Source organism: Chitinophaga oryzae (genome assembly GCF_012516375.2).
Classification (GTDB): domain Bacteria; phylum Bacteroidota; class Bacteroidia; order Chitinophagales; family Chitinophagaceae; genus Chitinophaga; species Chitinophaga oryzae.
The window spans coordinates 6,688,910-6,919,595 of record NZ_CP051204.2 but is presented as its reverse complement, the minus strand read 5'-3'; the positions used below and the strand labels follow the sequence as shown (position 1 = coordinate 6,919,595).

The 230,686-nt window shown below is 52.4% G+C and carries 190 protein-coding genes, 3 tRNA genes and 1 pseudogene (1 of these 194 only partly in view); 106 read left to right on the top strand and 88 right to left on the bottom strand.

The genetic code is table 11. From position 1 onward, the window contains the following. Nucleotides 1–183 precede the first annotated feature (183 nt). A complete protein-coding gene (locus HF324_RS33905) occupies nt 184–408 on the top strand; it encodes a helix-turn-helix domain-containing protein (RefSeq protein ID WP_168861313.1) in 225 nt (74 codons plus the stop codon). Between the two features lie 128 nt (nt 409–536). Next, entirely contained in the window at nt 537–1,268 is a 732-nt protein-coding gene (locus tag HF324_RS27160; RefSeq protein WP_168861312.1) for a hypothetical protein, read from the top strand. 25 nt (nt 1,269–1,293) lie between these two features. On the opposite strand, the gene HF324_RS27155 is transcribed toward HF324_RS27160, so the two are convergent. The 3 genes from HF324_RS27155 to HF324_RS27145 form a co-directional block, all read right to left on the bottom strand. After that, nucleotides 1,294–2,490, bottom strand: a complete 1,197-nt coding sequence (locus HF324_RS27155; RefSeq protein WP_168861311.1) for a tyrosine-type recombinase/integrase — start codon at nt 2,488–2,490, stop codon at nt 1,294–1,296. 88 nt (nt 2,491–2,578) lie between these two features. Beyond that, nucleotides 2,579–2,662 (bottom strand) — tRNA-Leu (locus HF324_RS27150). Between the two features lie 107 nt (nt 2,663–2,769). Next, nucleotides 2,770–3,912, bottom strand: coding sequence for a sensor histidine kinase (locus HF324_RS27145; protein ID WP_168806224.1), 1,143 nt, complete (start codon nt 3,910–3,912; stop codon nt 2,770–2,772). 118 nt (nt 3,913–4,030) lie between these two features. Here HF324_RS27145 and HF324_RS27140 point away from each other — a divergent pair, with 118 nt between their 5' ends. The 4 genes from HF324_RS27140 to HF324_RS27125 all read left to right on the top strand — a co-directional run bounded on the left by HF324_RS27140 (nt 4,031) and on the right by HF324_RS27125 (nt 7,289). Then, nucleotides 4,031–5,050 carry a glycosyltransferase family 2 protein gene (locus HF324_RS27140; protein WP_168806222.1) on the top strand — a complete coding sequence of 340 codons (1,020 nt, stop codon included), beginning with the start codon at nt 4,031–4,033 and terminating at the stop codon, nt 5,048–5,050. A 586-nt stretch (nt 5,051–5,636) separates the two neighbouring features. Further along, on the top strand, nt 5,637–6,863 hold the full coding sequence (locus tag HF324_RS27135; protein ID WP_258539205.1) for a PepSY-associated TM helix domain-containing protein: 1,227 nt from the start codon (nt 5,637–5,639) through the stop codon (nt 6,861–6,863). 226 nt (nt 6,864–7,089) lie between these two features. Next, a tRNA-Gly gene (locus HF324_RS27130) sits at nt 7,090–7,165 on the top strand. A gap of 51 nt (nt 7,166–7,216) precedes the next feature. Then, nucleotides 7,217–7,289: transfer RNA gene (locus tag HF324_RS27125), tRNA-Gly, on the top strand. 196 nt (nt 7,290–7,485) lie between these two features. Here HF324_RS27125 and HF324_RS27120 read toward each other — a convergent pair. Together HF324_RS27120 and HF324_RS27115 are read right to left on the bottom strand one after the other, a co-directional pair. Further along, nucleotides 7,486–8,646 (bottom strand): hypothetical protein, encoded by a 1,161-nt coding sequence (locus tag HF324_RS27120; protein WP_168861310.1) that lies wholly within the window; start codon nt 8,644–8,646, stop codon nt 7,486–7,488. Further along, complete coding sequence (locus tag HF324_RS27115; protein WP_168806218.1) at nt 8,643–9,614, bottom strand: DUF2157 domain-containing protein; 972 nt, start codon at nt 9,612–9,614, stop codon at nt 8,643–8,645. The genes HF324_RS27120 and HF324_RS27115 overlap by 4 nt, the downstream gene beginning before the upstream one ends. A gap of 132 nt (nt 9,615–9,746) precedes the next feature. On the opposite strand from HF324_RS27115, the gene HF324_RS27110 reads away from it, so the two are divergent. Together HF324_RS27110 and HF324_RS27105 are read left to right on the top strand one after the other, a co-directional pair. Continuing rightward, nucleotides 9,747–10,619 carry an SMP-30/gluconolactonase/LRE family protein gene (locus tag HF324_RS27110; RefSeq protein ID WP_168861309.1) on the top strand — a complete coding sequence of 291 codons (873 nt, stop codon included), beginning with the start codon at nt 9,747–9,749 and terminating at the stop codon, nt 10,617–10,619. 185 nt (nt 10,620–10,804) lie between these two features. Then, nucleotides 10,805–11,098 carry a GNAT family N-acetyltransferase gene (locus tag HF324_RS27105; protein ID WP_168806196.1) on the top strand — a complete coding sequence of 98 codons (294 nt, stop codon included), beginning with the start codon at nt 10,805–10,807 and terminating at the stop codon, nt 11,096–11,098. Nucleotides 11,099–11,275: 177 nt separating this feature from the next. Here the strand turns inward: HF324_RS27105 and HF324_RS27100 are convergent, their stop codons facing one another. Beyond that, nucleotides 11,276–11,773: an OmpH/Skp family outer membrane protein gene (locus HF324_RS27100; RefSeq protein ID WP_168806194.1), complete on the bottom strand. Its 498-nt coding sequence runs from the start codon at nt 11,771–11,773 to the stop codon at nt 11,276–11,278. Between the two features lie 413 nt (nt 11,774–12,186). Here HF324_RS27100 and HF324_RS27095 point away from each other — a divergent pair, with 413 nt between their 5' ends. The 4 genes from HF324_RS27095 (at nt 12,187) to HF324_RS27080 (ending at nt 16,784) form a co-directional block, all read left to right on the top strand. After that, nucleotides 12,187–12,762: an RNA polymerase sigma-70 factor gene (locus tag HF324_RS27095; protein ID WP_078667378.1), complete on the top strand. Its 576-nt coding sequence runs from the start codon at nt 12,187–12,189 to the stop codon at nt 12,760–12,762. 10 nt (nt 12,763–12,772) lie between these two features. Beyond that, nucleotides 12,773–13,753: a FecR domain-containing protein gene (locus tag HF324_RS27090; protein WP_168861308.1), complete on the top strand. Its 981-nt coding sequence runs from the start codon at nt 12,773–12,775 to the stop codon at nt 13,751–13,753. Between the two features lie 15 nt (nt 13,754–13,768). After that, nucleotides 13,769–15,574 carry an STN and carboxypeptidase regulatory-like domain-containing protein gene (locus HF324_RS27085; RefSeq protein ID WP_168806190.1) on the top strand — a complete coding sequence of 602 codons (1,806 nt, stop codon included), beginning with the start codon at nt 13,769–13,771 and terminating at the stop codon, nt 15,572–15,574. A 73-nt stretch (nt 15,575–15,647) separates the two neighbouring features. Further along, on the top strand, nt 15,648–16,784 hold the full coding sequence (locus HF324_RS27080; RefSeq protein WP_168806188.1) for a hypothetical protein: 1,137 nt from the start codon (nt 15,648–15,650) through the stop codon (nt 16,782–16,784). A gap of 120 nt (nt 16,785–16,904) precedes the next feature. On the opposite strand, the gene HF324_RS27075 is transcribed toward HF324_RS27080, so the two are convergent. Then, entirely contained in the window at nt 16,905–17,786 is an 882-nt protein-coding gene (locus HF324_RS27075) for an SMP-30/gluconolactonase/LRE family protein (RefSeq protein ID WP_168861307.1), read from the bottom strand. Nucleotides 17,787–17,847: 61 nt separating this feature from the next. After that, nucleotides 17,848–18,714 (bottom strand): helix-turn-helix transcriptional regulator, encoded by an 867-nt coding sequence (locus HF324_RS27070; protein WP_168806184.1) that lies wholly within the window; start codon nt 18,712–18,714, stop codon nt 17,848–17,850. Nucleotides 18,715–18,825: 111 nt separating this feature from the next. Here HF324_RS27070 and HF324_RS27065 point away from each other — a divergent pair, with 111 nt between their 5' ends. The 3 genes from HF324_RS27065 (at nt 18,826) to HF324_RS27055 (ending at nt 23,817) form a co-directional block, all read left to right on the top strand. Further along, nucleotides 18,826–19,236, top strand: coding sequence for a hypothetical protein (locus HF324_RS27065; protein WP_143312752.1), 411 nt, complete (start codon nt 18,826–18,828; stop codon nt 19,234–19,236). Between the two features lie 175 nt (nt 19,237–19,411). Continuing rightward, a complete protein-coding gene (locus HF324_RS27060; protein WP_168861306.1) occupies nt 19,412–21,943 on the top strand; it encodes a phosphocholine-specific phospholipase C in 2,532 nt (843 codons plus the stop codon). Nucleotides 21,944–22,245: 302 nt separating this feature from the next. Next, entirely contained in the window at nt 22,246–23,817 is a 1,572-nt protein-coding gene (locus tag HF324_RS27055; RefSeq protein ID WP_168861305.1) for a L,D-transpeptidase family protein, read from the top strand. On the opposite strand, the gene HF324_RS27050 is transcribed toward HF324_RS27055, so the two are convergent. Then, nucleotides 23,814–24,575, bottom strand: a complete 762-nt coding sequence (locus HF324_RS27050) for a murein L,D-transpeptidase catalytic domain family protein (RefSeq protein WP_246269301.1) — start codon at nt 24,573–24,575, stop codon at nt 23,814–23,816. The two genes, HF324_RS27055 and HF324_RS27050, sit on opposite strands and share 4 nt — an antisense overlap. A gap of 251 nt (nt 24,576–24,826) precedes the next feature. Here HF324_RS27050 and HF324_RS27045 point away from each other — a divergent pair, with 251 nt between their 5' ends. Further along, a complete protein-coding gene (locus HF324_RS27045; protein WP_168861304.1) occupies nt 24,827–26,542 on the top strand; it encodes a DUF885 family protein in 1,716 nt (571 codons plus the stop codon). Nucleotides 26,543–26,570: 28 nt separating this feature from the next. Continuing rightward, nucleotides 26,571–27,347 (top strand): DNA-formamidopyrimidine glycosylase family protein, encoded by a 777-nt coding sequence (locus HF324_RS27040; RefSeq protein WP_168861303.1) that lies wholly within the window; start codon nt 26,571–26,573, stop codon nt 27,345–27,347. A gap of 21 nt (nt 27,348–27,368) precedes the next feature. On the opposite strand, the gene HF324_RS27035 is transcribed toward HF324_RS27040, so the two are convergent. From HF324_RS27035 to HF324_RS26965, 15 genes are all read right to left on the bottom strand, one after another. After that, complete coding sequence (locus HF324_RS27035; protein WP_168861302.1) at nt 27,369–28,112, bottom strand: DUF72 domain-containing protein; 744 nt, start codon at nt 28,110–28,112, stop codon at nt 27,369–27,371. A 37-nt stretch (nt 28,113–28,149) separates the two neighbouring features. Continuing rightward, nucleotides 28,150–28,962: an SDR family NAD(P)-dependent oxidoreductase gene (locus tag HF324_RS27030; protein WP_168806172.1), complete on the bottom strand. Its 813-nt coding sequence runs from the start codon at nt 28,960–28,962 to the stop codon at nt 28,150–28,152. 17 nt (nt 28,963–28,979) lie between these two features. Beyond that, nucleotides 28,980–29,873 carry a phytanoyl-CoA dioxygenase family protein gene (locus HF324_RS27025; RefSeq protein WP_168806170.1) on the bottom strand — a complete coding sequence of 298 codons (894 nt, stop codon included), beginning with the start codon at nt 29,871–29,873 and terminating at the stop codon, nt 28,980–28,982. A gap of 293 nt (nt 29,874–30,166) precedes the next feature. Next, nucleotides 30,167–30,751, bottom strand: coding sequence for a nucleotidyltransferase family protein (locus tag HF324_RS27020; protein ID WP_168861301.1), 585 nt, complete (start codon nt 30,749–30,751; stop codon nt 30,167–30,169). Then, a complete protein-coding gene (locus HF324_RS27015; RefSeq protein WP_168861300.1) occupies nt 30,751–31,908 on the bottom strand; it encodes an XdhC family protein in 1,158 nt (385 codons plus the stop codon). Before HF324_RS27015 ends, HF324_RS27020 begins: the two co-directional genes overlap by 1 nt. A 4-nt stretch (nt 31,909–31,912) precedes the next feature. Next, nucleotides 31,913–34,096, bottom strand: coding sequence for a xanthine dehydrogenase family protein molybdopterin-binding subunit (locus HF324_RS27010; RefSeq protein ID WP_168806164.1), 2,184 nt, complete (start codon nt 34,094–34,096; stop codon nt 31,913–31,915). Then, entirely contained in the window at nt 34,093–35,073 is a 981-nt protein-coding gene (locus HF324_RS27005) for an FAD binding domain-containing protein (RefSeq protein WP_168861299.1), read from the bottom strand. The genes HF324_RS27010 and HF324_RS27005 overlap by 4 nt, the downstream gene beginning before the upstream one ends. Next, nucleotides 35,070–35,708 carry a (2Fe-2S)-binding protein gene (locus HF324_RS27000; protein ID WP_168806159.1) on the bottom strand — a complete coding sequence of 213 codons (639 nt, stop codon included), beginning with the start codon at nt 35,706–35,708 and terminating at the stop codon, nt 35,070–35,072. The genes HF324_RS27005 and HF324_RS27000 overlap by 4 nt, the downstream gene beginning before the upstream one ends. Nucleotides 35,709–36,024: 316 nt before the next feature. Next, nucleotides 36,025–37,608, bottom strand: a complete 1,584-nt coding sequence (locus HF324_RS26995; RefSeq protein ID WP_168861298.1) for a RagB/SusD family nutrient uptake outer membrane protein — start codon at nt 37,606–37,608, stop codon at nt 36,025–36,027. 21 nt (nt 37,609–37,629) lie between these two features. Further along, nucleotides 37,630–40,968 carry a TonB-dependent receptor gene (locus tag HF324_RS26990; RefSeq protein WP_168861297.1) on the bottom strand — a complete coding sequence of 1,113 codons (3,339 nt, stop codon included), beginning with the start codon at nt 40,966–40,968 and terminating at the stop codon, nt 37,630–37,632. 272 nt (nt 40,969–41,240) lie between these two features. Continuing rightward, nucleotides 41,241–42,398, bottom strand: coding sequence for a FecR family protein (locus HF324_RS26985; protein WP_168806154.1), 1,158 nt, complete (start codon nt 42,396–42,398; stop codon nt 41,241–41,243). Between the two features lie 122 nt (nt 42,399–42,520). Beyond that, a complete protein-coding gene (locus HF324_RS26980) occupies nt 42,521–43,120 on the bottom strand; it encodes an RNA polymerase sigma factor (protein ID WP_168861296.1) in 600 nt (199 codons plus the stop codon). 295 nt (nt 43,121–43,415) lie between these two features. Then, complete coding sequence (locus HF324_RS26975) at nt 43,416–43,976, bottom strand: hypothetical protein (RefSeq protein ID WP_168861295.1); 561 nt, start codon at nt 43,974–43,976, stop codon at nt 43,416–43,418. Then, nucleotides 43,969–45,183, bottom strand: a complete 1,215-nt coding sequence (locus HF324_RS26970; protein ID WP_168861294.1) for a tetratricopeptide repeat protein — start codon at nt 45,181–45,183, stop codon at nt 43,969–43,971. Before HF324_RS26970 ends, HF324_RS26975 begins: the two co-directional genes overlap by 8 nt. A gap of 74 nt (nt 45,184–45,257) precedes the next feature. Continuing rightward, nucleotides 45,258–46,235 carry a sugar phosphate isomerase/epimerase family protein gene (locus tag HF324_RS26965; protein WP_168806146.1) on the bottom strand — a complete coding sequence of 326 codons (978 nt, stop codon included), beginning with the start codon at nt 46,233–46,235 and terminating at the stop codon, nt 45,258–45,260. A gap of 175 nt (nt 46,236–46,410) precedes the next feature. Between HF324_RS26965 and lepB the strand changes: the two genes are divergently transcribed. Further along, on the top strand, nt 46,411–47,610 hold the full coding sequence (lepB, locus tag HF324_RS26960) for a signal peptidase I (protein ID WP_168806144.1): 1,200 nt from the start codon (nt 46,411–46,413) through the stop codon (nt 47,608–47,610). A 223-nt stretch (nt 47,611–47,833) separates the two neighbouring features. Here lepB and HF324_RS26955 read toward each other — a convergent pair whose 3' ends face one another. Together HF324_RS26955 and HF324_RS26950 are read right to left on the bottom strand one after the other, a co-directional pair. Continuing rightward, nucleotides 47,834–49,249, bottom strand: a complete 1,416-nt coding sequence (locus HF324_RS26955) for an amidohydrolase family protein (RefSeq protein WP_168861293.1) — start codon at nt 49,247–49,249, stop codon at nt 47,834–47,836. Nucleotides 49,250–49,446: 197 nt separating this feature from the next. Next, nucleotides 49,447–50,289, bottom strand: a complete 843-nt coding sequence (locus HF324_RS26950; RefSeq protein WP_168806133.1) for a helix-turn-helix domain-containing protein — start codon at nt 50,287–50,289, stop codon at nt 49,447–49,449. Between the two features lie 135 nt (nt 50,290–50,424). On the opposite strand from HF324_RS26950, the gene HF324_RS26945 reads away from it, so the two are divergent. The 4 genes from HF324_RS26945 to HF324_RS26930 all read left to right on the top strand — a co-directional run bounded on the left by HF324_RS26945 (nt 50,425) and on the right by HF324_RS26930 (nt 55,961). Further along, nucleotides 50,425–51,372 carry a YheT family hydrolase gene (locus HF324_RS26945; RefSeq protein ID WP_168806131.1) on the top strand — a complete coding sequence of 316 codons (948 nt, stop codon included), beginning with the start codon at nt 50,425–50,427 and terminating at the stop codon, nt 51,370–51,372. Nucleotides 51,373–51,428: 56 nt separating this feature from the next. Beyond that, nucleotides 51,429–52,529 (top strand): FecR domain-containing protein, encoded by a 1,101-nt coding sequence (locus tag HF324_RS26940; protein WP_168806129.1) that lies wholly within the window; start codon nt 51,429–51,431, stop codon nt 52,527–52,529. A gap of 145 nt (nt 52,530–52,674) precedes the next feature. After that, the gene (locus HF324_RS26935) at nt 52,675–55,344 is read left to right on the top strand and encodes a GH116 family glycosyl-hydrolase (protein ID WP_168861292.1); all 2,670 of its coding nucleotides are present in this window, start codon (nt 52,675–52,677) and stop codon (nt 55,342–55,344) included. Between the two features lie 41 nt (nt 55,345–55,385). Next, nucleotides 55,386–55,961 (top strand): DUF1543 domain-containing protein, encoded by a 576-nt coding sequence (locus tag HF324_RS26930; protein ID WP_168806125.1) that lies wholly within the window; start codon nt 55,386–55,388, stop codon nt 55,959–55,961. Between the two features lie 147 nt (nt 55,962–56,108). On the opposite strand, the gene HF324_RS26925 is transcribed toward HF324_RS26930, so the two are convergent. Then, a complete protein-coding gene (locus tag HF324_RS26925) occupies nt 56,109–56,294 on the bottom strand; it encodes a hypothetical protein (protein WP_168806123.1) in 186 nt (61 codons plus the stop codon). A 110-nt stretch (nt 56,295–56,404) separates the two neighbouring features. Between HF324_RS26925 and HF324_RS26920 the strand changes: the two genes are divergently transcribed. Next, nucleotides 56,405–57,559, top strand: a complete 1,155-nt coding sequence (locus tag HF324_RS26920; protein WP_168806121.1) for a TlpA disulfide reductase family protein — start codon at nt 56,405–56,407, stop codon at nt 57,557–57,559. A gap of 5 nt (nt 57,560–57,564) precedes the next feature. Here HF324_RS26920 and HF324_RS26915 read toward each other — a convergent pair whose 3' ends face one another. From HF324_RS26915 to HF324_RS26905, 3 genes are all read right to left on the bottom strand, one after another. Then, a complete protein-coding gene (locus HF324_RS26915) occupies nt 57,565–58,827 on the bottom strand; it encodes an acetyl-CoA C-acetyltransferase (RefSeq protein WP_168861291.1) in 1,263 nt (420 codons plus the stop codon). Between the two features lie 50 nt (nt 58,828–58,877). Continuing rightward, nucleotides 58,878–59,846 carry a 2-hydroxyacid dehydrogenase gene (locus tag HF324_RS26910; protein WP_246269300.1) on the bottom strand — a complete coding sequence of 323 codons (969 nt, stop codon included), beginning with the start codon at nt 59,844–59,846 and terminating at the stop codon, nt 58,878–58,880. Nucleotides 59,847–59,965: 119 nt separating this feature from the next. Further along, a complete protein-coding gene (locus tag HF324_RS26905) occupies nt 59,966–62,461 on the bottom strand; it encodes a cation-translocating P-type ATPase (protein ID WP_168861290.1) in 2,496 nt (831 codons plus the stop codon). A 242-nt stretch (nt 62,462–62,703) separates the two neighbouring features. On the opposite strand from HF324_RS26905, the gene HF324_RS26900 reads away from it, so the two are divergent. Continuing rightward, nucleotides 62,704–64,155: an ArnT family glycosyltransferase gene (locus tag HF324_RS26900; protein WP_168861289.1), complete on the top strand. Its 1,452-nt coding sequence runs from the start codon at nt 62,704–62,706 to the stop codon at nt 64,153–64,155. On the opposite strand, the gene HF324_RS26895 is transcribed toward HF324_RS26900, so the two are convergent. Further along, nucleotides 64,156–64,533, bottom strand: a complete 378-nt coding sequence (locus tag HF324_RS26895; RefSeq protein WP_168806113.1) for a hypothetical protein — start codon at nt 64,531–64,533, stop codon at nt 64,156–64,158. It lies immediately after the preceding gene. Between the two features lie 203 nt (nt 64,534–64,736). On the opposite strand from HF324_RS26895, the gene HF324_RS26890 reads away from it, so the two are divergent. After that, nucleotides 64,737–65,426 carry a hypothetical protein gene (locus HF324_RS26890; protein WP_168806111.1) on the top strand — a complete coding sequence of 230 codons (690 nt, stop codon included), beginning with the start codon at nt 64,737–64,739 and terminating at the stop codon, nt 65,424–65,426. 15 nt (nt 65,427–65,441) lie between these two features. Next, on the top strand, nt 65,442–65,828 hold the full coding sequence (locus tag HF324_RS26885) for a hypothetical protein (RefSeq protein WP_168806109.1): 387 nt from the start codon (nt 65,442–65,444) through the stop codon (nt 65,826–65,828). Nucleotides 65,829–66,106: 278 nt separating this feature from the next. On the opposite strand, the gene HF324_RS26880 is transcribed toward HF324_RS26885, so the two are convergent. The 4 genes from HF324_RS26880 to HF324_RS26865 form a co-directional block, all read right to left on the bottom strand. Continuing rightward, nucleotides 66,107–67,165, bottom strand: a complete 1,059-nt coding sequence (locus HF324_RS26880; RefSeq protein ID WP_168806107.1) for a response regulator — start codon at nt 67,163–67,165, stop codon at nt 66,107–66,109. 6 nt (nt 67,166–67,171) lie between these two features. After that, entirely contained in the window at nt 67,172–68,698 is a 1,527-nt protein-coding gene (locus HF324_RS26875) for a sensor histidine kinase (protein ID WP_193114969.1), read from the bottom strand. A 309-nt stretch (nt 68,699–69,007) separates the two neighbouring features. Then, nucleotides 69,008–69,721, bottom strand: coding sequence for a pirin family protein (locus tag HF324_RS26870; protein WP_168861287.1), 714 nt, complete (start codon nt 69,719–69,721; stop codon nt 69,008–69,010). A gap of 121 nt (nt 69,722–69,842) precedes the next feature. After that, nucleotides 69,843–70,796, bottom strand: coding sequence for a YiiG family protein (locus HF324_RS26865; RefSeq protein ID WP_168806101.1), 954 nt, complete (start codon nt 70,794–70,796; stop codon nt 69,843–69,845). A 177-nt stretch (nt 70,797–70,973) separates the two neighbouring features. Here HF324_RS26865 and HF324_RS26860 point away from each other — a divergent pair, with 177 nt between their 5' ends. Both HF324_RS26860 and HF324_RS26855 read left to right on the top strand, forming a co-directional pair. Then, nucleotides 70,974–73,091: a catalase gene (locus tag HF324_RS26860; protein WP_168861286.1), complete on the top strand. Its 2,118-nt coding sequence runs from the start codon at nt 70,974–70,976 to the stop codon at nt 73,089–73,091. Nucleotides 73,092–73,234: 143 nt separating this feature from the next. After that, a complete protein-coding gene (locus HF324_RS26855) occupies nt 73,235–74,776 on the top strand; it encodes a sulfatase (RefSeq protein ID WP_168861285.1) in 1,542 nt (513 codons plus the stop codon). A gap of 227 nt (nt 74,777–75,003) precedes the next feature. On the opposite strand, the gene HF324_RS26850 is transcribed toward HF324_RS26855, so the two are convergent. Next, nucleotides 75,004–75,423 (bottom strand): DUF4890 domain-containing protein, encoded by a 420-nt coding sequence (locus tag HF324_RS26850; RefSeq protein ID WP_168806095.1) that lies wholly within the window; start codon nt 75,421–75,423, stop codon nt 75,004–75,006. Nucleotides 75,424–75,809: 386 nt separating this feature from the next. Here HF324_RS26850 and ureA point away from each other — a divergent pair, with 386 nt between their 5' ends. The 12 genes from ureA (at nt 75,810) to HF324_RS26790 (ending at nt 84,554) form a co-directional block, all read left to right on the top strand. Then, the gene (gene ureA / locus HF324_RS26845; protein WP_168806093.1) at nt 75,810–76,112 is read left to right on the top strand and encodes an urease subunit gamma; all 303 of its coding nucleotides are present in this window, start codon (nt 75,810–75,812) and stop codon (nt 76,110–76,112) included. 19 nt (nt 76,113–76,131) lie between these two features. Further along, nucleotides 76,132–76,506, top strand: coding sequence for an urease subunit beta (gene ureB / locus HF324_RS26840; protein WP_168806091.1), 375 nt, complete (start codon nt 76,132–76,134; stop codon nt 76,504–76,506). Then, nucleotides 76,503–78,224 (top strand): urease subunit alpha, encoded by a 1,722-nt coding sequence (gene ureC, locus HF324_RS26835; RefSeq protein WP_168806089.1) that lies wholly within the window; start codon nt 76,503–76,505, stop codon nt 78,222–78,224. Before ureB ends, ureC begins: the two co-directional genes overlap by 4 nt. Nucleotides 78,225–78,235: 11 nt before the next feature. After that, nucleotides 78,236–78,748 (top strand): urease accessory protein UreE, encoded by a 513-nt coding sequence (gene ureE / locus HF324_RS26830; protein WP_168861284.1) that lies wholly within the window; start codon nt 78,236–78,238, stop codon nt 78,746–78,748. Continuing rightward, complete coding sequence (locus tag HF324_RS26825; protein ID WP_246269299.1) at nt 78,729–79,442, top strand: urease accessory protein UreF; 714 nt, start codon at nt 78,729–78,731, stop codon at nt 79,440–79,442. Before ureE ends, HF324_RS26825 begins: the two co-directional genes overlap by 20 nt. A 17-nt stretch (nt 79,443–79,459) precedes the next feature. Continuing rightward, nucleotides 79,460–80,098 carry an urease accessory protein UreG gene (gene ureG / locus HF324_RS26820; protein WP_168806085.1) on the top strand — a complete coding sequence of 213 codons (639 nt, stop codon included), beginning with the start codon at nt 79,460–79,462 and terminating at the stop codon, nt 80,096–80,098. 119 nt (nt 80,099–80,217) lie between these two features. Further along, nucleotides 80,218–81,033 carry an urease accessory protein UreD gene (locus tag HF324_RS26815; protein ID WP_168861283.1) on the top strand — a complete coding sequence of 272 codons (816 nt, stop codon included), beginning with the start codon at nt 80,218–80,220 and terminating at the stop codon, nt 81,031–81,033. Then, entirely contained in the window at nt 81,030–81,731 is a 702-nt protein-coding gene (locus HF324_RS26810) for a hypothetical protein (RefSeq protein ID WP_168806081.1), read from the top strand. Before HF324_RS26815 ends, HF324_RS26810 begins: the two co-directional genes overlap by 4 nt. Nucleotides 81,732–81,935: 204 nt before the next feature. After that, on the top strand, nt 81,936–82,625 hold the full coding sequence (locus HF324_RS26805; protein ID WP_168806079.1) for an NUDIX hydrolase: 690 nt from the start codon (nt 81,936–81,938) through the stop codon (nt 82,623–82,625). After that, nucleotides 82,622–83,257, top strand: coding sequence for a DUF4291 domain-containing protein (locus tag HF324_RS26800; RefSeq protein WP_168861282.1), 636 nt, complete (start codon nt 82,622–82,624; stop codon nt 83,255–83,257). The genes HF324_RS26805 and HF324_RS26800 overlap by 4 nt, the downstream gene beginning before the upstream one ends. Nucleotides 83,258–83,270: 13 nt before the next feature. Continuing rightward, nucleotides 83,271–83,816 carry a 2OG-Fe(II) oxygenase gene (locus HF324_RS26795; RefSeq protein WP_168806075.1) on the top strand — a complete coding sequence of 182 codons (546 nt, stop codon included), beginning with the start codon at nt 83,271–83,273 and terminating at the stop codon, nt 83,814–83,816. 9 nt (nt 83,817–83,825) lie between these two features. Further along, on the top strand, nt 83,826–84,554 hold the full coding sequence (locus tag HF324_RS26790) for a metallophosphoesterase family protein (protein WP_168861281.1): 729 nt from the start codon (nt 83,826–83,828) through the stop codon (nt 84,552–84,554). A 99-nt stretch (nt 84,555–84,653) separates the two neighbouring features. Here the strand turns inward: HF324_RS26790 and HF324_RS26785 are convergent, their stop codons facing one another. The 5 genes from HF324_RS26785 to HF324_RS26765 all read right to left on the bottom strand — a co-directional run bounded on the left by HF324_RS26785 (nt 84,654) and on the right by HF324_RS26765 (nt 91,288). After that, entirely contained in the window at nt 84,654–87,227 is a 2,574-nt protein-coding gene (locus HF324_RS26785; RefSeq protein WP_168861280.1) for a TonB-dependent receptor, read from the bottom strand. Between the two features lie 97 nt (nt 87,228–87,324). Then, on the bottom strand, nt 87,325–88,032 hold the full coding sequence (locus HF324_RS26780) for a LytR/AlgR family response regulator transcription factor (protein ID WP_168811910.1): 708 nt from the start codon (nt 88,030–88,032) through the stop codon (nt 87,325–87,327). A 22-nt stretch (nt 88,033–88,054) separates the two neighbouring features. Next, entirely contained in the window at nt 88,055–89,095 is a 1,041-nt protein-coding gene (locus tag HF324_RS26775; RefSeq protein WP_168806069.1) for a sensor histidine kinase, read from the bottom strand. A 238-nt stretch (nt 89,096–89,333) separates the two neighbouring features. Further along, nucleotides 89,334–90,656, bottom strand: a complete 1,323-nt coding sequence (locus HF324_RS26770) for an ABC1 kinase family protein (protein ID WP_168806067.1) — start codon at nt 90,654–90,656, stop codon at nt 89,334–89,336. Between the two features lie 5 nt (nt 90,657–90,661). Then, a complete protein-coding gene (locus tag HF324_RS26765) occupies nt 90,662–91,288 on the bottom strand; it encodes a TetR/AcrR family transcriptional regulator (RefSeq protein WP_168806065.1) in 627 nt (208 codons plus the stop codon). Nucleotides 91,289–91,899: 611 nt separating this feature from the next. On the opposite strand from HF324_RS26765, the gene HF324_RS26760 reads away from it, so the two are divergent. Then, on the top strand, nt 91,900–93,300 hold the full coding sequence (locus HF324_RS26760) for an RtcB family protein (RefSeq protein WP_258539204.1): 1,401 nt from the start codon (nt 91,900–91,902) through the stop codon (nt 93,298–93,300). A gap of 149 nt (nt 93,301–93,449) precedes the next feature. Further along, nucleotides 93,450–94,514 (top strand): acyltransferase family protein, encoded by a 1,065-nt coding sequence (locus tag HF324_RS26755; protein ID WP_258539203.1) that lies wholly within the window; start codon nt 93,450–93,452, stop codon nt 94,512–94,514. Between the two features lie 34 nt (nt 94,515–94,548). Here the strand turns inward: HF324_RS26755 and HF324_RS26750 are convergent, their stop codons facing one another. Both HF324_RS26750 and HF324_RS26745 read right to left on the bottom strand, forming a co-directional pair. After that, complete coding sequence (locus HF324_RS26750) at nt 94,549–95,751, bottom strand: MFS transporter (RefSeq protein ID WP_168806061.1); 1,203 nt, start codon at nt 95,749–95,751, stop codon at nt 94,549–94,551. Nucleotides 95,752–95,867: 116 nt separating this feature from the next. Then, entirely contained in the window at nt 95,868–96,776 is a 909-nt protein-coding gene (locus HF324_RS26745) for a cyclase family protein (RefSeq protein WP_168806059.1), read from the bottom strand. A gap of 51 nt (nt 96,777–96,827) precedes the next feature. Here HF324_RS26745 and HF324_RS26740 point away from each other — a divergent pair, with 51 nt between their 5' ends. Further along, a complete protein-coding gene (locus tag HF324_RS26740; protein WP_168861278.1) occupies nt 96,828–98,141 on the top strand; it encodes a polymer-forming cytoskeletal protein in 1,314 nt (437 codons plus the stop codon). On the opposite strand, the gene HF324_RS26735 is transcribed toward HF324_RS26740, so the two are convergent. Next, entirely contained in the window at nt 98,125–99,126 is a 1,002-nt protein-coding gene (locus HF324_RS26735; RefSeq protein WP_168861277.1) for a quinone oxidoreductase family protein, read from the bottom strand. The genes HF324_RS26740 and HF324_RS26735 overlap by 17 nt on opposite strands. 90 nt (nt 99,127–99,216) lie before the next feature. Here HF324_RS26735 and HF324_RS26730 point away from each other — a divergent pair, with 90 nt between their 5' ends. Beyond that, nucleotides 99,217–99,555: a winged helix-turn-helix transcriptional regulator gene (locus tag HF324_RS26730; protein WP_168806052.1), complete on the top strand. Its 339-nt coding sequence runs from the start codon at nt 99,217–99,219 to the stop codon at nt 99,553–99,555. Nucleotides 99,556–99,560: 5 nt separating this feature from the next. Here HF324_RS26730 and HF324_RS26725 read toward each other — a convergent pair whose 3' ends face one another. Next, entirely contained in the window at nt 99,561–100,238 is a 678-nt protein-coding gene (locus HF324_RS26725; protein ID WP_168861276.1) for a Crp/Fnr family transcriptional regulator, read from the bottom strand. Nucleotides 100,239–100,349: 111 nt separating this feature from the next. Between HF324_RS26725 and HF324_RS26720 the strand changes: the two genes are divergently transcribed. Beyond that, the gene (locus HF324_RS26720; RefSeq protein WP_220100629.1) at nt 100,350–102,146 is read left to right on the top strand and encodes a chloride channel protein; all 1,797 of its coding nucleotides are present in this window, start codon (nt 100,350–100,352) and stop codon (nt 102,144–102,146) included. A gap of 278 nt (nt 102,147–102,424) precedes the next feature. Here the strand turns inward: HF324_RS26720 and HF324_RS26715 are convergent, their stop codons facing one another. After that, a complete protein-coding gene (locus tag HF324_RS26715; protein WP_168861275.1) occupies nt 102,425–103,258 on the bottom strand; it encodes a class I SAM-dependent methyltransferase in 834 nt (277 codons plus the stop codon). 171 nt (nt 103,259–103,429) lie between these two features. Here HF324_RS26715 and acnA point away from each other — a divergent pair, with 171 nt between their 5' ends. Next, nucleotides 103,430–106,165 (top strand): aconitate hydratase AcnA, encoded by a 2,736-nt coding sequence (gene acnA, locus HF324_RS26710; RefSeq protein WP_168806046.1) that lies wholly within the window; start codon nt 103,430–103,432, stop codon nt 106,163–106,165. A 139-nt stretch (nt 106,166–106,304) separates the two neighbouring features. Here the strand turns inward: acnA and HF324_RS26705 are convergent, their stop codons facing one another. The 3 genes from HF324_RS26705 to HF324_RS26695 form a co-directional block, all read right to left on the bottom strand. After that, entirely contained in the window at nt 106,305–108,539 is a 2,235-nt protein-coding gene (locus HF324_RS26705; protein WP_168806044.1) for a cation:proton antiporter, read from the bottom strand. Nucleotides 108,540–108,689: 150 nt separating this feature from the next. Beyond that, nucleotides 108,690–109,463 (bottom strand): response regulator transcription factor, encoded by a 774-nt coding sequence (locus HF324_RS26700; RefSeq protein ID WP_168806042.1) that lies wholly within the window; start codon nt 109,461–109,463, stop codon nt 108,690–108,692. After that, nucleotides 109,445–112,609 carry a ligand-binding sensor domain-containing protein gene (locus HF324_RS26695; protein ID WP_168861274.1) on the bottom strand — a complete coding sequence of 1,055 codons (3,165 nt, stop codon included), beginning with the start codon at nt 112,607–112,609 and terminating at the stop codon, nt 109,445–109,447. The genes HF324_RS26700 and HF324_RS26695 overlap by 19 nt, the downstream gene beginning before the upstream one ends. 264 nt (nt 112,610–112,873) lie before the next feature. Between HF324_RS26695 and HF324_RS26690 the strand changes: the two genes are divergently transcribed. The 11 genes from HF324_RS26690 (at nt 112,874) to HF324_RS26640 (ending at nt 127,641) form a co-directional block, all read left to right on the top strand. Continuing rightward, the gene (locus HF324_RS26690) at nt 112,874–113,899 is read left to right on the top strand and encodes a glycoside hydrolase family 43 protein (protein WP_168861273.1); all 1,026 of its coding nucleotides are present in this window, start codon (nt 112,874–112,876) and stop codon (nt 113,897–113,899) included. A 108-nt stretch (nt 113,900–114,007) separates the two neighbouring features. After that, nucleotides 114,008–115,855, top strand: a complete 1,848-nt coding sequence (locus tag HF324_RS26685) for a glycoside hydrolase family 2 protein (protein WP_168806036.1) — start codon at nt 114,008–114,010, stop codon at nt 115,853–115,855. Between the two features lie 3 nt (nt 115,856–115,858). Then, nucleotides 115,859–117,892, top strand: a complete 2,034-nt coding sequence (locus tag HF324_RS26680) for a beta-L-arabinofuranosidase domain-containing protein (protein WP_168806034.1) — start codon at nt 115,859–115,861, stop codon at nt 117,890–117,892. 113 nt (nt 117,893–118,005) lie between these two features. Continuing rightward, a complete protein-coding gene (locus HF324_RS26675; protein ID WP_168806032.1) occupies nt 118,006–121,146 on the top strand; it encodes a SusC/RagA family TonB-linked outer membrane protein in 3,141 nt (1,046 codons plus the stop codon). Nucleotides 121,147–121,156: 10 nt separating this feature from the next. Continuing rightward, the gene (locus HF324_RS26670; RefSeq protein ID WP_168806030.1) at nt 121,157–123,028 is read left to right on the top strand and encodes a RagB/SusD family nutrient uptake outer membrane protein; all 1,872 of its coding nucleotides are present in this window, start codon (nt 121,157–121,159) and stop codon (nt 123,026–123,028) included. 11 nt (nt 123,029–123,039) lie between these two features. After that, nucleotides 123,040–123,732, top strand: a complete 693-nt coding sequence (locus HF324_RS26665) for a DUF3823 domain-containing protein (RefSeq protein ID WP_168861272.1) — start codon at nt 123,040–123,042, stop codon at nt 123,730–123,732. Nucleotides 123,733–124,021: 289 nt separating this feature from the next. Then, nucleotides 124,022–124,843 carry an alpha/beta fold hydrolase gene (locus tag HF324_RS26660; protein ID WP_168806026.1) on the top strand — a complete coding sequence of 274 codons (822 nt, stop codon included), beginning with the start codon at nt 124,022–124,024 and terminating at the stop codon, nt 124,841–124,843. Nucleotides 124,844–125,009: 166 nt separating this feature from the next. Continuing rightward, nucleotides 125,010–125,732: a pirin family protein gene (locus HF324_RS26655; RefSeq protein ID WP_168806025.1), complete on the top strand. Its 723-nt coding sequence runs from the start codon at nt 125,010–125,012 to the stop codon at nt 125,730–125,732. 11 nt (nt 125,733–125,743) lie between these two features. After that, nucleotides 125,744–126,058, top strand: a complete 315-nt coding sequence (locus HF324_RS26650; RefSeq protein WP_168806023.1) for a response regulator — start codon at nt 125,744–125,746, stop codon at nt 126,056–126,058. A 12-nt stretch (nt 126,059–126,070) separates the two neighbouring features. Next, on the top strand, nt 126,071–127,006 hold the full coding sequence (locus tag HF324_RS26645) for a ring-cleaving dioxygenase (protein WP_168861271.1): 936 nt from the start codon (nt 126,071–126,073) through the stop codon (nt 127,004–127,006). Between the two features lie 17 nt (nt 127,007–127,023). Beyond that, the gene (locus HF324_RS26640) at nt 127,024–127,641 is read left to right on the top strand and encodes an alpha/beta hydrolase (RefSeq protein WP_168861270.1); all 618 of its coding nucleotides are present in this window, start codon (nt 127,024–127,026) and stop codon (nt 127,639–127,641) included. 3 nt (nt 127,642–127,644) lie between these two features. Here the strand turns inward: HF324_RS26640 and HF324_RS26635 are convergent, their stop codons facing one another. Next, the gene (locus tag HF324_RS26635) at nt 127,645–128,226 is read right to left on the bottom strand and encodes a Crp/Fnr family transcriptional regulator (RefSeq protein ID WP_168806017.1); all 582 of its coding nucleotides are present in this window, start codon (nt 128,224–128,226) and stop codon (nt 127,645–127,647) included. A gap of 184 nt (nt 128,227–128,410) precedes the next feature. On the opposite strand from HF324_RS26635, the gene HF324_RS33810 reads away from it, so the two are divergent. Next, nucleotides 128,411–130,024, top strand: coding sequence for a sigma-54-dependent Fis family transcriptional regulator (locus tag HF324_RS33810; RefSeq protein WP_281354952.1), 1,614 nt, complete (start codon nt 128,411–128,413; stop codon nt 130,022–130,024). On the opposite strand, the gene HF324_RS26625 is transcribed toward HF324_RS33810, so the two are convergent. The 10 genes from HF324_RS26625 to HF324_RS26580 all read right to left on the bottom strand — a co-directional run bounded on the left by HF324_RS26625 (nt 130,021) and on the right by HF324_RS26580 (nt 140,651). After that, nucleotides 130,021–130,653 carry a TMEM175 family protein gene (locus HF324_RS26625; RefSeq protein ID WP_168806015.1) on the bottom strand — a complete coding sequence of 211 codons (633 nt, stop codon included), beginning with the start codon at nt 130,651–130,653 and terminating at the stop codon, nt 130,021–130,023. The two genes, HF324_RS33810 and HF324_RS26625, sit on opposite strands and share 4 nt — an antisense overlap. An 8-nt stretch (nt 130,654–130,661) precedes the next feature. Beyond that, nucleotides 130,662–132,029, bottom strand: a complete 1,368-nt coding sequence (locus HF324_RS26620; protein ID WP_168861269.1) for a sigma-54-dependent transcriptional regulator — start codon at nt 132,027–132,029, stop codon at nt 130,662–130,664. Between the two features lie 10 nt (nt 132,030–132,039). Beyond that, nucleotides 132,040–134,286, bottom strand: coding sequence for a tetratricopeptide repeat-containing sensor histidine kinase (locus HF324_RS26615; RefSeq protein WP_168861268.1), 2,247 nt, complete (start codon nt 134,284–134,286; stop codon nt 132,040–132,042). Between the two features lie 15 nt (nt 134,287–134,301). Beyond that, a complete protein-coding gene (locus HF324_RS26610; protein ID WP_168861267.1) occupies nt 134,302–134,994 on the bottom strand; it encodes a YoaK family protein in 693 nt (230 codons plus the stop codon). A 26-nt stretch (nt 134,995–135,020) separates the two neighbouring features. Then, complete coding sequence (locus HF324_RS26605) at nt 135,021–135,494, bottom strand: Dps family protein (protein WP_168861266.1); 474 nt, start codon at nt 135,492–135,494, stop codon at nt 135,021–135,023. An 11-nt stretch (nt 135,495–135,505) separates the two neighbouring features. Beyond that, nucleotides 135,506–135,937, bottom strand: coding sequence for a DoxX family protein (locus HF324_RS26600; protein WP_168861265.1), 432 nt, complete (start codon nt 135,935–135,937; stop codon nt 135,506–135,508). Nucleotides 135,938–135,947: 10 nt separating this feature from the next. Further along, complete coding sequence (locus HF324_RS26595; RefSeq protein WP_168861264.1) at nt 135,948–137,828, bottom strand: amidohydrolase; 1,881 nt, start codon at nt 137,826–137,828, stop codon at nt 135,948–135,950. Between the two features lie 8 nt (nt 137,829–137,836). Then, nucleotides 137,837–138,586 (bottom strand): M17 family peptidase N-terminal domain-containing protein, encoded by a 750-nt coding sequence (locus HF324_RS26590; RefSeq protein ID WP_258539202.1) that lies wholly within the window; start codon nt 138,584–138,586, stop codon nt 137,837–137,839. A 16-nt stretch (nt 138,587–138,602) separates the two neighbouring features. Next, nucleotides 138,603–139,895 carry an alginate export family protein gene (locus HF324_RS26585; RefSeq protein ID WP_168861263.1) on the bottom strand — a complete coding sequence of 431 codons (1,293 nt, stop codon included), beginning with the start codon at nt 139,893–139,895 and terminating at the stop codon, nt 138,603–138,605. A 123-nt stretch (nt 139,896–140,018) separates the two neighbouring features. Next, a complete protein-coding gene (locus HF324_RS26580; protein ID WP_168806001.1) occupies nt 140,019–140,651 on the bottom strand; it encodes a hydrolase in 633 nt (210 codons plus the stop codon). A gap of 225 nt (nt 140,652–140,876) precedes the next feature. Here HF324_RS26580 and HF324_RS26575 point away from each other — a divergent pair, with 225 nt between their 5' ends. Continuing rightward, nucleotides 140,877–142,085 carry a hypothetical protein gene (locus HF324_RS26575; protein WP_168861262.1) on the top strand — a complete coding sequence of 403 codons (1,209 nt, stop codon included), beginning with the start codon at nt 140,877–140,879 and terminating at the stop codon, nt 142,083–142,085. 28 nt (nt 142,086–142,113) lie between these two features. On the opposite strand, the gene HF324_RS26570 is transcribed toward HF324_RS26575, so the two are convergent. Further along, complete coding sequence (locus HF324_RS26570) at nt 142,114–143,160, bottom strand: SGNH/GDSL hydrolase family protein (RefSeq protein ID WP_220100628.1); 1,047 nt, start codon at nt 143,158–143,160, stop codon at nt 142,114–142,116. 80 nt (nt 143,161–143,240) lie between these two features. Here HF324_RS26570 and HF324_RS26565 point away from each other — a divergent pair, with 80 nt between their 5' ends. The 3 genes from HF324_RS26565 (at nt 143,241) to HF324_RS26555 (ending at nt 146,838) form a co-directional block, all read left to right on the top strand. After that, a complete protein-coding gene (locus tag HF324_RS26565; protein ID WP_168805995.1) occupies nt 143,241–144,200 on the top strand; it encodes a YihY/virulence factor BrkB family protein in 960 nt (319 codons plus the stop codon). Nucleotides 144,201–144,280: 80 nt separating this feature from the next. Next, the gene (locus tag HF324_RS26560) at nt 144,281–145,660 is read left to right on the top strand and encodes an MFS transporter (protein ID WP_168805993.1); all 1,380 of its coding nucleotides are present in this window, start codon (nt 144,281–144,283) and stop codon (nt 145,658–145,660) included. Continuing rightward, the gene (locus tag HF324_RS26555) at nt 145,660–146,838 is read left to right on the top strand and encodes an AGE family epimerase/isomerase (RefSeq protein ID WP_246269294.1); all 1,179 of its coding nucleotides are present in this window, start codon (nt 145,660–145,662) and stop codon (nt 146,836–146,838) included. The genes HF324_RS26560 and HF324_RS26555 overlap by 1 nt, the downstream gene beginning before the upstream one ends. A 176-nt stretch (nt 146,839–147,014) precedes the next feature. Here the strand turns inward: HF324_RS26555 and HF324_RS26550 are convergent, their stop codons facing one another. Continuing rightward, complete coding sequence (locus tag HF324_RS26550) at nt 147,015–149,114, bottom strand: chondroitinase-B domain-containing protein (protein ID WP_168805991.1); 2,100 nt, start codon at nt 149,112–149,114, stop codon at nt 147,015–147,017. A 198-nt stretch (nt 149,115–149,312) separates the two neighbouring features. Here HF324_RS26550 and rpiA point away from each other — a divergent pair, with 198 nt between their 5' ends. Then, nucleotides 149,313–150,008, top strand: a complete 696-nt coding sequence (gene rpiA / locus HF324_RS26545) for a ribose 5-phosphate isomerase A (protein WP_168805989.1) — start codon at nt 149,313–149,315, stop codon at nt 150,006–150,008. Nucleotides 150,009–150,032: 24 nt separating this feature from the next. Next, a complete protein-coding gene (locus tag HF324_RS26540) occupies nt 150,033–150,575 on the top strand; it encodes a TetR/AcrR family transcriptional regulator (protein ID WP_168805987.1) in 543 nt (180 codons plus the stop codon). Here the strand turns inward: HF324_RS26540 and HF324_RS26535 are convergent. Next, a complete protein-coding gene (locus tag HF324_RS26535; RefSeq protein WP_168861261.1) occupies nt 150,572–151,456 on the bottom strand; it encodes a DUF6999 family protein in 885 nt (294 codons plus the stop codon). The two genes, HF324_RS26540 and HF324_RS26535, sit on opposite strands and share 4 nt — an antisense overlap. A 17-nt stretch (nt 151,457–151,473) precedes the next feature. Further along, the gene (locus HF324_RS26530) at nt 151,474–153,360 is read right to left on the bottom strand and encodes a beta-ketoacyl-ACP synthase III (RefSeq protein WP_168861260.1); all 1,887 of its coding nucleotides are present in this window, start codon (nt 153,358–153,360) and stop codon (nt 151,474–151,476) included. Between the two features lie 206 nt (nt 153,361–153,566). Between HF324_RS26530 and HF324_RS26525 the strand changes: the two genes are divergently transcribed. From HF324_RS26525 to HF324_RS26500, 6 genes are all read left to right on the top strand, one after another. After that, nucleotides 153,567–154,010 carry a nuclear transport factor 2 family protein gene (locus HF324_RS26525; protein ID WP_168805981.1) on the top strand — a complete coding sequence of 148 codons (444 nt, stop codon included), beginning with the start codon at nt 153,567–153,569 and terminating at the stop codon, nt 154,008–154,010. Nucleotides 154,011–154,077: 67 nt separating this feature from the next. Beyond that, a complete protein-coding gene (locus tag HF324_RS26520; protein WP_168805979.1) occupies nt 154,078–155,025 on the top strand; it encodes an MBL fold metallo-hydrolase in 948 nt (315 codons plus the stop codon). A 12-nt stretch (nt 155,026–155,037) separates the two neighbouring features. Next, nucleotides 155,038–157,071, top strand: coding sequence for a DNA ligase D (gene ligD, locus HF324_RS26515; RefSeq protein WP_258539201.1), 2,034 nt, complete (start codon nt 155,038–155,040; stop codon nt 157,069–157,071). A gap of 46 nt (nt 157,072–157,117) precedes the next feature. Further along, a complete protein-coding gene (locus HF324_RS26510; protein ID WP_168861259.1) occupies nt 157,118–157,993 on the top strand; it encodes a carbohydrate kinase family protein in 876 nt (291 codons plus the stop codon). An 18-nt stretch (nt 157,994–158,011) separates the two neighbouring features. Beyond that, nucleotides 158,012–158,914: a helix-turn-helix domain-containing protein gene (locus HF324_RS26505; protein ID WP_168861258.1), complete on the top strand. Its 903-nt coding sequence runs from the start codon at nt 158,012–158,014 to the stop codon at nt 158,912–158,914. Between the two features lie 82 nt (nt 158,915–158,996). Then, nucleotides 158,997–159,830, top strand: a complete 834-nt coding sequence (locus tag HF324_RS26500; protein ID WP_168805973.1) for an oxidoreductase — start codon at nt 158,997–158,999, stop codon at nt 159,828–159,830. A gap of 33 nt (nt 159,831–159,863) precedes the next feature. On the opposite strand, the gene HF324_RS26495 is transcribed toward HF324_RS26500, so the two are convergent. Continuing rightward, a complete protein-coding gene (locus HF324_RS26495) occupies nt 159,864–161,939 on the bottom strand; it encodes a type IA DNA topoisomerase (protein WP_168861257.1) in 2,076 nt (691 codons plus the stop codon). Between the two features lie 201 nt (nt 161,940–162,140). Between HF324_RS26495 and HF324_RS26490 the strand changes: the two genes are divergently transcribed. Together HF324_RS26490 and HF324_RS26485 are read left to right on the top strand one after the other, a co-directional pair. Further along, nucleotides 162,141–162,728 (top strand): DUF2064 domain-containing protein, encoded by a 588-nt coding sequence (locus HF324_RS26490; protein ID WP_168861256.1) that lies wholly within the window; start codon nt 162,141–162,143, stop codon nt 162,726–162,728. Between the two features lie 84 nt (nt 162,729–162,812). Next, entirely contained in the window at nt 162,813–162,956 is a 144-nt protein-coding gene (locus tag HF324_RS26485; protein ID WP_168861255.1) for a hypothetical protein, read from the top strand. A 12-nt stretch (nt 162,957–162,968) separates the two neighbouring features. On the opposite strand, the gene HF324_RS26480 is transcribed toward HF324_RS26485, so the two are convergent. The 5 genes from HF324_RS26480 to HF324_RS26460 all read right to left on the bottom strand — a co-directional run bounded on the left by HF324_RS26480 (nt 162,969) and on the right by HF324_RS26460 (nt 169,225). Continuing rightward, the gene (locus HF324_RS26480) at nt 162,969–164,231 is read right to left on the bottom strand and encodes a GNAT family N-acetyltransferase (protein WP_168805964.1); all 1,263 of its coding nucleotides are present in this window, start codon (nt 164,229–164,231) and stop codon (nt 162,969–162,971) included. A gap of 154 nt (nt 164,232–164,385) precedes the next feature. Continuing rightward, complete coding sequence (locus HF324_RS26475; protein ID WP_168805962.1) at nt 164,386–164,775, bottom strand: hypothetical protein; 390 nt, start codon at nt 164,773–164,775, stop codon at nt 164,386–164,388. Next, entirely contained in the window at nt 164,756–167,395 is a 2,640-nt protein-coding gene (locus HF324_RS26470; RefSeq protein WP_168861254.1) for a glycoside hydrolase family 2 protein, read from the bottom strand. Before HF324_RS26470 ends, HF324_RS26475 begins: the two co-directional genes overlap by 20 nt. Before the next feature lie 123 nt (nt 167,396–167,518). After that, on the bottom strand, nt 167,519–168,634 hold the full coding sequence (locus tag HF324_RS26465; RefSeq protein WP_168805958.1) for a FecR family protein: 1,116 nt from the start codon (nt 168,632–168,634) through the stop codon (nt 167,519–167,521). 45 nt (nt 168,635–168,679) lie between these two features. Beyond that, a complete protein-coding gene (locus HF324_RS26460; protein ID WP_168861253.1) occupies nt 168,680–169,225 on the bottom strand; it encodes an RNA polymerase sigma-70 factor in 546 nt (181 codons plus the stop codon). A 410-nt stretch (nt 169,226–169,635) separates the two neighbouring features. On the opposite strand from HF324_RS26460, the gene HF324_RS26455 reads away from it, so the two are divergent. The 10 genes and pseudogenes from HF324_RS26455 to HF324_RS26415 all read left to right on the top strand — a co-directional run bounded on the left by HF324_RS26455 (nt 169,636) and on the right by HF324_RS26415 (nt 176,334). Continuing rightward, on the top strand, nt 169,636–170,001 hold the full coding sequence (locus HF324_RS26455; RefSeq protein ID WP_168861252.1) for an STN domain-containing protein: 366 nt from the start codon (nt 169,636–169,638) through the stop codon (nt 169,999–170,001). A 64-nt stretch (nt 170,002–170,065) separates the two neighbouring features. Continuing rightward, entirely contained in the window at nt 170,066–170,494 is a 429-nt protein-coding gene (locus HF324_RS33450; protein WP_220101243.1) for an NAD(P)/FAD-dependent oxidoreductase, read from the top strand. Nucleotides 170,495–170,505: 11 nt separating this feature from the next. After that, nucleotides 170,506–171,198, top strand: a complete 693-nt coding sequence (locus HF324_RS33445) for an NAD(P)/FAD-dependent oxidoreductase (protein ID WP_220101242.1) — start codon at nt 170,506–170,508, stop codon at nt 171,196–171,198. 90 nt (nt 171,199–171,288) lie between these two features. Then, nucleotides 171,289–171,720: pseudogene (locus HF324_RS33900) on the top strand (methyltransferase domain-containing protein); the annotation flags it as partial. Between the two features lie 275 nt (nt 171,721–171,995). Continuing rightward, a complete protein-coding gene (locus tag HF324_RS26440; RefSeq protein WP_168861250.1) occupies nt 171,996–173,048 on the top strand; it encodes a type III polyketide synthase in 1,053 nt (350 codons plus the stop codon). Further along, a complete protein-coding gene (locus HF324_RS26435) occupies nt 173,042–173,833 on the top strand; it encodes an SDR family oxidoreductase (protein WP_168861249.1) in 792 nt (263 codons plus the stop codon). Before HF324_RS26440 ends, HF324_RS26435 begins: the two co-directional genes overlap by 7 nt. A gap of 8 nt (nt 173,834–173,841) precedes the next feature. Then, nucleotides 173,842–174,285 (top strand): 3-hydroxyacyl-ACP dehydratase FabZ family protein, encoded by a 444-nt coding sequence (locus HF324_RS26430; RefSeq protein WP_168861248.1) that lies wholly within the window; start codon nt 173,842–173,844, stop codon nt 174,283–174,285. 24 nt (nt 174,286–174,309) lie between these two features. After that, complete coding sequence (locus HF324_RS26425; protein WP_168861247.1) at nt 174,310–175,584, top strand: beta-ketoacyl-[acyl-carrier-protein] synthase family protein; 1,275 nt, start codon at nt 174,310–174,312, stop codon at nt 175,582–175,584. Between the two features lie 4 nt (nt 175,585–175,588). Then, a complete protein-coding gene (locus HF324_RS26420; RefSeq protein WP_168861246.1) occupies nt 175,589–175,843 on the top strand; it encodes an acyl carrier protein in 255 nt (84 codons plus the stop codon). Beyond that, nucleotides 175,840–176,334, top strand: a complete 495-nt coding sequence (locus tag HF324_RS26415; protein WP_168861245.1) for a 4'-phosphopantetheinyl transferase family protein — start codon at nt 175,840–175,842, stop codon at nt 176,332–176,334. The genes HF324_RS26420 and HF324_RS26415 overlap by 4 nt, the downstream gene beginning before the upstream one ends. 50 nt (nt 176,335–176,384) lie before the next feature. Here the strand turns inward: HF324_RS26415 and HF324_RS26410 are convergent, their stop codons facing one another. From HF324_RS26410 to HF324_RS26400, 3 genes are all read right to left on the bottom strand, one after another. After that, nucleotides 176,385–176,612, bottom strand: coding sequence for a hypothetical protein (locus HF324_RS26410; protein WP_168861244.1), 228 nt, complete (start codon nt 176,610–176,612; stop codon nt 176,385–176,387). 51 nt (nt 176,613–176,663) lie between these two features. After that, the gene (locus tag HF324_RS26405) at nt 176,664–176,975 is read right to left on the bottom strand and encodes a hypothetical protein (protein ID WP_168861243.1); all 312 of its coding nucleotides are present in this window, start codon (nt 176,973–176,975) and stop codon (nt 176,664–176,666) included. Between the two features lie 81 nt (nt 176,976–177,056). After that, a complete protein-coding gene (locus HF324_RS26400) occupies nt 177,057–177,290 on the bottom strand; it encodes a hypothetical protein (protein ID WP_168861242.1) in 234 nt (77 codons plus the stop codon). Nucleotides 177,291–177,497: 207 nt separating this feature from the next. On the opposite strand from HF324_RS26400, the gene HF324_RS26395 reads away from it, so the two are divergent. The 3 genes from HF324_RS26395 to HF324_RS26385 are packed head-to-tail and all read left to right on the top strand — an operon-like array spanning nt 177,498 to nt 180,468. After that, the gene (locus tag HF324_RS26395) at nt 177,498–178,142 is read left to right on the top strand and encodes a PIG-L deacetylase family protein (RefSeq protein WP_168861241.1); all 645 of its coding nucleotides are present in this window, start codon (nt 177,498–177,500) and stop codon (nt 178,140–178,142) included. Continuing rightward, nucleotides 178,139–179,281 carry a glycosyltransferase family 4 protein gene (locus HF324_RS26390; protein WP_168861240.1) on the top strand — a complete coding sequence of 381 codons (1,143 nt, stop codon included), beginning with the start codon at nt 178,139–178,141 and terminating at the stop codon, nt 179,279–179,281. Before HF324_RS26395 ends, HF324_RS26390 begins: the two co-directional genes overlap by 4 nt. Further along, entirely contained in the window at nt 179,278–180,468 is a 1,191-nt protein-coding gene (locus tag HF324_RS26385; RefSeq protein ID WP_168861239.1) for a glycoside hydrolase 100 family protein, read from the top strand. The genes HF324_RS26390 and HF324_RS26385 overlap by 4 nt, the downstream gene beginning before the upstream one ends. 4 nt (nt 180,469–180,472) lie before the next feature. Here HF324_RS26385 and HF324_RS26380 read toward each other — a convergent pair whose 3' ends face one another. The 4 genes from HF324_RS26380 to HF324_RS26365 all read right to left on the bottom strand — a co-directional run bounded on the left by HF324_RS26380 (nt 180,473) and on the right by HF324_RS26365 (nt 183,325). Continuing rightward, nucleotides 180,473–181,726, bottom strand: a complete 1,254-nt coding sequence (locus tag HF324_RS26380; RefSeq protein WP_168861238.1) for an alpha/beta fold hydrolase — start codon at nt 181,724–181,726, stop codon at nt 180,473–180,475. Nucleotides 181,727–181,740: 14 nt separating this feature from the next. After that, on the bottom strand, nt 181,741–182,295 hold the full coding sequence (locus tag HF324_RS26375; RefSeq protein WP_168861237.1) for a YIP1 family protein: 555 nt from the start codon (nt 182,293–182,295) through the stop codon (nt 181,741–181,743). Further along, a complete protein-coding gene (locus HF324_RS26370; RefSeq protein ID WP_168861236.1) occupies nt 182,292–182,591 on the bottom strand; it encodes a DUF2089 domain-containing protein in 300 nt (99 codons plus the stop codon). The genes HF324_RS26375 and HF324_RS26370 overlap by 4 nt, the downstream gene beginning before the upstream one ends. A gap of 182 nt (nt 182,592–182,773) precedes the next feature. Continuing rightward, nucleotides 182,774–183,325 carry a DoxX family protein gene (locus HF324_RS26365; RefSeq protein WP_168805925.1) on the bottom strand — a complete coding sequence of 184 codons (552 nt, stop codon included), beginning with the start codon at nt 183,323–183,325 and terminating at the stop codon, nt 182,774–182,776. An 80-nt stretch (nt 183,326–183,405) separates the two neighbouring features. On the opposite strand from HF324_RS26365, the gene HF324_RS26360 reads away from it, so the two are divergent. From HF324_RS26360 to HF324_RS26350, 3 genes are all read left to right on the top strand, one after another. After that, nucleotides 183,406–186,633 (top strand): S41 family peptidase, encoded by a 3,228-nt coding sequence (locus HF324_RS26360; RefSeq protein ID WP_168861235.1) that lies wholly within the window; start codon nt 183,406–183,408, stop codon nt 186,631–186,633. Nucleotides 186,634–186,831: 198 nt separating this feature from the next. Further along, complete coding sequence (gene tkt / locus HF324_RS26355) at nt 186,832–188,862, top strand: transketolase (RefSeq protein ID WP_168861234.1); 2,031 nt, start codon at nt 186,832–186,834, stop codon at nt 188,860–188,862. A gap of 401 nt (nt 188,863–189,263) precedes the next feature. Continuing rightward, nucleotides 189,264–190,040 carry a porin family protein gene (locus tag HF324_RS26350; RefSeq protein ID WP_168805920.1) on the top strand — a complete coding sequence of 259 codons (777 nt, stop codon included), beginning with the start codon at nt 189,264–189,266 and terminating at the stop codon, nt 190,038–190,040. 8 nt (nt 190,041–190,048) lie between these two features. Here the strand turns inward: HF324_RS26350 and HF324_RS26345 are convergent, their stop codons facing one another. Then, nucleotides 190,049–190,354 (bottom strand): hypothetical protein, encoded by a 306-nt coding sequence (locus HF324_RS26345; RefSeq protein WP_168805919.1) that lies wholly within the window; start codon nt 190,352–190,354, stop codon nt 190,049–190,051. A gap of 170 nt (nt 190,355–190,524) precedes the next feature. Here HF324_RS26345 and HF324_RS26340 point away from each other — a divergent pair, with 170 nt between their 5' ends. Further along, complete coding sequence (locus HF324_RS26340; protein WP_168861233.1) at nt 190,525–192,909, top strand: glycoside hydrolase family 95 protein; 2,385 nt, start codon at nt 190,525–190,527, stop codon at nt 192,907–192,909. 68 nt (nt 192,910–192,977) lie between these two features. Here HF324_RS26340 and HF324_RS26335 read toward each other — a convergent pair whose 3' ends face one another. The 3 genes from HF324_RS26335 to HF324_RS26325 all read right to left on the bottom strand — a co-directional run bounded on the left by HF324_RS26335 (nt 192,978) and on the right by HF324_RS26325 (nt 199,074). Further along, nucleotides 192,978–194,126: an efflux RND transporter periplasmic adaptor subunit gene (locus HF324_RS26335; RefSeq protein ID WP_168805915.1), complete on the bottom strand. Its 1,149-nt coding sequence runs from the start codon at nt 194,124–194,126 to the stop codon at nt 192,978–192,980. 1 nt (nt 194,127) lies between these two features. Beyond that, nucleotides 194,128–198,492: a CusA/CzcA family heavy metal efflux RND transporter gene (locus tag HF324_RS26330; protein WP_168805913.1), complete on the bottom strand. Its 4,365-nt coding sequence runs from the start codon at nt 198,490–198,492 to the stop codon at nt 194,128–194,130. A 183-nt stretch (nt 198,493–198,675) separates the two neighbouring features. After that, the gene (locus HF324_RS26325; RefSeq protein WP_168805911.1) at nt 198,676–199,074 is read right to left on the bottom strand and encodes a hypothetical protein; all 399 of its coding nucleotides are present in this window, start codon (nt 199,072–199,074) and stop codon (nt 198,676–198,678) included. A 315-nt stretch (nt 199,075–199,389) separates the two neighbouring features. Between HF324_RS26325 and HF324_RS26320 the strand changes: the two genes are divergently transcribed. Continuing rightward, a complete protein-coding gene (locus tag HF324_RS26320) occupies nt 199,390–200,079 on the top strand; it encodes a VIT1/CCC1 transporter family protein (RefSeq protein WP_168805909.1) in 690 nt (229 codons plus the stop codon). Nucleotides 200,080–200,081: 2 nt separating this feature from the next. On the opposite strand, the gene HF324_RS26315 is transcribed toward HF324_RS26320, so the two are convergent. After that, nucleotides 200,082–201,587, bottom strand: a complete 1,506-nt coding sequence (locus HF324_RS26315; protein WP_168805907.1) for an ADP-ribosylglycohydrolase family protein — start codon at nt 201,585–201,587, stop codon at nt 200,082–200,084. Between the two features lie 157 nt (nt 201,588–201,744). Between HF324_RS26315 and zwf the strand changes: the two genes are divergently transcribed. Further along, entirely contained in the window at nt 201,745–203,265 is a 1,521-nt protein-coding gene (zwf, locus tag HF324_RS26310) for a glucose-6-phosphate dehydrogenase (RefSeq protein ID WP_168861232.1), read from the top strand. 2 nt (nt 203,266–203,267) lie between these two features. On the opposite strand, the gene HF324_RS26305 is transcribed toward zwf, so the two are convergent. Further along, complete coding sequence (locus tag HF324_RS26305; RefSeq protein WP_168861231.1) at nt 203,268–204,317, bottom strand: serine hydrolase domain-containing protein; 1,050 nt, start codon at nt 204,315–204,317, stop codon at nt 203,268–203,270. Between the two features lie 292 nt (nt 204,318–204,609). Here HF324_RS26305 and HF324_RS26300 point away from each other — a divergent pair, with 292 nt between their 5' ends. The 3 genes from HF324_RS26300 to HF324_RS26290 all read left to right on the top strand — a co-directional run bounded on the left by HF324_RS26300 (nt 204,610) and on the right by HF324_RS26290 (nt 210,816). Beyond that, nucleotides 204,610–206,757 (top strand): Ig-like domain-containing protein, encoded by a 2,148-nt coding sequence (locus HF324_RS26300; RefSeq protein ID WP_168861230.1) that lies wholly within the window; start codon nt 204,610–204,612, stop codon nt 206,755–206,757. Between the two features lie 205 nt (nt 206,758–206,962). Further along, nucleotides 206,963–209,443: an excinuclease ABC subunit UvrA gene (gene uvrA, locus HF324_RS26295; protein ID WP_258539200.1), complete on the top strand. Its 2,481-nt coding sequence runs from the start codon at nt 206,963–206,965 to the stop codon at nt 209,441–209,443. A gap of 59 nt (nt 209,444–209,502) precedes the next feature. Further along, a complete protein-coding gene (locus HF324_RS26290) occupies nt 209,503–210,816 on the top strand; it encodes a sulfatase-like hydrolase/transferase (protein ID WP_168805897.1) in 1,314 nt (437 codons plus the stop codon). Between the two features lie 51 nt (nt 210,817–210,867). Here HF324_RS26290 and HF324_RS26285 read toward each other — a convergent pair whose 3' ends face one another. Next, nucleotides 210,868–211,515, bottom strand: coding sequence for a Crp/Fnr family transcriptional regulator (locus HF324_RS26285; protein ID WP_168805895.1), 648 nt, complete (start codon nt 211,513–211,515; stop codon nt 210,868–210,870). Between the two features lie 69 nt (nt 211,516–211,584). Here HF324_RS26285 and HF324_RS26280 point away from each other — a divergent pair, with 69 nt between their 5' ends. Then, nucleotides 211,585–212,277, top strand: coding sequence for an HAD family hydrolase (locus tag HF324_RS26280; RefSeq protein WP_168861228.1), 693 nt, complete (start codon nt 211,585–211,587; stop codon nt 212,275–212,277). Continuing rightward, the gene (locus HF324_RS26275) at nt 212,274–212,897 is read left to right on the top strand and encodes a chloramphenicol acetyltransferase (protein ID WP_168805891.1); all 624 of its coding nucleotides are present in this window, start codon (nt 212,274–212,276) and stop codon (nt 212,895–212,897) included. Before HF324_RS26280 ends, HF324_RS26275 begins: the two co-directional genes overlap by 4 nt. 31 nt (nt 212,898–212,928) lie before the next feature. Here HF324_RS26275 and HF324_RS26270 read toward each other — a convergent pair whose 3' ends face one another. Beyond that, nucleotides 212,929–213,309 (bottom strand): VOC family protein, encoded by a 381-nt coding sequence (locus HF324_RS26270; RefSeq protein ID WP_168805889.1) that lies wholly within the window; start codon nt 213,307–213,309, stop codon nt 212,929–212,931. A 164-nt stretch (nt 213,310–213,473) separates the two neighbouring features. Between HF324_RS26270 and HF324_RS26265 the strand changes: the two genes are divergently transcribed. Continuing rightward, nucleotides 213,474–216,404: an endopygalactorunase gene (locus HF324_RS26265; RefSeq protein WP_168861227.1), complete on the top strand. Its 2,931-nt coding sequence runs from the start codon at nt 213,474–213,476 to the stop codon at nt 216,402–216,404. A gap of 5 nt (nt 216,405–216,409) precedes the next feature. Here the strand turns inward: HF324_RS26265 and HF324_RS26260 are convergent, their stop codons facing one another. Next, entirely contained in the window at nt 216,410–216,793 is a 384-nt protein-coding gene (locus HF324_RS26260) for a hypothetical protein (RefSeq protein WP_168805885.1), read from the bottom strand. A gap of 104 nt (nt 216,794–216,897) precedes the next feature. On the opposite strand from HF324_RS26260, the gene HF324_RS26255 reads away from it, so the two are divergent. Further along, the gene (locus tag HF324_RS26255) at nt 216,898–218,697 is read left to right on the top strand and encodes an ATP-binding response regulator (RefSeq protein ID WP_168861226.1); all 1,800 of its coding nucleotides are present in this window, start codon (nt 216,898–216,900) and stop codon (nt 218,695–218,697) included. Here HF324_RS26255 and HF324_RS26250 read toward each other — a convergent pair. Continuing rightward, the gene (locus tag HF324_RS26250) at nt 218,672–219,667 is read right to left on the bottom strand and encodes a terpene synthase family protein (RefSeq protein ID WP_168861225.1); all 996 of its coding nucleotides are present in this window, start codon (nt 219,665–219,667) and stop codon (nt 218,672–218,674) included. The two genes, HF324_RS26255 and HF324_RS26250, sit on opposite strands and share 26 nt — an antisense overlap. A gap of 407 nt (nt 219,668–220,074) precedes the next feature. Here HF324_RS26250 and HF324_RS26245 point away from each other — a divergent pair, with 407 nt between their 5' ends. Next, nucleotides 220,075–220,875 (top strand): CRISPR-associated endoribonuclease Cas6, encoded by an 801-nt coding sequence (locus HF324_RS26245; protein WP_168805879.1) that lies wholly within the window; start codon nt 220,075–220,077, stop codon nt 220,873–220,875. A gap of 151 nt (nt 220,876–221,026) precedes the next feature. Here HF324_RS26245 and HF324_RS26240 read toward each other — a convergent pair whose 3' ends face one another. Then, complete coding sequence (locus HF324_RS26240; RefSeq protein WP_168805877.1) at nt 221,027–223,843, bottom strand: FAD-binding and (Fe-S)-binding domain-containing protein; 2,817 nt, start codon at nt 223,841–223,843, stop codon at nt 221,027–221,029. Between the two features lie 119 nt (nt 223,844–223,962). Between HF324_RS26240 and HF324_RS26235 the strand changes: the two genes are divergently transcribed. The 7 genes from HF324_RS26235 to HF324_RS26205 all read left to right on the top strand — a co-directional run. Beyond that, complete coding sequence (locus tag HF324_RS26235) at nt 223,963–224,724, top strand: TonB-dependent receptor (RefSeq protein ID WP_168861224.1); 762 nt, start codon at nt 223,963–223,965, stop codon at nt 224,722–224,724. Continuing rightward, nucleotides 224,700–226,184 (top strand): outer membrane beta-barrel family protein, encoded by a 1,485-nt coding sequence (locus HF324_RS26230; RefSeq protein WP_168861223.1) that lies wholly within the window; start codon nt 224,700–224,702, stop codon nt 226,182–226,184. The genes HF324_RS26235 and HF324_RS26230 overlap by 25 nt, the downstream gene beginning before the upstream one ends. A gap of 451 nt (nt 226,185–226,635) precedes the next feature. After that, nucleotides 226,636–227,247: a TetR/AcrR family transcriptional regulator gene (locus tag HF324_RS26225; protein ID WP_168805873.1), complete on the top strand. Its 612-nt coding sequence runs from the start codon at nt 226,636–226,638 to the stop codon at nt 227,245–227,247. 69 nt (nt 227,248–227,316) lie between these two features. Then, the gene (locus tag HF324_RS26220) at nt 227,317–228,588 is read left to right on the top strand and encodes a TolC family protein (protein ID WP_258539199.1); all 1,272 of its coding nucleotides are present in this window, start codon (nt 227,317–227,319) and stop codon (nt 228,586–228,588) included. 15 nt (nt 228,589–228,603) lie between these two features. Then, nucleotides 228,604–229,548: an HlyD family secretion protein gene (locus HF324_RS26215; RefSeq protein ID WP_168861222.1), complete on the top strand. Its 945-nt coding sequence runs from the start codon at nt 228,604–228,606 to the stop codon at nt 229,546–229,548. A gap of 4 nt (nt 229,549–229,552) precedes the next feature. Next, nucleotides 229,553–230,488: an ABC transporter ATP-binding protein gene (locus tag HF324_RS26210; protein WP_168861221.1), complete on the top strand. Its 936-nt coding sequence runs from the start codon at nt 229,553–229,555 to the stop codon at nt 230,486–230,488. Continuing rightward, nucleotides 230,485–230,686, top strand: partial view of an ABC transporter ATP-binding protein gene (locus HF324_RS26205; protein WP_168861220.1) — the 5' end (the start) only. Its footprint extends 542 nt past the window's final position; the window shows 202 of its 744 coding nt (coding positions 1–202); the start codon lies at nt 230,485–230,487; its stop codon lies beyond the right edge, outside the window. Before HF324_RS26210 ends, HF324_RS26205 begins: the two co-directional genes overlap by 4 nt.

Sequence of the window (230,686 nt, the reverse complement as noted above, 5' to 3'; positions counted from 1 at the left end):
CGCACGAAGGTGGCGGGCCTCACTCTTTATCCTATTTCCATCAATTTGCCGGGTCTGGATAGGTAAAAAGCGATGCCTCTGAAATTTCTTTGGGGAGGCAAAGATAGCCGAATATACGAAATTTTATGAAAACAATGCATATATGCATTATTTTGTCGTGCCTTTCTGCCGCACCTTGCCAGCGTGAATATCCGTAACCCAGAATATATAAAGCAGTTTGGTTTAAATCTCCGCAGAATAAGGAAGGAGCAAGGTCGCACGCGACTTGATGTCGCAGTTGCAGCAGGAATAGACGAAACCGCCCTCGGAAAAATCGAGAGAGGTGAGGTGAACACGACTATCTCCACTGTTGAGGTGTTGGCTCGTGCCCTAAATAAACACCCTGGCGAATTATTTTATTTTAAGTAGAAAATACTAATTTTTTTAGTATTTTTGAACTGACATATTCTAATAGTTGTGCCTCAGGAAACCGTCTATTTATAGCAGTTTTCTGAGGCCTTTTTTGTTATTTGTATTGCTAAAAATATTAGTTTTTTATGCCAGTGGAGCTAGAGCAGATAAAAGAGGGATCGTATTTTAAATATAGTGGGGCTGTTATTCGTATTCAGGAGATACACATCCCATTCCTACATGTTATGAGGCATGACCTAGTTCCGATTCTATTAGAAAATAACGAGCTTTATATGCTGGGGTTTAGTTCGGTGAGAGATTCGAAGTTTGGAGAGTTTGAAAAATACACGGCAAACGGGCAAAGGCGTCTCTGGCTAAAGAAAAACCCCACTGACAGGGGCTGGAATATAGTTATCGGTGAGGCAGATACGAAGGTAGCCATACAGTATGTACATGAATTACAGGAAATTTGGCTGGTGCTATTCAGGGAGCCGTTGCGTCGCGCGGGAGACGAGCCGTTGCCACCTCTTAAACTAACATACCGACTGATGCCAGATATGGAAGTTTCAGTTGTAACAGAGGAAGAAACCAGAAAGGGTCGGAGTTATGGAAAGATGCAGCGGTATAATGAGCGTCTACCGTATCCTGAGCAACTCTATTACTTGGTTTGGGATTGCTGCTATCTCTTTCGTAATATTCGGTATGCGATATGGAAAGTCACTCATCCGAAAGATCCAAAAGACGTCCTGTTCGCCTATGCTGGTATCAACTGGGGGTTGTTTTTGGTTGCGGGAAAAGATACCACAGAGTCAGACACCCGAGCTGCCGGCCGGTGGCTGCAGGAGCACCTCCGTCAAAACGATTTGAAAAATGGATAAGCCCCGCTTTGGACGGGGCTTTGATTTAAAATGAGGCTGTCTCAAATGCTGGGTTGTCTGGCCTCTTAAGACTTCGGAGATACGCTTGAAAACTTTTGAGTGATTTGTGCCCTGTCTGTTTCATCGTGGAAGTGATGCTTAAGCCGGAGTCAAGAGCAGAGTCAACACCGGTGTGCTTAAAGACATACGGGGTGAGTTCTTTGGGCAGGCGGAGCGGCTTCCGGACCTTCTCTCTGAACATTGTGGTAAGGCTATCGCGCCGCTTATAAGGCCTTGGGCTCGGCTGTGGCCCGAAGCCCCGTTTATATATTCCAAATATGTAATAATCTTCAAGTCTTGTATTCGGATATTCCCTGTTATATCTGGCATATATCTTCGGCAAATTCTTTCGCAGTTCACGAGCATGTTTTCGGAGAGCCGGTGGCATTATGATAACTCTGCTTCGATCATTTTTAGAAATTTCTGGGGGAAGCTTTATTCGATATCTATCAAAATCAAAGTGCTTTATCTGAAGTTGTGTTAACTCCAAAGGCCTCATAAAGGTATAGTAGATATAATCACAAAATACGGCTAGCGTGTCCGGGTATTTACGAGATAGGTAATTACGGACCAATCTTACCTGAGCCTGAGTAAAAGTTACTGAGCTTCCCTCAGCCTTTTTCTTCCCTTTAGTTTTACTAAAGGGATTGGTCTTAATATGTTCTCGCTCCGTGAGCATATTCATTAAGGAGTAAGCCATTTCCCGGTAGGAATTGAAATATGCGCCGTCATATCCGCATTTCGTGCAATGATCTAGGTATTCAAACGCATGCTTGACCCCGAATTCGGTTGGCGAAAAATTCTCATAACCAGTTTTCTCTAACCAGGAGGTCCAGTGTCGATATTTATACAGATAGGTTCGCTTACTCTCTTCTTCGAGGCCAGATTTTTTCAGCTTCCACATTTCCTCACAGAGCTGCAGTAGCGTTTTTTGGGGATGTTCCACTTCGTTTTTCCACGGGTTCCAGCCGCCTTTTAGCAACTCGTACAGTTCTTTGGCCAGTGCGCCGGCTTCTCGGCGCCGTTCCTCCCGTGTAAAGAAATAGTTGATACCCTTTTTGTAACGGAATTGTTTCCGGACACCTGTTTCGGGGTTGGTATGCCGGAAATAAACAAACCACGACAGTGACATGTCACCGTCGTGGTCGAAAATTTTTGGTTTAGTGAAGTTCTGTTTCGACATTGTCAATCGTTTTTGGTTACCTTTTTTGTTACCTTTTTCGATTGACGCTCCGCAAAGTCGCGACAGTCTTAACTTTCCCAATGGGTTGTGCGAAGGAGGAGATTCGAACTCCCAAGCCCTTTCAGGCACTACCACCTCAAAGTAGCGCGTCTACCAATTTCGCCACCTTCGCATCTTTTCTGGTAGAATGGGCTGCAAAAATAATGGCTTTTTAGAAATAAGCAAATTTATTTATGCTTTTTCTCAAAAATGTGTCTTCCCCGGTGGTGGTGGAACCGGCTACTTTCTAAGCAGGATGCGGAAAGTGGTGCCTTTGTTTATTTCAGAAGATTTTACAAAAAGCCTGCCTTTATGATACTCTTCGATGATTCTTTTGGCGAGGGAGAGCCCTAGTCCCCATCCTCTTTTTTTGGTACTGAAGCCGGGTTTGAAGACTTTTTCGAAGTGCATTTTGGGAATGCCTTTGCCGCTGTCGGAGATATCGATGGTCACGAAAGTGGGGTGGTTGTCGATGTTGATATCGATACGGCCGCTGCCTTCCATGGCGTCGAGTGCATTTTTCAGCAGGTTCTCCACCACCCAGTCAAACAGAGGGGGCGAGATCATGACGGGCAGTTCTTTCTCGTCGGAGTGTACGGAGAAGCGTACTTTCTGCGGGGCTCTTTTCCGGATATAGGCCGTCATGTTTTCTATTTGTTCGAGCACATCCCGTTCTTCCAGTTTGGGTACGCTGCCTATTTTGGAGAAGCGGTCGGTGATGAGTTTGAGGCGGTCCACGTCTTTGGCCAGTTCTGTCACCATCATGGTGTTGGCTTCATTTTCCCGTAGGATTTCCAGCCACGCCTCCATGGATGACAGCGGCGTGCCCAGCTGGTGGGCAGTTTCTTTGGCAAGGCCTACCCATACCTGGTTTTGCGTGGCGCGGTTGGTGCTGGAGAGGGCGAAGAGCACCAGGGCGATGAAGAGGGTGACCACGCCCAGCTGTATGTAGGGGTAATACCGGATTTGCCGCAGGATAAGGGAGTCGCCGTAATAAACATAGTTGTATTGCTGATGGCCTGCCTCTACGGCAAAGGGCGGGTGTTGTTTTTTGAAGGCCTGCAGCTGTTCCTGCAGGTAGCCGGGGTTTTGCGCAATACGCACGGAATCGAGGTTGCGGCTGTCAAGGATACGTCCCTGTTTATCGGTCAGGATAAGCGGGATGGTGGTATTAGTGGTCACTATTTCCACCGCAAGGTTAAGGTTGGCGTCGGGACCGGACTTGAGCAGTTCCCGGTTGGCTTCTACCCAGGTGGCTACTTTTTTGCGTTCTTCATCCTGTATTTTTCTTGTCAGGTTGCTGACGAACCATATCGTGGTCACGATAATGAGCACTGCTATGGAGGCCAGCACGAACTTCCACCCGATGTATTGTCTAAACATATAACTAATTTAAGCCTTATTCCGCTTTGATGATTCGGGATGATTAGCAAATATTAGAATCCTTTGTTGCATATTTGCATCTCTTAATTTTATTATTCACGCATAAACGTAATATCATTTGCACATATTGCCATCAGTTGCTGTCGTTATATTAAATTGGAACGGGAAGGCTTTCCTGGAGAAGTTTCTGCCGTCTGTGTGCCGCTCTACTTATGGTAATCTGCAGCTGGTACTGGCTGATAACGCTTCTACTGACGACAGTGTGGCGTTTGTGACTGCCAACTACCCGTCGGTGCGTATTGTCCGCAATCCATCCAACGATGGTTTTGCCGGTGGTTATAACGAAGCGCTGGCGCATGTGGAGGCCGATATTTACGTGTTGCTGAACCAGGACGTGGAGGTGGAACCGGGATGGATAGAGCCGGTGGTGGCGCTGATGGAATCAGACCCGCGCATCGCCGCCTGCCAGCCAAAGATGCGGGCTTACCATCAGCCGGACGAGTTTGAATATGCCGGCGCTGCCGGTGGGTGGATGGATGTGCTGGGCTATACTTTCTGCCGGGGCCGTATTCTTTATACCACGGAAAAAGACGAAGGGCAGTACGACGACGTGCAGGATGTGTTCTGGGCAACGGGCGCCGCGCTCTTTATCCGGTCGGCCTGTTTCCGGCAGGTCGGTGGTTTTGACCGTGACTTTTTCGCCCATATGGAAGAAGTGGACCTGTGCTGGCGCCTGCAAAGGGCTGGCTACCGGGTATGCTACTGCCCCGATTCCAAAGTGTTCCACGTAGGTGGCGGCAGCCTGCCACAGGGCAACCCCCGTAAGCTTTATCTGAATTTCCGCAACAACCTCATGATGCTGTGGAAAAACCTGCATAGCGAAGACCGATGGATCGTATTGTTCCAACGTTTTTTCCTCGATATCCTGGCGGCGGTTAAAAGCCTGGTATCGGGCAAGCCCAAAGATATGGCCGCTATCTGGCGCGCCTACCGCGATTACTACCGCTGGCGGAAGACGTATGTCAATAAACACGAGCTACCGGAAGTGAAACTGATGAAAATGAAAGGCGTTTTTCACGGAATCATGATCTGGCGTTATTATTTCCTCCGCAGGAAGAAGTTTAAAGACCTGATATAAAAAATCGGGGAAACAGGGGTGCTTCTCCCTAAAATATCCCGGTAACTACATACATAAATCCAAAATATTTGTTAGGTTTGCACCGGAAATAAACTGAATATGGAACACAATACAATAGAAAATAAGAATGACATCACCCGCAACAGGGTTTCCCGCTCCCGTTTCTTTTATTATGTGGGTCTGTTTTGTTTAGTGGCGTTTTTACTCGGCGGCTGCTACAATCTGTACAAACACAAATATCCGGGTAAGCCTGATGTGACTGTTCAGGAAAGTTCCTTGTACAATCCAAAATATAAATAAGTAATATAAGCGGCGCTTATTTACTGACAAACATAATTATCCAGCCTCCCGCGGTTTCCCCCGGGAGGTTTTCTTTTTTTGACCCTCGATTCTCCTGATTTTCTCTTGTTTTTCTGATTCCTGCGTTTTTTCCGGTATTGTATCCCATATCCTGTGTTTTATGAGACCGCCTTGTGTTATAAATATCGACCTTTTCCCTATCGCGTAAATTATATTCCCGATACGAGTAGCTTGTTAACCGATAAGCCGGGAATTTTGTAACGTCGGATAATTCCGGCATGGCTTTATGAGAACAATGGTCCAACGGAAAAAGAAGGAAGCGCACAAACCCGGTAAAAAATCTTTGGCAAGAGTGGTGGTTGACAAGCTGCACCTGTGGCTGGGGCTTGCTTCCGGCATTATTGTGCTGATTATCAGCGTAACTGGTTGCCTGTTTGTTTTCCAGCGGGAAATCAGCGAAATGGTTTACCGCCAGGAAATGTTTGTAACGCCGCAGGAGCATACCCTGCCGCTGAGCGAGCTGAAAGCGGGCGCCCAGAAAGCACTGGGAGATAAGCCTGTTCTGTCCATCACCGCCTGGCGCGCTCCGGACCGTGCCTGGGAATTCCTCGCCTATAAAGCCAATGATACCGCATTGACCTACTTTGGCTGTGTGGAATATTACGAAGCGATTATGGTCAACCCCTATACCGGGGCTGTTACCGGCCGTATTGACTACAAAAACTCGTTTTTCCCGATAGTGAAGATGATACACTGGAGCCTGCTGCTGAATACCCGCTACGGTCAACCGATAGTGGGCTGGAGCACTTTTGTGTTCGTCATCCTGCTGATCACCGGCCTCATCATGTGGTGGCCCAAACGCTGGACCAAAGCGGCCCGTGACCAAAGTTTTAAAGTGAAGTGGAAGGCCAGTTTCAAAAGGGTGAATTACGACCTGCACAATGTGCTTGGGTTCTATAGCCTTATCATTGCACTGGTGCTGGCCCTCACCGGCATGGTATGGGCCTTTACCTGGTTCCAGAAAGCCGTGTATGTGGCTGCTGCCGGTACCACCGAGGCGCCGGTAGCAAAACAGGTGACCTCCGGGCCGGCTACGGCGGCGGCCACCGGTAACCCGCTGGATATTGCCTTTAATACGGTTCAGCCGCTGCTGAAAGACGCCGGCCGCGTTTTCGTATATCCGGCCGCGTACCCGGAAGGCGTGCATACCATGGGGGGCTACAGGGGAAAAGATATTTACTTTGGCAGCGACGAGTACCAGTTTGATCAATATACCGGTAAGCTGGTGGGCCATACCGAGTACAAAAAGAAGAACGGCGGTGAGAAACTGATCGCCATGAATTATGATATTCATGTGGGCGCTATCGGTGGCCTGCCGGGAAAAATAATCGCTTTTGTGATCAGTTTCATTTGTGCATCCCTGCCGGTGACCGGCTTTTATATCTGGTGGGGTAAACAGAAAAAATCAAAAAAGAAAGTGGCAAAACCTGTTGCGCGATTGAATACCATGTAAAATTGTAATAATTTTTGTTTCCCTGAAATTTGCTGTGGTGTTGGCTTTGGGGAGTTGATTTACAATTGTGTGCAATTATTTTTTTAAAAACTTTGAAAAAATATTTTGTGTTTTCAGTCCGTTTCCTATCTTTGCAATCCCAACGAAAACGCCACACGGCAAAACAAACACGCTGAAAGCGCCAACAGTTGGGAAGTTCTTAAAAGTTTTATGTTTTAAAACACCTGCGGAAGTAGCTCATTTGGTAGAGCACGACCTTGCCAAGGTCGGGGTGGCCGGTTCGAGCCCGGTCTTCCGCTCCAGGCCGGAATGCTTATCAGCATCCGTCATCAGAAAAAGTTCTTGTCAAAATTGCGGAAGTAGCTCATTTGGTAGAGCACGACCTTGCCAAGGTCGGGGTGGCCGGTTCGAGCCCGGTCTTCCGCTCTAAAGCCTGATCATATTATATGATCAGGCTTTTTTTATGTCCTGTACAGTGGGTTCTTCCCCGGGCTTTGAAGCTCCTATTTCCTGTTGTAGTATTCTTTTTTCCTGCGTGACAGAACTTCCTGCCGGGCGCTCTCACAAAAAAAAAGCGCACCGTTGCCGATGCGCCTCCTGTCGATATTTATTTTTATTCAGTTTAAAAATCGCCGCTGGCGCCGCCGCCGCCGCCGGACCCACCGCCAAAGTTGGGGTGTGTGTCTGCCGGTCTTGCTGTTGGCGGGAATGTTTGCGCTATGATCAGCGATTCCACTTTCAGCTGGTCAGCCATACCTGCCTCATCAGAAGGGGCATAGGTAAAGCCGTTTTTGGGCGTATGCAGGTACCTGATCAGCGCCCATGCGCCGCCGGTCAGTACCAGTCCGCCGATAGCCATGGCCGTTTCCAGTGGCATTACGCTGTGGTAATGGCGTATCGTGAATACGATCATCGCGACTAAAATAACGCCAGTACGCAGCAGCACGGCGTCTTTTTTTCGAACGCCCAGGTAGATATACAACGGGGGGATGATCACCGTCAGTGCCCAGAAGAGCCATCCGGCGGGAATGTCGGTCGGCGCTTCCGGCATAAGCAACATGCTGTTGGTTTCCCGTACCACGAAATAGTTGCCGGCCATATAGAGCGTTATGAGTGACAAAACGCGTAACACCGTCAGGCAGTCGCTGTAGTGCCGCAGCGCCCTGCGTTTTACAAGCCGGCTGCTGGCCAGGTAGACGGCCAGTGATATGCCCATGAGCAGAAACGGCATGACCGCCGTGCCGTAAGGGATTTTAATCACCTGCCAGAAAACAAGCAGCAGAAAGGCGAGATAGGCGACGGCGGAAGAAACCATATCGGCGTAGCGCAGCGTGCCCAGTGCCGTAAGAATGAGAACAGTCAGCGCCCATGCATTTTCCGACAGGTCGTAGTTTTCGATGAAGATACCGCAGCAGAACAACCCGACGGCGCTCCACAGCAAGGCTTCATTGATGCCGGAGCGGTAGGGTTTTTTCTGGCTGATAGCGAATTCCAGTACGCCTATACAGAGCAACGATGCCAGTATCACCGCTACCCGGAAACCGGTAGCCGTATCACTGCCGAGCGCCAGCAATAAAAAGAAGCCGCTGGTAAAGGCGATTACGATACAGGTGAGCAGAAAAAGCCCGATGCGGATCACCAGGTTGGGCGTGTAAAGGTCTACCGGATGGGCTTTGCGTATAGCTTCCTGCGTTTCGGGGCTGATGCATCCCTGCCGGTGTGCTTTGTCAGCCTCGTTTTGTATATCAAGATTGTCGAGGGTTACAGAAGACCAGGCGATCATTGTTGTTTGATTTTTTTGTTGAGGTTAATGAGGAACAGAATCACACCTACCGTGGAAAATATCATGTACAGGAACCCTGAGTAAATATCGTCTGCCAGGTGATTAAACACAGTGCGTCCCAGGAGGATGCTCACGCCGGCATAGCCGTATAGTACCGCCAGTAGCACAAAGTAGAAGGAGCGATCGCGGAATGCGCGGTGCCAGGTAAGGTAGGCGCCGGCGGCCAACAGCAGGAAAAAGAGCCCGTACCATTTTTCGAAAATACACATGCCGGCGATGGCTGCGATGAAGAAGATATGAACGCCGAAGTTGCGGTAAGTAAAGGCAAAGTGTTTTTTGAAATTGCGTTTCTCCGATAGTTCCGCCAAAGCTACAAGACCGATGCCCAGGGCAACGCCGATGTAAATCAGGTTTTCATTGCCGAAGTCATTCTGCGACAGTATCTGGAACGGCGTGATGGCAATCCCCGCCCAGGCGGCCAGATTGGTGACCGCCATGGAGAGGATGCCCAGGTGATCGAAATAGTAGGCCGTGGCAAACAGGACCACCATGGGAATAAAGGTAGCGAGGCCGTAGGCGGTGCCGAACACCGTGTACTGAAATTGCAGGTAGCCGATAAAGGTGACGAAAGTGAGGCTGCCTAACAGCAACGCATAATCGTAGAAAGCATTCGGCGATTCGGTCTTTTCCCGGGAAAAGGGCGCCCGGTGCCGGAAGCAGTAGGCATAGCTGCCAATACACAATAACGCAATGAAGAGAAGGATCACCTGGTGCCCGATGGTATCGATGTTTTTGTAAACGAGGATGCCGAGGCCGCCGCTCAGTAGTAGTACGCCAAGGTACAGGGCTGATTTGATTTCCCAGTGGAGGGAGAAAAGGCGGTTGTTTTCCGCATGGGTAACACGTTGCATTTCCTCGTCACTGATCAATCCTTCTTTTTGGAGTTTGGAGAAAGTATCAATGTTCATTCAGTGAAAGTACGAATTACGAATTACGAATTACGAATTTGCGGCTGTTTTCCGGGAAACTTACTATCTGAACGTAACAAGAGATGGCTAAAAATTCGTAATTCGTAATTCGTAATTCGTAATTTCATCCCCATGGAGATTTATCAATCAGCATTGTTTTCCACAGGACCTTTTGAACTGGGCGAAGGCGCTTTCTGGTGGCCGGAACGCTCAGCATGGTGCTGGGTGGATATTCTGGGTCATTCCCTGTATATGATGGACAGTAAAGGGCAACGGACGCAATATCATATAGGCGAGTACGTGACGATGATGGTGCCGGTGCAGGGCAGCAATGAACTGCTGCTGGGACTTCATGGCCGTGTGGCGCGTTTCTCACCGGAACATGGCCTGGGCCGCACGCTGGCGGTGCTGGACGGCAATCCGGGCCTCCGTTGTAACGACGGCAAATGTGACCCGGCCGGCAGGCTGTGGGTAGGCACCATGCACCTTACTACGCAGCGGGATAACGGGGCTTTGTATTGCATCGACCATAACCGTCCGCCGGTGATCAAGATCCCGCAGGTAAGTATCTCCAACGGGATCGTATGGTATGGCGACCGGATGTATTTTAATGATACCGTGACCAACAGGGTCCAGGAATATGCCTACGAGGTGAATTCCGGTGAAATTAAGTTCCTGCGCAACGCCGTCGTGATTCCGGCAGAACTGGGATCGCCCGACGGGATGACTATCGACAGCGAAGGGATGTTATGGGTAGCCCACTGGGGCGGTGGCGGGGTATACCGCTGGAACCCTGCCAACGGGAAGCTGCTCGGGAAATTAGAAGTGCCGGCCCTGCAAGTGTCCTGCTGTGTTTTCGGCGGCCCGGATATGCAGGAAATGCTCATTACCACAGCCCGGGAACACATGACACCCCAACAGCTGGAGGCTTATCCGATGAGTGGAAACGTGTTTCACGCAAAGCTTCCTTTTAAAGGCTTGCCTGTCAATTATTTTAAATATTAGTTTAATATACATTTGATTGTTTCACGAAGTCTCGTATTTTTTTCGTACTTTTGTAGGTATGAACGGGCATTTTTAGGGTATTTTAATACCAGAGCAGCGCTATCTTATTCAACTTCCCTTTTATAAAGAATACTTCCCTTTAGTACGCTACTGAAACATTCAAGTGTATAAACTAATGAACAGTCATGAAGGATTTTACAATTATTGACAACAAAGAGGCCAGGCAGTTTGAGGCGCATATCGCCGGACAGCTGGCAAAGGTTATTTATGAAAGAAATGGCAGCCGCATTTTCCTGACAGGCGCAGAAGTGCCGCCAACCCTGGAAAAACAAGGTGTGCTGCCGATGATGCTGGGTAAAGTGATGGAGGAAATTTCTGCACAGAATATCCGGATGGTCCCTTCCAGCAAAAAAGTAGCGGAATTCGTGCGCAGCAATCCTAAATGGAAGACACTGCTGGCACATGGACTGCACATCTAATTCAGGAATTTAGATATTTTGTTGTTTAGATATTGAGTAGGACCATTTAATTGATCGGGTTGTTACAGGAAAGTTACTTTTTCCGTGAATGGCGGTAGGAGAGGAGCTTCTTCAACACTGCAGGCAACTTATCAAATTAACAGCCCCACTCAATATCTAAATAACCAAATTCGCAAATTATTTCAATCCCAGCTTCGCTTTTACCGGTATCATCAGGTCGTCGGCCTCTGAACCGATCAACACTTCTTCCTTCGAATTATCGATCACCATCGAGTAGCCTTTTTCGGAAGCTACCGCTTTCAGCGCTTTTTTCGCTTTATCCATGATCGGCACCAGCAACTGCTGGTCTTTCAGCTGTAATTTCTCTTCCATCCGCTGCCGGTAATCCTGGATACTTGTCTGTGCGTCCTGCAATTCTTTCTCCTTCATTTCTTTAATCTGCTGCGTCCATTTGGTGGCGAGGCTGTCATACTCCTGCAGTTTCCTGGTATATTCGGTAACAAGGTATTGCCCGTCTTTGGCGAGCTCCTGCTGATATTTCTGAAGCGTATCGGTCGCCTGTTTGGTTTCAGGCATGGCAGCAATCAACTGCTGAAAATTAATATAGGCGGTCTTCTGTGAAAATGCTGCAGTGCTCACCAGTAGCATCAGTGCGACAGCGTAAAAATATTTCATGATATAGTTTTCGGCAATATTATGGAATAGATATATAAGAGAATGTTAAATTGTTCACGCAAAGGCGCTAAGCAGCAAAAGCGCAAAGGACCGGTGTTTGCACGCTAAGGCGCTAAGCAGCAAAGGCGCAAAGGACCAGTGTTTGCACGCTAAGGGCGGCAGGCTTATTAAGCAATCATGATAAGTTTGGGGCCGGCTAATGTCTGCTTCATCAATCTGTTGTTACGCTTACCTTAATAATTTAATGTTTATGATAATGTATTTTCCGCACCTTTGCACCTTAGCTGCTTAGCGCCTTTGCGTGAAAAATTTTCAGCGCTCCATAGGGGTAACCTTATCTTCAGGTGTCGTCTTGGAAAGCATTTCAATTGGCAGAAGGAATTATCTTTGACTATAGTTATCAAAACCTACGCATGGAGTTGCAACATCCAGGTGATACTTCGTTACTGGAAAAAGAAGACGTATTAACTTTTGAACAGGCATTTAAAACCCATTTTAAAGGCTTGCATGCCTATGCCTGTACCATATTGAAAGATGAAGTGATGGCGGAAGAAATGGTGCAGAATGTATTCTGTAAACTGTGGGAGAAATCAGGAGATATAAAGATCAAACAAACGATCTCCGGTTACCTTTACAGGGCAGTATATCACGAAAGTATCAATTACCTGCGGCATCAGAAAGTAAAAGCCACGCATCAGGCACACACGCAATATCAAATGAGCAATAACAGGGATACCGGTAATACTTCCGGGAAAGTGACCATGCGGGAACTGGAAGAAAAGCTGCACAAAGCACTTCGTGATCTCCCGGAAAAATGCAGGACCATCTTCCAGTTGAGCCGCTTCGAAGAACTAAAATACCAGGAGATCGCCGATAAGCTTGATATATCGGTGAAAACGGTGGAGAACCAGATGGGCAAAGCGCTGAAGCTGCTGCGGCTCAACCTGGTGGACTTTCTTCCCCTGTTGTTAATATTGCTCCATCTCTAAACCTTCTACCGTGAAAAAGCAACCTGACCATATAAATGACGATCTGCTGGTAAAATTCATGTTAGGCATCACCACGCCGGCAGAACAACAATCCGTGGAGGCATGGATGGCGGCCGATAGCGCCAATGCCAAATACTATGAGCACTTCCGGCTTATCTGGGACGAAAGTAAAAAACTGGCGGCCGTTAGCACTGTTAATGAAGACGACGCCTGGAAACGCTTTCAACAACGGGTAGGCGCCAACGAAAATACCGGCGGCGCCCGCGTCATCAAAACCGATTTCTCTACCTGGCGCCGTAACCTCGCCATAGCAGCTACTTTGCTGGTACTGTTGGGCGCTGCCGGATTCTGGTTCATGAAATCATCCCGGCCGCAACATACCGTTTACGCCACCAACACTGTCAGGCTGGACACCCTGCCGGACGGCTCTTTCGTGACGCTGAACAAACAATCCTCTATCAGTTACGCGAACTCTTTCGCAAAAGAAAGACACGTGAAACTGGAAGGCGAGGCCTTCTTCAACGTAGCACAGGACCCGGGCCGCCCGTTCGTGATCAGGGTAAACGACGTAACGGTAAAAGTACTCGGCACGTCCTTCAACATCAAAAGCGTCAACGGCAAAACAGAAGTGATCGTGGAAACAGGCGCGGTAGAAGTGACCAAACAGCATCATAGCGTACAGTTGCAGCGCAACGAGAAAGCGATTGTAACAGACAAGGACGACGCACCGGTAAAACAAAGTAACACCGACGAACTGTATAACTACTACCGCACACAAACATTTGTATGCAACAACACACCGCTGTGGAAGCTGGTAGATATCCTCAATGAGGCGTACGGCGTAAACATCGTCATTGCCAATACCGCCAAACGGGACCTGCCGATCAGCGTTACCTTCAGTAACAGCTCCCTCGACAGCACACTGAAAATTATCGCGCTTACTTACGGTATCACCGTAGACCAGCAAGGAAACAATATTACCCTGAAATAACTGTAGCACCAACGTATGCCTTTTAGCCGAATACTGACAATACTCCTGCTCATCTCCACTTTCTCGTTTTCCGCGCGGGCGCAGGGCCTGCTGAACAGGACCGTCACAGTGGAAGCGAAAAAACAAAAGTTATCGGAAGTATTGAATATCATCTCCAGACAGGGCAATTTTTTCTTCTCCTATATCAGTAACATTCTTCCGCAGGACAGTCTCGTCAGTATCTCGGTAAAAAATAAAACGGTCCGGCAAACGTTGGACCAGCTATTGGAGGGCGAATATCTCTACAAAGAATCGGGTAACTATATCATCCTCTTCAAAAAGTCGCCCGGGCAGGTTTATTACCAGGTCACGGGATTCGTCACGGACAGTAAAACAGGACAACGGGTACCGAATGCGAGCGTGTACGAACGACAGCAACTCATTTCTACGCTCACCAATAACGAAGGTTATTTCAGGCTGCGGTTACGGGATAAAACCCCTACCGCAGCCATCAGCATTAGTAAGGACCTGTACACCGACACTTCTGTGCTGGTACATGCGGGACAGGACCAGGAGCTGACCGTGAACATTTCCCCGGTGAGTTATCAGCTGCGCGTAGTGGAAATTACCGGCCATAATATGAAGGTGGAAAAAACATGGTGGGGACGTACCGTACTGTCTTCCCGTCAGAAAATGCAGAGCCTCAACATTGGCGGTTTCTTCGCTGACAAGCCTTACCAGGCTTCGCTGACACCGGGCCTCGGTTCACACGGAAAAATGAGCGGGCAGGTAGTCAACAAATTTTCGATCAACTTTATCGGCGGTTATGCCGCGGGGGTAGATGGTTTTGAACTCGGGACCGTGTTCAATATCGTGAAAGGCAATATGCAGCATGTGCAGCTTGGAGGTGTGTTTAACGTGGTAGGAGGAAAAACGAAGGGCGTGCAGATCGCCGGTGTTCACAACCAGGTGCTGGATTCCGTGCGCGGCGTACAGGTGGGAGGAGTAAGCAATATTGTGCAGGGCAGTACGGATGGCGTGCAGATTTCCGGTGTTCTCAACCAGATACATGGCAATATGGAAGGCGTACAGGCGCAGGGCGTATTGGGTATCGTACACGGAAATGCAGACGGCTGGCAGGTAGCCGGCATCGGCAACTATGTGGGCGGCGAAATATCCGGCGCGCAGCTAGGCGGCGTATATAACTATGCAGGCCGTGGTGTGGGAGGCGCACAGCTGTCTACCATCGGGAATATCAGTCATGGTACGATGAGAGGATTACAGCTGGGTACTATTTTCAACTATGCCAGGCATCTCAAAGGCGTGCAGATAGGGTTGGTGAATATTGCGGACACTTCCTCCGGCTATACCATCGGTCTTGTCAATATCGTAAAACACGGTTATCACAAGCTGTCTGTATATACGAATGAAGTGGTGAACTACAACGTAGCGTGGAAGACGGGTAGCAGAAAATTATACAGCATCCTGCTCGCCGGCCTTAATGTCGGTGATAACAAAGTATATACCCTGGGATATGGTATCGGCAGGGAGTTTAATTTTAACAAGCGCCTTTTCCTCGCAGCTGAAATCACCGGACAGAGTCTGTATACCGGCAATGAAAAAGGTTCCCAGCTCTATAGGGTACAACCTTTACTGAACTTCCGGATCTCCGATAAATTTTCCATTTTTGCAGGTCCGGCTATGTCGTTTCATTTATACCAGGAATGGGACCCCAAAGCCGGTTATATGTCTGAGCTTCCGGGTTCCGGCTATCATCCTTTCAAACTCGGAGATGCGGGCCGTGGCTGGGTAGGCTGGCAGGCAGGCATCAGTATTTTCTGATTTTATTTGCAGCTGCATAGGGGTAGTTGTTCATTGACGTGTCGTTAATCAGTACGCATTAATACACACAGATATGAAAATAACTACCTTGACCAGAATGACCGTTTTATCCCTACTGACCGTTAGCAGCTTTACCATAAATGTATCGGGGCAGTCCAATGCCAGGCCGGCCCATGTGGGGATTGTTTATCCACTTAGTACCAATGGCACACAGGCCGCCAGCTATGTCAATCATTTTTCACTGCACGTTATCGCGGGCCTCTCTAAAGGGGAGACCGGCGCAGCGATCGCAGGTGTTTCCAATATCATCAAGGAAAGCAACAGCGGCGCCGCCATCGCCGGTTTCTCCAATCACATCGGCAATCTTACAAGAGGTACCAGTATTTCAGGGTTTATGAACATCGTGCGGCAAGACGCGCATGGGGCCATGGTGACGGGCTTCATGAACCATGCCGGCAAACTGCAGGGATATCAATTGGCCGGCTTTGCCAATATCGCACAGAAAAGCGACGGCAACAGCGGACAGATATCCGGTTTCATGAATCTTACCGACAGCGTGAGCGTGGCTGTTACGGGCTTTTTAAACAGCCACCGCTCCGCAAAGGTACAAATAGCCGGCTTTTTGAACCAGACCAAAGACGCACATATGCAGATCGCCGGTTTCATGAACGTGGCTAAAAAAGTGAAAGGCGTGCAGATAGCTGGTTTCCTGAACATCGCCGACAGCAGCGACTATTCCATTGCGCTGATCAACATCGTGAAGAACGGAGAAAAACAAATCAGCCTGAGCGTGGATGAAATGTCAAACACTATTCTCTCTTTCAAATCCGGTGGCCGCGTATTATACGGCATAGTGGGCATAGGCTACAATTTCAAAGGCGACAGCGCTACCCGCTATGTGTTTCACGGCGGTATAGGTGCACACCTGTTTATCAATTCCCACTTCCGGATCAATATGGAAGCTACTCATACCGCCAACACCGACTTTCACAGCGTGGTGTTCAATAAAAGCTCCTTTGGCGCTTTCCCGGCGTACCGGTTTGGCAATAACATAGAAGTGTTTGCAGGTCCTACCTTTAACTGGGTAAATACCAAAGGAGGCGTGGGTGAAGATCTGGCGCCCTATTATATCTGGTCGAAACATCGCAGGAACGATAAGTTTGACGGAGCTTACATCGGTGGCACTGTGGGTGTGCAGGTACGCTTATAGTCACGCCAAGCCGCAGAGCAGCAAAGCCGCAAAGAATAAAGTATAAGCGGACAGAGAAAGCAAAGGAGCGAAGATTGAATGATCTCCGCTCCTTTGCTTTCTTATTTAGTCTTAAAAATCTTAGCGCTCTTTGCTGCTCTGCGGCTTTGCGAGCAACAGCACATTGCCTTCCATCATGGCCGGAGTAACTACATCTCCCTGTTTGTTGAGCGTAAAATCTGCCGGGCCGGAGATAGGCTCTTTATTCACGGTAGTGGTTTTACCAGTTTTGAGATCTACTTCCAACACTACGCCTTTCTTTTCGAATGCCACCCAGTCGGATATCAGCAGCGTATTGTGTTTGGAGAGTGCGATGCCGTCGTAATAGCCGGTACGTTCCGTGAGGCGGACGAATTTCCTGTTTTTCTGCGCCAGGTCCACATATCCGATTTCACCATTGGGGGTGCCGTTGGCGCCGAAGCCGCATACGTACAGGCGTTGCCGTTTGTTGTCGTAGATCACGCCATTGGCGCCTTTTACCGGGTTGTCGAATACCAGTTCCTCGTACCGGGGCTGTGCGCCCAGGTGCACGATGTATACTTTGTTGATGTCTGTGGCGGAGACAAACACGGTGGAATCGTTCATCGGTGCGATGTCATTGAGCAGCACACTGCCGGTGGCCGCCATGTCGAGGGTAAACACCTGTTTGCCGGTAGAGAGATCGAAGCCTTTTATTTTATCCACATCCGGGGTGTACAGGATGTTATGCAACACCCAGGTGCCTTTGGGAGAATCCAGGCCGCTGGCGAATACGGTCACATCGCCGTTACTGTTCATTTTATAGAGTATGCCGTCGCCGTCTTTTTTGGTGGGATCGCCGCCGGTATCGGAGATATAATAGTCACTACCGTGAATGCATACACTTTCCGGCGCTTTCATGGCCGTGCGGTTGAGTTGTTGCATCTGGCCAAAGCCTGTACCGGCAGCGGTCAGCAGGGGAATCAGTAAATAAATCGTTTTCATGATTTTAATCGTTTAGGGCAAAGATAGTGGCGGCGGGGAGCAGTGGAATAACAGAAAGCGTTCAGAAAATAGCAATTTTAGCCCGTTGCGCATTTTTAGGCGTATCGCCGTAGCGGCTTTTATATTGTTTAATGAAGTAGGAAGTGCTTTCAAAACCGCAATCATCGGCCACTTCATTGACATTTTTGGGTGTGTTGCGCAACAGGTAATCGGCATGTTTCAGGCGTTCGTCGTTGATCCACTTTTTAGGCGGCGCGTTGTATATTTTGGCGAATTCCCTTTTGAAGGCAGAGAGGCTTAGTCCGCATAGGGCCGCATATTCCTGCAGGGACAAAGGTTTCAGCAGATGCTCCCGGATGGTAAGGGTGAGATTCTCTGTGCTGGTGTCAAACATATGATGCAGGAAAGCCAGCACCTGTGCGCGATGCGGGCCGGAGAGCAGCAGCAGGAACACTTCCTGTATTTTCAATTCCAGCAGTTTGCAGGTGTTGTCGCCGGAGCGCTGCATGTAATCGATGATGCTGTTACGGACATTGATGAGCTGTTCTGAGCAGGGCAACACCATGGGGATATTTGTACGCGCTTTTTTGATGTCCTCCATTTCTTCCAGGAAGGAGCGCAGGATATGATCATCCACGCAGAGCATCAGTCCCTGAAAGGCGCCGTCTTGCTCCGGCAGCAGCGCCGACATAAAGTAAGTGCCTCTTTTCAGCAATACGAGATCACCGGCTGCCGCCACTATTTCCTCATCAGGAAGATGGATGTATTTGCTGCCGGAAATAATGAATACAAGGGTGTTTTCAGTGAGGAATCCTTCAGCTTTCGCCTGGTGCTCCACCAGCTTAAACCATGCCAGTGCGGATTTGCCGGCGCGGTTGACATGCATGCCGGGATAACTGCCGAATTCCTGCGGTAAGCGATATAACATAACACGCAGATTAGTAAGATAAATGTTTTTACAAATATCAGGATTTCTTCATTTGTGGAATGTAATATTTATGGCATTGTATTTGGTTAATCCATACCAAACACCTTGTATATGAAAACATGGCTATACTTACCACTTCTGTTGCTGGCTGTAGTATTTTCCAGCTGTACCAAAAACTATAATGAGGTTATTCCCAACAAGACAATTTTTTATGACGTGTCTACCACGACATGGAAGTTGGACAACCAGGGCGTTTATTACGTACAATTCGATGTGCCGGAACTGGACCAGAACTCCAGCCAGCTGGATGGCGTGGTGGTTTCCGTTGCCCGTCAGCAAAACGGCGGATACAACCTCTTTGAGTTGTTGCCCGAAGTATTCAACAATGAATACTATAATGTGATACACCAGGCAGGGACGCTGCTGGTGGAACTGCGCGGGCCTAACGGTACGCAGGCACAGAAGCCGACGGTGAACATGCGTTTTAAAATTGTGATCATCCCGGCCAACAACGCTTCCTAAGCTCCTTTAAGTTTGATATAAACAGAAAAGCCTTCGCAGCAATGCGAGGGCTTTTTTGTTGTCTTTATATGACCATTCTTACCAGTTAATTGTGCCATAACATACTTTTTGTTATTTTAAGCCGCTTAAAGCATATCCTGTTGGGTGCTTACAGCTGAACAATAAAAAGTAATTCATGAACACCAGAAGAGATTTTATCAAGAAAGCAGCCCTGCTGTCTGGTGCCGCCGGCGTAGCCGGGTCCCTGCCGGGATCCATCCAGCGTGCATTGGCCATCGACCCTCGTCCCGGTACCACTTACTACGATGCAGAGCATATCGTGATCCTGATGCAGGAAAACAGGTCATTTGATCACTGCTACGGCACCCTCAGAGGTGTAAGAGGATACAACGACCCCCGCGCCATCCGTCTCCCCAATAACAACCTGGTGTGGCTGCAGACCAATGATAAGAACGAAACGTACGCCCCTTTCCGGCTGAACATCCGGGATACCAAAGCTACCTGGATGAGCAGCCTGCCTCACTCCTGGAGCAACCAGGTAGACGCCCGCAACAACGGCCGCTATGATAAATGGTTACAGGTAAAACAGTCCGGTAACAAAGACTGGGCGCCGATGCCGCTCACCCTGGGTTATTACAACCGGGTGGACATTCCTTTTTATTACGCTATGGCAGATGCCTTTACGGTATGCGACCAGAACTTCTGTTCCTCGCTGACCGGTACTACGCCCAACCGGCTGTACCTGTGGACAGGCACCCTGCGGGACGAGCAGAAAGCCAGCGCCAAAGCCAATGTATGGAATGAAGATGTGGACTACGGCGCAGAAGCCCACTGGACTTCCTTTCCGGAGAGGCTGGAAGATAACGGCATCAGCTGGAAGATATACCAGAACGAAATCAGTGCCGCCGGTCTCGAAGGAGAGAAAGACGGTATGCTGGCCAACTTCACGGACAATCCCATCGAATGGTTCGCTGCTTTCAACGTGCGGTTTGCTGCGGGGCATATCCAATACCTGCAACGCCGCATCGGGCAGCTGCCCGATGAAATAGCAAAGCTGGCTGCCGCTATCCCCGCTGCTGAGGGGGACCAAGCGAAACAGATGCAGCAACAGCTGGAAAAGAAAAAGCAGGAACTGGAAAAAGTGAAAAAAGATGCGGAGACCTTTACCGCAGCCAATTTCGCGAAACTGCCGCAGCGCGCCCAAAACCTGCATAATAAAGCCTTCACCACCAACATCGGAGATCCCGACTACCACGAGCTGGAAACATTGCGTTATAAAGACGGCGATGTGGAAAGGACAGTACAGGTGCCTAAAGGCGATATCCTGCACCAGTTCCGCACTGATGTGAATAACGGTCAGCTGCCGACCGTTTCCTGGCTGGTGGCTCCCGGCGAGTTCTCCGACCATCCCGGCTCTCCCTGGTATGGCGCCTGGTATGTGTCTGAGGTACTGGATATCCTCACGCAAAAAGAGGAGGTCTGGAAGAAAACTATTTTTATTCTCTGTTACGACGAGAACGATGGTTACTTCGACCACGTGCCTCCATTCGTAGCACCTTTCAGGCCTGGTACCGGCCTCGTCTCCAAAGGTATAGACACCGCGGTGGAATATGTTACCAAAGAACAGGAGCAAGCCAAAGGACACGTTGGTAAAGGCTCGGTACGGGAGAGCCCTATCGGCCTGGGGTACCGGGTCCCCCTGGTGATCGCTTCACCATGGAGCCGTGGCGGATATGTGAATTCACAGGTGTTTGACCATACCTCCATTCTTCAGTTTATGGAAGACTTCCTGCAACATAAGACCGGTAAAGCCATCAAGGAAACGAATATCTCGGCCTGGCGCCGTACGGTATGCGGCGACCTCACGTCGGTGTTCCGTCCTTTTAACGGTGAAAAAGTAAAAGTGCCTTTCCAGGAGAGGAATGAGTTCATCGAAAGTGTGTATAACGCCCGTTTCAAAAAGCTGCCGGATGAATTTAAAAAACTCACCGCCGCCGAGATTGAAAAGATCAATACCAATCCGGCTAACGCCGAATGGATGCCGCGGCAGGAAGCAGGCACCCGTGTGGCCTGCGCATTGCCTTACCAATTGTACGTAAACGGTAAACTGGGCGCCGATAAAAAATCATTCGAAATCAGTTTTAGCGCATCCAACGAGGTGTTTGGCAGGAAAGCTGCCGGTTCGCCGTTCAACGTATATGCTCCCGGTAAATACCTGCAGGCGGACAGCCGTGACATGGAATCGGTGCGGACATGGTCTTACGCCGTTACCGCCGGTGACCAGCTGAAAGACGCATGGCCTTTGTCTTCCTTCGGGGACGGACAATACCGGCTGCGCACCTACGGCCCTAACGGTTTTTACCGTGAATTTGCCGGCAACGCGCAAGATCCGCGGGTGGATATCACCTGCGAATACCAGCGCGCCCTGCGTAACCGCAAACAGCTGACCGGCAACACCGATCTGCATATCGCCAACCGCAGCGGCAAAGCCATCACCGTAGTAGTGACAGACAACGCCTATGGCAAAGCTGCCGTACGGAAAACCATCGCCGCCAACACACAAGCCGCCATTATTATCGATAACAGCCGAAGCCACCGCTGGTACGACCTCACTGTAAAAGTGGAAGGATACGACCAGTTTGAACAGCGTTTTGCCGGAAGAGTGGAGACGGGGGCCGAGAGCGTCAGCGATCCGGCCATGGCTTAGCTTCCCGCGGAGTTCTCGCGGAGTTCACGCAAAGCACGCAAAGGAGCAAAGAGCGCAAAGATCATATAAGCGAGCAGAGAAAGCAAAGGAGCGGAGATCAAATTTGATCTCCGCTCCTTTGCTTTCTTATTTAAACTTAAAAAAATCTTTGCGCTCTTTGCTCCTTTGCGTGCTTTGCGTGAACTCCGCGGGAACTCCGCGGGGAATTCCACGGTTTGTTTCCCTGCAGCCACAACCGCAGCCCGGTTTTCGCCGGCGGAGGCCCTTTTTCTTTCTGGTGTTTATTTTGATGAAGAAAAGGCATGAGATACCTTTTCCTGTTCACCCTGCTGGCATATCTCGTTTCAGGCTGCCATTCCCCTTCGGCGCCCGGGGATGCCGAAGTCGTGACCGCTGACGTGCTCACTCCGCGCAATACTGCGATTACCCACGAAAACGCTTACAACGACCTTTTCCTGGACACGACCGCCCTTGAAGGTTTTATTGCCAAACGGCAGTTGAATGATACCGTGGCCAACCGGTTACGCAGCTTTTACAATGCGCGCAACTATGAGTTTGCCTGGATCGACAGCCGGGGACTGACAGAAGAGGCGGCCGCTTTCCGCAGCCTGTTCAACCAAAGCCCGGACACCAGCGGCGACAAGCCGCTGAACAATAAGCTGGACCGGCTCCTGGAAGAAGATAGTCTGCAGGTGAAAGCCACCGATCGGGATATGGTGCAGACAGAGCTGATGCTCACCTGGAGGCTGGTGCGTTATTTCCGGCAGAACGGCGGCACGGTGGAGCAGATGGAGCATATGGTGCCCATGCAGAAAGAAGATATCATGGAAATGGCCGATTCCATGCTGCATACCAGTGAAAAACAATATCCGGCTATTGCCGGGCTGAAGCCCGCTCTGCGGCAATACCGCGATATCGTCAAAAAAGGAGGATGGCAGCCGGTGGATTCCCTGGCGGGGAAGTTAAAAAAAGGGCAGTCATCTCCCGTGATCACCGGTATCAAACAAAGGCTGATGACAACAGGAGAGCTGAAGGAGAAAGACAGCAGCGACGTTTTTACAGATGAGCTGGAAGCCGCCGTCAATCGTTTTCGCAACGGTCATGGGTATACGGAAAACGGCATTATCAACGATACGGTCATCAAAGCGATGAACGTACCGGCGGAGGAGCGGTTGAAGCAGCTGCTGATTAATATGCAGAGGATGAAGTGGTTGCCCGCCACGCCCAGGGGCAAGCTGATCGTGGTGAATATTCCTGCATTTATGCTGCATGTGACCAACAACGGCCAGAAAGTTTTTGACATTCCCATTGTAGTGGGGAAAGAGGGGCACAGCACCACCATGTTTTCAGGAAAACTGAACCAGGTGGTTTTCAGTCCTTACTGGAACATACCGCGCAGTATAGTGCGGAAGGAGATACTGCCTGCGATGGCGCGTAACAGTGGGTACCTGGCGCGTAAGAACATGGAAATCACCGGGCATGCCAACGGTTTGCCGGTGGTACGGCAACGGCCCGGTGTGCGTAATGCGCTGGGACGCGTGAAGTTTCTGTTTCCCAACAGCTTCAACATCTATTTTCACGATACGCCCGAAAAAGGGCTGTTTAACCGTGATAACCGTGCTTACAGCCATGGTTGTATACGGCTGAAAGACCCGGTGGCGATGGCGAAGTTTGTGCTGGAAGATGCGCCTGAATGGACCAGTGAAAAAATAGATGCCGCCATGAACGGCGGCAAACAGAAATATGTGGCCGTGAAACATCCGGTGCCGGTGATTATCACTTACTTCACCGCCTGGGCGGACGAAGACGGGACTTTACACATGGTACCGGACGTGTACGGGCATGATGCGGTGATGAAGCAAAAAATGTTTTAGCTGTTCACACTGTCTTTTACCAGCATCCTGGAATGCATGGAGTAGTATTTGTCCGGGCTGTAGAGAAACAGGCAGGTGCCGTTGGCAATGCGCTGTATGATTTTGCGGTGAACGCCTTCCGGAATAGCCGGGCAACCGAGGCTGCGGCCGATATATCCCTGGCTTTTGATCAACGCTTCGTTGACATAGGCGGCGCTGTGCATCACAATACCGCGGCTGAGCGCATTGTCGTTGATGCCCGCTTCTTCACCTTCCAGCCGGAGAGAATAACCATGCTCGCCGTTATAGGTGTCGCCGGTTACATAAAAGCCAAGACTGCTCTTATAGCTGTTCATTTTGTTGGAAAAAGTGCTGGCCAGCAGGGTGCCGGAATTCCGGCCATGGGATACCAGTGTGTTGAACAACAGCAGCTTGTTTTTGATGTCGATCACAAAAAGCCGCTTCTTGCTGGAAGGCAGCGAAAAATCGACGATCGAGAGGATGTCCGGGTTCTTAAGCCGGCCCTTGTCTTCCAGTTGATTGTATCCATGTAAAGCGCTTTCAAAGGCATCCCGGGACAAACCGGTCGTATCCAGCCGCATGCTGTCATACAAACTCTCTTCCTGCAGTGAGTCGTTCACTGCCGGTATAAGGATGCTGCGATGCGCATGGGCAGGATTTTTTTCAGCTGAGGTGAGGGTGGTAATCAGGAATACAAAAAAACCGATGGTTGCAATAAAAATTAACGGTTTAATAAACTTCTTCACTTTCAATGTCACGCCGTAAAATATTTATCAAGGTTAGAGAATGATGATTTATTCCATATCGTACGAAAATAACGATTATCGCCCGGAAATCGTATGTCAAAAAAGGCCCTTCCAGCTCGCTTACGGCTATTTTAACAATATGTTGACATACATAAAAAATGTTGATATGCACCAATTTTGGTGAAAAAGGGGACAATATCAGCATAGGATGCCATGGACGGATGATTATCTTTAATGCCTGATCTAAAACAGCCTTTTGTGTTATGATAAAAAGATACCTGGCCCTTATTCCCCTGTTGTTCTTGTTTGCCCGTACAAATGCCGGCACAGGAGAGCCCGTGAAGGAATTAATCCAACAAATGGCAGCCGATGTAGAAGACCTGCAGAGGGTCTACATTTTCCGGTACAGCCCGGAATATTTCGGGCGTATGCGTACCTGTTACCAGCAAACGCTGACGTCACTGCAATCCATTCCTTTTGCCGGCCTGCCGGTGGGCGAACAGGTAGATTACATTCTGCTGAAGCGGAAAGTGAACGAGGAACTGCATGAGATCGACGAAAATGAGGCCTTGTATAAACTGTTGACGCCTGCCGTGATTCCTTTTGCCCAATCGCTGATGACCATGCAGGTAAAGCGCCGCCGCGGCGATAACCCGGACGTGCCGAAAATAGCGGCAGACCTTGCTACGGTACAGCAACAGATCATCACTGCCCAGGCAGCCCTGAAGAAACAAAACCGCCTGACGCCCGCGCAGGCCCGTGACGCCGCCGTTATCGTGAACGACCTGCGCAACGGCCTTAAAAACGTATATACGTTCTATTATGGCTACGAACCGGCCTTCACCAGGCAGATAAAACAGCCCTACCAGCAAACAGACAGCCTGCTGGGCCTCTATGCCCGCTTCCTGGGCCAGGAGCTGGCCGACAAGAGCGATAAGTCACTCGATGCTTCCGGCATCAAAGGAACACCGATCGGCAGGGAAGCGCTCATTTCACAACTGCAGTATGAAATGATTCCTTACACCCCGGAAGAACTGGTAGAAATGGCCAATAAAGAGTTTGCCTGGTGCGATGCGGAAATGCTGAAAGCATCCGCCGCGCTCGGTTTTGGCAAAAACTGGAAGAAAGCAATGGAGAAAGTGAAGGAAAATCACGTAGCGCCTGGCCGGCAACCGGAGATGATCCACCGGCTCGCCGATGAAGCCATTAAATTCCTGGAAGACAGCAACCTGGTAACTGTACCGGCGCTGGCTAAAGAAGTTTGGCGCATGTCCATGCTATCCAAAGAGCAACAGCGTTTTGCTCCTTTTTTTCTGGGAGGAGAATCCATCCTGGTAGCTTATCCCACCGAAGATATGGACGAAGCCACCAGGGAAATGAGCCTGCGAAGCAATAACTACGCTTTCTCCCATGCGACCGTTTTTCATGAACTGATCCCTGGCCACAACCTGCAGGGCTTTATGAACAAACGCAACAAACCCTACCGCCGGATGTTCAGCACGCCTTTCTCCGCGGAGGGATGGGCGTTATACTGGGAGATGCTGTTGTGGAACAAGAACTTCCACAGCACGCCTGAACAAAAGGTAGGCGCGCTGTTCTGGCGCATGCACCGCTGCGCCCGCATCATCTTCTCCCTGAATTATCATCTGGGCAAATGGACGCCACAGCAATGTATAGACTTCCTCGTTGACCGGGTGGGGCACGAGCGCTTCAGCGCCTCTTCAGAAGTACGCCGCTCTTTTGAAGGGAACTACGGCCCTCTGTACCAGATCGCTTATATGATGGGCGGCCTGCAGCTGCGTGCGCTGCATCATGAGCTGATCGACAGCGGCAAGATGAGCGAAAAACAGTTCCACGACGCCTTTCTGCAGGAGAACGCCATTCCCATCGAGATGTTCCGCGCCATCATCACCAACCAGTCACTGACGCCGGAGTTTAAAACCCAATGGCGATTTGCGGACCAATTGTTGCAACAATAGGAATCGTTATTTTTATAAAAAAAATGCCATGCCTGAATTACCTGACCTGAACGTGTTCAGCCACAACCTGGAGAAAACACTGTTGCACAAGCAGCTGGAGGCCATCGATGTGTTGGTGAAAAAGAAACTGCGTACCCCGGAAAAGGAGCTGAAAGCGGCGCTGGAAGGGCAACGCCTGGAATCCATCCACCGCGTGGGCAAGGAACTGCATTTTGAGTTTAAAAATGGCCATGTGCTGGGGATGCACCTGATGCTGCATGGCAAGCTATATTTGTTTGAAGATACCAACGAGCAGAAACATACTATCTGTACATTGTTGTTCAAAGGAGGTAAAGGCCTGGCGCTGACGGACTATCAGGGCCAGGCAAACGTCTTCCTGGACCCTGAGCCGAAAGAAGCGCCGGACGCCCTTTCCGGTGAGCTGACGCCGGCATGGCTGGAGACGGCGCTGGCCAAAAAAAGAACGGCCATCAAAAAGTACCTCACAGATCAGCACAATATTCTTGGCATCGGTAATGCCTATGCGGATGATATCCTGTGGGAAGCACGTATTTCCCCCTTTTCTGTCTGCAATAAAATTCCTTCAGCAGCCATTAAAGCGCTGCACAAAGCCATCCATAAAGTACTGACCACTGCAGAAAAAAACATCCGCAAACATCATCCTGATATTATCAACGGCGAAGTGCGCGATTATATGCTGGTGCATAGCCATAAGCTGACTGAAAGCCCCGGCGGCGCTGCTATTCAGCATGTTTCGTCCGGTGGGAAAACCTATTATACTGCGGAGCAGGTGGAGTATAAGTGATTTGGATATTTGGTTATCAGGTTATTGGTGCAGGAGGATTTTTAGCTCGTCAGCATTTTTCAGGGCGTATCCATGGCCGTCGTTGTTGAAGAACGCCCAAACGGCGTGTTTGTCTGCATGCCATTTTTTTATTTTAGCGGCATAGGCTTTCATCGTTTTGTGGTCATAGGCGGTATCATAGTGGCCATTGGGCCCGTGAAAACGGATGTAGATATGTTTCGCTGTTACCCTTTCGGCAAACGGCCATCGCCCGCCTGAATCGGCGATCACCCAGGCAATGTTGTACTGTTCCAGCAGCTGAAAGGCTTCTTCCTGCAACCAGCTGTCATGCCTGGCTTCCAGGGCAAATTCATAATCCCGGTAATTCTTTTTCAGTACCTCAAAAAATGCGTGTATCCGTTCGGGTTGGAATACCAGCGAGGGAGGCAACTGGATCAATACAGGTCCCAGGCTGGCCCTGACGGGATCGAATATACTGAAATAACGTTCCAATGGTTCTGCCGGCTCCAGTAGCCGTTTTACATGGGTGATATACCGGCTGAGTTTCGGACAGAACCAGAAACGTTTTGGTACCTTTTTTACCCAGTTTTCCACAGTGCCAGGCTTAGGCAGGTGATAGAAGCTGGTATTGATCTCCGTGGTTTTGTAGGATTGCGCATAAAACGGCAGATATTCCACTGGCTTCAGTTCCGGAGGATAAAAAATCTCTCTCCAGTGTTTATAACTCCAGCCGGAAGTACCGATGTAAATACCTTTTTTTGCCATAGGTAACCAGTTGCAAAAGCCGTTCCGCCGTCACAGATCAGCCCGGCGTGATGATCACTGCCGGTGTTTCTTCCCTTTGTTCGTAGATGTTGGCAGCTATTTTCTCGACCAATGGCTTGGGGAAGAATTTAGGCAGGAATGCATTCAGTTTATTGACAAACCCCGGCACAATTTCCGCCTTTCCTTTAAACAGGCCGTTGACGGCTATTTTAGCAACTTTTTCCGGCGTCATGTTAAACCGGTCCGCCAGTTTACGGGTACTGCCACCCATGCGGGCGCGGTTCACAAAGTCGGTGTCTGTGCTGCCGGGGCTGAGCGCGCTGACGGAGATGGGGGAGTGCCGCAGTTCGTAGCGCAGGCCCCGGGTAAACGACAATGCGAATGCTTTGGTAGCTGCATAGATATTGAGATAGGGGACAGTCTGATAGGCCGTGGTGCTGGCAAGGTTGAGCAGCCAGGATTTTGGAAACCGGCGCAGTACCGGGATATAGGCGTATGATAGTCCCACCTGTGCTTTTACATTTACATCGATGATGTTGAACTGTTCTTCGAGGGTGAGGTTTTCAAAGGCGCCATTGATGCCGTAGCCGGCGTTGTTGACTACCACGCTGAGCTGGTCGTGCCAGCGGCTGCTCCAGGCGGTTACCTTCGATAATGCGTCCGGCTGCGACAGGTCCTGATGAAGCGTGTGTACATGGACGTGATAAAGCCCCACTAATGCTGCCGCAGTTTCCTGCAGGGAAACATCATCGAGGTCTACCAGTAGCAGGTGATAGTTTCTTTGTGCCAGTTCGGCTGCGATGGCTTTGCCAATACCCTTGGCAGCGCCGGTTACCAATGCGTAAGACATACGTGTAGTATTTTATGTTAGATGGCTGTACTGTTGACTTCCGCCAGTTTGCCTTCAGCGGTTTTGGCAGCTGCCCACTGCGGTTTGCCACCGTAGAGATGCTGTTTCAGTTGTGCCAGTTTATGATAAAACGGGGTGGGGGATTGAGCGTGTTTGGGCTGATAGGCGCCGGTAACCACCGGTATATACATCACCCTGCGGCGGCTTTTTACGCCGGTAAAAGGGGACTGTTGCACCCGGTGCCACAGGCGTCCGTCATGCACGGTAAGGTCGCCGGCTTCAATGTCGAAGCCTGTTTCCTGTTTGTCCGGCGTGTGATCGATAAAGTATTTTTTGCGGAACAGCAACCGGAAGAGGCCTTGCCGGTGTGTGCCGGTGAGTACGCGCAGGCCGCCGTTTTCCAGCGGGCAATCGTCGAGGTGGATGCCCACATTAAGCATTGGCAGGATGCGCGTGCCCAGGAAGAGGTCCCGCGGACTGTCGGTATGCCATCCCAGTTGCCGGAACTGGCTGCTGTCGGTATTGACGTAATGGTTGATCACAAGGCCGTCTTTTTCATTTTCGCCGATGCGGCCGTCGTAGGGCGCCAGCAGGTTGGTCAGCGCCAGCAGGCGCTCGTCTTTCAGCAGTTCCCGCAGCGCGTTGCTGTAGTGGGAGGCAAATGCGATGCGCTGTATCAGCGGCGCACCGTCGATGTCGGTCCCGAATTTTAACGGGATACCGTTTACTTTCTGTACCTGGTTGCGCAGGAGGAAATCCTGTACCTGAGCCACTTCACTCAGAATATTTGACAGGGATTCCCTGTCGAGGAAGTTTTTGAACTGTATGATACCATGTTGCTGAAAATAGGTCAGTTGCGGCGCAGTGACAGTTTTCCCCAGATGAAATACGGGTTGGTTGTTCGTTTTCATGACGAGCAGTTTTTTTGGTAGCAGTAAAAATGATGGTTGGATATGAAGCTGTATGTGCGGAAGTTGGTGGGGAAGACCGCAGCAGGGGGGATCAGGATTAACAACAACAGGAGCAGGCCGCTGGTTGACCGGCAGATAAAAGCCTTTGCAGGCGCAGGTTTAGATGGTGATGGTAATTTTCCATAAAGGTAGATTTTATTAGTCTACTAATTCTGTAGACAAATGTAAGTAAAAAGATCTGATAAAAAATACAGGGCGGTTAAAATTTTTTTCGGTGCTGATAATGATGTGGTTTAACGAAGCAGTTCGAGATCTCCGGGTGTGTCGATATCAATGATGCCTTCGGGGAAGGGAACGGTGGCCAGGTCGTCAGGGTGTTGCTGAATGATTTTTTTGGCGCCTTCCTGTCCGTCCAGCGTGATTAAACGGGAAAAATACTTCTGATGGAAGATAACTGGCGTACCTTTTGTGCCGCCGTAGGCGCAGGCAGTGATGCCTTTGTTTTCCTGGTAATGCGTATCCATCAGTTTCCCGAGCAGGGCAGGGGTAATAAAAGGCTGATCACATAGCAGGACCATGATATCACTAACGGTGTTGTCTATACGTAATATCTCCTGTACCCCTGTTTGTACAGAACTGCCCATACCGTTTTCCCAGTTGGCATTGATCACTACGGCGGCTTCACTATCCTGCGTGTCGGGCAGGATGGTGTCGGCGAAAGCGCCCAGTACGACTACTATAGGACGTGCGGTGGTGTGTTGCGCGGTATGAAGGATACGTTGCAGCAGGCTTTGCTGCCGGAAGCGTACCTGCTGCTTGGGCATTCCCAGGCGGCGGGAGGCGCCGGCGGCGAGGATGACGATACCTGTGCGGCGCATCACAGTTGTTGTTGAGTGATTTGTTGACGGGCGCGCTGGTGGATAGCGGCGGGATTGTTACGCAGCGAATCACCCGCAGCGCCGGCCATGACGGCCTTCACCTCGCTGATGATAGACAGTGCTATTTCTTCCGGTGCATCGGCGCCGATGTCCAGCCCGACAGGACCGTATATACGTGCCCGTTGTTCCGGCGATGGCGGGGTGCCGGCATCTTCCATCTCCTGCAGCATGCGTTGCAGTTTCCTGGCAGGTCCCAGTACGCCGGTGTAACGGAGGTGATGCGGCAGCAGGGCTGTCAGCAGGGCGATATCGTAGTTGTAGTTGTGGGTCATCAGTACGGCGGCGGTATAATCGTCCGGTTGCAGGTGCTGCAATACTTCCACCGGTTTGGCGACGATCACGCGCGTAGCTTCCGGGAAACGTTGAGCCTGGGCGTATGCCGGGCGGCCATCCACAACGATGGTATGCCACCCCAGTACGGACGCTATTTTCACCAGCGGCCGCACATCGTTGCCGGCGCCGGCAATCAGCAGCTGCAAGGCCGGCGGATGCCATGCGATGAGCGCGGTGATCTTTTCCGGACCCTCGTTGTAGGTCTTCACGGCAGAGCGCCTGGAGGTAAATGCTGCGCATACATCGGCCAGTATGGCGGTGCGCAGCGGGCCATCGTCCATATGTACCTGTCTTTCTCCACCGTCGGTGATCAGTATACAGGTGCCGGGCTGCGGGGCGGAACGTTGTTCGGGGCGGAAGAGCGTCACTATTACGGTGGTATCGCGGCTACCGTCCTGTTGCTGCAGCAGTGTGAGCGGATTCAGGGCCATGTGCGGCCCCAGCGGCTCCAGCAGGATGTGTATGATGCCGTTGCATCCCAGTCCCACGCCGATGACGGCATCGTCTTCATCGGTGGTATCGTAGGTGACCAGCATGGGTTTTTGTTGCATCATGGCAAGTTGCGCTTTGCGCAGCGCGTCGCCTTCGAGGCAGCCGCCGCTGATAGCGCCTGTCAGTGCGCCGTTTTCAGTGATCAGCATCCGCGCGCCGGGTTGCCGGTAGGCGGAACCTTCCACGTGTACAACGGTCGCCAGTGCGGTTTGCAGGCCTTGCTGGCTGGCGGCAAGGTACGCCTTCACAATATCTTTCAGCTCTTTCTGCATAGTATCAAATCAGTTTGTCGGGTGTGATGGGCAGGTCGCGGACCCGTTTGCCGGTAGCATTGAATACAGCGTTGGAAACGGCGGCAGCGAAGCCAATCAGGGCTATTTCGCCCATACCTTTAGCGCCCATCGGGTTGATGACAGGATCTTTTTTATTAATAAACAGTACGTCTGTTGGCGGCGTGTCCGCATTCACAGGTACATGGTAATCTGCATAGTTGTTGTTGACGTATCGGCCGAAGCGGTGATCTATCAGGGCCTCTTCGGTGAGGGCCATGCCGATGCCGCCTACTACGCCGCCGATCATCTGGCTGCGGGCGGTTTTGGTGTTCACCACCGTACCGGAATCGGCCACGCTGACGATATGTTTGATGCGTACAACGCCGGTGGCCGGATGTACATGCACCTTGGTGAAATGAACGGAGAAAGAATACATGGCGTATTGTTTCCGTTCGTCGCCGGCCTGGGAGGTAGTGGTAACGATCAGCTCCGGCAGCTGTTGCTGCTGCAGCAATGCGGTGTAATGCAACCGGGTATTGCCGGCTACCAGCTGTCCGTCTTCATGTTGCATATTTTCCGCTTTCAGGCCTTTAAAAGCAGGAACGCTGGCTGCGGCCATTTCACTGAGTTTCTGTTGCAGGCTGCGACATACATCGTTGACGGCGCTGCCGACGGTAGACACGGTGGAAGAGCCGCCCTGGCGGGGCGCTTCGGGATAGGCCGATTCTCCCAGCAGGAATTTTATTTTTTTAACATCGATGCCGGTGGCGTCGGCGGCTATCTGCACCATGGCGGTGGCGGTGCCCGGGCCTATATCTGCCGCGGCGCTGCGGACCACGAGGGTGCCATCGGCTTTGAGAGTGGCGCTGGCAGTGGCTTTGCCGCGCCCTGCGCCGAATACGCCGCTGCTCATGCCGTAGCCGACCAGCCAGCCGTTTTCCTGCAGTTGGCCGGGTGTCTGGCTGCGTTGCTGCCAGCCTATTTTAGCGGCGCCCATTTCGTAGGCTTCTTTCAGGTATTTGCTGGAGTAGGGCAGGTGTTTCTCCGGGTCTGTGTCCGCATGGTTCAGGATACGCAGCTGCAACGGGTCCATCTTTAACCGGTGGGCCAGTTCATCGATGGCCGATTCCAGTGCAAAAGCGCCGGTTGCTTCGCCGGGGCCGCGCATCCATACCGGTGTGCTGAGATTGAGCGGCACCAGCTGGTAGTGCGTGTTTACATTGGGACAGGCATACATCATGCGGCTCATGTTCACGATTGCTTCCGTGAAATCTTCATACGGCGATGTGATGGCCACTGCTTCATGTGTGATGCCGGTCAGCTTACCGTCGGCGGTAGCGCCGATGCCTATCCGTTGCCTGGCCGCAGGGCGGTACCCCACGAGGGTGAACATGTCTTTGCGGGTGATGACCAGTTTCACCGGCTTGCGTATTTTCTTCGCTGCCAGGATGGTGGCTACTTCCATGGGCCATATGCGCAGGCCCATGCCGAAAGCGCCGCCCACAAACTGCGAATGCACCGTGATCTGGCTTTCCGGCAGCTGAAAAAGTGTTTTGATCGCTTGCTGCACGCTTTTAACGCCTTGTGTTTTGGCGTAGAGCGTCAGCTGGTCGGGTGTTTCCCAGTGAGCGATGATGCCCGCCAGTTCCATGGGGTTATGCACCTCGATCGGGATGTTGTATTCCGCTTCCAGGTTTACCGGCGCTTTTTTCCACGCATCCGCTTCTCCGCGCAGGTAGTCCTTCATGTTTTTATGCTGGAAGGCCAGGTCCATACTTGCGCTCATGTCTGTCTTATGTACTTCCTGTGCATAGGTGACTTTCACGAGAGAGGCGGCGTGTACGGCGCGCTCCAGTGTATTGGCCACCACAATGGCTACCGGCTGGCCGTTGGAATAGATACGGTCGTCATGAAATATTTTAAGTCCCTGTTTGGGATTGGGATTATCGGCTTTATAGCCCGGAACAGGCGGTGCGTTGAGATGAGACACCACATCGGCCACGCCCGGCGCCCGGAGGGCTTTGGAGGCATCGATGGCGGTAATGCGGCCGCTGCTGACAGGGCTGCATACCAGCGCAGCGTACAGCATACCTTCCGGCTGGTGATCGGCGAAGTAGCGGGCGGCGCCGGTTACTTTAAGGCGGCCGTCTACACGGTCCATGGATTGTCCTACTGCTTGCTTTTTCATACGGCAGCTGCTTTTGATAAGGCGGTGACGATACTGTTCTGCGCCATCGGCACTTTGAATGCATTGTGTTTATACGTGCGGGCCGACTGTATGGCTACGGTGGCGGCTATACGGAAACTTTCAGCCGTGGGCGCTTTCCCTGTCAGTGTTTTTTCTGCTTCGTGCAGGCGCCAGGGTTTGTGGGCCACGCCGCCCATGGCGAGGCGCGCGCTGCGGATGGTGTTGTTGCTGATATCCAGCGCCGCTGCTACGGACACGAGTGCAAAAGCATACGATGCGCGGTCCCGCACTTTCAGATAGTATATGTTTTTGGTGAAGGGGCTGGCCGGTATATCAATACCGGTGATCAGTTCGCCTTTACCGAGGTTGTTGTCTTTATCGGGTGTATCGCCGGGCAGCCGGTGAAATTCTCCGAAGGGTATGCGGCGGTTCCCTTTGGGGCCGGCTGCCAGCACGGTTGCATCAAGTGCTGCCAGTGCAACGCACATATCGCTGGGATGTACGGCGATGCATTGGTCGCTGGCGCCGAAGATAGCGTGCATACGGTTGATGCCGCCGATAGCGCTGCAACCGCTGCCGGGCGTTCTTTTATTGCAGGGCATGGTGATATCGTAGAAATAACTGCAACGGGTACGCTGCATCATGTTACCGCCGGTGGTGGCCATGTTACGCAGCTGTTGCGAAGCGCCGGCGAGCAGTGCCTGCGACAGCAGCGGATGGTGTGCTTTCACCAGCGGGTGGTCGGCTACCTCGCTGTTGAGCGTCAGGGCGCCGATATGCAGGGTATTGTTGTTCTGCGTGATATTCTTCAGTGGCAGCCGGTTGATGTCTACCAGCTTCTCCGGCGCCAGCACGCCGTTCTTCATGAGATCGAGCAGATTGGTGCCGCCGGCGATGAAGCGGGCAGATTTATCTTTCGAGAGCGCGTCAATAGCCGCCTGCTGGCTGGCGGGCCTGACATAGGAAAACTGGTTCATACGGTATGCCCTCCCTGTTTTACTGCTGTAATGGCTGCCACGATATTGTCGTATGCACCGCAGCGGCAGATGTTACCACTCATAAACTCGCGTATCTCTTCCGGAGAACCTGCATGCCCTTCGCGGATACAGGCTACGGCCGACATAATCTGGCCGGGCGTACAATAGCCGCACTGGAAGCCATCATGTTCGATAAAGGCTTCCTGTACAGGATGTAAGGTGTCTCCCTGGGCAAGCCCTTCAATGGTCGTGATTTTTTTCCCCTCCTGCATGACGGCGAGGGTAAGGCAGGAATTAATGCGCTGGCCGTTGACATGTACTGTACAGGCGCCGCACTGACCGTGATCGCAGCCTTTTTTGGTGCCTGTCAGGTTCAGCTGTTCGCGCAGCAGGTCGAGCAGCGTCACCCGGGGCTCCACGGACAGCTGGTAAGCCTTGCCGTTTACTTCCAGGCTGACCGGCATTTTCTCGAAGAGGCCGGCAATAGTTTCATCATGTTCGCCTGCTTTGACTACCAGTGGCGGTGTGAGCGCCAGCGCCATCAACGCGGAAGATTGTTTCAGGAAGTCACGTCTGGCTTCGTGTTTATCCTTCTTGCCCGGGCATGATGGGTTTCCATTTGGTGCTTGTGACATAACACAAGGGTTTTATTCAGCAAAAAGGTACAGATATTTGGGGATTTTTTGATTTACGATTTTGGGGATTTCGGGGAGTTGATAAAAAAACAGACCGAAGCGATTATTTATTTGGGGATTTTTTGATTTACGATTTTTTGATTTTGGGAGTTGATGAAAAAGGCAGACTGAAGCGATTATTTATTTGGGGATTTTTTGATTTACGATTTTGGGATTTCGGAGAGTTGATAAAAAAAACAGACCGAAGCGATTCATTATTCGCTTCGGTCTGTTTAACTAAAATCAAAAAATTCGTAAATCAAAAAATCGTAAATATCTAGTAGCCCGGATTCTGACCGAGGCCTTTATTGATATCTCTTTCTTTTTGTGGTACGGGCCAGAGGTAATCGCGCTGCGGGCTGAAAGAACGCTGGTCAGCCACCACATGATTGCCGGTCAGGGTTACTTTGCCGGTAGTGGCATCTACGGTGCCCAGGCGGGTGCCATATACGGTGCCGGTCCTGACGGCGGGACCTATCTGCCAGCGTTGGATATCGTACCAGCGAAGACCTTCGAGGGCCAGTTCCACACGGCGTTCGCGGCGCACAAGGGTACGAAGGGCGGCGATGTTGTTATATACCGTACGGTTCACCAACGGCATACCGGCACGTGCACGGATATCATCGAGCGCCTGGTATACGCTGTTGTCCATCACCCCGGACTCAATCTGTGCTTCCGCGTAGGTGAGCAGTACTTCCGCATAACGGATCACGATGATGTTCACCCCGGTGTTCCACATATCGGGAAAGTCTTTCAGGAATGGAACGAATTTCCGTACCAGGTAACCGGTGGGAGAGTTGTTGCCCTCGCTGTAGTAGTCAGCACCACCGGGAGTGATCGGGTCATAGAACTTATCGTTGTACTCCAAGCCTGGATATACTACGCTGGCAGCCAGACGCGGGTCCCTGTTTGCATAAGGGTTGTTGGCGTCATAACCGGAGGTTGGATCGTCGATGGTTTTACCGTTGGTCATTTCGTAGGCGTCTACCAGTGACTGTGTGGGACTGAGCGAAGCCCATCCGCCATAACCGGAAGAAGGCAGGATACCGAGGTCTGTATTGGCATTATCCTTTTCGTTGGCTTTGTACTGTACATCGAGGATCACCTCTTTGTTGTTTTCAAAGTCCTGGCGGAAAAGATTGGTGTAGTTTTCATAGAGGCCATAACCGAGCGCCATTACTTTTTTACAGTCTTCGATAGCGGCAGCGTAGTTTTTGTCAAACAGCTCCACGCGTGCTCTCAGCGCTAAAGCGGCGCCTTTGGTGATACGTCCTACATCGCTGCCGGTATAGCTCTGCGGCAGGATCTGGGCAATGGCAGCCAATTCATCGGTGATGAATTTGCGGACTTCTGCACGGGGTGTTCTGCTGATGGTGTTCGCTTCCTGTACGCTCAGGTTTTTCACCACCAGGGGAACATCACCATAGAGCTGTGACATCACGAAGTAGCGGTAAGCGCGGAGGAAGCGGGCTTCAGCTTTGAAGCGGCTCCGTATTTTTTCATCAATGGGTGCCTGGTCCACGTTTTCGATGAACCAGTTACATTTCTGGATAGTGACATAATCCCACTGGTTGGCTACCTGCGGATCGGTAGCGGTGGCGGTGCCGTTGCCCAGGTGCTGGTAGTTGTCCCATGCCCACTGGCTGTAGCTGTTGTCGCTGACAGCATCCATATAGATGGTGTTATAGCTGGTTTCCCATCCTTTGTAACATCCTGCGAGCGCGGCGGAGGCAGCGGCTTCAGTTGTCCACAGCGATCCGTTGCTATAGGCGTCGGTAGGTGATTTGTCCAGGAAATCTTTCTGACAGGCGGCCTGTGTCAGTGCACCTGCAAGCAGTATATAGAGAAGGTTTCTTTTCATGATCATGATTTTTCGTAACGGTTAAAAACTAACATTCACGCCAAAAGTGTGCACTTTCACCTGCGGGTAGTAATAGATACTGCTGGTGATAGAGGCTTCCGGATCTATCCATTTATAGAGATGATCAAACGTCAGGATGTTCTGGCCGCTGTAATAGAAGCGCAGTTTGGTAAGGCCAATCCTTTTGATCACTTTTTCCGGTAGGGAGTAACCTATCTGGAGATTTTTAAGGCGCAGGTAAGAACCATCTTTCACCCAGAAGGAGGAAGGCGTGCCGCTGGGATCATTTTGTTTGTAGTTATACCAGGTGCGGGGCATGGAAGCACCCGTGTTCTCTGCTGTCCAGGTATCGAGGAAGGCGGAAGTGGGCTTGTTGGCATTGCCACCAACAGCGCCGATCTTGCCTGCATCGATATAGTTTTTCACACCGGCAGCGCCCTGCAGGAAGATACCGATATCGAAATTTTTCCAGGAAGCGCTCAGGTTCAGACCGAAGGTCACTTTCGGGAAATAGCTGCCGAGATATTCTCTGTCGGCCCCGTTGATGGTGTCGTTGCCGTCTTTATCGCGGTATTTCAGATCGCCGGGTGCGGTGGTCGGTAACTGGAAAGGTGAATTTTTTATTTCATCTTTCGACTGGAAGATGCCTTCAGCTACGTAGCCATAGATGGAGTTTACCGGATAGCCCACCTGTTTAAACGTATAGCCGTCGATGATAGGTCCGGAACCACGGAGGTCCAGTACTTCGTTGTGGATAAAGGCGGTGTTGAAGCTGGCGCTGTAATTGAAGTCGCCTTTGTTGTCAGCATAGCTCAACAGGAATTCCCAACCGCGGTTCAGTACGGCGCCCGCATTCTGTACGGGGTCCTGGAAGCCATAGACGGCGCCTACCGGCACAGCCAGCAGGATGCCATTGGTTTTCTTATGGAAGTAGTCGGCGCTGAAGTTCAGTTTTCCGTTAAGGAAGCCCGCATCGATACCTACGCCTGTTTCTGTAGTGCTTTCCCATTTGATATCCGGGTTGGCGCCATTGATGGGAGCAACGCCCGGCACTACGCCGGCCGCTGTGCCGCCGAATACATAGTTCTGATCGCCGAGGGCGGTGAAGATGTACGGGTAGTACGGGAAGGTGGGATACTTGGCGTCATCCTTTCCTTTTACGTACTGGTTGCCCAGCTGGCCCCAGGAAGCTCTCAGTTTCAGGTTGGACACCGCAGGTTTAAGGGCGTCGAAGAACGCCTCACGGTCGATGTTCCAGCCGGCGGAGAAAGAGGGGAAGGTGCCCCACCTGTTGCCCGGTGCAAAGCGGGAAGATCCGTCATAACGCAGGTTAGCTTCCAGCAGATATTTCCCGTCGAAATCGTAATTCAGTCTGCCGAACCAGGAGCGCAGGCCCAGCTCATAGCTGTAATTGAGGGCGTACTGACCTTCAGTGCCGCCGAGGTTCAGATCGGTCAGTTCATTGTTGAGAAAGCCTTTACGGTATCCTTCGTCAAAGGAGTATTTGGTTTGCTCCTGGGAGAAACCGCCCAGTATTTTGAAGTTGTGTTTATTGAAGGATTTGGTGTATTCCAGCAAAGCCTGTTGGGTAACGGTGTTGCCGAAGTTGTTCTGATCGGTAACGGAGCTGGGTCCCTGGTAGAAGGTCTTATCACCGTTAGCATTGTAATACTGCTGATCGGCCCTGAACTTCTTGATGTGGTTGATCTTCATGATATAAGCCAGGGAGGGCTTGAAGTGCAGGCCTTTGAGGATTTCCCAGTCCACGCCCACATTGCCTACGAGATCGTAGTAGGAATAGGTGTTCTTGCTGTTGCCTTCCAGCCAGGCCATGGGGTTACCGTCGCCGATAGCGCCGTAGTGGCCATTAGCATATTTATAAGGCACGCGCGGGTTGATCCTGTTGATCTGTCTTACCAGCTGTTGAAAATCGCCGGTGTAGGGGTTGGATGGTTCTGCCTGGCCGGTGGAGGTAAAGCCGATATTGGCATTTACTTTCACGCGGTTGGCCACCTCGGAGGTGACGTTGAGGCGGGTAGTATATCTTTTGGCGTTGGTTTCCTTTACAATACCGTTCTCGTCAAAGAGGCCGAGGGAGAGTGCATACTGTGTTTTTTCGCTTCCGCCGGAGACACCGAGGTAATGATTTTGCTGGATGCCGCTGCCTTTGTAGAAGAGGCCGAGCCAATCCGTGTTAGGATAGTTGTAGGGATCGGAGCCGTCTTTGTATTTGGCTATTTGTTCGGCGGTGTATTTAGGAGCAGATCCTTCGTTGATGGAAGCCTGGTTCTCCAGTTCCGCTACCTGCCAGGAGGGCAGGAAGTCGGGGAGGCCGGTGGCTTTCTGTTTACCTACATAAGCGTTATAAGTCACCTGGGGAGCGCCTTTTTTACCTTGTTTGGTGGTGATGAGGATAACGCCGTTGGCCGCGCGGGAGCCGTAAATGGCGGCGGAGGCGGCGTCTTTCAGCACGGACATGCTGGCGATATCGTCCGGGTTGATGTTGTTCAGGCTGCTCACGTTGGTCACCACTCCGTCGATCACTATCACGGGGTCAGCGGTGTTGAGGGTGCCGATGCCGCGGATACGTATGCTGCCGCCGTCGGAGCCTGGCTGACCGCTTTTGGCAGCGGTGACGGTAACGCCGGGCATGGTGCCCTGTAACGCGTTGCTGACGCTGGTAACGGGCCTGTTGGCCAGTTCCTTGCTGCCGATGCTGGACACGGCGCCGGTGAGGTTGGCTTTTTTCTGGGTGCCATAGCCTACTACCACCAGCTGTTTCAGGGAGGCTACGTCGGACTGGAGAACGATATTGAGGTGTGTTTTTCCTTTCAGGCTGATTTCCTGTGCGGTGTAGCCGATACTGGTGATGGTGATCACTGCATTTTCGTCTACGCCGGCGATCTGGAATTCGCCGTTAGGGGTGGTGATAGCGCCTTTGGTGGTGCCTTTCACCATCACGGAAGCCCCGGGGATGGCTGCGCCGGTTTCGTCCACCACTTTGCCGGAGATGGTTACCGGCGGAGGTGTATTGCTCTCCGTGGATTGTATGTTTTTCGTTGTTTTTTCATTACGGGTGATGAACACCGTATTTCCCTGTACTTCGTAGCTGAGGGACTGGTGCTGGAGCACCATGTCCATAGCGGTTTGCAGGGAAGCGTTTTTCAGTTCCACGGTTACCGGGGAGGTGTTTTTCAGGTCTTCCCGGTCGTAGAAAAAAGCGTAGCCTGTTTGCTGGCGTATCACGTTCAGCACTTTCTGGAGGCTGACGGAACGGGCAGACCAGGTAACAGTTTGAGCACTGGTTTTAGCGCTTACCTGTAAGATACCCATCAGGAGCAGAAGAGAAGTTAGCTTCATAACTAACAAAAGTTTGTTGAACAGCCCGGCTTTTTTTGGACGACAACCGGGTCCGGAATTACAAATAGCCTTTACTTGCATACTTTTGCAATGTTTGGTTGAATTAATGAAGAATGTTTACCGACTTGTTTGTTGGTTTAGCTGAACTAAGGCCGGGGTTCTGACGCCAATCTTTATCCCCGGCTTATTTCATTAAAGTACATGGGAATACCTCTTTGTTAGCCTGAATTGATCATTGTTCCTGTTTTGTTTTTCATCGTTCTTTATAAAGGTTATGGCTGGATGATAATCCGGCGGCCATTTTCTATTCTGTATTTTATTCTCGTTTTGGACAGTCCTTTGAGCACCTGGGAGAGGGTAAGGCTGCGGCCTATTTCCCCGTTGAACACGCGGTCCGGTATTTTGCCTTCGTAGCTCACCTCGAGGTTGTACCAGCGTGCCAGTTCCCGCATAACGGTGGGCAGGTCGGCGTTGGTAAAGGAGAAATAGCCTTCTTTCCAGGCGGTGATAGCGGAGAGGTCTACCTGGTCGGCCACCTCTACATCGGAGTGGCTTACCCTGGCCTGCTGCCCTGGTTTCAGCACCAGTTGGCGGTTATGGGCAGACACGCGGATAGCGCCTTCGACGAGGGTGGTTTTGATGGAGGCTTCGTCTGTGTAGGCGTTGATGTTAAAGTGGGTACCCAGTACGTCGACGGTCGTGTTGTTGGCCGTTACGCGGAAGGGCATAGCTGCATTTTTCGCCACATCAAAAAAGGCTTCGCCTGTCACGCTTACCTTCCTTTCCGTGCCGGTGAAGGCCGTGGGGTAGGTAATGGAGGAGCCGGCGTTGAGCCATACCTTGGATCCGTCGGGCAGGATGAGGCTATACTGGCCGCCGAGGGGCGTGCTCATGGTGTTGTATAGTATTTTGCCATCCGTGGTGCCGGCGTCGTCGTACACCAGCTGGCCGTTGGCCATTTTGGTGATTTTACTGCCACCCTGTTGTGCCAGCAGGCCGTTACCGGCGCTGTCGAGCGTTATCTGTGAACCATCGCTGAGGGTCAGGATGGCTTTATTGCCACCGGGGGCTATGTCGGGGGCCGCCTGTGTGTATGCGCGCGCCGGTGTTTTGGCGGGGTGTGTCCACCACCAGGCGATGCCTGCCAGCAGCAGTATGCTGGCCGCTGCTGCCCATCTCCAGTGGATGGGTTGAATGCGGGCGGGCTGCCGGGGCTTGTCGGCCGCCAGGATGCCGGTGACGAGCTGCTGCCATTCGGCCGGATCGTGGCTGTCCGGAGCTGCGGGCCCGTGGAAGGCTTCAATCTGCGCATTGACAGTACCCGTTTCATCAGCCTGGATGATTTCCAGCAGTTCCGTGTACTCCTCCTGCGTAGCGAGGCCCTGACGGGCTTGTGATAATAAGTATATCAGTCTTTCAGTATCTGGCAATGACGTGGTTTTTTGTATCGCGTGAACGTTGGATTTTGGTGCGGGGCGACCCGGTTGCAGGGGTGTCCCTGCATATACGTACCGTGAACTTTGCGATAGTACCTATCGGTCTGAAAAAAAATTTAAAAAAAGAGGGAGAGGCTGTAAGAAAGTAACATTAAAGGGATACTAATACCGTGTCTGAGCAGGTATTCCCGGATGGCGCGCAGCGAGCGTACCAGTGAATTTTTGACGGTTTGGACAGAGATGTCCAGCTGGCCGGCGATATCGGCTATTTTCAAGCCGTTTTCCCGGCTCAGCAGGTATATTTTCATGGCCTGGGGCGGTAGCTGGGCGATGGCTTCCCGTATCAGCCGGGAGGTTTCAGAGAGGGACAGGTTTTCCTCTGTGATGTTGGTGTATTCCGTTTCGCTCCAGGACAGTTGGTGGCGGGCTTTTTCGCGGACGCCCTGTTTTTGCAGCCAGCTGTAGGAACGGTGGTAGGTCATTTTAAAGATCCAGTTGCGGGGGCTGCTGACAGCGGGCAGCTTATCGCGTCCCATCCACAGGCCGAGGAATATTTCCTGGATAATATCCTTTACCGGCGCTTCTTCCTGGATGATCTGGAGGATGACGGGCCTGATGCGGGGCACATAGAGATGAAACAGCGCTTCAAACGCTGCTTCGTCACCTTCCGCGATCCGGTCAAATAATATTGTCTCCTGTGCTACGTTGTTCTGCATCCTGTATCCAGATACTGATCAATCAATGGTTCGCCCCGGTGAGGTCACTGACATGAATTTTTTAATGGGCATAACAGTGTAATGAAAGAAATGGCAACCGGGGTGGTCAAAGATAACATGATAAATCGGTAAAAAGGGCAGAAGGTTTCCGCGGGGCCCTTTGGCGGTGGGGCGCTGCGGGTAAGCGACGGGGAAATGACGGGGAAGTAACGGGAGTGACAGGAGTGACGGAAGTAGCGGGGAGGTAGTGACAGGGAAGTGGTTATATAGCGGCCCCGGGGCTTCCGCCCTGGGATCACCGGTATGATTTCCCGGCGTTCCGGGTTTCGAAATCCTGTATCTCCTGCTGTAGCCGGCGCTTCTGCAGGAGATAGGTTTTCAGGTCCAGCCGGGGTTTTTCGGTTTCGAGGCGGGAAAGTGCCTGGTGGAGCCGTATCCATTCGTTGCGCAACAGATTTTTCTCTGCGTGGCGGGCGGCAATAAAAGCAGGGGCTTCCCGTAACACTTCGAGGGAGTAACCTTGTTGCGCCCATTGGAGGAAGTCGTCGCTGAGCACGTCCATGCACCCGGGGTCGAGGGCGCCGTAACCGGTAGTGTATACGGTCAGGGTGGTTTCGGTGGTATTGAGGAAGATACCGCAGCCGCCGCTGTCGTCCGCTATGCTCAGGTAGCCGGGGAGGTATTGTTGCACCTGGTAGTCGTAGTTCCTGGCTACAAGATCTTCAGTGCCATAGAGGTTTACCAGGTCGGTGACGAGGCGGCTTTCCTGCAGCTGTTCCGTTTCCAGGAAGCGGGCGTAGGCACCCGGCAGGGTGATGCCGAGTGCTGTTGCTATCTGTTGAAGGCGGTTATCCATTGCTTTTTAGTTGCGCCAGCCACTGTTGGGCGAATTCGTTGTCCGGTTCGAGCGCCAGCACCTTTTCGAATGAGGTGATGGCCAGCGGCACGTCTTCCATCTGATAGAAAAGGATGGCGCGGTTGAGGTGGATATAGCTGTTGTCCGGAGCGATGTCCAGTGCTCTGTTGTAGCAGGCCAGTGCTTCTTCGAAATTTTCGGCCAGCATATACAGGGAGCCCATATTCACGAGGAGACCGGGTTCTTCGGGGGCCAGTTCAATGCCTTTCCGGGCATATTCAAGTCCCTGCAGCAGGCGCATCTCCACACTTTTCTGCGTGTCTTCATTGAAGCCGTTGTCTTCCATGAAGGTGATGCTGTGGTGGATGCTTTCCAGCAGGCTTCTCACTTCATTGTCGTACCAGCCGGCTGTTTTTTCCACCTCCTGTGTAAAGGGCACGGCGTCGAGGTCTATGCCTTTATCCAGTTCGGCTGCTGTTTTCATTTTCCCTTTGGCGGGAGCATACCACCATTCGCAGAATTTGCCGAGTTCGCCGCCTTCCGGCAGTTCATCTACAGGCGGCAGGCCTTCTTCGTAGATGGCGTCGTTGGCCACCACGAGGTCGAGGATGGTTTTCAGGCCTTCATGGTCGATGGGTTCATTTTCCTGTTCAGCGGCCATCACCATGTAAGGCAGCAGTTGGTACCAGGTGGCGAGCAGGTCGCGGTATTGCTGTTGTGCTGCGTTTTCTGCGATGATGCGGGCCATGGTGAACACGTCGGATAATTGCGGAGGGGTAGCGTCGGCGCCCTGCAGGGTGCCGTTGGCCACAAAGGCTTCCCACAGCGTGGAACCGGCATCGCAGTAAAGGATATACTGTTGCCGCTGCTGGTCGAAGTGGGCGTAGCCCGCTACGGGGTTGGTTTCAGCATCCCACTCCTCTTCAGGTTCGGTATAGATAAAGCTGAACTTCTGCGCGGCGGCGAGGTTGTCGAGGAACGCCTGATGCTGTGCATAAGCCGGGTGCGCGGTTATCGGGAAGGTATATACGAAACGGCGCTGTATCAGGATATCCATCACCCGGAAATGGGTGAAGCCGGTATCAAAATTTGATTGCAGCTCGTACAGGCTGTAAAAGAGGCTTCTGCGGTCCAGTGAATCATCCTGGCTTTCATGCAGGCAGTAAACGGACATCTCCACCAGGGATTCTATTTCATGCATCGACATATCTTGGGTATGCTTTATTTGAAACGCGAAAATACGGAACTAGCCCGGGCTGAATCACAGCCCGGGCTAAGAAACTATTTCACTAATACGTTTTTCACGTAGTTATAACTTTTGGTAATGCTGTCGAACGGATCGATGGTGATTTTGTCCTGCTCCACAAAGATATGCTGCACGCCTGCCTGTTTGGCCTGCGCAAAGATCTGCCGGAAGTTAATGCTGCCGGTGCCCACTTCTGCGAATGATACGCCGGACAAGAGCTGCATGGAGGTTTTGTTTTCATTGCCGGCAGCAGTGAGGCTGGCGGTGTTCTTTTTGTCCATGTCTTTTACGTGCCAGGCCACAAACCGTCCGGGCGCCTGGGAGAACAGCTTCAGCGGGTCTACGCCGGATTTCACTGCCCAGAAAAGGTCCAGCTCAAACGATACCAGCGCAGGGTCCGTGTTTTTGAGCATCACCTCATAACCCGTGGTATTGCTGTCCGCCAGCTTCTTGAATTCCCAGTAGTGATTATGGTAACCGATCTGCAGGTTGGATTTTTTACACAGTTCGCCGGCTTTGTTCAGCTGTTCAGCCATGAATTTATAATCATCTGTTGTCAGCTTTTTATCCCACAGCGAGAGAGGCAACACGGGCACGATAAAATATTGCTGGCCCAGTGACGCCGCCAGGTCTATCTGTGGTTGCAGCGCAGCCGGGTCACCGTTGCCGCGGGTCAGGTAGTCGTTGAGCTGATAGTGGCCGCTGGGCGTAGCCAGCTGGTATTCCTGGAACAGCGCTTTCAGTTCCGATGGTTTGAGGCCCCAGAAAGTGCCTTTGTCCTTTTCCCCCTGGTAACCGTAATAAGTCTCCACTTCCTTGTAACCAATCTGCGCTACGCGGATGATGGTGCTTTTTACGTCTTTGTCCAGCTGATCGCGCAGCGTGTACAATTGCAGCCCGATATTGCGGGAGAGGCCTTTTTTCTCCGTCTGCGCAAAAAGGCCGCCGGGAAGCATCATACCGGCAGCTAACAAACCGGCCTGCTGAATAAATGAACGTCGTGAGTTATGCATCTGATAATGTTGTTTGTAACGTGGACAATGACCGAAATTAAGAAAAAGGGTTTTATCCCCGCGGAAAATGTTGCTGCGGCTTTACTGCAGCGGGTTTGCGGGGAAATAATTTTTATGCGGATCTGGTTTTAATTGGTTAAATTGTTAAGACACTGATTATCCTAAAGCCAACTCGATGAAGCTATTTTTCTGGAAGCGGAAAACGGCCGGGGGACCCCAAAAAAGGAAATCAAAAGCCAGGGAATGGATAGAAGCTGCTGTTTTTGCCATCGTAGTAGCCACGCTGATCCGGACCTTCCTGTTTGAGGCTTTTATGATCCCCAGCGGCTCTATGGAAAGGACCCTGTTAATCCACGACTATCTTTTTGTTAGTAAGATCAGCTATGGTCCGCGTATCCCCATGACACCACTGGCATTCCCATTTGCCAATCATACCCTGCCCTTTACCAAAACCACCAAATCTTATTCCACCGCTGTACAGTGGCCCTACAAACGATTGCCTGGTTTCAGTGAAGTAAAAAGAAACGATGTGATCGTGTTTAACTACCCCTGCGGAGATACGGCATTGTACAGCAAGTCTGGAGATGACGCAGATTATTACGTGATGAAACGGAACATGACGCCGGACACGCTGAAGCTGTTCTATATGGACCCCATCTACCGCCCTGTAGACCGGCGCGAGACATGGATCAAACGGGCAGTAGGCATCAGCGGAGATACCATCATGGTGGTAAACGGACAACTGTTCGTCAACGGTAAACCGGGCTTCGAGCCACCCGAAGCACTCACCGGCTACCAGGTAAAAACGAGATCGGGAAAGCCGTTCAATGATAAACAGGAAAAAGACCTCGGCGTGGATGGTGGCTATGGCCTGGGAGAAGACTCTACAAAATACTATATCTACGATCTTACCAAAGACAAAGCTGCACTGGTGCAACAATGGGGTGATACTATCCTGCCGGACCCGAAAATGAAAACGCGGAGAGGCATTTTTCCCGGAGATCCGGATAACTTTCCCTGGAGCGAAGATACCTACGGGCCGGTTTACGTACCGGAAAAAGGCGCCACCGTGGCACTGGATACCTGCGTGCTGCCCCTGTACCGGCGTATCATTGTCAACTACGAAAACAACCAGCTGGAGGTACAGGGTGATAAAATATTTATCAACGGTAAGGAAACAAAGTCCTACACTTTTAAAATGAATTATTACTGGATGATGGGCGATAACCGCCACCAGTCAATAGATTCCCGCTTCTGGGGCTTTGTGCCGGAAGATCACCTGATTGGTAAAGCATGGGTAATATGGTTTAGCTTCCACAAGACTTACAAGGATTTTTATATCCGCTGGGGAAGGTTTTTTACATTGATTAAATGATATTTTTGCCCAGCCCTTGTCTCAATTCCTTTTCTCATCCTTTTCCTTCATCCCTTTTCTCATCCCTTTTCTCATCCCTTCCCTCATCCCTTTCCCTTGTCCCCCGGGCTTACGCCCGGGGCAACGATGTAGTCGGTTTCTTTCTGTAATGAATGTTTTCTGCCCTGCAGAAGAGGCTTAGAGCAGAAAGTGCTTCAGCCTGCAGAAAGTGCATGAGGACGAGCTACTGTGCATTGGCTGCTTTTACTTTGTTGAGCAGCTGGTCCAGCGCAGCGCGGTCTAACAGCCGGCCTTTGGTAACAACGGCGCTTATTTTTTCGGTGTTGTGGATATCTTCCAGCGGATTGGCGCTGAGAAGAAGGATGTCTGCTTTTTTACCGGCGGCGAGTGCGCCGTAATCTTTTTTATGCAGAAACACGGGGGAGTTGATCACCGAAGCCTGCAACGCCTGCAGGGGTGTAAGTCCAAAACGCACCATGAGCGCCAGCTCCCGGTGTAGCCCGATACCCGGATAATCAAATGAATTCAGATAGCCGGCATCTGTGCCTGCCATGATCTTCACACCGGCTTTTTGCAGTAACGGCAGGATGGCAGACTCTTTTTCGTATATCTCTTTACGATAGGCAATAGCGGTACTGTCGTCTTTCATGACCCGTTTTACACGCATCTCGTAGGTTTTCTGCAACCCCTTGCCGATGTAGGCCAGGTAAGGATCGTGTGCATGATCGTCCTGATCGAAATACGCGAGTATCTGCCCCAGCGAGAGAGTAGGCGTGACCGCCGTGCCCCTGGCTGCCATGTGGCGATAGGCCTTCAGCGCGGCGGCGGTATCAAAATGGGTCAGTATATACCGGCTGATATCGCGGCCTTTGATCTCTCCGCCGGCGATGCGGCGGGAGAGGGCTGCTTCGTCTTTTACACCTGCTTTCCAAACGTAGGACAGGTGCTCTACGGAGCTGAGGCCCGCATCTGTCACCTGCTGCAACGTAAGGGCATAAGGTACATGCCCGGATATGACCATACCACGCTGCCGCGCCGCTTTTACCGCTTCGAGGTACAGGTCGGGCTTCATCGTATTGTCCGTGATTTTTACAAAATCTACGTGTATACGTTGCAGTGAGTCCAGCGCCTGATGCAGTTCTGCGGTGGTGCCAATTTCGATGTCACCCAGCCACACGGATTTATAGCCTTCCAGCTTGGGGCCGGACGTGAAAATAGTAGGTCCCTGCAAGCTCCCGTTGTTGACTGCTTCGCGCCATTTCAGCACCGCTGCGCTGATATCGGCAGAGCAATCGCGGATGGTGGTGATGCCATGAGCGAGGTAGAGTGGCAGAAAGTTCTTGTTTTCGCCGGCAAGGGTATCGCCGCCACCGAAGTGCATGTGGTTGTCCCACAGGCCGGGCATGGCATATTGGTTGCCGCCATCGAAGGTGTTTGCCACCTTGTACCGCTTTGCCTGTTGAACGCCGGTAACGGCCAGGATGGTGTCGTGGCGCACCACGATCGCCTGGTTGGGCGTGATCTTACCGGTTTTGATATCAATTACTTTTACCGGGGAGATGACCAGGTCCGCTGGCTGCTGAGCGGATACCGCGGCCGCTCCTAATAGGGAGAGGAAAATTAAAATACCTTTCTTCATGATGGTGTGTTATTCCGTTGTTGAAAATTCAGCAGCAATGCGGCCGGAACAAAGGTACCTCCGGGAAACAAATACCTGTCCGGTGCCGGTGGCTCCATACCCGCGGTCCCGCAGTGAGCCGGGTGCGCCGTCTTTGGACAAAAGTAGCCCGGAACATAGGGCAGAAATGGCACTCATTATCGAATGACCGGTACTTTTTATAGATGCTTTACCTCACGGCGAAAGTCCACCGGGGTTTGTGTGGTATACTTGCGGAAGAAGCGGGAGAAATAAGAGGTGTCGTTAAAGCCAAGAGAGAAGGCGATCTCTTTTACGTCCATATCGGTCAGTATCAGGAGGCGTTTGGCTTCCAGCAGCAGCCGGTCCCGGATATACTCCCCGGCGGTAATACCGGATTCCTTGCGGCATACCGTGTTGAGGTAACTGGGGGTTACATGCAGGCGTGCGGCGTAGTAGCTGACCTCGCTGTGCTGTGCGTATTGTTTTTCCAGCAGCTGCAGAAAGCGGTTGATCAGCCGGTTGCCTGCGGCGGCTGTTTCCGTAGGGTAGGCTACGGCATACCATCGCTGCAGCAGCAACAGGATAATCTGTAACCGGTGTTGTGTGATATTGGCTGCCGTTTCGCCGGTCATCAGCCGGAGTTCTGCGGTGAGCTGTGCATATTGTTCGCGTGTCAGCTTCAGCAACGGTACGGCGGAAGGTGTGAAAAACGACCACATGGGCCCTTTCTGTAACATAAAGCTTCCGGAAAACATCACCTGGTAGCCGGTGGTATTGGCGGCGAGCCGCCACTGGTGCGCCTGCCCGGGAGCGAGGAAAAATACGGTGTGCGGCATCACTTTATAATCCCGGAAGTCGATGGTGTGCGTGCCACTGCCTTTAGCCCCCACGATCAGCAGCATAAAAAAGTCATGTTTGTGGGCCTCGTCTATCAACGGCATATTGATCGGCTCATGTTGCATGAGCTTAAAATCCTCCTGCCGGTAGGGGAGATTGAAGATTTTTTCTATGCCTAACGTCTTTAACCCCGTGATTGCCATGATGATTGCCGATTATGTGATGAGCTAAGATCGATCCGACTTTCGTTTTTACAGCGATGAGATCAGGATTGCCATAAAATTATGATAATCACCGGCAATTTACTGTTTATCTTTGTGTCCTGATATAAAGCAACTATGGAGTACGCGGCGCCATTTCTCTTACGCAACCGGCATATGCAGACGATCTATCCTTCCCTCTTCCGGAAGATCAGACCGGCTGCCTATCAGCGGCGCCGTATCACCACGCCGGACGGCGATTTCCTCGACCTCGATTTCAGCGAACAGGGAAAAGACCGGGTAGTGGTGATCCTGCATGGCCTCGAAGGCAACGCCAGCCGTAAGTATGTGCTGGGCATGGTGCATATTTTTAATGAAGCCGGTTTTGATACCGTATCCATGAATTTCAGGGGATGCAGCGGAGAACCCAATAAGCTACTGCGATTTTACCACAGCGGGGAAACGGACGACCTGCAAACCGTGATATCTTACCTGGTATCACTGAAAAAATATACGGCGATCCACCTGGTAGGTTTCTCCCTCGGCGGTAATGTAACGCTGAAGTATATCGGTGAGCGGGGAACAGCTATTGAGCCGCTGATCAGGTCTGCAGTGGCCATCTCTGTACCCTGCGATCTGAAAGGGAGTTCCGCTGAACTGGAAAAGAAACACAACACCATTTACATGCAACGTTTCATCCGCGATCTGAAAGAGAAGCTGCGGCTGAAACAATTGCAATACCCGGACGGCATCAGCCTGGAAGGCTTTCAGCATATCCGTACCTTCCGCCAGTTCGACGACCGCTATACCGGCCCTATGCACGGTTTCCGCGATGCGATCGATTACTGGCAACAATGCAGTTCCCTGTATGTATTAGACCGGATCAGTATTCCCACGCTGCTGATCAACGCTAAAGACGACCCTTTCCTCAGCCCCGCCTGTTACCCGTACGAAATAGCGCGCCACAGCGATACTTTTTTCCTGGAAACACCGTTTAATGGTGGCCATGTAGGCTTCGTGACTTTCAACGAACCTTACTACTGGTCAGAGCAACGGGCGCTCGCCTTTTTCCGGGAACATGCATAACACCATGGACGAAGAAATGCGCCGCAGGTGTTTATTTTTTCTTATTTTGATGTTTAATGGCCACCAACAGTAGTGATCAAATACGGATGTTGTTCGAAGAGCACCGTAACGGGACCCTCTCCGATCCTGCCGCACAGCAGCTGAAACAGTTGCTGGACAATGACCCCCTTGCCCGCGATACGTGGGACGCCCTGCAGCAACAGGCTGTCCGGGAAACGGCTCCCAACAGGCCTCCGCGCCGTCTCGCCGGTCAGTGGTTCGCCTGGGCCGCTACGGCCCTGTTACTGATGGTCGCAGCCGGCAGCTATTTTATTTATCATACCCATCGGCATCACGACGGCACTTTTCCCGCCAGGACGCGCGAATTTGTACCGGTGAAAAATGCGGTGCAGCTGCTGGTGCCCGGCCGTGCTTCACTGGCGCTCACCGGCGACAGTTCTTTCCAGATATGGCAGGTGGGACAGGTGCAGCTGCGCAACGATTCCACCGGACTGCATTACGGCGGCCCTGCCAAAGGGTACGGACTTAATACCCTGCTGGTGCCTCCAGGCGCAGACTACCGCATCACCCTGTCGGACGGAACACAAATCTGGCTCAACTGCGCCTCCAAGCTGCGTTTCCCTTTCAGCTTCCCCGACAATAAACGCGAGGTGTACCTCGAAGGCGAAGCCTGGTTTATAGTGGCTGCCAATCCGGACCAACCTTTTGAAGTGCATACGCCCAATACCTCCATTACGGTACTGGGCACTGCTTTTAATGTCAACGGCTACGACGATGAACGTGTGCGGGTGTCGCTCGTGGAAGGCGCGCTGACCGTGAAAGGCGCTTCCGATGAAGTAACGCTGAAGCCAGGCATGGAATGCGTGTATGGCGATTACAACGGTATCCGCACCGCCCCCTTCGATACCGCCACCATCCGCGGATGGATGAAAGGAGAAGGGTATGCTATCAGCAACCAGAAACTACGCGACCTCAAACCTATCCTCGAACGCTGGTTTGCGGTACAGGTGATTTTTGATAAACCGGAAATCGCTCACGTGGCCGTTACCGGCCCGCTGGAGAAAAACAAGCTGCCCGCTTTCCTGCAGGCGGTGGAGGCTTCCGGCCATCTCCGTTATTATTTTATGGGGAATGAATTACATTTTACGCTGCCTTAAAAATGCCGGTGTTTATTTTTTGCGTAAAAACATCCTCTGACAAGTTTAGGCATGCGGTTATCCCACCGTCCGTCCCCTGGCCGCATATTTGGAAAATATTCCTTCCTGATTTTATTATCTTTCTGCTCTTGACCAATTGATCTCTATGGGACTTGCACGCAGAAATTTTCTGAAAAATATCGGGCTGGCGATGGCCGGAACTATGATGGTAAGGATACCGGCGCTGGGCCGGGCAGTGGCACCGGGCGGCGACCTGCTGCTGGCGGGGCAGCCGGATGCCGCATGGCTGGCGTCTTTATACGACCGCGGCCAGGCCACTACTTACCTGAAAAGCAGGAACGAACTGCAATACATCGGCATGCCCGTAGGCGGTATCCTCTGCGGTACCGTATACCTCGGTGGCGACGGCAGGTTGTGGCTGTGGGATATTTTTAACCGAAACCAGGAAGGGATAGAGCCAAAGGAGGTGGACTGGAAAGAGGCTGTACTCGGACAGGCGAAGAAAGTCCGCTCCCGCGACGGCGCCTGTTATATCCAGCCCTCCAAAGATATCCGTCCGCTGGAACAGGGCTTGGCGCTAAAGCTCACGATCGGAAAAGAAACCATTGTCCGCCCGCTGGACGAAGCTAACTGGCCGGAAATAGCCTTTGAGGCTACCTATCCCATGGCCACTATCCGTTATATAGACCCTGCGCTGCCGGTGGAACTCACGCTGGAGGCGTTTTCTCCTTTTATTCCCCTGAATGAAGACGATTCGGGGCTGCCGGTCACCCTGTTATCCTTCCATATCCATAATAAGGGCAAGGTACCTGTGGAAGCTGCTTTGCTGGGATGGCTGGAAAACAAGGCCGGTATCGATCATGCAAAGGAAGAGCTGCATGAACGGGTGAATACCCCTGCCGGCGGAAAAGGGTGGAAAGGCGTTTTGTCTGCCGTACGTGCTAAAGACGCTGCCAATGCAGCATGGCAGCAAAGTCCGGACAACGGTAGTCTCTGCCTGGCGGCATTTGACGATAAGGCGACTGTCACCACGCAGCTGGAGCTGCCGCTGACCGAAGCTTCGTTTAGCCGGTCCCGTCAGGAAACCGCTGTACATCGTGTCGGCGAAAAACTGATCGGCGGCGTTGCGGTAAAACATCGCCTGCTACCGGGTAAGGATATACGTACCGACTTTGCCATCAGCTGGTATTTCCCGAATCTCTCTTTTAAAGATATACAAGGCAAAGGGCGTTATTATGCCAATCACTTTGCCGATGCCGCCGCTGTAGCAGGTTATGTGCGGGAACATCACGCGCGGCTCACGCACGACAGCCGGTTGTGGAAAACTACCTGGTACGACGCTTCGTTGCCCTGGTGGTTGATGGAGCGCACTTTCGTGAATATTTCCACACTGGCCACCACCACCGCACACCGTTTTCAGTCGGGCCGCTTTTACGCCTGGGAGGGCGTGGGCGCCTGCGAAGGCACCTGCACCCACGTATGGCAGTATGCGCAGGCAGTAGGCAGGATATTCCCGGCGCTGGAGCGCGACACGCGGCAGCGGGTGGACCTGGGCATCGGCATGCAGCCCGATGGCGGCATCCTGTTCCGCGGCGAGGCGGAAAAACGTCCTGCTATCGACGGACAGGCGGGCACCGTGCTGCGTATCTACCGTGAACACCAGATGACCACAGATGACCGTTTCCTGCGGCACAACTGGCCGCAGATCAAAAAAGCCACGCAATTTATCATCCGGCAGGACCGCAACGGCGACGGGCTGGAAGATACGCCCATGGAGAACACGCTGGACGCCATCTGGGACGGCGAAATCGCCTGGATAGCGGGATTGTGTATCGCCGCCGTGCAGGCCGGTGCATTGATGGCCGCGGAAGCAGGGGATACCGCTTTTGCAGCTATCTGTAAGGATTATGTGGAAAAAGGCCGCCGGAATATGGAGACACAATTGTATAACGGAGAATACTTTATTCACCAGCCAGACAAAATAAAAGGCCGTTCAGTGATCGGCAGTTACAATACCTGTCACATCGACCAGGTGTACGGCCAGAGCTGGGCGTTTCAGGTAGGTATGGACAGGGTGCTGGATAAAGAAAAAACATTATCCGCGCTGCGCGCTTTGTGGAAGTATAATTTTATGGAAGACGTAGGGCCATACCTGGCCACCCATCCGGGCGGCCGCCCATACGCCCTGCCGGGCGAAGGAGGGATGATCCTGAACACCAATCCTTACAGGGAGGAATTTCCGTTTGGCGTGAAAGACGCGTGGCAGCTGGGATATTTCAACGAGTGCATGAGCGGTTTTGAGCACCAGGTGGCGTCTCATATGATGGCGGAAGGTATGACCACGGAAGCGCTTACACTAACAAAAGCGGTACATGACCGTTACCATGCCGCCAAACGCAACCCTTTCAACGAAATTGAGTGCAGCGACCACTACGCCCGCGCCATGGCCAGTTACGGTACCTTTATCACCGCCTGTGGATTCGCGTATCACGGTCCGCATCGATATATCCGCTTCGCACCGGCGATGCAAAAAGAAAACTTCAAAGCGCCTTTTGTGACGGCAGAAGGGTGGGGCACCTATACACAGCTACAACAGCATGGCCGCGGAGATTACCGGCTGGCGCTGAAGCATGGCCAACTATCCTTACTGACCTGTTGTTTTGAACAAAGCCATCCGGCTGCCGTGGTGGTGAAAGCCGGCGCACGGCAATTGCCGGCCACATTCACGCACGAAAACGGTCGGGTAACGGTTACGCTGAAACAGGCAGTCACCCTGCATGCGGGAGAGACGCTGCAGGTCACCATGACTTCATGAACAGGAATTGTGTAGTTTTGCGTTTCGTTAAACCCAGGTAAATGGAACCTTTGAAATTATATATGTTATTGCTGGGATGCACCATCCCCGGCCGTCATACTGAACAACATGATGTCTTTTTCGGCATTGCGCGTAAACTGAGCGACCTGATACCGGATATGAAAGCTTTCTGGCCTGAAGCCGGCGACAAGCTGCATGTAGACGCCTGGAGGGAGGTGAACAATGTCGGCAATTACCAGATCACCGTGGTTTCCCGTGAGGAAACAGTGGACAATGCAGAGCAGCTGTATTTCCTGAACCTTGGCGGCTATAAACCGGGAGAGATGGAAGAGTATCATTACAAAATGCTGCGCGTCAGCAAAGACATCGGCGCCGCTATCCGGGAAGCGAAAGAGACAGCTTTCTACCAGCATAATACCTTTACCTCTCCGGGATCACCCGCCGCTACTTCTCACGTGGACGATAAATACGGTGTGGATGTAGACGATATCGTTCCGGTGAAAGATATTCTGCCGGCCTCCGTGAGGACTCAATATCAACTGAAAATAACACAGATCTCAACTCCGGCGCCCGAAGACGAACTGCATCTGGGGTACTTCCAGCTTCACAAATTATAATTACGAATTACGAATTACGAATTACGAATTACGAATTACGAATTACGAATTACGAATTACGAATTACGAATTTCCTTACAGACAGGTTACTTAAGTAACCGCTTTATAAAAGGACCCTCAATTCGTAATTCGTAATTCGTAATTGTTTCAGGAGTTGTCGTCCGGATCTTCCCTGTCTTCCTGGTCTTCCTGGTCTTGCTGCCCGGGTTGGCTGGGCTGGTTAATATTGTAGTTATCGGTTGTTTCGGTCTGCTGGAATTCACCGGTTTCTTCGCGTTGGGTATGGTGCTCGTTATTATCGGGCTGACCGGCCGGTTTGTGTTCTTTTGCCATACACATATTTTTAGGGAAATGGCCACAAAGACTACGCCATTGGGATGAGCGGTAAATCGAATTCCGCTCTTTTTTTATACTTTTCCGGTCACAACCAACCATTAACACTGATGAAAAAAGTTTTTCTTGTATGCGCTGCCATGGCAGGCATGACCCACCTGTATGCACAAAAGGCCGGGGTAACTATTACTGGTAAAATACCGTCTGTTTTCAATAATGAGTACATCTATCTGCTGAAGGGCAGGGGTACTGCGCTCGATTCCGCCAAAGTGGAAAAAGGCGCTTTTACCCTGAAATATGCGTTGACAGACACTATTCAGGCTGCCTTACGGGTCACGAAAAAAGAAGACGGCAAGTCTTATTATGGCACCAGGAACGTATTCCTGAAGCCCGGCGACAAGGTATCGCTGACGGTAAAAGATACCAGCGGCGGTAACCTGCTGGCGAAAGGAGTGCTGAAAGGTGCTTCACTCTCTTTGCAACAGGAGCAACTGCAAAAAGAACTGAAGGAGGTAACCGGCGAAATGGATGCGCTGCGTTCCAGATACATGCAGCAGATGCAGGCCGTACAGAGTGGCAAGGCCCAAAGGGACACTGCTGCCGAAATGGCCATGGGCAATAAAATGAGCGAGCTGTGGAAACAACAGGAGGGCATTACCAATGCTTTCATTAACGCTCACCCGGATTATTATGTGAGCCTGGTAGAATTCAAGGAAAGCCTGGGTGGTCGTGTAAAAGACGTGCCTGCTACACAGGAGCGTTTCAATAAATTTACGCCGGCATTGCGTCAGTCTTCGCTGGGATTGTCTGTACAGGAGTTGCTGAAAGCGTCTGCCAAACTGAGCGTTAACCAGCCTGCTCCTGATTTTGCTTCCACTACGCCGGACGGCAAGACATTAAAGTTGTCTGACCTGAAAGGCAAATATGTGCTGCTTGATTTCTGGGCCAGCTGGTGCGGTCCCTGCCGTGCAGAAAATCCGAATGTGGTGAAAGCTTTCCAGCAGTATAAAGACAAAAACTTTACCGTGCTGGGCGTATCACTGGACCGCGAAGGCGCGCACGATAAGTGGACAGAAGCTATTGAGAAAGACGGCCTGGCATGGTACCATGTGAGCGACCTGAAATGGTGGAAGGCAGATGCGGCGGCGCTGTATATGATCCGTTCCATTCCGCAGAATTTCCTGATTGATCCTAACGGAAAAATCATTGCTTCCAACCTGCGTGGCGAAGCGCTGCAGGAGGAACTGGCGAGACTGCTGAAATAGTATTTTTACCGCTCCAGGATCGCGGTAACGCCCATGCCACCAGCGGTGCAGATGGATACCAAAGCCCTGCCCCCGCCGCGTTCCTGGAGTATTTTAGCCGTTTGTGCCACAATCCTGGCGCCCGTGGCGGCAAAAGGGTGACCGATGGCCACGCTGCCGCCTTTCGTGTTTAGTTTGTTACGGTCTATACTTCCCAGCGGGGCGTCCAGTCCCAGCTTTTTACAGTAAGCGGCGTCTTCCCAGGCTTTGAGGGTACAGAGTACCTGGCCGCAGAAAGCTTCATGAATTTCATATACATCGAAATCCTGCAGGCGCAGGTTGTTGCGTTGCAGCAGTCGCGCTACGGCATAGGTAGGCGCCATCAGCAGGCCTTCGCCGTGCACATAGTCCACCGCAGCGGTTTCCCCGTCTGTCAGGTAAGCTTGTACGGGCCACTGCCGGCGCTGTGCATATTCTTCGGAAGCCAGTAGCAGCGCGGCTGCGCCGTCGGTATAGATGGTGCTGTTGCCGGCGGTGAGCGAGCCTTTGCCGGTATGATCAAAAGCGGGTTTCAGTGTGGCTAATTTTTCAGGTGTGGTGTCCGGGCGGATGATGGTGTCGCGGCTCACGTTTTTAAAGGGGATGACCAGCCCTTCGAAGAAGCCGGCCATATAGGCGCGGGTAGCGTTCATATGACTGGTATACGCCAGCGCGTCCTGATCTTCCCGGCTGATGCCCCATTCCTGTACCATCTTTTCTGTGTGTTGTCCCATAGAGAGGCCGGTGCGCGGTTCTACAATGGAAGGATAGAGGGGCGACAGTTCGCGGAAACGGACGGAAGTGAGGATACGCAGCCTTTCTCCCAGTGTTTTAGCGCCTTTGAGGGCGGTGAGTTTCCAGGCTAACTGTTGTTGCAGCATCAGCGGAAGGTCGCTGTTGGTATCGCTTCCGCCGGCGATACCGGTTTCTATCTGTCCGGCAGCGATGCGCAGGCCCAGTTGTATGGCAGCATCGAGGCTGGTACCGCAGGCGCGTTGTACATTGTATGCGGAGGTATGCGGATCGAGCACGGTGCCCAGCACACATTCCCGTGCGAAGTTCCATTCAGTGGAGCGGTTCAGCAGCGCGCCCAGCGCCACATCACCGATGCGTTGTCCTTCCAGCCGGTAGGTGCTCACCAGGGCGTGCAGGCAGGCGGTGAGCATCTCCTGGTTGGAGACCCGGTTGTATTCCCGGAAAGATTTGACAAAGGGAATCCGTTTCCCGCCGATAATGGCCACTTTTCTCATAAAAGCGCATTTATTTAAAGGTACTTAAAATGAAAGAAGCGGCCATGCTGTCAGAGGCTGGTGACGGGATTGGGCAGCGGATCTCCTTTGAATGCGGCCAGTATGTTTTTGGCAGCCATGGCGGACATGGCGTTACGGGTTTCCACGGTGGCAGAGCCAATATGTGGCAATACCGCCACAGTCGGCATATTGAGCAAAGGGTTGTCGGGCTGCATCGGTTCCGGATTGGTGACATCCAGCCCGGCGCCCCAGATAACGCCCTGTTGCAGTGCCGCAATCAGGTCTGTTTCGTTGTGGATGGCTCCCCTGGCGGTATTGATGAAAATAGCCGAAGGCTTCATCTGTTCAAAAACAGCTTTGTTGAACACGCCGGTGGTTTCCGGTGTCAGCGCGGTATGTACGGTGAGCACATCGCTCTGGGCCAGCAGTTCCCCGAAAGAAACCCTGACGGCGCCCAGCTCCTGTTCAGCGGCTTCGTTGCGGCCACGGTTGTGGTAGATCACTTTCATGTTAAAAGCGCTGACGCAACGTTTGGCCATCACATGACCGATATTGCCCAGCCCCCAGATACCGAGCGTTTTTCCTTCCAGGTCAACGCCCAGATTGGCGGTAGGTTCGGAGAAATTCCATTCTCCGCGAAGGATACGCCGGTAGTGGAAAAAGGCTTTACGCGCCACAGACATCATCAGCAGGAAAGCAGTATCAGCGGTGGCGGCGCTTAATACGCCCGGCGTGTTGGTCACCGGTACCCGCAGTTCGTTGGCCGCGGCCACATCTACCTTGTCATATCCGACAGACAACAGCGCTATTACTTTCAGGTGGCGGCACTGCTCCAGGAAAGCGCGGTCTATGTGGTTGTCGCTGGCCAGCAGCAACGCATCGTATTGCTGGCACTGTGCAATCAGCTCTGCTGCAGAAAGTCCCCGTTTCTCTGTCCATTGGGTTACGCTGATGCCTGCATGTTGTAATAGTTCCAGTCCATCCGGCGGGATGACTCTTGTCGCAAAAACCCTCATCATATTTATTGATTTTCGATTTTTTGATTTCGTGATTTTTTGATTTCGTGGAAAGAAGTAATGGATTGGGTCATACTAAACTCAAATCCCCAAATCCCCAAATCCCTAAATCCCTAAATCCCTTAATCCCTTAATCGTTTGCTCCATTTCCATATCTCAAACCACCATACAGATACCGCGCCAACGCCGGCACATATGAGCAGAGAGCGTATATCCAGTGCCGTGATATGGAAGAAGCCCGACACCGCTGGAATATAAAGCATCGCTGCCAGCAGCACCAGCGTAATCAGGATAACGCCTACCATCAGCTTGTTGCGATTGCGCATGCTGGCTATAAATGAATAATAGAAAGAGCGGTTCACCTGTGTGAGGAATACATTGGCAAGTACCAGCGTCGTAAATACCATGCTGCGGACATAGGTTTCATCGTGGCCCTGTGACAGGCTGTACCGGTAAACGCCCAGTACGCCGGCGGTGATAGCGAGTCCCTGCAGCAGGCTGATGATCATTTCCCTGAAAGACAGGAACGTTTGTCCGATAGGGCGTGGCGGCAGCCGCATGGCGTTGGGTTCCATCGGTTCGTTTTCATACACGATAGAACATGTAGGGCCCATGATCAGCTCAAGGAAAATGACGTGTACCGGCGTGAAAATATTCGGGTACTTCCATCCGAGGAACAGCGGCAGTGATACGGTGAGAATAATGGGGATATGAATGGAGATAATGTACTGTACTGCTTTTTTGATGTTGGTATAGATCCTCCGGCCAACGGCCACTGCATCTACCATGCCGGAGAGGTCGTCGTTCACGAGGATCAGGGCGGCGGCCTGTTTGGCGATCTCGGTACCTTTCTGGCCCATGGCGATGCCGATGTGGGCGGCTTTCAGGGCGGGACCGTCGTTGACGCCGTCGCCGGTCATGGCCACTACCTGGCTGTCTGCCTTGAGTGCGTTGATGGCGGCCAGTTTGGCTTCGGGGAACATGCGGGTGAAGATGTTCACACGCAGCAGTGTGGCCTGCATGTCGGGAAGGGACTGTTGCATGAGGGCATCGCCGTCGATCGCTTCTCCTGCGTGCCGCAGGCCGGCCTGGGCAGCGATGGCTTTGGTGGTGGCGCTGTTATCGCCGGTGATGATTTTGATATCGATACCGGCCTCATAAAACTGTTGGAAGACCTGGCCGATATTGGCTTTTGGAGGATCATAAAAAGCCACCAGTCCCACGAAACTGAAGGGCAGGTCCTGTTGTTGCGCCGGGTAGTCTGTTCCTTTGAAGTTGGAGGTAGCTACGCCCAGCAGGCGATATCCTTTTTCCGCCAGTTGGCTGACCTGTTGCTCTACCTTGTTTTTTTCTGCCTCCGGCAGATGGCAAACGCGGAGGATTGCTTCCGGCGCTCCTTTGGCGGCGATGATCCGCTGACCGTCGTTCGTTTCAAACACGTGCGTCATCATGGGCGGTTTGCCTTCCAGCGGGTATTCATGTACCATGTGGTACTGCGGGCGTTCATCCGTTGCCGTAGTCTGCGCATACAGCTGGTGCAGCGTCTTCTCCATCGGATCAAACGGTACCGGTTCGCTGGCCCACATGGCGGCGCGGATAACGGCGGCCGGCCACTGCCCGTTTTCATACAGCGTTTGATCGGCCGCGTTATAGGCCGACTGCAGGCTCATTCTGTTTTCCGTGATGGTACCGGTTTTATCGGTGCAGATGACGGTAGCGCTGCCCAGCGCTTCCACCGTGCGTATTTTTTTGACGATGATGCCCAGCTGCATCAGCCGCCGGGAGCCAAGCGCCATAAACGTTGTGAAGGCTACAGGTATCTCTTCCGGCAGGATGGACATGGCGAGGGTGAGCCCTTTGAGCAGGCTGTCGGTCAGGCTGCGGCTCTGTATAAAATTGTACAGCCATACGGCGAGGAATACGCCGATGCCGATGATGGCCATCCCTTTTACAAACTGCTCTATCTGTTGCTGCAGCGGCGTAGGTTCCTCCCGGATGTCCAGGATAGCCTTGCCCAGCTGTCCTATTTTGGTCTGGTCGCCGATCTGTTCCACGCGGCAGATGGCCAGGCCGGATACCACGACCGTCCCGCTGTAGACGTAGGGGGCTTCGCTGCCGGCGTCCTTGAAAACGGCGAAGGCTTCGCCCGTGAGGGCTGATTCGTTGACAGAGAAATCGTTGCTGTGCACAATCACGCCGTCGGCATTGATGGTATTGCCTTCCGACACCACCAGCATGTCGCCGGTGACGATATCGGCGGTGGGGATGGATTGCAGCGTACCGTTGCGGATCACCTTACTCAGCGGCTCGTTCATTTTTTCCAGCGCTTCCAGCGCCTTACGGCTACGGCTGTCCTGGTAAAAAGAAATGCCGGATACCACGGCGATGGCGGCCAGCATAAAATAGGCTTCGCCCCATTCGCCGAGTACAAAGTAAATGGCTGTAACGGCAATCAGCAACATCAGCATTGGCTCCTGCAGTATCTCTTTCAGCAGGGCCAGCACCGGGTTAATGGAAGGTTCCGGCGGAATGTTCCGGCCGTGCTCCTCCCGGGAGGCAGCTACTGCTGCATCATCGAGGCCGGTGATATTTTCCGGTAAATTGATTTTTACTGCCATACGCCGGGTTTTTTGTTGATACTGCCGTTGAAAACCGCCACAGTTTGCATCAGGATGGGAAAATAATAACGCGTCTAATATAACAAATAATGACGGGGCACAGGCAAAAGTGTTATCTTCCCGTCGGAAACATGTCCGGAATGGTTCTTGTGGGCTTCATCAACTAACTGTCATCACAACTCATGCGGAAACCGGGTCCGAGTAATCTATTTATCAGATATATCTCTGCAAATAAGTGGTTGGTGGCTGCCATCTGTGTAGTTACCGTATTAAGACTTTCTTTTATTGGCGCGATGGGGCTGATGCCGCAGGATGCTTACTATTTCTTTTATGGTCAGCACCTGGCGTTGTCCTACTTTGATCATCCGCCCGCTATAGCCTATACGCTGCGGCTTTTCACGGATGTATTGGGCAGGCATGCCTGGGTGATCAAGCTGGCCGATACGGTGGTGACTATCGGCACATTGCTGGCTTTTTACCGGTTGTCCACTTTTTTCCTGTCGCGGCACCGTGCTTCCCGCGCCCTGCTGTTGCTGTATTCCACACTGATGATCACGTTGCTGTCGCTGGTGTCTACGCCGGACGTGCCGCTGCTGTTGTGGTGGGGCATTTCGCTCATTGCGTTGTACAAAGCGGTGTTTGAAGGCAGCCGGATGGCCTGGGTGTGGACGGGCATAGCAATGGGGCTGGCGTTTGACAGCAAGTACACCGGTATCATATTGCCGGCGGGCACTATCCTGTTTTTGTTATTGTCTGCCCCTCACCGGCGCTACCTCTGGTCGCCGTGGCTGTTGCTGGCCGTTGCGTTTTTCCTGCTGACTGTTTCTCCTGTGGTGATCTGGAATGTGGAAAACCAGTTTGCCTCTTTCCGTTTTCAGTCATCCGGAAGAGTAGGCGGTATGGAGCTGCATCCGCTGGATTTCTTTGGCGTCATCGGGCATCAGGCTGCGATACTGATACCGGTGTTGCTGGGCGCGTTGTTCTATTATCTGTACAGGGCTTTTGGCCGTTACCGGCGGAGGGCGTGGCGTGTGCCGGCGAAGCAGCTGTTCCTGCTCTGTTTTTTCCTGCCGCCGTTTTTGGGTTTTATGCTGATCTCTCCCGTTTACTGGGTGAAGCTGAACTGGATGATGCCGGCGTATATCACGGGAATTATCTGGGTGAGCGCCTGGATGGGCATGAAATATATCCGTTGGCAGTGGATCGTTTCCATGGTGGTGCATCTGGCGCTGGCGGTAGAGATTTTGTTTTATCCCGTGCCTATTCATTCAGATGATACCATGATAGGCTGGGAAGGCCTGGGGAAAGCGGCGCGGGAGATACGTGCGCAGTACCCGGATGATTTTATTTTTTCTGCCGATGATTATAAAACGAGCGCCATGCTCAATTTCTATCTTCCCGGGATGGTCTATTCCAGGAATGTTATCGGGGAGAATGCGCTTCAATTCGATTATATCGGTACAGATCTGAGCAGGCTGGAAGGCAGGAATGCCATCTTTATCAATTCCCTGACAGACGTGAAGGATGACAAGGACGAGCAGGCGTATGTAAATGAGCTGCAGCCTTATTTTGCTGAACTGGAGCCGCTGCCGCCTATTATTGTGAAACTGCATGGCAGGGTAGTCCGTAAATTCCTGGTGTACCGTTGTTTTGGCTATCGGCCGCCTCAGCCCTCCGAAGCGGGCCGGAAATAGCTACAGGCCGAGGTCTTTCCTTACCAGGGGAACATTATTTTCCGCAGTGCTGATCAGGATATTAATACTGTCATTGGTGGCGTTGTCCCATACGCCGCAGTGTTTGATCTGGTCAAAGCAGGGCTGCAGGTAATCCATGCCGAGGCTTTTAAAAGACGTCGCAACCTTATGCGTCTGGTGTTTGAGGGCTTCAAGGTCTTTATCCACTGCGAGTTGCCGGCAGTCGTTCACATAATCCAGGAGTGCGTCGAGATACATGGAGGCGATTTCCTTCAGGAATTTATAATCACCGGCGCTGACGAGCAGCAGGTACTGAAAGGAGTAGGCCGGGGTGGTCACATTGGCCAGTTGCCGGAGCTTTTCCGCAGAATTACGCATAAGAAGCTGCTTTAGGGGTTTTGTAAACAGATCTGTACCATTAAGTTACGACAATCAGCCGGATTTCGGTGACGATGGTCACCGGTCGCGTTGATGACAATCATTCCCTGTTGCCATGATTATCATTGTTCAGGGTTGGGGGTGGAGGTATCTTTGTGTTGTCGGGAATATTTAATGTTTTTCTTTTTTTAATATGAACGCATATGTTTACCGGTTTCTTTTCCTCATCCCTGCAGCGGAGATTTTGTGAAGGCTTTCTTTTTTATCCGATCAGAAGGCTGCGGCAATACGGAGGATACATCTTCAAACAGTATAAATCAAAGTCAGGCATCAAAACGCTGCTGGAAAACCAGCGACAGATATTTGACTATAATGGTTACTATGCGTCGGAACTGGCCCGGCAGCTGAAAGATACGGCGTTGCCGCAGGCAGCAAAGCTTTCCCGGAAACTGGAAGCGTTGTATGTGGCCAGCAGGCAGGAGATGCAACACAATGCGGTAGGCTTTATGGAGTTCAACGAGGTGATCATCAGCTATTACCGGGAGTTGAGCACTTACCAGGTGGTGGTGCTGGAGAGCCTGGAGAAAGAAATGAAACCGGCTATCCGTATCAAAGCAGATGATGCGGCTTTACAGTCCTTTAGGCCTGACTATCACGGCAACGTGCGGGACGTCATGAAGGCTTTTATCAAAGAGAGTAACAGGACCGCCGGATATTTACAGAAATGTATTGACGGTGACAGTAATATTTATGATATTTGTGCAGATCGAAAAATGCAGGACCTGGTCAACAGCATCAAGGAAATGACGCTGATACAGCGTGGAATGGTTACCTTGCTGCAACACTGGGAAGACCAGCAAAGGCTGAATGGTCTGCAGGTGTATTATAATTAGCAGCACTTACTTACTATGAACAACCGGGAAGAAATCAGGGGAAAGAATCTGCAGGACCAGCAGATATGCAGAGGGTGGCTAAGTATTCTGGAAGGACTAAGAAAAGAGAACACGGCACTGTTGGACAGGCTGACTGCCTCCCTGCGCCATGTTAATTCCCGGGAATTCCTGGACCAGGCGGAAGCCTTTCAGGAAAAGATGATCAGCAAAAACGAGTCTTTAAAGTTATTGCGGCATGAAGTGATGGAGCAGCTGGACTGGCTGGACATTGTGCCACAGCCCAGGGAAGAGGCCCCGCACGACTGGCCGGTGCTCACGCAGGATATGCGAAAGATGCAGGAAGAATTTGAGAAAATGAAAGCGGCGTTCAATAACCTGCTGCGCAACTGGCAATTAGAGTAGAGATACCTGAATGATTGATAAATGAGAAGGAAAATCGTGTAAAAGATGTAATGTGAATGTGCGGATGAAAGTGTAGCAAGACCGAGGGAACGACAGTGTGGATGAAAAGATTGTGTAAGTGGATGTGGGGATGGTTTGTGAATGGATGGGAATGTGAAAGTGCTATGCAGAGAGATGGTGGGTTTGAAATTGTGGGGAATGTGAAAGTGACGATGTGTGGAGATCATTTTTTGTCCCCCGGGCCGGCAGGCCCGGGGCAAAAAGTGTTTTAAGCCGGATCAGTTGCGCATCGCGGCGATTTTTTCTTTTTCTTTCAGCACGATGGTGCCATCGCGTAAAGTAATCAGTTGTTCATCCCTGAAATCCCCGAGGGTACGTATCAGCGACTCCTTGGCCACTCCGGCCACCGCAGCCAGGTTCTCCCGGCTGATATCAATTTCAAATTGCGGTTTATTGGTGGTGTTGTACTTATGGTCCAGCGTGATCAGGGCGGAAGCTACTTTTTTACGCAGGGAACTATAGGCCAGCGCAATCAGCTGCTGTTCTTTTTCCGCAATGTTTTTAGCCAGCAGCTGAACAAAGCGGCTCAGCACTTCCGGGTTGTTATTCACCAGTTCTTCGAAATCCTGGTGCGGAATAATGGCCAGCACAGTATCTTCGATGGCTTCTGCGCTTTCCTGGTAGGCGCCCGCTTCCAGTAAAGCCGTGTACCCCAGAAAATCCCCCTGGTTATACAACCCGGTGATCAGTTCCTTCCCATCATCATTGCGCTGATAGGTTTTTACCTTGCCTTCCATAATATAATAGAGGCTTTCCGGCCTGTTGCCCGCAGCGTATATCTGTTGTTTCTTTTTATAATGATTGGTATTCCGGTCTTCTTTGAGGGAGGCCAGCAGGTCTTTTCCGGAAGTATTGGACAGCAGCGTGTGCAATCCGCTGATGCCTGAAGTTTCCGGCTGCCGTATTTCTGCACATCTGCGGAGACGGCTTTCTATGGCGCTGAGCAGTTCAGCGCCTTCAAACGGTTTGGTGATGTAATCGTCGGCGCCCATTTCCATGCCTTTCCGGACGTCGGTGCGTTCTGTTTTGGCGGTGAGGAAAATAAACGGGATGGGCCGGAGGCTTTCATTCTTATGCAACATATGCAGTACGCCGTAGCCGTCGAGCACGGGCATCATGATATCGCATACGATGAGGTCGGGCTGTTGTTCGAGGGCTATCGTCACACCCTCTTTGCCGTTGGAGGCCGTCAATACATGGTAGTTGGCCAGTTCAAGAATCTCCGACAGGTTATCGCGGATATCTTTATTGTCTTCGATCAGCAGGATTTTTTCCAAGATATGTCAGGTTTTGGGGGTGGGAATATGAACGATGAATTCGGTGCCTTTGTCCGGTTCACTGTGGCAGGTGATCTGTCCTTTCATCAGTTCCGTGTACTTGGCCACAATATGCAGGCCGAGCCCGGTGCCCTGGATGTTTTCGACATTGCTGCCGCGGAAAAATCTTTCAAACAGGTGCTGTTGGTCTTCCGGTTTGATACCGATGCCGCAATCCTTTACCGACACGGTCAGCCGGTAAGGGGTAGCTAACGTGCGTACATAAACGGTACCCTCGTCAGGAGAAAATTTTAATGCGTTGGATACAAGGTTGGTCAGTATATGGCGCAGCAGGCTACCGTCGAACCAACTTTCGGCCGGGCCGTCGTGGCTGTATACCACCTGTTGCCTGGCGCGTTTCAGCCCTTCGGCTTCCGCCAGTATTTTTTCAACATGCTTGCGCGTATCGGTCAGCGCCGGCCGTACCTGTATCTTGCCTTCCTCGATTTTTCCGAGCGACAGGAAATCGTTCAGGATATCGGTAAGCAGGTGCACGGCAGAAGCGATTTTCCGGATATGCGCCAGCCGTTTGGGTTGGTCTTCCGTGGTGGTATATTTTTCCAGCAGGTAGGTAGATGACAATACGGTGCTGAGCGGTGTACGGAACTCATGAGAAGCGATAGACACGAAGCGGGATTTCAGCACGTTCAGCTCTTTTTCTTTGTCCAGCGCCTGCCGCAGCTCCGCTTCCGACTTCCGCCTGGCAGAGATGTCGAGGCCAATGGCGATGTAACCGGTGATCTGCTGACTTTCATCCCGTATAGCCGATACCGTTAATGCTACGGGAAAACGGCTACCGTCTTTGCGGATGTAGCTCCATTCGGATTCATTGGGCAGGTTGAGCCGCGCTTTGGCCGTCAGGGCGTCAAATCCGGGCTCCACCACCTGCTGCAGCTCTTCCGAAAGTTTGGCGGCGCGGTGCTCCAGTTCTTCAAAGTCGTGAAACTGTACCAGCGAGCCGGTATCCGTCACTTCGCGGGCAGGGTACCCCAGCATTTTTACCGCTGCAGGGTTAAAGAACCGGATATGCCCCATCGGTTCGGTCACAATCAGGATAGCGTCTAAGTTGGTCCAGATGCTGTTGAGGAAATTGCTGACCCGCCGGTAAGCCGATTCTTTGCCGGCCATAATGTGTGCTTCCAGCTGTTGCGCATCCTGCGCCCGCTTCAGAGCGTCGGCAGTTTGCTGTTGTGCGGAAAGATCGGTGATGAAACAGACCTGGTAGTGCTGATCGTCCTGCAGGTAAGAGGTGCAGGTCACTTTTACCGGGATGACCTGCCCGTTTTTACAACGCAACCACGACCGGATATCCCCCGCCAGCAGGCTGTCTGCCGGTTTTTCCTGCACTTCTTCCGCAGTGTGGCCACTCCATTCCAGGAAACATGGATTAGCCGCCTTTATCAGGCCGGCCCCGTCTACCAGGAGTATGCCCTGGGTAGCATGATTGAAGAGCAGCTCAAAACCTGGCATATGTGCCGTGCTTATGATGGTCATGGGTCTGAAAAGGGTCTGTTATAAAAATAAGGAATCCATGGTTATAAAAATACAGGTCGTTCGATTTCAGACTATCTCTTTGCGTAACCAGACAAAGGTACTTTAATTTTAATTAGTAAGATTTTCATTTTGATGTTGTTGTGAGATTGATCTGTGAGGCGGCTTGCTTACAGCTTCCGTTTTCCATGGTGGATATTTGCTGCCGGCGGTATAATAGCGTTGCCGGTTGCCATGGTTACGGTAAGTTTCCATGCGTGCAGGCCGCAATGACAATCCGGTAAAATGTCTGTGGGGGAATAACAGATGGGGCTATTTCTGATTGATGGGTGTTTCTATGATCAGAAACTCGGTCTCTTCGCCATGTTGCAGGCTGATTTCACTCGCTTCCCAGATACCCATGGCGTCGCGGGGATGCAGCACCTGGTTGTTCACTTTCAGGGTACCTTCTATCAGGAAGATGAACAGGCATTTATTGACCGGATGGAGGGTATAGGGTACAGAGCCGGGCAGATCGTAGTAGCCGAGGGAAAGCCGGGCGTTCTGGTTGATCCAGCAATGCTCCAGGCCTTCCTCTGCGGAAACGATGGTGGTAAGCCGGTTTTTTCTGTTATTACGGGGAAAACTTCTTTGCTGGTAGCGGGGGGTAATATTCTGTAGTTTAGGTTGTATCCATATCTGGAGGAAATTCACATCGCCTTCCCCCACATTGTATTCTTCATGTCTTAACCCCTCCCCGGCGCTCATGATCTGTACGCCGCCGGCTTCTATTTTAGTGCTGTAACCAAGGGTGTCTTTATGGTTCATCTTACCTTTCAGCAGCACAGAAATGATCTCCATGTTCACATGCGGATGGATACCGAAACCTTTTCCGGCGGTCACGAAATCATCGTTAAACGCCACCAGCGTACCAAAAGCACTGCGCATAGGGTGGTAGTAGTCGCTGAAGCTGAAGAAGAAATTGCTTTTCAGCCATCCGATATCTTTTACGCCTCTTTCTCCGGCAGGGAAGTATTGTGTTTTCATAGTCGGTCGGATTGGTTTTTTTCACGCAGAGAAAACGTAAGAAGCGCAAAGAATCCAAGGCTTTTTATAATATTTATAAGTGCTTTGTTTCTTTGCGCTTCTTTAAATGCTTTGCGAGCAATTAGCTATTGAAAGAATTGTAACTGCTGATCAGGTTGTCATAGCTGCTACCCAGTGATTCTACCTGGTATTCATCTATTTTGCCTTTTTCAGCGCTGTCACGCATTATTTTTTTGGCAGTGATCAGGAAGTCGTTCACCCGGTCATAGAAAGATTTATAGTAGCCGTCTTTACGTTCCTTTTTAGCGTTGTCCAGGTTCAGCTGGCTGTGTTCGGCCTGGGCTTTTTCCAGCGCAGCATAAGCGGCTTCTGCTTTTTGTTTGATAGCGTTGTAATCGCCTTCGCTGCTTTCTGCCAGTTCCACAAAATCGCGTACAGATTTCAGGTCCGCTTTCATGGCGAGGATGTAATCTTTCAGCGGGCTTTCTTTCAGTACAATGGCTTCGCTGGCGTCAGCGATTTCATTGACTTTCTTCATCAGCACCGCTTTGTCTGTCATCAGCTGCTGGGTGGTGGAACGGATAGAGTCCACCAGCGCAAAGCCCAGAGCGCTTTTATCGTCTTTGTAGTTTTCTGCTTTCAGGTAGTCGCTCAGTTTTTTGTACTGCTCCTGCAGTTTTTTGAAGCTGGCGGTGTAGGCAGGTACTTTTTCCTTGAAAAATTTTTTATCGTCGCTGCTCAGCTCATCTACCGGCTCTTCCGGTTTTACTTTGTTCATGGATCTTGACATGTCGAAGTAGGAAGGGGTAATGATGCCAATAAAAGCGAAACGGTCGGAGGGGTTTTTCAGCCCTTTTTCAATTCTGTCTGTGTTCTCGGCCACCCGGGTGATATAGCTGTTTTGTTTGTTGGCCATATCAATCAGCAGGTTGGTGTATTCAATAACATGACTGGCTTTTTCTACGGAGTTATTCTCGTAGGCAGCGGGGCCCTTCGCGCCTTTGCTGTTGTCACATGATACGGATACAGAGAGCATAGCCACGCTCATGGCTGCGTAAAGGAACTTTTTGTTCATAGTGAAATGGTGATTATTGGATTAAACAAATGACCGGGGTAATTTGATTGAAATAATGCCGCAAATATAATATTTAATATTCCTAATAACAATCGGCAGGGTTCAGGCTGTTATCTCCGGTATAAAATCTGTGGCGGAAGGAGGGAAGTGTTTCTCACCTTTTAAACCCGGATAACCATGGCAAAGAAAAAGAATGAACTTCCCAATAAGAAGGCAGAACAGCTGGCGCCGCACACAGAAGACGGGGCTGACCAGTTCCTGACCACCGATCAGGGCGTTCGCATTAACGATAACCAGAACACCCTGAAAGCGGGAGAAAGAGGCCCTTCCCTCCTGGAAGATTTTATCATGAGGGAAAAAATTACCCATTTTGATCATGAGCGGATACCTGAACGCATTGTACATGCCCGCGGCGCCGGCGCCCACGGCTACTTCCAGGTGTATGCCTCCATGGCGGAACACACCAGGGCCGGGTTTCTTTGCGACCCCGGCCGGCGTACCCCGGTATTTGTAAGGTTCTCCACAGTGGCCGGTTCCCGAGGGTCAACCGACCTGGCCCGGGACGTAAGAGGCTTTGCGGTCAAGTTCTACACAGAGGAGGGTAATTACGACCTTGTGGGCAATAATATGCCGGTATTCTTCATCCAGGATGCCGTGAAGTTCCCCGATTTTGTACACGCTGTGAAGCCCGAGCCACATCATGAGATGCCGCAGGCGGCCTCCGCGCACGACACTTTCTGGGATTTTATCTCCATCATGCCGGAGTCTATGCATATGATCATGTGGGTCATGAGCGACCGCGCCATCCCCCGCAGCTACCGTATGATGGAAGGTTTCGGTGTACACACCTTCCGGTGGATCAACGCGGCGGGTAAGGGCTGTTTTGTCAAATTTCACTGGAAACCGCTGCTGGGAGTGCATTCTGTAGCCTGGGAAGAGGCACAGCAGATCTCCGGTAAAGACCCCGACTTCCACCGGCGGGACCTGTGGAACGCCATCGAGAGCGGTAACTTCCCTGAATTTGAGCTTGGCGTACAACTGATACCCGAAGAAGATGAACATAAATATCCTTTCGACCTGCTGGACCCTACCAAGATCATCCCCGAAGAGGTAGTGCCGGTGCAACGTATCGGGAAGATGGTGCTGGACCGTAACCCGGACAACTTTTTTGCGGAAACGGAACAGGTGGCCTTCCATCCGGGCCACCTGGTGCCGGGCATCGACTTCACCAACGACCCGCTGCTACAGGGACGATTGTTCTCCTATCTCGATACGCAGCTGTCGCGCCTCGGCAGCCCCAATTTTCACGAGATACCGATCAACCGGCCGGTGGCACCGGTACATAACAACCAGCGCGACGGGCACATGCGGCAAACCATCAATCGCGGCGGTACTGCCTATGAGCCTAATACCATCAGCGCCGGTTGCCCGTTCCAGGCGAAGATGGCGGACGGCGGCTTCCATTCGTACACAGAACGGATCGACGGACAGAAAATACGCGGCAGGAGCAAAAGTTTCTTCGATCATTTCAGCCAGGCTACCTTGTTCTACCGCAGCCAGTCGCCGGCGGAACAACGCCACCTTGTCAACGCGCTGCGTTTCGAGTTGGGGAAAGTAACGAACACGGATATACGGATCCGTATGGTGGGACTGTTATCCCAGGTAGACAAAGGGCTGGCCGCCGCCGTGGCGGCAGGACTCGGCGTTGCGGTGCCTGCGCAGCCGGAGCAGCCCATGAACAGGAGTATACCGGCGGACGGCGATCCGGCGCAGTATCAGCCGCACGCCGTGCAGCAGCCGGTGGAAAAATCGGCTGCCCTGAGTATGGAGCATACCGTAAAAGATACCATCAAAACCCGGCAGATCGCTTTTCTCGTCGCCGATGGGGTAGACTCTGGCGCTATCACCGCAATGAAGGACGCGCTGTTGAAGGCTGGCGCACAGGTGCAGTTGGTAGCGCCGCGGCTGGGCGCCATCAGAGCGGCCAGCGGCAGCAGCTTCGAGGCGGACCAGAGCCTGCTGACCGCAGCTTCCGTACTGTTCGACGCCGTTTATGTGCCGGGCGGCGCTGAGAGCGTAGCTACGCTGCAACAACATCCGGACGCGATCCGTTTTGTCAATGAAGCTTACCGTCATTGCAAGCCGGTAGCCGTTGCCGGCGAAGGGCTGCAGCTGCTCAAAGCAACCCGTGTGCCGCCGGAAGAAGCGTCCGGCGTAGTAATCAGCGGACAGGCAAAGGCGTTTATAGCGGCGATTGCACAACACCGGTTCTGGGAACGGGAGCTCGCAAAGTAGCAAAGTGAGCAAAGAGCGCAAAGATTTTTAAGATTAAATAAGAAAGCAAAGGAGGGGAGATCAAATTTGATCTCCCCTCCTTTGCTTTCCTGGTCTGTTTATTTTGTTCTTTGCGCTCTTTGCTCACTTTTTATCTTTGCGAGATGAAAACACTCCTCCTTGCCTGCACACTGACCGCCGCCGCCAGCGTCTCCGCCCAGTTCAAAGACCCGCGGCCGGCCAAACCGAAGCCTAATATTATCGTCTTCCTGGTAGACGATATGGGCTGGGAAGATACTTCTGTGCCTTTCTGGGACCAGCTGACAGACAAGAATAAACGCTTTCGCACGCCTAATATGGAGCGGCTGGCCAAAGAAGGCGTGAAGTTTACCAACGCCTATGCCACGCCGGTATGTACGCCATCGCGGGTAAGCATGATCACCGGCATGAATGCCGCGCATCATGGAGTGACCAACTGGACATCGCCGCATAAGGACGTCAATGCAGATGCACCGGACAATACGCTGGACAGCGCTCCCTGGAACCAGAATGGTTTCAGCCCGGTAAAAGGAATACCACATACCGTATATGCCACCCCGTTGCCCGCCCTGCTGAAAAGTACCGGTTATTATACCATCCATGCCGGTAAAGCACATTGGGGCGCGATGGGTACGCCCGGCGCCAACCCTTACAATATGGGCTTCCTGGTGAATATCGCCGGTCACGCCGCAGGGCATCCGCAGAGTTATTTATCGGAAGAAAACTACGGCAATATGCCGGGTAAGGCCACGGCGCAGGCAGTGCCGGACCTGGAAGAATATTACGGCACGGGCACCTTCCTCACGGAAGCGCTTACACGGGAAGCGCTGAAAGCGCTGGATGAACCGGTCAACCGGAAACAGCCTTTCTATCTCTACCTCGCGCATTATGCGGTACATGTGCCTTTGCAGGCAGATAAGCGCTACTATCAGCATTACCTGGACATCGGGATGGATGAAGCGGAAGCAAAATACGCTTCGCTGATAGAAGGCATGGACGCCAGTCTGGGTGAAGTGATGGACTATCTCTCCAACCGGAAAATAGCAGACAATACCATCATCCTTTTTATGAGCGATAACGGAGGGTTGAGCCTGGCGCCGCCCAGAGGAGGTGCGCCGCATACCCAGAACCTGCCTTTGCGCGCAGGTAAGGGGTCAGTGTATGAAGGCGGCATCCGGGAGCCAATGCTGGTGAAATGGCCAGGGGTGACGAAAGCGGGAAGCGTGGCGCACCAATATGTGATGGTCGAAGATTTTTTTCCTTCCATACTCGAGATGGCCGGTATACAGTTATATGACGCTGTTCAGACAATAGACGGAAAAAGTTTTGTGCCGATGCTGGAAGACCCGTCTGTAGCGGATTCGCTGCGGACGTTGGTATGGCATTATCCGAACAAATGGATACCGGACGGAGGACCGGGCATTAACTACAAAAGTGCGCTACGGCAGGGACGCTGGAAAGTAGTGTATGATCAGCAGCAGGGTACTGCTGAGTTGTATGACCTGGTAGCGGATATCGGTGAAAAGCGGGATCTGTCGGCCGTTTACCCCGATAAGGCACGGTCTCTGCTGACGTTGCTGTCACAACAGCTGCAGCGGTGGAATGCTCCGATGCCGGTATTGAAGGCGAGCGGAAAACCTTTGCCGTGGCCGGAAAATAAACGCTAACCTTGAGGAAAGTAACGGTCTTTTTTAAATCCCGGTGTTGTACCTTTGTGACTTGTTACTAACAGTGTAACAGTTGTAGGTTATATGGTGACTGGAATAATCTTATCCGAGTCTCGATAGAAGAGGCTATCCACTGATAACGGATAGCCTCTTTTATTTGCGTATTTTTTTATTTTGATATTTCGCTTACCGGGGTTGTATACCTATCTCCTCTGCCTCGGGTTCTCTTACTTGTTTTCTCCTGCGTCTTTTTCCTTTTTGTCTTTGTTATGATGTTGCGCATTCATGGCCTTGAGCTTAGCCTGCTGGTCCGGTGTCAGGATGGCCTGGAACTGTTGTTTGCGGTAAGCGGAAATTTCTTTTTTACCGGGGCCGTCTTTCTGGCCGGCAGCTTTCAGCGAGTCTTTGCGGCGGATACATTCTGTATTGACTGCCAGTATTTTTTTGTACTGGTCATCTGTCAGGTCCAGTTTTGTCTTCAGCTCGTCGGTGTATTGTGCAGCGCGTTGTTCCGGAGCGGCTTTAGGTGCTTTGGCGGGTTTGGCGGGCGCCTGCTGGACCGGAGCCGGGGCGGTGGCAGGAGCGTTCTGTGCGAAGGCCGGAGATACGGCCAGCATGACAGCGATAGCAGCAATTAACTTTTTCATGTGTTTTAAAGTTTTGTAGCCGGGATAATTCAATTTCCTTGCCATGTGATCAGAACCTTACCGGCGGCGACTTAAAATTTCCTTAAAACATAAAAAAGGGGAGCTGACTTCATCGGTCCTGCTCACCGGCATGATCTGCTGCTTTCCTCTTTTCTGTTTATTGGGTTTACAAGGCACCGCTCTGCCGTAAACATGTCATTTAACAGTGCAAAAATGGCATGTGATGCAGGTTTACAATGCACCGCTCTGCCGTAAACCTACGTCCTAACGGGCTTACAGATGCTGTAAATTAATATATGAAAAAGAGTCGAAATATTATTATTTTTTCTCCCATCGATTAAAATCGCAGTGAAATACCTGGTTTTGAATATATTAAAATAAATTACATGCATTTAACACCGCGCGAAACGGAAAAGCTGTTGCTTCACCTGGCCGGAGAACTGGCTGCCAAACGCAAAGCCCGTGGACTGAAACTCAACTACCCCGAGGCGATCGCCCTGATCAGCAGCGAGCTGCTGGAAGCGGCAAGGGATGGGAGATCGGTTGCTGACCTGATGCAGTACGGCGCCACCATCCTCACCCGGGAAGACGTCATGGAAGGCATTCCTGAAATGATCCACGACATACAAATAGAAGCCACTTTCCCGGACGGCACCAAACTCGTCACCGTTCACCATCCCATCCGCTAACCCATAAAAATCACTGAACATGATACCCGGAGAGTATTTTCTCGCCAACGGCGATATCCATTGCAACGAAGGCCGTCAAACGGTCACCATTAAAGTGATCAACACCGCCGACAGGCCCGTACAGATCGGTTCGCACTTCCATTTCTTCGAAGTCAACCGCCAGATGAGCTTCGACAGGGCCAAAGCCTTCGGTAAAAGACTCAACATTCCCGCCGGCACCGCCGTGCGTTTTGAGCCCGGAGAAGAAAAAGAAGTGCAGCTGGTGGAACTGGGCGGCGCCCGCCGCGCTTTCGGCCTCAACTGCCTGGTCAACGGCGATACCACCCTTGATTCCAGCAGGCAAAAAGCCATGGCAAAACTTGCAGCCTCCAACTTCAAAAATCAGCAATCATGAGCCTGATCATCAACAGAGAACAATATGTGAATATGTACGGTCCGACCACAGGCGACAAAGTTCGTTTAGGCGATACCGATATTATCATTGAAATAGAAAAAGATTTTAACCACTACGGCGACGAAAGCAAATTCGGCGGCGGTAAAACCGTTCGTGACGGCATGGCGCAATCCAGCACCGCTACCCGCGATCAGGGCGTACTGGACATGGTGATCACCAACGTGGTGCTCATCGATCACTGGGGCATCGTAAAAGGAGACCTCGGCATCAAAGACGGCAAAATCGCAGGCTTCGGCCAGGCCGGCAACCCCGACACTATGGACGGCGTAGACCGCAACATGGTGATCGGCGCTTCCACAGAGGTGCACGGCGGCAACGGCCTCATTGCCACAGCCGGCGGTATCGATACCCATATCCACTTCATCAGCCCGCAACAGATTGAAACGGCCCTCTTCAGCGGCATCACCACCATGATCGGCGGCGGTACCGGTCCGGCAGACGGTACCAACGCCACCACCGTAACACCCGGTAAATGGTACATCGCCAAAATGCTGCAGGCAGCCGACGATTTTCCCATGAACCTCGGCTTCTTCGGCAAAGGCAACTGCTCCACCGAAGCGCCTATCGCTGAACAGGTGGAAGCCGGCGCCCTCGGCGTGAAAATCCATGAGGACTGGGGCGCCACGCCGGCGGTAATTGACGCGGCGCTCAAGGTGGCAGACAAATACGACGTACAGGTGGCCATCCATACCGACACGCTCAACGAAGCGGGTTTCCTGGAAGACACTATCAACGCCATCAATGGCCGCGTAATACACACCTTCCACACAGAAGGCGCCGGCGGCGGGCACGCACCGGATATCATCAAAGCAGCGATGTATCCCAACGTACTGCCCGCCTCCACAAACCCTACCCGGCCCTATACCGTCAACACCATCGATGAACACCTCGATATGCTGATGGTATGCCACCACCTGAGCAAAAGTATCCCGGAAGACGTAGCCTTCGCCGACTCCCGTATCCGCCCGGAAACCATCGCTGCGGAAGACATCCTGCACGATATGGGCGTGTTCAGCATCATGAGCTCCGACTCACAGGCCATGGGACGTGTAGGCGAGGTCGTTACCCGCACCTGGCAGACCGCCGACAAAATGAAAAAACAACGCGGCTTCCTCGAAGAAGATGCCGCTGCACAAAGCGATAACTTCCGCGCAAAACGTTACGTGGCCAAATACACCATCAACCCGGCCATTGCTCATGGCATCGATGAATATGTCGGCTCCGTGGAACCCGGCAAAATTGCGGACATCGTGCTGTGGAAGCCCGCCCTCTTCGGCGCCAAACCGGAGATGATCATCAAAGGCGGTATGATCATCGCCGCTAAAATGGGCGATCCCAATGCATCGATCCCCACGCCGCAGCCGGTGATCCTCCGTACCATGTTCGGCGCCCATGGCCGCGCCATGCATCAGACCTGCGCTACCTTCGTCTCCAAAGCATCCCTCGAAAAAGGGATCGTGGAAGAATACGGCCTGCAAAAAATGGTGCTGCCGGTATCCGGCTGCCGCAACATCTCCAAGCGGGACCTGATACATAACGATAAAACACCGGAGATCACCGTCAACCCCGAAAACTACGAGGTGCGGGTCGACGGTGTGCATATCACCTGCGAACCGGTAGATACCGTGCCATTGGCACAACGGTACTTTCTCTTCTAAAAAAGTACATCATGATCATCGATAAAATCATCGGTAACACCGGCACTACACCCCTGGAAGGCCGTACCACGGACCTCCTGCTGCTGGAGTGGTTCGAAACCACCAAGCGCATTCAGCGCAAACACACGCAGCAGGGCATGGAGATAGCCATCCGCTTCCTGAAAGAAGGACAGCGCCTGCGTATCGGCGACATCCTCTACATGGACGATGCCCGGGCCGTGGTGGTAGACATTATTCCCAGCGATGCGATCGTGGTCAACCCACGGTCGCTGCCGGAAATGGGCAGCGTATGTTACGAGATCGGCAACAAACACCTGCCCATGTTCATCCAGGACGACCAGGTGCTGCTGCCCTTTGAAGAGCCCATCTACCGTTGGCTGCTGGCCGCCGGGTATCAAACCGAAAAAACACATACCAAACTGACCAACCTGCTGAATGCCAATGTGCAACCACATGCGCATGGCAACAGCGGCGGCAGTTCCCTTTTCTCAAAAATCATGAGCCTTGCAGCAAAAGAACGATAACATCAGGGCCACTGCCTTCCTGGGCAGCCTGTTGCATCTCAGCGATCCTACGCTGCCCATCGGCAGTTACACCCATTCCAACGGGCTGGAGACCTATGTGCAGCTGGGACTGGTGAACAATGTGCCTTCCGCGGAAATGTTCGTGCGGCATATGCTGACCAACAACCTGCAATACAACGATGCCGCTTTTGTTTGCCTGGCTTACCATGCCGCCGCGGCCAACGATCTCGCAGCATTGCTGGCACTCGACGAAGAAGCCGCCGCGCTCAAATTGCCCAGGGAGATTCGGCAGGCCAGCCAGAAACTGGGCGTACGGCTGATGAAGATCTTCAGCCGTCAACAAAGCTACGCGCTGGCGCAGCAGTACGAAGCGGCTGCCGCCGCTAAAAGAGCGGAAGGACATTACAGCATCGCCTACGGACTTTACGCATGCCTGATGGGCGTGCCGCTGCCGGAAGCGTTGTACGCTTTTTATTACAATGCGGCCGTGGGCATGGTGACCAATGCCGTGAAACTGGTGCCACTTGGACAGCTGGACGGACAGGACGTGTTGTTTCGTATGCAACCCGTCATTCAGTCGCTGGTAGGCGCCACCATGACGCTGGACCGGGAGCTGGTAGGCGTGTGCAACATCGGTTTCGATATCCGCTGCATGCAGCATGAACAGCTGTATTCCAGGCTTTATATGTCTTAACCAACAACAAAAAAATTATGAGCGACAGAAAATATGTGAAAATAGGCGTGGCCGGTCCCGTGGGTTCCGGTAAAACCGCCCTGATAGAACGGTTGTCCCGCGCACTGATGAACACCTACGACATGGGAGTGATCACCAATGATATTTATACAAAGGAAGATGCGGAGTTTCTTACCAAAAACAGCCTGCTTCCTAAAGAACGTATCATCGGGGTGGAAACCGGCGGTTGCCCGCATACAGCCATCCGTGAAGATGCGAGCATGAACCTCGAAGCCGTGGATGAGATGGCGGCGCGCTTCCCCAACATAGAACTCATCCTGATAGAAAGCGGCGGCGATAACCTCTCTGCTACTTTCAGTCCCGATCTGGCGGACGTGACCATCTTCGTGATCGACGTGGCAGAAGGAGATAAAATTCCGCGTAAAGGCGGTCCGGGTATTACCCGTTCCGATCTGCTGGTGATCAATAAAATCGACCTTGCCCCTTATGTGCATGCAGACCTTGGCGTGATGGAAAGAGATGCCCGCAAAATGCGGCAGGGTAAACCGTTTGTGTTTACCAACCTCATGTCTTTACAGGGACTGGATACCGTGATTGGCTGGATAAAAAAATATGCGCTGCTGGAAGAAACGGAGGAACCGGCGCTGGTAAGGTAAATGGAAATTACGAATTACGAATGGAGAGCGCTCTTGTAGTTGGTAGTTCAGTATGATTGCGATACCCGCAATTCGTAATTCGTAATTCGTAATTCGTAATTCGTAATTCGTAATTGAATATGAATAGACTTAGCTTAATAAGCAGCTTTAAAAACGGGCGTTCCAGGCTGAAGGACAGCTACTGCACCCGGCCATTCAAGCTGGCCAATGTAGGCATTTACCGGCAGGACCCCGCTCTGTACCTGATGGTGATGAGCTCTTCGCCGGGTATTCTCGATGGTGATCATTACGATATCGATGTCCGTACCGAATCGCATAGCAGGCTGCAGTTACAGTCGCAGTCCTATCAGCGGTTGTTCAATATGAAAACCGGGGCGCAACAGCAACAGCGTATTCATATGGAAGCACAGAGCGTGTTCAGTTATGTGCAGCATCCGATGGTGCCGCATGAAAACGCCATGTTTAAATCGCATACCGTAGCGCACCTGGAAGATGACTGCCAGTTTACTTTTGGGGAGATTATTACGTGTGGCCGCAAGCATTCCGGTGAGGTGTTCCGTTTTTCCAAACTGCACAGCATCACCGAAATATTCCACCGTGGTAAACTCATCCTGAAAGATAACCTGCTGCTGCAACCGCAACTATTGCCCATGCAGGCTATCGGCCAGATGGAAGGATATACGCACCAGGCTACGCTGCTATTTATTCATACCGGCGCTGCCGATATGGAATCAAACATGACCGCCTTGCGGCAGTTGCTGGAAGAAGAGCAGGGGATTGTTGGCGGCATATCGGTACCGGATGCCCGTTGCCTGGTAGTGCGTATACTGGGCAATGGCGGAGAGCAGCTGTACAACTGCCTCCGAAAGATGCAGCGCTATTTGTGGCAACCCGCCGGTGTTGCCGATGAAACACTTAAAACAGCTACCACATGAATATAGGATTAACAACGCTGGTGGTGTCTGCTGTAACGATCAGCTGTTTACATACCGCCACCGGCCCGGATCATTACCTGCCGTTTATTGTACTGTCCCGCTCCAAAAAATGGACGATGGCGAAAACGATCTTCTGGACGGTACTTTGCGGCTTCGGACATATTCTCAGTTCTGTTGTCATCGGTTTGATAGGCGTGTTGCTGGGCTGGCAGCTGTCGAAGCTGACCTGGTTCCAGGATGTAAGAGGCAATATGTCCGGCTGGTGCCTGCTGGGCTTTGGTATAGCCTATTTGTTATGGGGGCTGCGGCAGGCTTATCTCAACAAGCCTCACAAACATTTTGACGTTTACGAAGGCGGCGATATCTATGTATATGAACACCGGCATGGAGACATCGTTTATCCGCAACAGCGGGTGAAGGTCACGCCCTGGATACTGTTCGCCATTTTTGTCATGGGGCCCAGTGAGCCTTTGGTGCCGTTGCTGTTCTACTCCGGTTCGCATCGTTCCGCGCTGGAAGTGGTGGTGCTGATCAGCGTATTCACGCTTACCACCGTGCTGACGATGCTGGCGATGGTGCTGATAGGCTGTTACGGCTATTCTTTTCTCAAAACCGATAAACTTGAAAGATATGTACATGCCATCGGCGGCGCTGTTGTTACCCTGTGTGGTATCGGCATGGTATTCCTTGGTTGGTAAATTCGCTGCGGGAATACTGTCTGCCCGGCAGCAGGTGTTGCGGTAAAGTTCCGGACAAATTTCACCTGGGCGTAGCACGTTTTTTCTAGCGTATCTCCGGAGGTGTACTCCGGGGATTTTGGCCCCAAAAAAAAGATAATCTCCCGTTTTTTAGGCTGTTTCGTAAAAATTCGTTTACTTCACGTTAAAATGACGCAAACTAATATGGCGAAATTATTTCACGAATATAAAAATCCATCGCTGGCGGTAGACCTTGTGATATTCGGATATCATGACAATACGCTTTCCGTGCTGTTGCTCAACAGGAAAGAGGAGCCGTTTAAAGACTGCTGGACGCTGCCCGGTGGTTTTTTGCAGATGGAGGAAACGTTCCTGGACACTTGTTCGCGCATCCTGAAAACAAAAACAGGGATGGACGACGTGTTCCTCGAGCAGTTGTATTCGTTTGACGGTCCGGGGAGAGATCCCCGTGGCCGCGTGATCGCTGTGGGATATTATGCGCTCATTAACCCGTCCCGGTTCAATATCATCGCCGGCAGTATGGCCAATGACGTGAAATGGTTTGATGTACACAAGATGCCGAAGCTGGGCTTTGACCACCAGGATATTTTCCAGCTGGCGCTGCAACGCCTGAAGTCGAAAATATTGTATGACCCTGTGGGGTTTGAGCTGCTGGATGAGCTGTTTACGATTACGGAGCTGCATGAGTTGTACGAGTGTATCCTCGGAACCACCATTGACCGCCGCAATTTCCGCCGCAAGATTTTGGATGCCGGATATGTGATCAATACCGGCACTAAAAGAGAGGGGCTGCAAAACCGTCACCCCGAATTGTACAAATTCAATAAAAAACTGAAAAAGAACAGTTTTCAGATCAATGTTAACGTCTCATGAAACTAAAGACCGTTTCCTGGAAAAAGTTGCAGGAAACCTTACCGGCCTCCGGTAAACAACTGATTGCCCAACAGACTGCCGATACCGTCGTAGTGTATCAGGCCTACAGTCCCGCCATCGCCCGTTATGCCGTTGACCATCAGGTATTTGGCGGCAATGCCTACAGTTATGACCGCATGTCGTGGATAAAACCCAATTTCCTGTGGATGATGTACCGCTGTGGCTGGGCCGCAAAAGAAGGGCAGGAAAGGGTGTTGGCGGTCCATCTCCCCAAAACATTTTTTGAAAAAATCTTATCGCAGGCGGTTCCTTCGTCTTACAAACCGTGGCTTTTCCCTGAAAAAGAAGCCTGGCAGGCAGCCCTGCAGGCAGGAGATGTGCGTCTGCAGTGGGACCCCGACCATGACCCATGGGGCAACAAACTGGAGAGAAGAGCCATCCAGCTGGGGCTGCGGGGAGATATCCTGAAAGAATTCGGACAGCGGCAGATCGTCGCTATTGAAGATATCACCGGCTTTGTGAAAGAGCAGTACGCCGTGTTGCAGCGCGATCCGGACGCACTACAGGTGCCGGAAGAAAGCGTGTACCCGCTGGAAGACCCTGTGCTGTGCACCACTATTGATTTACGTTAAAAAACAGTATGCTATGCAAAAACATACCTACGCCCCCGGCATTTTCACCCTGAAGCATTTCCTTTCTGCAGAAGAATGCAGGGAACTGATAGACCGCAGTGAAGCCATGGGCTATGAAGAAGCGATGGTGGATGTGGGAAATGGCCAGCAAAGGATGATCAAAGGCGTTCGTAATAACGAAAGAGTATTGCATAAAGATGCAGCTTATGCTACCTTTATATGGGAAAAGTTGCGTCCCTATGCACCGGAAGGCGACGACAACCGTACCGCATGCGGCCTGAATGAGCTGTTCCGTTTCTACAAATACAGCCCGGGACAGCGCTTCAAAATGCATAAGGACGGTAGTTTTGTCCGGAACCGTTTCGAAGCCAGCCAGTATACCTTTATGATTTACCTCAATGAAGGCTATAGCGGCGGCAGCACGGTTTTCAAAACAGGGGAGGAGATCCTGCCGGAAACAGGGACAGCGCTGATTTTTTATCATCCGTTGCTGCATGAAGGTACGCTGCTGACGGCAGGGACCAAGTATGTGCTACGGTCGGACATTATGTATAAATAAAAGGAAATCATGCCTGCCACATACGTTATTGGCGATATTCACGGCGCCTTGAAAGCACTGAAACAGCTGCTGGAAAGGATTGGGCCGGAAAAGGACGACCGGTTTATTTTTCTGGGAGATTATGTAGATGGCTGGTCTGAGTCTGCAGAACTGATCCGTTTCCTGATGGAGCTGTCTTCGCAGTACGCTTGTATTTTTATCAAAGGCAACCACGACGCCTGGTGCGAGATGTGGCTGGCCGGCGAACAACCGGTGACCAGCTGGCTGCAACATGGCGGCAAAGCTACGGTGGCCAGCTACAATAAACTGTCCGATAAAGACAAGCTGCATCACCTGGCATTCTTTAACCGGATGCTGAACTACTATGAAGAAACCGACCGGCTGTTTATCCATGCCGGGTATGCCTCTATGCATGGCCCTGTCCATGAGCGTTTCGAAGCCATGTGTTACTGGGACCGGACCCTTTGGGAGCTGGCGCTGGCCATGGACAAAAGGCTGAAAAAGGATTCCCGCTGCTATCCCAAGCGGTTGCTGCTTTACAATGAAATATATATCGGTCACACCCCTACGCTGAACTACGATGAAGAGCTGCCGATGAACCGTGTCAATGTGTTCAATATTGATACCGGTGCGGCCTTCACCGGCAAGCTGTCGGCTATGAACATCGATACAAAGGAAGTGTGGCAGAGCGATCCCGCCTACCTGTTATACCCCAACGAAAAAGGCCGGAATCCGTAGATCCAGGCCCTGCTTAACTCCTGCCATTGAAAATGATCAGGGGATTTACCGATGCAGCCCGTTGCATCAATAAATCCCCTGCATCCGGAAGCCAGTAAATTACTGCACTACTTCCTGCATGCCCTGCATACCGCCGGCCATGTTCTTGCGTTTGAACAGCGTCATATCCACTTTCCCGAAGCGATAAGCGAAGTTGAGGCGGATCATCTGCGGATCACGGAGCCGGTTGTAATACTGCGTGAAGTAAACGCTTTCAGAGTACTGGTCCATTTTGCGGGTCCTGAAGATATCGCTGAAGCTCAGTGTCACCGAAGCGGCATTGTTTTTCAGGAAACTCTTCTTGATAGCGGCATCCACAGCGTAGAAGGAAGCAATGTAACCTTGCGACGCGTTTTGTGACTGCTGCATGGGAGGCCCGTCCTGTCTGCCTTTGTTGTCGTTAACCGGCAGATTAGTTTTGGACTGGTACAAACCGGTGAGCTGTATCTCGAAGTTGAGCGGCAGCTTGAAGGTGTTGTTCAGTTTACCGAACCAGGCCCATAGGGCGTCCTGCGAAGGCTGACCGGTATTGTCCGTATTGATTTTCGAATTATAGATATTCACGTTGGCAGACATCGACCACCATTTGGTCAATGTATTCATCGACGTTAGTTCCGCACCCATAGAGTAGCTGGAATTGGCGTTGATGTAGGTGTTTACCAGCAGTTCGGCGCCGTTGGCCGGATCGGTTTCCTTGGTAAGGAAGCGGGTGATCAGACCGTTGGTGTGCTTGTAGTACACGGTACCCATGAAGGTGTTGTTGCCCTTGAACGTTTTGAGGTAGGACATCTCCACGGAATTGGTGAATTCAGGCACCAGGCCGGGATTACCTTTTGTGATATTCAGTTTATCGGTAGAATCGGTAAACGGAATCAGCTGGAAGAAGTTCGGCCGGTTGATCCTGCGGGTATAGCTTACCTGCAGCTCCTGGTCGTGTTTCAGCTTCTGGCTGAGGAATACGGAGGGGAACAGGCTGACAGGGTAGTTGTTTTTAAACTCCTGTTTTACGTTGATCAGTTCTCCCTTATAATCGGAGCTTTCTGCGCGCAGGCCCACTTTGTAACCAAAGTTTTTGATGGTGTGGGAGATGCTGGCATAAGCCGCGTATACGTTGTCCGTATTTTTGAAATTGTTGGACGCGCCGGGGATCAGTTTATATTCACCGGCCTGGTGGTCGAACATGTAGTTGTTAAAGTTACTTTCAGTGCGGCGGCTGGACATACGCAGACCTGTTTCCAGCTTGAGTGTTTGGGTAAAAGGTCTTACGTAGTCGGTCTGTACCGTGATGAAGGTGATTTTACCGTTGCCCAGGATCTGTTGTTTGTCGGTGCGGTTGATAGTGCCGCCTTGTCCGTTGGCGTAGAAATCGGTGATGTAGTCAGCGTTGTTTTTGCTTTTGCCGCCGAAGTAGTTAGCATCTACCGTCAGTTCTTCGCCTTCCCTGGGGAACAGGTGTTTCATGCCCAGTACCAGCCCGTTTGCGTCGAATGCCATTTTGGAATGGGAATTACGTTCGCTGTACATGTGGGTGATGTCTTTCCCTCTGATGGTATCTGTGAAGATGTTGATGTTCTCTTCCGGCTTGAATTCGCCGTGTACTTTGATACCGGAGACGGAGAAGGTGGTACGGTTGGTGGCGAACCAGTCCACGCCCACTTTTCCGAAGGCGAAGCCGCCGTTGGATTTGTTGCTGTTGGATTGGAGGATGTGCGTATTCGGGTTGTCGCCGAAGTTGAGCCGGTCGGTGGTACCGGTGGTACGGCTCTTCATCTGGTTGCCCATGGCGCTGGCGGAGAAATTGAGTTTACCCTGGCGTACGTTGAAGTCGGCGCCTGCATTGAGTGCGCCGCGTTTGTCCACGCCGGCGCGGAGGTTACCGTTGTAGCCGGTTTTGCGGTTTTTCTTCAGTACGATGTTCAGGATGCCCGCGTTGCCGCCGGAGGCGTCGTATTTGGCGGAGGGGTTGGTAATCACTTCCACGCTTTCGATTGCGTCAGCGGGGATCTGTTCGAGGGTGAGGGTGGTAGGGCGGCCATCGATGAACAGCTGCGGGGCGCTGTTACGCAGGGTCACATTCCCGTCGATGTCCACATTTACGGAGGGCACGTTTTTCATCACATCGAGGGCGGTGCCGCCGGTGCTCGTGATATTTTTCTCTACGTTAAACACCTTCTTGTCAATATCCATCTGCATGATGGGCTTGGAGCCGGTCACGGTTACGCCCTGCAGCTGTGTGGTGCTGGCGGCCAGTTTGATGTTACCGAGGTCTTTATCGATCGGAGGAAATACAACCGGCTGGGTGTAGGTTTTATAGCCGGTGCCGGAAGCCTGTAATTTGAGCGGCCCTCTGAGCGGCAGCTCGTCGAGGCTGAACTCGCCGTTGGCCTTGGTGAGCATACCTTTTACCAGCACGTCTTTCATCTTTTTGGTGGCGGAGTCCATACGGCCCTGCAGGATGATGACGGAGGCATAACCGACGGGTTTGCCATCGGCGTCAATTAATTTACCATATACATGTCCGATATTGCCTGGACCTTTACCAGCCGTACCCGGGGGCATTTTTCCGCCCGGGGCCTGGGCGTGAGCTTGTGTCAGCAGGAGCACAAACATGAAAAACAAGTAGATTTTTCGCATTGTATTAGAATTCTGAGTATACAAAAGTAGACTTGCCAAATCGATTTTTTCGGCAAATGAGATGAAAGGTGCTTTTTTTGCTACAAAAGGTGCTTTATCAGGACTGACTTTTTCCGGCGATCGCATAAAGGGCATCCCGGTAAGTATCGCCTACAGGCAGCTCGGTATCCTGCAGGAACACGCTGTTTTTCCGGATGGCGGTGATGGCGGCCACAGAGATAATGTACGATTTGTGAATACGGATAAAACGGGCCGGCGGCAGTTGTTCTTCCAGGTTTTTGATGCTCATGCGGGTGATGACCGGTTTGTTGGTGCTTTTCAGGTGGATTTTCACATAATCCTTTAATCCTTCTACCCAGATGATATCCGCGAAGACCACCTTAAACAGGCTGTAATCCACGTTGACGAAGAAGAAATCGCTCTGGTCGCGGGCGGCTTTGCCGGCGCTTCTGAGCTGATGCAGCTCGTTGGCTTTGTTGCAGGCTTTTACAAAACGTTCCAGGGATACCGGTTTAACGAGGTAGTCGGTGACGTCGAGATTGAACCCTTCGAGGGCGTATTTCTCATAAGCAGTGATCAGGATGACGAGGGGCTTGCTGGCCATGGATTGCAGGAACTGCAGGCCGGTAAGGCCCGGCATCTGGATATCGAGGAAAATAAGATCGACCTGCTGCGTCCGCAATACTTCCATTGCCTCGAAAGCATTGTTGCATTTTGCTACCAGCTGCAGATAAGGCACCATGCTGATATTGTCTTCCAGCAAGTCGAGCGCCAACGGTTCGTCATCAATGGCTATACATTTCATCAAAAAATGTTGATTTTGGCATTTAATGCAGGTCCAGCTGCAATGTTACGTAAAACCAGTCATCTTTGGTGTTGATCTGGAGTACGTAGTTATTCCCATAAAGCAGGTTGAGCCGGCGTTTTACGTTGGCCAGCCCGATACCGCTGGTTTTATCTTTTACTTCTTCGGAAGCGGTGCTGTATTTGTTCCTGACGGCAAAAAAAAGTTTATCCGCCGTGGTAAACAGGTTGATATCGATCCGGGCGTTCATAATGAAGCCTGTCCCGTGTTTGAAGGCGTTTTCCACAAATGGTATCAGCAACATCGGTTCTATCTCGTAGTGGTTGTTGGGCACGTTCATTTCCACGTTGATCTCCACATTTTTGCCAAAACGCTGCCGTTGCAGGTCGATATAACTTTGCAGGTATTCCACTTCGCGCTGGAGGGGCATTTTCTCTTCGTCTGCTTCGTAGAGCATATACCGCATCAGCGAAGACAATTTGATAAGGGAGGGCTCCAGCAGGTCCGATTTTTTCCGGGCCAGCGACACCATATTATTAAGCACATTGAACATGAAGTGGGGGCTTACCTGCGACCGCAGGAGGGACAGCTCCGTTTTCAGGTTCTCATTTTCCCGGGCGCTGACTTTCCGGTCCATCAGTATCCGTTCCCGCACCATCTGGAACGCGGTGCTGGCCGATAAGATAAACAGGAAAGCAAAAACGGTGAAGAGGATCAGCGGCTTCAGGTCTACCGCTGTTTTCCCCAGGTAAAACCGTTCAAAGGCGAACCGCATGGTGCAAAAAAACAGGAACACCAGCAGCAACACGCCGGTGTATTCCATGATCCGTTTTTGCTGTACCAGCTTGGGTATCAGGTAAAAAGCGTTGGTGTAAAAAAAGATGATCTGGGTGAGATAAAAAACCAGCAGGAAGTAAAACCAGGACGCCCGTTCCGCCATCTCGGCAGGAGATGGTTTTTCGTAGGTGGGGCGCAGCAGGAAAGGGAGCGAGTACAACAGCGTCCACACGAGTGCATGTGTCGCGACAATAGCCCATTTGCGGTTATACCATTCATTTGCCATGCCGCAATTTAGAGATAAATGATGATGAGGCAGGACAAGTTGCGACCAACGCCCCTATTCCCACGATGTAGGTTCTCGCAAAGACGCAAAGCAGCAAAGAACGCAAAGTTTTTTAAGAATAAATAAGAAAGCAAAGGAGCGGAGATCACATTTGATCTTCGCTCCTTTGCTTTCTTAGCTGGCTTATATGATTCTTCGCGTTCTTTGCTGCTTTGCGTCTTTGCGAGAACCCACTGGCTCACTTGGTTTCCTTGCGAGGCGAGAACCCACTGGCGCCGGTCACTATATTGGCTTTCAGTTCACTTAAGATAGAATACAGCCCGAAATAGGTCCGGTTGATATACAGACTGTGCCGCGACCCTCTGGCCACTTTGGACTCCCTGACTTCCTTCATGTTATAAAGTTCGTCCATGTAAGCGTAGATTTCATTGAAATAGGCTTCGTTGCCAAAGTCAAAATGGTCTACGGTGAAGGGGAGGGTGAGCAGGTCTATCATATGCTGGAAAAGCCCGGAGAAGAATTCCACTTCTTTGGGCGTATCCGTAGGATGGATCATTTCCAGGTTGGTATATATTTCATAGCGGCGTTTGTCGTCTTTCAGTACCTCCTTGTCGGTAAGCAGGAAATAATTGTAATAGAAGTCTTCCGGTATTTCCTTTACACAGCCGAAATCGAAAATGCCGACGGTACCGTCGGGCCGCATGAGGAAGTTGCCCGGATGGGGATCGGCATGTACCTGTTTCAGCTGGTGTACCTGGAACTGGTAAAAATCCCAGAGCGCCTGCCCGATATTATTGCGGGCTTCCTGGGAGGGATTGCCCTGCAGAAATTCTTTCAGGTGCTGCCCCTCGAGCCAGTCCATCGTGATGATTCTGTCGGACGACAGTTCCGGGTAATACTGGGGGAACAGCAGGTGGGGGATATGGGCGCATTCGCGGGAGAGCGCCATAGAGCGGGTCAGCTCCAGTTTATAGTCTGTTTCTTCCAGCAGTTTGCTTTCTATCTCTTCAAAATATTTGTCCATGTCCACTTCGTTCATGCCTACAATGCGGATGGCAAAGGGTTTCACAATGCGGAGGTCGGATTTTACACTGTTGGCCACGCCGGGGTACTGTATTTTGACGGCCAGCGCTTTCCCGTCTTTCCAGGCTTTGTGCACCTGGCCGATGGAGGCGGCGTTGGAGGCGCGCATTTCGAATTTATCGTACAGCTGTGCCGGTGATTTGCCCAGCGTTTTTACAAACGTGTTGACCACCAGCGGGCCGGAGAGCGGCGGTGCGCTGTATTGCGACATGGCGAACTTTTCGGTATAGGCTTTAGGCAGCATGCCTTTGTCCATACTGAGCATCTGGGCCACTTTCAGGGCGCTGCCTTTCAGGCTGCTGAGCGTTTCGTAGATATCAGCGGCGTTATCCTGGTGGAGCGTCTCTTTGGAAAGGGACGGGTCCACCAGTTTACGGGTATAATGTTTAATATAGTTGGTGCCTACTTTCAGTCCGGTGGTGACAAATTTTCCCGCCCTTTCTACTTTGGAGGTGGGAATATTGGATTGTTCTTTCATAAAGCCTATTTCCGCGTAAAGATGAATTTGCCAAAATCGAGCAGTGAATCCAGTGTATTGGACTTTATCAGCTGGAAGCTGAGGTTGACTGCTTTTTCGATGGCGGCATCTGTCATTTCAAAGTTGGCGCTGGAGTCGTTGAGCCAGTATTTCAGCACGAAAAGGGCCTGTACCCAGAAGCCATGTACATATTGATCGGAGATATATTTTCTTTCCTTGATTTCGTTGGAGACATAACCTTCTTTGATCAGTTCCCTTACGTAAGCGTAAAAGGCATGTTTGAAGGTGTCCAGCTTATTGCGGTAAAGGTCCGGCAGCCTGAATTGTTCCCTTTGTTGCAGGAAGTAGCTGCGGTCATCCTTTAGTTTCTGTACCCAGAGGAAATAAAAGGCCAGCAGTTTTTCCTGTGCGGAATATTGCTGGTACGTTTCATCGTTGCGCAGTTGGGCAAGGGTGTCTTCAAAAACAGCCAGCCAGATGTCTTTTTCGATGGCTTCCAGTGAGCTGTATTGTTCATAGAAAGTGCTTTCCGCGATGTCCAGCTGTTTGCAAAGGCTATATACAGAAACAGGGGCTTTACCATTTTCCAGCCAATAAATTTTGTAAGCGTTACGGATGAGTTGTTTGTCCATGTGCAAGGTTTTACTATTGTTGTAATACCCCGCCCGGAGCGGTCCGGAGGTTATCATCTGCGGGGAAAAACACTGTATACAAATTTACGCTTTCAGCAATTACCAACGTTAACTTTAACACCACCTTTGCATTTGGTTATTTGGTTATTGGATTTATGGATTTTTTGATTTTGGAATTTTGGGATTTCGGGGATATACGATGAAGATCAATCCAATATAGTATAACATGGTCTTTGATTTATTAAATTCCAAAATCAAAAAATTCCAACATCCGTAAATCAAATATTTAAATTGATAAAATGATAAAATGTTAAAATATCCTATCTTTGCCGCGTTATTCGTTTTTCTCACTGTTAAAAACGAACTACCCATGACAGAACATCTCCACATATCGCTTCTTGCAATGGTCGCCTAAAAAGGCGGACCCACCGGGTTATTTCCTGTATTTTATAATATTGTTGCTGAATGCCCTGGTATGCCGTTTCCGGCAGTACCGGGATGATTCCTTTGTTGCGCTGCGTGGGCATATCGCCTGCTGCAATAATAGTACAATGAGGTAGCCGGTAAAATAACCCCATAACCCAATATCCAAATATCTAAATAATTACGTTTTGTCTGGATTAAAAACAAAAGAACTGAGTAAAATCGGTTATACCGACGACCGGGCCAGGAGCCTGGTGATCAATATTATGGCGCGGCATTTCAAACATCATGATAAGGCGGCCATTATTCAGCTGCTGACGGATATCAGGGCGCGTCCGGCTGATTTTTTACACGATGAAGTGCTGGGAAAGATAGCAGCGGTTTTCGCTGACCAGCCGGAGGAGCGTCGTTTTCAGTCGTTTGACCTGCTGGAAGCCGGCGGGCAACTGAAGATATACGGCAGTAAAGAAATAGAACAGGCCGCCCGCCAGCAGATGGAGGTGGCCATGTCGCTGCCTGTCACGGTGCAGGGCGCGCTGATGCCCGACGCGCATATGGGCTACGGCCTGCCGGTAGGTGGCGTGCTGGCTACCGAACAGGCGGTGATCCCTTATGCGGTGGGCGTGGACATCGGCTGCCGGATGGCACTCACCCTTTTCGATGAAGGAGAAAGTTTTCTGAAGCGCTACCGTTACCAGTTGGAAATGGCGATAAAAGCGTACACTCACTTTGGCATGGAAGGGGGACTGGAGTTCCGCCAGGAGCATCCGGTGCTGGACAGGCCAGAGTTTCATGACACGCCGCTGTTGAAAAGCCTGCATGGCAAAGCGGTACGGCAGCTGGGATCGTCCGGCAGCGGCAACCACTTTGTAGAGTTCGGGCTGCTGACGCTGGAAGAAGACAACTCGCTGTCGTTGCCGCCGAAGCGGTACCTGGCTTTGCTGTCACATTCCGGCAGCCGCGGTTTGGGCGCCGCTATCGCGCAGCATTATACGAAAATAGCGACCGACACCTGTAAGCTTCCGCGTTCCGCGCGGCAGCTGGCCTGGCTGGACATGAACAGCGAAGCGGGGCAGGAGTACTGGCTGAGTATGAACCTGGCGGGCGATTACGCCCGTGCCTGTCACCAGCAGATCCATCGTCATCTGGCGAAAGCAGCAGGACTGAAAAGCCTGGCCACCATCGAAAACCACCACAATTTTGCGTGGGAGGAAACGCTGACGGATAAACGGAAAGTGGTCATCCACCGGAAAGGCGCCACCCCGGCGCATGCCGGCGAACTGGGCATTATTCCCGGCAGTATGACCACGCCGGCCTACCTGGTAAGAGGCAAAGGCGCGGAGGAGTCGTTGTATTCCGCCGCGCATGGAGCCGGCAGGGCGATGAGCCGCTCGAAGGCCCGGGAGAAAATGACCGTGTCGGCACTGAAAAAAATAGTGGCCGGTGCGGGCGTGACCCTGATCGGCGGCAGCGTGGAAGAAAACCCGCTGGCCTACAAGGACATCGACCGGGTGATGGACGCACAGCGGGAACTGGTGCAGGTGGAAGGCCGCTTTATGCCTGCTATCGTGCGGATGAATAACGAATAATCGCTGCGGTATACAAACCGTACACACGGGTCGGAGGCACCATGCCCCGACCCGTGCTTTTTCCCGGGGTACTGGTAAATGTGAGAAAGAATAACTATTTTAAGGAGCTCATTTTTCTACCTATGACCCAACGGCTACAATCCCTCGATATGATGAGGGGTGTTATCATGCTTCTACTGGCAGCGGAAAGCACGCATCTGTACTGGGCGCTCGACAGTCTGTCATCCAACGGTGCATGGCATACGTTTATGCAACAGTTCTTCCACCACCCGTGGAATGGCCTGCGGGCATGGGATCTGGTGCAACCAGCTTTTATGACCATAGCCGGCACAGCCATGTATTTATCGTGGAATGCCAAATCACAGAAGGGGGTCAGCTGGCAACAAAATTTTACACATATTGCGTGGCGTTGCGGGAAATTATTTATATTCGGTACCGCATTACATTGCGTATATGCGGGGCGGTTAGTCTGGGAGTTATGGAATGTGCTCACGCAGTTGTCCGTAACCACTATCGTCGCATATCTGATTATTCGCCGTTCTGTAGTATATCAGCTGGTGGTCAGCCTGTTGCTGCTCCTTGCCACTGATGTCATGTATCGTTTTATTCTTTTACCTGGGTTCGAGGATGCTTTTACGCAAGGGCACAATTTCGGTGCCTTCATGGATACGGTCCTGATGGGGAAAATCAACCCGGACGGATGGGTCGCGATCAATTGTATCCCTACGGCTGCACACACTATCTGGGGCGTGCTGGCGGGCAAACTGCTGACAGGCCCGCGGACACCGCTGCAGAAAACGCGCGTATTGGTTATAGCCGGCGTAGTTGGGTTGGTGGCTGGTTTCGGACTGGATGCCGCCGGGATAACGCCGATCATTAAACGCATCAGCACGGCTTCTTTTGTGCTGGCGTCCGGTGGCTGGGTGATGCTGATCATGGCGCTTTTTTACTGGCTGGCCGATGTGCGGGGATATGTAAGGTACGCCTGGATAGCCTCCGTAGCAGGTATGAACGCCATCTTCATCTACCTGTTTTTTGAAACGGTCGGTGTACAATGGGTGAACCCGACGACGGGTATTTTTGTGAAAGGGTTTACCGCCATGCCGGGCATACCGGAAGGAATCCGGGACGTCCTGTCAGCCCTGACGGTACTGGCGCTGGAATGGGGCCTTTGTTACTGGTTGTACAAACGAAAGATATTCTTCAAATTATAAAGAGACTACAAACGAATAGCTATCTGAGAAACCCCTATGAATCAGCCCTGGTATCCTGTACCGGGGCTTCCCTTTTTGTTTCAGGGAGACCCTTCACCATCAATACGATCAGCAGTCCACACAACGCCATGAGGCCAAAAGATACCCGCAGATGGGTGGCCTGCGCTACAAATCCTACCAGCGGGGGTACAATGAGGAAGCCCAGGTAGCCGATAGTGGAAATAGAAGCGAGCGTCTGTCCGCTGTTGGCTTCGCGGGATTTGCCGGCGAGGCTGAATACGAGCGGCACAATGCAGGATACGCCCAGGCCGGTAAAGATAAAGCCGATAGCGGTGGTGACCGGATGAGGCAGCACAATGGCAAGCAGGAGGCCGGATAAAATCAGCCATCCGCTGTAATACAGCATGTTTTTAATGCCCATCTGCGCTACGAGGCGGTCGCCGGCAAAACGGCCCAGCGTCATGGCGGCCATATAAGTCATGAAAGAAGCTGTGGCTGCGGTGGCAGTGCCGCCCGCCACTTTATGAAAGTAAATGCTGCTCCAGTCGTACATAGTGTTTTCGGTGGCCATACAGGCGAAACAGATAAAGGAAAAGCGCAGCAATGACTTGTCTGGCAGGGAAAACGCCGGCTTTTTTACCGGGTTGGGCGCCGGCTGGTCAGGGTAGTTACGTGGCCCGTAATACAGCGTAAATACCAGCAGCAGTCCGCTGATGATCAGCATATGCCAGGCAGGCGCCACCTGCATGGACACCATCAGGTAGCCGATGCCGGCTCCTGCGGAACCGGCGATGCTCCAGATACCGTGGAAGGTGGTCATAATGGACTTGTGATACATATGCTGCACCTGTACGGCCTGTGCATTCATGGAGAGATTGAGCAGGTTACGGGAAGAGCCGAAGCAGAACAGGGTCAGCGCCAGCTGCCAGAGGCTGGTAGTAAAACCCGGAAGGCTCAGTACTACGTTAAACACCATAGCGCCGATCACCATGATTTTACGGCTGCTGAAGCGGCCGAGCAGCTTTCCGGTGATGGGCATGGTCAGCATCAGCCCTATGGGCAGCGCCAGCAGCACCAGTCCCAGCTGCGCCTCGTTGAGCTGAAGCTGTTGCTGTATGGAGGGTATCCGGGACGCCCAGGTGGAATAGCCCAGGCCGGAGATAAAAAAGAAAACGGAAACGGCGGTCCGGTATTGTCGTGCGTTGGCTTCGGTCGCTTGCGGTATCTCTATGAACATCTGTGATCGTACACACCTCTTTGAAGAGCCATGAGGAATGCAAAATTAGAAAACCCAAAGCGAAAGCTTTGGGTCATAATGTCATTTTTTTGTCGATGGTTGAATGCCTGTGGTCTCTAGCTTTCCCCGGCGTCCGGCGGATTTTTCAGTTTGGCCATGGCCCGTACCGGGAAGGTCCCTACGCCTTTGAATTTCGGAGGGACGGCGCTGAAGGTAAACCCGTCTTCCGGCAGCAGTTCCAGGTGGCAGAGATGTTCCACGATGAGGATTTCCGCGCCCAGCAGCGTGGTATGCACCGGCCTGCTTTTGCCTTGCGTATTGTCGATGTTATGGGAATCGATGCCGACCAGCTTCACGTCACAGTCGCGCAGGTATCCGGCGGCGTCTGCGGTGAGGTAAGGATGGTTTTCGTAGTAGGCGGGCGTGTTCCAGTGGGCGTCCCATCCGGTATGCACCAGTACGGCGCGATTGCGTATTTCATGGTGGCGCAGCCGGTCGGCCGTCACGGCCAGGCCATCCTGGTAAGGCGCCCGGATCACAATGGCGTCCAGGTCGGCGAACCGTTCCAGCGGCATTTCCGCCAGGTCTTTCCCCTCGGCATAGCGATGGAAAGGGCAGTCGATATACGTGCCGGTATTGGTGACCATTTCTATTTTCCCGATCTGGAAAGTGGTATCGCCGTCGTAGAGGGCGGCGGAGGCTTCCCGGCTGAGGAAGTCGCAGATGACCGGCGCCGGCAGTCCTTTGTAGGTGACCAGCCCGTTTTCGATGGTGTGGCTCAGATCTATGAGATAGCTGGCGCCACTGGTGCCGACAGGTTTTCGTTTATGCGGCTCAGTAAGGATCTCCTTGTTGAGGATACGTGTTTCGCCTACCATCAGCAGGCGCATGTCTGCCACGATATAGTCAGCCAGTTCTTTGTCGGAGATATCGTCGCCGGCGATATCCAGCCGGAAATCTTCTCCTTTGATGCCGCCGCCGTTGGTGAAGCGGATGTCAAAATCAAATTTTACTCTTTTGTTCATCGTGATAATTTTCCCGTTTTGAGACGTTTATAAATGTACGATATTAGCGCCATGCTTAAAGAATTTCAGATCGTATCCGCTGAGCAGGCGATGAACCAACACCAGATACAGATAAAAGTCCTTGAAAGTGAAGAAGTTTTCATGGACATGATCGGAACAGATGGTTTTTTCTATGTGCATGATGGCGACCTGCATCTGCAGGGCGATTTAATCCTTGATTCAGACAAACTCGATAATATGCCGGATGGCCGGCCACCGCTGGGATTTGCCGTGATCGGCAACCTCACCGTGGACGGCGGCGTCCTCAATGAAGTAGGCGATTACGGCCCGGTGCTGTACGTCGCCGGCAACCTTACCTGCCGCAACCTGATGATTGGCGGCGCGCCTACCCGCGTGGAAGGCGACGTCCGCGTGGAAGAGGTGATCATGCTGCATTACAACCACGGCTGGATGCAGTGCGACGGCACCTTTACCGCTCCGGTCATGATCGTGGACGATTACCACCTGATGCCTTTCCGCAAAGAGATCAGCCGTTTTTATTATAATGACAACGACGCCGAAAGCCCTGAAGCCAACGCCTGCACCGAGTCGGAAGACGGCGATACCGTGATATCCGATAACCTGCGTGCGCTGCTCAACAACCCGCTGACGACCGACTTTGAAGAGATCCGCCGCGACCTTGCGGCAGGGGAGAGCGTGCTGCAGCCACAGGAAAGAACACTTGAATACTGGCGCTATAAAGTACGCCGCAACTACCGCGATCTGAAGCGCGTGCCGCTCGAAATGCGTACGGCCAACCTCTGCCAGGAAGCAATGGCTTACAGCATTTTCGCGCTGGAATATTTTCCGCCGGAAGTCATCACACCGGAACTGGCCATTGCGGCGGCAACGAAAGATGGTAAAGCCCTGCGTTACCTGCCGGCGGAAATGATCACCCGGGAGCTGTGCTACCTTGCGGCCAAACACGGCGCTATCCTGCGGCACGATATCCCGGAGCGGTTCTATGAGCACGCGCTGCTGTGTACCGTGATCAGGGAAAATGACTGGCAGATGGAACATGTGCCTATTGTATTTATCACGGAAGACATGCTGGTGCTGTACGTTAAAGCCGGTCGCGGCGCTTGGCTGGACAGGTACTGTCAGCAGTCCGGCGTGTCCAAGCAGAAAGTGCTGGAGCGCGTAATAGCCGAGGATATCAAATACCTGGAGAATATTTTCAACTGGCACCTCTCTGCCAGTACCTATACGTATGCGCGTCAGCGTTACGACAAACCGGAATATGCGGAACCCTGGAAGAATTTCAATGAACGTTTCGCCCGGAAGATAGGACGACTGAACATCAGTCCTTCTAATCCATTGTCATGACCAGCTTACGGCCACAGGTCCGGTTATTTTCCATCATGATATGTGCCTGCTGCACGGTATCGGCGCTGAAGCGGCCTACTACCTGCACCGCGGGCGGTGTGATCACGGCAGCATCGATCAGGGCGGCCAGCTCCCGCAGGTTTTGGCCGTACCACGACAGCCGGTTGGCCACCGCGTATGCATAATTGGAGATGTTGAGTACATGGGCGCCTTTGTCGAACAGCAGTTCCCGTGTGCGTTCCGTTCCCAGGAAAGTGATGTCTGCATAACTTTTGTTCAGCCCCAGTACCTCCGCCGCTGTTTCTGATATTTTTCCTCCCACCGTATCTATCGCCCAGTCAAAATACTGCTGCCCGGTGGCGGCCAGGAGCCTTTGTGCGAGATCAACCACGCGATAGTTGAGTATCCGGCAGGCCGGCAGTCCCAGTGCTTCCAGTACAGCATGGCTTTGTTCGTTGCCGGCAGTGGTGAACAGCTGGTGTATGCCGTGCGCTTTCAGCAGTTTGACCAGGAAACTGCCCACGGCGCCGGCGCCACCGGTGAGAAAAAGCAGGTCGTCCGGCCGGGCATTCATGCGCTGAAAAGTTTGATAGGCGGTCAGTCCGGCCGACGGGATGGCCGTAGCGACGGCAAAAGGCAATGCTGCGGGCAACAGTGTTACCATCTGGTAATTGAGCGCGATGTGTGTGGCGTAAGTACCGTTGGAGCCTTTGCTGCCGGCGGCGGCGATCACCGTATCGCCCGGTGCGAAGCCTGTTGTCTGCGCGCCTGCAGCTATCACGATGCCGGCCAGTTCCCTGCCCAGTACCGGGGAGTGCATATGTTGGCTTTCGCGGCGTCCCTGCCGCATCTGGTAGTCAATCGGGTTAAAAGCGGTGGCTTTTATTTCAATCAGGAGTTCATTTTCCCCGTAAGCCGGAACAGGTAGTTCTTTTTGCCGGAATTGATCAGGCGCCCCGAATCCGTTTAATACAATTGCCTGCATGTATGTAATTTTGGATAAAACTAACGAGCGGGGTAAGGTTGACCAACAACCGTGATAATAGGGAGTTACTCACAAAAAAATGAGTGGTATATGATCAAGGAAACATCGTCGAACGCGTATAACCGGAAATTTCTGCACAGCGTATGCCGCATCAATGGGGCGTTGGAAACGATCGCCGGCCGCTGGAAAGCGCTGATGCTGATTCATATTGCAGAGGGAAAGAACCGTTTCAGTTTATTGAAACAGGTGCTGCCAACGGTGTCCGACCAGGTGCTGGGGCGGCAGCTGCGGGAGCTGGAGGCTGACGGGTTGATTGGCAAGACCGTTATTGCGGAGGTGCCTGTGCGGGTGGATTATCATCTTACCGAAAAGGGAGAAGCTATCTTACCGATCCTGGATGCCCTGGCCCAATGGCATGACAAACGGTGATGCTGTCAGGAGGCGGCTGTGAGCAGTTGTTGTAATTTTTTCTCCTGCAGGATGGTGATGGATTTTCCTTCCGCTTCGATGAGCCGTTGCTGGACGAAGTCCTGCAGCATGCGGTAGATGGTTTCGTAGGTGGTGCCTGCGAGGGAGGCGAGGTCCTGCCGGTTGATCGTAAATTGTTTGTGCCCGTATACCCGGCTTATTTCCAGCAGGGCTTCTGCCAGCCTGCTTTTTACGTCCATGTGCACGAGGTTGCGCATTTTCTTTTCCGCTTCCTGTAATTCCGCCGCATAAAACTGCATGAGCCGGTAGGTAAGGACGGGGTTCACTTTCAGCGAGGCTTCAAAAAACGCGTTGTCCACATAACAATAAGTGCCGTCTTCCAGGGCGGTGGCTGATACCGGGTACAGGCGCTGTTCGCTTCCAAAGCCGCGGTGACCGAGGATATCGCCCTTTTTGGCCAGCCGGATGATGAGTTCTTTGTCCGGTCCCCATTGTTTATGCACTTTCACTTTCCCGTCGTATAAAAAATAGATACCGGTGGCCGGATCGCCTTCACGGAACAGTATTTCCCCCTTTTTAAACGGCTGATGCCGCCGGTGGGAAGCCACGGCAGTCAACCATTCCGGGATCGCATGCTGGCACAAAAAACATGTCTTCAGATCGCAGGCCCTGTTTTTCTTCATGGTTGCAATAGTAATACTTTTTCAATGTTTTTACAGAAAAAATGCTAATTAATATGATTTGAATCATATTTTTGAGTTGAATTTGATTTTAAAGCATCATTTTTTCATTTCATGGATCATATAAATAGGTCTGAAAAGGCCGGAAAAGTATCGAGAAGAGTATTTTACCTGAGCATGCAGGCTTTGCTGAATGCAGTGCTGGTGGGTTTTGTGGCCAAGGGGCTGGTGCTCCTTATAGACCTGATCACCAATCTGTCGTTTTACGGGGAGTTTTCTTTTGAAGAGCGGGGGCCTGCGGGGCATCACCTGGGCTGGCTGGTGATCATGGTGCCGGTGATCGGGAGTGTTATTGTGGGTATCATGGCGCGTTTTGGCAGCAAGGCGATCCGCGGGCATGGTATACCGGAAGCGATGGAGAACATTATATTGAATGAAAGCCGGATACCGCCGGTGATCACGTTACTGAAGCCTTTGTCAGCCGCTATTTCCATTGGTACGGGCGGCCCTTTCGGGGCGGAAGGTCCGATCATCGCTACCGGCGGCGCTATGGGATCGTTTACCGGACAGGTGATCCATATTTCTTCCGCAGAGCGGAAAGTTTTGCTGGCAGCGGGCGCCTGCGCAGGTATGTCGGCCATCTTCGGCAGCCCGCTGGCGGCCATTCTGCTGGCGATAGAGTTGTTGCTGTTTGAGTTTTCCCCGCGCTCGGTGATCCCGGTGGCTTTGGCCTGTATTGCCGGCGCCGGTATGCACCTGTTGCTTTTCGGGAGTGATCCGGTGTTTGCGATGCCGGTTATTCCGGCGGTATCAGACACCGCGCTGGTGACTTATGTATTGATGGGGGCGGCCATTGGCGTGATAGCGGCATTGGTGTCCCGGTCGGTGTACTGGGTGGAAGATATGTTTGAGCATCTGCCGGTCCACTGGATGTGGTGGCCGGCGATCGGCGCCGTGGCTGTGGGGGGGATCGGTTATTTCGCTCCGCACACCATGGGCGTAGGTTATGATAACATTAAGACGCTGCTGGCTGGTCATGTGCCGTTAATGCTGATGTTGTCCCTTTGTGTGTTGAAATACCTGTCGTGGGTGATTTCGCTGGGCAGCGGCACTTCCGGCGGCACGCTGGCGCCGTTGTTCACCATCGGCGGTGCTTTGGGCGCGCTGATAGGCGTGGCGGTGCTGCAGCTTTTTCCGGGCAGCGGCATCAACCTGGCTACGGCGGCGCTGATAGGAATGGCGGCTATGTTTGCCGGTGCGTCGCGTGCGTTGCTGACAGCTATTGTATTTGCGCTGGAGACCACCGGTCAGCCGCACGGGCTGCTGCCGTTGATCGGCGCTTGTACCACCGCTTACTTTGTCTCTTTCTTTTTGATGAAAGGGTCTATCATGACAGAGAAGATCCGCCGCAGAGGAGTAAACGCGCCGGAAGAATATGTCCCCGATGTGATGCAGCAGATCAATGCCGCCATGGTGGTAGTACAGCCGGAGATGATGGTCAGGGATACGTTCACCGTGGCACAGGTAAATATCCTGCTCGATAATCACACTTATTATCAGCGGCACCTGCTGGTGACTGATGCTGACGGCCGTTTTACCGGTTACCTGGACCGGCAGCAGCTGCTCACGGCTGATGAAAATACCGTGGCAGGGCAACTGATATCACGCATGGCGCCGTTCGTGCTGCCGGGCGATGATATTAACATGGTGGCGCAGATAATGGAGAAATATCAGCTGAGCGTGCTGGCCGTGACAGAAGACAACCGATTGAAGGGCATGGTGACGGCGGCAGCTATCCTGCATACCTACAGCGAAAGGCAGCTGGCATCTGCCAGGTATCACTCCGCTTTCTTCGGCAATACCCGCCTGTTGCGGTTGATGGCGCGCGGAAAACGCCTGCTGGTGAGATAAGCAACCACTGCCCGCGGTGAAACACCACTGTGGGCAGGCTATTCATTCATCCGATGTGGTTTGACTAACGAAGACGAATACACGTCATTTTCCGGTCGCGGTTTAAAAAGAGGCGGCAGCCTGTGGTCAGGGGAAAGTTTGCGTTCGCCAATCATCCGTGGAACGAGCCGCCGGTGCGGATGACGGCAGCAGCGGCTGCGAAAGGGCTGGTGGTTATCACGCTATGATCGGTGAACAGGTGGCCGTAGGAAAGAGTTATCCTGTCTGCAGTGGTGGCTTTACAAATTGAAAACGGCCATTTCTATAATGCCGTGTCCCGGCTGAAGAAAAATGCGGTTGGCGCCGGTAAGTTTTTTCTCTGTTTCACAGAGCGGTTCCAGGTGTACAAGCCGCCCAAAGCGCCCTATCATATCGCGGACCTGTTGCCGGGTATTGAGATTGGCAGTCATGTTGAGATGGGTCTCCATCACCTTCAACAAATTACGATGGTACACCAGGTAGTTGTCCGGAACTTCCGTTAAGGACAGCGAAAAATCCATGACGCCGAGGTGGTGTTGCATAGGCGTGGTCAACAGCTGCATGACCTGTACACAGGCTTCATTGCTGATATAATGAATGACGCCTTCAAAAATAACGATGGCTGGTTCTTCCGGCACGTATCCTGCCTGCTTTAGCATCTTGTTCAGTAAAACAGTATCGGTCAGATCGCAGTGCAGAAAATACAGTGGTACTGTTGTATGCAGGATATCTTCATAGATTTTTTTCTTCTCTTCGATATAACCGTTGTCCACCTCCAGTATACGGCTGATACGGCGGGGGTAATTTTCCAGCAGGTAAAGCGACAGCGGGTCCAGTCCTGCGCCAAGGATCAGCACCTGTTGTACAGGATACTGTTCCATCCGTTGCCGTATTACTTCGCGGACTGCCTGCTTGCGGTAACAGATCATATCTGCCGCCGGCGGATAGGCGCGGGTGAGGTCGCGGGAAAGCCGGCTCGTCTCACTGAAATCAATAGCGTTGACATAGGCCTGTTCCAGTGGGCTGGTGTATAGTCTGATAGCCTGTTCCAATACCAGTCTCGAAGTAGCGGGAACTTTTAACTTATGGGTCATCAGAAATGGTTATTTTTATTGAATATAAGGCTTACGTGCGCATTAAGGATGCAGTAGATCCAATTACGAATTACGAATTGGGCTTACTATCGGAAAGCGGTGCCAGGAAGCGCTCAATAAGCGAGCACTCAATTCGTAATTCGCAATTCGTAATTGATAAAAATATAGCATATGAACGAACGTATAGCATCTCTCAGCAAACTGGAAAAGGAAGGCAGGCAGATATCCCGTTTACCTTTCTCCATCAGGATCTTACTGGAAAACGTATTGCGCAATCACGACAATTTCGCTATCACCGATGAACATGTGGAGACGCTGGTCAACTGGCAGCCTACACCGCCCGACAAGGAGATCCCTTTTAAGCCGGCGCGTGTGCTGATGCAGGATTTTACCGGTGTGGCCGCCGTGGTGGATATTGCCTCGATCCGCGCAGAAGTCATCCGTCGGGGAAAAGACGGTGCTAAAATCAACCCGGCCATCCCGGTAGACCTGGTGGTGGACCACTCCGTACAGGTTGATTTTTTTGCTACGGACTACGCTTACACAAAAAATGTGGCCTACGAGTACGAGCGTAACAAAGAGCGGTATCAGCTGCTTAAATGGGCGCAACAAGCTTTCGATAATTTTACGGTCGTGCCGCCGGGCATGGGCATCTGCCACCAGGTAAACCTGGAATATCTTGCACACGGCGTGATCTCCCGCGATGGGTGGGCTTTCCCCGATTCGCTGGTAGGGACCGACTCCCATACGCCCATGGTGAATGGTATCGGAGTGCTGGGCTGGGGCGTAGGCGGTATTGAAGCAGAAGCCGCCATCCTGGGGCAACCGATTTATTTCTCCTGTCCTCAGGTGATCGGTCTGAAGCTGACCGGACGGCTGACAGAGGGCGTTACTGCCACCGATATGGTGCTGGCCATCACCCAACTGCTGCGCAAGTACGGCGTGGTGGATAAATTTGTGGAAGTATTCGGTGATGGGCTCGACCATCTCTCCGTACCCGACAGGGCCACTATATCCAACATGTCGCCCGAATTCGGTTGTACCGTGACCTACTTCCCGATCGACGAACAGACTTTGCAATATATGCGCCGCACTAACCGCCCCGAAGAAGTGGTGGCACGGGTGGAAAGCTATTGCAAGGAAAATATGCTGTGGCGTCATGGCAACGAAAACATCACTTACTCAGATGTGATAGAGCTCGACCTTTCGAAGGTGCAGTCCGCCGTAGCAGGCCCTAAGCGGCCGCAGGACCGTATCCTGGTGAAGGACCTGCATTCGGAATTCGAAACGTTGCTGAACAAGGAGTTTAAAAGGATGTACACCCCAGAAGGCAAACGCCGCGACACGGCGTGGCTGTCAGAAGGTGGTTCCGGTACCGCATTCACCTACGAGATCCAGAAACACACGGAAGAAGTGGCGGTGGAAGTGGACTACCTGAAATCGGTACGCATCAAACTGAAAAATGAAGAATATGTGCTGAGCGATGGCGCTATCGCTATTGCGGCCATCACCAGTTGCACCAATACCTCCAATCCGAGTGTGATGATAGGCGCCGGGCTGGTAGCTAAAAAAGCGATCAGCCGCGGCCTGTACGTGAAGCCCTGGGTGAAGACAAGCCTGGCGCCTGGTTCCCGCGTGGTGACAGAATACCTGAAACGTTCCGGTTTGCTCTACGAACTGGAGGCGTTGCGTTTCCACGTAGTAGGATATGGCTGTACTTCGTGTATTGGTAACAGTGGCCCGCTGCCGCCGCATATCGCTGAAGCAGTGGACAAAGGCAGCCTGATTGTGGCTTCTGTGCTGTCAGGCAACCGTAACTTTGAAGCGCGCGTACATCCGCAGGTGAAGATGAATTTCCTTGCATCGCCGCTGCTGGTAGTAGCTTATGCCATTACTGGCCGGGTAGATGTGGACCTGCTCAACGATCCGCTGGGGTATGACCCGAACGGTGAACCGGTATTCCTGCGGGACATCTGGCCTACACAGGACGAGATCAACGAAGCCGTTGCCGCCGCCGTGAAACAGGAAGACTTTAAAAATACCTATTCGGTGATCTTTGACGGGGATGACCAGTGGCAGGGCCTACTGGCGCCTACAGGGCAGGATTATCACTGGAGCAACGACTCTACCTATATCAAGGAAGCGCCGTTTTTCCACGACCTGCCGGATACGCCGTCAGCCGCCGAAGATATTGTTGACGGCCGCGTGCTGCTGATGCTGGGCGATTCAGTTACTACCGACCATATTTCGCCCGCCGGCTCTTTCAAAGCAGACACGCCTGCCGGTAAATACCTGATAGACCGCGGCATCGACCCAAAGATGTTTAACTCCTACGGCTCCCGCAGGGGGAATCATGAAGTGATGGTCCGCGGTACCTTTGCCAACGTACGCATCAAAAATGCGCTGTCGCCCAAAGAAGGCGGGTTTACCACCCTGATGCCGCAGGGCATGGTGCTGCCGGTGTATGACGCCGCCATGCAGTATGCCGCAGCCAAAGTGCCGTTGATCGTTCTCGCCGGAAAAGAATACGGCAGCGGTTCTTCGCGTGACTGGGCGGCCAAGGGCGCCAACCTGCTGGGTATAAAAGCCGTTATTGCGGAAAGTTATGAACGTATCCACCGCAGTAACCTGGTAGGCATGGGCGTATTGCCACTGGAATACGTGGATGGCCAGACAGCCGCTTCCCTGGGGCTTTATGGCACGGAAGCCTATTCCATCACCGGCATCGCAGAAGACCTGACACCCGGTAAAATTGTAACGGTAACGGCTACACCTGCCACCGGTGACCCGGTCGTTTTCCAGGCCAAATGCCGGCTGAATTCCGCTATCGAAATTGAGTATTATAAAAACGGCGGTATACTGCAATATGTGCTGCGCGCGTTTTTGTCCCGCAAAGAAGCGAAGTAGGCAAAGAGCGCTAAGATTATGTTTTAAGATATATAAGAAAGCAAAGGAGCGGAGATCAGCTTTGGTCTCCGCTCCTTTGTTTTCTCTGCTCGCTTATAATAATCTTAGCGCTCTTTGCTCACTTTCTCCTTTTGCGTGATTATTTCTTCGCGAGTTCTGAAATCTTCTTCCGGTCTCCCACCAGCCACACTACATCTTCCCATTCGAAAGCCATATCAGATGGCGGGTTGAGGATACGTTCGCTACCGCGGGCGATGCCTACCACGAGAGCATTGGTCCTTTCGCGGATGCCGGAGCTGCGGATGGTCTGTCCTTTCAGGCCATTGTGTTCATCTACCACGATGCTGGTTAGGCCTACGTTGTCGTCTGCCATGTCGTCGCTTCTTTCGACCACGAGCGTGTTCACTACGCGGTTGAACTCTTCCAGCTGCGCTTCCGTACCGATGGCCACGATCACGTCATTCGGGAACAGTTTTTCCTGCCGGGTGGGGGCGTAGATGGTGATGTTCCCTCTTTTGATAGCGCCTACGTTGATGCCGTACTTTTCCCGTAGCTGCAGGTCTACCAGCGGCGTGTCGATCAGTGAAGACCAGGGGTTGATCTCTATTTCAGAGACCTGTGCATCCCAGGGCAGCAGATCGGCTGCCGGCGTTTTTTTGGCGGCATCTGCTTCTTCGCGGGCGTTCAGGTTGGAAAGGAAACGGTGTTCAATGCGGTTGTAATATTTCTGCAGCTGTTGACGCAACGCCAGCAGCACCAGCAGCATCACCAGCGAAGTGCCCAGCAATGCCTGCCAGAAAGGAAAGAACTGGTTGAGCAGGAAACCTACCAACAGTACCGCTATCACGTTACGGATAACTTCCACCACTACCAGCGGACCGCGGTTGTACTTGGAGTCGAGCCACAGCGCTTTATAGGCGATGCCCTGTACTTTTTTGATGGTGAGCGCGGAGATAAACGGCGCCATCATGGCGATAGCCAGTATCACGGCAATCAGTTTGGCCAGCAGCTGGTTCTCCACATATTTTGCGATGAAAGGCCCTACGTAATAGGTGTTGAGCAGAATGATGGCAATCAGCACCACACTGTTGAGAATGATCACTTTCAGGTAGGCATTGAGCACAATGCGCCAATCGCTTTCCGCCTGCAGCGTTTGTGAACTGGCAGAGTAGCGGTTGAGCGCCAGCAGCCATTTTTCCGGGATGATCTTCGACAGCCAGTTGTACATCGGTGTGGAGAAACGGATCATATACGGCGTGGTGAAGGTCGTTACCGCGGAAACACCCACCGCCACGGGGAACAGGAAATCGCTGGTGACACCAAGCGTCACGCCCAGCGTGGCGATGATAAAGGCAAACTCGCCTACCTGCGCCATACTCATTCCCACCTGCACCGCCTCTTTCAGCGGCCGGCCGGATAAAAGCGCGCCCGTAGAGGTGCTGATAAATTTACCGAAGATAGTCAGCAGTGTAATCCACAGCACGGGCCAGCGGTATTCTATGATCATCTCGGGATTGATGAGCATCCCCACAGACACAAAGAAAATAGCGCCGAACAGATCTTTTACCGGTTGTATGAGGTGTTCTACTTTTTCAGATGAGGTAGTCTCCGCGATGATGGACCCCATGATAAACGCACCCAGTTCCGCAGAAAAGCCTACCTGCGTGGCCAGTATCACCATGCCCAGGCAGAGGGCGATGCTGAGGATGAGCAGCGTTTCGCTGTTCATGTATTTCTCCATTTTTTTCAGGAAAGTAGGCAACAGGAAGATGCCTGCCAGGAACCATACCGCGAGGAAAAACATCAGTTTGGCAATGGTGAACAACATCTGGGAGCCTTCAAACTGTTTGCTGACCGCCATGGTGGAAAGCAATACCATCAACAGGATCACTACAATGTCTTCTATCACCAATACGCCGAATACGATTTTGGTAAAGGGTTTTTTCTTGATGCCCAGTTCATCAAAAGCGCGGATGATGATAGTCGTGGACGAACTGGCGAGCAGCCCGCCGAGAAAGAGACTGTCCATGGTGCTCCAGCCCATCAGTTGACCGGTGAAATATCCGGCCACGGTAATACAGGCTATCTCAGTGAAGGCGGTAATTGCCGCCGTGCCTCCCACACGCATCAGTTTTTTGAAGCTGAATTCAAGGCCAAGGGAAAATAACAGAAAGATAACGCCGATCTCAGACCATATTTTTACGCTCTCCCCGTCGCTGATGGAGGGGAAAAGGTGGAAGTTAGGGCCCACGATAAAGCCGGCGATGATGTAACCTAATACCATGGGCTGTTTCAGCCGCCTGAATAATAGTGTAATAATACCTGCCGCTCCAAGGATCAATGCCAGGTCAATAATCAATTTCGGTAGATGCATACAGTAAAAATCGATTTATAGATTGCGTAATGTACGGTTATGTCAGTGCGTGTAAACGCCCCGGCATAATGTGTTAAAGCCAATTGTCGAATCGCTGAACTTCGCTAATATATTATTTTTTCAGGGGGTTGACAAGCGAAAAGTAACAAACTATTTCCTCGCCAGGTACTCCGATGGCAGCATCCCGAACTGTTTCTGAAAATTACGGCTGAAGTTATTCAGCGATGCGAAACCGGTCATTTCGGCAGCTTCATTGACTTTATAATAACCGCTGTCCAGCAGCATAGCGGCTTTTTTGAGGCGGGTAAGGCTGATCAGTTCATGGGGGGTAAGGTCGGAGATGACCTTTATCTTGCGGTACAGGGTAGGACGGCTCATATTCATTTTATCGGCAAGGACTTCCACATCGAGATTGACATCGGTGAGATGTTGCAGGATGATCTCATGCAGCTTGTCGAGGAAAGCTTCGTCGGCGCGGGAGATGGCCATGCTGCGGATATGTGCGGCGGGGGAAGTGGCGAAATGGTCGCGTACTTTTTGCCGGTTGCTGAGCAGGCTGGCGATCTGTGCTTCGAGGTGGGCAGGAGAGAAAGGTTTCTCGATGTAAGCGTCGGCGCCCAGTTCGAGGCCTTCGATCTTGGATTGGAGGGTATTGCGGGCGGTGAGCAGTATTACGGGGATATGACTGTATTCCACATCTGATTTAATCTGGCGGCACAGCTCAAAGCCGTCCATTTCCGGCATCATTACATCACTGACCACCAGCTGGATGGCGCTGTCGCGCAGGATGCCCAGCGCGGTGACGCCGTCCTTTGCGGTAATGATGTGGTATTTGTCCTGCAGGTCGTCGGCGATAAAATCAAGGATTTCCTGGTTATCGTCTACCAGCAGCAGCTGGGGCCGGGTTATGATATGCTTTTCCATTTGCTGAGATTAAATTCTATTTCCTGATGTATAGGCAATGTCAGTACAAACACATTGCGATGATCGATGTATTGCAGCTCCAGTGTGCCCTGGTGCAACAGGGCGAGCGACCGGGCGATGGATAAACCGAGACCGGTGCCGGCTTGGTTACCGGCGCCTTTGCCGCGGAAGAAGGGCTCAAATATTTTCTCCTTCATTTCGGCAGGAATGAGCGGCCCGTCGTTGTGGACACGTATGGTGAAATGCGCTGCGCCGGGGCCAACCGGCAGCAATTCTGTCCACACCTCGCCGGCAGCGTATTTGATGGCGTTGCTCGTAAGGTTGCTGATGATCTTGTTAAACGCTTCGATATCGATGTATGCATGGAAGGTAGTTACGGGAAGGGCTATACGGAACTGCAGCTCCTTCTGTTCGGCGGCAGGGATAAACTGCAGGTGTATTTCCTGTAGCAACGCCGGGATAACGGCTTTCACGAAATTCAGTTTATAACCGTTGATCTCTGTACGCCGGAAATCGAGCAGCTGGTTGGTCAGCTCCAGCAGCCGGTTGGTATTCCGCTCCATGATCTGGAGGTTCTTTTGCACCTGCGGTACTTCACCGGAGCGTTGTATGACCTTTTCCATCGGACCTTTGATCAGTGTCAGCGGTGTGCGTATCTCATGGGCGATGTGTGTGAAAAATTCAATCTTGGCCTGGTACAGTTCTTTTTCTTTTTCATGTTCCAGCAGTTCCATGCGGCGCTGCTGCTGCTGGCGGTTGCGCTGCCGGTAATGACGGAAGATAAGCCAGGTGAGGCTGCAGAGTGTCACCAGGTAAAGCGCATAGGCTGGATAACTGGCCCAAAAAGGTGGCAGAATGCGGATGGTCAGCTGCCGCGGGGCGGTGGTCCATTGCCCGCTGTTATTGGCGGCTTTCACCAGGAAATGATACGTGCCGGGCGCCAGTTTGGTGAAAACGGCTTTGCGGTTAGCCTCCAGGTATGTCCAGTCTTTATCCAGGCCTTCCATCTTATAAGCGTAGGGCGTGGTTTCGGGTGCGCTGAAGCGAAGGGCGGCAAAGTCGATGCTGAAAGACGACTGGTCGTATGCGAGCGTAATGGTATCGGTGTAGTTAATGGCCCTGGGCAGTACGGGATTGCCGGGCAGCAGTGGTTTGTTATATACCTGGAAACCGGTGAGGTATACCGGTGGTATGTAGTTGTCGGCTGGCAGGCTGGCGGGGTTGAAGCGGATCATTCCTTTTACGCTGCCGAAATACATGGTGCCGCAACTGTCTTTATATGCTGAGTTGTAGTTGAACTGGTCGTTGAGCAGTCCGTTGGCTTTCGTATATACTTTGATGTTACCGGTAGCGGGGCGCAGGTGTGCCAGCCCTTTGGAAGTGGTGATCCACAGATCGTGCTGGTCATCTTCCAGCAGGTTATAGGTCATATTGCTCAGCAGGCCGTTGCGGGTGGTATACCGTATAAAGCGGCCGGTGGCCTTGTCCAGCCGGCACAGGCCTCCTTCGGTGGTGAACCAGAGCTGGTGGCGGCTGTCTTCCAGGATATGGTCTACGCGGTTGTTAGGCAGGCTGGTACTATCGGCGTTGTTGTACAGGTATACGCCCTTGCTGCCGGTGCGCGGATTAAAGTAATACAGCCCGTCCCGCGTGGTGCCCGCCCAGTAAGTGCCATCGCTGTCCTGGTACACGCAGGTATAAAAGAAGTAATCGGGCACTTCTTTTATGAGGGCGAAACCATCGCGCTCAGGAAGGTAACGGTAAAGCCCCCTCGAAGTACAGAAAAGGATTTCACCATGCCTGTTCTGCGTAATGCTGTAGATGAAGTTGCTGCGCAGGTCGTATGGGCCGTTGCCTGCGGCATAGTGACGGATGAATTTCCCGTTGCGTACATCCATCAAATCGAGGCCGTGCTCGAAAGTGCCGATCCACAGGGTGTCTCCGGTGACCAGCAGGCCATGCAGATTGGTGTGCGACAGGCCGCCACCGCCGGGTGACGGCCGGATACGGGTGATGTTGCCGCTGCGTATATCCATGCTGTTTAGCCCGCCGTCTTCTGTCCCGATCCAGAGGCGGCCGTAGCGGTCGGGACATATTTCCCGGACAGCATTGCCGCCCAATGCGTTTTCGCCGGTGCGGGGAAAAAACTTTTCAAAAGCAGTATAGGATTCGGTAAAATAATTGACGCCGCCGAAATACGTTCCTGCCCAGATGCCGCCCTCCCGGTCGCGGTACAGCGTATATACCGCATTATCGGAAATGGAGTAAGGGTCGTTGTATTTTTTGCGCAGATTAACATAACTGCTGTCAGCCGGATGGTAGATATAAATGCCGCTCTCCGTGGCTATCCAGTATTCGTTTGGACCGCGGCGCAGGAAATCGCGTACGTACGTGCCCGTACCTTCTGCTGTACGGGTGAGCAGGTCCTGGTAAGTATGCAGCCGGGTATTGAACAGTTTGAGGCCCTGCGTGGTAGTGCCTACCAGGATGGTGTCCGGGCCGGCGGCGGTCATTCTGGTGATCCAGGTGGACGTTGGGGCAGGGGAGTGGTTGAACAGGGGATAAGCCGTGAACCGGTCTGTTTGCCTGTTATACTTAGCTATCTGCCCTTCGGGCGATGTCAGCCATATGTTGCCATCAGCGGCCCTGCAGAGGGAGCTGGTCTGTGGATAATGTGCCGGTGCCGCCAGTTCGCCGGTACGGGGATTGTACCGGTACAGTTTCAGATCGTCGCTGAACCAGATATTACCGTCGAGGTCTTTGTCTATCGCGAGGATAATGCCGGGTTGCGCTTTGATAGCGGTAAACTGCTCCGTGGCCGGATCATAGGCATACAGGCCCTTGTCGGTACCTATATACAGCAGTCCGTCGTTGTCCTCCCATATCACTGAAATATAGTTGCCGCCGATACTGCCCGGCAGCTGCGGGTCGTGGCGGAATATGCGGAAAGTATACCCGTCGAACCGGTTGAGGCCGTCCTTTGTGCCAAACCACATAAAGCCCTGCCTGTCCTGCCAGGAACAGATCACCGCATTATTCGACAGCCCGTTCTCCACCTGGTAATGAACAAAGTTGACAGACTGGCTGGTTGCCTGGAAACCGGCAACCAGCAACAGAAAAATGATAATACAACGCAACAGCAACAATCAAAAGGTTTTTATAAAGATAACAGTCAATTACGAATTACGGATTACGAATTACGAATTGGAGGCTTCCTTTATAGTGCGTTTATGTAGTAGCCTTTCCAATAAGAAATTCTCAATTCGTAATCCGTAATTCGTAATTCCAAAAAATGAGACAAATTGTAAAAAGATTGAGACGAAAAGGTGTACGAGCAACCACGGTATTCTTTTTCTTTGGAAAATAGTTTAAGCGTTGTTTGTACGCTTAAATCAATCAAAATCTATGTTATGAAAGGCGGCTACCTGTTCACCTTATATCTTCTTTTACTGACCATGCCCGGCTTTAGTCAGCCGGCAAAACCGGACACAGCCGCAACTTTTACCAATCCGTTGCTGCCGGGCGGCCCCGATCCCTGGGTGATACAGGACAAGGGCATATACTATTACATGGCCACCACGGGCCGTAATATCACCATCCGTAAAACCAAAGCTATGTCCGCCCTGGCTGCTGCACCGGCCACTGTAGTGTGGACACCACCGTCCCAGGGGCCCGATGCCCGTGATATCTGGGCGCCGGAGCTGCACCGCCTTGATGGTAAATGGTATCTGTATTATACTGCCGGCTCGTCGGACAGCGTGCATCCGCAACACACCTTCGTACTGGAAAATACGGCCGCCGATCCTACTACCGGCACCTGGGTCAGCAAAGGGCAGGTCCGCGATACGGCCGCCGATGATTTCGCTATCGACGGGACCGTCTTTTCGTATAAAGGACAACGTTACTTTATCTGGAGCGGGCATAATGGCAAAGACAACGTACAACGGCTGTATATCGCCAGGATGAAAAACCCATGGACACTGGTATCCGGTCGCGTGGAAATTGCCGCGCCGCAGTACCCCTGGGAGAAAAACGGGATCAACGAAGGCCCGGAGATACTGCTTAACCAACAAAAAGACGTATTCCTCGTATTCTCTGTCAGCGGCTGCTGGACAGACGATTACGCCCTTGGGCTGCTGCGTCTCAAAAAAGATGCAGACCCGATGGTGGCGGCCAACTGGACCAAGATGCCGGAGCCCATTCTCACCGGTAAACCGGAAAATGGCGCTTTCTCTCCCGGACATAACGGTTTCTTCAAGTCGGCCAACGGGAAAGAAGACTGGATCATCTATCACGCCAACTCCCGCGCGGGACAAGGCTGCGGTGGTCAGCGCAATCCCCGTATGCAGCCCCTCGCCTGGGACCGTAACGGTCTGCCGGTCATCGGCGAACCGGTGAAAATCGGCGTAGCACAACGTAAACCCGGCGGAGAGTAAATCAATTACGAATTACGAATTACGATGAAAGCTGCTTCTTCATTCGGAATTCGCAATTGAATTCGTAATTCGTAATTGAAACCGTAATTCGTAACAAAAAAAGAGTTCATGATAAGAAACAACCTTTTATTACTGGCTTTATCCCTCGGATTAATATCCACGGCGCAGGCACAACAGCAGGAATGGAAAATTGCAGGCAATAAGATCACTTCTCCCTGGAGTGAAAAGGTAGACCCTGCGGCGGTATTACCTGAATATCCCCGTCCGCAGCTGGTGCGTGGCAACTGGAAAAACCTCAACGGACTATGGCAGTATGCCGTGCGTGAGAAGAACGCCGCCACGCCCACGTCCTGGGATGGAAAGATATTAGTGCCTTTCGCCATTGAATCGGGCCTGTCCGGTGTGGGCCGGACCGTAGGGAAAGACAGCCTGCTGTGGTATCGCACCAGCGTCACGCTGCCGGCTGCTATGAAAGGTAAAAAAGTGCTGCTGCACTTCGGCGCGGTAGACTGGCGTACTACCGTATACGTGAATGGCAAAGAAGCTGGTTCCCATGAAGGCGGCTTCGATCCCTTCTCCTTCGATATCACTCCTTTCCTGAAGAAAGGCGCACAGGAAGTCACTATCAGCGTGTGGGACCCTACAGACGAAGGCCCGCAGCCCAGAGGCAAACAGGTAAAGAAGCCTAACGGTATCTGGTATACGCCGGTAACAGGCATCTGGCAGACGGTATGGGTGGAAGGTGTGGCAGATACCTATATCGCCGGCACCACCCAGACGCCCGACATCGATCGCGGAGAGCTGACGGTAAATGCAGACATCCCCGGCCGCCAGCCCGGCGATGTGGTGAAGGTAACCGCCTATGACGGCAACACCGAAGTAGCTGCCGGTAACCTGGAAGCACAGCCTCTGCAACTGAAAATAACATCTCCTAAACTGTGGTCTCCGGAATCCCCTTTCCTGTACGATCTCCGTTTTACCATCACCCGCAAGGGCAAAGTGATCGACGATGTAAAGAGTTACTTCGCCATGCGTAAATCATCTATCGGAAAAGATAACAATGGTGTTCAGCGTATGCTGCTCAACAACCGCTTCGTATTCCAGTTTGGTCCGCTGGACCAGGGCTGGTGGCCTGACGGGCTGTACACTGCCCCCACCGATGAAGCGCTGTTGTATGATATTGAGCAAACCAAAGCCATGGGCTTCAACATGATCCGTAAACACATCAAAGTGGAACCGGCCAGGTGGTATTATTACTGCGATAAGCTGGGAATGCTGGTATGGCAGGATATGCCCAGCGGCGACCTCGGCAACGGCTGGGAAATGCGTCCGGGCATCATCGACAGGGCGACCGATAAAAACCGCTCCGCCGAATCCGAAGCTTACTACCGCAAAGAATGGAACGCTATCATCAATACCCTGTATAATTTCCCTTCTATCATCGTATGGACGCCGTTCAACGAAGCATGGGGACAGTTCAAGACCATGGACATCGCCGCCTGGACGATGAAGAAAGACCCGTCCCGCCTCGTGAATACGGCCAGCGGCGGCAACTTCTACCCGATAGGGCCCATCATCGACCTGCACAACTACCCGGAACCGGCAATGCCCGATCCTGCGATATACGGCGACAAGCGCGCTATCGTGCTGGGAGAATACGGCGGCCTGGGATTGCCGGTAGATGGCCACGTATGGCAACAGAAAGACAACTGGGGATACCAGAGCTTTAAAAATGCAGATGAAATGTTCAAACGTTATTCCGCTTTCACTGACCGGCTGGAAGAACTGATTAAACTGGGCTTGTCTGCCGCGGTATATACCCAGACCACCGATGTGGAAGTAGAAATCAATGGCCTGATGACCTACGACCGCAGGGTACAGAAAGTGCCGGTGGAAAAACTGAAAGCCGCGAGCCAGAAATTGTATAATCCCGCCCTGGTAACAGTCAAACCGTAGAAAATGCGCTATTCCACGTTGTTCGCACTCACATCCGTTATAGTTGGCTTTATACCGGCGAATGCTCATCATTCGCCGGTTTCTGCTGCCTTTAAAACACCCGTGTACCAGGAGCTGCCGCTGGGTGCGGTAAAACCCCGCGGCTGGCTGCTGCATCAGCTGCAGATCATGCGCGATGGCAGCAGCGGCCATCTTGATGAAGTCCACAACAAAATAAAAAACGATAACGGCTGGCTCGGCGGAAAAGGTGAAGCCTGGGAGGAGACGCCCTACTGGCTGGACGGTGCGGTACCATTGGCATACCTGCTGGATGATACCGCGCTGAAACAAAAAGTGCTACGCTATATTAACTGGACGCTGGATCACCAGCGTCCATCCGGTTATTTTGGCCCTATCACCAAAGCAGAGCGCGAAAAAAATATAGCCATTACTGTTAATAACCCCGAAGCGGGCGAAGACTGGTGGCCCAAAATGGTGATGCTGAAAGTATTGCAGCAGTACTACACCGCCACCGGTGACAGCCGCGTGGTCCCCTTCCTGAAAAAATATTTTCAATACCAGCTGCAGGTGCTGAAGAAATGCCCCATTGGCCAGTGGACGGAATGGGCTACTTCCCGCGGCGCAGACAACGCGCTGGTGGTGCAGTGGCTGTACCGGCAAACCAAAGATCCGTCCCTGCTGGAACTGGCGGCACTGATACACCGTCAGAGCTATCCGTGGACCAACTGGCTTGGCAACCGTAACTGGGTGATAGACGCCGCCGCACAACAGGATGATCACCAGTGGATGCGCCGTCACGGCGTAAACGTGGCCATGGGCCTGAAAGACCCGGCCATAAACTATCAGCGCACCGGCGACCGCCACTACCTCGATTCCCTGCATACCGGCTTTCACGACCTGATGACACTGCACGGCCTGCCCATGGGCATTTTCTCCGCCGATGAAGATCTTCACGGTAACGCCCCTACGCAGGGAACGGAATTGTGCGCCATCGTGGAGTCGATGTTCTCGCTCGAAGAAATCATCGGTATCACCGGCGATATCCGCTACATGGACGCGTTGGAACGTATGACCTTCAACGCGCTTCCCACACAGACAACAGATGATTACAACAACAAACAATACTTCCAGATAGCCAACCAGGTACAGGTAAAGAAAGGCGTGTTCAACTTCTCCCTTCCTTTTGAAAGGGGGATGAACAACGTATACGGCCTGCGCAGCGGGTACACCTGTTGCACCGCCAACATGCACCAGGGCTGGACAAAGTTCGCTTCCCACCTGTGGTATGCCGCCGCTGACCAGGGACTTGCCGCACTGAGCTACAGCCCCAGTGAAGTGACGGCGAAAGTCGGCAGACAGCAGCAGCCGGTCACTATTGTCGAAGAGACGGCCTATCCCTTCGATGACCAGGTGAGCTTTACCTTCCGGACTTCCGGTACCGTAGAATTTCCTTTACAGCTGCGTATTCCGGCCTGGTGCCGCGAGGCGGTGATCACGCTCAACGGGCAGCCGCTGCGCCGCGAAAAAGGCGGGCAGGTCATCACGCTGCAGCGCGCCTGGAAAAACAAGGACCAGTTGGTGTTACAGCTGCCCATGGAGGTCACTGTATCCGCCTGGGGCCGCAACTCCCGCGCCGTGGAAAGAGGTCCGCTCGTATATGCGCTGAAGTTAGGCGAACGTTGGGAGAAAGCGGTCGATGAACAAGAAGGCGAGTATTTCAGCATATTCCCGGAAGGAGCATGGAACTTCGGCCTGTTGGAGAAAGCTGTGAAAGCGCCAGTACAGAACTTTACCGTCCACAAGGGCAAACCTGTCACTCCGGATTTCGTCTGGAACCTCGAACACGCGCCGGTGAGCATTACTACTTCCGCCAGAAAGATACCGGCCTGGCAACTGGCAGACGACGTGGCGCCGCAGCCTGTCACCGCCAGGGAGGGCACTTACAAGGGGCAAACCGCCGCCGAAGAAGAAACGATCACCCTTGTGCCTTACGGCTGCACCAAAGTAAGAGTCGTAGCATTTCCCGTAGTCAGATAGGATATAGACACCAGCACTTTTTACATGTGATGACAAAACTAAAACGAAAGTAACAGCCACCCGTCGGGCAGGCCCGGGGTGGGAAACCAAAATCACCCAAACATAATCTCGTTATGAAAACACCATTACCATTTCCGGGCTTTGCCCGGAACCTACCCCTTATTGCCTTCTGGTTACTACTGTTGACAGGTATACCGTCTTTTGCGGCGGACATCCCTGTCACCGGTAAAGTCACGGACGAAAAAGGCAGTCCGTTGCCCGGTGTCAGCGTAAGCGTGAAAGGCACCGCCAAAGGCGCCTCCACCAATGATCTGGGCGCTTTTTCCCTCCAGGTGCCCGATGAACATGCCATACTCGTTTTTTCCTATGTAGGGTATCAACGGAAAGAACTGCCGGTCACGCCAGGCAAACCCATGACCGTACAGCTGGACCCCGACAACAAAGGGCTGGGAGAAGTCATCGTGGTGGGCTACGGTACCCAGCGAAAAGAGTCCGTGACCGGCGCCGTATCCGCCATCACCGCTAAAGACATAGAGCGGGTGCATGGTTCTACCGTCAGCGCCACGCTGGCCGGCAAGATCCCCGGCGTCAGCTTCCGTATGCCCGACGGCAGGCCCGGCGCTTCCGCCAACATCCAGATCCGTAATATGGGCAACCCGCTGTATGTGATCGACGGCATACAAAAAGATGCCGGTCAGTTTAATAACATATCACCCAACGATATTGAAAGCATTACTGTGCTCAAAGACGCATCCGCTGCTATCTACGGCGTACGTGCCGCCAACGGCGTCATAGTGGTGACCACCAAAAGAGGCCGCATGGGAAGCGGTAACCTGATTAACGTCGACGGTTACACGGGATGGCAGAACTGGTCGCGCTTTCCCAAGACCGTAGGCGCCTATGAATGGATGCTGGGGAAGGCCGAAGCGGAAATGAACCGCGAAAACCCGGGCACGCAGATCACCCCCGAAGAATTGGAAAAATGGAAAGCCGGTACGGAGAAAGGCTACCAGAGCTTCGACTGGTATGACTTTATCATCAAAAACAACGCACCGCAACGCTCCATCAACGTGAATGCTACCGGTGGGTCTGAAAATATCAACTACTATCTTTCCGTTACCCGGTTGGACCAGAAGTCAGTACTGGGCCGTGAGTTTCAGTTTAGTCGTACCAACATCCAGAGTAATGTGGATGCCCGCATCACCAAACGCCTCAAAGTAGGTGTACAGATCAACGGCCGTATCGAAGAACGCGACAACCCCGGCGTACCCGGAGGAGACGACTACTGGGCGCCCCGTTTTGCTCTGTTCCGCAACCGGCCCACAGAGCGGCCTTACGCCAACGATAACCCCGCCTATCCCAATGATATCGGCCACAATACAGAAAACTGGGCGGTACAGTCCAAAGCCATTTCCGGCTATTGGACGGAGACCTGGCGTGTGCTGCAAACCAACTTAAACGCCGAGTACAATACACCGCTCAAAGGACTTACGCTTAAAGGCATGTATTCCTATTATTTTGCCGACCGGCTGATGGACGGGCATGAATATACGTACGACACATATACTTTTTATCCGCAGGACAGCAGCTACCGTCGCACCGGGGGGAGCTCCAACCCGTGGCGCGAAAGAGGCACCCGTAAGATACTGGAACAGGTAACGCAGGGACAGGCCAACTATGCCAATACCTTTGGCAGGCACAGCATCGGCGCTACCGTGGTGGCAGAACGTATCGTCCGCCGCGAGATAGATGTATGGCTGCACGCCGTTCCGAAAAACAATGTGCTGCCCCTGATACAGTTCGCCGATATGGACACCTATAACGATAACGATGATACGCAGGCGCGGATCGGTTACATTGGCCGTCTGAATTACAGCTTCGCAGACAAGTATTTTGTGGAAGTCGCCGGCAGAAGCGACGCCTCCTGGAAGTTCGCACCAGACAGGCGCTGGGGATTCTTTCCTTCTGTATCCGCCGGATGGCGCATTACGGAGGAAGACTTCTTTCGCCGCCTGCTGGGCCGCAACAGCATCCTCTCCGACCTGAAAATCCGCGCTTCTTACGGTGAGCTGGGCGACGATGATATCGGTATCGGCGCTTACGATTACATGTCAGGCTATAAATACAATGTGTCCAAAGTGATCCTCGATGGCCAGGTGGTAGTAGGTTCTGCCGACAAAGGCGTACCCAACAACCGGCTGTCGTGGTTTGTATCCCGCATCACCGATATCGGTGTCGACTACTCGCTGTGGAATGGCAAGGTGACCGGCGCGGTAGATTACTTTTACCGTAAACGTACCGGTCTGCGTGGTCCCAAGTACGACATCCTGGTGCCCAGCGAAGTAGGTTATTCGCTACCGGAAGAAAACGTAAACAGCGACGCGCAGATAGGCGGGGAAATATCCGCTGCCTACAACGGGAAGATTGGCCAGGTGCAGTTTATGGTAGGCGGTAATTTTTCGTACTCCCGTGGCCGTTTCCTTCAATCATACAAGCCGCTGTGGGGCAACTCCCTCGACCATTACATGACTTCACAGGAAAACCGCTGGAGCGGTGTTTACTGGGGCTTTGAAGCTATAGGCCAGTTTAAGTCACAGGAAGAAATCAATCATTACCCGGTGAACGTCGATGGAAAAGGGAATAAGACATTGCTGCCCGGGGACCTGATCTATAAAGATGTCAACGGCGACGGTTTCATCGACGGACATGACGTGCGCCCCATCGGCTACCAGACCACCGGCAACCCCACTATCGGTATGGGCTTTAATATCGGGGTGCGCTGGAAAGGCATCGATTTCTCCGCCGACTTCTCCGGCGGCTCGCTGTATTCCTACTCCCAGAACTGGGAAATGCGCTGGCCTTACCAGAACAATGGCAACCTGCTGAGACAGTTCTACGACGACCGCTGGCACCGCGAGGACCCCTTCGATGTAAACAGCAAATGGATACCCGGCAGATATCCGGCGCTGCGGTTTAATGATGGCGGTCACAGTAACTACAACAAACCTTCCACTTTCTGGCTCACCAACGTGCATTATATCCGCCTGCGTACCATGGAACTGGGCTATACGCTGCCACAGCCCTGGCTGGACAGGATCAGGCTGAAGAAAGTCAGGCTGTACCTCAATACCTACAACCTGTTTTCCATTGATAATGTAAGGCAGCTGGGCGTTGAGCCCGAGATCATTGACGAGAACGGCTTGCAGTATCCGCAAAACAAGTTTATCAACGTTGGTTTCAATCTCACTTTCTAAAAACTACTTTATGAGAACGTATGGTTTTTATATACTGCTGATGTTGACTTTATTCGGGTGTGTGAAGAGCAATGACGACTTCCTGGACCGTTCGCCCAGCAATATCCTGCTGGACGAGCAGGTGTGGAAAGACGAGGTGTTGGTACTGTCATTGATCGCGGATCTTTATAACCGTTATCCCGATTATCAGACCATTGAGAACTGGTCTGAATTTGCCGCGTTCGACGAGGCGTTTGCCTCCGAGTCCGGACAGTACGGCCGGCATAAAAATCAGCAATATGGCTATGGCGCCTGGGGGTTCTGGGATTATGGTTATGTGCGGGCGCTGAACCTGTTCATCGAAAAATGCACAAAAGCCAGTCAGCTGAAGCCCGAGTCCAGGGACCGTTTCCTGGCAGAAGCCCGCTTCCTGCGCGCCAATGTGTACTTTGAGCTGGTGAAACGTATGGGCGGCGTGCCGCTGGTATTGGAACCGCTGACCTATGATTACCAGGGCGATCCCAGCGCACTCCGAAGGCCCCGGGAGAAAGAATCCGCCATCTATGATTTTGTAATAAAAGAGATGGACGCCGTCATGCAGGTATTGCCCAACGATGCCAATATTAAGAGCAGGGCCACCAAAGGGCTGGCGCTGGCGGTGAAAGCCCGTGCCGCCCTGTATGCTGCATCCATCGCCAAATACGGCGCCACCACGCCGCAGGTATCGCTGCCGGGCGGGGAGGTGGGTATCCCCGCGTCCATGGCGGCCGGTTATTACCAGACCGCACTGGCTGCCGCGCAGCAACTGATTAACAGCGGCAAATACGCGCTGTACAACAAAAAACCGGATAATCTCTCTGATAATTTTGCCGCACTGTTTTATGATAAAGGCGGTAACCCGGAAGTGATTTTCGTGAAGGACTTTAAGCTGCAGAGCGGGACAGTACAGGAGTGGACGCTGGCCAATCAACCGCGTTCTCTCGCAGAAGAGCAGCAGGGCGGCCGGTTGAACCCGTCGCTGAACCTGGTACAGTCTTTTGAAAAACTGGACAATACTTTTGCGCCCTTTGTAACCAATGCCGCCAATGGCGATTATATCTACTACGACAAACCGGAAGATATGTTTGCCGGCAGGGATGCTCGTTTAGCCGGTACCGTTATTCTTCCGGGTACAGAATTCAAAAGCAAAAAAGTGGATATCTGGGCCGGGTATATTCTGAAAGACGGCAGTATAGTCACCGCCAATAACTTCGGCGGGCAGGCCATGCTGGGCGGCAACCGTGTACAGGTAGTGGGTTTCGACGGCCCGATTGATAACCTCGAGTTCAGTGCACAGACGGGTTTCTATGTACGTAAATACCAGGACCCTGCCGTAGGCTCGGGCCGCATCGGCACTAAAAGTGAAGTATGGTGGGTGCGTTACCGTTATGCGGAAGTGCTGCTGAACGCGGCGGAAGCGGCTTTTGAGCTGGGCGATAATAATACGGCCGCCGGTTATCTCAACCAGGTGCGGGCCCGTGCAGGTTTTACTATTCCGCTCACGCCGGCTGACGTCACTTTTGATCGTATTGTGCATGAAAGGAGAGTGGAGCTGGCTTTTGAAGGGCATCAGCTATGGGACATGAAACGCTGGCGGCTCGCACACGTCGTGTGGGACGGACTGTCCACCGATTTAACTACGCACCCGGAAAAGGCCCGGTCTACCAGCACCCGCGTGTTCGGCCTGTTGCCTTACCGTATCTATAACCCGGGCACGTCACAGGATGGCAAATGGGTGTTTAAAAAAGTGATCCCCAGTAATGTCACCAGCGCCCATCAGTTCAGGTTGGGCAACTATTATTCCTATATCGGTGATGATATCCGGAATAACAACCCGTTGGTGACCAAAAATCCTAATCATTAAAATTCACACACATGAGAAACTGCTTATTTATCATCATCGTTATACTGCTGGCCGTTTCCTGTAAAAAGGACAATTACGCCCCTCCCGGCACCAGTTTTAAAGGCCGTATCGTTTACCAGGGAGAGGCAGTGAATGTAGGTCACGGCGAAGTGTTTTTTGAACTGTGGGAATCCGGCTGGGGAAAACGTACGCCCATCAACGTGGGGATAGCGCAGGACGGTTCCTTTTCTTCACTGCTGTTCGACGGTACCTATCAACTGGTCATCCCTAAAAACCAGGGGCCTTTTCTCTCCCTGCCGGATGGCGCCAGTCATACCGATACCACACTACTGCAGCTGAAAGGAGATCGTACCATGGACATAGAAGTGCTGCCTTATTATATGATCAGGAACGCCAAACTGAGCGCCGGTGGACGGCAGATAACGGCCAGCTGTAAACTGGAGAAGATCGTTACGGACACCCGCGCCTGGAACGTAGAGCGTGTGACGTTGTACGTGAACCGGACGCAGTTTGTAGATGGTATCAATAACATCGCCAATCAAACCATTAACGGCAGTGATATCCGGGACCCGGCGAATATTACGATACAGCTGAACGTGCCTGCCATCAACCCGGTGCAGTCATCGGTGTTTGTGCGGGTGGGCGTGAAAGTGGAAGGTGTGGAGGATATGTTGTTTTCGCCGGTAATAGAACAAAAATTGTAACGGACAGGGAACGAGGACAAACAAGAGAAGAGGGTGTCTCCGTAACGGAGGCCCCCTTTTATGTTTATACACCAGCCCGGCAAATCATCGTAGCAATTTGATGATAAATGTACACATGTAGCCTGTATTGATCATATAGATATAAGTTCTGTAATCTGTTAATGCTTAATCTAGATTAAGATGTTTTCTTAATGTACGTTATTGGGGGATAGGTATTTGATGAACGATTTTTGTGGGGCAATAATCACTTTGAAACCATTTCTATCATTAAACTTAAAAACCTGACAACATGAACAAGATTACAGTAAAAGACGGCACTGAGATTTATTATAAAGACTGGGGTACCGGACAACCGCTGGTATTCCACCATGGCTGGCCTTTGTCCAGCGACGACTGGGATGCGCAGATGATTTTTTTCCTGAACCAGGGTTTCAGGGTGATCGCTTTTGACCGCAGAGGTCATGGCAGATCCAGCCAGACAGCGGTTGGACATGATATGGACACCTACGCATCTGACGTGGCGGAACTGGTAAAAGCCCTCGATTTGAAAGACGCGGTGCATATCGGTCACTCTACTGGTGGCGGAGAGGTGATCCGTTATGTCGCTAAATATGGTAAGGGCCGCGTAGCCAAAGCGGTGCTGGTAAGTGCTGTTACCCCTATCATGGTGAAGAATGACAACAACCCTGACGGTGTTCCGATGTCTGTATTTGATGAAATACGCGTTAACACTGCCACTAACAGGCAGCAGTATTTCCAGGATTTCACCATCCCGTTCTATGGTTATAACCGCGAAGGAGCCAAAAAATCTCAGGGTATTATGGACAACTGGTGGCGCCAGGGAATGATGGGAGCTATCAAAGCGCATTATGACTGTATCAAGGCATTTTCGGAAACTGATTTTACGGAAGATCTTAAAAGTGTGGATGTTCCCGTGCTGGTAATGCATGGCGAAGACGACCAGATCGTACCGATCGCTACTACCGGTGTAAAAGCGGCGCAGCTGTTGAAGAACGGTCAACTGATTTCTTATCCCGGTTTCCCGCACGGCATGCCTACTACAGAGGCTGCTACTATCAATGCGGACCTGCTGGCCTTTATCAAGGCATAATACAGCTGGGGAAATTTTGGAAGGCGGCCCGGGAACTTGCCCGGGCCGCGTTTTTTTATAGGCAGCCACCGTCAGGGTTCTTAATCTAGATTAACCCGCTTTCTTAACCTGGTTCATAGGTGGGCGGGCGCGGACAGCGGAACTTTGTGTTATAAATATAAAAGTAATGGCACAGTACATTTTTCATAAAGCAGATACCAGGGGGCATGATTATCATGACTGGCTGGACAGCAAGAAAACATTTAGTTTCGGCGATTACTACAATCCCCGCAGGATGGGATTTGGCGCGCTGCGGGTGCTGAATGACGATATTTTGCCAGGTGGTAAGGGCTTTGGCCGCCATCCGCATGACAATATGGAAATTATCAGTATTCCGCTCAGAGGAAGCCTGAAACATGAGGATTCAGCGGGCAACAAAGCCATCGCTGCTGCAGGCGCCCTGCAGGTGATGCATGCCGGCAGCGGCCTGTTTCACAGCGAATACAATAACAGCCAGGATGAGGAGGCTGAGTTCCTGCAGATATGGCTTTACCCGGAAACACTGAACACCCCGCCCCGGTATACCCTGGGCGATTTGCCGGCAGATGCCGGGAAAGACCGGTTGCATACATTTATTGCGCCCGACAAGGCCGATAGCATTTATGTCCGTAAGGATGTATGGTTTAGTACTGGCCGGTTTGCTCACGGCGCTTCTTTTTCCTACCCGGTGCACCTGGAGCATAATGGTGTGTATGTCTTCGTGATAGCGGGCCGTTTCTCCATTGACGGGAAAGCGCTGGAAGCCAGGGATGGCCTGGGCATATGGGATACCGCCGGCATCGAAGTGAAAGCACTGAGTGACGACGCTCATGTCCTGATCATGGAAGTACCAATGAATATTCACGCTTAACAAGGATCATCATGGACCAGAATATATCATTAAAACTGCTCGCTATCGGATACGATCCTGCCATCATGCAGGTAGTGGAACGGCTGCTGAACAGCCATGCCGGATGGGAAGGCGTGGTAGCCCTTACCAGGGAAGAAGGGCTGGCGAAAACAAGCAATGAAAAATACGATGCCATACTGCTCTGCGTAGGCGTCAGCGCGGCGGATGAGGAAGCGGTCCGGCAAGCCGCCAGCCATCATCATCCATCCGCAAAAGTAATAAGACATTACGGCGGTGGCAGCGGACTGCTCGAAAATGAACTGCGCGCTGCACTCGATCATCAATAAAAAATTAATACTATGGAAAAACAAATACAGGGGCTTCATCATATTACCGCTATCGCGGGCGATGCCCAACGCAACTATGATTTTTATACCAAAGTCCTCGGCCTCAGGATGGTCAAAAAGACCGTCAACTTTGACGATCCGGGCACTTATCATTTCTACTATGGCGATGAGCAGGGTACTCCCGGAACGATCCTGACTTTCTTCCCATGGGAGCATATCACTCCCGGCCATACCGGGACAGGCATGGCTACGGAAATTACTTATGCCGTTCCTCCAGGCAGCCTGGAAGCGTGGAAAGAGCGGTTGTCCCGTTTTAATGTTCCCGTTTCCGGCATACAGGAACGTTTTGGCGAAGCCTATCTTTCTTTCACGGACCCTGACGGGCTTCAGCTGAACCTGACAGTACCCAAAGTGCCGGATACAAGGGCGCCCTGGCAAACAGCCGATGTAAAGGCGGATATTGCCACCCGCGGTTTCCACAGCACCACTTTGTCCTTAAAGGAAATAGACGCTACCGCGAATGTGCTCACGGATATCTTTGGTTACCGATTGCTTTCCCAGGAGGGCGACCGTTACCGCTTCATTACCGATGCGGTGCCGCAGGCCGGTATTATCGATTTGCTGGCGGTGCCCGACGGGCAGCGTGGTTTCAACGGCGCCGGTACCAACCACCATGTGGCTTTCAGGGTAGCGAATGATACTATCCAGATGGAATACCACGAGAAGATCATGAGCAAAGGCTTACAGATCACGCCTAAAATTGACAGGGATTATTTTTATTCTCTTTATTTCAGAGAGCCGGGCGGAGTACTGTTTGAAATCGCCACCGACAATCCGGGGTTCACGGTAGACGAGCCGCTTGACAAACTCGGTTCCGGCCTTAAACTCCCCAAACAGTATGAACCTGCCAGGAAAGAGATAGAAAAAATATTACCGGTATTGAAATAAACGTAAAGGAGATTTTTATGCATAAGGAAAATATTATCACAGCGGGAAAACCAGTGGCAGCAGCTACGAAGGCGTTGATCATGGTGCATGGCAGGGGCGCTTCAGCAGAAGATATCCTGTCGCTGGCCAAATGGTTCCCGGTTGGAGATTACGCGCTGCTGGCGCCGCAGGCTACCAACCATACCTGGTACCCGCAGTCGTTTCTGGCGCCGCCGGCGCAGAATGAACCGTGGCTTTCTTCCGCGCTGGACCTCCTGAAGAAGATGACCGGCCAGCTGCAACAGCAGGGCATCACCCGGGAGCATATCTACTTCCTGGGATTTTCGCAGGGGGCTTGCCTCACCCTTGAATTCATAGCGAGAAATGCTGCAAGGTATGGCGGCGCGGTCGCTTTCACCGGCGGCCTTATCGGCGACCGGCTTTATCCGGAAAATTACCAGGGAACGTTTGAGGGCACGCCTGTTTTCATTGGCAGCTCCAACCCCGATTTCCACGTGCCGGTGGAGAGGGTGCAAGCATCTGCCGCGCTGTTGCAGTCCATGGGCGCCGATGTGACAGAGAAGATCTATGACAATATGGGACACACGATTATAGAAGATGAAATAAGGCTGGCCACCGAAAGGGTATTCGGCTGATAACTATTTCTTTTTCTGCAGCGTGCTTCTCACTTTGCTTAAAAATTCGGGTGATACTCCAAGGTAGCGTGCGATCTGGTTCTGTGGAACACGCTGCACTACTTTGGGGTATTTCTCTATAAAGGCCAGGTACCGCTGTTCCGCCGTTTGGGAAATAAGGCTGTGAAAACGCTTCTGGAGCGCAAATAACGAACGCTGGATCAGCAGGCGGAATAAAGTCTCGAACTTGGGTATTTTTTCGTAGAGCGCTGCTTTGCTCTTATGATCGATGATCAGCAGCTCACAGTCTTCCAGTGATTCGATGAACATATTGGAGGGCGTTTGCTCGGTAAAACTGCCAAGATCACTCACCCACCAATCCTCTATGGCAAAGGAAAGTATCGTTTCCGTACCGTCTTCGCTCAGGTAGTAGGTACGGATACAACCTTTAACGATATACGCTTCAAAATCGCAGATTTCGCCCTCCTGCAACAGGTAGGTACGTTTCCTGACCCGTTTGAATTTAAGCAGTGAATGAAATAACTGCCGCTCTTCCGGCGTCAGGGAGATGATACGGTCCACGAATTGGTCAATCTGTTCGAACATAGTCTATTAAAGATAGGATATTAGTTGTTGTGAAACTTCCCGCTCTTGTCCGGGAATTGACCACTATAGCCAAACGATGTACCGGAATGTATATTGTTGATTATCAGTAATAAACGTTTTTTTGCCGCCTTAGCTGTTTTACGAAATATCGTAATTTTTATAAGCGCTTTTGTATTATTGCATCATGAACACAGATATTTCCCGCAAAAAAGATGAATTTGAAACCCTGCTATGTTTTTCCAAAGCAATAGCGGCGGCCAGGCATCGTTCTGATCTCTGGGAGATAGTCAATGAACAGCTGCTGGAAAATATCGGCGCCAGCTATTATACGCTTTGCCTGATCAACGAAGATGGGGTCACTCATTCCCCCTTCCTGTACAGCGCAGAAAAAAAGATAAGGACTATTACCGGGGAAAACCCGGTGATGCACCTGCAACATCCTGTTCACGACGGCATATTTGATAAGGCTATCGACCGGGAGGAGCCGGTGGTGTTTGACCTGAGAAGCCTCATCCGCCAAAAGGATGTTCCTGCCTATGTCATTCACTGGTATAATTCCGGTGTGAAAGAGATGATGCTGATCAGGGTATGCAACGGAAAGGAGCCTAAAGGCGTGTTGTATCTTTATGCGTTGAAAGCTGGCGTATTTACAAAGCGCCGGTTTGGTTTTTTCACCGGCATAGCGGATCAGTTGGGAACAGGGGTATCCAATATCCTCGCCAACGAAAAAATTGAGTTGCAGCTGGAGGAAATACGGCAGTATAAAACACAACTGGAGCAGGAAAACCGTTACCTGAAGGAGGAACGGAAAAAAGACCGGCTGCCGGCAGACAAGGCAATAGGCCGCTCTGCAGCCATACGTAACGTCTACGAACTGGTAGAAAAAGTAGCGGCTTCCGACGCCACGGTATTAATCCTCGGAGAAACCGGGACCGGAAAGGAACTGATCGCACACCAGATACATGATAGTTCTCCGCGGCGCGATAAACTCATGATCAAAGTTAATTGTGCGGCTATTCCGGCTAACCTGCTGGAAAGCGAGTTGTTTGGTCATGAGAAAGGCAGTTTCACAGGCGCATTGGATAAAAGGATTGGTAAGTTTGAACTGGCCGACAACAGTACGCTTTTCCTGGACGAAATCGGAGAACTGCCGCCGGAAATGCAGGCGAAGTTGTTACGGGCGTTGCAGGAAAAAGAAATTGAAAGGATTGGCGGGAAGGGGTTGATCAAAGTCAACGTGCGTATTGTTGCCGCTACCAACAAGAACCTGGAAGAAGAGATCGTCGCCGGCCGCTTTCGCAGCGACCTTTATTACCGTCTGTGTGTGTTTCCCATTACTTTGCCGCCACTGCGGGAACGCAGGGAAGATATTCCCGCGCTGGTATCTTTTTTTATTGAAAAGTATGCCGTTGGGAGCGGAAGGAAGATCACCGGCATTGCACCCAAAGCGTTGCAGAAATTAAAGGCTTATTCATGGCCGGGTAATATCCGGGAGCTGGAGCACCTGATAGAAAGGACCGTATTGCTCACTTCCACCAGCATTATCACGGAGGTTAGTTTACCGTCTAAAAACAAAATGCTTTTCTCCCGGCCCGATGCGGAAACGCAGGTGCGGTCACTGGCGGACGTTGAACGGGAACATATTCTCAAAATGATCAGGTTGTCGAATGGCAGGATATCCGGCGCTGCCGGTGCCGCCGTTAAACTGCAGCTGCCTTCTACCACGCTTATCTCCAAAATGCAAAAACTGGGTATCCGGAAAGAACATTTTATTGATAGCGGGAAAGAGACCGGTTAAGGCACGCTGACGGGCTTTTCATCGGGCAGGTCCAGCCTGCCGGAAGTAAAAGCCCAATAGGTCCAGAGGACGATGCATAATATCAGGGCGCCGCCGGCCCAGCAAAAGGAAAGCAGGAACGCTGACAAATGCACCGGTAAGCCGTATTGATAGTTTCTCGCGATTTTTCTGACGGCCGCATCGCTGATGGCTGGCCGTAGCAGTTTCCTGTCACGGCTGGCGGTGGACCATAGTAAGTTAAACGCGAGATTAATCAGCACAAACAGCCCGGTGTACACCGCCACAGCCACCGTTGCGGAAGGAGTGCCATAATACCTCGCCAGCAGCGCGGTAGGATAGGAGATACAGGTAGCCAGAAATAATATGAGCCCGTTGGCAAACATCAGCATGCTGTTGCGCCGGTAGATCTGCTTAAACATCTTGTGGTGGTTGACCCACATAATGAAGATGCTGAAAAAAGACAGGCTAAAAGCCAGGAATGACGGCCATTGTTTCAACAGGCTGTTCACCAGTGTTTGCCTGTCGTTGTTTTCTGTGGCGGGGATACGCAGGTCCAGTACCAGCAGGGTGATAGCGATCGCAAATACGCCATCGCTGAAGCCTTCTATCCTTGCCGTTTCTTTTTCCATCTGACAGATTATTTGTAAGTGGTTTTTATACCCAGTTTTTTCATTTTCGAGTACAGCGTCTGCGCTGATATGCGGAGAATGGCGGCGGCGCCCATGCTGCCGGATACGCGGCCGTTGCAGGCTTTCAGCACTTTCAGGATATGGGCTCTTTCCATCTCTTCCATCGTTTCCAGTTTTTCTTCGGCAGCAAGGACCGGCAGCTGGGCGACGGGGATGTTTATGGTGTTGATCTGTTCTCCCTCCGCCAGGATAAAATGTCGTTCTATCACATGTTCCAGCTCACGGATATTGCCGGGCCAGTCATGTTGCAGTAGCGTTTGCAGCGCTGCGTCGCTGATGCCGGTCATTTTTCTGCCGGCATTGGTGGAGAACTTTTTTAGAAAATGAAGGGTCAGCGGCGTAATATCTTCTTTGTGCTCGCGCAGTGGGGGTAACGCAATGGGAAATACGTTGAGCCGGTAGTATAAGTCGAGCCGGAATCTTCCTTCAGCAACTTCTTTCTCCAGGTTTCTGTTCGTAGCAGCGATGACGCGAACATCTACCTTGATCAGCGGGCCTCCGCCCAGTTTTTCTATTTCTTTTTCCTGCAGGGTGCGAAGCAGTTTCACCTGCGCTTCCAATGGCAGTTCACCGATTTCGTCCAGAAAAAGGGTGCCGCCGTGCGCCTGTTCAAATTTACCGGCGCGCTTTTGGACGGCGCCTGTAAAGGCTCCGCGTTCATGGCCGAACAGCTCTGATTCCAGCAGGGAAACCGGCAACGCTGCGCAGTTGACGGTAATAAAAGGTTTGTTTTTTCTGTGGGAGTTTTTGTGGATAGCCTGCGCAAAACGTTCTTTGCCGGTGCCGCTTTCTCCCAGAAGCAAAACGGAAGTATTGGTTGGGGCAACGATTCCGGCCTGTTCCTGTGCTTTTTTCATGCTGTTGCTGCTGCCGATAATGTTCGGATCGAGGACCGTTGCCGCGGCCGCTGGCTGCCGTTCCTCTCTTATTATCCCTGTTTCTGCGCCGTAGCGGTAACGGGCGATGTCGAGCATCACAAAAAGGTCTCTTTCCCGGAAAGGTTTTACCAGGAAACCATAGGGTTGGGTTGCTTTGGCGGCTTCCAGCGTTTGCTGGTTGGTATTGGCGGAAATATACAGAAAAGGGATACGGAGCTGCTGAAGTTCTTTCGCCAGCTCAATGCCGCTGGTCGGCGTTTTGAGAATGATATCCAGCAGTACCCAGTCGGGCTTCTGCTGTGAGATCAATAACCGGGCTTGTTCTACAGACGCCGCGATCCCGCATACATCGTAGCCGCCTTTGACCAGTATCATTTTCAGGTCGTTGCCTACAATGAATTCATCTTCGACGATCAGTATTTTTTCTTTGTCGGCCATAGCACTTTTTTTAGGTTGTCTGATGGGTGGTTTTTGCTGAAAAAAGTACCTGTATGGCTACGCCGTTGGCGGTACTGTTAAGGTGGAAAGATCCTTCCAGTTGTTCTGCCAGTCCTTTCATCAGGCTCATGCCCAGCGAGCATGATTCCTCCGGTATAAAGCTGTCGCGCAGCCCGATACCGTCGTCGGCGATAGAAAGCAGGTAATATTGTGCTCCGTTTTTTTTGAATGTTATTTCCACTACGCCGTGCCTGTCGCCGGGAAAGGCGTATTTAATGGCGTTGCTGACTGCCTCGTTCAGGATCAGGCCCAATGGAACGGCCTGTACTACATCTACCTGAATGGCTTCGCTGTTAATGCAGAAAGTGATTTTTGAACCGGTATCAAAACTTTCCTGCATAAACCCTGTCAGTTCCCGGATATACCAATGCATATCGATGGCGCCGAGGTTGTCAGTATGATAGAGCCGCTGATGGATCAGTGACATGGCATACATCCGGTGCTGGCTGTTTTTGATGGCCGCCAGGGCGTCTGCGTTGTCGAGATAGCGGGACTGGGTGTTCAGCAGGCTGATGATAATCTGGAGATTATTTTTTACCCGGTGGTGAATTTCTTTGAGCAGCCACTCCTTTTCATCCACCAGTTTTTTCAGTAGTTCATTCTGTGCATTGATGGCTTCCCGTTGTTTTTCCAGCCGGAAGGCGTTCCGCTTCTTCAGCCGGTATCTGTTGTATAACAAAGCCAGGATGAGCAGCAGCATGGCAATGCCACCCATGATCACGTTTCGGAACACTCTTCCTTTCTGCAGGGAAATTTCCTGCAGTTTGCTTTTCTGGGTCAGCAGCTCTATGTCTTTGTCTTTTCTTTCTGTTTCAAACTGTAACCGGAGTACATCGAGTTGTTTGCTTTGGTTTGTGCCGGTAACGGAATCTGATAGCTGTTTAAAGCGTTGGTAATGGATGATGGCGGAAGGCAGATTGCCTATCGCAGAGTCGGCCCGGAAGGCGAGATATTCTCCTTCTGATTGCCGTACAAGTCCGCCGGGGACCTCCTTCATGTCGCGCTGGTAATCCCTGATGTATTTCTCGGCTTTGCTAAACAGGCCCGCTGATTGCAGATAACCGGCAATTGCCAGGCGCACGGCCTGAACAATTCCTTTGTCTTGGTGGTCATCTTCCGGTATCTTTTTCAGATATTCATAGTGAGGGGCCGCTTTCTGCCAGGCATTTAATGCCATATAGTTTTTCAGGTAGCTGATTTTTGCCTGTACTATTTCGTTGCTCAGGACGATAGGGCCGAGTTTCCCGGCGGCGAACAGCGTATCCAGGCTTCTGCTGTATTCTCCGCGGTGGCGCAACGCGTCAGACATGTTTAATAACAGGGTCCTGGCAGTGCCCGTGTCCCGAAGATATCTTGCATGTGCCAGCGCTTTATCAAAATAGTCGAATGCCTGGTCATAATAATGCACGCTGTAATAGTTGAGTCCAACGCGGTTGTAGATCGTTGTCATCAGCGGCCCCTGTTCATTCATTTTTTCTGCGGTTTCCACCGCCAGCAGGTTGTAGCGAAGCGATTGCACAAAGTTGTTTGAACCGTGATACGCTTCTCCCAGAATGGAATACAGGCCCTGTAGCCGTTCATATCCCTTCTTTTTGTAGATGGAAAGGGCTTCCTGCAATACCTGTTCTGCATCGCTGTAGCTCCCGTTCACCTGTAACAGGTCGCCGATGAACTCTTTTAGTTGTGCTGCGGGCAATTCCTCCCCGTTTTTCAGGAAGATGTCCGCCCCTTGTTGATATAATGCGATTTTCCGGGGGAGATCTTTGGCATCGTTGGAGTAAGTGCCTCCTAATTCAATAATAGCCTGTGCCTTTTCTTTTTCCGTGCCCGCCTGCGACAGCAGCTGGAGGGCCTGTTCGCTGCTTGTTCTGCCTTTTTCTGCCTGTCCGGACTCCCGGAAGGCCTTGGCCCGCAATAGTTTACTCAGGCCAAGGCCCCTGAGATAGTTGATCTTCCGGCTACGGCTTTCCATTGCGTCGGCCATGCGAAAGCCCATATTCATGTCTTCTTCCCGGGACTCCGGCTTGTCGAGGAATGCTTCGCCCACGCGCAACATCCTGTGAATGGTGGCGGTATCGGCTTTGTCAGTCCTAAGCAGTTCACCGGCTTTGCCGGTGTCTGTATCAGCCTGGGCTAATATGGCTGCCGGTATCAGCAGGTGTATCAGCAGCAGTAGCTGCCGCCGGGAATTGATCATACATTGAAACATCTGTTATTCTTCTTTTTGCGCGGACATTTCTCCCTGCAGGTAACAGATCACGATGGCTACGCCGGGTATAATGATAGCGCTCAGCCCCGCCCACCGCGCAACGAGCGCGCCGATGATACAGCCGGCCAGGAACCCGCCGATGGTGACAGCCTGCTTTTTTAGCCCGGACACCGGTACCTCATTGCCCTGCCAGCCATTCCGGATAATGCTGCCCAGGTCCAGCGCGGCTTGTGTGACATTGCCCGTCATCATAGTGGTAGGGCCATGTGTTTCCCTGGCAAACAGCTTCCCGAAGGCGTTCTGTAGGCCCATGCCCAATACAGTGACCATGACGATAAGATAGCTTACCGGTTTTTCTTCCAGAGATGTTAATATCGGCAGGAAAAAAGCTGTGATTCCGCAAGCCGTCAAAATTAGGCCTTCTGCCAGTAAAATGCGGTATTTTTTTACTGTTTTTTCTGCCAGCCAGCCGCCGGCCATCACCGCCACTATAAATACGGGAAACGTAATCAGCTTGATCCATGCCGTGGCACTGGTACTTCCGGCGGACACCTGTGCCGCGAATACAATGAAGTTGCCCGTAACATGCGCGGAAAAAATGGAATCGCCGGACACGAAAGTGGCGGTATCACAATAACCTGCCACCCATGCCAGCAGGAAAGTGACCCAGTTAATACTATGTTTTTGTTCTGTCATACCGGTCGTCTGTTTAGATGAACAATTTATTCCAGGTGCGCCCGGAGCATCCAGGCCATTTTCTCATGTGTTTCCATCAGCCCTGTGATGTAATCACTGGTGCCGGCATCATGGAGGGCGGTGCCATAATGGTTGATGTTCTCCCGGAGATGAATCAGGATACTTTCGTGATCGTGCAACAGGTCTTTGATGAACCCGATGCCGTCGTTTTTCTCCCTCGTCATTTCGGTGAGATGGGTGAGGGCCAGAAATTCTTTGAGCGTGGCCGGTGGAAAATGGCCCAGCGTACGGATACGTTCTGCCAGATCGTCGATGATTTCTTCCAGTTGCTGGTACTGACTTTCAAAGAAAATATGTTTGCTGTGAAAATCGGGCCCTGTCACGCACCAGTGCGCCTTCCTGGTTTTGGTGTACAGTAAAAATTCATCTGCCATCATTTTGCCCAGCGAATGGGATACCGCGGCCAGATTTTTTTGTTCGATGCCGATATTGGCTTGCATGCGTAGATGATTTAGAAAAGGTGATATAAAAATTGTACGTCTATGGAATAGTTGCCAGGTCCCAGTATCAGCAGCAACAAAAGGGACAGCGTGTACATGTAGGGTACGTCCCGTACTTTGGGACTGTCTTTCCGGTGCACGAAAAAATAGCCGATGGCGGTTACGCTGATGGTAGGCAGGATCGCCAGGCGGGTAAACAGTCCCAGTGCCATCAGGAAGGGCACCACAGTGTCTGCGAATGTGGCAACAAGCCCATTCAGCTTATCGGGCAGATGCAGCGGATTAGGAACATGTTCCTTTTGTCCGTTTTGCAAACGGAATTTTTTCATGCCATGCACACGGAACAGTTCAAAAGCGAGCAATACCCGGAAAGCCAGCAATGCATAGTTATTGAGGGCGCTCCCGGCGTCCGAGTAGAGGAGATGGCGGATGATCTCATTCATAAAAAATATTTTAAAAAGCAAAACAGGAGCATCCGAAAACACCCCAGAATGCGCTGTAGTTATTGACCGGCACCGGATTCAGCCTGGCTATATTGTGATCGTGCCCATGTACGTCGCAGCTTCCGGCGCAACAGTGTACCTGACTGGTAATGGCTGCCGGATTGTTTTTTACCAGGCTGCCTTTCGAAGAATAATAACCTCCAAACCGGTTAACCGGCGACCAGTCGGGCAGCACAGGGATAGCAGGGGGAGCGTGTGAAGAGAACTCGTCGCTGCCATACACGATTTTCCCGCCTACGATCGTCAGGAGGGATGATATGTGTTTGATGTCTTCTTCCTGTATGGTGAAATAGTCGGCGTCCAGCACCGCGAGGTCTGCCAGCTGGCCTGTTTTGATACACCCTTTAAGGTGCTGCTCATCTGAGAACCACGCACTGCCCCGGGTGTATAATTCGAGTGCGGTTTCTCTGCTTAGCCGGGTGCCGTCGTCATAAAGCTGCAGGCCACCGGCTGTTTTGCCGGCGGACAACCAGTAGAGGGCTATCCACGGATTATAGCTGCTGACGCGCGTGGCGTCTGTGCCGGCGCCTACGGGCACGCCTGCCTGCAGCATCCTTTTCACCGGTGGCGTTTGCGCTGCCGCTGCCTTGCCGTAGCGATCAGTAAAGTATTCCCCCTGAAACGCCATCCGGCTCTGAATGGCGATACCACCGCCAAGGGCCTTCACCCGGTCTATGTTCCGTTCATCGATCGTTTCAGCATGGTCAAATATCCAGTGTAGTCCGTCGAACGGAATGTCCCTGTTCACTTTTTCGAAAACATCGAGGAAGCGGGAGATACTTTCATTGTAGGTGGCGTGTAACCGGAATGGCCAGCGGTTTTCCACGAGGTGGCGCACCACTTTCTCCAGTTCGGCTTCCATGGTTTCCGGCAGATCGGGCCGCGGCTGCAGAAAATCTTCAAAGTCGGCAGCTGAAAATACAAGCATTTCACCTGCGCCATTGTGCCGGTACATATCGTCGCCCTGATGGACTTTCACCGTGCTGGTCCAGTTTTTAAAATCTTCCAGTTCCTGTTTGGGCCTTTGTGTAAAGAGATTGTAAGCAATGCGTACGGTAAGCTGTTGTTTTTGGTGAAGTTCGCTGATCACCTGATAGTCGTCCGGGTAGTTCTGAAATCCGCCACCGGCGTCAATCACACTGGTAATACCAAATCTGTTCAGTTCCGTCATAAAGTGACGGGTGGAGTTGACCTGATGTTCGTAGGAAAGCCTGGGCCCTTTTGCCAGTGTGGAATATAGTATCATTGCATTGGGACTGGCAAGGATCAGCCCTGTAGGTTCTCCATTGCGGTCCTTTTCGATGATGCCGCCGGGAGGGGCCGGTGTATCTTTGGTGAAACCCACAGCCCGCAGGGCCGCACGGTTCAGGAATGCACGGTCATACAGGTGCATGATGAAGACCGGCGTGTCCGGGGCAATGGTGTTGAGCTCTTCCAGTGTCGGCATCCTCTTTTCTGCAAACTGATGTTCGGTCCATCCACCTACCACTCTTACCCATTGGGGGGATGGCGTGACGGCCACTTGTTTTTTCAGCATAGCCAAAGCGTCGGAGAGGGAAGGGACGCCGTCCCATCTCAGTTCGAGATTGTAATTCAGTCCTCCGCGAATGAGGTGGATGTGGGAGTCGTTGAGCCCGGGGATCACCCGTTTCCCTTTAAGGTCTATTTGTACTGTTCCTGCTGCGCCATATTGCTGAAGGATGACCTGATCATCACCTACGGCCACGAACCGGCCGTCGCTGATGGCAACGGCAGTGGCGCGGGGATTAGATGGGTCCACCGTATGTATCTTCCCGTTGTACAGCACGAGATCTGCTTTTTTATTCATCATGGCGGTATTTAGTTGTTAAAAGATGCAATGGCTTCCCTGATACCTTCTCCTGCTATTTCAAAAAATGCCGGCCCGGCCAGCAAGGTGGCCTGGGTTATGGGCTTTACCGGAGAGAGGTGTAGCTTTTGCAGATAGCGTTGTGTGCGCCAGGCATTGATGATCCCTTTGGTGACATTGGCAGCTACCAATGCCGTGGGAGCGTCGACACCGGCATCTTTGATGTCGCTGGCAAAGGCAAAGCCGGATACGCCGAGCCGGGTCGCTTCGCGAAGGGCTACGGCGCCGACACTGATCATCATGTCTGCATTAAACTCATGACGGTCGCCCAACCCGATCAGCAACAATCTGGGCGCTTTTATGGCGCCTTTGGGCGGGGTGATCAACAGTGTTTCCAGGTAATGCCCTTCGAACTTTCCGCTTTTTCTTAATTCAGTGATCTGTCCCTTGAGCGCTTCGTCGAGATGTACCATTCCATTAAGTGCGGCTGGCAGCGCAGGAGGCTGGAAAATGTCGCCTTCGGTATATTCAAATACGCAGGCTACCTGTAACGGCGCTGCGGCAGCGGAAGGGCCTTGCACTAATCCAATGATGGATATGCCCTCTGCTTTGCCCCATACTTTTGTGGTGCCTATGGGCGTGGTCCTGGCTGGGCTGTCAGTCTGCTGGGCTGATAATACAACGGAATGCAACAAAAGGACGGAAACGCTCATACAAACAACGAGCGCCCGCTGACATCGGATAATAAATATTTTATTCATGGTGTATTGTTTTATGCTAGAATTTGAGACTGATCCTGGTATTGATAAACAGGCCATCCTTTGGAGCAGGTGTTATATCCCGGATAAAAGCACCTGCTTTGAAATATTGAAAGCCACAGTTCAACGAGATAAATTTGTTTAAACTGTAGATGAAGCTTGCGAGCCAGGCCGTGCCGATATGTCTTTCTGCAGATGTTGAACCGGAGACGTTAAATCCTCCGCTGGGCCTGTAAATACCATCCTGTAGCGAATACCGCCAGTTGAGCACCACATCCGCCTGCGCCAGTATCTTCTTACCAATGTTGATAGTGGCATAGGGATGTAAATCTATCAGGTTGACAGGGCCGATCTGTGGACTGAAGCCAAAGTATCCGCCTTTGGGATACAGCGGATTGAAAGACTGAAGGCGACCGTCTCCTTTTTGGCCGTCTCCTGAGATATAATCATTCCGCAGGCTGATCGCCGGGCGGCCGGGGAGGTTTTCAAACAGGTAACCCGCTTCCACGGATGCTGTCCAGGCGTTGATACGACCATCTCCAAAAGAACCGAACTGCCAGGCGGCTTCCAGGTTGTATATGAAACCGCCGCCATAGCGCCATATCCGGGTGCCTGCGGTATGCCGCAATTCTTTATGGATGCCTTCTTCAAACACCGAGCGGTCGCGCTTAATACCGATGTAATACACGTCGATATTGGGAAAGGCGGGAAGAATGATTTTGCTGTACAATCCCCAGAGGTTCACCTGCTTGCCGCGTTTATTGTCAAAAGCGCCGGTGTAGGTGGTGTCGGCCATCATCGCAAATCCGTCGAGGCTCCATCGCGGAGTGGTATACATCAGTTTAGCCCCGTCGAAATACAGCCGGAGGTTGGGACCTTCTCTTACGGAAATCAGTCTGCCGCTGCCATAATCCAGTTCCTGCCTGCCGGTGCGAAGGACCAGTTGCTGATCTTTCCTTTTGATGATAGTAGCATCGATGAAGAGGTTTTGTATATTCAGATGGTCTTCGTCGATAGGACGGGGACCATTGTCCCTTCCGGTTTCCCAGGCGCTTCTGATCTGGGTGAAAATCCTGAACCGTTCATGCAGATGGAGGTCTGCATGCAGGTCGTAACGTTGCAGCAAAAAAACGTTGCGCCCAATGCCCAGCCTTCCCCAGTCTTCGTTGTTAAAATCAACATACTCTACTCTGGCGCCACCGCCGAAAGAGACGTAGGCGCTGCCGGTTTTTGACAGGCTGGTGTATTTTATTTTCCGGTAGAAGTTGCGGGTGGAATCTTTGAGTCCTGAATAGTCTTCATCAAAGCGCATCAGTTTAAAGCTTTGCCCTTTCACCCTGACAGCAGAAGAAAGACAAATAGTAACCAGAACGGCTAAACGAATCAGACGGGGAAGGCGTTTTATTGGCAATTGGAGCAGTTTTTAAAGAATGGTTCAGTGTTTCAGCATGTGGTGGGCGTAGTGGATACCGATGCCATAGGCGCCGCCGTATTTTTTCATCAGATCAGTTACCGCCTTATAAGTCTCCTGACGTGCCCAGTCACGTTGCAGTTCCAGCAGGTATTGAATGGCGGTCATAGGTTTTACTCCGGCATGTATCATTCTTTGTACGGAGCGATCGTGTGCTTCAGGGCTTACATCACCACAGGCATCGGTGATCACGTACACATCATAACCTTCTTCGAGTGCGGAGAGGGCGGGTCCTACGATGCACACGCCAGTCCACAGACCGGCCAGGACCAGTTTCTTCTTGCCCTTTCCAGTGATCGCTTTGTAGGCGGCTTCATCTTCCCAGGTATTCATGGAAGTACGGTCGATATAACCGGAGGTGGCCTGCGGGTAAAATTCTTCGATTTCAGGGAAGACAGGGCCGGAAAAAGATTCTTCAGCGACAGTGGTGACAATCGTCGGCACGTTGAAAATTTTTGAGGCGCCTGCAACAACAGCAGTATTGGTCCTGAGTTCACTCAGTGCAATACTTTTAGTGGCAAAGCCCATTTGGCCTTCAAAATCGATCAGGACCAGCGCATGATTGTCGGGAGACAATAAGTTGGATGATGGTTTCATTTTTTAAAAGTTTGCGCCAGGGATTCAATTCAGATGCCTAATTGTAAATTGCTGATAGTTAGTTGGTTATGTTTTTTTATGATAAGGGAGGGGTTACGTTATTTCGTAAAATTATGAAAGGGCGCATAAAAGTGCTGACAGAAAACCCGTTTACGGTTTCCATGTAACATTCGCCGCAGGGGAGGTTGTATAAATTTTTCCGATCTTCAGCATTAAAATAATCATATGCAACTGACGGCATTAAAAGACGACATACTTCAAAGATGGATAGCCGCTTTCGGGGACATGGACAAGATAGAGCAGGCTAAAGCTGCGGCAGTGCGGTATGTGTACGCCCGGGGCGAATGTTACCAGTTGGACAACTACGACGGCAGGCAGATAACGCCTGACGAAGAGGTGTTTTCGGAGCCTGCGGAAGATACCGGGTATAAATACGGGCTGGATGAAAAAGGCCGGCCTTGTTATTTATTTTATGAACATCAGCATAACCGGGTAGCGTGGGAAGGTTGTTTTCTCTATAGTGAAGAGGAGGCGCGGTATGTTGAATTTAACAGGAATGAAAACACACCTGTAAAGGTACAGCGGATGTATATGGAGCAAGGCAGGGTGGCCGGTTATCAGTCGTGCATGATCAATGGCCGTCAGCTGGGCCCTGTGTATGTTACACTCGCTCCCGAGGTGATGGTGCCACAACTGATACAACACCACGCATTGATTTTAACGGTGAAAAAATACCGGTATGAAGACGGGCGTATTGCAGGGACAAAGAGTTTATCCATCCTGCCGGGTATAGGGGAATGCCGGTCTGAACAACAATATGTTTATAACGAAAAGGGCGACTTACAGGAGATTTCAAGAGAAGATGACAACGGCCATGTGGTGTTCGACTATGTAAAAGTACCCGAAGGCAAGACTTTGACAGACCTGGCGGATGAACTGTCGTTACAGATCGCTGATGCGGTGATTGCGGGCTTGCAGGCCGGAGATATCAGGGAACCGCTGGCTGTTGTGGAACTGAATTACCGGGCTGTAGATGATTATCATCCGTTGGTAAAGGTGCTGACGGCCGAAGAACAGCGCCGGTTGGCCGGGGAATTGGAGGGTAATGAACTGATGCAGGCAATGCTTTTTTCTGACGGGGAATATATTACGCTCGACGATACGGCGCATGCCCGGTTATTGAAAGCATTTACAGCGGAAGTACTTCGAAGCAGACAATACGATGTGGCAGACGCAATGATGCATCAGGTAGCCAGGCGTCTGACTGCTTCCCGCTTTTCCGGTAAAATACCTTTGGATGATTACTTTTTCGTCTATGCAGTCGACTGGAGCCTATCTGATGAGGACACAGCAGGTATGCTGCGCGCCTGCGGCATGTCCGGTAAAACCTTTGATTACTGGCGTTCCCGTGGTCTCTTTGCCGGCGAAGAATAGTGTTTGAAAAACATGCGGGCCAGATTCATCACCAGCGTTTCAGTTTTTTGATATAGGTGGTCAGCTCGTTGGCCATCAGCTGATGCCCGGCCAGATCGGGATGTCCGCCGCAACCGTTTTGATATTTTCTGTTGTAAAAATACTTACTCACCTTTTTATCCTGCGTGGCTGCTACCACGGCGGTGATATACCGCTGCAATACCGGAGAAAACGCGGGGTCTGCCATGGGGCTGTCGATGCAAATGATGCTGGCTGCCGGGTAATATGTTCGCAGCTTTTTCAGGAACCCGACATAAGCCTGGCAGAAGCGGGTAGAGTCCTGCGGGCCGTCGTTTTCGCCGAGGGTAACGGCCACCACGTCCGGTTGATAGTTGGCGAAGTCCCACGGGATGGAGTCGCGGTGCATATTGACTTTATCAAACACCTGCGGCATGGTGAGCGACATACCGCAACAGCTGTGGATAAGCCCGATGCCGGAAACGGAGCTGAGCTGCCACTGCGCGTTGAGTTTGCGGGCCGTCAGCGCGCCATAGCTTTGCCAGGCGTTATGCTGATCATACCACTCCCCCTGTCCGCAGGGTTTTGCCGACTGATCGCTGCCCGAGCCGCAGGTGATGGAGTTACCGATAAATTCTATTTTTCGTACAGGCGATACCGGTAGTGGCAGCAGTTCCTGGCAGCGCAGGCCGGCGAACTCGAGGTAACCGATACCGGCTTCGGTGTTTTTACAGATAACGATGGTATGCGGACCGTCATTCAACCCCTGATGCAGGCGGATAGTATCGCTTTTACCCAGCAGCTGCTGACGGAGGGGTGGTTTATTGTCGATAATAATGGACACATAATTGTGACTGGTGCCGTATAACATTTCATCGTTCAGCACGATCTCGCAGCGTGGTCCTTTGAAGCGGGCGGTCACGTACACGCCGGGCGCCCAGAAGCGGGGCGTAGCGGGACGGGAGAAATCAATACGGCCCACATATTCGAAATAGCCGTTATCGGCAGGGTAGAAGGTATCGGCGTGGCTGGTCTGCCACAGCAGGCAGCTCAGTAACAGGACAAGGATCTTATACACAGTCTGTAAGTTTATGGGATGCTCTATATTTGCAATTGCGGTTATACGTAAATTAAGCATTCCGGGCCGAATTGTCAAACATGGGTGAAATAACAACAACAAAAAGACAGCCGTACTGGCGTCTCCTGCTACTGTCCTTTAAAGATGCATATCAGTCTTTGCAGGCCAACGACCCGTTGCGGCTGGCTGGAGCTACCGCTTTTTTCACCACCTTCGCCCTGCCTGCCATCCTGGTGATCCTCATACAGCTGTTACGGCTTATTTTCCGGATGGAACATCCGGGCCGCCGTTTGTCGATGCAACTGGAGGCGCTGTTTGGCGTGGAGACGGCCGAAGCGATCGTGCAAACGCTGCGGGCGTTCCGGAGCATCGCCCAGAACTGGCTGATAGGCATCGCAGGGTTTCTCTTCCTGCTGTTTGTCGCCACCACCCTGTTTAAAATTATCAAAGGCTCCATCAATGAACTGTGGAAGATAAAGCCTGTCCACCGTGCCAGCTTCGGCCGGATAATGGTATCGCGGCTGAGGGGCGTGCTGGTGATCTTCTTCGCGGGACTGCTGTTCCTCATTGACGTGGTGGCGGAAGCAGCCCAGGCTTTTTTAGGGAAGTATATCAGCATCTACCTGCCGGCGCTGGCGTCTTATTATAACAGCGCGCTCAACTATGTACTTTCTGTGTTGATCGTGACCGCCTGGTTTTACCTCGTTTTCTATTTTATCCCCGACGGACGGCCCCGCCTGAAGCCGGGCATTATCGGCGCACTGGTGACCGGCATTCTTTTCAGTATCGGTAAAATCGTCCTGAAAGTGTTACTCACCTACAGCAGTATCAACACCCTCTATGGCGCATCCGCATCTACCGTGCTGTTGCTGCTGTTTATGTTCTATTCTTCCATTATCTTCTACTTCGGCGCGGCTTTCACCAACGCCTGGTCGTACCACACCGGCATGCCTATCCGGGCGGCGCATCATGCCGCGCATTATGAGCTGAAAACGGCGGAAGAGCAACCATCAGCTTCGACGGATAACAAATTACCGTAATCGGATAAATAAGTATTATAGAAAATGTAATTTGTGGGGATAGTTTTGCCTGGCAATAACAGCCAGCTTTATACCCACGTATGGACAACCAAATAACGCTCAAGGAAAAAATCGGCTATGGTTTTGGCGACATGGCTTCCTCCATGTTCTGGAAGCTGTTCGGTATGTATCTGTTGTTTTTTTATACCGATGTGATGGGAATTACCGCCGCCGCCGCCGGTACCATGTTTCTCATCACCCGCATCTGGGACACGCTTTTTGACCCGGTGGTAGGCACTATGGCAGACCGTACCAGTTCCCGCTGGGGTAAGTTCCGTCCATATCTCCTGTACATGGCCGTCCCTTTCGGCATCATCGGGGTGCTCACCTTTACCACACCTGCCTACAGCGCTCCGGGCAAACTGATTTACGCCTATGTCACTTACTCCGCGATGATGATGATCTATTCGCTGATCAATGTACCTTATGCGTCGTTGCTGGGCGTTATCTCGCCTGACGGGCGTGACAGGAACACGCTGGCTTCCTTCCGGATGGCGTTTGCCTTTGGCGGCAGCCTGCTGGCGGTGGCGCTGATAGAGCCGCTGGTCAGTATTTTCAGCAAAGAGGCCACGCCGCAACGCGGCTGGCAGCTGGGGGTGACGGTCATTGCATTGATTTGCGTACTGCTGTTCCTGTTATGTTTTGCCTGGGTGAAGGAACGGGTAAAACCGGCCTTTGAACAATCTGCATCCCTGAAAGAGGACCTGCGGGACCTTTGGCAGAACAGGCCCTGGTGGATATTATTAGGCGCAGGCGTGGCAGCGCTCATATTCAACTCTATCCGCGATGGGGCCACCCTGTATTATTTCAAGTATTTTATTCAGCAGGACGCCGCCTTTCAGCTGGGGACCACCAAGGTGACTTATTCCACCCTTTACCTGCTGATAGGGCAGGGCGCCAATATCATGGGCGTGGTGCTGGCATCGCCGGTGGGCAACCGCATCGGTAAAAAGAATACCTATCTTTCGGCCATGGTGATTGCTTCTGTGTTAAGCATCGGCTTTTTCTGGCTGCAGAGAGAGCAGCTCGTGCTTATTTATGTGTTTCAGTTCATCATCAGCGTTTGTGCCGGGATTGTCTTTCCCCTGTTATGGTCCATGTATGCAGATATCGCTGACTATTCCGAATGGAGGAACGGCCGTAGGGCTACAGGGCTCATCTTCTCTTCCTCCTCCATGTCGCAGAAGTTCGGCTGGACGATCGGCGGCGCTATTACCGGCTGGCTGCTGGGATACTTCGGTTTTCAGGCCAACAGCGTACAGGAACACGCCACACAGCAGGGTATTGTACTGATGTTAAGCTGGCTGCCCGCCGCAGGGTCGCTGTTGTCTATTCTTTTTATCGTTTTATATCCTTTGTCGGAAAACCGTATAGCCCTTATCAGCAAAGAACTGGCTGTCCGCAAACAACAACTCAACTGATGATACAGCAAGCATTAAAACAGGCACTACAGACCGAATTGCACCGCATCCTTCATTACTGGACCACCTGCCTGCCGGATGAACAATACGGCGGGTTCTACGGAAAGGTGGATAATTACAACAACATTGATCCCCGGGCGCCCAAAGGTGCGGTACTGAATGCGCGTATCCTGTGGACTTTCGCCGCTGCGTATAACCTTACAGGTGATACCACGCTGTTGCCGCTGGCGCGCCGTGCGGAATGCTGGTTCAGGGAACACCTGCTGGATACGGAATACGGCGGCGTGTTCTGGACGGCAGACTACGAGGGCCGTCCGCTGGAAACCAAAAAACAGGTGTATGCCATTGCTTTCGCCATCTATGCTTACAGCGAATATTACCGGGCCACCAAAGAAGAAGCGGCGCGCGCTGTCGCCATCCGCCTGTACAACAATTTGCAGCAGTATGCTTACGATCCGAAGTCAGGCGGGTATTTCGAAGCGTTTACGCGGGAATGGAAGCCTTTGCAGGACCAACGGCTCAGTGAAAAAGACGCCAACGAAAAGAAGACCATGAACACGCATCTGCATGTACTGGAAGCTTACGCCAACCTCTACACGGTATGGCCGGAAAGTACACTGAAGAAAAACATACAGGATTTATTGCGGCTTTTCCGCGACCGCATCATCGATCGTAAAAGCGGGCACCTGCATCTCTTTTTCGATGAGCAATGGCAGGTGAAAGGACGGCTGGTATCTTACGGTCACGATATAGAGGCAAGCTGGTTGCTGCTGGAAGCTGCACAGGTCATCCACGATGCCGAACTGACTGCCGACTTCAAAGCCATGGCGCTGAAGATGGCCCTGGCAACTGAAGAAGGCCTTGCCCGTGACGGCGGATTGTGGTATGAGTATGAACCGTCCACACAGCACATGGTAGCCGAAAAGCACTGGTGGCCGCAGGCGGAAGCCATCGTAGGATTTGTAAACGCATGGCAGTTGCAGCCTTCAGGCAGGTTCCTGCAGCGGGCGTATGACTGCTGGAAGTTCACCGAAGAACATCTGCTGGATAAAACTCATGGCGAATGGTATTGGGGCATCCGGGAAGACGGCGCCGTAATGGAAGAAGATAAAGCCGGCCTGTGGAAATGCCCGTATCATAACGCACGGGCCTGCATGGAAATAATGAAACGTTTATAAACCATATGCGCGCATTCTCCGAAATCTGCATTTCCCGGGGGCCCGGGGCTCATGCCCCGGGCTACGTTGTTATTCAGGTTCTCATTTGGCTTAACGTTTAAACTTCCGGTTAACGGATCTGAAAGAGATCGTAGCCCAGGGCGTGAGCCCCGGGCCCCTGGGGGAATTTGGAATGATCAATATTTAAACACGCTGCGGGTTGTTTGATGCAGCCCGTCGCTCACCTGTACGAAATACATGCCTCCCGGCATGGCGGTGAGATTAAAATTAGCTTCGAGGGTGGTCTGATCGGCTCCCAGCACGGTGGCGGCTACCTGGTGACCTTTCGCGTCGAGTACGATCAGCCGGTAAGATTTATTTTTTTTGTCTGTCAGCTTCACTTTGAAAAGCCCAGTGGTGGGGTTGGGATATACATTGACCGGCACTTCCATGTCCACTGTGGCCATCATGTTGCCGGCCTGCAGTGCAAACAGTTCCCATTCTGCCAATTGCGTACCCGTGTCACCGTTATTGGCGGTGATGTTCAGCCGGTAATAGCGGTAGGCGGTGGTATTGGTACAGGTATAGCTTTTGGTGAGCCCGCGGCTGTCGAAAGTTTGATTGGAGCGGCTGTCAATGCTGGTCCAGGTGATGGTGTCGTTGGAGCCTTGCAGCGTCCAGTTTTTCGGGTCGCGGCCGGGAACGTCGTTGCCGGAGGTCAGCGTGTATTTGGTGACAGCGGCGGGCGTAGTGGATTTGTATTGTACCCATAAGGCGGTCCTGCCGCTGCGGAAGTATTTGGTGGCGGTGTTGTTATCTATCAGGCTGGGGATGTCTTCCGACGGTTTCGTGGTGTTGGGATACTGACCGGTGATGACGCCGCCGTTGTCGGTGAGGTCTACCAGTTGGTTAACAGGCGGGGTGGAATTGGCGTTGTGTCCTACCATGGCAGGTGTGAGTATCCTGGCGGTCACCGGGGCGGTGGATACCTGGTCGGCGCCGGCGTCCAGGGGGAGCGAGCGGGATTGGCCGTCCATATCGAATTTCACATCGGTGTAGCCGGAGGTGGCGGCGCCGATGGCCGGGCTGCCGGACTGCAGGTGGAAGGTGCCGGTGGTGTCGCGGGCTACCTGTGGATTGGCGGTAACATAACCACCGCCGGGAATGGCGCCGGCGCTGGTACTATAGATGATATTGCCTTTCCAGGTGGGATTGGTGTACGGGCCGGCGATCTGTGCGGCGGTGCTGCCTCCCTGGATGATGTTGTAAGCTACGTTGGTGTAGGTGGCGCCCAGGCCGTCGGTGCGGCCTGACTGGGTGATGTTGCTGGTATTGTTGACAAGGGTGTTGAAAGCGATCAGCACGCGGTCGGGGCGGTCATGGCAGGTGAGGGGAGAGCCGTCGGCCACTTCACCGTCGCCGTTGCCGATGTTGATGGCAGGATTGCAGCTTTCGAAATGGTTGCTGTAGATGAAATGGTCGTCGCCGAAGATGCGGATGCCCGGTGTGTTGATGAAGTAGTTGCCGTACACTTTGCACTTGTTGCCGTGGCGGAGGGTGAACTGCGCAGGACAGTCGCGGATGGTATTGTACCGCAGCGTTACTGCCGAAGCTTTCACGGAGATCATTTCATTTTCGCCGGCGCATTGTTCAAAGAGGTTGTATTCCACGATGCTGTTGCTGGAAGACATGCTGTAGCCGCTCAGCCCAAACTGCAGCGTTTCTATGCCGTTGCCGGACTGGGGCTGCTGGTCGAGGAAGTAGTTGTGGTGTATCCACAGGCTGTCCGCTATCTGGCTGCCGCTGCCACGGATGGCGAGGAAACGGCCCAGCGCATTTTTATGCTGGAAGGTATTGTAATCTATTTCATGGTGACTGCCGGCGATGGTCAGGTTTTCGCCGTCGCCCGGCGTCTCGAAGATGTTGCGGGTAAAGCGGCAGAACGACGTGCCGCTGCCTGTTTTAGCTTTGCTGGCGCTGTGGGTGAATTTAAATCCCTGCACAACGATGTATCTGGCCGGGCTGGAGATGTTAAACCCGCCGGTGCCGGTGATAATAGCGCCTGCTACCGATTGTGCCCTGATGGTGATCGGCTGTGCTGCCGTGCCTTGTTTGGTGATGGAGATATCGGCCGAAGCGGTGTAGGTGCCGTTGGCCAGGATGATGACGTCACCGGGACCGGCGTTGTTGATGGCTGATTGCAGCGCTGACAGGGATGTTACCGTCGTTTGTGCGGTGGATGCCTGTGCAGCTGCCAGCCAGCATAACAAAAGCAGGGGGAGTAATTTTTTTCTCATGTGGAATGTTTAAAGGTGGTGGTAGGGTATGTATGGGCGGGACAAATCCGGGCTTCAGGTCTTTCAGGATAACTAAAGGTCTTCATTTATGCAATCGTTTGCATTTGCAAGAAAAGAAAATTCTGCGGATTAAAAAAACTGTTTTTTTAAGTGCCTACTGCTGAAGCATTTAATTACTTTTAGGGGAAGTAATACAGCATGGAAACGATTGACTATAAACTGGAAGCAGCCAGGAAAGCATTGACTTATATACGGGAAGGGCATACCGTGGGACTGGGAGCGGGTAGCACGATCGCGCACCTGGTGCGGGAATTGGCGGCGGCGCCGGGCCTGCGGGAAAACATCTCCGTTGTGACGGCCTCTTTTAACACCCGGCTGCTGTTGCAGGAACACGGGTTTATCATCCGGGAAACGGCTTCCGTAGCGCAGCTGGACTTCCATTTCGACGGCTGCGATCAATTTGACCGTCAGCTCAACGCCCTGAAAAGCGGTGGCGGCGTACATACGCTGGAAAAGCTGCTGGCCGCCATGGCCCAACGGTTTATACTGGTGGGCGACGGTCCCAAATATGTGGAAAAACTACTGCCTACCGTACCGGTGGTGATAGAACTGGTCCCGGATGCGTTGTCTTTCGTGCAACAGGCATTGCGCCGCCTGTACCCCGACGCACAACCGCAGTTGCGGCTTAGCAACAAAAAAGACGGGGCTGTGATCACCGAACGGGGCAACCTGCTGATCGACATCTTCTTTACCGCATTTCCCCCGGTTGCAGAAATTAATCCACAGTTAAAGGCCATCCCCGGGATACTGGAGACGTCCCTGTTTTACCGGATGGCCCATGAAGCCATTATAGCGGGTAAAAACGGGGTAACGGTAGTATCACCCGAAAGATAGATCAGTCTGTCTTATCTTTGTAGTATGAAACAGAAAAGCAGTGATCCCCGGCAGCGGTTGCTGGATACAGCCACCGATCTATTTTACAGGCAGGGCTACCACGCCACCGGCATCAACCAGGTATTGCAGGAAGCGGGTGTGGCCAGGGCCAGCCTGTACCTGCATTTCGCCTCCAAGGAAGCGTTGCTGGAAGCTTTCCTGGAATACCGGCACAACTACTGGTTTGACGCCCTGAAAAGCTTTACGGAAAAGCCTTCCAAACCCAAAGAGAAAATCCTCGCCGCCTTCGATTTCCTGCTGGACATCAACGAAAAGGAAAACTACCGTGGGTGCGCTTTTTTAAATATCCTCTCTGAAATCACTGCACAGGACGGGGAAGCCCTCCGTATTATCCGGGACCATAAGAAGGACCTGCGCGCTTATTTTTCTGCTATTCTCAACAAGGAAAAACAACTGGTGCAGGACCATATTTACCTGCTTTTTGAATCCGCCATGGTGGAGAGCCAGCTGTATGCCAACCAGTGGCCGGTACAGGAGGCCAGAAAGATGGTGGCTGAACTGCTTTAGTTGGCTGCTGCCTGTTTTAGCTTTTGTTCTACCAGCAACGCATGCAGCACTTCTGTGGAAAGGCCGTGCAACGTGAGCCGGAAAGCAGCGCCATAAGTGGGCAGCGGGATCATGGGATGTTTATTGTTCAGCGCTACCAGCCGCTCCGGGCAGTTCATGATCGTAGCGGCATATAACCCGATCACCTCATCCAGCTGTAATGAATTGGATGCTCTCCAGAAATCACTATCCGTCAGAAAGAACTGGTACACCGGTGTGAATATCTCAATAGCAGTAGCCAGATCAATGCAGTTGCTCCATTTGTTCCGGAAAGGCTCAAAGGGCAGCGGCCCCACGGTGATGGCGCTAAAATCAGGTTCATTCACTTTGGTAATGGTCTTGCCTTTTGCTTTCAGCGCATTATTCAGGTTGATGATAAAGTTGTAGAGATTAAGATCGTGCTGTAGAAAGAGGTCATCCTTTACGGCATTGACGGACACCGGTTTCAACGGATGCATGGGAATGTCTTCGATATCTTTCACATTGTCTTTTATAAACCGCAGCACTTCCGATCCCAGGTAAAAATGACGCAGGATCAGGAAATTGGCTTCCGGTGTAATGCAGTATTTCATGCCCCGGTACAGCCAGCGGTGCAGGCGTTGCGGCGCATTGATAATATTAGGTGCAATAGCTTTAAACACCTGCAGCAGAATGATGCCCAGCCGGGCAAACACTTTTACGAAAGGATACAGGAACTGTTTGGTCCTGCGGCTGGAATCGTACAGGAACGCGGCTTTGGCGTCCGGGTTGAACGGGATGCTGCTGTCGAGGAACAGGGCATGCCAGTGGCTGGGATTCCTGGGGTTATTCTCCAGCTGTTCAAAATAAGCGCTGTCTTTCATACACAAGTACAATACGGTCAGTAATTTCCAATTTGCTCCAGTTGCAGCCGGTATAAACGGCCTGTTACTTTCGCGGTTTTTACGATTCTCTCTGCAAGGCTGGTCGTCAGCAGGCCTGACTGGATCGCGTTTTCAAACCGTTCGAAATGGTTTTCGCTGGAATCGCTGGTTTCATGATAAGTGAAAAACGATACCTGGTCGTCCCGCAGTTGCAGCTGTTGCTGAATGGCGCGTCCCCAGTTGCCCGCCACACGGTTGCCGAGGCCCTCGATGATGAACATGCCGCCCAGCAGATCAAAGGGGTCCGGCTGGCTGGCCCTCTGGAACATGTAGGCGCTCAACGCTTCGCTGCCGATGTTCTTCTCTCCCCGTTGCAGTTCTTCAAGGCTGCCGCCACATTGAATATAGTTCTTTTCCAGTATCTGGTAGTCCCGGTGTTCATCGCGGGAATGGGAGATAAAGGAAGAGCGGATATCGAAATGCCCGATGCTCACGTTGGAGGCCGCGCGGGCGATCCACTGGGAGCCGTCTATCACCTGCTGCCGGAGGTTGAACAGCAGGGCTTTGTATTCTTCCAGTGTGAGCGTGCCGGAAAATATCTTTTTAACAATCGGCACCTGTCGCAGGGAACTTTCAAAATCGATCCATACCGTCGTCAGCTGGCGTATCAGCCATTCCAGTACCGGGTTCTCCAGATGTATCCTGATTTCAGGCGCCTTAATGTCTGTAAGCAAGGACGATGGATCAAAGGTCTGCGAGGCTGTTGGCGGTACTACTGTCAGCATCATAAAGCCAGTGATAAAACGACCGCTTTCAGGCACCATGCAGAGTATTTTATCGCCTGCTTTCAGGGGTTTGCTGCGCAACAGTTCTTCCAGCAAAACAAAGATGGAAGCGGTGCCCACGTTACCAACGGAGTACAGGTTGCTGAACCATTTTTCTTCAGGGATGGCAACGCCGCCTTTGGCCAACAGCTGTATGATCTTCTCCTTAAAGTGATGGGAAGAGTAGTGGCATACCAGCCAGTCGAACCCCGCTGCGTCAAACTTCCCTTCATCGACCAGCTCGAAAAAGCGTTGTACGCCCAGCTTCACCATGTTGTCTACCAGCCGGAGGTCCTGCTTCAGGTTGAGCGCTCCGTCCCTGTCTGCCGCAGAGAAACTGTCATAGTCCATCCATGAGAGCGGCCGACCACCGGCTTCTCCTTTGTTTCTGCCTGCATACATGCATACGTCGTACAGGTGTGCATAGGACCGCAGGTCTATCCATTCTATTTGCAAGCTGATATGTTGCGCTGCCGGCCTGTTTTGCAATAACAATGCGCCGGCGCCGTCTGACAGCATCCAGCGGAGAAAATCTGTTTCCAGTTCCAGTCCGTGCCCGTCACGGATACGTTGCTGCTGTTCAAACCGTTTGGCTTTAAAGAGCCTGCTGGCCAGTTCTCCGGCGCAGGCTACGGCTGTTTGCGCGGCGCCGGTCTGAATATTCGTATAGGCGTTTTTGATAGCCATCAATCCTGCTGCGCACACGCTCTGGTGACTGGCAATTTCGCAGGCAGGGCTGCCCAGGTCGGCATGCACCATGCTGGCGAAACCGGGCACCGGTAAGTCAGACTGTGTGGTAGCGGCAGAGATGAGCTGTATGTCTGTCTTGCTGGCGCCGTTCCGGCTCAGGCAATCTTCAATGGCCCTGGCAGTCATGCCGCTAACGGTATGGGTTGTACGTTGTTGTTTGTCCAGCGCGTAATACCTCGACCGGATACCGTTTTGAGACAGCATCTTCGTTTTGCTGCGGGATGGTTTCCCGTCAATCAACCCAAGGTATTCTTCTATTTCATCATTGTGAACAGGCGCGCCAGGGAGATATTTACCGGCTGCCGTAATATAGACGTTCTCTAATTGCATATTGGTGTTTGTCAACGGTGGATGAAAATGTGTGGCTTGTTATGAGGAATCAAGATAGCCGATTTTTCAAATATAGCAAGCTGATGAGGGGATCTTCCTCCAAATCTTCCCAAAAAAATTCTTGCTCAAATAACAATAAGTCATATCTTTACTAAAAATAGACAGATTGGTCTGTCTATTATTGTGGATCAAAAAAAATGAAAAACATGGAACAGAAACCTCCCTTTCCTCCTTTCACGCTGGAGACCGCCCTGCAGAAAGTTCAAATGGCAGAAGATGCCTGGAACAGCCGTGATCCCGAAAAAGTATCAAAAGCCTACACTGTAAACACTGAATGGCGCAACCGTGACCAGTTCATCAACGGCCGCGAGGAAGTAGTGGCCTTTTTGACTAAAAAATGGGAAAAAGAACTGGATTACCGCCTGAAAAAGGAACTGTGGACTTTCAACGACAACAAAATAGCGGTAAGGTTTGAATACGAATGGCACGACAAGGTGGGCAACTGGTTTCGCTCTTACGGCAATGAATTATGGGAGTTTGACGCTCACGGCCTGATGCAGCGCCGGTTTGCGTCTATCAATGACGTGCCTGTCCGCAGTGATGAAAGGAAATTCAAAGATGAAGGGGACCCGCTGGTCCTGGCTTGTTAGTCAGTAACGAGCTCAGGCTTTATTGCAGGAACGGGAATTGTGGTAACAACCTCCAAAAGTGCATACTATGGAAAACATTACCAACATTGAAGAGATGGCAGACAGGGCATGGTTTCAGGTGGCGCCGGGCGTGTGGGGCATCCGTGATCTTTTTGTGAACATGTACCTGGTGCAGAATGCACGTACCCGCTCATGGGTACTGGTAGATGCAGGCCTCCGCACATCAGCCCCCAAAATCAAAGCGGCGGCGCGGCAACTGTTTGCCCCGCACTTTGTGCCTTCGGCGATTGTGCTGACACACGGTCATTTTGACCATGTAGGTGCGCTGCCATCGCTACTACGGGAATGGGAAATACCGGTATATGCACATTACCTGGAAGCGCCTTATCTGACGGGCCGTTCGGCCTATCCGCCACCAGACCCCTGCGCCGGCGGCGGCCTCATGACGATGATGTCATGGACTTTCCCTAAAGACCCCATCGACCTGAATGGGCATCTGCTATTGCTGCCGGAAGACAAAACGATTCCCGGACTGGATGGCTGGCGTTACATCGAAACGCCCGGTCACACTCCGGGACACATCAGCCTTTTCCGCGACGAAGATAAACTGTTGCTCGCGGGCGACGCATTTGTGACCACCCGTGCAGAAGCCCTGAGCAGCACTATCACACAAGCCAAACAAGTCTCCGGCCCTCCGAAATATTTCACACCCGATTGGATATCTGCAGAAACCAGCGTGAAAAAGCTGGCGGAACTGCAACCGGAGGCAGTGGCCACCGGTCATGGGCGCCCTCTCTACGGCGCCGGGATGCAGCGCCGCCTGCAGTGGCTGGCCGACCACTTCCAAACAGCGGCCAAACCCCGCTGCGGACGATATGTGGAAGAAGCAGCGGTGGCAGGCGTCAACGGTGTCGAATATGTGCCGGCGGCCCGCATTCCCAAATGGCTGATACTGGCCGGCGTGGTAACACTGGTCGCCACCGGCGCACTGTTATACAACCGGCGTAAGTCATAAAACCTGTTGCCTATGTGCGCTCAAAGAACTTCCGGTAAACAGGCCATGCCCAAACCCGGTAATACCACGCCCATGCTGGCTACCCTCACATCGTCTGCCACCGACGAACCCGGCTGGCTATACGAAATCAAATGGGATGGGTATCGCGCCCTGGCCTTCCTCGACAAAGGAACGGTGGAACTGCGGTCACGTAACAACAAGTCCTTTAATGAAAAATATTACCCTGTTTACCAGGCGTTGCAGCAATGGAAAGTCAACGCCGTGGTGGATGGCGAAATAGTAGTGATCGATGAAGAAGGGTATACGGACTTCAGCCGGTTGCAGGAATGGCGCAGCGAGGCAGACGGCCAACTGGTGTATTATCTCTTCGACATCCTCTGGCTCAATGGTAAAGACCTCACTCCGCTGCCACTGATGCAGCGCAAAAAATTATTGCAGCAACTGATGCCGGTGAATAACGCGGTCCTTCGTTTCAGCGAAGGTTTTGTAACGGACGGCACCGACTTCTTCGAACAGGCTAAAAAGCTGAAGCTGGAAGGTATCATCGCCAAAAGAACCGACAGTCGCTATACTCCCGGCGTCCGCACACGCGACTGGCTCAAAATCAAAACCAGCAACCGGCAGGAAGTCGTCATCGGCGGATATACGAAAAACGAAGGGTCTTCCAAACCTTTCAGCTCCTTACTGGTAGGGGTATACGAAAATGGTAAACTGCAATACACCGGTAAAATCGGTACCGGATTCTCCATCGCGCTGCAACAGGAACTGATCAAACAGTTTGCTCCGCTGGAAGTAAAAAAGTCGCCGTTTGCCGTCATCCCCGATGTGAACAAACCTTCCCGTTTCCGGCCCAATCCCCCGCAGGCAGCGGCAGTCTGGCTGAAGCCCCAACTGATCTGCGAAGTCAGTTTCCGCGAAATGACATCCGATGGCGTCATGCGGCATCCCTCGTTTGAAGGCATGCGGGAAGACAAAGCACCGGCACAGGTAACAGCGGAAAAGCCGGTGAAGGCACGCACCGCCAAATCAAAAAACACAACGGAAAAGAAAACCGCCAAAGCAACTTCGCTGAAAAAAGCGTTGAAGCCTGCAGCGGCTAAAGTCCGCAACACATTGCTGAACCCGGGTGAAGAAACACAGGTGCGCACCATCAACGGCCATGCGCTTAAATTCACCAATCTCAGCAAGATCTACTGGCCGGGTGAAAAAATCACCAAACGTGATATGATCAACTACTACTATCAGATAGCGCCTTATATGGTGCCTTATATCAAAGACCGGCCACAGTCGCTCAACCGCTTCCCCAACGGTATCAAAGGCGAGAGCTTTTATCAGAAAGATGTTTCCGGCAAAGCGCCCGACTGGGCGCCTACGTTTCCCTATCACAGCAGCGACGAGCCCCGCGAAAAAGAATATCTCGTGGGAGAAAATGAAGCGACGCTGCTGTATATGGCCTCGCTGGGGTGTATAGAGATCAACCCGTGGAGCAGCCGGCTGCGCAAACCGGAAAACCCCGACTGGTGTATTATTGACCTTGACCCCGATAAAACTACTTTCAACGAGGTGATTGAAGCGGCGCAGGTGACCCACGAAATACTGGAGGCGGCAGGCATCCCTGGTTACTGTAAAACTTCCGGCTCTACCGGCCTGCATATCTATATTCCGCTGGGTGCAAAATACACCTACGAACAATCCAAAGAATTCGGCCGTATCATCGCCCGGCTGGTACATGGCCGCCTGCCGGACACCACCAGCATTGAGCGTGCCACTAACCGGCGGAAAAGAAAAATGTACATCGATTTTCTCCAAAACAGGCCGCAGGCCACCGTAGCGGCGCCTTACTCCCTGCGCCCCAAGCCCGGCGCCACGGTGTCGATGCCGCTGCACTGGGAAGAAGTGAAAAAAGGGCTGACGATGAAAGATTTTACTATCCATAATGCCGTGCAACGGGTACGCGAACAAGGAGATATTTTCAAACCCGTATTGGGCAAAGGTATCAACATGAAGACAGCGCTCGCCGGTCTTGAAAAACTGTTCCGCGAATAACAGAAAGATAGTATCTTCCCTATCACCGCATTTAAAAAAAATTCGCATGAAGCCTGTTACCGTATGCTTTGGAGAAATACTCTGGGACATATTTCCCAACGGCGTCCGCAAGCCCGGCGGCGCCCCCTTTAATGTCGCTTATCATCTTTCCCGCCTCGGGATGGACAGTTATATTATCAGTCGCACCGGCGACGATGAAGCCGGTGAAGCCTTGCGGCAGATCCTCCGCCAGTGGCAGATCCCGGAAGAGACGGTACAACCGGACCCGCAGCAGCCCACCGGCGCCGTATTGGCCACGGCAGGAGAGAACCACGAAATGCATTACGATATCCTGAAACCGGTAGCATGGGATTTTATCGCATGGCAACCGGAACAGGAAGCGCTCATACGCCGCGCCGGCGCTTTTGTTTTCGGCAGCCTCGCCATACGCAGCGAAGTGTCGCGTAGTACGTTATGGAAGCTGCTGGATGCCGCCCCCTATAAAGTGCTGGATATTAACATCCGTCCGCCGCACAGCGATATGAATGTTATCCGGGAACTATTGCGCCGGGTAGACCTGGTGAAAATGAATGAAGAGGAACTGCAGCTGGTGCTGCAGGCTACCGGCGATACTTTCGGCTCGCCGGTGGATGGCGCCCGTAAGGTGATGCAACATTACGGTGTGCCGCAACTGATCATCACCCGCGGCAGCAAAGGCGCCTTGTATGTAGACAAACAGACGCAATACGAACGCCCGGCCAAACAGGTGACGGTGAAAGACACGGTGGGCAGCGGTGATTCCTTTCTCGCCGGTTTCCTGTCACAGCTGCTGAAAGGACGCCCCGTGCCGGCCGCGCTGGACCTGGCCGTGGAAGTCAGCGGCTTCGTGACCACCTGCGAAGGCGCCAACCCCGAATACGACAGCAGTCGGTTTGATGTTTGAATTTCGTAACTTTGTTATATGCCAAAACCACAATCCATCGCAGAGTTCTACCAGGAGAAAATGAACTGGATGCCCGCTAATCTCCAGCAGGACATCGGGCATTTTAATGTTTTCCGCATGGAAGACTGTAAGCCTGCAAGTCCCAGCATGTCTTACAATCGCCGTGACTTCTATAAGATAAGCCTGCTGAGGGGAAGGTTTATCTATCACTATGCAGACAGGAGCCTGCTGGCGGAAACCGGCAACCTGCTGTTCTTTAACCCGCAGGTGCCCTACGCCTGGGAGCAGCTGTCCGAAGGACAGGCCTCCGGCTACTTCTGTATCTTCCGCGAATCTTTTTTAACGGAGATGGGCCGTTACGCGTTGAAAGACCTGCCTATGTTTCACCCGCAGGGAAAACCTTCTTACCGGCTTACGCCCGAACTGGAGAGCGAGGTGGAGCGGTTGTTCCTTAAAATGCTGGACGAAATCAACAGCGACTACCGGGGTAAATATGACCTGATCCGGAACTACCTGATGGAGATGGTGCATCTGGTGATGAAGACAGAACCTTCCGAAAGGCTTTATCAGCACCGTAATGCCAACGAGCGGATCGCGGCCGTTTTCATGGAGCTGCTGGAACGGCAGTTTCCTATTGAAGCGCCGGGGAGAGTATTCCGGCTGCGGGCCGCCGGGGATTTTGCGACAGAATTGTCCGTGCATGTGAACCACCTCAACCGGGCGGTGAAAGAAACCACTGGTAAAACGACCACTACCCATATCTCGGAAAGGATCGTCAGGGAGGCAAAAGCACTGTTACGGCATACCGACTGGAACGTATCGGAGATCAGCTACAGCCTTGGCTTTGAGGAGCCTTCCCACTTTAATAACTTCTTTAGGAAACATACCCAGCTGACACCCACTGGTTTCAGAGCTGTTTGATTTTTGCAATCATTCGTTTGTTTGGCGTAATAGCCGGTATCTATCGCGTCCCTAATTTTGTTGCCATAAAAATGAACATCTTATGAGCAACAAAAAAGTATGGTTTGTGACCGGCGCTTCCAAAGGATTAGGCCGGGACCTTGTTAAAAAACTGCTGGCCGGCGGTTACCGTGTGGCTGCCACCTCCCGTAACCTCGATGAACTTCGTAAAATAGCTACCGACGATAATTTCCTGCCGCTTACGATGCAGCTGAATGATGAAGCCAGTATAGCACAGGCGTTGACGGATACCGTGGCCCGCTTTGGTCGTATAGACATAGTGGTGAACAACGCCGGCTATGGACTGGTAGGCAGCCTCGAAGAACTGTCCGACGCAGAAGCCCGCAGTAACTTCGACATCAATGTTTTCGGTACGCTGAATGTTATCCGTAAAGCGATGCCTTATTTCCGTGCACAAAAATCAGGGCACATCCTCAATGTGTCTTCCATCGCCGGATTTAATGGCAGATTCCCCGGTTTCGGTATCTATTGCGCTACCAAATTCGCGGTGGACGGATTTTCCGAGTCACTGGCAGAGGAAGTGAAGCCTTTCGGGGTACATGTGACCATCGTTTCTCCCGGTTACTTCCGGACCGATTTCCTGACCACCGGGTCGCTGGCCCAACCGGCGCAGCCTATCGCCGATTACCAGCTGGTAAGGGAAGCACAGGCCCTGCATGTGAATGAAATCAATCACAATCAGCCCGGTGACCCGGAGAAAGCCGCTGACGCCATTATACAGGTGAGCGAAGCGGAAAACCCGCCGGTGCACCTCTTCCTCGGTGAAGACGCGTATAACATGGTATATGCTAAAATCGATGCTGTTAAAGAAGAAGTAGAAGCGTGGAAAACAACAACGGTAGGTACCGGTTACTAAAAAAGATAACCCCGGGCACAGGCCCGGGGTTTTTTATTGAATATCGAATGTGTCGGTGAGGGTTAGCTTACCGGCTTTGCCCTTCGTTACCAGGTCGTGGACCTGTTTATCGGTCAGTTTTTTCCCTTTTACTTCAAAAGGAATTTTAAAGCCACATACTTTGAAATTAGCGCAGCCGTAGGCGCTATTGCCTTTTAACAGCAGATGCTCCCTGCATTTGGGGCAGTTGAGCGCGCTAAGGTCCAGTGCTTTCTTTTCCCTGGGTTTGCGTTCCTTTTTAGGCTTATCTTCTGTGGCCGGTGCAGGCGCCGGGGTATCGGGCGCGATGGTAATGGTTTTATAACTGGCCGTTTTCACTTCTTTGGTGAGGTCTACCACCATGGCGATCAGTTCGTCTTTGAATGTGTCCATGGCATATTCCCCTTTCTCGATCAGGCGCAGCTTGCGTTCCCACTGGCCGGTCAGTTCGGGGCTTTTGAGCAGCTCCGTCCGGATGGTGTCGATCAGATCGATACCGGTTTGGGTGGCGAAGATATTTTTTTTCTTTTTGTCGATGTATTTGCGGCGGAACAGTGTTTCAATGATATTGGCACGGGTAGAAGGGCGGCCGATGCCGTTGTCTTTCAGCAGCTCGCGCATTTCTTCATCATCCACCTGTTTGCCGGCCGTTTCCATGGCGCGGAGCAGGCTCGCTTCTGTAAAGGCTTTGGGCGGAGAGGTTTTACCCTGATGGATGCGGGGCGTATGCGGTCCGCTTTCTCCTACCACAAAATCGGGAATGAATTTTTCTTCTTCTTCCCCTTCTTTTTTGATGCTGGTATCGTTGGCATACACTTCTTTCCAGCCCGGTTCAATGATTTGTTTACCTGTGACTTTAAACGGCACCTGGCCTACTTTTCCCAATACCGTGGTGTTGGATATTTTACATTCCGGGTAGAATGCCGCGATGAAGCGGCGGGCGATAAGATCGTAGATCCTTTTTTCTTCCGGTGGCAGTCCGCCGCCGGGATGCACGCCTGTCGGGATGATGGCATGGTGATCTGTCACCTTTTTATCATCGAAGACGGTTTTCAGTTTCGGAATGGGGCTGGCCAGCACGGGGGCGGTGAGCGCCGCGTAAGGCGTCATGTCCTGGAGAATGCCGGCAACTTTCGGGTGCAGGTCTTCCGAGAGATAGGTGGTATCTACGCGGGGGTAGGTGACCAGTTTTTTCTCGTAGAGGTTCTGCACATATTTAAGGGTATCGTCGGCGGAGTACGCGTATTTTTTGTTGGCCGCTACCTGCAGGGAGGTGAGGTCAAACAGGCGGGGATTGCCCTCCTTACCATCTTTTTTCTCGAAAGAAGTCACTTCAAAAGGATGTTCCTGTAAATAGGCCAGACCTTTCTGTGCTTTCTCCACGCTGCCGAGGCGGTCGATGGCGGCAGTGAATTCGGTGTCGCGGTACACGGTTTTCAGTTCCCAGTAATCCTCCGACACAAACGCGTTGATCTCTTTCTGCCGGGCCACAATCATGGCGAGGGTAGGGGTTTGCACGCGTCCGATGGACAGTACGGTTTTACCAACGGCAAATTTTTTGGTGAACAAACGGGTGGCGTTCATGCCCAGGAGCCAGTCGCCGATAGCGCGGGCGCTGCCTGCGGCATAAAGGTTGTCATATTGACTGGCGTCCCGTAGCTGCTGAAAGCCATTACGTATAGCCTCTTCCGTGAGGGAGGAAATCCATAGTCGCCTGACGGGGGCGGTGCATTTGGCTTTAAGCAGTACCCACCTTTGAATCAGCTCGCCTTCCTGGCCGGCATCCCCACAGTTGATCACTTCGTCACATTGCTGTACCAGTTGCTCGATCACTTTGAACTGCTTTTGCACGCCGTTGTTTTCTATCAGCTTGATACCAAAGCTGGGCGGGATCATGGGGAGATCTTCCAGCCGCCAGAATTTCCATTGTTCATAATAATCATGCGGTTCCTTCAGTGTACAAAAATGGCCGAAAGTCCAGGTCACCTGGTAGCCATTGCCTTCGTAGTAGCCATCCTTGCGTTGCTTCGCACCGATTACTTCTGCTATGTCCCTGGCCACACTTGGTTTTTCTGCAATGCAAACTTTCATAAAAAGTTGAAATAGGGTAACAAATATCGGACAATTTACTGTTTTTGCCGGATTTTAATGGCTGCCGCATTAACTACGGGTTATCCTGAGAAGATTAACAATTATAAATGGGGGTAAATGTTCTTATTAACAATCTGCAAACAACCATTCCCCCTGAAATCCCGTAAATTGATGTTGCTAAATCCTTAAACCCTGGCTTTTATGAAAGTATTCAACCAGGCATTGATCGTTCTTGCGAGAGACAAGGAGGTCACCATTGCGAACACCCGTCTAAAAGATACTGTAGGCGATTTTAAAACCCGTGAGATACTCCATCAGCTACTGAGTCATACCCAGGAAACAGCTTCCTATATCCACATGGACAAGTATGTAGTGCTGGAAGACATGGCCGATTACGGCTTATGGGAGGAGTACATCATTTTCCCGAAGCTGGGCCACGACGCCGGCGAATCCATGTTACTGGCTTTTAACATGGTGTTTGCAACCGGTTACCAGGAAGTGGTCATGATCGGTATGGACTGCCCCCACCTGTCGCCCGAACTGCTGGAGGAAGCTTTTGCCGCCCTCAGGCATAACCAGGTGGTCATCGGCCCGGCGCAACACGGTGGGTTTTATCTGCTGGGCATGCAACGTTTTTATCCCGAATTGTTTGATTTCATGGATGCGGGCGCTTCTCATTGGCTCCGCCGTCTGTTGACAGCCATCAACAAACAGGAACTCCGGTTTACCTTCCTGCCAACGCTGAATGTGGTGCAGGAGCTGGCCGACGTGCCGGAGGACTGGCTGTAACGGTGATGGCCATGATTATCTCTGATTCGCCTGATGTGGAGTAGATCACAACGGATTTTTCCGGAGATGTCCTATTTTTGACAGATGACCACCCCCCCATCCAACCTACCCGTCTTCATTCGGACTGCTACAGGCAGAAGCAGCGATCCGTATGGCATCACCGTCAGTTATCGTTGTACCGTTCCCGTTAGTGCGGAGAACCTGGAAGACAGCGATCCCCTGGAATAGCTGCCCGTTGGGTTAAAGTCCCTGTGCCGACTGATATGCTTTGATCATCGCTTCAATTGCTGGCCTGTCCAGGTAGTAGGCCCATCCGAGCGCATTGCCCTCGTGGATGGCGTCTGTAATTTGCAGGTCGGGTCCGGCAGACAAAGCCAGTTGGGCCAATGCGATATCGTTTTTTTCTACGGCGACGTGCAGTAACGTATATTGGAAATTTCCGTACAAACGGTTTACTTCTGCCGGGTTTTCTGCCAGCAGCGCGGCGGCGCGGTCTTTCCAGCCGAGGTTCCATGCATCCAGTGCGCTGCAGGCGGCGCCATGGGCTATCAGCCATTCCGCTGCAGCCGGTTGCCCGCAGTGGGCGGCCAGTTCCAGCAGCTGCATGCCGTTGCAGAGAGGCTTGTTCAGGTCAGCGCCGGCGAAAGCGGCCAATGCCGCCATATCTCCTTTGCCGACAGCTTCCGCGAGGGCTGTCCCGGCAGCGTCAGGCGGACGGCTTTGCAGCCGGTCATCGGTGATCCACCAGGTTAGGCCGTCGCCGATCCACTGAAATCCTAATTGCTCATATACTGGTCTGCCCATCGGGTTGGCATTGAGGGTAGCATAGTGATATCCTTTTTCCCTTGCATACAGGCAGGCGGCGCTGACGATAGCTTTGCCGATGCCTTTCCCTCTGGCTTCGGGTACCACGCCTACATTGTAAATGCCTGCCACCCCGCCACCGAACAACAACAGGGTTTGTGCGACGATGGTGCCGTTCAGCGCGGCTACAAAGCGCTGTACCTGCGCCTGGTCTTCGTGTTGCAGGCCCGTTGAGCAGCTGTTGTTATCACCGGCATACGGCAGCGCTGTAATGGTGTGGAGGGGCGTTTCGTTGTCGGCCGCAATATGCAGTCCTTCCGGTAAAGGGAAGCCGGTGTTGATCGTTTGCAGGTCCAGCGACATCCAGCAGGGTTGCCATCCGGGCTGGAAGCCCCTTGCAAGAAGCAGCGCATCCAGGTGTGCTGTTTCCGCGGGCTGTAAGGACCAGCATCCGATGTGTTTCCCCTGGTGTTGCTGATAGAAATCCATCATCGCGTTCAGCGGGGCGATGTTATCCGATAGTGCCGGAAAGAGGATGGTGCCGGCGCCTTCCTTTTCGGTGTAGGTCCAGCAAAGACCATCTTGCTGGTGGATAACGCCGTTTTTTATACGGGCATCGAGTAAGAACAGGTCGCGGTGGTTTTGCGCGATGGCAGCTTCAAGCTGTTGGGTCGTGGCGTCGCGGGTGATGATCTGCATGAATTCAGGTTGACGGACACCGGAAATTTACAGATTGTGGAACGAACATACAAACCTGGGAGGGTATGGGTAAAAGAAAAAAGCCCACATTGTAAAAACAATGCAGGCCTGTTTGAATAATTGGTGCTTTCGCACCCGCAAATGAAAGTATTTACTAAGCGGCGTTTTCTGTCAGTCCCCAGTCTTTGTACTGAGCTCTTATCCTGCTCAGCATGGGACCTTCAAAGGCGACACATCCGCCGGAGAAAAATTCGGTCCATGTAAGATCACTGTTGAAGTGAGCGAGCGTGTAGCCGTTATCGAATGTCAGCAGGAGCTGATTTTTTTCCGGCAACACCTGAAACTGGCCAAGTGTATTGAGCAGCAACCTTCTGAGGGCGCCACTGTCCATATAGCCTGCTGCTGTTTCATGGCACAAAGGGAAAAGGGTGTGTACCATCACGTAGTCAGACAGGAATGGTTGGACATTAAAATGAGCAGCGGCGAGCAGGGACATTTCGTAGTACGCCGCTGCTGATTTCATTTTATTTCCAGGTCTTTTCACCTTTTTTCATTTTATCCAGGATATCCTGATAAGTCTTTTTATCGCTGGCCGGCGCCAGTTCAACTGCCTTTTCTTCCGTAGCGATAGCGTCGTCTTTTTTTCCTGCTTTATAGAGCACATTAGCATATGTGTCAATGTAAGCCGGGTTGTTATCCGCTTTCAGCATATGCTGGCACCAGTTGGCCGCGTTACTGAGGTGGGTGGGGTCAGAGATGTTTTCGAAGACGGTCCATGCGTAGGTGTTCAGTTCATTGGCGGAAATATACGGCGCGCATTTACCCACGTATTGATCCGCGGTAGCGGCGAAATTGTTCCAGTCCTTCTGGTTCAGGAAGTGGATGGTTTTAGCGCGCAGGAATATTTCTTCTCCCGGGGCGCCGTATTGTTTGGTTTTTGCTTCTATTTTGTTCCAGTCGGGCGTGGCGCCTGCGTTTTGCACATGCGGCTGAATTTCTTCGCCGTAGATGATGGTCATCAGTTTCACGTCGGCCTGTCGTTTGCCCAGTGTCTGGTTGATCTGGTCGCGGTTGTCCAGCAGGAGTGTGAAGCCTTTGTCGCGGCTGTTGGTCGTGAATTTATTCACAAAAGACATCTGGCTGCGGGTCAGGGGCGCTTTCATTTGTCCGATGTAGTCATTCGCAATTTTTACGGCGTTGGTTTTGTCGTTTACGCGCAGGGCCATCTGGGCGAGTTCCTGCAGGAAAGGACCGTCTTTTTTGCCGTTGTTGTATTCCGCCAGCAGGGCGGTGTACCGGTTGTCAGGATTGGTGGTGTCGATGTCTTTGACGATGAAGGCGGCGGCCACGTCGCTGGTAGGCGGCACGAAAGCGCTGTGTATCTGTCTCAGTTGACCCACAGGTATTTTAATGACCTCCCGGTCGTAGGAGATCAGTCCGTTTTCTTCAGTTTCCACATCGAAGGGTTCTGTGTAGATAGAGCCGCTAAGACCTTCTTCTTCATATATTTTCAGGTGTTTGTTCATGAAGCCGTATTTGCGGGCGAAGGCAGCAGCGGGAATGGAGATGTAGCCCCATCCGTCGGCTTCATTCCATTGGTGGTTAGGTGTTTTCACCTGTACGCCGCCCCATTCGCCGAGTACCCTGGCTTTGCCGGGCAGGGCAGGGGAAATGCCCGGGCCGGGATATTCGTGCACGTCAGTGAGGTCGCTGCTTTTCCATTTTTCGTTGGCGTCTTTTGGAGACTCCCTGTCGTAGTTTTCGCCGGTATGGCCGTTAACGATGCGGGAGGGGTCCATCTGTTTCATCGCTTCTGTCAGCCTTTGCTGATCATATCGTGCCCATCCTTCGTTGAACAGCACCCAGCACACGACAGCGGGATGATTGAAACAGTGTTCGACGGTAGCGATGTTTTCTTTTTCAAAGTTTTTGCGGGCATCGACGGTGGTGTTGGCGCAGGTCACCATGTCCTGCCATACGAGGATACCTTCTTTATCGCAGTGGTAGTACCAGCGGGAGGGTTCTACTTTCACGTGTTTGCGGATGGTATTGAAGCCCATGGATTTGATGGCGAGCACATCGAATTTGAGGGCTTCGTCAGTAGGGGCTGTATACAGGCCGTCGGGCCAGAAGCCCTGGTCGAGTACGCCGAGGTTATAGGTGTATTTGCCGTTGAGGAAAATGCGTTCCTGTCCGTGTTCGTCTTTTTTGATTTCTATTTTACGCATGCCGAAGTAGGAACTCACGGTGTCGACTACTTTGTTGTTGTACAGCAGCTTTATGGTGAGGTTATATAGGAAGGGTTCGTTGGGCGACCAGAGGCGTGCGTTGGGCACAGGCAGCTGCAGGTCGGTATTGGCTTTGCCTTTGACGCTGCCGATAACGGCGCCGTTGCCGGAGGCGATCGCTTCCACCGTATAGCCGTTGTTATTGCCGGCGGTGTTCACGCGGAGGTCGAGCAGTTGCTGATCTACCTGCGGCGTCATTTTCAGCTTGTCGATATACACCGGGGGCACGGTTTCCAGCCATACTGTCTGCCAGATGCCGCTGGTGCCGGTGTACAGGATATTCTGGGGATGCAGTACCTGTTTACCGTGCGGGTTGTCTCCGGCGTCGGTGGGATCGAGCACGGATACTACCAGTTCATTGTTTTTATCTTTCAGTTGATCGGTGATATCGAATTGGAATCCCGTATAGCCGCCGGTGTGGTTGCCGATTTTTTTCCCGTTGAGGTAGATGGTCGCATCGAAATCCACAGCGCCGAAATGCAGCAGTACTCTGTCTTTCCCTTTGGCGGCGGGTTTGTCGAATGTTCTTTTGTACCACAGGCGCTGATCAGGCTGTAATGTTTTTTTGACGCCGGAGAGGGCTGACTCGAGCGGGAAGGGAACGAGTATCTGGCCGTCAAAAGAGGCCGGCGGTGTTTGTGTGCCGGCGCTGGTGATGGCGTATTGCCAGAGGCCGTTCAGGTTTTCCCAGTTGGGCCGCACCATTTGCGGCCGGGGGTATTCGGGCAGGGTATTGGCAGGGTTGACATCTTTGGCCCACCTGGTTTGCAGGGGGGACGATGTCATTTTCCAGGATACTGCCGTTTGGCCGGATACGAGGATACTGAGGGTGGTGCATCCTATAAGGAGGAATGCAACGCTGATTTGTCGTAACATGTTTCAGGTCGGTTAAAATAAAATAGATAATCGGTGTCTATAATATACGCAATGCGGATGCTTACAGGCCGCAGCCGTGTATTCCGGTCGGTTTTTGGGGAACAGTGCCTTGTTAAAAAGTGCCTATTCGAAATGGAGAACGCCTTGCTGATCGTAGCTGGATTTGATGCCGTCTGCGCGTTCCAGGTTATGCAGGAAGGCCTGCAGGGGCTGGTTTCTGTCGATGATGCCGAAGAAGCGTCTGCTGCGGACTCTTGGATTATCCAGGGCGATGGTGACGCCGAACCACCGCATGATGACGGGGGCCAGTTCCTGCAGGGAAGCGTTTTCAAAGGTGTATACGCCTGTGCGCCAGCCCAGCACCTTGTCCGCATCGAAGGCTTCTTTGGTGATGCCGTCGCGGGCGCTGGTGAGTTCGTAGCCTGGTTTGAGGACGATGTCCTTTTTGCCGGTGGCTACTTTTACGGAGCCTTCCACGAGCGCTACTTTCACGAGGCCGGAATCATAGGTATTGATGTTAAAGGCTGTGCCCAGTACATTCACCGTATTGCCTGGCAGGTGCACAATAAAGGGCTGGCCTGCTTTGGCGGCAACCTGGAGATAGGCTTCCCCGTTAATTGTCACTTCGCGGGTTTTGCCCGGGAAGGAGAACGGGAAGCTGATGGTGGTGGCAGCGTTTAGTTGTATACGGGTGCCATCCGCCAGCAGCAGGTGATAGTCCTTGCCGGCCGGAACGGTGAGGGTGTTGATCCCGCTGCCGCTCTGGTGGCTGGCGTCGAAGCTGAGCGTGCGCTGTGTGTTATTTAATACGGCGCCGCCTACCCGGATGCCTGCGGAATCGTTGCTGAGGTCAATGGTTTTGCCTTCAGCCGTCACGAGGCGGATGGTATTGGGGACGCTGTCCGATATCGTTGCCAGCGGTGGCCGTTCAGCAGGTCTGAACAGGTACCAGCCGGCGGTAATGGCGAGCAAACAGGCGGCGGCAATACTGCTGGCTTTCAGCACGTAGCGACGCCCGCTCCGTTTGCTGAGGTCCGTTAGTACCTCCTCCACGGGATGCTGATCATGGCTTTCGCTAGCATCAGCCAGTAGCCGGGGGCGGTCCCGCTGGATGCTTTCCCAGATATTGCGTGCCTGGAGATCTTCCCTGATGGCGCTGTGCAGAAAGGCTTTGTCTTCCTCGCTGATCATATCCAGCAGCTCATCCAAAGAGAGTTCTCTGATTTTTTCATAATCCATTTGAATCGGATGTTATCCTATTAACGGTGTTCACGACAAAAAGTACTATAGGTCGCGGGAAGATTTTAGTTTTTTTCTCAGAATTCTGAGGGTAGTGCTCATTTGATTTTTCACCGTTTGCAGAGAGAGGTTTTTTTCCGCCACGATTTCCCGTTGCGTTTTATCTTCCATGTATGACAATTCAAAGACGGTCCGCTGCGCTACCGGCAGGGCATTGATAGCAGTAGCCAGCTGAAGCGACAGTTCTTTCCGTTCCATAGGATTAATACAGGTGGTGAGCTCTTTAAGGCTCATATATTGATGTACATTGCGCTCTTTTACGACGCTACGCCGGATACGGTCCATACATTTGTTCCGCACGCAGGTGGTCAGATAACTTTTCAGATGGAGGTTGTCCGCCAGCTTGTCCCTGCGGTTCCAGATGATGATCAGCACATCATGCACCACGTCAGCCGCCTCCTCCGCGTCTTTCAACACGTAGTTGGCCTCGATGTGCAGCCGTTTGTAGTAACGGTTATAAAGTTGGGTGAATGCCCACTCGCTGCCGATCTTCAGATCAGCTACCAATTGTGCATCAGTGTAAGGTTCCATCGTACTTTCCCCCAATTGAATTATGTTTTAGCATAACTTACCGGTCAATAAATAATACTCCTGTATCTGCCAATGGTTATCCGGGAATTAAAATAAAAGGGGTCTTCAGAACAGTTACATGAATAGTATTAACTGTGCGTTAATATACTGTTACCAAATTAAGATATTCTCCCATCGGGAAAACAACCGCAACCATCCGGGATTTGTTAAGCATTTGTAAAGCACGAATTAGTTACCGGTGGGTTTGGGAAGCTCCGCGGAATTCATACGCCGCCTATAGTACTTTCTGCTGCCCGATGCGTTTGGATATATGTAATGATTTTTTACGATCCAGCGCCTCATTGAAAAACCCCTGACCGGTATCACCCCTTTAGCTATTCACGATTTCAAACTTCCCTCGTCATTATTTTATGAAGATACGTTTCCTTATCCTCTGGCTCCCCCTCTTTTACCGCTCACCTCACAGCATCGCCAACCAGGCGGAGAAAATAAAGGTCAACGTGAACGTCCGCAACGTCCCGCTGCGGGAAGTCTTTAAACTGATCAGCCAGCAGACCGGCCTTCGCTTCTTCGGCAGCCACACCGCCCCCTACGACGCCAGGGTGTCCCTGCAGCAGTCAGATGCTGAGCTGCGCCGCCTGCTCGATGATATACTCCTGCCGCTCCATTACTCCTGGGAAATATCCGGCAAAGTGATCATCATCAGCAAAAAAAATGCGCCGCCCCCGTCTCCGCCAACGGACATCCTCACCACCGGCGCGCCCCATTCCCCCTGATCTCCCGCCCCGGCCCACTGCCGCAAAACGGCAACTGTACTGTTAAATATGTCGTATATTGCTCATGTACATGGGCTTAGAGCATCATATTATCATTATCGGAGGCGGCCTTGCCGGCCTCACCAGCGCCATCCACCTTGCCAGGGCAGGACTGCCCGTGTCGCTGGTTGAAAAAAATACCTACCCCCGCCATAAGGTCTGCGGAGAATATATTTCCAATGAAGTATTGCCCTACCTGCAATGGCTGGGCGCCGACCCGGCAGTATTGGCGCCGGCGGACATCTCCCGGCTGCTGCTCTCGGCGGCCAACGGGAAAACCATCTCCGCCACACTGCCGCTGGGCGGCTTCGGCGTCAGCCGCTACACGCTCGACCATTTCCTGCTCAACAAAGCACTGGCGGCAGGCGTACGGCTGATCACCGACACCGTCACCGATGTGGAGTATCACGGTGACAACAGTTATATAGTGCGGGTGAAAACACATCCCCGCTGACGGGCACCGTCGTGCTGGGCGCCTTCGGTAAACGCTCCACACTGGACCAACGGCTGTCGCGCGCCTTCCTCCGCAAGCCCGCCCCCTGGCTGGCCGTGAAAGGACACTATGAAGGCGATTTCCCCGACGGGCTGGTGGCCCTGCACAATTTTCCCGGCGGCTACTGCGGTGTATCCAAAACGGAGACAGGCGCGCTCAATATCTGCTACCTCGTACAGATGGACAGCTTCCGCCGCTACGGCGATATTGACCGGCACCGCGAAGAAGTGCTGTACCGGAATCATCACCTGAAAACAATTTTTGGCAACAGCCGGCCCTTGTTTGATCAGCCGCTGGCCATCAGCCAGATTTCTTTTGAACGGAAAACAAAAGTGGAACAACATATGCTGCTGACGGGAGATACCGCCGGCCTTATTCATCCGCTGTGCGGCAACGGGATGGCCATGGCCATCCACAGCGCCCGGCTAGCGGCCACCGCTGTCCTGCGCTATTGCAACGATGCGGCGTACGACCGCCACAGGATGGAAACGGATTACACCCGGGAGTGGGAAAAAGCATTCAGCTACCGGATGAAAATGGGGCGGCTGCTCAACAACCTGTTCCTGAAAGACCGGCTGTCGACCTGGCTGGTGCAGCAAATGGCGTCAGTCCCGGCGATATTGCCGTTTATTATCCGGCAAACACACGGGAATTTAATTATCTAGTCATTTGATTATTTCGTTATTTAATTATTTAAGCCAGGTTGTCATTTTAAATATTTAAATAACCAAATAACAAAATATTAAAATGAGCATATGCCTGATACCTCACAGCGTATACTGGCGCCTGAAATCATGGATGATTTTTCCATGGAAGGTGAACGGCTGCAACGGGCGCTGGAAAAGATAGCGCAGATCAACCGGCGGCTGGGAGGCAACCGTATCACGGTAAAAGGCGTAGACATGCTGATGCGCCACCTGCCCCCCGGCAGGGAAGTACGTATCGTGGACATCGGCTGCGGCAACGGCGACATGTTACGGACACTCGCGGAACACGGCAGGAAAAAACAATGGAAGCTGAGGCTGACGGGCATCGATGCCAATCCGTTCACCGTCCGCCTGGCAGGGGAACTGTCCGCTGACTTCCCGGAAATCACTTATCATTGCCTCGATGTTACGCAGGGCCCGGTCCCTGAAATGGAGGGAGACATTCTCCTGCTGACACTGACGCTGCACCATTTTACCGATCCGGAGATACTGGCGCTGATGCAGCATTTCCGCCGGTGCGCATCTGCCGGAATTGTGGTCAACGACCTGCATCGCAGCGGTCTGGCCTACCGGTTATTTCAACTGCTGTGTTATGCACTGCGCCTGGAAGAAATGACGCGCTATGACGGCCTGACCTCCATCATGCGCGGATTCAAACGGTCGGAGCTGATGCAGCTGTCACAAAAACTAAATATCAGGCGTCAAAGCCTCCGCTGGAAATGGGCTTTCCGTTACCAATGGATTATATCTAATTTATGAGCGTAAAAATTCAATCAGTAGCCAAGGCATTACCGCCATATACCAGGCCTACCAGCGAAATCATGCCGTACCTGGACCTGTGGCTGGCCGGACAAGACGAACGGTTTATCAGAAAAGTGAAAAAAATCTTTGAGAATGCAGCGGTGGACCAGCGCTATTCTATCATGAATGCGGAAGAAGTGTTCCGTTGCACCTCCTTTGAAGAAAAAAACAATTTGTATATCCGCGAAGGAACGGAGCTCGGACGGCGTTGTCTGCAGGGCGCGCTGGAAAAGGCGGGCCTGAAGGGGAGCGATATCGATTTTATCATCACTGTCAGCTGTACCGGTTTTATGATCCCCTCTATGGACGCTTACCTGATCAATACCCTGCAAATGCGGCAGGACATTGTACGGTTGCCCGTTACGGAGATGGGTTGCGCCGCCGGCGTTTCGGGGATGATCTACGCCTATAATTTCCTGAAGGCCAATCCGGGAAAACGTGCGGCAGTGGTGGCGGTGGAATCGCCCACGGCTACCTTTCAGCATCAGGATTTTTCGATGGCCAATATTGTCTCGGCTGCCATCTTCGGCGATGGCGCCGCCTGCGTGATCTTGTCGTCCCATGAAGAAGATGCCGGACCGGCTATCATAGGCACGGAGATGTATCACTTTTACGATGCCACGCACCTGATGGGTTTCCATCTCTCCAACTCCGGCCTGCAGATGGTGCTGGACATTGCCGTGCCTGAACAGATAGCGGCGCATTTCGGCGATATCATCCATCCTTTCCTGGCGCGCCACGGCACCTCCATGGAAGAAGTGAACCAGCTGATCTTCCATCCCGGCGGAAGGAAGATTATCCAGACGGTGGAAGAGCTGTTCGCCGGCTCCGGGAAAAATATTGACGATACCAAAGAAGTATTGCGGTTATATGGCAACATGTCAAGCGCCACAGTGTTGTATGTGCTGGAGCGTATTCTCGACAGGGGGGTGCCACCGGGCGATAAAGGGCTGATGCTGAGTTTCGGTCCCGGATTTTCCGCACAAAGAATATTGTTACAATGGTAAAAGAGTTTGCATCGAAAGAATACTGGGCGCTCGTGCTGGGCGGCAGCAGCGGGTTAGGGCTGGCGTCAGCCTTTAAGCTGGCGGCGCACGGTATGCATGTATGTATCGTGCACCGCAATGCCGGCATAGAAATGGAAACGGTGAACGCCGCATTTGAAGCGCTGCGGGCAACCGGCGTACAGGTGGTGACGTTTAATATCAACGCGGCACAGGCGGAGCGGCGTACGCTCGTATTACAGGAGCTGCAGAAAAAAATGGGACCGCAGGGGCGTGTCCGTTGCCTGTTGCACAGCGTGGCCAAAGGCACGCTGAAAGCGATGACGGATGCACCCGCACTGCAGACGGACGATCTGATGATCACGCTGGACCATATGGCGGTGAGCCTGTACGACTGGACAAGGGAGACGTGGGAACAGGGGCTTTTTGCCGCAGATGCCCGTGTATTATCGTTTACCAGCGAAGGGAGCCACCGCGCCTGGAAACACTATGCGGCGGTATCTGCAGCCAAAGCTGCGCTGGAAGCTATCAGCCGCAGCATCGCGCTGGAGTTTGCCCGCTATGGCATACGGTCCAACTGTATACAGGCCGGGGTAACAGACACCCGCTCCCTGCGCATGATCCCCGGCCATGAGCAGCTGCTGGCGCATAGCGTGGCCCGCAGTCCATTCGGCCGGCTGACCACCGCGGAAGATGTGGCCAATATGGTATACCTTTTATGCAAAGATGAAGCCGCCTGGGTGAACGGGGCCGTGATCCCGGTAGACGGCGGCGCACATATACAGTAAACGGATTTATGACGACAGCAGCTATACTGGAAAAATTACCCTACAGCGCACCTTTCCTGTTTGTGGATACGCTCGAAGCAATTGACGAACAGCAGGTGACAGGAAGTTTTACTTTCCGCCCGGACATGGATTGTTACAAAGGACATTTTAAAGGATACCCGGTGACGCCCGGTGTGCTGCTGACGGAAGTAATGGCGCAGATCGGACTGGTATGCCTCGGCATCTATCTCACCGGAGGCCCGGAGGGCGTGTCTTTCGGCCTTACCTCCATCCATGTGGAGTTTATGCGGCCGGTATTGCCTGGAGAGAAAGTCACGGTGACCGGCGAAAAAATATATTTCCGTTTTGGTAAACTAAAATGCCGGGTAACGATGGTCAATGTACAGGGGGAGACCGTCAGCAGCGGGGAGATCGCCGGCATGATCGTTCCTCCCGTCAATCGTAATTTGTAATTCGTAATTCGTAATTGACAGCAGATGGAGAGAGTAGTGATAACAGGGATGGGCGTGGTAGCCCCCAACGGAACGGGCATTCCTGCTTTTACCGAAGCGGTGAAGCAGGGAATATCGGGTATCCGTTTTGATCCGCAGCTGGAGGCGCTGGATTTTTCCTGCCGCATAGCCGGAACGCCGGAGGTGACAGAAGCGTTGAAGCTGCAGTATTTTGATCCGCTGGAACTGAAAGGTTTCAACAGCGGAGCGGTGTTATATGGCGTAATGGCAGGCATGGAAGCCTGGCAGGACGCCCGTTTGCCGGGAGGGAAAGAAGCGCAGCAGCCCGACTGGGACAGCGGCGTGATATTCGGCACCGGTTCTTCCGGGGTAGATAAGATGCGGGAAGCCATTCACCGGGTGGATGAACTGCAGGTACGGCGTTTAGGCAGCACCGTTGTTGCGCAGACCATGGCCAGCGGCATCAGCGCCTGGCTCGGCGGCAAGCTGGCACTGGGCAACCAGGTGACCACCAATTCATCGGCCTGTACTACCGGCGCAGAGAGTCTGCTGATGGCCTACGACCGGATACGTGCCGGCAAGGCGCGGCGGATACTGGCCGGCAGCACCACCGACGGCGGCCCTTACGTATGGGGCGGCTTCGATGCCATGAAAGTATGTACCTTCAAAAATAACGACAGGCCCGCCGCCGGTTCCAGGCCCATGAGCGCCACCGCCAGCGGGTTTGTACCCGGAGCGGGAGCCGGCGCGCTGGTGGTGGAATCGCTGGAGAGCGCGCTGGAAAGAAACGCGACGATTTATGCGGAGATTGCCGGCGGGCATGTGAATTCCGGCGGGCAACGCAATGAAGGCAGCATGACGGCTCCCAACAGCGAAGCGGTGCAGCGTTGTATCCGGGAAGCCGTTCGCGAAGCAGGCATACATCCCGATGAAATAGATGCTATCAACGGCCATCTGACGGCCACCAGCAAAGATGCCACGGAAGTGGTGAACTGGAGCCTTGCGCTCAACAGGAGCGGAACGAAGTTCCCCTATGTCAATGCGCTCAAATGCCTGGTCGGACATTGCCTCAGCGCATCCGGCAGTATAGAGCTGGTGGCAGCGGTATTGCAGCTGCAACAGGGTTTTCTGTTTCCCAATATCAACAGCGAAGACCTGCATCCGGAGATCGCGGCCATCGTGCCGCGGGAAAAGATACCGCAGCAACTGGTATATAAAGACCTTCAGGTGATTGCCAAAGCCAGTTTCGGTTTTGGTGATGTGAACGCCTGTGTTATTCTTAAAAAATATAAACCCTGATATCATGGATAAAACAGCCTTAATGGCCACTATTAAGGAAGTGGTGGCGCCTTATACCAAAAATCCCGAGGCGCTGGCAACACTCAATGAAGACACGGACTTCCTCCGTGACCTGAAAATCAACTCTGCCAACCTGGTGGATGTGGTGCTGGATGTGGAAGAGAAATTTAACATCGTCATCGATAACGAGTCCATGGAAAAGATGATCAACGTACGTGCGGCGATGGAAGTGGTGGAAAACAAGCTGGCGGCGCCATGATCGGCAATGACGTGGTAGACCTCCGGCTGGCGGCAGTGGAAAGTAACTGGCGCCGGAAAGGCTACCTGGATAAAATATTCTCTCCGGGAGAACAGCTGCTGATCGGGCAGGCTGCTGATCCGGACCGGATGATATGGCAGCTGTGGAGCGCCAAGGAGGCGGCGTATAAGATCATCCACCGGGACACACGGCAGCGGATATATGCGCCGCTGCGATACCGGGTGCAGCTCTGCGGAGGAGAGGCGGGCACGGTGCATTATAAAGACCGGTATTTTCCCTTTCGTACAGTCGTTGCCGGTGATTGCCTGCATACGGTAGCCGTAGCTTCAGCTCATTGGTGGCCGCAGGTCGTATACCGGCAGGGGCCGGGAGAGGAGTTGCTGAAAGATGAAGCGGGCGTGCCCTTTGTCCGGGATACCGGCGGAGATGTCCGGCCGGCGTCGGTCAGTCACCATGGCGATTACCGGGAGATGGTCAGCCTGAAGATATAAATACAAAAGGAGTAGCCAGCGGCCACTCCTTTTTTTGATAGCAGGTTTTTTTATGGAGCGTGACGAAGTTTATGGCCAAGCCCCAGATCAACCATTGTTTTTCTCATGAAAACGATGCGTTTGCAGAGCGCTTCATCAGAAGCCGCCGCCATGATCTGGTCACGATGTATTTTCCACAGTTCCAGTTCGTCGCTGTCCTGATCACTCCTGTTGCGTTTCGCCTCCATATCGGTAATCATCCCGTTTACAAATTGAAGGGCTTCTTCCTTTTTATACATGAAGAGAGGGTTGAAGGTTAAATGATAATATTCTCTATAGCAGGGAGAATATTAGTCATCATCATCGTCATCGTCGCCATCGCAGGGCTGTAACTTCAGTATGCGGTATGTAATGCGTAAATGTAACGCAATGCCTCTTGAAGGAGGGAGGTTGCCTGTATCGTTGCGGGAGTGGTGGTACTGATAACGCCTGTTGTGGCGGATGTCGATCACCTGTCGGAAGGGGGCGGTATGTATTTGTATCCCTTCGGGCCTGTTGCTGCTGATATACCAGAGAACAGCACTTCTTTTGATCTTTTGCGCCAGCGGCATCATGGCATGAAGGGGCAGCAGTACGTCACATACGATTGATAGTACCGTCATGACGGAAGTGGTGCGAAGACCTTCGGCCGGAGGTATTTTGCCTGCCGGCGGGTAAGGTGCGGGAGGCGTGGTTGCAGAAGCCTACAGTATCGCTTTGTGCGATGCTCCCGGTGAATCGCCGGGACGGGCTGCCGGCAGCTGCTCCGTATTCATATCCATCTTGCCTAACGGGTCAAGGGATAGCTGGTCCAGCGTGAGTATGGTAAACGCGCCCCGGCCGATCAGCCTGTTCATCTTTTCATCCATGCGCGCCGCCATGGTCGCATAGTGTTTCAGCTTTTCATTCTTGTCTGAAAAAGCATTATTCCTGCTCATACAATAGCTGTAGGAATGGTTGGTTGATATTAGGCTTCCTAACCATGGGTGAATAGCCTGACAAAAATAAATTCAAAATGACAATCAGGGGTTAATCAATTGTTATTGGGAAAAATCCCGGTATGGCATCGGGCAATGATGAAAGAGCCTGTCGTGTTCGGGTACGTTTCTTGATGCCTTGCTCATCGGTATATCACCTGAGCAACCATGCAATCTTCAAGACAGAAAAAGGTGGCCGTTATTGTGGCGCATCCGGACGATGAAACGTTGTGGGCAGGCGGCACCTTGCTGAGCCATCCTGAATGGGCCTGCTTTATAGCCTGTATCTGCCGGGCAGGTGATACCGACAGAGCGCCCCGCTTTGCCACCGTCTTACAGGCGCTGGGGGCCACAGGGAAAATGGCGGATATGGACGACGGCCCGGAGCAGGCGCCACTGTCCGTACCGGCTGTGGCGGAACAGGTACTGCGACTGTTGCCCTGTACACAGTTTGACCTGATCATTACCCACAACATTTGCGGAGAGTATACCAGGCACCGCCGGCATGAGGAAGTCAGCGAAGCGGTGTTTCAGTTGTGGCAGGACCGGCGGTTGTCTTCACCGGAGCTCTGGTTTTTTGCCTATCAGGATGGCAACCGCAGTCATTTTCCGCTGGCAGACCCCACAGCAGATTTTTACCTGTCATTGCCGGCCGGCATCTATCAACAGAAAAAAGCATTGATCACCGATATATATGGATTTAGTCAGGATAGCTGGGAAGCGAAGATTACCCCCTCTGCGGAAGCATTCCGGACGTTCAGCACGGTAGCGGAGGCGGCACAATGGCTGAACAGAAACCGTATCCTGCCATGAAAGTACTCGTGTTATATGACTATCCGGCGGGCCCTGGCGGCCTGGCCACCCAGGGAGACCTGCTGTACCGGGGCCTGAAAGAACTCGGCGTCGATGTGCAGGCAGTACATTATGAATCCAACCAGGAAAAAGAATGGTATTACCGTTGGTTCAGGCCCGATGTGGTCACGGGCGTTGGGTATTGGGGATATGTTCCTCACCTGGTGCTGCATCCGCAGCGTTTCGGTTGTACGGCAGTGCCCTGGCTGGTAGCCGATGGTTACATCGCCAACTACCAGGACGTGCTCAACGCCCTGCCGCTGCTGCTGGTCACCTCCAACTGGGTAAAAGAAATGTATGTCCGCGATGGCATCAGCGGCAGACATATTGAAGTGCTGCCGGTAGGATGTGATACGGACGCGTTCCATCCTTTTCCGGCCACCGATCCTAAAGTGGCCGCTGTAAGAGAAGCGCTGGGCATCGGGGAGCACGAGCTGATGATCCTCACCATTGGCGGCGATGCGGCTTCAAAGGGCGCACAGGAGGTAATGCATGCGCTGGCACAGCTCAACGGCAGGATGCCGCCGTGGAAATATGTCTGCAAGGTATGGCCGCAGGAGCGGACAGACAATCAGAACGAAGCGGACATACAGCTGGCGCGTGAACTGGGAATTGACCGGCAGGTGATCTATACGCAATATAAAATTTCGCGCAACTTCATGCCGTACCTGATAGGGGCTTGCGATATCTACGCCGCACCTTCCCGGCTGGAGGGCTTCGGTATGACGCAGGTGGAAGCGGGCGCCTGTGGTAAACCTGTCGTCAGTATGCGCGCTATGGGTATGCTGGATACGCTGGTGCACGGAGAAACGGCCCTGCTGGCCGGAGTTGCCCGGGAGGTGGTATTACATGAGGTGGTGGTAGGCACGGAGTCCGGCTATGAAGGCAGGCGTACCGTGGTATTCGACAGGCCCCGTACCGTCGACTACCGGGCCGATGCGGCAGATATCGCTGCGCATCTCAGCGAGTTGCTGCTCAACAGGGACCTGCGGATACAGATGGGCGCCGCGGGAAGGGCCCGCGTGAAACAGCGCTTTGACTACCGGGTGGTGGCCCGTCGGTTTTTGGAGATTATACAGGAAAAACTGGGTATCGTATGAAAACGTACACCAATACAGCAGAAGTGGAACAGGCCAGGATAGCGGCGCTGGAAGTGCTGCGTCATAACCGCCGCGGCCCTTGTACGGGCTTGCCGCGCACCGCCGGCTGGGCATATTCGGAACCCTACACCCGTGATATGGTCTTTACTTTTTTTGGTATCGCCGTTTCCGGCGACGAACAACTGATCGTCAGCATGCGCAGGGTGCTGGAAGTGCTGGCGAAGAACCAGACGGAACACGGCCATGTGCCTTCGCTGGCACATGACCCGGAAAACCTGGGCGCCAGCGACACGACGCCGTTGTTCCTGGTGGGCATCAGTATCTACCGGCAACTCACAGGGAATACAGACTTTCTGCAGGAGGCCGCGGAGAAAGCGCTGACCTGGTTGTATTACCAGAGTCCTTCCGACCGGCTGCTGGTAGCGCAGCTGCCTACGAGCGACTGGCGCGATGAGCAATGGGTGTTGGGATACGGATTGTATGTGAATACGCTGGTTTATGCCGGACTGCGTATGTTTGACCGCCACCAGCGGGCCGATGCCTTTCTGCAGGAGATGCGGCATTTTACCATCACCTGTAATTATATGCAGCGGCATGTGCATGAAGGGCTCACGGTAAAGAGTAAGCCCTATTATGCGTGCTGGTCTTATAAGATATACAGCAGCGAAAGATTCGATCTGTTGGGCAACAGTCTCGCTATCCTTACGGGCATAGCATCCCCGTCGAGGGCCGAGCGTATGATCGCCTGGATTGAAACAGAATGCAACGTGATGCGGGAGAGGGGAGACCTGGCGTCTGAACTGCCGCCGAATTTTTTTCCTTTCGTGCAGCCCGGCGATCCGGACTGGCGGCCGCGGGACGCAGAGTTTAATATGCCCGGCGATTACCACAACGGCGGCATATGGCCTTTTGTCTGCGGCGTATATATAGCCGCGTTAGTAGCCGCCAGGAAGTATCAACTGGCGGAAAAGAAGCTGTATGCGCTGGCGCAGGCGGTGAAGCCGTCGCACGCGCAGCCGCTGGCGTATGGTTTCAACGAGTGGCTGCGCGCGCAGGACGGGCAGCCTAAAGGCCAGAACTGGCAGTCGTGGTCAGCTGCTCTGTATCTTTATGCATTGAGGTGTGTGGAGGAAAGAAGAACGCCGTTTTTTGAAGAGATGCGGAAAAGAAGTTCCCGCGAACAATAACGGCTTACCTGCTTTGTATAAAATCTACCATCACTTTTACCAGCTCCGGGTTCAGCGGCCGGCTGGGGTCCGTGTAGCTGGCATCGCCAACACCGCTGGCGGCCGGCGCTGTTTTCAGCACGTGGTTCATCTGGCCGATGATTTTCAGTTGCGCGCCAGGAGCGCCCTGTTTCAGCAGCTGCGCATCTTTTACGCTTATCTGTACATCTGTGGTGCCCTGTACGATCAGGATGGGCATCTTCAGTTGAGCGATTTCCTGTTGCGGCGCATATTTTAACCAGGCCATCATATAAGGTTGTACTTCGGGATAAAACATTCCCTTCAACGCAGGTTCTGTGTTGAATACTTTATGTCCCTGTTTGAGGCTGTCCAGCATGGCTTTCGCTTTGCCTGCCAGTGTGGGTGCCTGTACCATCAGCTGCCTTATGAGGATAAGATCTATAGGCTCGCCGGGCCCCGCAAGGGAAATGAACCGGTCTCCCGGACTGCGTTGCAGGGCCAGCACGCCGATCATCGATCCTTCACTGTGACCGGCCACAATAACGCGGGAAAAACGTTTGTCTGCTTTCAGCATAGTGATGTATCCGGCGGCGTCGTTCACGGTGCCTTCAAAAGAGATATCTGTTTCCGGTTTGCCCGTAGCGCTGGCGCCTACGCCCCGTTTGTCGTAACGCACGCAGGCGATACCATTGGCCTGCAATGTTTCTGCCAGCATCTTGTAGGCGTTGGTCTTTAGCCCTATGTTGTTGTTGCCATTCCGGTCAGTAGGGCCGGAACCTGCGATGACCAGTACCACCGGCACCGGACCATTACTTACCGGGAGAGTAAGCGTACCGTGGAGGGTGACGCCGGCAGCAGGGAGGTTATAATTGTCAGCCTCCGTCTCCGTGGCTTTTTTCTCCTGGTAGGGAACAAAGCGAAATCCTTCCATCAGGTTGTCAGGATTCAATGCGATGAGCATCGTTAGGGTGCCTTTGGTGAAATCGGCTCTCCAGGTATGGCTGTTGGCATCGCCGCCGGTGGAAGTGAGTTGCATCATATCCCCCAGCTGACCATGCAGCTGCGCCAGCATGGCGCGTGTCTGGTCCGGTGGCAATGCCGCTTTGATGGCGGGGCCGAACATGCGGTAGAGGCTATCGGCCTGCTGCTGGTTGTAGTAGCGTTGTACTTTGGTGGCGGCAGCAGGGTAGTTGGCCTGCGCTGTTATCTCCGGAGAAAAGGATAACAGCAGGGTGGCCAGTAAACAAATTTTTTTCATACCGTAATTTTTATTCAGGGTAGCAGGAGCGGAAAGGTGAAAGAGATGAGTGCTTTGGAAATGACTTCCGCCACTATCAGGGCCACGATGAAAACGATCACCGCTTTGTTGCCTTTCATGTTGACAGAAACGCTGAAGCCCTGGTACATCAGCACCAGCATCCAGATAAAGAAGGGCAGGGAGATCAGCGCCAGCGTGATGACTGTCGGGTTAATATCCATAGGATTTTCTACCACCGGCATCCCGAAGTTGATCAGCGCGATGGCCAGCAGCGGCGTGCGTGCCAGCGCCAGCGTGCCGGCAATATCAATGAGGCGGAAGGAGCTGCGGGCGAAGATAGCCGCCGCTGCGTAACAGGCCAGTACCATGCATCCCCAGGCGATCACCGCTTCCAGGAGATAAATAAAATAAGGCATAACAGTGGCGCCGGCATGGGCGTCGATAGCACCGTCGAAATGGGTCTTGCTGAAATAAGCCACCACAGAGGTGACCAGCATGACGGCCCATCCGAGGAGCAACGCTTTGCTGCCGGCGATGTAGGTAAACGGACGTAGTAACCAGGTGTTCATCGGGATGCTTTTATGTTTTTCTCGATTGTTTCTATGTTGGCGATGATATCATCGAGCCGGTTGCGCACCGTAGGGTAACTGAGCCCCAGCTGCTGCGCCATCACTTTCAGGCTGCCGCTGCTTTTCACAAAATCAATCACAAACTGCAGATCGTCTGCCGGCAGCCGCGCCAGCAGCGGTAGTTCAAAGCTGCCGGAAACTGTGGTGTCGCAGGCTTCACAGGCCAGTGAGGTCACTTTTAAAGGCGAAGCACAGCTCGGGCAGGAAAGTGGTAAGAATTTCTTTATTGGCTTCATGGTTAAACAAAATTAAATCAATTTTTAATAAAATTGATTTTTAGTTTAATAAAATTAATAAAAAACATAGTGGGTAAGCAGACATAAACGGATTAGCCCCGGGCTTTAAACCCGGGGAAAGGAGTGAGATCACTTCCTTATGGCATACTACATATAAAAGACTTTTGAGCGGGGGACCGACGTTATACCGCCGCCCGCATGTTTATTTTTTTAAAGCAGGCATAGGAAACAATCAACAGCAGCAGGGCCACCGCCGGCCATACGTACTGACCGGGCGTTCCATGGATGGCGGCGAAAGCCACAAAAGCAGATAACACGTTGATCGCCAGGCCGGCGTAAGCCCATTCCTTGATGTTGGGGGCGACCGGCAGCAGCAGCACAAGGCCCCCGATGATCTTCCCTATGGCCAGTTCCACCCGGAAGTAGCCGGGATATCCCATCTGGTCAACGGTTTGGATCATAAAAGAAGAAGTAAGCAGTCCAATGGCGCCACCAATAGAAATCAGGGCAATTGCGGCCGTAGCGGCCCGGTAAATGATTTTTTCCTTTTTCATGCAGGTAGTTTTATCCCTGACGAACAGCGTATCCGCAATTTGGACAAACATCTGCCTGTATTTTTTGATCATAACAATGGTGGAAGACCATAGCGCCGTCAAAGGCAGCGGTATCACCCCGGAATAGCCCTGCCGGCAGGAGGAAATCGCCTGCCACTGACCATCACCTGAATGTACCATTTATCATTAATTAGCCGGAACTCCTGCCGCTTTTTTTTATTTTGCCATACTGACCAAACAACAAATCGCTTTTAAAGCTTATGAAGAAATTTTTATTCACCTGTGCAGCCTGGCTCATGGCCGCCACTGCCACCTATGCCCAGGAAAACGCGCTCTGGTTGCGTTATCCCGCCATCTCGCCCGATGGAAAGACGATCGCCTTTGGTTATAAAGGAGATATCTACCGGGTAGACGCCAACGGCGGCGTTGCTGTTCCCCTGACCATTCATGAGGCGCAGGATATGATGCCTGTCTGGAGCCATGACGGTAAATACATCGCTTTTGCGAGTGACCGTTACGGCAACTTCGACGTGTTTGTGATGCCTGCTGAAGGCGGTACGCCCGTGAGGCTGACCAGTCACAGTAATGCGGACTATCCGTACGACTTTACGCCGGACAACAAACAGGTGCTCTTCGGCAGCGGGCGTAACGCTCCTGCGGCCAGCATCCGTTTCAGCTACCGCTTGTTCGACAACCTGTACACCGTGACTGTAACGGGTGGCCGCCCCATGCTGGTCAGCGCTGCCGGCGCCGAATTCGCCCGCTACAACAGCAAAGGCGATCAGATCATCTTCCAGGACCGCAAAGGCTATGAAGATCCCTGGCGTAAACACCACGTGTCTTCCGTTACCCGCGACATCTGGGTGTATGATATCGGCAAAGGCAGCTATCAGCAGGTGTCCTCCTATGAAGGGGAAGACCGCGAGCCGCTGTTCGGCAACGATAACAGCATCTATTACCTGAGTGAAAAAGGCGGTATCTCCCAGAACCTCTTCAAATCGTCTGTAGGAGATAAAAACAAAATGGAACAGCTGACCCGTTTTGAAAAACATCCGGTACGTCATCTGTCCCGCTCTTCCAATAACACTTTCTGTTTTACTTATAACGGAGAGATATACACGCTGAAAGAAGGCGATAAACCGCAGAAAGTCAATGTGCGCATTTTCAATGACGGCCGTAACGGCATACAGAAGCCGCTGCCGGTAAACGGCAACGTGACTGAATTTGCCATGAGCCCCGACGGCAAACAGATGGCTTTCGTGGCCCGCGGCGAAGTATTTGTGACCAGTGTGGAAGGCGCTATGACCAAAAGGATCACCAACACCCCGCAACAGGAAAGGATGGTGCAATGGTCTCCCGATGGCAAACGCGTGGTATATGCCGCTGAACGCAACGGTAACTGGGACATCTATCAGAGCACCATCGTACGTAAGGAAGAGCCTTATTTCTTTGCTGCCACCGTGCTGAAAGAAGAGCCGCTCATTGCCACCGCTGCGGAAGAGTTCCAGCCGTTATTCTCTCCCGACGGGAAAGAAATAGCGTATGTGGAAGACCGTAACCTGCTCAAAGTATTCAATATCGCTTCCGGCAAAAGCCGCACGCTGCTGCCTAAAGGCCATAACCATTCCTATTCCGACGGCGACTGGAGTTTCTCCTGGAGCCCCGACAGCAAATGGATCGTAGTGGAAGACCAGAGAGGATACGCTTTCACCAGCAACGCCACCATTATCCCTGTTGACGGTAAAGGAGAAAACATCTACCCCGTAAACAGCGGCTTCGGCGAGGGTAACCTCAAATGGAGCAGCGATGGTAAAATGCTGACCTGGGAAAGCAGCCGCGAAGGCCGTAAGTCGCTGGCCCGCCAGGGGAGCCGCGAAACAGATATCTACGCGGTATTCTTCGACCAGGAAGCTTTCGATAAATACAAACTGACGAAAGATGAATTTAACCTGCTGAAAGACCAGGAAGACAACGCCAAAAAAGGCGGTAAAGACACAGCCGCCAAAAAGGATACGGCTGCTGCGAAAAAAGACTTCCGTCCTGACTTCAGCAACCTGGAAGAGCGCCAGCAGCGCCTCACCATCAACAGCGCTTCCATCGCTGACTACGTGCTGAGCAAAGACAACAGCAAACTGTATTATACCGCTGCCTTTGAAAAAGGCTACGACCTGTGGGTGACAGAACCCCGCACCGGCGATACTAAAATCCTGGCCAAACTGGGCGGTACGCCCGGCAGCCTGGAACTCAGCAAAGACGGTAACTCCCTCTTTGTGAGCAACAGGGGCAGCGTAGTGAAAGTAGATGCCGCTTCCGGTAAAATCACGCCGATCAGCATCAACTCCGAAATGCTGCTGGACCAGGCCGCAGAACGCGCTTACATGCTGGACCACGCATGGAAACAGGTGAAAGAGAAATTCTACGATCCTACCATCCGCAATATGGACTGGAAAATGTACCGCGATGCTTATGCCCGTTTCCTCCCGCATATCAGCAACAACTACGATTTCCAGGAACTGCTCAGCGAAATGCTGGGTGAACTGAACGGTTCCCACACCGGTGGCCGTTACTCCCCCGTACGCCCCGATGGCGACGCTACTGCGTCCCTCGGTCTGCTGTATGATGAACGTTACACCAAAGACGGCCTGAAAGTAGATGAAGTCATCACTGCCGGTCCGTTTGACAAAGCAGGCAGCAAGATGAAAGCTGGCGCCGTGATCAACAAAATAGACGGCGAAGCCGTTACCGCTAAAATCGACTGGGCAGAACTGCTCAATCGCAAAGCAGGCCGCAATGTGCTGATCAGCTTCACCGACGCCGACGGCAAACAATGGGAAGAAACCGTGAAACCTGTCAGCAGCGGCGAAGAAAGCGCCCTGATGTATAAACGCTGGGTGAACAACATGCGCAAAATGGTGGACAAACTCAGCGGTGGCAAAGTAGGTTATGTGCACGTACAGGGCATGAACGACGCCAGCTTCCGTTCCGTTTACGACGAAGTAATGGGTAAGAACAGGGGCAAACAGGCGCTGATCGTAGATACCCGCTTCAATGGCGGCGGATGGCTGCATGACGACCTGTACAACTTCCTCAGCGGTAAAAAATACCTCGACTTCGCACCACAGGGCGACCTGCTGAAGGGTGGCGAACCGCAAGGCCAGTGGCAGGCTCCCAGCTGCGTACTGATGAGTGAAGGCAACTACAGCGACGCGTTTATCTTCCCTTATATCTACAAACAGGGTAAGCTGGGTAAACTGATCGGTATGCCTGTTCCCGGCACCGGTACTGCCGTATGGTGGGAAAGACAAATCGATCCGACTATCGTATTCGGTATCCCGATGATCGCTACCATCGGTAAAGAAGGCCGTCCTACAGAGAACCTGCAGGTAGAACCGGATATCCGCGTGCCACTGCGCTACGAGGATTTCCTGGCCGGTAAAGACGACCAGCTGGAAACGGCGGTGAAAGAAATGCTGAAAGAAATCAAATAAATCATTTTTAGATTTTCGATTTTTTGATTTTTGAATTTAAAATGCAGCGGAGATTATCATATGATCTTCGCTGCATTTTTTTTATCCGCTGCATTTTTTTAAATCCCTAAATCCCTAAATCAAAAAATCGAAAATTCCTCCTGTTGGTACCTTATTTGTGGCTTTGCTTACCTGATTTCTCCACTTAAATGCCATATCATGAAAGCAATGACCATCGAAGAAAAATGTATTAACACCATTCGTTGCCTCGCAATGGATGCGGTACAGAAAGCGAATTCAGGACATCCCGGTACGCCGATGGCGCTGGCGCCGGCGGCGTTTGTGTTGTGGACGGAACACCTGCGGTATAATCCCCGGAAGCCGGACTGGTTTAACCGCGACCGCTTTGTGTTGTCCAATGGCCACGCTTCGATGCTACAATATGCGGTATTACATCTCACCGGTTATGATATTTCGCTGGACGATATCAAGGCTTTCCGGCAATGGGAAAGCAATACGCCGGGCCATCCGGAATACCGGCTGACGCCCGGGGTGGAAACCACCACCGGTCCGCTGGGACAAGGTATTATGACCGCCGTGGGTCTGGCGATGGCCGAAGCGCATCTGGCCGCTATTTTTAATAAAGATGATATGAAGCTGGTGGACCACCATACCTATGTGTTCTGCAGCGATGGCGACCTGATGGAGGGCGCCTCCCATGAAGCCGCCTCTGTGGCTGGCCATCTTGGATTAGGTAAACTTATATGCTTATACGATAATAATCATATCACGATAGAAGGTAATACCTCGCTGACATATTCCGACGATGTGGCTAAACGGTTTGAAGCATATCACTGGCATGTGCAGGACCTGGGCGACAAGGGCAACGACCTGAAGGCCATATCGGATGCTTTTGCTGCGGCCAAAGCGGTGACGGATAAACCGTCTATGATCCTGTTGCGCACACATATCGGTTATGGCGCCCCCAACAGGCAGGATACGCCCGAGGCACATGGGGCGCCGCTGGGTGCGGAGGAGATCAAACTCACCAGGGAATTCTACGGGTGGCCGGCAGACCAGGATTTCCTGGTGCCCGATGAAGTAAGGGAGTATATGAAGAAGGTCATTGAGAAAGGAAAGGAAGCCGAACAATCGTGGAATGCGCTGAAAGAGCAATATGAAAATAAATACCCGGGGCAGTTTGCCTTGTTGCAGCAGTACATAGCCCAGCAGCTGCCCGATGGGTGGGACAAAGAGGTACCGGTATATAAACCGGAAGACGGTCCCAAAGCCACGCGGGAGGTGTCTTCCGGCTTCCTGAACGCCGTGGCGGACAAACTGCCCTGGCTGATCGGCGGCAGTGGCGACCTGGAACCTTCTACGCTCACGCTGATCAAATCATCCGGTTATTTCAGCAAAGCGCATTATGAAAACCGCAATATCGCCTGGGGGATCCGCGAGCATGTGATGTGCGCCGCCAGTTCCGGGCTGCAGTTACATAGCGGTGTGAGGACTTATGCAGCTACCTTTTTCATCTTCACCGATTATGCGCGGCCGGCTATTCGCCTGGCCTGCATCATGGAGCTGCCGGTGATCTACGTGATGACGCATGACAGTATTGGACTGGGTGAAGACGGGACTACGCATCAGCCGGTGGAACACCTGGCCTCCCTGCGTGCGATGCCGCATCTCTGCGTGATACGGCCGGCAGATGCCAACGAAGCCGTGTGGGCGTGGCATACGGCCATCACCCGCACCAAAGGGCCTACCATGCTGGTATTAACGCGACAGAAACTGCCGGTTGCCGACCGCAGCAAAGTGGCGCCTGCGAGCAACCTGCAACAGGGGGCTTACATCCTGTCGAAAGAAAGAGGAGCGCTGCCGGCGCTGATACTGATTGCTACCGGCTCAGAGGTGCAGCTGGCGCTGGACGCACAGCAAAAGCTATGGGAGGATGATATTGATGCCAGGGTGGTAAGCATGCCCAGCTGGGAACTGTTCAGCGAGCAGCCTGAAAGTTACCGGCAGCAGGTGTTGCCTCTGGCCGTAAAAGTGCGGCTGGCCATCGAAGCCGGTTCTCCGGAAGGATGGGAACGGTGGACCGGTGAAAGAGGGGCGGTCATCGGGCTTTCTCATTTCGGTTCCAGCGCGCCTGCCAAAGAGTTGTTTAAACACTACGGGTTTACCGTAGACAATGTGCTGGAAAAATCACGTAAACTGCTGCAGTATGAAAAAGCAGATCGCGTTTGACCGGACGGCACGCTGAAGGTGAGCCGCCATGGTAATTGTTGTCAGGATAGGACCATTCAGTCTTTACAGCCGGCTACTAACGATTCCGGCTATACGATATATCATACCCGGTGATAAACCTCCGGAAGACCGCGACAGCCGGTTCATATGGGCGGCGGAGGCAGCTGATGCCGGCAGGTGTCAAAAAGGCCGGGTCCCGGACTTCAGCAAACGAAAGAAAACAGCATCGCTACTTGATAAATTGATCCGGTATTTTGCCGCCGGCCCGGGAGAGATAGCTGTCGTTTGTCCGAATGATTAACAAAAATATTGTTTGTATTTAATCCTATAGTCGTAGCTTTAGGTGATTAACCGGTATGAAATGCTACCGGGAGAAACTATTCTTTTACAAACAAAACCTTATGAAAAAATTACGTTTAGCCGTTGCCGTTATTGCAGCCGCTGCGCTGTGTCCCTTCATGGCAAAAGCACAAATTGATCTCGGCGCAAAGGCTGGCTTGAGTATCCCTAATCTGACATCCGGCAGTTCTTCCAATCCAATCAATAGCGGCTGGAGCTCCAGGCTGGGGCTGGACGCAGGCATACATGCAGAATTTCATCTCACCAAACGTTTTTCCATCCAGCCTGAAATAAGATATTCTTCCCAGGGCGGGAAAAAAGACGGTAACCAGGGATTTGCGCCAACACCTGAAATGGCGGGTGCGTTTCAGCAAATGGGGCAGCCCGTACCTCCTTATTTGTATGCTACATATAAGAGTGAGGCCAAGTTTAATTACCTGATGGTACCAGTACTGGCTAAATATCATTTCGGTTTTAGTCCTAAATGGGATTTGTATGTGGCTGCTGGTCCATTCGTTAGTTTTCTGCTGAATGGTAAAAATGAAACAAGTGGTACCAGCCAGATCTTCGCAGATGATGCACATAAGCAACCACTGCCTTTTCCTGCGGTAGATTTTACCCGTGATCAGGACATCAAAAACGACCTGAAAAAAGCCAACTTCGGTATCTCCGGTCATGTAGGACTGGCGTATCATCTCAACGGCAGAAGCGCTATCTTCATTGAAGGTGGTGGCAACTACGGTTTCGTGAAAATCCAGAAAGATGCCAAAAACGGTGAAAACAACACCGGCGCGGGCGTGGTAGTACTGGGTTATTCTTACCGTATCAAAAACAAATAATCAACCTGTTAAGCCAACAGGTTGAAGGAAACGATAATGATCGTTACACTGATGCATACCAAAGACAGGAGGAAGATGTAATCTGCAGCTTCCTCCAGTTTTTCACTCCTCCGCCTCACCTTCGAGCGCATCGACAGAAAAGACAGCAGACAACTCCCCGTCAGCAGGATCGCCGCAATGCCAGTAGTATCGTCAATGATCGTGATCTGATTAAAACGCGCCACTTTGATAGAGGTGAGCACTATCAGGCAAAACCCCAGCAGATTACTGGAGGTGTTAAGGATATGGGGTGATTTGTTGTTCTCATTTGCCATAATCAACCTTTGTGACTATTAATTTAAATCATAGAAACGGCGGAAAAAAGTTAAAATACCGTTACTCTCCATTAAAATACGATTAGTGCCCGCCAGGATCTGCTGCAAAGCATACGGACAGCCAATAATATTATTATCTTTCGTCCATAGCAATGTAAACAGCAGCCCATATGAAATATCTCATCACCTGTCTGTTGGCGGCAGCAACCACCGCCACAGGATTTGCACAGCAACGCTCCATGAAGCTGTGGTATACATCCCCCGCCAACGCTACCGCGAAAGATGGCACTTCCCCCTGGAAAGATGATCCGGCGTGGCTGCAGGCCCTGCCCATCGGTAATGGCAATATCGGCGCCATGGTATTCGGCGATGTCAACCAGGAACGGATACAGCTCAATGAAAAAACTTTATGGAACGGCAGCCAGGCAGACAACGATAATCCCGAAGCAGCCAGATATCTCCCGGAAATACGGAACCTCCTGTTCCAGGGCAAGTTTAAAGAAGCCACTGAACTTACCAATAAAACACAGGTCTGCAAAGGCGCCGGCTCCGGCAACGGCGACGGTTCGAAGGTGCCTTTCGGCTCCTTTCAGACATTGGGCGACCTGCGGCTGGATTTCGGCAAAAGCAGCCGGTGTACCAGCTATCAGCGCAGCCTGCAGCTGGATGATGCCATCGTGCGTGTCAGCTACGAACAGGACGGCGTGCATTACACCCGTGAATATTTTGTGAGTGCGCCTGCTAATGTGCTGGCCGTAAAACTGTCGGCCGATAAAAAAGGCGCTATCAGTTTCTCCGCCACCATGGACCGCCCCGAACGTTTTACCACCAAAGCCGCCGGCAATGAACTGGAGATGTCCGGCGCGCTGAACAACGGCAAAGGGGGCGACGGCATGAAATACATCGCCCGCTTACAAGCCCGCAACAAAGGCGGACAGGTGACTTACTCCGGTGACCGGATGACCGTAAAAGGCGCTGATGAAGTGGTGCTGTACCTGGCTGCTTCCACCGACTACCTGCCCAACTACCCCGTTTATAAAGGACGTGACTTTAAAGGGCTGACGGCCAAAGCGCTGCAGGCTGCTGCTGCGCTGCCCTACGCCCAGTTGAAACAGGCGCATATAAAAGACTATCAGCGTTTATACAACCGCGTTGCTTTGCAGCTGGCAGATGATACCGCTGATGATATCCCCACCGATGTCCGGCTGCAACGCATTAAGGAAACAGGTAACGACAACCACCTCACCGAACTGTATTTCCAGTACGGCCGTTACCTGTTGATCTCCTCCGCACGCAAGAACACGCTGCCGGCCAATCTGCAGGGCATCTGGGGCAATAAAACGCTGGCTCCCTGGAATGGCGACTATCATACCGACATCAACGTACAGATGAACTACTGGCCGGCAGAAGTGACGAACCTCGGCGAGTTGCATTTGTCGCTCACCAATTTTGTCCAGAGCCTGGACAAACCGGCTGCCCGCTCGGCTGCCGTACAGTTTGGCGGTACCGGTTGGTGCATCGGCCCCATCGTGAACGTATGGGGCTTCACCTCTCCCGGCGAGCATCCTTCCTGGGGGCTTACCGCCGGCTCCAGCGGGTGGATCTGCGAACACCTCTGGGAACATTTCGCTTTTACCCGCGATACCGCTTATCTGCGTAAAGTATATCCTACCTTGCGCGAAGTAGCGCGTTTTTATATGGGCTGGCTGGTGAAAGATCCGGTGACGGGTAAACTGGTGTCCGGACCGGCATCGTCGCCGGAGAACGCGTTTGAGGCACCCGATGGCAGCAACGGTACTATCAGCATGGGACCTTCCCATGACCAGGAAGTGATACACGAACTGTTCACCAACGTACTGCAGGCTGCAGAGGTGCTGCAACAGACCGACCCTTTCCTCGACAAACTGCGCGACGCTAAAAACAACCTGCTGCAACCGCAGATAGGCGAAGACGGCAGGGTGCTGGAGTGGGCCAAACCTTATCCGGAGAAAGAACCGGGGCATCGTCATATGTCGCATTTATACGCCCTTTATCCGGGCAATGCTTTCAACGAAGCCCAGACGCCACAGTATGTCAATGCTGCCCGTAAATCGCTCGAATACCGCCTGGAACACGGCGGCGCACAAACAGGATGGAGCGCTGCCTGGGTGACCAACATGTGGGCGCGCCTGAAAAACGGACCAGAAGCTTTAAAAGCGTTTAACATCATCCTGGCGCATAAATCCGCTTACAACCTGTTTAACCTCCATCCGCCCTTTCAGATAGATGGCAATTTCGGCGCCACGGCCGGCATCGCCGAGATGCTGCTGCAAAGCCATGAAAACATGATCACGCTGCTGCCGGCGCTGCCGGCAGAATGGAAAAACGGAACGGTCAACGGGCTCTGTGCCCGTGGCGGTTTCGTGGTAAATATGTCATGGAAGGATGGAAAACTGGTCGCTGCTACGCTGCATGCCACTAAAGGAGGCGGCTGCCAGGTGCGTTACCGCGACCAGATCGTAGTGCTCAATACCGAAGCTGGTAAAGACTATCCGCTGGATGCGTTACTACGCTAAATAGTCAATCATTTGGTTATTGGGTCATTTACGCATTAAATGACCCAATAACCAAATGATAAATGAATTTATTCTTCTTCTCCGGCGGTGTTTTTCAGTTTACCTAACAATGCGTAGGCGCCCGTCGTCACAATCTTTTCGTTGCCGAGATCTTTCCCGCCAGGCAACAATTGTATCCTGTTATTTTCTTTCAGGCCGGCATTGACCGGCGTCAGTGTGAAGCTGTTACCATCTTTGGTTACAAACACATAGTCTTTGCCCATATAACGCACCACGGCTTCTTCCGGTACGGTGAGGGCCTGCTGGCTGTCCATTTCAAAAGTAGCGTTGAGGAACATGCCGGGCAGCAGGTCATGGCCCGGGTTTTCAAAATGGCAGTGGATAAGGCCGCTGCGGTTGTCGCTGATGTTTTTGGTAACGAGGATGGTCTCGATATCGTATACTTTGTCGGGCCTGTCTACCAGCGTGACTTTGCCTTGCAGCCCTTTGTGGAAGGCCGGGATGTCTTTCTCAAACACGGTAATGGCCGCGTGTATATCTTCCGGGTTCACCAGTTCAAACAGTACGTCGGACGGCATTACATAACGGCCGATGTTGACATTGACTTTTGTGACATAACCATTGATGGGAGAGTAAATGGGCGCCGTCCGGGAAATGCTGCCCACCGTCAGTTTATCCGGGTTGATATTGATGATCCGTAGTTTTTCTCCCACTGCTTTCAGGGTGACCTGCGCGGTTTTATATTCATTGAGGACCTGCTGGTATCTTTTTTTGCTGATAGCGTCAGCCTCGCTGAGGGTCCTTTGCCTGTCCATGTCGGCAGACAGGTATTCCATATTGGCTTTGGCGGTCAGGTATTCCTGTTGCAGCTGCACGTAACTCTGGTCCTCCATGGTGCCGATGATTTCACCTTTCGCCACCTGGCTGCCGGGCAGCAGCCGTGTGCTTTTCAGGTAACCGCCCATGGGAAAGCTGATGGAGATAAGGTTTTGCGGGGGTACGTCCACCATGCCGGTGGCGCGCAGGGTAGCGTGTATGTTCGCTGTCCGCGGGCTGTCGAGCACGATGCCCGCATTCTTTTTCTGGACGCTGTCGAGGGTGACGGTATTGTTATCCGGCGCCGGCTGGTTTTCGGCCGGTGATTTTTCTGCTGCCGGCTGGTTGTTGCAGGCGTATAAGAAGCCGGTGATGACGATGTATATGAATATCTTCCGCATGTTATTGCTGATTGAATTGTAATAAGTACTCCAGTTCTGTTTTCCGGGTGTTCAGTTCCTTCAAAACATCGATATACTGGCTTTGCAGGGCGATGGCATTGCTGATGAGGGTACTCCATTCGATGTACCCTATTTCGCCGTTTTTATAGCTGATATTGGCCGTCCGGATGATGATATCGGATTGTTTAAGGGCCGATTGCTGATAGTAGCGGATAGCCTGCTGGTATTTCTGATAGTCGTTCCAGTTTTGTTCGAGTTGGGTGCGAAGCTGTACGGTGGCCAGTGCTGTGGCCGTGGCGGCGCTGGCCTGCAGCTGTTGTGCGGCTTTTATACGCGCTCTTTGTGCCGATGTGAAGATGGGGATACCGATCCCGATCTGCGCGGCGGAGAACCGGTGCCCACCGCCGTAATAACTTTCCACCCTGTTTTTATCCGACTGCCATCCGGTGAAGGATTGGTTGGTATAGCCGAGAGACCAGTCGGGCAACAGCTTTGCTTTTTCCAGTTGTGTTTTGCTGTTGGCCACTTCCTGTTGCTGCTGGTAAGCGCGGAGGAACGGATGTTGTTGCAGCGTGGTGCTGTCGAACAATACGACGGCATTGGACAGACTGTCCACCGGATCGATGTTGGCAGTGGTTTCATGCAGCAGCATGCCCAGCTGGGCAACGGCCGTTTTCTGGTCTGCCTGCACCATGTCCAGCTGTATACGGGCCTGTTGCGCCTGGTTGTCGAGCGTCGCTTTTTCGAGGAGATTGCTCTCGCCGTTCTCATAGCGGATTTGGGCTACTTTGGAATAGCTGGACAGGATACTGTCGGTTTTTTGCAGCAGTGTTTTCTTGGCTTTCAGGAATTGCAGCTGGAGGTAGGCCAGTTTGACGAGACGGGCCACTTCCGCCTGCTGCAGGGCGGTTTGTAGTTTGGCCTGTTGCCATTCCCGCTCATATACCTGCCGTTGTCTTTTGTAGACGGCAGGGAAAGAGAAGCCTTGCGACAGGGTGAACTTATTATCAAAAGCGGCGCTATTGACGTTGCCTAGTTCAGCTGCCAGCGATGTTTTGGGCAGGTCGGTGCTGCTGCGGGTGATGGCTTCGTAGTAGGCTGCCTGCTGCTGGTTGAGCTTCAATTGCAGGTTTTGTTGCTGTGCGGTCTGAAGGGCCTGTTGCAACGTCAGCGGGCGGACTTCCTGTGCTTTCAGCAGGGAAGGTGCAGCGATGAGCAGAAGCACCATCAGCGCGGCTGGTTTGGGTCTTTTCCATCCTTCTTCAAATAACAAAAAGAGGGCGGGGAGCACCACGAGCGTGAGCAGCGTTGCTGTGATCAATCCTCCTATCACCACGGTGGCCAGCGGGCGTTGCACTTCTGCGCCGGCGCCGTTGCTCAGCGCCATCGGCAGGAAGCCGAGGGAAGCTACGGTGGCGGTCATCAGCACAGGTCTTAACCGGTCGTGGGTGGCCTGTATGATAATCTGCCGGATGTTGGTCATGCCACTGTTTTTTAACTGGTTCATTTCTCCGATTAATACGATCCCGTTTAATACTGCCACGCCGAACAGGGCGATAAAACCGATGCCGGCGGAGATGCTGAACGGCATGCCGCGCAGCCACAGCGTGAATACGCCGCCAATGGCCGACAGCGGGATGGCAGAGAATATCAGCAGGCAGTATTTCAGTTTACGGAAGGCAAAAAACAGCATGAGGAATATCAGCAGCAGGGCAACGGGCAGGGCTATACTGAGCCTTTTGGTGGCGTGCTGCAGGTTTTCATACTGTCCGCCGTAAGTGATATAATAGCCGGTCGGCAGTTTGATCTGCCTGTTGACTTTTGTTTGCAGTTCTTTTACGATGCTCTGAACGTCGCGGCCGCGCACGTTGAAGCCCACGGTGATCCTGCGGCGGGCGTCTTCCCGTTGTATCTGGTAGGGGCCGTCTTTTATACTGATGTCGGCGAGTACATGCAGCGGTACCTGTTCCCCGTTGGGCAGTCCTACCTGGAGGTTGTTCATCTCGTCCAGGTCTTTTTTCTGCTCTTCGTTCATACGTACCACAAGGTCGTAGCGCCGGTCGTTTTCAAATACCAGTCCGGCAGCAGCGCCGGCGTAGGCGGCCTGTATGGTGTTGTTGACATCGCTGACGGAGGCGCCGTAGCGGGCGATGGCCTCCCGGTTATAGTTGACCAGCAGCTGGGGGATACCGGTCACGGTTTCCACATAGAGGTCTTTCGCGCCTTTGACGGTGCCGATGACGGCCCCTATTTTGTCTGCATAGGCAGCGAGGGTGTCGAGGTCGTCGCCGAATATTTTGCAGACCACGTCCTGGCGGGCGCCGGTCATCAGTTCGTTGAAACGCATCTGTACGGGGAACTGGAAGCCGGTGGTGATACCCGGTATTTCTTCCAGCGCTTTGCTCATCTTGCCTGCCAGTTCGGGGAAGGTGGAAGCGCTGGTCCACTGGTGTTTGGGTTTAAGGATCACCATCAGGTCGGCCGCTTCCATGGGCATGGGGTCGGTGGGTATCTCCCCGGAGCCTATTTTGACCACTACTTTCTCCACCTCCGGAAAATCTCTGCGCAGCACCTGTGCCGCCTGGCTGGTGCCTTTGATGGTGGTGGTGAGCGAGGAGCCGGTCAGCATCCGGGTATCGATGGCAAAGTCGCCTTCTTCCAGTTGCGGGATAAATTCACCGCCCATACGGGAAAGGATAAACGCAGCCACCAGCAGTAACAGCAGCGCCACGCCTACGATCAGTTTGGGGATGCCCAGCGCTTTTTGCAGCAGCGGATCGTAGAGGCGTTTAACGCGTTCCATCATTTTATCTGCGAAACTTTCCTTATGGCTGAGTTTTTTGTTGAGGAACAGGGCGCCCATCATGGGCACGTAGGTGAGTGACAGGATGCATGCGCCGAGGATAGCGAAGGATACGGTTTCCGCCATGGGGCGGAACATTTTTCCTTCGATGCCTTGCAGCGAGAGGATGGGCAGGTATACGATGAGGATGATCACCTGACCGAAAGCGGCGCTGTTCATCATGGTTTTGGCGGAGGACTCCACTTCGTCGTCCATCTGTTCCTGCGTGAGTTGTTTGACGCCGCTGAGCGTGGCGCCCCGCGTGAGCTTATGCATCACCGCTTCGATGATGATGACGGCGCCGTCTACCAGCAGGCCGAAGTCCAGCGCGCCGAGGCTCATCAGGTTGCCGCTGACGCCGAACAGGTTCATCATGATGAGGGCGAACATCATGGACAGTGGTATGACGGAGGCTACGATGAGGCCTGCTCGGATATTGCCCATGAAGATGACCAGTACCAGTATCACGATGGCCGCGCCTTCCAGCAGGTTGCGTTCCACCGTGGAGATAGCGTTGTCCACCATTTTGGTCCGGTCGAGGAAAGGTTCGATGGCCACGCCTTCCGGCAGTGTTTTTTCGATGGCCGCGATCTTCTCTTTGATATTGGTGATGACTTTATTACTGTTTTCTCCTTTCAGCATCATCACCACTGCGCCGGCTACTTCGCTTTCACCGTTCAGTACTACGGCGCCGTAGCGGATGGCGGTGCCTGTTTTCACGGTGGCTACGTCGCGGACCAGGACGGGGATACCGTTGTTGATCCGCTTAACGGCGATGTTGCCGATGTCTTCCTGGTTCTGGACGAGCCCTTCGCTGCGGATGAACAGCACGCTGGGGCCTTTTTCGATATAGGCGCCGCCGGTGTTCTGGTTGTTTTCCTGCAGGGCGCGGAACACGTCGGAGATGGTGATCTGGTAGCTTTTCAGCTTGTCGGGGTTGACCGCCACTTCATATTGTTTGACGGTGCCGCCGAAAGAGCTGACATCGGCCACGCCTTCGGTGCCCAGCAGCTGGCGCCTGACGGTCCAGTCCTGTATATCGCGCAGGGTGGTGAGGTCGTATTTGCCCTCATAGCCTGGCTTGGGTTTTACCACATACTGGAATATCTCACCCAGGCCGGTGGTCACCGGACCGAGCTCCGGTTCTGTCATGCCTGGCGGTATTTGCTGGCGCACCTGTATCAACCGTTCGCTTACCTGTTGCCTGGCCCAGTAAACATCTGTCTGGTCATTGAAGACGATGGTTACCAGGCTTAGTCCGAAACGGGAGAAGCTGCGTTGTTCGATAATACCGGGAATATTGCGGGTAGCCTGTTCGATAGGCACGGTGATAAAGCGTTCCACATCGGGCGCTCCCAGGCTTGGGGCGGAGGAAATGACGAGCACCTGGTTGTTGGTGATGTCGGGCACCGCATCGATGGGCAGCTGGGTAACGGAATAGCTTCCCCATCCAATCAGCGCCAGTATAAACAGGCCGATGATGAGCTTGTTTTTAATGGAAAAACGGATAATGCTGTTTAACAAAACGTAAACTTTAAGAGAATTGACGAATCCAGAATGATGTGCTTTCCCGTTGCACCACAACAATGCCGCGCTCCCGGTTTTTTAACCCGGGGAGGACAGAAAAGGTTCAGGCGCCGGTAAAAAAAGCGGTCCTGCAGCGCAAAGCGTTGCAGCCGGCATGATAGCCTGCATCATTCAGTTATATCAGGACAAGGACGCTGACAGGGATTTGGGAGGCTGGAAAACATTGTCCGGCAGCCGGTAGGGAGGGGGACCGTCATTGATGATCAGGTAAGCTTCCCGGGGCAGTTCTATCACGGGTGTATACAGGGTAGCCGGCGTTGGAGGCATTACGGTGACCAGTGCCATGCAGATAATATCCGGTGTTTTGAACGGCAGCTGCATGTCCTGCAGATAATCATCGTCAAAAGGCTGCTCGTCCACATAGTGCAGTTTCAGGAACGTCAGCAGGGTCATATGAACATTCTCCTGCTTATGTTTTTTGAAATGCTCCACCAGCAAAGGGAACTTGAGTAACTGGCTGGCATCGGTACTGCCAAACAGGTACACCAATAAGAGGATTATTGCAGTGGCCTTTTTCATAATTGATATATCCGGGCCAAAGATAAACATATTTGGAAATTGATGCCGGATAAAAAAATCAGGCGGCGGGGATTGTCCCTGAAGGGCGGGGTAATCAGTATCCCAAGAGCTGTTTCCAGTGCTTTCAACACCTTTAAGGCAATGAATCCGGATTTTTTCAACCATGCCCTGTTCAAAAGCGACCTTTAGGTGAAAAGAATGTACGCATGGTACACAACGGGGAAGTGCATAAATTTACTGCAAATAATTAGGGCGGACAATTTATTTTTGTGCTGTATCTCCCTATTTTTCAGCACTATCAAACAGCTTCATTATATGACACATCAGGAAAAACATTTCACTGGCTCTGAGCTGCTACGTGATATCGTGATCGGCATGTCCGATGGGCTCACCGTTCCCTTTGCACTGGCGGCGGGCCTCAGTGGTACCGTGAAAGACGTAAACCTCATCGTGATCGCCGGGCTGGCGGAAATTGCAGCGGGCTCCATTGCGATGGGACTGGGAGGCTACCTGGCCGGAAAGACGGAACAGGACCATTATAACAGTGAACTGAAACGGGAGTACGAAGAAATAGAAGCGGTACCGGAGCGGGAGCGGGAAGAGGTGGAAACCTTCTTCGCGGAACTGGGGCTGAGCCGGGAGCTGCAGCAGAAGGCAGCTGCGGAACTGATCACGGACAAAGACCGCTGGGCTGATTTTATGATGAAGTATGAACTGGGGCTGGAGAAACCGGACGCCCGCAGGGCTACGAAAAGCGCACTTAATATCGGCGTCTCCTATATCATCGGCGGACTGATTCCGCTGATGCCTTATTTCTTCGTGGACGACGGGATAGAAGGGCTGAAGATATCGGCCATGATCACCATCGTGTGCCTCTTTGTTTTCGGGTATTTCAAGAGCCGCCTCACCGGGTTGAATCCCCTGCTCGGCGGCGTTCGTGTGGCCGTTATCGGTACTATTGCCGCCGGTTGTGCGTTTGGCATCGCCCGGTTGATCGGCGGATAAGCTTATTTTTTGCGGAAGGTAACGTAATAGCCTGTACGCAGTTCATAATCGGGATGCGGATTAATGACCTGCACCTTGACCGTATGTTTACCTGCGGGAAGGTCCAGCCGGTAGCAAATTTCATCTTTGCGTACCTGGTAATTGGTCGGCATCCTGATGGTATCCGTTACCTGGCCGTCAATGCTGACGGTGGCGATAATGACGTGGTCCGGTACTTCCCTCTTTTTAGCGGCGTGCCCGCTGAGCACAAACCCGTTTCCTTCAAAAGAAAGACTGATGTCATTGCCGTTTACATAGAACTCTTTTTTACGAACAGGCAGGAGGCCCGGAAAGCTCTCTTCAAAGGCCACCGGTTCCGGTGTCTGCAGTGGGATGATCACCTTGTCGCCCTGCTCTTTCCCGCCATGCCGTTTGATATTTTCCAGCGCATGACGATAGCTGATGTCGTAGGCTTTGTTGAGGGAGATGCTGGTATATTTAAAGTTGATGTCTTCCGATCCTGCCAGTCCGTCTTTCCATTTTTGCGGAATTTTGTCATATCCCAGCATAGTGCCGAGGATACCGCCCGCGGTGGAAGGATTACAGTCGGCGTCCTGGCCGGCGCGTGTGGAGATCTCCAGCGTTTTGGCATAATCGCCGTTGCCATACAGCAATCCCATGATCACATAGGCGCAGTTAATGGTGGCATCGATATTCACCGGGTCGAAGACGGCGCTGGGGCAACTGATGTCTGACGACCATTTCTTTTGCAGTTCAAACCAGGTACGATGCCAGTCGTCCGGAAACTGTTTATGCCAGCGGATAACATCGGCCATACACTGATAGAATTGTGTGTTGGCAGGGATGACACGCAACGCGTCGCGGACGATCTGCTGCATATCATTCGAAACAAATGCCAGTGAGTACATGGCGCCTACATACACGCCGCCGTACCAGCCGTTGCCATAGTTCATGATGTGCCCGATTTTGTGGCTGATCTGCGAAGCCGCATTAGGCATGCCGGGGCTCATCAGGCCGGCGTAATCCGCTTCTATCTGGTAATCGATGCAGTCTGCGTGCATGTTGTGCTGCCAGTGACCGGAAGCGGGCGGCCGGAGGCCGTTGAGGATATTGTAGCGCGCCGCCTGGTTGGCGTGCCACAACACATAACCTGCATGGGCAAACGCCTGGGCGAAAGAATCTGCCGGCGCGTCAAGGCCGTGACGTTCCATGACGTCCACGAATGTAAGGTCCATGTAAAGATCATCGTACAGGCCGGGAAAGCTGTCCATCACCTCTTTTACATAACCATTGTGCCATTCCAGTGACTGATAGTCCTGGATATAGGTGCCGTTGAACCGGAATTCATAAGGGCCGCCAAAGGTCACCCCAATGGTTTGCCCGGCCCAGCCGCCTTTGATCTTGTCCTGTAATGTTTTTTTAGACAGGGCAGCCGTTTTGGGAGTCTGTGCCGCCAGGGCGAAGCTGCCCATCAGGCAGGCCATTAACAGAATAACGCGTGTTTTCATGAGCGGGAAAGTTGTTACTGGCACATAAGATAATGTTTATTATTAAATTTATTTAATAAATAAGCTTTTAATTGAAATATTTTTTATAAATAAAATGATAACCTTCCTGCTGTAAAACTGTTGCACCCGTTAACTGAAATTGGGTTATTTTCAGGATATGAAACCTAAAAAAGCATATCCAGCCGCGATAACGATTTTCGGTGCCCGGGGAGATCTTACCCGCCGTAAGCTGATACCCGCACTATATAATCTGTTTATAGAAAACCACCTGCCCGCTTTATTCGAGATCTTCTGTGTCGACTTTCAGACGGTAGATGAAGCCGCATTTAAAAACGACCTGCTGTCCGGGGTGAATGAATTCAGCCGTAACGGGAAGGCGGAGCCGTCGAAATGGGCCGAATTCGCTGCACGCATCAGTTACCTGCAAGGCGACTTTACCAAAAAGGAAACCTATGTCTCCCTGAAAGCAAAAGTGGAAGACTTTGAGAAGAGCAGCAAACAACGGGGCAACCGGATGTTTTACTTCGCTGTGGCGCCACGGTTCATAGAAGTGATCGCTGAAGCTTTAGCCACCCGCAAGTTATGCAGCAACAAAACGCATGACCGTATCGTGGTGGAGAAACCATTTGGCACCGACCTGGCTACTGCCCGGAAACTGAACCACTTCCTCACCAAACGTTTTTCAGAGAAGCAGGTATACCGTATCGACCACTATCTGGGCAAGGAAACGGTGCAAAACATCATGGCTTTCCGCTTCGCCAACTTCGTGTTCGAACCGTTGTGGAACAAAAACTACATCGATCATATACAAATCAGTGTAGCCGAACAGGTGAGTGTAGGCAAACGCGGCGGCTACTACGATGCCAGCGGCGCCCTGCGCGACATGATCCAGAACCACCTGCTGCAGTTGTTGTGCATCGTGGCCATGGAGTGCCCCGGCGCCTACAAGGCGGAAGCTATCCGTGATGCCAAAACCAAAGTGCTGAAAAGTATCCGGCCGTTTACCACGCAGCAGGTATTTAAGAATGTAGTAAGGGCGCAATACACCGCCGGCGAAGTAGACGAAGTGCAGCGGATCGCTTACCGTCAGGAAGAACAGGTGTCGCCTGAATCCAATACGGAAACATTCGTGGCGATGAAAATGATGATCGATAACCCGCGCTGGGAAGGAGTGCCTTTTTTCCTGCGTACGGGTAAATCCATGACGCGGCAGTCGTCCGTGATCGTGGTGCAGTTCAAAGACTCGCCGCATAAAATCTTCAGAGACGATATTGTTCCCAACAGGCTGATCATCAGTATACAGCCGGAGCTGGAAATCAGCCTCCTGTTTGAAAGCAAGGTGCCCGGGCTGCAAATGAAACTAGTACCGGTGGAGATGGACTTCACCTACCAGGAAGCCTATACGGAGTCCCTGCCGGAAGCTTACGAAGCGCTGCTGCTGGACGTGCTGCATGGCGATGCCACCCTCTTTATGCGTGCCGACCAGGTGGAGGCAGCCTGGAAAGTAGTGATGCCCATCCTCGACGCCTGGAAAAAATCACCCTCCAAACTTTTACAGTTTTATGAATCCGGTACCTGGGGACCGGTGGCCGGCAGCAACCTGCTGAAGCCATACGCCAAAGAATGGTACAGGCTTCCCTCCCGTGAAACAATCAAGAAACTGGCCGTTAGCAAGTAATACTACGGCACAATACTTCTCACTGCGTTCCTCACTTTTAAACAAGTGGGGGCCGTAGTGAGATAACCTTCCTGCGCGATAAATGTAAAGATGATACCGGTCGTTTTCTTCGGATAGTTGATCCACGGGTGGCTGCCAAAAGCGCCGGGACTACTGCTTTCGACGATGGCGCCACCGGCGCCGGTGACATCACGCCAGTTGCCGATGCCATAAAAGTCAGGCGTGTCAAGCCATGCCAGCGGATAGGGCGTGTAGCCTACTGTTACACCGGTGATCTGCCCCTGTTCCATAACAGTAACCGCCGCCTCGCTGAGCACACGCGTACCATTGGCGGTAACGCCCTTGTTGACCAGCATATCCAGAAATTTCATATAGTCGTTCGGGGTACTGCGGGCGCCGCCGGCTATAACGGGATTGGCTGTAAGACCGTAATCCGTGCTGGTCATCCCACACGGGATAAATAATTTGGCAGCCGATACTTCCTTCCAGCTTTTACCACTGACTATCTCACAGATGCGTCCTGCTATCTGCATACTTACCCCACCGTAATAAAAAACGTTTCCGGGTGGGCTCATCAACGGCACATTGCGTCCGATGGCGTCTACGGCTGCTTCCAGCGTCAGCAGCGGATTGGACTCATATCCCTGGCTGGAGTTGCCGGGAAAGCCGGAAGTATGGGAAAACAACTGCGCAATCGTGATGTTGCCTTTCCCTTTGGCGGTAAACACCGGCAGAAACTTGCCTACGGTATCAGACAGTTTCAGTTTCCCTTCGTCCACAAGGCTCATCAGTACGGCGCCTGACAGCCATTTGGAACAGGAGGCGACGAGTTGACGGGTATTGCCGTCGTAGCCGCCGTAACTTCTGTTATATACTTCCTGTCCGTTGACATGGATAACCGCGTAACACTTTCCGTTGAACCGCACCGGAACGGAATCGTCCAGTATTTTATCAATAGCATCATAGCCGGATGCGTGCTGCATGCCGGTAGTTTCTTTTTTACAGGCCGCTGTAATAACGAATAGCAGGACCAGCAGGGGATAAGCTCTCATGACAGTTGTTTGGTGATAACGCTGCAATATAAACAGGATAAGCGCAAAATTTATTATATGAACGTGTGACTTTTTACTGCTGAACAAGGTTTGCAAATGAGCGGTGCGGGCAGACGTGCTGAAGCGTAAACGCTGCAAGAGACCGGCCCGGCATCATTTTACTGCAGTCTTATTTATAGTCGTCGTCGATATTTTCATTACCGGAAGATAAGTCCTTCCGGTAAAACCTTATTCTGATATATCCACGAAAACGCATACATATTCCCTTTTAATAACCATCAAATGTTTACCCATGATGCTATCCAAATTTTACACATTAAAAAAAGTACTGTACCTCAGCTTTCTCTTTATCTGCCTGTTTGCTTACAGCGCCCGGGCGCAGACGTACGCCAACAGCCAGACCAGTGGCGTGACCGGCCTATGCCTGTTGTGTGGCGTCACTAATGGAGACAATGCGGTGAACAGTAATCTGAACGATTATTCCACGTTTAACATTACCGTAGGGTTACTGGGTGTTTCGGTATACCAGACGCTTAATTTCCCTGCTGGCAGCACCGCTGGCTGCGATTCCCTGGTGATCGGTATCGGCAGTGCAAATTCCATCCTGTCGCTCAATTTGCTGGGCGGTCTAACCGTGCAAACCTTCAACGGCACCGTTCCCAATAACGATGCACATCTGGTAGACAGCAGCAATTTCAGGGCCTGGGGCAATAATCGCGGTGAGATCACCCTGAAGCCTGTGGGAACTTTTGACCGGGTAAGGGTCACTTTGACCAGCAGCCTTGTTGGGCTGCTGAATGCCTTTCAGGTGTATTATGCCTATCGTAAACCAGCGTTACCGCCACCGGTGTTGCCGGACAGCACCAATCTCTGCAGCGGCGACACAGCAGCGCTTGCGGCTGCAGTGCCGGCCGGAACAGCGGTACGATGGTATAGCGCATCCGGCGGAGGTTCCCTGCTTTATACTGGTGCTACCTACAAGGTAAGTCCCGCAGTCACCACTGTTTATTACGCGGAGGCCGCCCTGAACGGATGTACCAGCACGCGTAAAAAGATAACCGTGGTGGTACACCCCAAGCCAGCCAATCCGGTGTTTTCTGTAACACCCAGCATTGTCTGCAATACAACCGGAATCGGAATCGACAACTATACGCCGGATGTTTATTATAACGTACGTACGGTGTATACGGGGATTGACGGACTATTGCTGGACTCGTCCTATACCGTAACAAACGGGGATACGGTGGTTGTCAGAGACCTGAACGCTTACTTAAATGTTACCGTTAATCTTTACATACAGGCGGTCAGCAAGATCACAGGATGCCGGTCGGATACCGTGATGCAGACAATGATCCTGGGCGCGCATGGTACCTACGCCGATGCTGTGCCCGACAATGTGACTATCTGCAAAGGAGACAGCGTTACGCTCTACGCCTACGGTCATGGACAGGAAAACAATCCCCTGCTGAATATACGCTGGTATAATGTGCCCACGGGCGGAGTGGAGTTGCACAGGGGAAAATATTTTAAAGTCGGACCGTTGGATACCACGCATTACTATGTAGTTCCGGGCTACCATTGCGAAAATCTGCAGCGCACAAAGGTAACGGTGAACGTACGCAAGCTGCCGGACCCGGTGTATTCCGTGCCACAGGGAATGACCTGCGGCGCTACTAAAATAAAAGTACAGAATTATCAGCCTGGCTACAGCTACCGGGTGAGGGTGAAGTTCCGGTATACCACGCAGCTGTTACTGGACACCGCTTACTTAGTTCTGAATACGGATACCTTCTTTGTTCCGGGTTACCCAACGCCTCTGCCGGCAGCGGTGGATATATGGGTACAGGCGGTGGATGCTGTGACAGGGTGCCGATCAGATTCTGCTTACCGCCGTATGAATACAGACGGGTATGCTGCCAAACCACAGGTAACGACAGATACCGTAGTGATATGCAGGGGCGACAGTGTAGTGCTCCATGCATTTGATCCTGTATATACACAGTCCCGTATCCGGTGGTATAACGTGCCCACCGGCGGAAGCAGACTGTATACCGGCAGCGATTACAAGGTAAGCCCGCAAAACACGACGGTGTATTATGCAGCAGGGGGATATGGGTGTGAGTATCCTCAACGTACGCCCGTGACAGTGATTGTTAACCAGTGTATGCAGCAGGCGCACACGGTACAGAAAAAACCGCTGAGATATACCCTGGAATTGTTCCCCAATCCCAGTTCCGGCGCGGTGCGGCTGAATATAGACAAGTTACTTCCCGGCAGTGTGCTTATTCTCAGGAATGTTCATGGCGTGGAGGTGCAGCGCGAGGTGCTGACGGGTAATAACTTTTCGATTTCTCCGCGGCTGGCTGACGGTGTTTACTTCATAGAGATCAGGAACAACAGGAATGAAATCCATACAGGGAGGGTAGTACTGAAGCGATAATGGCATTTTATTTATAAAGACAGGGCATCCCGTGACAGGGATGCCCTCTTTTATGATAACCGATTATTTTGAACCATCTTCCGCGAGTTGAGAATATCCTTTCTTTGATTTTTTCCACGGATGAAGACAGCGGGCACAGTCTTTGTGCGCCGAATGCATGCAAAAAACAACAGGAAACCCTGCATCACCGGAACAAAAGGGATTTTTGCGTGTACGCGGGGCACGCGAGCATAACCTCAAAAATGTAGACCTCGACATACCGAGAGATGCACTGGTGGTATTTACCGGTGTATCAGGGTCTGGCAAATCATCGCTGGCCTTCGGAACACTTTACGCAGAAGCGCAGCGCCGTTACCTGGAGTCGGTATCGCCATATGCGCGCCGGCTGTTTCACCAGATGTCGGTACCGGAGGTGGATGAGATCACCGGGTTGCCGCCGGCGGTGGCGCTGCAGCAGCAACGGGGCCTGCCCACCACCCGGTCGTCAGTGGGCAGTGTGACCACGCTGTCGAACCTGCTGCGGATGCTCTATTCCCGTGCGGGGCACTATCCCAAGGGGCAACCACACCTGGAAGCAGAGGCTTTTTCGCCCAATACGCCGGCAGGGGCCTGCCCGCAATGCCACGGCCTGGGCAGGGTGTATGAGGTAACGGAGCGCTCCATGGTGCCGGACGATACGCTTACCATCCGGGAGCGCGCCATCGCCTCCTGGCCCACCGCCTGGTATGGCCAAAACCTGCGGGACATCCTCATCACCCTCGGTTATGACGTGGATAAGCCGTGGAAAGAGCTACCCAAAAAAGACCGCGACTGGATACTGTTTACCGAAGAACAACCGGTGGTGCCGGTATATCCGGGTTTTACGCATGAAGAAGTAAAACGCGCCATCAAACAAAAGGTGGAGCCTTCCTATATGGGCACCTTTTCCGGCGCCCGCCGTTATGTGTTGCACACCTTCGCCAATACCGAAAGCGCCTCCATGAAAAAACGGGTATCACAATACATGGAGAGTGCGGAATGCCCGACCTGTCACGGCAAGCGGTTGCAACCCGCCTCTTTGTCGGTGACTTTTGCCGGCATGGACATCGGCGGGATCGCGCGCCTGCCGCTGTCGCGCCTCACAGAGCTGATGCGGCCCTACGCGGAAGGGAAAGAGAACCATCATACAGACCATCCCGAAAAGGCCATCGTGGCGCAGCGCATCGCGGCCGACCTGGTAGGCCGGCTGGAAGTGCTGCTGGACCTGGGGTTGGGATACCTGTTGCTGGAACGGAGCACGCCTACCTTATCGCCCGGTGAACTGCAACGCCTCAGGCTGGCCACACAGGTACGCTCCAACCTGTTCGGCGTAGTATATGTGCTGGACGAACCATCTGCAGGGCTGCATCCGGCGGATACCGCCGCGCTGCTGCGTGCCCTCGAAAGGCTGAAAGCCTCCGGCAACTCCCTCTTTGTGGTGGAGCATGATCTGGACGTGATCCGCCATGCCGACTGGATCGTAGACGTAGGACCCGCTGCCGGCGAGCATGGAGGGCATATCCTCTATAGCGGGCCCACTGCCGGCCTGGCGGCGGTGAAAGCCTCCCGTACCCGGGAATTTCTGTTTGCAGAAGAACAGGTGAAGCCCCGCCAGCCCCGTAAGCCCACCCGGTGGCTGCAGCTGGAAGGAGTGACCCGCAATAATCTTCATCAGCTCGACGCTGCGTTTCCGCTGGGTTGTATGACAACGGTAACAGGTATTTCCGGCTCCGGTAAATCCAGTCTCGTCAGCCAGGTGCTGGTGGAACTGGTAGCAGCGCAGCTGGGGATGGAACTGCCCGCAGAAGCGGAAGAAGGGGACGCGCTGGAACAGCCGGCGCCTGCTACGCTGGATGGCCGTATCATGGCAGGGATGGAGCATATCAGCAGGCTGGTGCAGGTAGATCAGAAGCCTATAGGCCGTACGCCCCGTTCTAACCTCGCCACCTATACGGGATTGTTTGATCATGTCCGGAAACTGTTTGCCGACACCAAAACCGCCCGTGCCCGGAAATATGACGCCGGCCGGTTTTCCTTCAACGTCGCCAAAGGACGCTGTGAAACTTGTCAGGGTGAAGGTTTTGTGATGGTGGAGCTCTTATTCCTGCCCAGCGTATACGCCCCTTGCCCCACCTGTCATGGTGCGCGGTACAATGCCAAAACACTGGAGATCACCTATAAAGAGAAAAATATTGCGGAAGTGCTGGAGCTGACAGTTGATGCGGCTTATGACTTCTTTGCCGATGATCCGAAAATACACCGCTCGCTGAGCGTGTTGCGGGAAGTGGGACTGGGTTACCTGCGGCTGGGGCAGCCGGCCACGCAGCTGTCAGGAGGCGAAGCACAGCGTATTAAGCTGGCTACGGAGCTGCAGCGCATGGGACGCGGCGACACCCTGTATGTGCTCGACGAGCCTACTACCGGGCTGCATCCTTCGGATACAGAGAAGCTGGTAGCCCAGCTGGAAGGGCTGGTTGTTGCCGGCAATACCGTGATCGTAGTGGAGCATGACATGCGGGTGGTTTCCGCCAGTGACTGGGTGATAGATATCGGTCCGGGCGCCGGGGAGGAGGGCGGACATATTGTCGCTGCCGGCACCCCAGGCACCGTCGCCAAAGCGAAGGGCAGCCGTACGGCGCCTTACCTGGCCAGTTTCCTCCGTGGATAATTTCTCCGGAAACTCTGTGGTAAAATTTGTAATTCGCAGTACGAAAACAGTCGATAACAATGAAGAAAAAGCTCTTATGGCTGCTGCCGGCGTTGCTGTCCTTACAGCTCAGCGCACAGCAGCGCAAGCCGAATGTGATCTTTATCCTCGCCGATGATATGGGATATGGTGACCTCAGCTGCTACGGCAGCCCGCAGATCCGTACACCGCAGCTGGACCGGCTGGCAAAAGAAGGCTTCCACAGTACCGGATTTATGGTGTCTGCGCCTTCCTGTACGCCCAGCAGGGCTTCGCTGCTTACCGGCCGGTATCCTGATAAAGTGGATATGCCTTATGCCATAGCGCCCGGCGACCGTCACGCGCTGGCAGACAGTATTTTTACCCTCGCCAGGATGTTTAAAGCCAACCATTACCAGACCATGATGATCGGTAAATGGCACCTTGGCGACAAGGCCAACAGCCGGCCGCTGTCGCATGGCTTTGATCATTTCTACGGAATGCTGTACAGCCACGATTACCAGTCACCTTTTGTAAACACAGATACCACGCTGGCCGTTTTCCATGATAATACCCGTGTCATCGAAAAGCCGGACTACAGTAAGCTGATGGGCTGGTACACCGATAGTGCGCTGGCTTATATTCAACGCGCCAGCCGCAGCAGCCAGCCGTTTTTCCTGTACCTGCCTTTCCCGATGCCGCACGCGCCACTGGCGGTTCCCCGCGAGTGGGCCGGTAAGTCACGGGCAGGGCTATACGGAGATGTGATTGAACAGCAGGATGCCTGTATCGGGAAGATTATAGCCTTGCTGCGCACACTGAAGCTGGATAAAAACACCATCGTGATGTTCACCAGCGATAACGGTCCGTGGAACGCTATGCCCGACCGCATGCTGCAGTACGATATCGTGAAGCCGTGGGACCATGGCTCCACCGGGCCTTTCCGCGGTGGAAAAGCCAATACCTACGAAGGCGGTCACCGTGTGCCGTTCATCGCCTGGGCGCCTGGCCGTATCCCTGCCGGCACCGAAGGTGACCAACCGTTTATCATCAACGATATCCTGCCAACGCTGGCTACCGCCACCGGCTATACGCAGCCGCTGCCGGCCAACCTCGAAGGCTTCAATTGCTGGGGGTATATCACCGGCCGCCAGCCCCGGCTGCCGGAAAGACCGCTGTTTTACCTGAGTGCGCACGGGAAACTGGAAGCAGTACGCCAGGGCGATTGGAAACTACGTATCGCCACAGTGGAAAAAGGCAAAATGCCGGAAGTGGAATTGTATAACCTGACACTCGACAACAGTGAAAAACACAACGTGGCAGAGAAGTACCCGGACATCGTATCATCGCTGAAACTGTTGATGAATAAATACTGATCCATTTGTTTATGATGCTATTCCGCCCCGGGGGACGACCTCCGGGGTTTTTTACTCCCCATATTCCCGCATCAACCGCTCAAACACATCCCGCTCGATATACAGATCAAAACTATCCGGATGGACAATACTTCTCTCCCGCAGCTGCTTGAGGGAACGGTTAAAGCTCCTTACAGACACGCCCAGGTAATCTGCCAGGTCTTTCTTGGCAAAACTGGTCTGCTGGGTGGCGAGTACGGACAATAATTTCAGCATGGCATACTCAGCAGGATAAACCTGCTGGTAGGAGGCACGGGCGGAAGTCTGGTTCAGCCGGTGCGCCAGCGACAACAGCAGCAGCCGGTTCAGCTCCGGGTTATGTGTGATGAGGTAAGCAAAATAGTCTGTCGTGATACACCATGCGGTCACCTCCGTAAGGGCGGTCACCGTGGTCAGGTTAGGTGTCTTCTGAATGACTTCTATTTCTCCCAGCAGTTCTCCTTCCCCCAAAAACTGAACAATAAAATCCTTTCCGTTGTCTTCTGTGATATGCACTTTGGAAAGCCCTGTCTGCTGGACAAAGACATATTTGTTCCCCTGCCCCTGTTTAAGCAGGTGACCGCCTGCAGGCCAGGTTTGCAGAAATACCCGGTCCTTCTTTTCGGCTGGTGTCAGCTGGTTTTCAATGAAGGTTAAAATAGCACGATTGGTATGTATCATGGTAGCTGGGACAAATGTCCCGTTTTTTCGCAGTTGAAGCTATTAATTTTACAGAAAATTTCAGAATTTATGAAAGGCATACAAACCATCGCCTTCGATGCGGATGATACATTATGGGTGAATGAACCCTATTTCAGGGAAGTGGAAAACAAATTCTGCGGTCTTCTGGAAGACTATTTACCCCATCATACCGTGGCGCAGGAGTTATTTAAAACAGAGATGCAGAACCTGCCGCTGTATGGTTACGGCGTAAAAGCGTTCATGCTGGCCATGATAGAAACTATTCTGCGTGTGACGGAGAACAATGCCAGTCCCGCGCTGATCGCCAAAGTGCTGGAATATGGCAAGGAGCAGCTGGCCAAAGACATCGAACTGCTGGATGGTGTAAAAGAAGTGCTCGAAGCCCTCAAGGGTAAATACCGCCTGGTGGTCGCTACCAAAGGCGATCTGCTGGACCAGGAGAGGAAGCTTAATAAATCCGGCCTGGCGCATTATTTTCATCACATCGAAATTATGAGCGATAAACAGGAGAAAGACTACCGTAAACTGTTGCGGCACCTGGATTGCTCACCGGAAGCTTTTCTTATGATCGGCAACTCCATCAAATCGGATGTATTGCCGGTGCTGGCCATTGGCGGGCACGCTATCCATATTCCTTATCACACTGTATGGGCGCATGAAGTGGTAGAAGGAGAGGTGAAAGACGACAGATTTTATTCCTTTGAAAACATATCGGCGATACTGCCACAGCTATTGTCATGAAACAACAACTGGACATAAACAACTGGGCCAGAAAAGACCATTATCATTTTTTTAGTCAGTTCGAGGAGCCTTTTTTCGGGGTTTGCGTTAATGTGGATTGTACCCGCGCTTACTACGTATCCAAGGCGTACGGGTATTCGTTTTTCCTGTACTACCTGCATAAGGCCATGGTAGCGATGAATCTTACAGAACCTTTTCGTTACCGTATCATCGACAAACAGGTATGGGTATACGATCATATCGATCCTTCCCCGACCATCAACCGGCCTGACGGCACTTTCGGTTTTGCTTACTTCCCGTATCACGCGGACTTTGAAACCTTTGCTGCTGCTGCGCGCGTGGAAACAGAAAAGGTGCAGGGCAGCACCGGCCTTATACCTGCCGTATCCGGTGAAAACGTGGTGCATTGTTCTTCCATGCCCTGGATCAATTTTACCGGGTTGTCCCATGCCCGCAGCTTTACCTTTCCGGACAGCTGTCCGAAGATCTCTTTCGGTAAGATGACCGATAACGATGGTAAAATGACAATGCCGGTATCAGTACATGTGCATCATGCGCTGATGGATGGCTATCATGTGGGGCTGTTCCTGGACGAGTTCCAGAGACAGTTGGATATTTGATTATTGGGATAATGAGCAAATTTTAAAATGATCAAATATAGTTGCTTACTTCAATAAGGTTCCCGTCCGGGTCCCGGAAGTAAATGGAGAGGATAGGACCATTGGCGCCCGTTCTTTTTACTTCCGATTCCAGGAGGGGAATGTTTTTGCTGACCAGTTCTTCTTTCACTTCACGTATAGGCGTTTGGGTAATAAAACATAAGTCTGCAGAACCGGGGGCCGGACGTATAGCTTTAGGCTCGAATTCTTTCCCCTGCTGATGCAGATTGATTTTTTGCTGACCAAACCGGAGCGCTGTGCGGTTGTCGCCGAAGGTCTGTACTTCCATGCCTAATATATCTTCATAAAAACGGCAGGTGGCCGCTATATCGGCGACGGTAAGGACGAGGTGGTCCAGTCTTGATATCTTCATGGCGAATGGTTTCGTTTGTGCTGAATTTTTGCAAAGTTACCCCGGTTTTCTGTTTATTCTTCCCGGGCTGTAATGAGCAGGCAATGGCCGCGAAACAATAAAATTCGACCCGGACTATAATAATTTCAATCGATTGCGTAATTTAAGTCCAATTCCCTTCCGTTATGAAACACATATTCATCCTGTTTTTGGTCCACATTGTTACAGGAGCGGCGAAAGCTCCGGCTGCCGTACCGCTGCCACTGCCGCGTGCGCTCGCCGGCCCGGCGTCCCCGCATATCGCATCCATCCTTGGAGACACGATCAAAGTAGTCACCGGCAGCACCTTCGCCTATACAACAGATACAAAAGCAGGTGAAGGGCTGGTCAGCACTGCTACCACAGTAGCGCATCTGTTGGCCGAACTGCAAACCAATGTGGCCGTACTGAGCAGCCAGGTAACTGCAGCAGACGGCAAACCCAAAGCTGCGGGCGTCATCCTCGCAGGCGATCGTCTCACACTCACCAACGCCAGGGGCAGCACGACTTACTACCTGCTCCCGGAGCAGCGCGCCCTCACCGGCAGGCTGGAGCTGCTGCGGCCAACAATAACGGCACAAGTAAAGAATACCATCACGCTTCAATATACCGCTGGTCAGCGCAGCCCGGATGCTACCATCACGCTGCATTTCCCGGCAGGCATCACGATCACGCCGGAGAATACGACGGTCAACGTGACCGGCCGCGGCGCCGTGCTGCTCAGGGATTTACCGAGACAGTCCATCGGCCGCACGGGTACCCGCTACTCCTATACGCGTGTAGGCGAAGCAATGATTGACAAGGCTGCAGACGGCGGCGCTACGCTTACCTTGCGCCACCTGGACCTGCGCCCGGCCAACGGGCCCGACCTGGTGCTGACGATACCCGATGTTACGCTGACGGCCACCGGAAGATATTTTATCAGTGCTGCCTGCACCACTTCGCAGCCGGCGGTGCTGGCCAGCTCGGGCCTGGCAGGGGAAACTGCGGACCTCTGGGTGACCAAAACCATCGCCGATTTTAAAAAGGTGATGGTAAAAGATAAACCCTATCACGAATTACGACGCGACTATACGCAGGCACATTTTCGCTGGACGCCGGTCGCCGCCGGCAGGATAACGATGGAATATTCCACCGATAGCGGCAGGCACTGGTCGGCCGCCAAAGCAAGCATAGACGTGGAACACGGTGCTGCCGCCGTTACCGGCCTGCGTCGCGACAAGCTGTATCATTTCCGGCTGCTGGTGAAAGACGGCGTGCATCGCGGCGGTTCCAACATTGCCAGTGATTACACCGGAATGCTGGACATCCGGAAGTTCGGTGTGCAGGGCAATGACACCACAGATCATACCGCCGCTATCAACGAAGCGGTCCGCTTTATGCATAACATCGGCGGCGGCACCCTGCTATTCAGCGAAGGCACCTACAACGTACGCACGGTACACCTGCAAAGCAACGTATACCTCTATATCGGCAAGCAGGCCGTTATCCGTGCGCTGAAAGGCGCCGACGCCCCGGAAACGACCTGGTTCAGCGATCAGGCCTATCGCTCCGGCCTCTCACCCACAGACCGCGGCCCTTACGAAGACCCGGAAAACTACCTCACCAAGCAGGACGTAGGGCATCATTATTTCCACAATGCCATGTTCTTCGGAGAACGGCTCGATAATGTCAAAATCATCGGCAACGGACTCATCACCGGCAATGGCAACCTCGTCACCAGTGACAAGGTAATGAACAACCCTCCCGACAAACGGGCGGATAAAATGTTTTCGCTGAAACTATGCACCAACGTGGAAATAGGCGGTATCCACCGCGATAATGACCTCTGGTATGATTCCGCGAAAGACGTCCCTTACTATATGGATAAAGACGGGCAGCCTTCGTATGATGACAGTAATATGCTGCAGATAGATCGTGCAGGCCACTTTGTGCTGCTGGCTACAGGCACGGACACGCTCTTCGTGCATGACACTTACTTCGGCAAAATGAATCAGACCAGTGTACGGGATATCTATGATTTTATGGGATGTAACCAGGTCACGGTGCAGAATATTTATTCCCGCGTCAGTTCAGACGATATCGTAAAACCGGGATCTGACTGTTCACTGGGATTTACCCGTCCGGCGCGGCATTACCGGGTGCGCAACGTCATTGGCGATACTAACTGCAACCTATTCCAGATAGGTTCGGAAACGGCGGATGATATTACGGATATCTGTGTGGACAACATTTATGTACTGGGCGCCAATAAGGCCGGGTTCTCCATCTCCACCAACGACGGCGGGCATGTGAAGGATATTCACCTCAACTGCGGACATACCGGACCGGTAAACCAGCGGTCCCGCATGATGCGCACCACGGCGCCGTTTTTTATCTCCATTTCCAACAGGGGACGGGTGATAGGCGCTACGGTGGGGCAATATACTTTTGCAGAAGAAGGCCGGAAACGGACGGAACTGCTGGTGCAAAACGTGAGTATCGGACAGGTGGAAAACATCGTGATCAACAGTATTGATATTTCGGAAGTCTACGGGGGCAGCTCTTTTAGTAATGGTGTCCGCTGGAAGCCCTTCGATGGTTCACAGCACCGGGCGACATCTGTCATCGCCGGTTATGCCCTGCCAGCCGCGGCTGCTGTGGAAGGCGGACTGGATTTTACGTTGCCGGATGGCCGTCACACCGGGTATATCCGCCATGTGGCGTTCAACGATGTGCATATCACTGACAAAGGCGGGCGTCCCCTGGCCGATACGGCGCAACGGCCGCCGGAGCTGGGGGTAGGGCAGTATAATGTGTCTAATCTCAGGATACAGCCTGCGTACGGACTGTGGGCCCGTCATGTGGAAGGACTGAGCATCTCGGAAAGTTCATTCAGGTACGAGCAGCCGGACGGGCGCTATGCCTTGTTCCTCGACGATGTACAGGGCGCCGTGCTCTCCGGCGTCAAAACCATCAGGGCGGCAGGTATCAGCGAATGGCTGCGTAGTATCCGGTCTTCCGGTGTTCGTTGGAATAATGTTGTGTTTTACCAGGATGCCTGGGGTAAATCGCCGGTGACAGCCGGCAGCCGTTAGGATGACTATTGTGCCCGGGTGGCCTTGTCAATCCAAAATACCAGCTTATCAGTATTAATTTCTTTCAGCGGGATTTCTTTCTCGTTATCAAGGCCACGGGTGAAATATACCGTGGTTTTTTGCGTTTGACCCTTGTCCAGCCCGTCTTCGAAAAGGGCTACGCCATAAAGTTCTTTGTCTTCGGCAGATTCTGCTGAAATACGCAGGACCCCGATATTGTACTGGCCGTTATTCTTAACAGTGATGACACCGTTCTGATACGTATAAGTGATTCCTTTAATGGTAGCGAGGAAGACTTTGTTGGTGCTTGTCGGGGCCTTGTAGGTCTGGCTTTTCGCCATAAAGGGAGAAAGTGTCAGAAACAGCGAAAAAATCAGTAATTTATTCATCGAAAGATAAAAATATATTGCAAAAATACATTTTATCTTTATACGGCGAATTGTGATTAATTTCGTAACAGTATTAATGAAGGATGTGATGTTTACCGTGGAGAATGATCTCAGCAAACCAATATCCCAATGACCTATTTCAGACTATTGCACCCCGTGCTGCTCGCGCGGGGATCATACATACCGGGACTGCCCAGCTGGAAGGAGAGGAGAAGAAACGAGTCAGTATCATCAACACCCTCAGTCTTGCGTCTATTGCACTTTGTTTAATCTTCGGAACCGTCATTTACTATCTTACCGGTAACCTGGAGATCCTGCTGCCCGCTTACGCAGAAGCCCTTTTGTTTGTGGTGGTGCTTATGCTCAACCATTTCCGTTGGCATAATACAGCAGCCATCCTGACCGCTCTTGTGCATAATCTTTCCATCGTTTACTTCAGCGCCCTGCTGGGCATGGTAACGGAAGTGTACCTGCTTTTCTTTTTTCTTTTAGGCGCTGCGCTGATGGTGTTTTATGGTAAGCCGCTGCTGATAAAGTTCAGTATTGCGATTTCAGTGATCTCGCTGGTATTGTGTGAACTGAATTACTATTACTATTTTATTGAGCCGCTGGAGCTCTCGCTTAACGAGCAGTTTTTGATCCGCTGGGTGACGATTCCGGCTATCCTGGTGCTGGACGTGCTCACTTTTGCGTTGTATGTGCGTACGCTGCGCCGTAAAAATGCGCAGCTGGAACGGAAAGCCACCGCGCTGGAACTGGCGGACAAAGCCACGCGGCGGCAGGCCATGGAGACTTCCCATGAAATGAGGAATCCTTTTAACGCGGTGTATGGTATCTCGCAGGACCTGCTGATGCAGGTACAGAAAAGTGATCTTTACCCGGCTGAACTGAAAGCGTCCATAGAGCATTTGTATTCCGCTTCGCACAACGTGTTGCAGATCCTGAACAACAACCTGGAGCATTTCCGGCAACAGGAAGGGGTGGCGCCGCAGCTGGAGTCGGGCGTGTTTAACGTGCGGGACTGGGCGGAGGAAGCGACGGCCATCTACCAGTACATCGCGAATGTAAGGGATGTCAGTATTGTTTTGGAAGTTGCCCCGGAGATGCCTGCGCGGCTGGAAGGAGATAAGATCAAACTAACGCAGATACTCAATAACCTGTTGTTCAATGCGATCAAATTCACTCATGCCGATAGCACCGTCACTGTGCAGATCAGGCCTGACGGCAAACAATGGCAGTTGGTGGTAAAAGACAGCGGGGATGGAATTCCGCCGGAGCGGCTGTCCACTATTTTTTCACCGTATGTATCTGAACAACACGCTTTTGGCGGGACCGGGCTTGGACTGCCCATTGTGCAGCGTTTCGTGGAACTGATGGGAGGCTCTATCACCGTGACCAGCAAAACCGGCGAAGGGTCTGTGTTTACCGTCAATCTGCCGCTGACAGCGGTGGAGGAGGCGCCTGCGCCGGCTGCCCCGGTGAACAGGAACATCACACTGCGCACTTTCCCCGGTGTGAAAGCGCTGGTGGTAGATGATAACCAGATGAGCAATATGATCCTGAGCCGTTTCCTCGAACGGATGGAATGCAGTACTACCACTGCTTTGGGTGGAGAAGAAGGGTTGGAAAAAGCCATCGCAACGCAGCCCGACATTATTTTCCTGGACTCCCATATGCCGGGCATGGACGGTAAAGCCACGCTGGCGGCGTTACAGGCCAACCCTGTAACGCATAACGCCATCGTGATTATTGTTTCCGGCGACGCGGCCGAAGCATCCATTACAGAGATGCTCGCAGCCGGCGCCGACGATTTTATGACCAAACCCATTGACCTGAAAAGCCTCAACGAGTTAATGATCAGATTTGAAGCTCGTCTTACTACAAATTCTCAGCGTAATCCCTGATTCGCAGTTCCTGGTTGGCGATACCGTAACGGCTGGTATCTTTAGTGCTCCAGGAAATATTTCCTTCCATCATATGTTCCAGCATAAGGATATACCGGTCCAGCAGCGGATAGTCCTGCCCGGAGCTGAGTGACAGCAGTATTTCGGCGGTATGCAGGAATTGCCTTATTTCATCGTCATGAACAGCGGCGGCTTCGCTGACGGCTTTGCTGAGGGGCAGCTGTTTTTTGTTTTTGATCAGCATGACGAGGTTCAGTTCGTCGCCCTGTTCCAGTTCCTTGGTATAGGAAAACAGGTCATTGGCCCAGCAGATGGTCCGGCTGCAAAGCAGGCCGAGGTCTTTGATCAGCGGATCGGCGTACCAGGCAGCCGGCAGGTGTATGCCTTCCATGATTTCTGCGAGGTCGAGGAAGAAGTTGGCGCCGCCGATGCCCGGGCGGTGCAGCATATAGTCTTCCAGGGAGATACCGCCGGTGGCGGTCACATGTTGCATGCGCCAGCTGTTGGACATAAACGCTGCCTGGAGGCTGGCAATAAACCGTTGCTGCCAGTCGGCCGGCCCTATCTGTACCATACGCAGCCAGATGTCCTGCATGGCGAGCAGCAGGGGCGGGTCCTGTTGCGGCTCCGCCTTATACCTGCCTTTCAGGACACCGATCATTTTACCGGCGAGGACTTCAAAGCTGGTGCCGGGGTCGTTGAGGGTGATGCGGTCGATCTCGTCGTCCCAGAGGAAAAGGAGCGTGTTGAAATCTGCCGCGATGGCGAGACGGAAGAGATCGGCATTGGGGAACATGCGGGCTACCATCCAGGTGAATTTCTGTTCCTGGTACAGTGGCCACTGGCCGTCGTTGTTGTCCAGCCCGAATTTCCGGACCCAGGCGGCCGTATGGCGGTCTGCTTTTTCAACCAAAGGATTGAGTTTTCCCGGGAAGGGGCAGTACAGCCCCGGAAGTGTTGTTGTTTCCATAAACTAATATTTAAGTGTTTAAAAAGCGTAGGCGGGCGTTCTTTGGGTGCTTTGATCCCCTGTACCAGTGGTAAATAGTCTTCACGGATCAATCTGCTCGTTCGTTGGCTGTCGAATAAGGCCGGGATAGCTGGCAGGGCAAAACAGGACGCACCTAAAATTAAGACGGCGGCGTTAATTAGCCGCAGCAATTCCGCGGTTTAACAAGTGCCCGGGAATAATACCGGGGTGAATGTGCCCGTTGGAGGGTGGTAATGCCGGTGTTTGACCGGCATCGTTTGGCTGTTTTCAGAAATTTTTCGTTTTGAGATAGTACTTATTTGAAAGGAGGGCGTTATAGGTTCAGTAATCTGATTGTATTGTTCGTGTTGTTGAGTGCAACAGCCATCATTTTATTCATAGTAAACATGCGTTTCAGAGTTAAACTAAAAGCCACACAACCAGCAGCCGTCATTCCAATTAACTACCCGTACGCCTTATCGGCAGTAATTTCCAGAATATTACACCAGGCCGATGAAGACTATGCGTCTTTTCTGCATGACAAGGGTTATGCAAATCCTGGCTCCCTCAAAGCATTTAAACTGTTTTCTTTTTCAGAGATCCGTACTGCCTTCCGGATAGAAGGGGACCGTTTCCGTTTTCTTTCTGACGAAGCCATATTCATGATCTCTTTTCATCTGCCGCAGGTGGCGGAGCCCTTTATTCAGGGGCTGTTTCAGGGAGAGGTCATTGAGATCGCCGATCGCCGCAGCCAGGCGGCCTTCATCATCACAGAAGTGCTCCCGACCCCGACGCCGCTGGAAGACATTCCGGACACAGCTGTCACGGAGGTGATGCTGCAGCCGTTTTCACCGCTGGTTTGCGGTACTAAAAATGACAGGGGATACTATGATTTCCTCTCGCCCCAGCATCCGGATTTCGTAAAACAACTGGTGCATACCTGGCGGGAGAAATTTATCACCATGTATGGGGAAGATGAAGTGGATACCATCTTTGACCCGGTGAGCGTGGAAGTGGTGATGATGGAAAGACCACCCAAGTCCCGGCTGGTGACCATCAAAGCAGATACGCCGCAGGAAACGAAAATCCGTGGCTATACGAACTTCAGGCTAAAAGTAAAAGGCGTGGGGCAGGCGCTGAAGTTACTGGCCGATGCCGGCGCCGGCGTATATAACAGCGCCGGAATGGGAAGCTTACATATTTTATAAAGATATTTTTTGCGTGTCCATGGTTTCAATGGTCGCTTGTTGAGTCGATTATCTAAAGTAAAGTACCATTGCGAATCTCTTCCCTTCACCGTCAGTTGAAGTGGAGTAGTGTTTATTGAGTCGCCGGTCGCCGAAGGGGCCGGCGATTTTTTTACAACCCCTCATCCACCAGGTACAGCACCGACTCATAGTTCTTCTTCACCGCTGCAGACATAGCAATCTCACAGGTTTTGGTGGAAGAATAATACCCGTCATGTTCATTACATTTCACTTCCAGTGACTCCGGACGTGTAGCCGATGCCGTTAGTTCAGGGAACAAGAATCCGCGGTCGCCGGCCATGCCGCAGCAACCGGCATACTTTGGCACTACTACCTCTTCTGCAAAGAACTGGGCCACTTTTACGAACTTAGGCCCTGTCTTCATTTTCTCCAGTGAACAGACCGGATGCAGCGCGATACTTTTTTTCTTGTTGACCGCTGTGACCTTTGGGAGTACGAAATCGTGCAGGAAGTCCACGGCGTCGAGGATACGGAGCTGGTCGAACTTTTCTTTGTTGGCAGCGTTGAGCGCGGGGCGCACATGATGCAGCGTATACGCGCAGGAACTGACGTCGATGACTACCGGCAGCGCGCCCTGGCGGCTGTCATGCCACAGCTTTTCTATGATGTGGTTGGCGGTATGTTCATAGGCATCTTTATATCCTTTGGAAGAGAAGATCTGGCTGCAGCAGGTACCACTCAGGTTATCGGGAACGACTACACTGATACCGGCTTTCCGGCAGACGCTCATGAATGTCTCCATCAGGTTTTTTGATTTGCCTTCGTAAGTGCCGAGCATGCGGGAGATGCAGGCGGGGAAGTATACGATGGAGGCGTCGGCGGACTGCTGCGGTTTAAGGATGCCGAGGTCGGGCGCGGGTTGCAGCTGCTCGGACCATAAGGGTACGGCAGGAATGATGCTGCGGATACCTTTGGTGATACTGGTCATGGCATGTTTGCCGAACACGCGGTTGATGCCGGTGCCTACCCGGATAGCAGTCCTGGCGGCCCATTCTACGGTCCTGAAATGTTTGGCTACCTGCAACGCGAGTTTGTTGGCCGAAGGGGAGTGGTTCTCGCGGCGGAGCCGTTTCACCAGGTCGCCGGTGTTGATATCCACCGGGCAGGCGGTGGCACAGAGGCCGTCAACAGCGCAGGTTTCCAGTACATCGTACTGGTACTGGTCAAGGAGGACTTTATAATTGGCTTTGTCGCCGTTTTTCTGCAACTGTTTGAGCGCTCTCCGGATCACGATCCTTCTGCGGGGCGTGGTGGTGATATCGCGGCTCGGGCATTTATGTTCGCAGTAGCCGCATTCGATACAGCGGTCTACCTCCTCTTCAACGGTAGGCAGTTCCTTCAGGTGCCTGAGGTGAGCGCGGGCATCGGGGTTGATGATCACGCCGGGATTGAGCAGGTTATGCGGATCGGCGGCCTCTTTGATCTTCTTCATGATATCATAGGCATCGCCGCCCCATTCTGTTTCCACGAAGGGCGCCATATTACGGCCGGTGCCATGTTCGGCTTTGAGCGTGCCATCGTATTTGTTGACAACGAGGGCTACCACATCCTGCATGAAAAGTTCGTAACGGGTCACTTCATCGGGCGTGTTAAACGACTGGGTGACCACAAAGTGGATATTGCCGTCTTTCGCATGTCCGAAGATGATGGCGTTGAGATAATTATACTGTGCGAAAAGTTTTTGCAGATCGAGGATGGCATCGCCAAGTTTATCTACCGGGAAGGCGATGTCTTCCAGGATAACGGTGGTGCCGCTGGCGCGAACGGCGCCTACAGCGGGGAACAGCCCTTTGCGGATTTTCCAGAAGAAGGCCTGCTCCGCCGGATCGATGGTAAATACCGGCGGTTCGGACATGTCGAGGCTGGCGGCGGATGCCATGAAACCGTTGACACGGGCGTCGAGGGCTGCCTGACTTTCTTCCTGGAACTCTATCAGCAGCGCGGCGGCTGTTTCCGGCAACGTTTTCACGATGGCGGGCATACCATCCATGTCTTCCACGGCGTGGAGCGAGGCCCGGTCCATCAGTTCCACCATCAGGGCGCCGGCATTGGTCAGCGGCACGATGGCCTGACAGGCGGCGTAGATGGTCGGGAAATATAACAGCGCGGTGGATTTGTAGGCATAGTCCGGCACGGTGTCCATCACGGCTTCGGCGATGAACGCCAGCGTGCCTTCGGCGCCTATCAGCAGGTGGGCCATAATGTCCAGCGGATGATGATAGTCGATGAAAGCGTTCAGGGCATAGCCTACGGTATTTTTAGTCTGGTATTTATGACGGATACGGTCGTGTAAAGCGCGGTCGGCGGCGATCAGGTCGCGGCAGTCGGCCAGGCTCACAAACAACGGCGCACATTCCATCTCAAAACGGGCGTAATCTTTTTTATGCTCTGTGCTGAAAGTGTTGCCGTCGGGCAGGATAAACCGGATGTAGCGGGTGGTGTGATAGGAGTTGAGCGCCACGCCGCAGCACATGCCGCTGGAGTTGTTGGACAGGATACCGCCCATCATGGCCGAGTTGATGCTGGACGGATCAGGGCCGATTTTACGGGCATGCTTTTTCAGATAGGTGTTGACCATCGCGCCGGTAATGCCCGGCTGCACCCGCACGGCCAGCCCTTTTTCTTCTATCTGTATTTTATTCCAGTACTGGCTCAGGTCTACCAGGATACCATCGGTAATGGACTGGCCGGAGAGACTGGTGCCTCCGGTACGGAACACCAACGGAATACGGTACTGCTGCGAGAAGCGGAACAAAGCTACGATCTCAGCTTCACCGATCGGTTGCACGACCGCCTGCGGTACCAGGTGGTAGAAGCCCGCATCAGAGGCATATGAGATAAGATCGATATACCTGGACTTGATACGATTTTCAGGTAAGATTTTCTTGAGTTCGTGTGCGATGTTCATGGCGACTGTCCTTATTCCTTGACTGGTTGAAGTTCACGTTATAGTCAGCAAGTTATATAATTTTACATCTTTATTATATCTTTAGCCACCGCTTTCTTAAATAACCAGTACTTCAAACCATGCCTGGATCCAACAACCTATTGTCCGTTTTACTGTCAGCTAGTCTCTTCCTGGTAACACCTTTACTGACCCATGCACAGCAGCCTGCGCGTGATACCCTGCCGCCGCCGAAAGTGCAGCAGCTGTCAGAAATCTCCATCATACAGCAAAAGGCGCTGGTGGAGCGGAAAACAGACCGGCTGATCTATAACGTGACCAGCAGCGTAGGCGCCGCCGGTGCGAATGGACTGGAGGTGATGGCCCGGGTACCGGGCCTGCGGGTGACGGACAACCTGATCGCGATCGCCGGCAAAGGCGCCGTAAAGGTGATGGTCAACGGGCGGATTATCCCGCTGGCGGGCGAAGACCTGCAACGGTACCTCAAGTCTATGTCAGCAGGGGAAATAGCCCGCGTGGAAGTGATCACCAACCCCTCCGCCGCTTATGATGCGGACGGCAATGCCGGTCTGATCAATATCGTGACGCGGCGTGACAGAAACCAGGGATTCAACGGGGAAATACAGGCCGGCGGCAAACTGTCGGACTACGGCTTCAAAAAGCTGTACGGTGTTTCCAACTACGGCACCATGTCCGCCGGAGGGAACTTCAGCTATAATACCCCAAATGGTCGCTGTACGGTAACCTCAACTATGAACATGGCCGCTTCCTCGAAGGCTTCGGCATCGACCTGCAATATCCAAACCGGTTCTGGTCCCAGACAGACACCGGCAATTATAAGATCCGCAATCTCAACCTGGTGCTGGGTACAGACTACAAGATAAGTAACCGCACCACCATCGGATTTAACTACAGCGGCGCACGTACCGCCTACATTGGCGACGACCATGTGAACAACCCTGTATTCAATACCAGCAGCATGCTGGATTCACTGCTGCGCACTTTCGCCACCTATCAGCCCGTAGCATGGAGCACGGGGCTGAACCTGCACCTGGTGACAAAGCTGGACTCCAGCGGAAAACAGTTCTCCGTCGATGCGGACTACTTTAATTATTACCGCACCGACAAATCCGATTTCATCAGCCAGCGCTATGACGGAAAAGGAGAGGCCATCACCAACGGTACCACCAAATATTTTGATACCAACAAACAGGCGATCAATATTTATACCCTGAAAGCGGATTTACAATGGCCTACTGCCTTTGCCAATTACGCCTTCGGCGGAAAACTGAGCTTTATCAATAACTACAGCAACGTGTTTTACTACAGGAACCTGCAGGGCGAAATGGAGTACGATAAAAGTCTTAGTAACGAATACGACTATACGGAAAACACACAGGCAGTATATGCTGCCGCCGCTAAAGAGGCCGGTAAATGGAAGCTAAATGCCGGCCTGCGTATGGAAGCCACCCAGACAAAAGGGGTTTCTCATGTACAGGACAACACGATGAACAATAACTACGTGAAACTGTTCCCGTCTTTCTCCGCCGACTGGAACTACCATAACGACAACCACCTGGCTTTTACCTTCGGGAAACGTATCAACCGGCCGGTATTCTGGGACCTGAACCCGTACAAGTCGCTGACCACAGCCTATAGCTACCTCGAAGGCAATCCTTACCTCCAGCCGGAATATAACAGCAACTTCGAGTTGTCACACCACTGGCAGCAACGTTTTACCGCCGCAGCTTTCCTGAATATCACCAACAATGGCTTCAACCGTATTACGGTGGCAACGCCGGATAACAATACCGTTTATACCACGCCGGTGAACTTCCTGAAGATATACCGCTACGGGCTGTCTGCCAGCGCCACGCTGCAACCGCTGCCATGGCTGGAAAGCATCAACCAGGTGAGCGGTTATCATACCGACGCCCGCAGCGCACTGCCTAACATCCCCGATATCAACGGCATGAGCGTATACCTGGCTACCAACAATAACATCGCGCTTAACAAAGATAAAACCCTGATGGCAGCGCTTAACTTCTGGTGCCAGTTTCCCGAAGTGGACCATAACGGTAAGTCCAACACCTATTACAATATGGACCTCGGCCTTAAAGCGGTCTGCCTGCAAAACCGCATGAGCATCGCGCTCAACGGCGCAGACCTCTTCCGCTCCAGCGCCAGCATCGTACGTTCCACGGTGAACAATATTCCGCAGACATTTACCCACTTCCAGGTGAACAGGCATATACGCCTCTCCGTAAGCTACAAGCTGGGACACTCCACCCGTAAACGGGAGGTGAGAGGTACCGGTAACGAAGAGGAACGTAAGCGGACTTAATGCTTACATTTTTCCAATAATGCAATTTTGATATCATGGCATGTGGTCCCCGGGCTCACGCCCGGGGCAACAATGTTGTTCAGGCTTTTTAGGAATTAGATTTCTTAATGTATGGTTTAGCGTGTTTCCTGACTCTTGTTCTCCTCTAATCTTTTGATCTCAGCTCTCAATTCTTAACCCTCAGCCCTTTCTCAGTACTTAACCCTAAACCCTTTGTTCTCAGCACTTTGTTCTCAGCACTTTGTTCTCAGCACTTTGTTCTCAGCACTTTGTTCTCAACTCTCAGCTCTCAACTCTCAGCTCTCAGCTCTCAACTCTCAGCTCTTAGTCCTCAACACTTAACTGCGCCCCGATCGTTCATTTACAGCTCTTTTTATGTGATTTGAACAATTGTTTAAAAAAGTTGTTCAATTTTGAAAAATTGTTTTACCTTCGGTTTAAAATCAGGCATATGGCAGTGAAAAAGGAACAGGACGCCAGCACAGAAGAAAGAATACTGGCAGCAGCGCGGATCGTATTTACCCGTAATGGATTTGCGGCGACCAAGGTACGGGATATCGCTGCAGAGGCGGATATTAACCTGTCACTGGTCAACTATTATTTCCGCAGCAAGGAGAAACTATTTGAGGTAGTGATGGCGGAAGCGGTACAGAAGCTGGTGTTTGAGATTTCGACTTTTTTTAACGATAAGCAACTGACCATCCCGGAGAAGATCACCAAGGCGGTCAATTATTATATTGACCTGCTGCTGGAGAACCCGGATTTTCCCCTGTTTCTGGTCAATGAGATTATTACCGGAGATGATATGTTTACCCGCTTTGCCCAGCAGAACACCTTGTTCCAGTCAGACCTGATCCGGCAGCTGTTTGCCATGAAGGAAGAAGGTAAGCTATCCGTTCATCCGATACATATTATGATGAACGTGATCGGGCTGGTAGTGATGCCATTCCTGGCCAGGCCAATTCTGGAGCGCAATGAACTGGTAAAGGACGGAGAGTTTGTGAAGTTGATGAATGAACGGCGGGTACTGATCCCATTGTGGCTGAAAGGTATGTTGGGGTAAGCAACCCCCTTTTTTTGCAGATGGATTGAACAGTTTTTTAAAACAATATTTCAAACCGAATCATGCATCATGAAAGTATGTAAACTGTTGGGTTGTATCATGATGTTGGCCGGGCTCACAGCAGAGGCTCAGCAACAGGCGCTGACCCTCGAAACCTGTTACGCCCTTGCCAGACAGAACTATCCGCTGATCAAACAGTACGATCTGATAGCCCGCACCAGCCGCTACACCGTGGCCAACGCCGGTAAGCTGTATCTGCCGCAGCTCACGGTGTCCGGGCAGGCCACTTACCAGTCGGAGGTCGTCGACTTCGCAGCAGTGCTGCCGCCCATTCCCGGCCTGAACCCTCCGCAGCTCAGTAAAGACCAGTACCGCATCCAGGCGGAGGTGTCCCAGCAAATCTACGACGGCGGCGTTACGCGCTTCCGGCAGGAAGCCAGCCGCGCCAACGAAAAGGTGCAGCAGCAAAGCCTGGAAGTGAGCCTCTATGCCGTCCGGGAGAGAGTGACCCAGCTGTACTTTGCCGTACTGCTGATGGATGCCCAGCTGCGCCAGAACGCCCTGCGGCGTGACAACCTGCAAAGTACCACCGATAAAATGAAAGCCGCCCTGGCTAACGGTGTCGCCTATAGGAGCAACGTGGCGGAGCTGCAGGCCGAAATCTTGAATGCGGACATGGTCACCACAGAATTCAGGGCTAACCGTAAAGCCTATCTGAAAATGCTGTCCACCTTTATTCATCAGCCGCTGGGCGACAGCACTATACTGGCCTATCCGGAAACGGCACTCCCCGCTGAAGACATCCATCGTCCGGAACTGACGCTGTACGACTATCAGCAGAAAACTTTTGATGTACAGGAACGGCAGCTGAAATCCGCTTATCTCCCCAAACTGAACGCTTTCCTGCAAGGCGGCTACGGCCGGCCCACGCTGAACATCGTCAGCAATGACTTCGGCAGCTGGTGGATGGGAGGGTTGCGGCTCAACTGGTCCATCGGTAGCCTCTACTCCCTGAAAAACAACCGCCGCCTGCTGGACATCCAGCGCAGCAACGTGGACATAAGCCGGGAAACCTTCCTGCTGAACACTACGCTCACCCTGCAGCAGCAACAACAGGATGTGGATAAATACGCCGCCCTGATGGAACAGGATGACGAGGCTATCCGCCTGCGTACAGCCGTGCTGCAATCCGCCAAAGCGCAACTGGACAACGGCGTCATTACCGTTCATGAATACATCTCGCAGGTGAACGCGGAAAATCTGGCCAAACAGACGCGTATCCTGCATGAAATACAGTTGCTACAGGCGCAATACAATTATAAAAACACTTCCGGGAACTGATTAACTTCTTGTAACATGAAATACCATCTCATTTGGATAACAGCCGCCGTGATGATGACAAGTGCCTGCGGGGACGGCAAACCGGGATACGACGCCTCCGGCAATTTTGAAGCCGATGAAGTGATCGTGTCCGCACAACAGAATGGCGAACTATTGTCCTTCACGGTTAAGGAAGGCGACAAACTCAACGGCGGCCAGATTGTGGGACAGATTGATGTGACCATCCCCGCGCTGCAACAGCAACAGGTGCAGGCTTCCATACAAGCCCTCCGGGAGAAAACCAATAATCCGCAGCCACAGGCTCAACTGGTGGAACGGCAGCTGATGGTGCAGGAAGCGCAGCTGCAACAGCTGTACCGCGAACGCAAAAGAACGGAGAACCTCGTGAAAAGCGACGCTGCCACACAGAAACAACTGGACGATATGAACGCGCAGGTAGATCAGCTTGAAAAACAACTCAACGTTACCCGGCAGCAACGCAACCTTTATAATTCCAACATCGCCACACAGAACCGCTCTATCCTCAGCGAACAGGCGCCACTGGAAAAATCAATGGCCCAGTTTGCTGAGCAGGTACGGAGAGGGCAGATCGTGAATCCTATCACCGGCGTAGTGCTCTCCCGTTACGCGCTGAAAGGAGAGATGGCGGCGACAGGCAAACCGTTGTATAAGATCGCCAATATCGATACCCTCTTCCTGAAAGCTTACGTTACCGGCGTTACGCTGCCTAAAATCAGGCTGGGACAGGAAGTACAGGTACGCATTGACCAGGGCAAAAAAGAATACAAAGCTTATCCCGGTACCATCACCTGGATCTCCGATAAATCAGAATTCACGCCCAAGACCATCCAGACAAAGAATGAAAGAGCCAATCTCGTATATGCGATCAAGGTAAGCGTGAAAAACGACGGCTATCTGAAAATAGGTATGTACGGGGAAATGCTGATCCCGCAAAAATAAGCTCATGAACGCAGTGGTGCTGGACCATATAACCAAAACGTACGATGCCGGCAAAGTGCTGGCGGTAGACGATGTGTCGCTGGAAGTGGCTGCCGGAGAACTGTTCGGCCTCATTGGCCCGGACGGCGCGGGCAAAACCTCCCTCTTTCGCATCCTCACCACGCTGCTGCTGCCGGATAAGGGCACGGCGTCTGTCAATGGCAAAGACTGTGTAAAAGATTATAAAACCATCCGCCGCAGCGTAGGCTATATGCCCGGCAGGTTTTCCCTGTACCAGGACCTTACCGTGGCAGAAAACCTCCATTTCTTTGCCACGCTCTTTGGCACTACCATCGAAGCGAACTACGACCTTATCCGCGACATCTACGAACAGATCAGGCCTTTCAGCGATCGCCGCGCAGGTAAGTTGTCCGGCGGCATGAAACAGAAGCTGGCGCTGTGCTGCGCGCTGGTACATAAACCGGAAGTACTGTTCCTCGACGAGCCTACTACCGGCGTAGATGCAGTGTCCCGCAAAGAATTCTGGGAGATGCTGCGTTCCCTCAAACAACAGGGCATCACCATCGTGGTATCCACGCCTTATATGGATGAAGCCGTGCTCTGCGAGCGCATTGCGCTCATCCAGGACGGTAAAATCATGTCTGTCGATACGCCGGCCAATGTGATCGCCACCTTCCCGGTAAAACTATATGCTGTAAAGGCCGCCAATATCTACCGGCTGCTGGCTTCCCTGCGGGAAGACGCTGCTGTAGACAGCTGCTATGCATTCGGGGAATATGTCCACGTCACTTTCCGCGCCGACGCGGTCCGTGACCTGCAGGCATGGCAGCAATCCCTTGCTGCAAAAGGACATGAGCAGATAGCGGTGAAAGCCATCTCCCCCACCATAGAAGATAGTTTCATCCGTCTCATGAATGAAAAACAAAACGCACAGCCATGAGTGAAAAGGTGATCATATGCGATGGACTGACAAAACAATTCGGCGACTTTGTTGCTGTTAATCATATAACCTTTGACGTTAGTAAAGGGGAGATCTTTGGTTTTCTCGGCGCTAACGGCGCCGGTAAAACCACGGCCATGCGGATTCTCTGCGGACTATCCTATCCCAGCTCCGGCAAAGCCACCGTGGCCGGTTTTG

Excerpts from the sequence above, each read along its gene's own strand:
- HF324_RS27160 (WP_168861312.1), top strand. The coding sequence starts at position 537 with ATGCCAGTGGAGCTAGAGCAGATAAAAGAGGGATCGTATTTTAAATAT.
- HF324_RS27155 (WP_168861311.1), bottom strand. The coding sequence starts at position 2,490 with ATGTCGAAACAGAACTTCACTAAACCAAAAATTTTCGACCACGACGGT.
- HF324_RS27145 (WP_168806224.1), bottom strand. The coding sequence starts at position 3,912 with ATGTTTAGACAATACATCGGGTGGAAGTTCGTGCTGGCCTCCATAGCA.
- HF324_RS27135 (WP_258539205.1), top strand. The coding sequence starts at position 5,637 with ATGAGAACAATGGTCCAACGGAAAAAGAAGGAAGCGCACAAACCCGGT.
- HF324_RS27120 (WP_168861310.1), bottom strand. The coding sequence starts at position 8,646 with ATGATCGCCTGGTCTTCTGTAACCCTCGACAATCTTGATATACAAAAC.
- HF324_RS27115 (WP_168806218.1), bottom strand. The coding sequence starts at position 9,614 with ATGAACATTGATACTTTCTCCAAACTCCAAAAAGAAGGATTGATCAGT.
- HF324_RS27110 (WP_168861309.1), top strand. The coding sequence starts at position 9,747 with ATGGAGATTTATCAATCAGCATTGTTTTCCACAGGACCTTTTGAACTG.
- HF324_RS27105 (WP_168806196.1), top strand. The coding sequence starts at position 10,805 with ATGAAGGATTTTACAATTATTGACAACAAAGAGGCCAGGCAGTTTGAG.
- HF324_RS27100 (WP_168806194.1), bottom strand. The coding sequence starts at position 11,773 with ATGAAATATTTTTACGCTGTCGCACTGATGCTACTGGTGAGCACTGCA.
- HF324_RS27095 (WP_078667378.1), top strand. The coding sequence starts at position 12,187 with ATGGAGTTGCAACATCCAGGTGATACTTCGTTACTGGAAAAAGAAGAC.
- HF324_RS27085 (WP_168806190.1), top strand. The coding sequence starts at position 13,769 with ATGCCTTTTAGCCGAATACTGACAATACTCCTGCTCATCTCCACTTTC.
- HF324_RS27080 (WP_168806188.1), top strand. The coding sequence starts at position 15,648 with ATGAAAATAACTACCTTGACCAGAATGACCGTTTTATCCCTACTGACC.
- HF324_RS27075 (WP_168861307.1), bottom strand. The coding sequence starts at position 17,786 with ATGAAAACGATTTATTTACTGATTCCCCTGCTGACCGCTGCCGGTACA.
- HF324_RS27070 (WP_168806184.1), bottom strand. The coding sequence starts at position 18,714 with ATGTTATATCGCTTACCGCAGGAATTCGGCAGTTATCCCGGCATGCAT.
- HF324_RS27065 (WP_143312752.1), top strand. The coding sequence starts at position 18,826 with ATGAAAACATGGCTATACTTACCACTTCTGTTGCTGGCTGTAGTATTT.
- HF324_RS27060 (WP_168861306.1), top strand. The coding sequence starts at position 19,412 with ATGAACACCAGAAGAGATTTTATCAAGAAAGCAGCCCTGCTGTCTGGT.
- HF324_RS27055 (WP_168861305.1), top strand. The coding sequence starts at position 22,246 with ATGAGATACCTTTTCCTGTTCACCCTGCTGGCATATCTCGTTTCAGGC.
- HF324_RS27045 (WP_168861304.1), top strand. The coding sequence starts at position 24,827 with ATGATAAAAAGATACCTGGCCCTTATTCCCCTGTTGTTCTTGTTTGCC.
- HF324_RS27040 (WP_168861303.1), top strand. The coding sequence starts at position 26,571 with ATGCCTGAATTACCTGACCTGAACGTGTTCAGCCACAACCTGGAGAAA.
- HF324_RS27035 (WP_168861302.1), bottom strand. The coding sequence starts at position 28,112 with ATGGCAAAAAAAGGTATTTACATCGGTACTTCCGGCTGGAGTTATAAA.
- HF324_RS27030 (WP_168806172.1), bottom strand. The coding sequence starts at position 28,962 with ATGTCTTACGCATTGGTAACCGGCGCTGCCAAGGGTATTGGCAAAGCC.
- HF324_RS27025 (WP_168806170.1), bottom strand. The coding sequence starts at position 29,873 with ATGAAAACGAACAACCAACCCGTATTTCATCTGGGGAAAACTGTCACT.
- HF324_RS27020 (WP_168861301.1), bottom strand. The coding sequence starts at position 30,751 with ATGCGCCGCACAGGTATCGTCATCCTCGCCGCCGGCGCCTCCCGCCGC.
- HF324_RS27015 (WP_168861300.1), bottom strand. The coding sequence starts at position 31,908 with ATGCAGAAAGAGCTGAAAGATATTGTGAAGGCGTACCTTGCCGCCAGC.
- HF324_RS27010 (WP_168806164.1), bottom strand. The coding sequence starts at position 34,096 with ATGAAAAAGCAAGCAGTAGGACAATCCATGGACCGTGTAGACGGCCGC.
- HF324_RS27005 (WP_168861299.1), bottom strand. The coding sequence starts at position 35,073 with ATGAACCAGTTTTCCTATGTCAGGCCCGCCAGCCAGCAGGCGGCTATT.
- HF324_RS27000 (WP_168806159.1), bottom strand. The coding sequence starts at position 35,708 with ATGTCACAAGCACCAAATGGAAACCCATCATGCCCGGGCAAGAAGGAT.
- HF324_RS26995 (WP_168861298.1), bottom strand. The coding sequence starts at position 37,608 with ATGAAAAGAAACCTTCTCTATATACTGCTTGCAGGTGCACTGACACAG.
- HF324_RS26990 (WP_168861297.1), bottom strand. The coding sequence starts at position 40,968 with ATGAAGCTAACTTCTCTTCTGCTCCTGATGGGTATCTTACAGGTAAGC.
- HF324_RS26980 (WP_168861296.1), bottom strand. The coding sequence starts at position 43,120 with ATGCAGAACAACGTAGCACAGGAGACAATATTATTTGACCGGATCGCG.
- HF324_RS26975 (WP_168861295.1), bottom strand. The coding sequence starts at position 43,976 with ATGGATAACCGCCTTCAACAGATAGCAACAGCACTCGGCATCACCCTG.
- HF324_RS26970 (WP_168861294.1), bottom strand. The coding sequence starts at position 45,183 with ATGTCGATGCATGAAATAGAATCCCTGGTGGAGATGTCCGTTTACTGC.
- HF324_RS26965 (WP_168806146.1), bottom strand. The coding sequence starts at position 46,235 with ATGCATAACTCACGACGTTCATTTATTCAGCAGGCCGGTTTGTTAGCT.
- lepB (WP_168806144.1), top strand. The coding sequence starts at position 46,411 with ATGAAGCTATTTTTCTGGAAGCGGAAAACGGCCGGGGGACCCCAAAAA.
- HF324_RS26955 (WP_168861293.1), bottom strand. The coding sequence starts at position 49,249 with ATGAAGAAAGGTATTTTAATTTTCCTCTCCCTATTAGGAGCGGCCGCG.
- HF324_RS26950 (WP_168806133.1), bottom strand. The coding sequence starts at position 50,289 with ATGGCAATCACGGGGTTAAAGACGTTAGGCATAGAAAAAATCTTCAAT.
- HF324_RS26945 (WP_168806131.1), top strand. The coding sequence starts at position 50,425 with ATGGAGTACGCGGCGCCATTTCTCTTACGCAACCGGCATATGCAGACG.
- HF324_RS26940 (WP_168806129.1), top strand. The coding sequence starts at position 51,429 with ATGGCCACCAACAGTAGTGATCAAATACGGATGTTGTTCGAAGAGCAC.
- HF324_RS26935 (WP_168861292.1), top strand. The coding sequence starts at position 52,675 with ATGGGACTTGCACGCAGAAATTTTCTGAAAAATATCGGGCTGGCGATG.
- HF324_RS26930 (WP_168806125.1), top strand. The coding sequence starts at position 55,386 with ATGGAACCTTTGAAATTATATATGTTATTGCTGGGATGCACCATCCCC.
- HF324_RS26925 (WP_168806123.1), bottom strand. The coding sequence starts at position 56,294 with ATGGCAAAAGAACACAAACCGGCCGGTCAGCCCGATAATAACGAGCAC.
- HF324_RS26920 (WP_168806121.1), top strand. The coding sequence starts at position 56,405 with ATGAAAAAAGTTTTTCTTGTATGCGCTGCCATGGCAGGCATGACCCAC.
- HF324_RS26915 (WP_168861291.1), bottom strand. The coding sequence starts at position 58,827 with ATGAGAAAAGTGGCCATTATCGGCGGGAAACGGATTCCCTTTGTCAAA.
- HF324_RS26910 (WP_246269300.1), bottom strand. The coding sequence starts at position 59,846 with ATGATGAGGGTTTTTGCGACAAGAGTCATCCCGCCGGATGGACTGGAA.
- HF324_RS26905 (WP_168861290.1), bottom strand. The coding sequence starts at position 62,461 with ATGGCAGTAAAAATCAATTTACCGGAAAATATCACCGGCCTCGATGAT.
- HF324_RS26895 (WP_168806113.1), bottom strand. The coding sequence starts at position 64,533 with ATGCGTAATTCTGCGGAAAAGCTCCGGCAACTGGCCAATGTGACCACC.
- HF324_RS26890 (WP_168806111.1), top strand. The coding sequence starts at position 64,737 with ATGTTTACCGGTTTCTTTTCCTCATCCCTGCAGCGGAGATTTTGTGAA.
- HF324_RS26885 (WP_168806109.1), top strand. The coding sequence starts at position 65,442 with ATGAACAACCGGGAAGAAATCAGGGGAAAGAATCTGCAGGACCAGCAG.
- HF324_RS26875 (WP_193114969.1), bottom strand. The coding sequence starts at position 68,698 with ATGACCATCATAAGCACGGCACATATGCCAGGTTTTGAGCTGCTCTTC.
- HF324_RS26870 (WP_168861287.1), bottom strand. The coding sequence starts at position 69,721 with ATGAAAACACAATACTTCCCTGCCGGAGAAAGAGGCGTAAAAGATATC.
- HF324_RS26865 (WP_168806101.1), bottom strand. The coding sequence starts at position 70,796 with ATGAACAAAAAGTTCCTTTACGCAGCCATGAGCGTGGCTATGCTCTCT.
- HF324_RS26860 (WP_168861286.1), top strand. The coding sequence starts at position 70,974 with ATGGCAAAGAAAAAGAATGAACTTCCCAATAAGAAGGCAGAACAGCTG.
- HF324_RS26855 (WP_168861285.1), top strand. The coding sequence starts at position 73,235 with ATGAAAACACTCCTCCTTGCCTGCACACTGACCGCCGCCGCCAGCGTC.
- HF324_RS26850 (WP_168806095.1), bottom strand. The coding sequence starts at position 75,423 with ATGAAAAAGTTAATTGCTGCTATCGCTGTCATGCTGGCCGTATCTCCG.
- ureA (WP_168806093.1), top strand. The coding sequence starts at position 75,810 with ATGCATTTAACACCGCGCGAAACGGAAAAGCTGTTGCTTCACCTGGCC.
- ureB (WP_168806091.1), top strand. The coding sequence starts at position 76,132 with ATGATACCCGGAGAGTATTTTCTCGCCAACGGCGATATCCATTGCAAC.
- ureC (WP_168806089.1), top strand. The coding sequence starts at position 76,503 with ATGAGCCTGATCATCAACAGAGAACAATATGTGAATATGTACGGTCCG.
- ureE (WP_168861284.1), top strand. The coding sequence starts at position 78,236 with ATGATCATCGATAAAATCATCGGTAACACCGGCACTACACCCCTGGAA.
- ureG (WP_168806085.1), top strand. The coding sequence starts at position 79,460 with ATGAGCGACAGAAAATATGTGAAAATAGGCGTGGCCGGTCCCGTGGGT.
- HF324_RS26815 (WP_168861283.1), top strand. The coding sequence starts at position 80,218 with ATGAATAGACTTAGCTTAATAAGCAGCTTTAAAAACGGGCGTTCCAGG.
- HF324_RS26810 (WP_168806081.1), top strand. The coding sequence starts at position 81,030 with ATGAATATAGGATTAACAACGCTGGTGGTGTCTGCTGTAACGATCAGC.
- HF324_RS26805 (WP_168806079.1), top strand. The coding sequence starts at position 81,936 with ATGGCGAAATTATTTCACGAATATAAAAATCCATCGCTGGCGGTAGAC.
- HF324_RS26800 (WP_168861282.1), top strand. The coding sequence starts at position 82,622 with ATGAAACTAAAGACCGTTTCCTGGAAAAAGTTGCAGGAAACCTTACCG.
- HF324_RS26795 (WP_168806075.1), top strand. The coding sequence starts at position 83,271 with ATGCAAAAACATACCTACGCCCCCGGCATTTTCACCCTGAAGCATTTC.
- HF324_RS26790 (WP_168861281.1), top strand. The coding sequence starts at position 83,826 with ATGCCTGCCACATACGTTATTGGCGATATTCACGGCGCCTTGAAAGCA.
- HF324_RS26785 (WP_168861280.1), bottom strand. The coding sequence starts at position 87,227 with ATGCGAAAAATCTACTTGTTTTTCATGTTTGTGCTCCTGCTGACACAA.
- HF324_RS26780 (WP_168811910.1), bottom strand. The coding sequence starts at position 88,032 with ATGAAATGTATAGCCATTGATGACGAACCGTTGGCGCTCGACTTGCTG.
- HF324_RS26775 (WP_168806069.1), bottom strand. The coding sequence starts at position 89,095 with ATGGCAAATGAATGGTATAACCGCAAATGGGCTATTGTCGCGACACAT.
- HF324_RS26770 (WP_168806067.1), bottom strand. The coding sequence starts at position 90,656 with ATGAAAGAACAATCCAATATTCCCACCTCCAAAGTAGAAAGGGCGGGA.
- HF324_RS26765 (WP_168806065.1), bottom strand. The coding sequence starts at position 91,288 with ATGGACAAACAACTCATCCGTAACGCTTACAAAATTTATTGGCTGGAA.
- HF324_RS26755 (WP_258539203.1), top strand. The coding sequence starts at position 93,450 with ATGATGAGGGGTGTTATCATGCTTCTACTGGCAGCGGAAAGCACGCAT.
- HF324_RS26750 (WP_168806061.1), bottom strand. The coding sequence starts at position 95,751 with ATGTTCATAGAGATACCGCAAGCGACCGAAGCCAACGCACGACAATAC.
- HF324_RS26745 (WP_168806059.1), bottom strand. The coding sequence starts at position 96,776 with ATGAACAAAAGAGTAAAATTTGATTTTGACATCCGCTTCACCAACGGC.
- HF324_RS26740 (WP_168861278.1), top strand. The coding sequence starts at position 96,828 with ATGCTTAAAGAATTTCAGATCGTATCCGCTGAGCAGGCGATGAACCAA.
- HF324_RS26735 (WP_168861277.1), bottom strand. The coding sequence starts at position 99,126 with ATGCAGGCAATTGTATTAAACGGATTCGGGGCGCCTGATCAATTCCGG.
- HF324_RS26730 (WP_168806052.1), top strand. The coding sequence starts at position 99,217 with ATGATCAAGGAAACATCGTCGAACGCGTATAACCGGAAATTTCTGCAC.
- HF324_RS26725 (WP_168861276.1), bottom strand. The coding sequence starts at position 100,238 with ATGAAGAAAAACAGGGCCTGCGATCTGAAGACATGTTTTTTGTGCCAG.
- HF324_RS26720 (WP_220100629.1), top strand. The coding sequence starts at position 100,350 with ATGGATCATATAAATAGGTCTGAAAAGGCCGGAAAAGTATCGAGAAGA.
- HF324_RS26715 (WP_168861275.1), bottom strand. The coding sequence starts at position 103,258 with ATGACCCATAAGTTAAAAGTTCCCGCTACTTCGAGACTGGTATTGGAA.
- acnA (WP_168806046.1), top strand. The coding sequence starts at position 103,430 with ATGAACGAACGTATAGCATCTCTCAGCAAACTGGAAAAGGAAGGCAGG.
- HF324_RS26705 (WP_168806044.1), bottom strand. The coding sequence starts at position 108,539 with ATGCATCTACCGAAATTGATTATTGACCTGGCATTGATCCTTGGAGCG.
- HF324_RS26700 (WP_168806042.1), bottom strand. The coding sequence starts at position 109,463 with ATGGAAAAGCATATCATAACCCGGCCCCAGCTGCTGCTGGTAGACGAT.
- HF324_RS26690 (WP_168861273.1), top strand. The coding sequence starts at position 112,874 with ATGAAAGGCGGCTACCTGTTCACCTTATATCTTCTTTTACTGACCATG.
- HF324_RS26685 (WP_168806036.1), top strand. The coding sequence starts at position 114,008 with ATGATAAGAAACAACCTTTTATTACTGGCTTTATCCCTCGGATTAATA.
- HF324_RS26680 (WP_168806034.1), top strand. The coding sequence starts at position 115,859 with ATGCGCTATTCCACGTTGTTCGCACTCACATCCGTTATAGTTGGCTTT.
- HF324_RS26675 (WP_168806032.1), top strand. The coding sequence starts at position 118,006 with ATGAAAACACCATTACCATTTCCGGGCTTTGCCCGGAACCTACCCCTT.
- HF324_RS26670 (WP_168806030.1), top strand. The coding sequence starts at position 121,157 with ATGAGAACGTATGGTTTTTATATACTGCTGATGTTGACTTTATTCGGG.
- HF324_RS26665 (WP_168861272.1), top strand. The coding sequence starts at position 123,040 with ATGAGAAACTGCTTATTTATCATCATCGTTATACTGCTGGCCGTTTCC.
- HF324_RS26660 (WP_168806026.1), top strand. The coding sequence starts at position 124,022 with ATGAACAAGATTACAGTAAAAGACGGCACTGAGATTTATTATAAAGAC.
- HF324_RS26655 (WP_168806025.1), top strand. The coding sequence starts at position 125,010 with ATGGCACAGTACATTTTTCATAAAGCAGATACCAGGGGGCATGATTAT.
- HF324_RS26650 (WP_168806023.1), top strand. The coding sequence starts at position 125,744 with ATGGACCAGAATATATCATTAAAACTGCTCGCTATCGGATACGATCCT.
- HF324_RS26645 (WP_168861271.1), top strand. The coding sequence starts at position 126,071 with ATGGAAAAACAAATACAGGGGCTTCATCATATTACCGCTATCGCGGGC.
- HF324_RS26640 (WP_168861270.1), top strand. The coding sequence starts at position 127,024 with ATGCATAAGGAAAATATTATCACAGCGGGAAAACCAGTGGCAGCAGCT.
- HF324_RS26635 (WP_168806017.1), bottom strand. The coding sequence starts at position 128,226 with ATGTTCGAACAGATTGACCAATTCGTGGACCGTATCATCTCCCTGACG.
- HF324_RS33810 (WP_281354952.1), top strand. The coding sequence starts at position 128,411 with ATGAACACAGATATTTCCCGCAAAAAAGATGAATTTGAAACCCTGCTA.
- HF324_RS26625 (WP_168806015.1), bottom strand. The coding sequence starts at position 130,653 with ATGGAAAAAGAAACGGCAAGGATAGAAGGCTTCAGCGATGGCGTATTT.
- HF324_RS26620 (WP_168861269.1), bottom strand. The coding sequence starts at position 132,029 with ATGGCCGACAAAGAAAAAATACTGATCGTCGAAGATGAATTCATTGTA.
- HF324_RS26615 (WP_168861268.1), bottom strand. The coding sequence starts at position 134,286 with ATGATCAATTCCCGGCGGCAGCTACTGCTGCTGATACACCTGCTGATA.
- HF324_RS26610 (WP_168861267.1), bottom strand. The coding sequence starts at position 134,994 with ATGACAGAACAAAAACATAGTATTAACTGGGTCACTTTCCTGCTGGCA.
- HF324_RS26605 (WP_168861266.1), bottom strand. The coding sequence starts at position 135,494 with ATGCAAGCCAATATCGGCATCGAACAAAAAAATCTGGCCGCGGTATCC.
- HF324_RS26600 (WP_168861265.1), bottom strand. The coding sequence starts at position 135,937 with ATGAATGAGATCATCCGCCATCTCCTCTACTCGGACGCCGGGAGCGCC.
- HF324_RS26595 (WP_168861264.1), bottom strand. The coding sequence starts at position 137,828 with ATGATGAATAAAAAAGCAGATCTCGTGCTGTACAACGGGAAGATACAT.
- HF324_RS26590 (WP_258539202.1), bottom strand. The coding sequence starts at position 138,586 with ATGAATAAAATATTTATTATCCGATGTCAGCGGGCGCTCGTTGTTTGT.
- HF324_RS26585 (WP_168861263.1), bottom strand. The coding sequence starts at position 139,895 with ATGCGCTTTGATGAAGACTATTCAGGACTCAAAGATTCCACCCGCAAC.
- HF324_RS26580 (WP_168806001.1), bottom strand. The coding sequence starts at position 140,651 with ATGAAACCATCATCCAACTTATTGTCTCCCGACAATCATGCGCTGGTC.
- HF324_RS26575 (WP_168861262.1), top strand. The coding sequence starts at position 140,877 with ATGCAACTGACGGCATTAAAAGACGACATACTTCAAAGATGGATAGCC.
- HF324_RS26565 (WP_168805995.1), top strand. The coding sequence starts at position 143,241 with ATGGGTGAAATAACAACAACAAAAAGACAGCCGTACTGGCGTCTCCTG.
- HF324_RS26560 (WP_168805993.1), top strand. The coding sequence starts at position 144,281 with ATGGACAACCAAATAACGCTCAAGGAAAAAATCGGCTATGGTTTTGGC.
- HF324_RS26555 (WP_246269294.1), top strand. The coding sequence starts at position 145,660 with ATGATACAGCAAGCATTAAAACAGGCACTACAGACCGAATTGCACCGC.
- HF324_RS26550 (WP_168805991.1), bottom strand. The coding sequence starts at position 149,114 with ATGAGAAAAAAATTACTCCCCCTGCTTTTGTTATGCTGGCTGGCAGCT.
- rpiA (WP_168805989.1), top strand. The coding sequence starts at position 149,313 with ATGGAAACGATTGACTATAAACTGGAAGCAGCCAGGAAAGCATTGACT.
- HF324_RS26540 (WP_168805987.1), top strand. The coding sequence starts at position 150,033 with ATGAAACAGAAAAGCAGTGATCCCCGGCAGCGGTTGCTGGATACAGCC.
- HF324_RS26535 (WP_168861261.1), bottom strand. The coding sequence starts at position 151,456 with ATGAAAGACAGCGCTTATTTTGAACAGCTGGAGAATAACCCCAGGAAT.
- HF324_RS26530 (WP_168861260.1), bottom strand. The coding sequence starts at position 153,360 with ATGCAATTAGAGAACGTCTATATTACGGCAGCCGGTAAATATCTCCCT.
- HF324_RS26525 (WP_168805981.1), top strand. The coding sequence starts at position 153,567 with ATGGAACAGAAACCTCCCTTTCCTCCTTTCACGCTGGAGACCGCCCTG.
- HF324_RS26520 (WP_168805979.1), top strand. The coding sequence starts at position 154,078 with ATGGAAAACATTACCAACATTGAAGAGATGGCAGACAGGGCATGGTTT.
- ligD (WP_258539201.1), top strand. The coding sequence starts at position 155,038 with ATGTGCGCTCAAAGAACTTCCGGTAAACAGGCCATGCCCAAACCCGGT.
- HF324_RS26510 (WP_168861259.1), top strand. The coding sequence starts at position 157,118 with ATGAAGCCTGTTACCGTATGCTTTGGAGAAATACTCTGGGACATATTT.
- HF324_RS26505 (WP_168861258.1), top strand. The coding sequence starts at position 158,012 with ATGCCAAAACCACAATCCATCGCAGAGTTCTACCAGGAGAAAATGAAC.
- HF324_RS26500 (WP_168805973.1), top strand. The coding sequence starts at position 158,997 with ATGAGCAACAAAAAAGTATGGTTTGTGACCGGCGCTTCCAAAGGATTA.
- HF324_RS26495 (WP_168861257.1), bottom strand. The coding sequence starts at position 161,939 with ATGAAAGTTTGCATTGCAGAAAAACCAAGTGTGGCCAGGGACATAGCA.
- HF324_RS26490 (WP_168861256.1), top strand. The coding sequence starts at position 162,141 with ATGAAAGTATTCAACCAGGCATTGATCGTTCTTGCGAGAGACAAGGAG.
- HF324_RS26485 (WP_168861255.1), top strand. The coding sequence starts at position 162,813 with ATGACCACCCCCCCATCCAACCTACCCGTCTTCATTCGGACTGCTACA.
- HF324_RS26480 (WP_168805964.1), bottom strand. The coding sequence starts at position 164,231 with ATGCAGATCATCACCCGCGACGCCACGACCCAACAGCTTGAAGCTGCC.
- HF324_RS26470 (WP_168861254.1), bottom strand. The coding sequence starts at position 167,395 with ATGTTACGACAAATCAGCGTTGCATTCCTCCTTATAGGATGCACCACC.
- HF324_RS26465 (WP_168805958.1), bottom strand. The coding sequence starts at position 168,634 with ATGGATTATGAAAAAATCAGAGAACTCTCTTTGGATGAGCTGCTGGAT.
- HF324_RS26460 (WP_168861253.1), bottom strand. The coding sequence starts at position 169,225 with ATGGAACCTTACACTGATGCACAATTGGTAGCTGATCTGAAGATCGGC.
- HF324_RS26455 (WP_168861252.1), top strand. The coding sequence starts at position 169,636 with ATGAAGATACGTTTCCTTATCCTCTGGCTCCCCCTCTTTTACCGCTCA.
- HF324_RS33450 (WP_220101243.1), top strand. The coding sequence starts at position 170,066 with ATGTACATGGGCTTAGAGCATCATATTATCATTATCGGAGGCGGCCTT.
- HF324_RS26440 (WP_168861250.1), top strand. The coding sequence starts at position 171,996 with ATGAGCGTAAAAATTCAATCAGTAGCCAAGGCATTACCGCCATATACC.
- HF324_RS26435 (WP_168861249.1), top strand. The coding sequence starts at position 173,042 with ATGGTAAAAGAGTTTGCATCGAAAGAATACTGGGCGCTCGTGCTGGGC.
- HF324_RS26430 (WP_168861248.1), top strand. The coding sequence starts at position 173,842 with ATGACGACAGCAGCTATACTGGAAAAATTACCCTACAGCGCACCTTTC.
- HF324_RS26425 (WP_168861247.1), top strand. The coding sequence starts at position 174,310 with ATGGAGAGAGTAGTGATAACAGGGATGGGCGTGGTAGCCCCCAACGGA.
- HF324_RS26420 (WP_168861246.1), top strand. The coding sequence starts at position 175,589 with ATGGATAAAACAGCCTTAATGGCCACTATTAAGGAAGTGGTGGCGCCT.
- HF324_RS26415 (WP_168861245.1), top strand. The coding sequence starts at position 175,840 with ATGATCGGCAATGACGTGGTAGACCTCCGGCTGGCGGCAGTGGAAAGT.
- HF324_RS26410 (WP_168861244.1), bottom strand. The coding sequence starts at position 176,612 with ATGTATAAAAAGGAAGAAGCCCTTCAATTTGTAAACGGGATGATTACC.
- HF324_RS26405 (WP_168861243.1), bottom strand. The coding sequence starts at position 176,975 with ATGACGGTACTATCAATCGTATGTGACGTACTGCTGCCCCTTCATGCC.
- HF324_RS26400 (WP_168861242.1), bottom strand. The coding sequence starts at position 177,290 with ATGAGCAGGAATAATGCTTTTTCAGACAAGAATGAAAAGCTGAAACAC.
- HF324_RS26395 (WP_168861241.1), top strand. The coding sequence starts at position 177,498 with ATGCAATCTTCAAGACAGAAAAAGGTGGCCGTTATTGTGGCGCATCCG.
- HF324_RS26390 (WP_168861240.1), top strand. The coding sequence starts at position 178,139 with ATGAAAGTACTCGTGTTATATGACTATCCGGCGGGCCCTGGCGGCCTG.
- HF324_RS26385 (WP_168861239.1), top strand. The coding sequence starts at position 179,278 with ATGAAAACGTACACCAATACAGCAGAAGTGGAACAGGCCAGGATAGCG.
- HF324_RS26380 (WP_168861238.1), bottom strand. The coding sequence starts at position 181,726 with ATGAAAAAAATTTGTTTACTGGCCACCCTGCTGTTATCCTTTTCTCCG.
- HF324_RS26375 (WP_168861237.1), bottom strand. The coding sequence starts at position 182,295 with ATGAACACCTGGTTACTACGTCCGTTTACCTACATCGCCGGCAGCAAA.
- HF324_RS26370 (WP_168861236.1), bottom strand. The coding sequence starts at position 182,591 with ATGAAGCCAATAAAGAAATTCTTACCACTTTCCTGCCCGAGCTGTGCT.
- HF324_RS26365 (WP_168805925.1), bottom strand. The coding sequence starts at position 183,325 with ATGGTACATTCAGGTGATGGTCAGTGGCAGGCGATTTCCTCCTGCCGG.
- HF324_RS26360 (WP_168861235.1), top strand. The coding sequence starts at position 183,406 with ATGAAGAAATTTTTATTCACCTGTGCAGCCTGGCTCATGGCCGCCACT.
- tkt (WP_168861234.1), top strand. The coding sequence starts at position 186,832 with ATGAAAGCAATGACCATCGAAGAAAAATGTATTAACACCATTCGTTGC.
- HF324_RS26350 (WP_168805920.1), top strand. The coding sequence starts at position 189,264 with ATGAAAAAATTACGTTTAGCCGTTGCCGTTATTGCAGCCGCTGCGCTG.
- HF324_RS26345 (WP_168805919.1), bottom strand. The coding sequence starts at position 190,354 with ATGGCAAATGAGAACAACAAATCACCCCATATCCTTAACACCTCCAGT.
- HF324_RS26340 (WP_168861233.1), top strand. The coding sequence starts at position 190,525 with ATGAAATATCTCATCACCTGTCTGTTGGCGGCAGCAACCACCGCCACA.
- HF324_RS26335 (WP_168805915.1), bottom strand. The coding sequence starts at position 194,126 with ATGCGGAAGATATTCATATACATCGTCATCACCGGCTTCTTATACGCC.
- HF324_RS26325 (WP_168805911.1), bottom strand. The coding sequence starts at position 199,074 with ATGAAAAAGGCCACTGCAATAATCCTCTTATTGGTGTACCTGTTTGGC.
- HF324_RS26320 (WP_168805909.1), top strand. The coding sequence starts at position 199,390 with ATGACACATCAGGAAAAACATTTCACTGGCTCTGAGCTGCTACGTGAT.
- HF324_RS26315 (WP_168805907.1), bottom strand. The coding sequence starts at position 201,587 with ATGAAAACACGCGTTATTCTGTTAATGGCCTGCCTGATGGGCAGCTTC.
- zwf (WP_168861232.1), top strand. The coding sequence starts at position 201,745 with ATGAAACCTAAAAAAGCATATCCAGCCGCGATAACGATTTTCGGTGCC.
- HF324_RS26305 (WP_168861231.1), bottom strand. The coding sequence starts at position 204,317 with ATGAGAGCTTATCCCCTGCTGGTCCTGCTATTCGTTATTACAGCGGCC.
- HF324_RS26300 (WP_168861230.1), top strand. The coding sequence starts at position 204,610 with ATGATGCTATCCAAATTTTACACATTAAAAAAAGTACTGTACCTCAGC.
- HF324_RS26290 (WP_168805897.1), top strand. The coding sequence starts at position 209,503 with ATGAAGAAAAAGCTCTTATGGCTGCTGCCGGCGTTGCTGTCCTTACAG.
- HF324_RS26285 (WP_168805895.1), bottom strand. The coding sequence starts at position 211,515 with ATGATACATACCAATCGTGCTATTTTAACCTTCATTGAAAACCAGCTG.
- HF324_RS26280 (WP_168861228.1), top strand. The coding sequence starts at position 211,585 with ATGAAAGGCATACAAACCATCGCCTTCGATGCGGATGATACATTATGG.
- HF324_RS26275 (WP_168805891.1), top strand. The coding sequence starts at position 212,274 with ATGAAACAACAACTGGACATAAACAACTGGGCCAGAAAAGACCATTAT.
- HF324_RS26270 (WP_168805889.1), bottom strand. The coding sequence starts at position 213,309 with ATGAAGATATCAAGACTGGACCACCTCGTCCTTACCGTCGCCGATATA.
- HF324_RS26265 (WP_168861227.1), top strand. The coding sequence starts at position 213,474 with ATGAAACACATATTCATCCTGTTTTTGGTCCACATTGTTACAGGAGCG.
- HF324_RS26260 (WP_168805885.1), bottom strand. The coding sequence starts at position 216,793 with ATGAATAAATTACTGATTTTTTCGCTGTTTCTGACACTTTCTCCCTTT.
- HF324_RS26255 (WP_168861226.1), top strand. The coding sequence starts at position 216,898 with ATGATCTCAGCAAACCAATATCCCAATGACCTATTTCAGACTATTGCA.
- HF324_RS26250 (WP_168861225.1), bottom strand. The coding sequence starts at position 219,667 with ATGGAAACAACAACACTTCCGGGGCTGTACTGCCCCTTCCCGGGAAAA.
- HF324_RS26245 (WP_168805879.1), top strand. The coding sequence starts at position 220,075 with ATGCGTTTCAGAGTTAAACTAAAAGCCACACAACCAGCAGCCGTCATT.
- HF324_RS26240 (WP_168805877.1), bottom strand. The coding sequence starts at position 223,843 with ATGAACATCGCACACGAACTCAAGAAAATCTTACCTGAAAATCGTATC.
- HF324_RS26235 (WP_168861224.1), top strand. The coding sequence starts at position 223,963 with ATGCCTGGATCCAACAACCTATTGTCCGTTTTACTGTCAGCTAGTCTC.
- HF324_RS26225 (WP_168805873.1), top strand. The coding sequence starts at position 226,636 with ATGGCAGTGAAAAAGGAACAGGACGCCAGCACAGAAGAAAGAATACTG.
- HF324_RS26220 (WP_258539199.1), top strand. The coding sequence starts at position 227,317 with ATGAAAGTATGTAAACTGTTGGGTTGTATCATGATGTTGGCCGGGCTC.
- HF324_RS26215 (WP_168861222.1), top strand. The coding sequence starts at position 228,604 with ATGAAATACCATCTCATTTGGATAACAGCCGCCGTGATGATGACAAGT.
- HF324_RS26210 (WP_168861221.1), top strand. The coding sequence starts at position 229,553 with ATGAACGCAGTGGTGCTGGACCATATAACCAAAACGTACGATGCCGGC.